This is a genomic window from Pandoraea sp. XJJ-1 (assembly GCF_026802345.1).
Lineage (GTDB): Bacteria > Pseudomonadota > Gammaproteobacteria > Burkholderiales > Burkholderiaceae > Pandoraea > Pandoraea cepalis.
In genome coordinates this window covers 4,628,991-4,859,676 of the sequence record NZ_CP113827.1, presented here as the reverse complement: position 1 = coordinate 4,859,676, position 230,686 = coordinate 4,628,991, and the positions used below count along the sequence as shown (strand labels likewise).

Sequence of the window (230,686 nt, the reverse complement as noted above, 5' to 3'; positions counted from 1 at the left end):
TCCGGAATCGGCCGCTGCCGGGTTCGCGAATGCTCGCGAAGCCATCGCCGCGCTCTAAGCCCCCGGGGCGACGCTGCTGATTGCGTTGCCACGGCTGTTCTCCCGCACGCGCAGGTACCTCCATGACCCATCCGGCGCCTTTGCATCCGCGTCAGACGAAGCGACCGGCGGCTCATGCCGACGCGAGCGCCATCCCGCGCGTGCTTCCCGTCACCCGACCCGCCCGCTGTGCCGCGGCGGCGGGGGCGGGTGTTTTCGATCAGGTCGCCGAGACGGATCCGTTTTTGTCGATCGATCTCTTCACCCGTCATGGCGCGTGCATACCGCCACATCCGCATGCCGGATGCGCGGTGGCGACCTACCTGTTCCCCGAGTCGACGACATCGCTGCGCTGCCGCCACGCCCATCAGGGCGACGACAGGCTGCGTGCCGGCGACCTGCTATGGCTCGAAGCCAACTGCGGCACCGTGCATGAGGACGCTCCCGAGAACGCCCATGGCACGGCGCGCGGCCTGCGGATGATCGTGAGCCGAGCCGGCCGCCATGCGCACGGCGCACCCGTGCAGACCGTAGTCCGCGCCGATGCCATGTCGCATTGGCGTGAAGGCGCCGTCGATCTGAGTTTGATCTGCGGGCAGTGGGGCGAGCGTCATGTCGCCCATGCCGCCGGTATGGAAGGTGAGCGCACGACGCTGCTACAGCTCGACTGGCGCGAAGACGAATTGCGCACCTTGACGATCCCTTGCGACGGCCGTCGGTGGGTCGCCTTGATTGCACAGGGCGAGGTGGCGCTGGCCCATCACACGTTACGGACGGAAGGCGGCGGCGCGCAGGCGGTGTTGCTGCCACCCGGTGCGTGGCAACTGGCCGGGCGCACCGGGGCGCGGCTCATGCTCGCCGGTGGCGACCCGCTCGCTGAACCCGTCGTCTATCGCGGCAACTTCGCAGCGCGCGACGAGAGCGATCTCGTCGCGCTCACGCGCCGCTATCAACAAGGCGCGATGGGCACACTAACGCCCATCACCGAATCATCGCGCGACTGAGTCTCCCCGCATGGCCCTTACGCCGGCAGGCGCCAGTCGATGGGCGTTTTGCCGTGCTGTTCGAGGAAGGTATTGGCGGCGCTGAAGTGGCCGCAGCCCAGGAAGCCGCGATGCGCCGAGAGCGGCGAGGGGTGGGGGGCTTCAAGCAGTAGATGATCTTGGCCGGCAAGCAGCGGCGCCTTGGCCTGTGCATGGCTGCCCCACAGCAGGAACACCAGCGGCCCTTGCCTGGCGGCCAGCCCCTTGAGCAACGTGTCGGTGCAGGCTTGCCATCCCCCCTTCTTGAACGGCTTCGCGTGACTCGCCGCGTTGCCCGCTTCCACGGTCAGCGTCGTGTTGAGCAACAGCACACCCTGCTTCGCCCAGGCATCGAGATTGCCGTGCGGCGGCGCAACGATCCCCAGATCGCGCTCGATTTCCTTGTAGATGTTTCTCAGCGACGGCGGCACGCGCACACCACGCTGCACGGAAAACGCCAGACCGTGCGCCTGCGCGATGCCTTGATCGTCACCGTGATAGGGGTCCTGCCCGAGGATCACGACCTTCACGTCCGAGGGCGAGGTCATGCGCAGCGCGTGAAAGATGTCCGCTGGGTAGACCGTCTTGCCGGCGGCGACTTCGGCGTCGACGTAACGGCACAGTGGCGCGTACGCCTCGCTTTCGACGAACGGCGCGACCAGTGTCTGCCAGTCGTGGGGCAACGCGGCGAACTGATCCTCGATGCGCCCCTTGAGCGGGCCGGCGGCGTCAGCGCTCGCGGCAACCGACTGGGCGATTGCTGTGACCGGCGTCGATGCAGACCTCACCGGCGCGCCCGCTTTCGGCGGACGACCGCGTCGACGCGGTGACGGCGCGGCGGAAACGGTGGGAGCAGCGACACCAGCGACATCGGCGGGTGGCTGCGGCGAAGCCGCCGTGTCGTTCGTTCCTGCCACTGGCGCCGGGTCGTCGAACAGCGAGCGTTGCCGTTCATCGGCAGGCGATGGGGATGCCGCGCGTGAGCGTGAGGTCATGCGATGAGTCGGTTGAGTGGACTTGGGAGAGTGACGCGTGCATCGTGCGCGTGTCCGCGCGCGACGCTCAGCGACTGAGCACCTTTTGCCGCAGACGATACCCGCGCTGCGCCTTGCTCACATTGTCGCTCTGCAATTCGGGCAGTACGTCGCGCAATTCCTGCGCGAGCGCGTGCAGAATGCGTTCGCCTTGACCCTCGCGGTCGTCTTCCGGAGCGTCGAGCAATTCCAGTTCGACTTCCACGAGCGGCTCAGTGTGGCGTTTGCCGCCGGCCTCAACCGCGACTTCGCCCCGGTCAAAGGCGATCTCGACCGCCGTGCCGTCCCCTGCGATATAGCGCCACAGGCGTCGCACGAAATTCGTTTCGAACTGGGCGACGACATTCGCCCCCTCGGCGCGCAGCAAATCCGCCGTGCCGGGCACGTCGCAAGCGGCGATCAGCGGCGCGAGTTCGAGCGCTTCGCCCCGCACCGCCTGCTCCCACTCGTGACGCACATGCAGTCCATCGCGGGCCTCACCCACCGACTTGAGCGTTTGCAGCCATTGTCCGGGGTGGCCGTCGCGCGCTACGAAACGCAACCGCAGCGCGGCCTTCGCTTGCGCGAGCGCCAGCGCGGGCGTATCGAAATAGCGATTGACGAGATGCCGCTCCCCGCGGGCTTCTGCCCCGGGCAAACGGTCGAGATGGGAAATCAGCGCGTCGGCGCGCTCGGCTGACAGGTCGCCCGGGAGGGCCAGTTTGAGTTCGCGTTCGATGGCCATCGGGGCCGCTCCTGTGAGGGGGGGGGGACGCCGCGCCACCGATCGCTCGCGTGGCGCGTGGCAGGGGATCAGCGGGGCATGTCGAACAGCGTGGCGAGGGCTTCACCCGGGTCGGGCGCGCGCATGAAGGCTTCGCCGACGAGGAAGGCATTGACGCCCGCTGCACGCATGCGCGTCACGTCGTCGCGCGAGAGGATACCCGACTCCGTTACGACCACGCGATCGTCCGGAATGTGTTTCAACAGTCCGAGCGTGGTATCGAGCGACACTTCGAAGGTGTGGAGGTTGCGATTGTTGATGCCCAGCAACGGCGTGCTCAGTTCGAGCCCGGCGTCCAGTTCATGGCCGTTGTGCACTTCGACGAGCACCGCCATGCCCAGCGCGTGGGCTTGCGCTTCCAGATCGCGCATATGGGCGAGCTCCAGCGCCGCGGCGATGAGCAGAATGCAGTCGGCGCCCATCTCGCGCGCTTCATACACCTGGTAGGCGTCGATCATGAAGTCCTTGCGCAGCACCGGCAGATCGCACGCGGCGCGCGCGGCCTTCAGATACTCGGCAGAGCCCTGGAAGAACTGCACATCGGTGAGCACCGACAGGCAGGCCGCACCGCCTTTCTGATACGACTCGGCAATCTCCGGCGGGACGAAATGCTCGCGAATCACGCCCTTCGACGGGCTGGCTTTCTTGATCTCGGCGATTACGCCGGGCAGTCCGCCGTCGAGCTTGGTGCGCACCGCCCCCACGAAATCGCGCGTGCGCAGCGCGCTGTCGGCGACGGTGGCTTCGGCGTCGCGGCGCAGGCTCGCGAGGTCACGCACGCGCTTCGCAGCGGCGACTTCTTCAGCCTTGACGGCCAGGATCTTGTCGAGAACGGTAGACATATCGATGGATGACTCGGGGGCTACTGAATGTGACGGGCGTCATCGAAAAAGATGCCCGTCGTAATCGAAATCGGGAGGGGCCGACGCGGTACCGTTGGCGGTACCGGCGTCACGCCTTATCCCTTGAATCGCTGCGTGAAGGCGACGAACTCGTCGAGCTTCGCACGCGCCGCGCCGCTGGCGATGGATTCGCGCGCCAGTTGGATACCTTCGCCAATCGACGCCGCGCGGTTGGCGGCATACAGCGCGGTACCGGCATTGAGCGCGACAATTTCGCGCGCGGTGCCCGGCTTGTTGTCGAGTGCTTCGATCAACATCGTCTTCGATTCGTCGGCGCTGCCGACCTTCAGGCCGCGATTGCTCACCATTTGCAGGCCGAAGTCCTCGGGATGAATCTCGTACTCGGTGACCTTGCCGTCCTTCAACTCGCCCACCAGCGTGGCGGCGCCGAGCGACACTTCGTCCATGCCGTCCTTGCCGTAGACCACGAGCACGTGTTCGGCGCCCAGACGCTGCATCACGCGCACCTGGATACCGACCAGATCGGGGTGGAATACGCCCATCAACTGATTCGGCGCACCGGCCGGATTGGTGAGCGGCCCGAGAATATTGAAGATCGTGCGTACGCCCATTTCCTTGCGCACGGCCGCCACGTTCTTCATCGCCGGATGATGGTTCGGCGCGAACATGAAGCCGATGCCGACTTCGCGCAGACACTCGGCGACCTGCTCGGGCGAGAGCATGATGTTCACGCCCAGGGCCTCGAGCACGTCGGCGCTGCCCGACTTGGAACTCACACCGCGGTTGCCGTGCTTGGCGACCTTGGCGCCCGCGCCTGCTGCCACGAACATCGACGCGGTGGAGATATTGAACGTATGCGACACATCGCCGCCGGTGCCCACGATATCGACGAAATGCTCGCCGGGGGGGGCGTCGACATGGTTGGCGAACTCGCGCATCACTTGCGCGGCTGCGGCGATCTCACCGATGGTTTCCTTCTTCACGCGCAGGCCGGTGATGATGGCCGCGCACATGACCGGGGAAATCTCGCCCTTCATGATGAGACGCATCAGGTGCAGCATCTCGTCGTGGAAAATTTCACGGTGCTCGATGGTGCGCTGCAGGGCTTCTTGCGGGGTAATCATGGCTTGCTCTCTCGTCAGTCGGATCGGCTCGGGTGGCTCGGGTGGCTCGCTCGGGGCGGCGCTCATGCAGCCTGCGCCGCGCGCGGTGCGGCTTGCAGGAAATTGCGCAGCACGTCGTGGCCGTGCTCCGACAGAATCGATTCGGGGTGGAACTGCACGCCTTCGACATCGAGCGTCTTGTGACGCACGCCCATGATCTCGCCGTCGTCCGTCCAGGCGGTGACTTCGAGGCAGTCGGGCAGCGATGCGCGCTCGATGGCCAGCGAGTGATAACGCGTGACGGTAAAGCGCTTGGGCAAATTCGCGAACACGCCTTGTTGCGTGGTCTCGATCTCGCTCACCTTGCCGTGCATGATCTGCTGGGCGCGTACGACCTTGCCGCCGAACGCTTCGCCGATCGCCTGATGACCGAGGCAGACGCCGAGAATCGGAATCTCGCCGGAGAAGCGCTTGAGCACGTCGAGCGTGATGCCCGCGTTGGCCGGGCAGCTCGGACCCGGCGAGAGGCAGATGCGCTCGGGGGCGAGTTCGGCGATGGCGTCGAGCGTGATTTCGTCGTTGCGAAAGACCCGCACGTCTTCGCCCAATTCACCGAAGTATTGGACGATGTTGTAGGTAAACGAGTCGTAGTTGTCGATCATCAGCAGCATGATGGTCCCTGTTCGTCGGGTGACAAAGGATTGTCGAACGCATGAGATTAGCGAATTCCCCCTGAGCGTGCCCCCACATTGAGTTCGCGATCCGCGGGGGAGGGCGCTATGGGGATGAGATAGACGTGGCGGGTTACCGCCACCAGCGCAGGGCGGCGGTCAGAGGCGACCAGAGGAGGGGAGAAGACTGATACGACATCATAGTGACGAGGATTGTAGCAGTATCTGCGGGGTGTCGTGGGCGGGGCGTCACAAAAAGCAGCCGATCGACGGGTTTCTCGCGAGATCGAGCCATTTTTCGCAAGAATGTACGTGCCGCAGTGGCGGTCGTTCGACGATTCTGCGACACCCGGGCCGGGGGTGTTCGCCTAGGAGGGCGGCGACACCGGAGTTCGATGAAGGCGGCGTTGCAGCGTGTCGCGCAGACGCGCCGCCGTCAGTTCGCCCAAATGCGCTTCGACCAGACGGCCCTGCGTATCGTAGAACAGCGTGGTGGGCAGTGCGCGCGCGCTCGCTGCCTGCATGGCTTTCGATGCGGGATCAAGCAGCAGATGGTTGAATTCCAGCCCTTGCGATTGCACGAATGCTTCGACCGTATGCGCGGCTTCGCCCTGATTGATCATCAGGAACGTCACGTCGGGATGGTCCGCTTGGGCCTTTTCCAGTATGGGCATTTCGCGACGGCATGGTGGGCACCAACTTGCCCACAGATTGATCACGACGGGGCGGCCACGATAGGCGTCGAGCGCCACGGGCCGGCCGTCGATTGTCGCGAGCGTCAGCGGCGGCAGCGGCGGTGCGGTGCGCTGCAGGGCGCCCAGCCCAACCTGTGCGGCGCCCCAGAGTGCCACGCCCGCGACGAAGCCGCATAGCATCGGGCGACGCGCTGACGCATCACGGCGCACACGCCACAGCGCCCAGCCCAGTGCGACGGGCAGCCCGACCCAAACCGTGAAGCCGCCGTCGCCAATTGCAACAATGGACAGCGGGGCGGCGGCGTAATCTGGCCACCAGCGCAGCACATAGGTGGCGCGCGCGGCGAGCAGGCCGATGAAGAGCGCGTCGAGCAGCAGGCTCGCCGCCGTGCGGCGTGCCGTGGCATCTGTGCCGCGCAGGAGGTAGCGCGCGACGAGCCAGGCCAGCAACGCCGCTGCGGCCACGGCGACCGTCGGTATGGAGAATGGGCCAAGGCTGCTGGTCATGCGTTCCCCGCTGCGTCGAGATGGCGCAGGAAGCTGCGCGCATCCAGCTCGCCGACCATGCGTTGCGCGCGCACCTCCTGACCGTTCGCATCGATGAGAATGAGCGTGGGCGGACCGAGCACCCCCCACCGCTTCATCAGAGCCTGATCGATCGCGTCGTTCTTCGTCACGTCCGGGCGTAGCACTTGCATCGTCGCCAGGCGAGTCGCGGCCTCCGGATTGCCGAACACATTGCGCTCGATGACATGGCAGCTCACGCACCAGTCGGCGTAGAAGTCGATCAACGTCCATTGCCCCTTCGCGACCGCCTGAGCAATGCGCGCATCGACATCCTCCGCAGACTTGACGCCGATGTAGTTCAATCGCTTGTCACTCTGCCCGGCCGCGCCATGCGTGACTGCCGCGTTCGCCCTTGCGAGAGGACTGAGTACCGCGTCGCTGCCAGACGCGGCGCCCACGAGCATGAGTACGGACCAGATGCCGGCCAACGACGACGCGAACAACAGCGTCCATCCTGAGGACTGGCCGCGCATCGACCATGCCCACGCGCCGAGCCCGACGGCGAGACCGAGGCCGAGCGCGCCCCACAGCATCAGGCTGACGCTGCCGGGCAGGAAGCGGCTCAACATCAGAATGGCCATGCCCGTCATGACATAGGCGAACGCGATTCGCACGCGGACCATCCACGCTCCCGGACGCGGCAGAATCCGCGAGCCGAACAGCGCGATGGCCAGCAACGGCAGTCCCATGCCGACACCCAGTGCAAACAGCGCGAAGCCGCCCATCCACGCGTTGCCCGTCTGACCGATATAGAGCAAGGCGCCGGCCAGCGGGGCCGTCATGCAGGGGCCGACGAGCAGCGCCGAGAGCAGGCCGAGTGCGGCCGCACCGACGAGGCTGCCGCCGGGGCGCGGCTGCCCGGTGGCGTTGAGTCGATTCGTCACGAACGCCGGCAGACGCAGCTCGAACAGACCGAACAACGACGCAGCCAGTACCAGGAAGAGCCCCGCGAAGGCGCCGAGCAGCCAGGGTGATTGCAACGTCGCCTGCAAGTTCGCGCCGGCCAAGCCCGCCGCGACGCCCACCGACGCATACGTCAGCGCCATCGCCAACACGTACGACAGCGAGAGTGCGAGCGCGCGCAGCGGCGCGGGACGATGGCCCACGATCATCGTCGAGACGATGGGGATCATCGGCAGCGTGCACGGCGTGAAGGCCAGCAGCAAGCCGAAGCCGAAGAACAGCAGCGTGCCGGTGATGGGGCCCAGCGAGGCGAGTCGTTGCGCTGCCGCCTGGTCCTGTGCGAGAGGCGCAGCGTTATCGGCGGCGGGCGTCGCTGGAATATCAGGGGGAGTCGGCATCCGGAAGGTGCCGAAGGCAACCGGACTGGTCGAGGTGGGCGGGTTCGCCGGGATGGCTGCGCCTGAGGCCATCCCGGCGGGCAAGGCGATCGTCATCGTTTGCGGGGGATAGCAGATGCCGGCGTCGGCGCAGCCCTGCCAGTGCAGCGTTACCGGACCGGGTGTCGTTGCGGGCAGATGCATGCGCAACGCATCGCCGGTATAGATCTCCGTCTCGCCGAAGAACTCATCGGTGTGTGTCGACCCTGCCGAGAGCGTCAGCGCCACGGGGCTGCCCGACGCATCCTCGGCACGCAGCGAATGACGGTAAACGTAGTAATCCTTGGCAATATGGCCGACGACTTCGAACCGGCCGTCAACGTGGCTGACCGGGGCAAGCGTGAGCACCTGAGACGCCTCCAGGAATTTCGGCGTGATCTGCCAGGGCAAGGCATCGGCGGTGCGCGTCCAGCCGATCGCACCGAGAAAAATCACAAACACGAAAAATGCGCGACGTAGCAAATCTGTTCTCCCGCGGAAATCCTGAAGCAGGCAAGAGTGTGGCCTACGCCGATTAACCGAGAGTTAACGCGCGCTAACGCTTGGGCCGGGTGTGGGGGATAAGCCGACACCCGCGGGATCGCCGTCCAATTCATTACGCAAAGTACGTAACATGGCGCGATATTCACAAGAGGTGCGGAATCGTGCGAGTGCTGTTGGTGGAAGACGACGACTTGATTGCGAGCGGCATTGTCGCGGGGCTGAACGCGCTGGGAATCGCGGTCGAGCATGCGGCGTGTGGTGCGGCGGCGGTGGCGGCACATGCGGAGAACACGTTCGATGCGCTGGTGCTCGATCTGGGATTGCCCGATGGCGATGGCCTCGGCGTTCTGTCGGAGATTCGCGCGATGGAGCGCGACGTGCCCGTCCTGATCCTGACGGCGCGCGACGGCATCGAGCACCGCATTGCCGGCTTGAATGGCGGGGGTGACGACTACATGGTCAAGCCGTTCGACCTGCGTGAGTTGGCGGCGCGACTGCATGCGTTGATTCGCCGGGTGCAGGGGCGTGCGGCCCCGATCATCGAGGCCGGGCCGCTGCGGCTGGAGCCGGCGAGCGGACTGGCGTGGCTTGATGGCGAGCCGGTCGAACTCTCGCGCAAGGAAGTCGACTTGCTGGCGCATCTGGCGAGCTGTCGAGGCCGGTGGCTCACGCCCGACATGTTGAACGAGCGGCTGTATGGGTTGACCGACCGACTGGGCAGCAATGCGTTGAACGTACACATTCACAACGTGCGTCGAAAATTGGGGGGCGGGGTCATTCAGACGGCGCGGGGCCTGGGCTACCGATTGGGATGGGCGTTGTCATGAGTCTTCGTTTGCGTGCGGTGTTGATCGCCGGCGTGGCGCTTGTCGTGCTCTGGGCTGCGGTGGCGGGGTGGATGATGCGAGGGGTGCAAGCCAATCTTGACCGGACACTCGACGAGCGCCTTGCGATGTCGGCCCGGATGGTGTCGGGACTGTTGGCGCGGGCTGCGCTGTCGCCGCTTGCCCCGGGCGTTGGCAACGCCGACTGGGGCGACGTCATTCGTGTGGGCAGCGACGATGGGATTGCATGCGAGATCCGGTCGGTGCATGGTGCGGTGCTGGCGCGCACCGAGGGCGGGCCACAGTCGGCCGAGCGGTCATTGCCGCTGGGTTTGAGCACCATGGTGTTCGAAGGCAAGCGTTGGCGCATCTACGTGTTGCAGGACGAACGCGGGTATCAGGTGATGACGGCCGACGGGCTCGACAAGCGGGCCGCGCTCACGGGTGCGTTGCTGCGAGCCGTGGGAGTGCCGTTCATGATTGCGGTGGTGGGTGGTTTGATGGCGTTGTGGGTCGGCATTGGACGCGGGTTGTTGCCGTTGGATGCGTTGCGATTGGCGTTGCGTCGCAAGCACGTCGACGACACGGCGCCCATCGACCTGGGGCGTGCGCCGACCGAGCTGCGCCCGGTCGTCTCGGCACTTAACGGGTGGCTGGACCGGCTGACCCAGGCGATGGCGTATCAGCGGGCGTTCACCGATGCGGCGGCACACGAATTGCGCACGCCTTTGACGGCGGTGGACACGCACTTGCAGGTGGCGGAGCTCACGCAGGGCGAGCCGGCCAGGCGGGCGTTGCATCAGGCGGGGGTGGGCGTGCGTCGCTTGCGGCATACGCTGGATCAGATGATGACGCTTGCGCGTGCGGAGGCGCCTGAGCATTCGCCGCAGGCGTGCAAGTCGGTGCGCGAGGTTTTGGAGGGCGTTCTTGCCGCGGGGGAGGAGACGGATCGGGGCCCCGTTCCGCTGCGCGTTGGGTCACTGTCTGAGTGGCGGAATGGGGCCCCGGTCCGTCGTGACGTACCTCGGATCGCATTCAGCATGTCGTGCGAAGACGGGGGCACACCGATCCCTCGTTCGATGCTTGGCACGGCGGTGCGCAATCTCGTGGATAACGCGTTGCGGTATTCCCCGGCGGAGTGTCCGATCGAAGTGACGGTAGGGATGGACGACCATCGTCGGCAGTACTGCATCGTGGTAGGAGACCGGGGTCCGGGCCTGGCGCCGGAGCAGGCGATGCGATTGGGCCAGCGTTTCTGGCGCGGCGATCAGGGTCGGCAGCAGGGTGAGGGGTCGGGTTTGGGGATTTCCATCGTGCAGGCCATCGCCTCGCGCTTTGGCGCCACGCTCGAGTTTGCGTCGCGCGATGGCGGGGGGTTGCTGGCGCGGCTGTACGTGCCCGTTGGCTGATGAGCGACCCATCGCACCTATCCCACCCATCGTACGCGTTAAGCCATCGAACTGAGCGTGCGACGAAACCGTCGCAGTGAGACGGCGAAGAGCACGGCGCCGATGAGCGCGAGCGCCATGAACTGCACCCACACCACGCCGATCCCGGCCCCTCGGAACAGGATCGCCTGACTCAGCTCGACGAAATGCGTGGTGGGCGCGGCCAGCATGATGTCCTTCACCAGCGGCGGCATGCTCTCGCGCGGCGTGTTCGCGCCCGAGAGCATTTCCAGTGGCAGCAGCACCAGAATCAGCAGCATGCCGAACTGCGGCATCGACCGCGCGAGCGTCGCAAGAAAAATCCCCATCGACGTGGTGGCGAACAGGTGCAGCGTTGCTCCCAGCAGGAACAGCGCCACCGACCCGCCGATCGGCACATGCAGCGCACCGCTCACGATCAGCCAAAGCGACATCGCGGCGGCGATCAGCACCACCAATCCCATCGACCAGATCTTCGCCGCCATGATTTCGGTCGGTGTCACCGGCATGACGAGCAAATGCTCGATCGTGCCGTGCTCGCGCTCGCGAATGAGGGCGGCGCCCGTGAGGATGATCGAGAGCATCGTGATGTTGTTGACGATCTCCATGAGCGCGCCGAACCACGCGCGCTCCAGCGTCGGGTTGAAGCGCACGCGCAACGCCAGATCGATCGGCAATGCGAGGTTCGATCGGTATCGCTGGAGGAACTCGCGCACCTCTGCCGAAACGATCTGCTGCACATAGCCGCTGCCGGTGAACGCCTGACTCATGCGCGTGGCGTCGACATTGAGCTGGACTTCGGCCGCACGTCCCGCCAGCACGTCGCGCTGAAAATTCGGCGGAATGTTCAACGCGAACGTGAACGCGCCTTCGTCCATGCCGCGATCGACGGCGTCCGCCGTAATCATGCGCGGCGGGGTGAACTGCGGCGGATAGAACGCCGAGACGATGCGCTGCGAGAGCGGTGAAGCGTCTTCGTCCACAATCGCGATCGGCGCAAGATGCAATGTGTCGGGCAGTGCTGTCGCTGCGGAATAGACCGATGCCGTGAACGTATAGACGATGAGCACCAGCATCGTCACATCGCGCGCCAGACTCCATAGCTCCTTGATGCCGAGCCGATAGATGTTCGCCAGATGCCGCGGCCACGGATGCGGGTTCTGCGGCGGTGCCTCGCGACGCGAGGCCGGCGGGAGCGGCGGGCCTGCCATCACCTCTCCTGTTTGTTGAGCAGCAGGATCGTGGAGCCGAGTACCACGGGCACGGCGATCAATAACGGCCAGAACGCGTTGCCGAGGTCGGCAAATCCGAGCGCCTTGTTGAACACGCCGCGGCTGATGATCAGCATGTAGGTCGACGGATAGATCTCGCCGATGATCCGGCCCGAGCCCTCCATCGAGGGCACCGGCGTGAGCATCCCGGAAAACTGGATCGCCGGAATCATGGTGCCGATCATCGTGAAGAACAGCGCCGCGATCTGGCTGCGGGTGAAAGTGGATGTCAGCAGGCCAATGCCCGTGGCGACGACATTGAAAATGAAGACGGCGCTCACGAGCGTCAGAAAGCTTCCCTTGATCGGCACGCCGAACAGCGTCACGGCGATGAGCGCCATGAGCAGGAAGTTCAGCATGGCAAGCGCGACGTACGGAATCTGCTTGCCGATCAGGAATTCCGTGCGGGTGACCGGTGTCACGTACAGGTTCAGGATCGAGCCGAGCTCCTTCTCTCGCACCACGGACAGGGCGGTAAGCATGGCAGGCAGCATCAGCAAGAGCAGCGGAATCACCGCCGGTACCATCGCGGGAAGGCTCTTCACGTCGGGGTTGTAGCGATATCGGATCTCGATGTCGAGCGACGACGTCGGACGCGCGCCGAGGCGGTGCAATGACTGATCCGCCAGCCAGGTCTGGTGCATCCCCTGCACGTAGCCCTGCACCGTCTCGGCGCGCATCGGCATCGCCCCGTCTATCCATGCGCCGATCTCGACCGCCTTGCCGCGTAACACGTCGCGAGCGAAGCCCGGCGGAATCTCGATGGCCAGCGCCAGGTCGCCTTCGCGCAGTCGCCGGTCCATATCGGCGTCGTCCTTGATGGGCGGTTGTTCGATGAAGTAGCGCGACCCCGCGATGTTGAGCGCGTAGTTCTGGCTCAACGTGGTCTGGTCGCGGTCGAGCACGGCGTAGCGCAAATCTTCCACGTCCATGCTGATACCGTAGCCCATCACCAGCATCAACACGAGCGAGCCCACCAGCGCAAGCGTGGCGCGCACCGGGTCGCGCTGCAGCTCCAGCGTCTCGCGCCAGAGATAGCTGAGCAGGCGGCCGAGCGAGAATGCCTTGTGCCGAGGGGGCGCCGTTTCGACGATGACAGATGATTCAGGCGGGGTGGACGTGTCAGGCGACGCTGGCGCCAGCGATGCGCCGCCACCTGCTTCCACGAGATACTCGATGAAGGCCTGCTCGAGCGTGGCCGCGCCCTTGTCGTGCGTGATCTTCGCGGGCGGATCGGACACGAGCACCTTGCCCGCGTGCATCAACGAGATGCGGTCGCAGCGCTCCGCCTCGTTCATGAAGTGCGTGGAGATGAAGATCGTCACGCGATCCCGGCGCGACAGTGCCACCAGCAGACGCCAGAAGTTGTCGCGCGCGATGGGATCGACGCCCGACGTCGGCTCATCGAGAATCAACAGTTCGGGCTTGTGCACCATCGCCACGGCGAGCGACAGGCGCTGACGCATGCCGAGCGCAAGGGTGTCGGGCAGTGCGCCCAGCACGTCTGCCAGACCGAAGCGACGTGCCATCTCGGCCACGCGTGCGCCGACCTCGGCCTCGGGCACATGGAACAGCCTGGCGTGCAGCACGAGGTTCTGATGCACCGTCAGCTCGGTATAGAGCGAGAACGCCTGCGACATGTAGCCCACGCGGCGGCGTGTGCCGATGTCCTTCGGATCGACTTCGTGACCGAAGAGCCAGGCCCGGCCGTCGCTCGCTTGCAGCAGGCCGGTGAGCAACTTCATCGTGGTGGTCTTGCCGCAACCGTTCGAGCCGAGGAAGCCGAAGATCTCGCCGCGACGAATGCGGAAGTCCACGTGATCGACCGCAACGAAATCGCCGAAGCGCATCGTGAGATCCTTGGCTTCGATGGCGATCTCCGTGTGTTCGTCGATCGGCAGCGGCGGAATCGCGACGGGCTCGTAGCCGCGCGTTTTCTCCGCAGGCAGCAGGTCGATGAACGCCGCTTCCAGGGTGTCTCGCCGCGTGTGCGCAAGCAACTCGGCGGGCGTGCCGGTCGCGAGCACCCTGCCCGCGTCCATGGCGACGAGCCAGTCGAAGCGCTGTGCCTCATCCATATACGCGGTGGCGACGATCACGCTCATCGTCGGTCGCGCGCGACGAATGCGCGCGATCAATTCCCAGAACTGAGCGCGCGCGAGCGGATCCACGCCGGTCGTGGGCTCGTCGAGCACCAGCAGATCGGGATCGTGAATCAGCGCGCAACACAGCCCCAGCTTCTGCTTCATGCCCCCCGAGAGCTTGCCCGCCGGCCGGTCGAGAAACGCATGCAGGCCGGTGCTGTGCGTGAGGTCATCGATGCGGCGGCGCCGCTCCGGGGCATCGTGACCGAAGAGCCGCGCGAAGAATTGCAGGTTCTCCTCGACGGAGAGCGTCGGATAAAGATTCTTGCCGAGTCCCTGCGGCATATAGGCGATGCGCGGACACACGCGGTCGCGATGCGCCTTGCTCGCCATGTCGCCGCCGAGCGCTTCGACGGTGCCCGCTTGCACCACCCGCGCGCCCGCGATGAGCGACAGCAGGGTGGACTTGCCGACGCCGTCCGGACCGATCAGACCGACTATGCCATGGGCGGGGAGGTCCAGGCTGACGTTGTCCAACGCGACCGTCTTGCGGCCGTAACGCAGTGTCACGTCGGCGACGCGCACCACCGGCGGCAAGCGGCTGCCGGGCGGGGGCGATATCGAAGGCGAAGGTGGGGGCGGCACCGTCATGATGCGCGGCTCACTGCGGCAGCTTCGTTTGCAATTGGGGCGGCCACGGCACCTGACGGTCGGTCTTCACCCAAGCGACGCCGGGCAGGCCCGTCTTCACGAGCGTCAGATGCTGTTGCAGCAATTCGGGCGCAATCTGCGCGCGCACGCGGAACATCAGCTTCTGGCGCTCGCTCTCGGTCTCGACGGTCTTCGGCGTGAACTGCGCCGTGCTCGAGACGAAGGAGAGGGTCGCGGGAATGACGTACTGGGGCGCTGCGTCGAGCACGATGCGAACGTCGGCGCCCATGGCGAGACGGCCGGCCACCGTTTCCGGCAGGAAGAACGTCATGTATACATCCGACAGGTCGACGAGGTTGAGCACCTTGCCGCCCGCCGCCAGCACTTCGCCGGGTTGCGCTACGCGAAATTGCACGCGGCCGTCGCGCGGCGCCTTGAGTTCGCTGTCGGCAATGTCGGCTTCGATACGGTGGATGGTGGCCTGCGCGGCTTCGACTGTCGATCTCGCGCCAGTCACCTGGGCGTTGGCCGCCTCCACCGCCGATTGCGCGGCGGCGACCTGCGCGCGCGCCGCGGTGACGGCGGCGCGCGTGCTGCGAACGCGCGCACGATCGTCGTCCAACTCCTGCACCGACGACGCCCCTTCTTTCGACAGGGTCTCCGAGCGCGACAGACGCCGCGCGGCGGCGTCGAGTTCGGCCTCGCGTGCCGCCACGTTCGCCTCGGCCGTCGCCTTGTCCGACACGCGCGCGGCGGCCTGTGCCTGAATCGCCGCCACGTTGGTCACAGCCTGTCGATACTGGGCACTGGCCTCGTCGCGCTGCGCGTTGAGCGTGTCGATCTGCATCTTGGCAAGCACCTGACCCGCTTTCACGAAATCGCCTTCCCGAACGTAGATGGCTTCGACGCGCCCGCCGAGTTTGGTGGCGATGTCGACTTCGGTGGCTTCGATACGGCCGTTGCCGCTGGCAAACCCTTCTCCCGGCCCGGCATTTCGGAAGGTCGTCCATCCGTACCAACCCAGACCGATCATGGCGAGCACGATCAGGGCGGGAACCAGTGTCTTGGCGTTGGGGAGCGTCATTGGGGGCTGACCTCGGGCATTGAGTGAGCGGCCGGCGCGGTGTACGCCGGACTCGCTGGGCCGGCTGGGCCGGCAGGCGGCGGCACGGCGAGCCGCGGCGTGCGAGCGAACGGTCCGCCCGGCGCATCCGCAGCGGGCATGCGCCGGCTGCCGCCCCCGAGCGCCGTATAGAGCGACACCCGTGCGGAGAGCAGCGCGCGGCGTGTCTGCACGGTCTGTTGCTCGATGGCGAGGAGGTCGCGTTGGGCGTCGAGCACTTCGAGAAACGCGGCCGCACCGTGGTCGTAGCGCAGCTTGGCGAGCCGTGCGCGCTCGGCCTGGGCGTCCTGCGTGGCTTGCAGGATCGTGACCTGATCGGCCAACCAGCGGCGCGCACTCAGGGCGTCGGCGACATCGCGAAATGCGCCCTGGATCGTCTTCTCGTAATTCGCGACCGACTCCACGCGCCGCGCTTCGGCGAGATCGAGATTGTTGACGAGGCGTCCGCCCTGGAAGATCGGCAGACTGAGGCTGGGCGTGAACGTCCATGCGGCGCTGCCGGCCTTGAACAGGCCATCGAGCGCGCTGCTCGCCGTGCCCACCGAGCCGGTGAGCGTGATCTGCGGGAAGAAGGCCGCGCGCGCCGCGCCGATGTTGGCGTGTGCCGCGCGCAACTGATATTCGGCCGCGATGATGTCGGGCCGGTCCTCCAACAACGATGACGGCAGGCCGGGGTCGAGTTCGCGCATCAGACGGGCATCGTCGAGCGTGGTGTCGATGGCCGGCGCTGACGTGTCGATCGGCACGCCCACGAGCACCTGCAGCGCGTGCGCCTGTGCGGCCCGCTGCAGCTGAAGTTGGGCGACGAGCGCGCGGGCCTGCTGCCAGAGGGTCGTGACTTCGGTGAGATCGAGCTTCGAGGTCGCACCGACCTGTTCGCGGCGCGTGAAGATGCGCAGCGACTCGGCACGGCTGTCGACCGTCTGCTGCGCCAAGGCGATGCGCTCGTCGAATTCGCGCAGGCTCAGCCACGTTTGCGCGACCTGCGAGATCAGGCTGAGCGCCAGCGCGCGTCGAGCCGCGTCGGACGCCAGGTAGTCGTCGAGCGCGGCATCCTTCAGATTGCGGATCCGCCCCCAGAAGTCCAGCTCCCACGTCGACAGGCCGAGGCCGACCTGATATTGGCTGCTGATATAGGGGTTGCCGGTGAGACTGAGATCGCCGGGCAGACGTTGACGTGTCTGGTTGCCGCCCACGCCGAGCGACGGCAGTTGATCGGCGCGTTGAATCCCGTACACCGCTCGCGCTTGTTCGACCCGGGCGAGCGCGACGCGCAGATCGCGATTGTTGGCCAGGGCGGTTTCGATGAGCACGCGCAGCCGGGGATCGGCGAAATACTCGCGCCAGTCGAGCCCGGACGCCGGCCGCGCGGCCGCCGTGGCCGGCGACGTGGTGGCATCTTGGGGCCACACGTCGGCGACCGGCGGTGCCGGGCGTTCGTAGCGGGGCGCTAGCGAAAGACAGCCGCCAAGCAGGGTCGTGACGAGCGCGGCAATCACGGGCGTCGCGGCGGTGTTCGCGACGCCCGGACGCCTGGGTGAATTGCAGGGTTTCGCCATAGAAGTCCCAACCTCCCGACGGACACTCCACTATAGCGCGGCGACGCCGCAGGGCGTATGCGGGAGGGGGTGAAAATGGCGAACGCTTGTGCTAAATCAACAAGGGCTCCGAGTCGAGGTTCGATTCGGAGCCCTGCTTATTCCGCTATTGCACCCGGCCGATATTACCGAGGCCGCTGCGTCTCGAACGGGCACAGGCGTGACATCGGTGCGGCGGCGCGGCGCCTGGAAGGCTGCGCCGCACGGATCAGTATTCGGCGTCGAGGCCGTCCTGCACCTGCTCGGCCGCCCGCAGCACGGCGCGCGCCTTGTTTTCCGTCTCTTGCCATTCGGATTCGGGCACCGAATCGGCCACGATGCCGGCCGCGGCCTGCACATAGACATTGCCGTCCTTGACGACACCGGTGCGGATTGCGATGGCGACATCCATTTCGCCGCCGAACGAGAGGTATCCCACGGCGCCGCCGTAAAGGCCGCGCTTGACGGGCTCGAGTTCGTCGATCAGTTCCATCGCGCGAACCTTCGGCGCGCCGGTGAGCGTGCCGGCCGGGAACGTCGCGCGCAGTACGTCGATATTCGACAGCCCCGGTTGCAGCCGGCCTTCCACCGAACTCACGATGTGCTGCACGTGCGAGTATTTCTCGATCACCATCTTGTCGGTGACTTCGACGGTGCCGGTTTGGGCGATGCGGCCGACATCATTGCGCGCCAGATCGATGAGCATGACGTGCTCGGCGATTTCCTTCGGATCTCCAAGCAATTCGGTGGCCAGTTCGGCGTCGCGCTCGGGCGTGGCGCCGCGCGGACGCGTGCCGGCAAGCGGGCGAATCGTCACGATTTCCTGCTCGCCGTCGGGCGTTTGCCGACGCTCCTGTCGCACGAGGATCTCGGGCGATGCGCCGACCACCTGGAAGTCGCCGAAGTTATAGAAGTACATGTACGGCGACGGATTGAGCGAGCGCAGGGCACGGTAAAGCGAGAGCGGGGCATCGCGATACGGCTTGATGAGACGTTGGCCCACTTGCACCTGCATCAGCTCGCCGGCGGCGATGGCGTCCTTGGCCTTGGCCACGGCTGCGAGGTAGTCCGGCTTGGCGAATTCGCGGAAAGTTTCGGTGCGCACGCTGCCGGACGTGACCGGCGCGTCGACCGGCGCCTTCAAACGAGTGCGCAGCTCGCGCAGACGCAGGCGAGCCTTCGAAAACGCTTCGGGCTGGGTCGGGTCCGCATAGATGATGAGGTAGAGCTTGCCGGTCAGATTGTCGATCACGGCGAGTTCTTCGGTGAGCAACAACTGGATGTCGGGCAGGTTCAGGTCGTCGTGCGGGGTGGTGTGCGCCAGTTTCTTCTCGATGTAGCGCACGGCGTCGTAGCCGAAGTAGCCCGCGAGACCGCCGCAAAAGCGCGGCATGCCCGGGCGCAGGGCCACCTTGAAGCGTGCCTGGAACTCGGTGATGAACGCCAGCGGGTCGCCGTCGTGCGTCTCGACGACGACGCCGTCGCGCACGACTTCGGTCTTCGGGCCGAAGCTGCGCAGCAGCGTGTGGGCCGACAGGCCGATGAACGAGTAGCGGCCGAAGCGCTCGCCGCCGACCACCGATTCGAGCAGGAAGGTGTTCGCGCCGCGCCGGTCGCCCAGCGCGAGCTTCAAATACAGCGAGAGCGGCGTGTCGAGATCGGCCAGCGCCTCGGCGATCAGCGGAATGCGGTTAAAGCCTTGGTTGGCCAGCGATTTGAATTCGAGTTCGGTCATTTTGCACTCTGCCTGCAAGTTTGCCGGCGGGCGTTCCCGCAAATTCGGCGTGGATTGGCGTTGAGAATACCTGAGTCGTGTCGGGGTGGGGGTGCTGACCCACGTCGAGCTTCGTGAACGCGCGCGCACCGGCAATGCGATGGCGCTTGCCGCGGCTCGGCGAACCCGCGCACTGTGCGAGACAGCGCGCCGAGGTATGACGTCTTGGGAACAACAACGATGCAAGAAACGGGTTGCCGAAGACGAACTTCAGCGGTCCCGGCCACCCCTTGGAAGGGTTCAGCAGGACCAGCGTCGCCAGGGCCAGGCCCCCCGGTCGATCACGCTCAGACTCCGTTTCTTGTTCAGGAACATGCGCTTGAATGCAGTGTGGAAGATGGCGAACTCAGCTCGCCAGTGCGGGCGCAGCCTTGGGCAAAATCGCCCGGGCGGCGCCCAGAATGGAGCCGACTATACCATCCGTGTCGATCGTTTGTACAGATTCGCCATGGTTGTAGCCATATGGCACGGTCAACGACCGGCAGCCGGCCGCGCGGGCCGCCTGGGCGTCGTTGCCCGAGTCCCCGACCAGCACGGCTTGCGCCGGCGACACGCCGAAGACTTCGCACGCCTTGACGAGCGGCATCGGGTCCGGCTTGCGCCTGGGCCACGAGTCGCCGCCATACACCAGGTCGAACTGATCGGTCAGGTCGTAATGCGCGAGCAACGCGACCGCGAAGCGATGCTGCTTGTTGGTGATGCAGGCCACGGGCAGACCGGCGGCGCGCAAGGCGGCCAGTCCTTCGCGCACTTCGGGATAAAGCGTCGTGTGCGCGCCGTTGATCGACGTGTAGACGGCTTCGTACTTGTCCTGTGCCCGTTCGAACAGGCCGTCGATCTCCGCGTCGGCGAAACGCTCGGCGAGGGTCTTGCGGATGAGATTGGCGGTGCCCTTGCCGACAAACGTCATCAGGCGCTCGGTCGGCACCGGTGCTACGCCCAGATCGGCCAGCATGGCGTTCAGCGCCATGCCGAAGTCGCCCGCCGTGTCGACGAGCGTGCCGTCGAGGTCGATCAGCACCGCGCGAATGCCGTCCAGCTGGAGGTCTTGGGTATCGGTCATGCCACGCTCGCCAGTTGGGCGCGCATCTGGTCGATGACCGCCTTGTAGTCGGGTTTGCCGAAGATGGCGGAGCCGGCGACGAACGTGTCCGCCCCGGCGGCCGCGATCTCGGCGATGTTCTCGACCTTCACGCCGCCGTCGATTTCCAGACGAATCTCGTGACCGGTCTCGGCCGTGTAGGCGTCGATGCGGGCACGCACGGCGCGCAGTTTGTTGAGCGCTTCGGGAATGAACGATTGGCCGCCGAAGCCGGGGTTCACCGACATGATGAGCACCATATCGAGACGATCCATCACGTGGTCGAGGTAATGCAGCGGCGTACCCGGGTTGAATACGAGACCCGCTTTGCAACCGTGGTCGCGAATCAGGGAAAGCGTGCGGTCGACATGTTCCGACGCTTCCGGGTGGAACGTGATCAGGTTCGCGCCGGCCTTGGCGAAATCGGGCACGATGCGATCGACTGGGCGTACCATCAGATGCACGTCGATCGGCACGTCCACGTGCGGGCGGATCGCCTCGCAAACCATCGGGCCGATGGTCAGGTTGGGAACGTAATGGTTGTCCATCACGTCGAAGTGAATCCAGTCGGCGCCTGCCGCCACGACGTTGCGGACTTCTTCGCCCAGCCGGGCAAAGTCGGCGGACAGGATGCTGGGGGCGATACAGAATTGCGTCATGGCGGGCGGGGGAAGGGCGTCAAAAGCGACATTTTAAAGCTTTCGCATGATGCCTGCCGGCCGTGGGCCGAACCGGCGGGCGCCGATACCCTTCGAATCGGTCGCCGACTGGCGTGTTTGCCGGTTGCGACCCGCGACGACTTGCCGCAGAATGCGTTGCAAAACGCCACCAGAGAGCCCGCATGCGCTACAGGAACACCCGATGAGCCAGTATGAATTTACCGTCACAGTGCGCCCGCAATACCTCCCGGAGCAATCGGAACCGGATCGCCGGCAATTCGCCTTTGCCTACACGATCACGATTCGCAACAGTGGGGAAGTGCCGGCACAACTGATCTCGCGCCATTGGGTGATTACCGACGGCGATAACCATGTGCAGGAAGTCAACGGCCTGGGCGTGATCGGGCATCAACCGTTCCTGCAGCCCGGTGAGCAGTTCGAGTATACGAGCTGGGCGATGGTCGCCACGCCGATCGGCACCATGCGCGGCGAGTACTTTTGCGTGGCCGAGGATGGCACGCGTTTCGACGTTCCCATCGCCGAATTCGCGCTGACCATGCCGCGCACGTTGCACTGAGCCGGGCATGCGCGCATCGTTCGGACGTCAGCGGCGGTCGTCGGACCAGTCTTCGCGTTTGAGCGGATCGTCGGCCGCGCCGGCGGCCGCGTCCCGATCGCGCGAATCCACCGGGTCGACGGTATCGCTCGGCATCGGCCGGATCGCCCGCATCGGGCGAACCCTGCGTTGGGGCGACGGCTTGCGACGCATCACCACAATCGCGGCGACGATCGCGATCGCCAGCAACACCTCCGGCAAGACCAGCAAGGCCGGATATTCATCGAACAGATTACCCATGACGCTCTTCCTGACGAAGTTCGGGCGGTGGCGCGCCGGCCGGGGCCTGGCGTTCGCCGCGTTTGCCGCATTGCTCTACGGTTGTTCGAGTGTGCCTCCGACGAGCACGTCTCGTCCAGGTACGCCACCGTCGACCGTGGCCACGCCGCCCTCGGGCGCGGGCCGCATGCAGCCCGTGTCGTGGTCGCAGGTCGACGGGTGGCAGGACGACTCGCTCATCGGCGCGCGCCTCGCGCTCGCCCAGAGCTGCGTGAAGCTCGGCCGTCAAACCAACTGGCAACCTGCGTGCCGCGCGTCCGAGCGTATCGACGATCTGGATCCGGCTGCGGTTCGGCAGTTCTTCGAACAATACTTTACGCCGTTTCGCATCGCGAACGCCGACGGCACGCAGACGGGCCTGATCACGGGCTACTACGAGCCGTTGCTGCACGGCTCGCGCGTGCGTGGCGGCGTGTATCAGACACCGCTTTACAAATGGCCCACCGGGCGTCGCGCCGGATCGCTGCCCGCGCGCGCCGAACTCATGCGCAGCGGCATTCTGCGCGGCCACGAGCTGGTGTACGTTGACGATCCGGTCGAGGCCTTCTTCCTGCAGGTGCAGGGCTCGGGGCAGGTATTGCTCGACGATGGCACGATCATGCGCGTGGGCTACGCGGGCAACAACGACCAACCATACAAGTCGATCGGACGCTGGCTGATCGATCATGGCGAGATCACGCCCGCGCAGGCGACGATGCAGGGGATTCGCGCGTGGGCGCGTGCCAATCCGTCGCGCGTCGATGCCTTGCTCGATGTGAACCCGCGTTTCGTCTTTTTCCGCGAGATGCCGAATCACGGCGTGGGCGGTATCGAGGGGCCGGTGGGCGCCTTGGGCGTGCCGCTCACGGCGGAGCGATCGATCGCCGTGGATCCGGCCTCGATCCCACTTGGCAGCCCGGTGTTCCTCGCGACCACGCGCCCGCCGTTCGGTGCCCAGGCGAATACCCCGATCAACCGGTTGATGTTCGCGCAGGACACCGGCAGCGCCATCAAGGGCGGCGTGCGCGCCGATTTCTTCTGGGGGCTGGGCGACGACGCCGGCGATCTGGCCGGGCGGATGCGCCAGAGCGGCCGTATGTGGGTGTTCCTGCCCAATCAGTGAGCGTCGAGCGTCAACGAAAAAGCCCGCGAATCGATCACGGGCTTTTTTTCATCGTGACGGACCACGGCCGGCGCTTATCGCACCCGCTTATCCAAAACGCGGCGTGCCTTGCCCACCGAGCGCTCGATGCCGCCGACCGGCTTCACGCGCACCGCGCACGACACGCCGATGAGCGTCTTGATGTCGCGCTTGAGTTCGCCGCCCGCCGATTGCAGCGCCGTGTCGTCGTGGCAGCCGACGGCTGCCTCGACTTCAACGGCCATCGTGTCCATCGGGCCTTCCTTGTCCAGGATGATCTGATAGTGCGGTGAGAGCAACGGCTGGCGCAGCAGCAGTTCCTCGATCTGCGACGGGAAGACGTTCACGCCGCGAATGATCATCATGTCGTCGGAGCGGCCGGTGATCTTCTCCATGCGGCGCATCGTGCGCGCCGTGCCCGGCAGCAGGCGCGTGAGATCGCGCGTGCGGTAGCGGATGATCGGCAGCGCTTCCTTCGTGAGCGAGGTGAACACCAGTTCGCCGAACTCGCCGTCGGGCAGCACTTCTCCGGTCACCGGATCGATGATCTCGGGGTAGAAGTGATCTTCCCAGATCGTCGGGCCGTCCTTGGTCTCGGCACATTCGCTGGCGACTCCGGGGCCCATCACTTCCGACAGACCGTAGATGTCGACCGCGTCGATGCCCATGCGCTTCTCGATGGCCGAGCGCATGTCGTTCGTCCACGGCTCGGCGCCGAAGATGCCGATGCGCAGCGACGATTCCGCCGCCACCAAGCCTTGACGCTCGAGTTCGTCGGCAATCGCGAGCATGTAGCTCGGCGTGACCATGATGATGTCGGGCTTGAAATCCTGAATCAGTTGCACCTGCTTCTCGGTCTGGCCGCCGCCGAACGGGATCACGGTCAACCCGGCACGCTCGGCGCCGTAGTGCGCGCCGAGACCGCCCGTGAACAGGCCGTAGCCGTAGCTGACGTGCACCTTGTCACCGCGACGCGCGCCGGCGGCACGGATCGAGCGCGCCACCAGATCGGCCCACGTGCTGATGTCGTTGGCCGTGTAGCCCACGACCGTCGGCTTGCCGGTGGTGCCCGACGACGCATGCACGCGCGAGACCTGCTCCATCGGTACGGCGAACATGCCGAACGGATAGCTGTCGCGCAGATCCTGCTTCGTCGTGAACGGGAACTTGGCCAGATCGGCCAGCGAGGTCAGATCGTCCGGGTGGACGCCGGCCTCATCGAACTTGCGGCGATACACCGGCGAATTCTCATAGGCATGCCGCAACGTCGTCTTCAGACGGTCGAGCTGAAGGGCGCGCAGTTCGTCGAGGCTCGCTTTCTCGATCGGCTCGAGCGGCAAGGCGGTGGTCATGACTGTCTCCTTGGGACTGGCTACTTACTAATACTCACTGATACGTGTGTGACTCGCGAACCCGTGCCTGGATGCGCGTGCTGCGGGGCCGTGTCAGACGACGCTGCCCTTGATCTGCGCGGACTTGCCGCGGAACATCGCGACGGCTTCGCCGGCCGAGTTCGTCAAGCGAATGTCGTAGATCCCGTGACGCCCCGAGAGCACCTGCTCCTGTGCCTCGGCCGTGAGCGTGTCGCCCCCCGAGACCGGCTTCAGGAACTCGATGCTGCACCCGGCGGCGACCGTGTTGATGTTGTAGCTGTTGCACGCGAAGGCAAAGGTCGAGTCGGCCAGCGTGAACATCAAGCCGCCGTGGCAGATGGCGTGGCCGTTGAGGAATTCGTCGCGAATACGCATCGTCATGCGCGCATAGCCCGGGCGCACTTCCTGCAACTCCATGCCGAGCCACTGGCTCGCGCGGTCGCTGCGGTACATCGATTCGCCCGTGGCGCGGGCGAGTTCTTCCGGTGTCATCTCACTGGTTGCCTTGGGGGCGGGGGAGGTCAGGCTCATCGTGTCTCTCGTGTTGTTATGGTGTCGGTCGATCAGCGGCCTTCGAACTTCGGCGCGCGCTTCTCCAGAAACGCGTTCACGCCTTCGGCATAATCGTACGAGGCGCCGAGTGCGCGCTGTCCGTCGCGTTCGAGATCGAGTTGCTGGTCGAGCGTGTTGGTGGCCGAGGCATACAACGCTTCCTTGATCGTGGCGAGCGCCTTCGTGGGTTGCAACGCCAATTGCGCGGCGAGTTTCTGTGCTTCGGGCAGGAGCGCGTCATCGTCGACGCAGCGCCAGATCAGGCCCCACTGCTCGGCTTGTTCGGCCGAGAGCTTGTCGCCGAGCATCGCCAGTCCCATCGCGCGCGCCATGCCGACACGTTGCGGCAGGAACCACGTGCCGCCGGTGTCGGGCAGCAGACCGATCTTCACGAACGCCTGCAGGAAGTTGACCGACGCCCCCGCAAGCACAATGTCGCAGGCAAGCGCCAGATTCGCGCCCGCGCCCGCCGCGATGCCGTTCACTGCGGCAATCACCGGCAGCGGCATCGCGCGCAGCTTGCGCACGAGCGGGTTGAAGTTTTCGTCGATCAGCGCCCCGAGATCGGTCGAGGCCCCCGGCGTGAAGTCCAGATCCGCCAGATCCTGCCCGGCGCAGAAGCCGCGGCCGGCACCGGTCAGCACAATGGCGCGCGCGCCTTGTGCCTGGGCGGTATCGAGGGCATCGCGCAACGCCGCGTGCATCTCCCGCGTGAAGCTGTTGAGCTTCTCGGGGCGGTTGAGCGTGATCGTCGCGACGTTGGCTTGCAGCGTCAGTTGAACCGTGGCGGTCATCGGTGTCTTCCTCGGGGTGTCGTGATATCGAATGAGCGGAACAGGGCTGGCGATCAGAGGCGCTCGATGGCGATCGCGATGCCCTGGCCCACGCCGATACACATCGTGCACAGCGCGTAGCGTCCGCCGGTTCGGTGCAACTGATACATCGCCGTGGTGACCAAACGCGCACCCGAGGCACCCAGCGGGTGGCCCAGCGCAATCGCCCCGCCGTTCGGGTTCACGCGGGCGTCGTCGTCGGCAACGCCGAGCTGACGCAACACCGCCAGACCCTGGCTCGCGAAGGCTTCGTTCAGTTCGATCACATCGAACTGATCCAGCGTCATGTTCAATTGGCGCAGCAGCTTGAGCGTGGCCGGGGCCGGGCCAATGCCCATGATGCGGGGGGGCACGCCGGCGGTCGCCATGCCGAGCACGCGCGCGCGGGGCGTGAGGCCGTGCAGCTTGGCGGCGCTCTCGCTCGCGAGCAACAGCGCGCATGCGCCGTCGTTCACGCCGGAGGCATTGCCCGCGGTCACGGTGCCGTCCGCACGGACCACGCCCTTGAGCTTGGCCAGCGCTTCGAGGCTCGTGGCGCGCGGATGCTCGTCACGGTCGACGACGATCGGATCGCCCTTCTTTTGCGCGATCGAGACCGGTGTGATTTCCTGCGCGAGCGTGCCGTCGGCCTGCGCGCGCGCCGCCTTCTCCTGGCTGCGCACGGCGAAGCGGTCCTGATCTTCGCGGCCGATCTTGAAGTCGTCGGCGACGTTTTCGGCCGTCTCCGGCATCGAATCCACGCCGTACTGCGCCTTCATCAGCGGGTTGATGAAACGCCAGCCGATGGTCGTGTCGAAGATGGCGGCCTGGCGCGAAAACGCACTGTCGGCCTTGCCCATTACAAATGGCGCGCGGGTCATCGATTCGACGCCGCCGGCGATCATCAGTCCGGCTTCGCCCGCCTTGATGGCGCGTGCGGCCGTGCCGATGGCGTCCATGCCCGAGCCGCACAGGCGGTTGAGCGTGGCGCCCGGCACGTCGATCGGCAACTCAGCGAGCAGCGATGCCATGCGGGCCACGTTACGGTTGTCTTCGCCGGCCTGATTGGCGCAACCGTAGATGACATCGTCGATCAGGGTCCAGTCGACGTTCGGATTGCGCGCCATGAGCGCCTTGAGGGGAACCGCGCCGAGGTTGTCGGCGCGTACGTCCTTCAGGGCACCGCCGTAGCGGCCGATGGGGGTGCGGATCGCGTCGCAGATGAAAGCTTCGGTCATGATCGTTCGTTCCTGTCTTGACTTGGGGGGCGGGGCTTGCAAGGCGTGTCCGGCGGCGCGCGCAGCGCAAGGCTTCCCGTTCCCTTCTCTATAGATAGATGTATCGGAGGCTCAGGCAGCGCCGGCGTCGGACTTGGCCGGCACATGGTGGCGGCTTTGCACGACACGGAAGCGATTCGCGACGAAGGCGGCGTCGGCCAGGCTCGCGTCGGCGGCCGGGTTGCCGCCCGTGCCGTGGTAATCCGAGTAGGCCGCGGATTGGTTCACGAACACGCCGCCCGTCAGGTTGAGCGACAGGGCCACGCGCCCTTCGATGGCGGCGTCGAGCGCCTGGGCCTCGCCCTCGGCGGACGTCGTATACGCCGACAGTGTGAGTGCGCCATGGTCGGCGGCGGTGCGTCCGGCCAGGGCGAACGCCTGGGCGCTGTTGTCCACGGCGATCACAAAGGCGATCGGGCCAAACCATTCGCGCGTGTAGGTGGCGTCGTCGGCCACGTCGAGCGCGACGATCAGCGGCGTGCGCACACGGGCGTCGGCGAAGGCCGGGTGCTGGAGCGTCTGGCTGTCGAGCACGACGCGGCCGACCTTGCGGGCGTCGTCGATGCGAGCCAGCACGCCTTCGTTCTGAATCGCGCCGAGCAGCTCAACGGCCTTGGCCGGGTCGCTGCACGTCTTCTGCACGCTGCCCGCGATGGCGGCGACCACTTCCTCGAACGACACCTTGCCGTCGGGCGTCTGGATGCCGTCGCGCGGAATGTAGATGTTCTGGGGCGCGGTGCACATCTGGCCCGAGTACAAGGCCAGCGAGAAGCCAATGTTGCGGGCCATGCCCTTCAGGTCGTCCGTCGAATCGATCACGATCTGGTTCACGCCGGCCTTCTCGGTGTAGACCTGCGCCTGACGCGCGTGGGTCTCCAGCCAGTCGCCGTTGGCGGTGCTGCCCGTGAAGTCGATCACGCGCACTTCACCGCGCGTGGCCAGTTGCTGGACGATGGCGCCGTCGTTCGGGTTGGTGGCTGCGAGCGTCACGACATCCGGATCGAAACCGGCGTCGCGCAGGACCTCACGCGCGATCTTCACCGTGATGGCGAGCGGCAGGATCGCGCCCGGATGCGGCTTGACGATCACGGCGTTGCCGGTGGCCAGGCTGGCGAACAGGCCCGGATAACCGTTCCACGTCGGGAACGTGCAGCAGCCGAGCACCAGCGCCACGCCGCGCGGCACGACCGTATAGCGCTTTTCCATGGCGAGCGGCGGGTTCTTGCCCTGCGGCTTTTCCCAATAGGCGCCCGCCGGGATGCGGCGCAGTTCGTCCCATGCGTAGGCCACGGCTTCGAGGCCGCGGTCTTGCGCGTGCGGGCCGCCGGCCTGGAAGGCCATCATGAACGCTTGGCCCGTCGTGTGCATCACGGCATTGGCGATTTCAAAGCTGCGCGCGTTCAGGCGGTTGAGAATTTCCAGCGATACGCCGACCCAGGCGTCCGGGGTGGCGGCGCGCCATGCCTTGTGGGCGTCGCTCACGCGGGCGAGCAGGGCGTCGATCTCGAAACCGGGATATGTCGTGCGGAGCGCGAAGCCGAACGGGGAGACCTCCTGGCCGACGCTACCCGTGCTGCCGCGCTGTTCCAACGGGAAGGCGGCATTCAGATACTGTTTGAAAGCGGCTTCGCCGTCGGCGGCGGCCGTCTCGCCATAAGCACGCGGGCTCGGCATTTCCGTAAACGGGCTCCAGTAACCACGCGTGGCGATGGCCTGAAGGGCGCGCTCGAGAGTCTCTTGGTGTTTGGCGAAGAGGGGATGAGTCATGGTTGTGGATCTGTCCGTGTCGGGATGCGGCTGGCGGATTCGCTGTCTGCCGACGGGCGGCAAGACGCAGGTGACGGCACCGGGTCGTCGTCGATCACTTTCATCGACATTAATTAACCGACCGGTTGGTTTGTTAATATAGCACCAAATCTTCCGGGCGTGGCACACGATGATGCCGGGTTTTCCCCAACGGCTTTGGTGGCGTCCCGAGAGTTGAGCTTAGGCGGTGGCGATGACGGTGATGAGGCTGTGCCCCGGCTGTCGTGGCGGTGACTCGGCGCGGAGCGCGGGTCGTCTGCTTGGCGGAACGCCAGGTGCATGGCCAGGGGATCGATGGCATCATGCCTAACCACTGCAGTCGACGCCTGGCGGGTCTTGTTACCCCTGCTCGCCGTGTGCGCCGCAGCGCTGTTGCGAACCAACGGTGTGTCCATCGCCTGATGCCTGTTTCCGGTGACTGCCAGGGTATCGATCTCCTGAGTGCGCCGGCCCCCGAAACAAAAGACGAGACTTTGACTGGAGGAAGAAGAGGATGACGTACGAGAATATTCTGGTGGAAACGCGCGGCCGCGTCGGCCTGATCACGCTGAATCGTCCGAAAGCGCTCAACGCGCTGAACGATGCGCTGATGGACGAACTGGGCACCGCGCTCACAGCGTTCGATGCCGACGAAGCCATCGGCTGCATGGTGATTACCGGTAGCGAGAAGGCGTTCGCTGCGGGCGCCGACATCGGCATGATGTCGAAATACACCTTCGCGGATGTATTCAAAGGAGACTACATCACGCGCAACTGGGAAACGGTGCGCCGCATTCGCAAGCCGGTCATCGCGGCCGTGTCGGGTTTCGCGCTCGGCGGCGGCTGTGAACTGGCGATGATGTGCGATTTCATCATCGCTGCCGAGAATGCCAAGTTCGGCCAGCCGGAAATCAAGCTTGGCGTGATCCCGGGCGCCGGCGGCACGCAGCGTCTGACGCGCGCCGTATCGAAAGCCAAGGCCATGGACATGTGCCTGACCGCGCGTTTCATGGACGCCACCGAGGCCGAGCGCGCTGGGCTGGTATCGCGCGTGGTACCGCTCGAGACGCTGCTCGACGAGGCGATCGGCGCGGCCAATACCATTTGCGAATACTCATTGCCGGTCGTGATGGCGGCGAAGGAAGCCGTCAACCGCGCATTCGAGTCAACGCTCGACGAAGGCGTGCAGTTCGAGCGCCGGATGTTCCATTCGCTGTTCGCGCTTGAGGATCAGAAGGAAGGCATGGCCGCGTTTGTCGAGAAGCGCAAACCGGTTTTCAAACATCGCTGATTCTGGCGTGCTGTACCGTGACGACCTCCTGCGGGGAGGTCGTCCTATGATAGGCTGCCGGTTTTTTCAGCAAGGGACAAAACGATGTCGATCAACCGACGCACATTTGCGCTGGCCTTAGTCGTGGCCTCGGGGCTGCTGTTGGGTGCCTGCGGGAAGAAGGAGGAATCGGCGGCGGGCCGGTCGGCGGGAGCGGACGGCGCGCAGACGGTGTACGTCGTCGGCACGGACGCCGCCTACGCGCCATTCGAATTCGAAACCGATACCCGGCAGATTGCCGGCTTCGACATCGATGTGATGAAGGCGGTCGCGGACAAGGCGGGCATCTCCGTGCGTTTCGTCAATACGCCGTTCGAGGGCATCTTCAATTCGTTGGTTCAGGGCGATAGGGACATTCTGATTTCGGCGATCACGATCACCGACGAGCGTCGTAAGCAGATGGATTTCTCGGCGCCTTACTTCGAGGCGTCGCAGTTGATTGCCGTGCCGCTGAACTCGACCGTGCAGAAATTCGACGATCTGAAGTCGCTCAAGGTGGGCGTGCAGACGGCCACCACGGGCGACGAGGTGGTGCAGAAGCTCATGGGCAAGAACAATCCGTCGGTCAAACGCTTTGAAGGCACGCCGCTCGCCATGAAGGAGCTGGAGGCCGGCGGTGTCGACGCGGTGGTGGCGGACAACGGCGTCGTGGTGAACTTTGTTGCCAACAACCCGGATGCCAAGCTGCGTACGGTCTCCGATAGCAGCTTTCCCAAGGAGTATTACGGGATCGCAGTACGCAAGGGGGATGCCGAGTTGCTGGGCAAGATCAACAAGGGGATCGAGGCGATCAAGGCGGACGGGACATATGACGCCATCTTCGCGCGCTACTTCGGCAAGAAGTCCTGAGGTCTGTCATACCAAGGCATTTGCGGGCGCCGTGATCATTTAAAGAAACCCCGTCACGTATCGTGACGGGGTTTTTTCATGGGTTTTCAAATTATTTTCACAAAGGGCTTGCCAGGGTACGGGGTTTTCACTAATATTCCGTCTCTCGCAACGACGGCGACGCAGCGAAAGCGGCGAAGCGGTGGGGGCGACGGGCTGGAAAGCCCGGTGGTTGGTGGTTTTGGAGCTGGTGAGTCGCTACGGCGGCGAGCGAAGAAGGCGAAAAAAACTGTTGACGACGACGAGAAGCTGCGACATAATCTTGCTTCTCTGCTGCAGATGCAGCGACGCAGAAAACGAAGCGACGGCGCGGTAAGTGTGCGACGAAGCGAAGTTCGATGCGATTGATCTTTAAAAACTAGACAACCGATAAGTGTGGGCACTCGATGAATAGTGCGTCTGCTTCGGCAGATAAGCTTTAAATTTATTGAGGCTCACATAAGTAATAGGTAAGTTAAGTAATTAACTTGTCAGCATACTTTGAGAGCGACCGGTTCGAGTGATTTATCACGAAAAACCGAAAACAGTAACAGGTTTAAACTGAAGAGTTTGATCCTGGCTCAGATTGAACGCTGGCGGCATGCCTTACACATGCAAGTCGAACGGCAGCACGGGTGCTTGCACCTGGTGGCGAGTGGCGAACGGGTGAGTAATACATCGGAATGTACCTTGTAGTGGGGGATAGCTCGGCGAAAGCCGGATTAATACCGCATACGCTCTGAGGAGGAAAGCGGGGGACCTTCGGGCCTCGCGCTACAAGAGCAGCCGATGTCAGATTAGCTAGTTGGTGGGGTAAAAGCTCACCAAGGCGACGATCTGTAGCTGGTCTGAGAGGACGACCAGCCACACTGGGACTGAGACACGGCCCAGACTCCTACGGGAGGCAGCAGTGGGGAATTTTGGACAATGGGCGAAAGCCTGATCCAGCAATGCCGCGTGTGTGAAGAAGGCCTTCGGGTTGTAAAGCACTTTTGTCCGGAAAGAAATCCTCTGGGTTAATACCTCGGGGGGATGACGGTACCGGAAGAATAAGCACCGGCTAACTACGTGCCAGCAGCCGCGGTAATACGTAGGGTGCAAGCGTTAATCGGAATTACTGGGCGTAAAGCGTGCGCAGGCGGTTTTGTAAGACGGATGTGAAATCCCCGGGCTTAACCTGGGAACTGCATTCGTGACTGCAAGGCTAGAGTATGGCAGAGGGGGGTAGAATTCCACGTGTAGCAGTGAAATGCGTAGAGATGTGGAGGAATACCGATGGCGAAGGCAGCCCCCTGGGCCAATACTGACGCTCATGCACGAAAGCGTGGGGAGCAAACAGGATTAGATACCCTGGTAGTCCACGCCCTAAACGATGTCAACTAGTTGTTGGGGATTCATTTCCTTAGTAACGAAGCTAACGCGTGAAGTTGACCGCCTGGGGAGTACGGTCGCAAGATTAAAACTCAAAGGAATTGACGGGGACCCGCACAAGCGGTGGATGATGTGGATTAATTCGATGCAACGCGAAAAACCTTACCTACCCTTGACATGTACGGAATCCTGCTGAGAGGTGGGAGTGCTCGAAAGAGAACCGTAACACAGGTGCTGCATGGCTGTCGTCAGCTCGTGTCGTGAGATGTTGGGTTAAGTCCCGCAACGAGCGCAACCCTTGTCCTTAGTTGCTACGCAAGAGCACTCTAGGGAGACTGCCGGTGACAAACCGGAGGAAGGTGGGGATGACGTCAAGTCCTCATGGCCCTTATGGGTAGGGCTTCACACGTCATACAATGGTCGGTACAGAGGGCTGCCAAACCGCGAGGTGGAGCTAACCCCAGAAAACCGATCGTAGTCCGGATCGCAGTCTGCAACTCGACTGCGTGAAGCTGGAATCGCTAGTAATCGCGGATCAGCATGTCGCGGTGAATACGTTCCCGGGTCTTGTACACACCGCCCGTCACACCATGGGAGTGGGTTTTGCCAGAAGTAGGTAGCCTAACCGTAAGGAGGGCGCTTACCACGGCAGGATTCATGACTGGGGTGAAGTCGTAACAAGGTAGCCGTAGGGGAACCTGCGGCTGGATCACCTCCTTTCTAGAGCATGCACTGGAAGTTGAGTGTTCACGCTTATCGGTTGTTGACTGCGTAGATCTAAGTCGGGTCTGTAGCTCAGGTGGTTAGAGCACCGTCTTGATAAGGCGGGGGTCGAAGGTTCAAGTCCTTCCAGACCCACCAAACTCTTTCCACCGACGCCTGGTAGAAAGAAATCTGGCTGAGGCAAGGCACAAAAGGCCGCCGCATACATCGGTATGCAAGGTTTTTTGTAACGCCGCATCAGACTGATTTGGGGGGCATAGCTCAGCTGGGAGAGCACCTGCTTTGCAAGCAGGGGGTCGTCGGTTCGATCCCGTCTGCCTCCACCAATTCCTTAGATCGCACATCGATGTCAGTCAAAAGCTTTTACGTCTGTGGTAAATCCCCAAGTGTGAATGTTTTTGAATGACAGCAATGTCATGCAGTATTTGTTCTTTAACAATTTGGAAGAAGTAGTAGTACAACGGAAGCGCGTTAGAGATGGCGCGTGGAAATTGTACGGGTTGTGATTGTATCAACTAGTATTTAAGTGATCGAAAGATGACTTGGAATACGGCACAACGCGAAAACTCAACCTATAAAGAGTCGGTGCTCTGCATCGGATCCTCGTAAGCGCCAAAGCGCAAACGATGATCGAGAAGACACACTCGTTATAGGGTCAAGCGAATAAGTGCATGTGGTGGATGCCTTGGCGATTACAGGCGATGAAGGACGCGATAGCCTGCGAAAAGTTGTGGGGAGCTGGCAAATAAGCTTTGATCCACAAATGTCCGAATGGGGAAACCCGGCCCTTTGGGTCATCCTAGACTGAATACATAGGTCTAGTGAAGCGAACGCGGCGAACTGAAACATCTAAGTAGCTGCAGGAAAAGAAATCAACCGAGATTCCCAAAGTAGTGGCGAGCGAAATGGGACCAGCCTTCAAGATTTAGCACCGGTGTTATCAAAACGGAATGGAAAGTCCGGCCATAGTGGGTGATAGCCCCGTATGAGAAAACCCTGGTGTGGAACTAAGCTTGAGAAAAGTAGGGCGGGACACGTGAAATCCTGTCTGAAGATGGGGGGACCATCCTCCAAGGCTAAATACTCGTAATCGACCGATAGTGAACCAGTACCGTGAGGGAAAGGCGAAAAGAACCCCGGGAGGGGAGTGAAATAGATCCTGAAACCGCATGCATACAAACAGTAGGAGCCTCGCAAGGGGTGACTGCGTACCTTTTGTATAATGGGTCAGCGACTTACATTCAGTGGCAAGCTTAACCGAATAGGGAAGGCGTAGCGAAAGCGAGTCCGAATAGGGCGTTCAGTCGCTGGGTGTAGACCCGAAACCAAGTGATCTATCCATGGCCAGGTTGAAGGTGCGGTAACACGTACTGGAGGACCGAACCCACTAATGTTGAAAAATTAGGGGATGAGCTGTGGATAGGGGTGAAAGGCTAAACAAACTTGGAAATAGCTGGTTCTCTCCGAAAACTATTTAGGTAGTGCCTCGTGTATCACCTTCGGGGGTAGAGCACTGTCATGGTTGAAGGGTCCATTGCGGATTACTTCGCCATAGCAAACTCCGAATACCGAAGAGTGCAATCACGGGAGACAGACATCGGGTGCTAACGTCCGGTGTCAAGAGGGAAACAACCCAGACCGCCAGCTAAGGTCCCTAAATATTGCTAAGTGGGAAACGAAGTGGGAAGGCTAAAACAGTCAGGAGGTTGGCTTAGAAGCAGCCACCCTTTAAAGAAAGCGTAATAGCTCACTGATCGAGTCGTCCTGCGCGGAAGATGTAACGGGGCTAAGCAATATACCGAAGCTGCGGATGCGAGCTTGCTCGCATGGTAGGAGAGCGTTCTGTAAGCCTGTGAAGGTGTCTTGTGAAGGATGCTGGAGGTATCAGAAGTGCGAATGCTGACATGAGTAGCGATAAAGGGGGTGAAAGGCCCCCTCGCCGTAAGCCCAAGGTTTCCTACGCAACGTTCATCGGCGTAGGGTGAGTCGGCCCCTAAGGCGAGGCAGAGATGCGTAGCTGATGGGAAGCAGGTTAATATTCCTGCACCGTCGTATGATGCGATGGGGGGACGGATCGCGGAAGGTTGTCCGGGTGTTGGAAGTCCCGGTCCCTGCAGTGGAGAAGGCGCTTAGGCAAATCCGGGCGCGTAATTCAAGGCTGTGGGGCGAGTACCTTCGGGTACGAAGCAATTGGAAGTGGTTCCAAGAAAAGCCTCTAAGCTTCAGTCATACGAGACCGTACCGCAAACCGACACAGGTGGGCGAGATGAGTATTCTAAGGCGCTTGAGAGAACTCGGGAGAAGGAACTCGGCAAATTGGTACCGTAACTTCGGGATAAGGTACGCCCTTGTAGCTTGACTGGCCTGCGCCAGGAGGGTGAAAGGGTTGCAATAAACTGGTGGCTGCGACTGTTTAATAAAAACACAGCACTCTGCAAACACGAAAGTGGACGTATAGGGTGTGACGCCTGCCCGGTGCCGGAAGATTAAATGATGGGGTGCAAGCTCTTGATTGAAGTCCCGGTAAACGGCGGCCGTAACTATAACGGTCCTAAGGTAGCGAAATTCCTTGTCGGGTAAGTTCCGACCTGCACGAATGGCGTAACGATGGCCACACTGTCTCCTCCCGAGACTCAGCGAAGTTGAAGTGTTTGTGATGATGCAATCTACCCGCGGCTAGACGGAAAGACCCCATGAACCTTTACTGTAGCTTTGCATTGGACTTTGAACCGGTCTGTGTAGGATAGGTGGGAGGCTTTGAAGCAGGAACGCTAGTTTCTGTGGAGCCGTCCTTGAAATACCACCCTGGTTTGTTTGAGGTTCTAACCTAGGTCCGTAATCCGGATCGGGGACAGTGCATGGTAGGCAGTTTGACTGGGGCGGTCTCCTCCCAAAGTGTAACGGAGGAGTACGAAGGTACGCTAGGTACGGTCGGAAATCGTGCTGATAGTGCAATGGCAAAAGCGTGCTTAACTGCGAGACTGACAAGTCGAGCAGGTGCGAAAGCAGGTCATAGTGATCCGGTGGTTCTGTATGGAAGGGCCATCGCTCAACGGATAAAAGGTACTCTGGGGATAACAGGCTGATACCGCCCAAGAGTTCATATCGACGGCGGTGTTTGGCACCTCGATGTCGGCTCATCTCATCCTGGGGCTGTAGCCGGTCCCAAGGGTATGGCTGTTCGCCATTTAAAGAGGTACGTGAGCTGGGTTTAAAACGTCGTGAGACAGTTTGGTCCCTATCTGCCGTGGGCGTTGGAAGTTTGAAGGGGGCTGCTCCTAGTACGAGAGGACCGGAGTGGACGAACCTCTGGTGTACCGGTTGTCACGCCAGTGGCATCGCCGGGTAGCTATGTTCGGAAGAGATAACCGCTGAAAGCATCTAAGCGGGAAACTCGCCTTAAGATGAGACTTCCCTGGGAACTCGATTCCCCTTAAGGGTCGTTCAAGACCAGGACGTTGATAGGTCAGGTGTGGAAGCGCAGTAATGCGTTAAGCTAACTGATACTAATTGCCCGTGAGGCTTGATCCTATAACCAGTGTGTTTTTCCTGGTGTGAGTGTCGTGCAGTGTGCCGATACAACTCACAACCCAACCAATGTAGTACTACGCTTCTTCCAAATTGGTTTTGTTGAGCCCCGCTCAGCAGAACATACAAGTTATGCCTGATGACCATAGCGAGTTGGAACCACCCCTTCCCATCCCGAACAGGACCGTGAAACAACTCCACGCCGATGATAGTGCGGATACCCGTGTGAAAGTAGGTAATCGTCAGGCTCCCCCTAAAAACCCCTTGCTAACTCGTGTAGCAAGGGGTTTTTGCTTTTCTGGGAAATTCCGTCTGGATCGATATCCATTTCTCGCTTAGCATTTGGCCACGGGGTTAGTGGAAGTTCGGAGAGCGAAACAGGTGGTCAATCAGGATCGAAGCAAGCGCCATGCAAGATGGCGTGCGGGAGCGGCGTGGGTTGTAACCGCCATGGTTATCTTGGGGATTGGTGGATGTACGTTGCCGGGAACCTCGTCGAAACATGCCTCGGCATTGCCTTCGTCGGTACAAAGCGATGACATTGCTCCCCTTTCCGCTGCCGTGAATCCGGAGGGTTTGCCCCCGCACTGGGAGACGTATCTCGTCACCCGCAACAAACGGCTCACCCATTACGAACAGACGATCGATAGCCAGGGCATCGCGGTGATTCGCGCCTCGGTCGACAAATCTGCGTCCGGCATCGCACAGACGCTCGACATTCCTGTGTACCCAGGCGCCAAGCTGACGTGGCGCTGGCGAGCGGATGCCATCCCCGCGAGTGCCGATATTCGCACGAAGGCATTCGATGACGCACCCGTTCGCATCGCCCTTGCGTTCGATGGCGATCCCGCAAAACTGACCATGCAAGATCAACTGCATCGCGAATTGGCGCGTATGGTCAGCGGTCGTGACTTACCGTTTGCGACCCTGATGTACACCTGGGGTGATGATAAATTCTCGGTGGACGATGTCGTCACCAATCCTTATACCGGTCGTATTCGCTCCCTCGTTGTCGAGCGCGGTGACGAGCACCTTGGAAGATGGCAGACGTATTCTCGCGATATCGCCAGGGATTATGAGAAAGCGTTTGGCGAGCCTCCAGGGCGTCTGATCGGTATTGCAATCATGAGCGACGGCGACAATACTCGATCGAAATTTACCGCATGGTACGGTGACATTCGTCTCGAAACGGAGGGTGTTCCCACGACAACGGCCGCGAAATAACGCGATCTCATTCGCATCAAAAGCGAAAAAGCCGGCAAGTGATACTTGCCGGCTTTTCTTATTCTCGCCCGAACGCAGGGATCAGGCAGCTTACGGATTGCGTCCAAAATAGGTCTCGACCAGCTTGACCCAGTACGTGCCGCCAAGCGGGAGCAGATCGTCGTTGAAATCATAACTGGCATTGTGCAGGTTGCACGGACCCAGGCCATGGCCGGTGTCCCGGTGCGTGCCATCGCCGTTTCCGATGAACACGTACGCGCCCGGCTTCTTCAGGAGCATGAACGAGAAGTCCTCCGCCCCCATCGTCGGTTCCACCGTGTCGTTGACGTTCTCGTTGCCGACCACCTCGCGCATCACGTCGGCACACAGCGCTGCCATGCCCGGATCATTGATCGTCGGCGGGTAATTGCGAAGGAATTCAATGTCCGCCGAGCAGCCGAACCCCTTGGCCACGAATTCGGCAATCTCTCGCAGACGTGTCTCAATGAGATCCAGGACCTCGATCGAAAACGTGCGAACCGTGCCGCCCAACCATGCCACATCGGGAACCACGTTTGTGGTGTCGCCCGCATGGATCTGGGTAATGGAGAGCACTGCGGCGTCGATCGGCCGCTTGTTGCGCGTGATGATGCTCTGCAACGCCTGCGCTACCTGCACAGCCGCAATCACTGGATCGATGCCGGCATTCGGAATGCCCGCATGGGTTCCCTTGCCGCGAAGCGTGATCTTGAATTCATTGCTCGAGGCCATCATGGGACCCGGCGTCACGGCGAACGTACCGGTCGGCGCGCCCGGCCAGTTGTGCATGCCGAACACCGCCTGCATGGGGAAGCGCTCGAACAGTCCGTCCTTGATCATCTCACGCGCGCCGCCGCCGCCTTCCTCGGCTGGCTGGAAAATCAGGTAGACGGTGCCGTCGAAATGGCGATGCGTCTGGAGATATTTCGCGGCGGCAAGCAGCATGGCCGTGTGACCATCGTGACCGCAGGCGTGCATCTTGCCCTCATGCTTCGACGCGTGCTCGAACGTATTCGCCTCACGAATCGGTAGCGCATCCATATCGGCGCGCAGGCCGATCGCACGCTCGCTGCTGCCTTGCTTGATGATGCCGACGACGCCGGTTTTACCGAGTCCGCGATGAATGGGGATACCCCATTGGGTCAACGTATCCGCCACCACGTCCGAAGTACGCTTCTCTTCGAAGCACAGTTCGGGATGCGCGTGAATATCACGTCGGATGGTCTGGAGTTCGCCACGAGCGGCGTCGATTTCTGGAATGAGCTTCATGTTTGGGTTTCCTGCGGGGCGCAATGGTCCATCTTACCCCTAATGACCTGGTCTGGCACCTTGGAGCAGAAACGTCCGATCGCTGCGCCAGACACGTCTGGAAAATGTCGCAAGCGACCGTGGCGCGGGGTGAGGCGGGGGGGAACGTAATACAATGTCGTCAACGTCGCGCCGTTGGCGGTCGCGGCAATTTCGTAAAGAGAGGAGTCGTTTCATGACGACCAACACCCGCGTCGTTCGGGCCGCATGCCCGCATGACTGTCCCGATACGTGCGCCATGCACGTTACAGTGGAAAATGGCGTCGCTATCAAGGTCCAGGGCGATCCGGACCATCCGACGACCAAGGGTGTCTTGTGTACGAAAGTCTCTCGATACACTGAACGAACCTATCATCCGGATCGCTTGTTGCATCCGCTCAAGCGCGTCGGACCGAAGGGGAGCGGGCAATTCGTGCCAGTCAGTTGGGATGAGGCGCTTGACGAGATCGCCTCGCGACTGGGGGCGATTGCGGCACGCGAGCCCGAAGCAATTCTCCCCTACAGCTATGCTGGCACGATGGGATTCGTCCAAGGCGAATCGATGGCGGCAAGGTTCTTCAACAAGCTCGGCGCGTCCGACCTCGATCGCACGATCTGTGCGAGCGCCGGCGCCGCGGGGCTGCGCTACACGTACGGCGCTGGTGTCGGCATGCACGTCGAACACTTTGTCGACAGCAAGCTGATTCTCATCTGGGGCAGCAATCCGATTACGTCGAGCGTGCATTTCTGGGCCATCGCGCAGGAAGCCAAGCGTCGCGGTGCGAAGTTGATCGCCATCGATCCCTATCGTTCGCTCACGGCGGAAAAGTGCCATCAGCACATTGCCTTGCTGCCAGGCACGGACGCGGCGCTGGCATTGGGCATGATGCATGTCCTGATCGATGAAGATCGCGTTGATCACGAATACATTGCGCGACACACGGTGGGCTACGCGCAGCTCAAGGAGCGCGTACGACGCTACACGCCGGCCCGCGTCGCGGAAATTTGCGGTATCTCCGAAGACACAATCACGACGTTGGCGCGCGAGTATGCGAACGCGAAGCCCGCGGCGATTCGTCTGAACTACGGCATGCAGCGAGCCAGAGGCGGCGGGCAGGCGACCCGCGCGGTCGCCTGCCTGCCGGCGCTGATCGGCGCGTGGCGCGATCCGGCGGGCGGGCTGCTGATGTCGGCGTCGGGTTACGCACCCGTTGATTCGGTGGCGCAGGCACGGCCCGATCTGCGGCCACATCAGGAAAAGCCGGCCCGCGTGGTGAACATGAGCGCGATCGGTGATGCCCTTTGCCATCCGGGCGACGATTCGTTCGGGCCGAAGATCGAGGCGCTGGTGGTCTACAACAGCAATCCAGTGGCGGTGGCACCGGAGTCGGGCAAGGTGGCGGCGGGCTTCGCCCGGGAAGATCTCTTCACCGTGGTGTTGGAGCATTTCCAGACCGATACTGCCGATTATGCGGACTTCGTGCTGCCGGCAACGACGCAGCTCGAGCATCTGGATATCCACAAGGCTTACGGCCATACCTATCTGCTGGCGAATAATCCGGCCATTGCGCCGCTCGGCGAAGCCAAGCCCAACTCGGAAATCTTTCGTCTGTTGGCGGGGCGCATGGGATGGCAGGAGGCTTGTTTCTCCGATACCGACGATCAATTGGCCGCGCAATCCATTCGCTGGGACGATGCTCGCATGGCAGGGGGTGACTGGGAGACCCTCAAGCGGAATGGGTGGATCCGATACGATCTGCCGGACGCGCCTTTTGCGAACGGGCAGTTCTACACGCCTTCGGGCAAGTGTGAGTTTTATTCCGAGCGCATGCTGCAGGAAGGTTTCGATCCGCTACCCGACTGGGTGCCGCCGTACGAATCGGTGGCGAGCAATCCGGATCTGGCGGCACGCTATCCCCTGGCAATGATTTCACCGCCCGCCCGTCACTTCCTGAATTCGAGCTTCGTGAACGTCGATAGCCTGCGTGCCTCGGTGGGAGAGCCGACGCTCGATATTCATCCCGCGGATGCCGCGCCTCGAGGCATTGAGAATGGCGGCGATGTGCGAATCTTCAACGATCGAGGCATCTTGAGCGCAAAGGCTCGGGTGACGGAGAAGGCACGTGAAGGCGTCGTGGTGGGTCTGTCTATCTGGTGGAAGAAACTCGCTCCGGACGGCAAGAATGCCAACGAGGTCACCAGCCAGCAGCTGACCGATCTGGGACGAGCGCCAACGTTCTACGATTGCCTGGTCGAAGTCGCGCCGGCATAAGACCGGTCGTCACGCCTGCCGATGCCGAGCTGACGCCGAGGAGCCCGCGATGCGTAACCCTGCTGCGATGCTCACACCGTTCCCGGTGTTCTCCGCATGCCGGCGTTCGATGTTTCGCGCCGCCGTGGGTTTAGCCGCCGGCTGGGCGGTACTGTTCGGTCTTGCCGGATGCGGCCAGGTCGGTTACTACGCGCAGTCGATTAACGGGCACTTCACCGTGTTGCATGAAGCGCAGCCGGTGTCCGATCTGCTTGCCGACCCATCGGTTGCCCCGCATTTGCGCACACGGCTGATAGAAGCCGAGCAAATCCGAAGCTATGCGGTGTCCGCGCTCGGTGAACCGGACAACGGGAGTTATCGTAGCTATGCGGACCTCAAGCGACCGTTCGTCGTCTACAACGTCTTCGCCGCGCCCGCGTTGTCGTTGAAGCTTCGCGAATCCTGCCTGCTGGTCGTCGGATGCGTCGAGTATCGGGGCTATTACTCTCGTGAATCCGCCGAGGCTTATGCGGCCGAGTTGCACCGAGATGGCTGGGAGACGTTCGTCGCGGGGATTCCGGCGTATTCAACGCTGGGCTATTTCGACGATCCACTGCTCAACACTTTCATCTATCTTCCGCGGGCGGAAGTGGCGCGGATGATTTTCCACGAACTCGCGCATCAGATTCTATTTGTTCGAGGCGATACGGCATTCAACGAGTCTTTCGCCGTGACAGTGGAAACCGTGGGCGTACGGCGCTGGCTGACCGCGCATCCCGACGCGGCCATGGAATACGAGCGATACGACGCGCACCGACGCCAGTTCCGTCAATTGGTGGAGGGTTATCGCAAGCGCTTGGAAACCCTGTACGACGGCTCGGAAACGAACGCGCAGAAGATCGCGACCAAGGACGCGCTGTTCGCCAGCATGCGTGCTGACTACGAGCGATTGAAGGCGTCCTGGGGTGGGTACAAGGGGTTTGACCTTTGGTTTGCCTCGCACTTGAATAACGCCAAAATCGGATCGTTCGCGACGTATAACCAGTGGGTGCCGGCGTTCATGGCGATGCTGGCGGAGGTGCATGACGACCTGCCAGCCTTTTATGCCGCCGTTAAAACCTTATCGAAGCGGCCAGAGGCCGAGCGCGTTGCAGCGCTCACCGCGCTAGACAGCACCCCGGCGGCCGCCGCAGCGCGCGACTTGCTCGACAAGCCGTTGCAGGCGCGGCGATAGACTGTCTGAGGAACACCGCAGAATCTGGATCCGAGCGTCCGAGCCCGGCGTTCGACGCGCGAAGGGCGAAGGGCGAAGGGCGAAGGGCGACACCGAGCCTTGAGCGTCAACGCGGCGCAGGTCGAACGTTGGAGATCCCGGATCTAAAGTGAGTGGCGGTGTCGCCGTTTCAGATGGGATACGGCGCCTCGCATCCCTCAGGCAATCACCGACTTCAGGTCGCCCAGCAGGGCATAAAGTTGCTTCTGCCTGTCTTCCGGCAGCCTTCCCAGGCGCTGCTCGATCCACTGTTCATGAGCACGAGCCATATCGGAGAACGCCTTCTTACCGCGTGGCGTGAGCTTGATCAGAAAGGCGCGCCGGTCATTGGCGACCGTCTGGCGCGTGACCCAACCTTCCTTCTCCAACTGATCGGTAATGCCCGTGACGTTTCCGCCGGTGACCATCATCCGCTTGCTAAGCTCCCCCATCTTCAGCCCCTCGGGGTGTCGGTCGAGTTGCGCGAGCAGATCGAAGCGAGGCAGCGTGCAATCGAAATCCTGGCGCAAGCGCGAGCGGATGTCTGTCTCGATCATGTTGGCGCAGGTGAGGAGACGCAGCCATAGCCGCAGGGCATCGTGCTCGCGATCGTGGGCTCGGGTTTCGAGATCGAGAGAGTCGGCGTCGGCGAGGCTCATGGTGGGCAACGTAAAATTTACAGTATGGAAATTTTAGGTTTGAAATAAACCCTCGGTCAAGCTGGGGTCGTTACGAAGTCCTGGTGCACGCGATGCCAGCAACCGGCAAACGGTGGCAGCAGTTGCTGCTTCGCCGACACGATAAAAAAAGGGCACCCGAAGGTGCCCTTTCGTCAAAGCCTAAGTGACAGAAGCTGTCAGCTTAGAACTTGTGACGGATACCAGCCGTAACGGCGAACTGGTTCGTGCTGTTCGCGAAGCCTTGGCCGTTCATCGACGCGCCGCCAGGAGCGTCGTTGTTGGCGTGTTGCCACAGACCAACCAGGTACGTGTCCGTGCGCTTCGACAGGAAGTAGTCGACGCCCAGGTTGACTTGGTGGTACTTCGGCGAAATATCGGTCGTGCCCGATGCCAGCTTCGTCCAGGTGTACGTGTAAGCCAGGCCCAGTTGCAGGGCCGGGGTCAGCATGTACTTGCCGTTCAGTTCGACGTTGTCGAACTTCCAGCTGCCGCCGCCGATGTAGTCATACTTGCTGTGGCTGTAGACCAGGCCAACCGTAGCCGGACCGAAGGCGTACGAACCGCCTGCCGAAGCAATGTATGCCTTGTCGCTGGAGGCCAGGCCGCCGGCGGTCATCGCCGTGTTCTGGTCGCCGCTCAGCAGCACGCCGCTCGAGTTGCTGCCCGGTGCGCCGAGGTACAAGTAGCCAGCGCCCAAGGTCAACGGACCGTTGGCGTAGCCCATACCAACCGACCATGCACGGTTGTTCGCGAAGCCCGTGCCCGTCGAACCGTTGTTAGCCGAGTTCGAGAAGCCGTACAGAGCGCCAGCGCTGAAGCCGTTGTAGTTGGCGGTCGTGTACTTGATCGAGTTGTTGATGCGGAACGAGTTGTTCAGGTTGTCGTTATCGAACGGGTGAGCGCCCGAATACGTTGCCCATTGGCTGCCCGAAGCGAACGGACCAACGAAGTCAACCACGGAGTCGTACTGACGACCGATCGACACCGTGCCAGCCGTTGCGCTGCTCAGGCCAACATAAGCTTGACGACCGAACAGGCGACCGCCTTGAGCCGACACGCCGTTGTTGACGTTGAAGCCGCTTTCCAACACGAAGATCGCCTTCAGGCCGCCGCCCAGATCTTCAGCGCCCTTCAGGCCCCAACGCGAACCTTGCAGGTTGCCGCTGTTCAGCGAAATGTTCTTGGTGGCGTTGCCCGTGCCGGCAACGTTGCCGCCCGTCTTGTTCACGTACGTGAAGCCACCGTCGATGATACCGTACAGGGTCACGCTGCTTTGAGCGTGAGCAGCGCCAGCGAATGCGCCGAGCACACCCAGAGCGAGAAGCGACTTTTTCATTGAGTGATCTCCAAAGGATTGTGAGATTTGTTTAACAAGGTCACTAGTGATAACGTCCTTGCTAATCAACTTCGCGAGAAGTTGGACGTAATGTAACAAATTCACTGTGGGCGGCAAAGGAAAAGGCCCGTTTTGCGCGGGTTTGCGGCGTCCTTTGTTTCGTTTACGCAACAGCCCGCAAACCGGCGTCCAGCGGGGCTTTCATGCCTTTGCGCCCGCGCAAGGCGCGCCGGACAAAGGCGCGTATCATCCGTGACGGACGTGACGCAATCGTCTGACGTCCCACATGGTGAAAAATCGAAGTGAGTTGAAAGTACGATGTTTTCCGACAGCCTGATCTCCGAACTTGACCGCGGCCTGCGAGCGATCGCCGGCGTTACGCAAGCCTCCCGCCCGACACCTGCTGTCGATGCATCCCCCGCTTCTATATTGAGTGACGCACCGATCGGCGACGACGCGTTGACGCCGCAAGAGCGGCGGCATGTTGCGGGTCTCATGCGCGTGAATCACGTGGGGGAGGTGTGCGCGCAGGCGCTTTATCAGGCGCAGAAGCTGGCGACAACGCGTCCGGAGCTGCGCTCCGCCTTCGAGCGCGCCGGCAAGGAGGAAGAAGATCACCTTGCCTGGACGGCGCACCGTCTCTCGGAACTCGGCTCGCGCCCGAGCCTGCTCAACCCGCTCTGGTATGCCGGCGCGTTTGCCATCGGCTTCGTGGCGGGCAAGTGCGGCGACAAAGTCAGCCTGGGCTTCGTGTCGGAGACGGAGCGGCAGGTCGAGCACCATCTTGATAGCCACCTCAACGACTTGCCACCGCACGACGTGCGCTCGCGCGCCATCGTCGACCAGATGCGCCGGGACGAGATCGAGCACGGTCAGGCGGCGCGCGACGCCGGCGGGATTGATCTGCCCGCCCCGATACAGCGCGTAATGCGCGCGGCCGCGAAAGTCATGACGACGACGGCCTACTATATATAGAGCACTTGAAATAGCGCGGCCGAAATAGAGCACTTGAATAAAGCACTTGAATAGAGCCCCTGAAGCGTTTCCTCGATTGACCCCCACCTCCCGTGTCGATCTTCCCCTCGTGTGGCGCGTGCCAACCGGCAGTTGCCGCGCCTTGGCTCGGCGTAAGTGCGCACTACTCGCTAGCGATAGTGCTGGCGGGCCTCCCGCGAGGCAGTATCTAAAGTTTGAGGTTCCACATTCACTATCGCAGTTATGTCTTTAATTTTCCTGACAAAATTCCGTTTTCCGGCTTTAGGAAAGTGAGCTAAGTCATTGTTCTGCCTAACAAATTCCCTCCGAAAATCGGGTGAAACGCTTGACCGCCCAAACACTCTCCTCTAAAGTGGGAAATAGTGTGAGAAAGTGTATTTTTGTGTGGTGTAGAGCACAAAATCTTTCTCGTTCGGCATGACGGGCAGGCGGACGAAACCTCACGGGAGCGCATGTGTTTCAGGGAGCCTCGGCACTTTCACTGGATGCGAAGGGACGGATGTCGATTCCGGCCCGGCATCGTGACGTGCTGCAAGGCGACGCGCAAGGCAAGGTGACAATCACCAAGCACCCCGACGGATGTCTGCTGCTGTTCCCGCGTCCCGAATGGGAAATCTTCCGCGGCAAGATCGCCGCACTGCCGATGGACGCGCACTGGTGGCGACGCATCTTCCTGGGCAACGCTGCCGACGTCGAGATGGATTCGGCGGGACGTGTCCTGGTGGCGCCCGAGTTGCGCGCGGCCGCGGGCATGGACAAGGAAGTCATGCTGCTGGGCATGGGCAGTCACTTTGAACTCTGGGATGCCGCGACGTACGCCGCCAAGGAACAGGCGGCAATGGCGCAAGGCATGCCGGATGCACTGAAAAACTTCACTTTTTGACAGATCAGGTGGTCCGACGAGCATGACGCACGCGGTGGAAACGGTTATGCAGCACCGCACGGTCCTGCTTGAGGAGGCCGTGGATGCCTTGCTGTGGCGCGACGACGGCGTCTACGTCGACGGCACCTTCGGCCGCGGCGGGCACAGTCGCAGGCTTCTCGAGCGGCTGGGCGCCAAGGGGAGGCTGATCGCGTTCGACAAGGATCCCCAAGCGATCGCGGAGGCGGCAAAAATTGCCGATCCGCGATTTTCGATTGAACACGACAGCTTTGCGACGTTGCGCGAGGCGCTAGCCCGCCGCGGTATCGACAAGGTGTCGGGGGTGTTGCTGGATCTGGGCGTGTCGTCACCGCAGGTCGACGACCCCGCGCGCGGATTCAGTTTTCGTTTCGACGGCCCGCTCGACATGCGCATGGATCCCACGCGCGGTGAGTCGGCCGCCGATTGGCTGGCCCGGGCAACGCTGGAAGACATGACGGAGGTCATCAAGGACTATGGGGAAGAACGGTTTGCTTTTCAGATTGCAAAGGCGCTTGTTGCTCGCCGGGCAAACGCCGATCGCCTCGGTCCACTCGTCAGCACACGCGAGCTTGCCGAGATCGTGGCGGGCGCCGTCAAGACCCGTGAGAAGGGCAAGGACCCGGCAACACGCACCTTTCAGGCTCTACGGATTCACGTCAATCAAGAGCTTGCGGACTTGCAGATAGCCCTCGACGTAGCGGCCGATGTCCTCGAAACGGGAGGCAGACTCGTGGCGATCAGCTTTCATTCGCTGGAAGACCGCATCGTGAAGCGCTTCATGCAAGCGCGCTCGAGTGCGCCGGTGGTGGACCGCCGCGTGCCCTTGCGTGCCCACGAAATTCCCGAACCGCCGTTCAAGGCCAGCCGCAAGATCAAGCCGTCCGCCGCCGAGGTGGAGGCGAACCCGCGTTCGCGCTCGGCCATCATGCGGGTCATGGAGCGGGTGTCACCATGAGCCGGCTCAATGCGCTTCTGCTCGTGTTGCTCATCGGCTGCGCGCTGTCGCTGATCAATGCCCAGTATCGGGCACGCGGTACGTTCGTCGAACTCAATCGCGAGCAGGCGCTCGAGCATCAATTGTTGCAGGACTGGGATCGCCTCCAGTACGAGCAGAGCGCGCAAAGCAAGAGTGCCCGCATCGAAAGCGTTGCGCGCAACGACCTGAAAATGCAGGCCGTCTCGCCCGGTCGCACGCAATATCTGTCCGCACCGGCCGGTAGCGCCGGCGCGATGGTTGACGTGCCGGTGCCGAGCGCGAGTGCCGCGTCCGCGCCCGAGAGCGGAGGCAAGCGATGAATCGCCGCAAGGACGCCAAGGCCAAGACCAAGGATGTGCAGTTCTCTGCCAGCCCGGTCCTGTCCGTGCGTCTGCCGATGTGGCGATCGAAGATGCTCGTCTTCGTGATATTCGGTGCGTTCGGATCGCTGGTCGCGCGCGCCTTCTGGATTCAGGGCCCGGGCAATGCCTTCTATCAGCGCCAAGGTGAGAGCCGTTACGAACGCACACTGGAGATGTCCGCCACGCGCGGCAAAGTGTTCGACCGTAACGGACAGGTGCTTGCCACCAGTCTGCCCGTCAAGGCCATCTGGGCCATTCCCGAAGACGTGCCCGACGATATCTCGACGCAACAGGTGCGCCAGCTCGCGCGTCTGCTCGAGATGGGCGAGCCGGATCTGCGCCGGAAGCTGAATCAGGAAAAGAGCTTCGTCTATGTGAAGCGCCAGGTGTTGCCGGACGTGGCCAAGCAGGTCGCCGATCTGGACATCCCGGGCGTGTACCAGCGCAAGGAATACAAGCGTTTCTATCCGGAAGGCGAGATCGCGGCCCACGTGGTCGGCTTCACGAACGTGGAAGACATCGGGCAGGAAGGCGTCGAGTTGTCGATGCAGAAGGATCTGGCGGCCACGCCGGGAAGCCGTCGCGTCATCAAGGATCGTCTCGGCCGGGTGGTCGAAGGTGTCGACATCCTGGCGCAGCCGCGCGACGGTCATGACATCACGCTCTCGATCGACAGCAAGATCCAGTTCCTCGCCTATAGCGAACTGAAAGACGCCATCGAGCGCACGGGTGCGAAGGCCGGCAGCGCCGTGGTGCTCGATGTACGCACGGGTGAAGTGCTGGCGCTCGCGAACCTGCCGACGTACAACCCCAACAACCGTGCCAACCTGACCGGCGCGCAGTTGCGCAACCGCGTGATGACCGACACGTTCGAGCCGGGCTCGATCATGAAGCCGATCACCATTGCCGCTGCCCTCGAAAATGGGCACGTGACGCCGACGTCGACGGTGATGACGACAGGCCGGGCCAACTTCTTCGGCGCGAACATCACGGACACGCACGACTACGGTCTGCTTACCGTGGCGGGCGTCATCCAGAAGTCCAGCAATATCGGCACCGCCAAGATCGCGCTGCAGATGAAGCCGCAGGAAATGTGGGACATGTTCACGAGCGTCGGCCTCGGCCAAGCGCCGAAGATCGGTTTCCCGGGCGCGGTGGCGGGGCGTTTGCGTCCGGCCAAGAGCTGGCGTCCGATCGAGCAGGCGACGATGGGCTACGGCTATGGCCTGTCGGCGTCGCTGATTCAACTGGCGCGTGCCTATACCGTGTTCGCGCATGACGGCGAGCTGCTGCCGATCTCCATTTACAAGACAGATGGCAGCGTCGTGAAGGGCACGCCGGTGATTTCTCCCGCGACGGCCCGCGAAGTGCGCAAGATGCTGGAAATGGTGACGTCGCCCGGCGGTACTGCCACGCGGGCGCAAGTGATCGGCTATCGCGTCGGCGGCAAGACCGGCACGGCGTACAAACAGTCGGGCAAGGGATACGACAAGAGCAAATATCGCGCGTCGTTCGTTGGCATGGCACCGATGTCCGAGCCGCGCATCATCGTGGCCGTCACGCTCGACGAGCCGGGGCGCGGGTCGCACTACGGTGGCGTGGCCGCCGGTCCGGCGTTCGCGGCGATCGTGGGCGGCACGTTGCGCGCGTTGAATGTGGTGCCGGATTCGCCGGTAACGAAGCTCGTCGTGAGCGACAAGGTGGAGGAGAGCGAGCCATGGGCACCGTGACCCCGACGCCGCACAACCCCGCCACGCTCGCGCTCATCGCCGACGCCGCCGAGCGCGCCACGCTGACGCAGGCGTGGGACTGGCTGCGCCGTACGGTGCCGGCCGGTGCAGCGCTGCAGGCTGACAGCCGTCGCGTGACGTCGGGCGATGTCTTCGTCGCGTACGCCGTCAAAGGCGCCGACAGCCGCGGTTTCATCGCCGACGCCGTGGAGCGCGGCGCTGCCGCAGTGCTTTGGCAGAGCGACGACTTCACTTGGCCAGCGTCGCTGGCCAGCCTCGCGAACGTGCCGGCGTTCGGCGTGCCGCGACTTGACTGGCTGGCAGGCCCGCTGGCGGCGCTCTGGTGCGGTGAGCCGAGCGTTGGCATGACGACGTTGGGCGTAACCGGCACAAACGGCAAGACATCGTGCAGTCAGTGGCTCGCGCAACTGTTGTCGAAAGCGGGCAAGCGCAGCGCGGTGATCGGCACGCTGGGTAGCGGCTTTCCCGGGCATCTGACGGTGACCGGGTTCACCACGCCCGATGCGGTCCAGTTGCAGCGCAGCCTGAGCGACCTGCGGGCGCAGGGCGCGGCGGCGGTCGCGATGGAGGTGTCGTCGCACGGTCTCTATCAGGGACGCGTGAACGGCGTGGCCTTCGACATCGCTGTCTTTACCAATCTGACGCAAGACCATCTCGATTACCACGGCACGATGGCCGAGTACGAGGCGGCGAAGACGCGTCTGTTCGACTGGCCGGGCCTCAAGGCGGCCGTCATCAATCGCGACGACGCGATGGGGCAACGCCTGCTCGCGCGTCTGGCCGGGAAGACGCCGGTCTATGAATACGGCCTGCATGGCGACGCGAAGTCGGCGCATGGCAACGTTGTGCTGCGCGCCGAGGATATCCGCGCGACCACTGCAGGTACGCGCTTCACGCTGTATCTCGGTGATCACAGTCAGCAGATCACTGTGCCGCTCATCGGCGAATTCAATGTGAGCAACGCGCTCGCCGTGCTGGGTGCGGCGCTCGCCGCCGGGGCGCCGCAAGACGCCGCCATTGCCGGGCTTGCCGCGCTCACCCCCGTGTCCGGGCGTATGGAGCAAATCGGACAGCCGGGGCAGCCGCTGGTCGTCATCGACTACGCGCACACCCCCGACGCACTCGATAAGACGCTCGACGCGTTGCGGCCGGTAGCCTCGGCGCGTGGCGGCAAGCTCGTCTGTGTCTTCGGCTGCGGGGGTGACCGCGATACGGGCAAGCGTCCGCAAATGGGCGCGGTGGCGGAGCGCCTGGCCGACGCCGTCGTGCTCACGAGCGACAACCCGCGCACGGAAGTGCCGGCCGACATCATGGCGCAAATCGCCGCGGGCCTTGCGCACCCGGGCGCGGCACGTTGCATCGAAGACCGGGCGAGCGCGATTCTGCAGGCCGTGCGCGGTGCGCAAGCCGCCGATGTCGTGCTCATCGCCGGCAAGGGACACGAAAGTACGCAGGAAATTATGGGTAAGAAAAGGCCGTTCTCCGATCAGGAGCATGCGCGTCTGGCACTCGCCGCGCGTGCGACCACCGTGCGCGGAGGTGGCGAATGACGATGATGTGGCAATTGAGCGATGCCCAGACCGCCGTTCGCGATTCGCACGTGACGGGCGCCCCAGCGACCGCCTTTGCGCGCATCGTGACCGACAGCCGCGCGGTGCAGCCGGGCGATCTCTTCGTGGCGATCCGGGGCGAGCGCTTCGACGCGCACGACTTCCTGGCCGACGTGGCGCGTGCCGGGGCGGCTGCGGTGGTCGCGTCGCGCGTGCCGGAAGGGTTCGCGACGCCGGCGCTCATCGTGCCCGACACGCGCATCGCGCTGGGCGAGCTGGCCGCTGCGTGGCGCCGCCGCTTCGCGATTCCCGTGGTCGCCGTCACCGGCAGTAACGGCAAGACGACCGTCAAGGAAATGATCTCGGCGATCTTCGCCGAGGCGGTGGGGGCCGAGGCGCGTCTGGCGACCGCCGGCAACCTGAACAACGACATTGGCCTGCCGCTCACGCTGTTCCGTCTGAACGGCAGCGACAAGCTGGCGGTGCTGGAGCTGGGCATGAATCACCCCGGCGAAACGGCGTACCTCGCGGCGATTGCACAACCGACGGTGGCCGTCATCAACAACGCGCAGCGAGAACATCAAGAGTTCATGGTGAGCGTGGCCGCTGTCGCCGAAGAGCATTCAGCCGTGCTGGCAGCGCTGTCCCACGACGGGGTTGCCGTATTCCCTGCGGAGAGCGAATTTGCGCCGATGTGGCGCGAGATCGCAGGCAAGCGCCGTGTGCTCGACTTCGCGCTCGATGGCCGCGCCGCTGTCTCCGGACGCTACGACGTCGCAACGCGCGTACTGCGTGTAACGTCGCCGGCCGGTGAGTTTTCGCTTGCATTGCCGCTGCTCGGTGAGCACAACGCGCGCAATGCGTTGGCTGCGATTGCCTGTGCGTTGGGTGCGCATGTCGACATTGGCTCGATCGTGCGGGCACTCGAAGGGTTTTCCGCCGTCAAAGGCCGTCTCCAGGTGTCAACGCTCTCCAGGGGGCCGCTCGCGGGTGTCACATTGATCGATGACACCTATAATGCGAACCCCGATTCGGTCCGCGCCGCGATCGACGTGTTGGCGCAGACGCCGGCCCCACGGGTGCTGGTGCTCGGCGACATGGGCGAAGTCGGCGACAACGGACCGGCGTTTCACCGCGAGGTGGGCGAGTACGCCGCCCAGCGCGGTATCGATCGTTTGCTCGCGATGGGCGACCAGACGACAGCCAGTGTCGCGGCCTTCGGTGACGGCGGCGAGCATTTTTCCGACGTGACGGATGTGGCGCCGCTCGTGGCCGAGCTGAATGCCACGTTGAGCGCGCCGGCCACGATATTGGTCAAGGGAAGCCGCTTCATGCGGATGGAGCGCGTGCTTGAGCAGTTGCGCGCGACGAGTGAAAGCGGGGGCGGCAACGCCCCTGCCAAGTGAAAAAGGATTGATGGAATGTTGCTGACGTTGGCGCAATGGCTGCAAGCGGATGCGAGCTATTTGCGCGTGTTCAACTACCTGACGTTTCGGGCCGTGATGGCAAGCCTCACGGCGCTGGTGATCGGGCTCTCGTTCGGGCCGATGGTCATCCGCAAGCTCGCCGAAATGAAGGTGGGCCAGGCGGTGCGTACCGATGGCCCGCAGACTCACCTTGTGAAGTCGGGCACGCCCACGATGGGCGGTGTGCTGATTCTCATCGGTATCACGGTCGCCACGCTGCTGTGGGCGGACCTGAGCAACCGCTTCATCTGGATCGTACTGACCGTTACGCTGGGCTTCGGCATCATCGGCTGGATCGACGATTACCGGAAGGTCGTCTACAAGGACCCCCGCGGCATGTCGTCGCGCGAGAAGTACTTCTGGCAGTCGATCATTGGCCTGTTCGCCGCGATCTATCTGGCGTTCTCTGTGTCGGAGACGAGCAATCTGAAGGTCTTCGAGCTGTTCATCAGTTGGGTGCGTAACGGCTTCCCGCTCGATCTGCCCCCGAAGGCCGACTTCATCGTGCCGTTCTTCAAGACGATGAGCTACCCGCTGGGCGTGTTCGGTTTCATTGCGCTCACGTACTTCGTCATCGTCGGTTCGTCCAACGCGGTGAACCTGACCGACGGTCTCGACGGTCTCGTCATCATGCCGGTCGTGCTGGTCGGCGCGGCCCTCGGCGTGTTCGCGTATGTGATGGGTAACGTCGTGTACTCGAAATACCTGCTGTTCCCGCATATTCCGGGCGCGGGCGAATTGCTCGTGTTCTGTTCGGCGATGTCGGGCGCGGGGCTTGCGTTCCTCTGGTTCAACACACACCCGGCCCAGGTGTTCATGGGCGACGTGGGGGCGCTGGCGCTCGGCGGCGCGCTCGGCACGGTGGCCGTGATCGTGCGTCAGGAAGTCGTGCTCTTCGTGATGGGGGGCGTGTTCGTGGTGGAAACGTTGTCGGTGATGCTGCAGGTGACGTGGTTCAAGTACACGAAGCGGCGCTTCGGAGAAGGGCGACGCATCTTCAAGATGGCGCCGCTGCACCACCACTTCGAATTGTCCGGATGGAAGGAAACGCAGGTGGTGGTTCGCTTCTGGATCATCACGCTGATGCTGGTGCTGATCGGTCTGTCGACGCTGAAGTTGCGCTGACGAGGCCCGGGGCCCGCGAAAAGGTGACCTTGTGAAATGACAATGTCGCCTTTTCGCAAAGCAGGACTCAAGGTAAGGCCGCTCGCGCCGATAGCGGAATATCGGTGACGTTGAGGTGATGCATTCGTCGGTGGTGTGAATCGATAAAAGGGAAAGAGCGACGTGTTCGGCGAGAAGTTTGGTGAATCCTGGCAACCGCGTGTCCTGATCCTGGGTCTGGGAGAGTCCGGCCTGGCGATGGCACGTTGGTGCGCGCGTTACGGCTGCCATGTGCGGGCGGCCGACACGCGCTTTGCGTCGTCGGAGACACCGCCGAATGTTCTCGCCTTGCGTGCCGACGCCGCGCAGGCCGAATTCGTCGGCGGTGCATTCGGGGCGCAGGTCGATACGCTGCTCGCCGACATTGAACTGATCGGTATCAGCCCAGGCCTCTCGCCGCTCGCCGCCGATGTGGCGGCGCTGCTGACGGTGGCGGCCGAGCGGGGCATTCCCGTGTGGGGCGAGATCGAATTCTTCGCGCAGGCGCTGCGCCACATGCACGCGACGAGCGGCTACGCACCCAAGGTGTTGGCCATTACCGGCACGAACGGCAAGACGACGACCACGAGTCTGACGGGGTTGCTATGCCGTCGCGCCGGCAAGCGCACGGCGGTCGCGGGCAATATCAGCCCGACGGCGCTCGACCGTCTGAGCGAATGCATCGCCGACGCCACGTTGCCCGATGTCTGGGTGCTCGAACTTTCCAGCTTTCAGCTCGAGGCCACGCATTCTCTCGCGCCCGATGCGGCCGCGATTCTCAATATCACGCAGGACCATCTGGACTGGCATGGCGATATGGAGGCCTATGCCAAGGCCAAGGCGCGCATTTTCGGCCCGCAGACCGTTCGCGTGCTCAATCGCGACGATGCTCGCGTGATGGGTTTCGCCACGCCCGAGGCCAATGTCGTGACCTTCGGCACCGGCAAGCCCGAGGCCGTGGGCGACTTCGGCCTGGAGATGGAGGGCGGGATGTCGTGGCTGGTCGAGGGCTTCTCGCGCGACGACGCCCCGCCGGCGCCGAAGCGCCGCAAGGCCGGTGCCGTGGAGGCGACGCTCGAGGTGATCGGCAAACGCCTCATGCCCGCCGACGCGCTGCGCATCCGCGGTCAGCACAATGCCGCCAACGCGCTGGCGGCGCTCGCGCTCACGCGCGCCATCGACCTGCCGATGGCCAAGCTCTTGCACGGCTTGCGCGAATACCCGGGCGAGCCGCATCGCGTGCAGCTCGTCGGCGCGATCAACGAAGTCGAGTATTACGACGACAGCAAGGGCACCAACGTGGGCGCGACGGTTGCGGCCATCAACGGCCTGCAGAAGACGTTGCTCCTGATCGTCGGCGGCGACGGCAAGGGGCAGGACTTCTCGCCGCTGGCCAACCCCGTGGCGCATCACGCGCGCGCCGTGTTGTTGATCGGCCGCGACGCGCCGCAGCTGCGCGAAGCGCTGGCCGACACGGGCGTCGATCTGATCGATGCCCCGACGCTCGAAGCCGCCACGCGAGACGCTGCGAAGCTGGCCCAGCCGGGCGACGCGGTGCTGCTCTCGCCGGCCTGCGCGAGCTTCGACATGTTCCGCAACTACGAGCATCGCGCGCAAGTGTTTCGCGACACCGTGGTTGATCTGGCCGCCGACGCGGGGGTGATGCTATGAACCGTATCAAGTCGTTCTTCAGCAAGAAGCGTCAGGCCGGCTTTGCCGGGGCAGGTACGGCGGCCGCTCCGGGCGCCGCGACCCATGCCGCGAGCCGTACGCTCGGCAGCATCAAGCCGACCCGCTCACGCATGCTCGAATACGATCACGCGCTCGTCTGGGTGGTGATTTCGCTGCTGTCGCTGGGGCTGGTGATGGTGTATTCGGCATCGGTCGCGCTGCCGGACTCGCCGAAGTACAGCGGATACACGACGTACCACTTTCTCGTGCGTCACATCGTCTCGCTGACGATCGGACTGGTCGCGGCCCTCATTACGCTGCGTATTCCGGTCAAGACACTCGACAAGCTCGCGCCCAAGGTCTTTCTGCTGGCGCTGATGTTGCTCGTGATCGTGCTGATCCCGCACCTGGGCAAGGGCGTGAACGGCTCGAAGCGCTGGATTCCATTCGGAGTGCTCAATCTGCAGCCGTCGGAAATCATGAAGCTCGCGGTCACGCTGTACGCCGCGAACTACACCGTTCGCAAGCAGGAATTCATGCAGAGCTTCCGCAAGGGCTTCTTGCCGATGGGCGTCGCCGTTGTGTTCGTCGGTATGTTGCTGCTGCTCGAGCCGGACATGGGCGCCTTCATGGTGGTCGCGGCCATCGCGATGGGGGTGCTGTTCCTCGGCGGCGTGAACGGTCGCCTGTTCGGCGGACTGGCGCTCACGGCCGTGGGCACGTTCGCCATGCTGATCTGGTTGTCGCCGTGGCGTCGCGAGCGGATTTTCGCGTATCTCGATCCGTGGCGCGAGGACTACGCGCTCGGCAAGGCTTACCAGCTCACGCATTCGCTCATCGCGTTTGGACGCGGTGAATGGACTGGCGTGGGGCTGGGCGGGAGCATCGAGAAACTGCACTACCTGCCCGAAGCGCACACCGACTTCATCCTCGCGGTGATCGGCGAAGAGTTCGGCTTCGTGGGCGTGCTGGTCGTCATTCTGCTCTTTTACTGGATGGTGCGCCGAGCATTCGAGATCGGCCGTCAGGCACTGGCGCTCGAACGCACGTTCGCCGGCCTGCTCGCGAAGGGCGTGGGCGTGTGGCTCGCTTCGCAGACCTTCATCAACATGGGCGTGAATCTGGGCTTGCTGCCGACCAAGGGCCTCACGCTGCCGCTGGTCAGCTACGGCGGCTCGGGCATCTTGCTCAACTGTGTGGCCGTGGCGATTCTGCTGCGGGTCGATTACGAGAACCGCGTGTTGATGCGGGGAGGAAAAGTATGACCGAGCGCGCCACCGCGATGTCGGCCCCGGAAACGAAGACGCGCACGCTGCTGGTGATGGCCGGCGGCACGGGCGGTCACGTCTTCCCGGGGCTCGCGGTCGCCAACTTCCTGCGTGTGCAGGGGTGGCGCGTGGTGTGGCTTGGGAATGCGGCAGGCATGGAAGCGACGCTCGTGCCGAAGTACGACATTCCGATGGCGTTCGTGAAGTTCGGCGGCTTGCGCGGCAAGGGCCCGATGACCAAGCTGCTGCTGCCGCTCAATCTGCTGCGCGCGTTCTGGCAGAGCTTCCGCGCGATCCGCCGCGTCAAGCCGAACGTGGTGCTCGGGATGGGCGGCTACATCACCTTCCCGGCGGGCATGATGGCGTCGCTACTGGGGCGTCCGCTCGCGCTGCACGAGCAGAATTCGGTGGCCGGCATGGCGAACAAGGTCCTTGCGCGCGTGGCCGACAAGGTGCTGCTCGCGTTCCCCGACACCATCGCCGGCGGCGAATGGGTCGGCAATCCGATCCGTGCCGACTTCGACGAGATGGTGCCGCCGGCCGAGCGCTACCGCGCGCGCACCGGGCCGCTGCGTATTCTGGTGGTGGGCGGCAGCCTCGGCGCGACGGTGCTCAACGAGATCGTGCCCAAGGCGCTGGCGAAGCTGGCGCGCGACGCGCGTCCACAAGTCACGCACCAGGCGGGCGTTAAACATATTCAGACGCTGCAGGCGAACTACGCGGCAGCGGGGGTGACGGTCGATGCCGTGCCGTTCATCGACGACATGGTCGCGGCTTACGCGGCGGCGGATCTGGTGATCTGTCGGGCGGGCGCGATGACGGTGGCCGAAGTTGCGGCGGCGGGCGTGGCGGCGTTGTTCGTGCCGTTCCCGCATGCCGTCGACGACCATCAGACAACCAATGCGCGTTTCCTCGCCGACAAGGGCGCGGCAACGCTGATCGACCAGCGCGAGCTGTCGGTCGAGACCCTGGCCGAGTGGTTGCGCCGTCAGACGCGCGAATCGCTGCTCGCGATGGGAGAGAAAGCCAGGGCGCTCGCCAAGCCGGACGCCACCGAACAAGTGGCGCGCGTGTGCGCGGCTCTGGCCAAGGATTGAAATGAAACACATCGTCAAACACATTCACTTCGTCGGCATTGGCGGCTCGGGCATGAGCGGCATTGCCGAGGTGTTGCTCAACCTGGGGTATCAGGTGAGCGGCTCCGATCTCGGCGACAACGCGGTGACGCAGCGCCTCGTCAGTCTTGGCGCGCGCGTGGCCCGCGGCCACGCGGCCGAGCATATCGAAGGGGCGGACGCCATCGTCGTGTCCACCGCCATCACGGCGGACAATCCGGAAGTGCTCGCGGGGCGTGCCCGCCAGATCCCCATCGTGCCGCGCGCGCTGATGCTCGCCGAACTCATGCGCCTGAAGCAGGGCATCGCCATTGCCGGCACGCACGGCAAGACAACCACGACGAGTCTCGTGGCGAGCGTGCTTGCGCAGGGTGGGCTCGATCCGACGTTCGTGATTGGCGGCCGACTGAACAGCGCCGGCGCGAACGCCAAGCTCGGCACGGGCGACTTCATCGTGGTAGAGGCCGACGAATCGGACGCCTCGTTCCTGAACCTGAATCCGGTCATTGAGGTCATCACGAACATCGATGCCGATCACATGGACACCTATGGACACGACTTCGCGCGTCTGAAGCAGTCGTTCGTGGCGTTCACGCAGCGCCTGCCGTTCTATGGCATCGCCGTGCTGTGCGTGGACGATTCGAACGTGCGCGAGATCCTGCCGTTCGTCTCCAAGCCGATCGTGCGTTACGGCCTGTCGGAAGACGCACAGGTGCGCGCCATCGATGTGCGTGCGGACGCCGGCCAGATGCGCTTCACCGTGCTGCGCCGGTTCGGCGCCGGTGCCGCGCCCCTCGACATCACACTGAACCTGCCGGGTGAGCACAACGTGCGCAACGCGCTGGCGGCGATTGCGATCGCGACCGAACTTGAGGTGCCGGACGCTGCTATCCAGCAAGCGCTAGCCGAATTCAACGGCGTGGGCCGGCGCTTCCAGCGCTACGGCGACATCGCGCTGCCGAAGTCGAGCGGCGGCGGCACGTTCACGTTGATCGACGACTACGGACATCACCCGGTCGAGATGGCGGCAACGCTCGCGGCGGCCCGCGGCGCGTTCCCGGGACGTCGCATCGTGCTGGCCTTCCAGCCCCATCGATACACGCGTACGCGCGATTGCTTCGAAGACTTCGTGAAGGTGTTGTCCGACGCTGACGCCGTGGTGCTCGGCGAAGTCTATTCGGCCGGGGAGGCGCCCATCGTGGCGGCCGACGGTCGGGCCCTGTCGCGCGCCCTGCGCGTGGCGGGCAAGGTAGAACCGGTTTTCGTGGAAGACGTTGCGCAACTGCCCGACGCCATTCTGCAAGTCGCCCGTGCGGGCGACGTCGTGATCACCATGGGTGCCGGCTCCATCGGCGCGGTGCCCGGCAAGTTGCAAGTTCAGCAAGGAGTTTGAAGTGAGTGCTTTCGATCCGAAACGTTTCGGCAAGGTGGGCGTCCTGATGGGCGGGCGCTCGGCCGAGCGTCAGATCTCGCTGATCTCGGGCAATGGCGTGCTCGAAGCCCTGCGCGCGCGCGGGGTGAATGCGCATGCGTTCGATACCGGCATGCACGACCTCGCGGCGCTCGCCGCGCAGAAGTTCGACCGGGTGTTCATCGCGCTGCATGGCCGCTATGGCGAAGACGGCACGCTGCAAGGCGTGCTCGAGCATCTGGGGGTTCCGTACACCGGCAGCGGCGTGTTGGCCTCCGCGCTGGCGATGGACAAGGAGATGACCAAGCGCGTATGGATCAACGAAGGGCTGCCGACGCCGCGCTTCGCGATGCTGAGCGCCGACAGCGACTTCGATGCCGTGGCCCGCGATCTCGGCCTGCCGCTCATCGTCAAGCCGTCGCGCGAAGGCTCGACGATTGGCCTGACAAAGGTCACCGAGGCGTCGCAACTGAAGGCGGCCTTCGAGAAGGCAGTCGCCCTGGATCCGGACGTCCTCGCCGAAGAATTCATCGATGGCGACGAACTGACCGTGCCGGTGCTTGGCGTGGGCACGAAGGGCGCGGCGGCCGCGCGTGCGCTGCCGGTGATCCGCATCGTGGCGCCAGACGCGAACTACGACTACCAGAACAAGTATTTCAAGGACGATACGCGCTACGAATGCCCGCCGCCGCTATCGGTGTCGTTGCAGGAGGAGGTGCAGCGCCTGGTGCTGCGCGCCTATCTCGCGCTGGGCTGTCGTGGTTGGGCGCGCGCCGACGTGATGCTGCGCAAGCGTGACAACAAGCCGTTCCTGCTGGAGATCAATACCTCGCCGGGCATGACGGGCCATTCGCTGGTGCCGATGTCGGCGCGCGCGGCGGGACTGTCGTACGAAGACTTGGTTGTCGAAATCCTGGCCACCGCGACGCTCGATCTGCATCCGAACGCGCAGTGGAAACCCGAGTAAAACCTTGAACGCGTTGAAGAACGCCCCGATACGGAAAGCAAATCGCCATGTGGCAAAACGTACGCCTGCTCAACGCCATCGCGAGTGCGCTCGTCGCACTCGTCGTGCTGGCGGCGCTCGCTGCGGGCGGCCATTGGCTGATTCAGCGGCCGATCTTCACGCTGACGGCGGTGCAGATCGATGGGGACGTGTCTCACATCAACGGTCCGACCTTGCGCGCGAATGCCGTCTCGCGCCTGAAGGGCAATTTTTTCACGATCGATCTGGACGCCACGCGAGCGGCGTTCGAGGCCGTGCCGTGGGTGCGCCATGCAAGCGTGCGACGTGTGTGGCCGAACCGGCTCTCGGTGACGATCGAGGAATACAAGCCGCTGGCCACGTGGAACGATGGCCGTCTGGTGAGTGTGGACGGCGAGCTGTTCGCGGCGAATCTGGCCGAAGCCGAGGACGACGGCAAGCTGCCCGAGTTCGCCGGCCCGCCGGGCAGCGAAAAGGATGTGACGGCGCGGTACTACGACTTCGTGAGGTGGTTCGCGCCGCTGAAAATGAAACCCGAAGCGGTCACGCTGTCGAATCGTTACGCATGGAGCGTACGGCTCTCCGGGGGAGTGCAACTGGCGCTGGGACGGGAGCGAACCGCCGAATCCCTCGCCACACGCAGCAGGCGTTTCGTACAAGCGTATCCGCAGGTAGCGGCGCGCTGGGGAAATCAGATCGAGTATGCCGATCTGCGTTACCCGAACGGTTTTGCCGTGCGTGCCGCGGGCATGCGTTTCTTGAGCGAAGACCAGGCCAAGAAGCTTGCCGCGGCACCGGTGCAAAAGCGGGATTCGCAAAAGCCGGCCGTTGCACAACCTGCCGCGCGGCAGAAGCGAAGCCAGTGAGACTTCAGGACTTACACACGCTATGAGCAAAGATTACAAGGATCTGTTGGTCGCCCTCGATATCGGCACGTCGAAAGTCGTGGCGGTGGTGGCCGAACTGCGCCCTGAAGGCCGCTATGAAGTGATTGGCCTCGGCCAGAGCGAATCGCGCGGGCTGAAAAAAGGTGTCGTGGTGAACATTGAGGCCACGGTGCAGTCCATTCAGCGTGCACTCGAAGAAGCCGAGTTGATGGCCGACTGCAAGATCACCAACGTGTTCACAGGCATTGCCGGCAGCCACATTCGCAGCTTCAATTCGAGCGGCATGGTGGCGATCAAGGACAAGGAGGTGACGCAGGCCGACGTGGCGCGCGTCATCGAGACGGCCAAGGCGATCAACATCCCGACTGACCAGCAGGTGCTGCATATCCTCACGCAGGAATTCATCATCGATGGTCAGGAAGACGTGCGCGAGCCGATCGGCATGAGCGGCATCCGCCTTGAAGTGAAGGTGCATATCGTGACCGGCGCCGTCTCGGCGGCGCAGAACATCGTGAAGTGCGTGCGCCGGTGCGGCCTCGAAGTGAACGACCTGATTCTGCAACCGCTCGCGTCGAGCATTTCGGTGCTCACCGAAGACGAGAAGGAACTGGGCGTGGTGCTGATCGACATCGGCGGTGGCACGACCGATATCGCGATCTTCAGCGAAGGCGCGATTCGTCACACGGCCGTGATTCCGATTGCGGGCGATCAGATCACGAGCGACATCGCGATGGCGGTGCGCACGCCGACGCCGGATGCGGAAGACATCAAGATTGCGCACGGCATCGCCAAGCAGTCGCTGGCCGATCCGGACGAAATGATCGAAGTGCCGGGGCTGGGCGAGCGCGGTCCGCGCACCCTCTCGCGTCAGGCGCTGGCGGCGGTGATCGAGCCGCGCGTCGAAGAGCTGTTCTCGCTGGTGCAGCAGGTGGTGCGCGAGTCGGGGTACGAAGAACTGCTGTCCTCGGGCATCGTGCTCACCGGCGGCGCGGCGATGATGCCGGGCATGGTCGAGTTGGGCGAGGACATCTTCCTCAAGCCGGTGCGCATTGGCGTGCCGGAGTATGCGGGCGGCCTGGCCGACGTGGTGCGCAGCCCGCGCTACGCGACCGCGATGGGGCTGCTGCTCGAAGGACGTTCCCAACGCATGCGCGGGCGCAAGGTCGCGGTGCAGTCGGGGCAGGCGAATCAGGTCTGGTCGCGCATGCGCGACTGGTTCTTCAGCAATTTTTAATGGTGTTTTTTGAGGGGTGTGGATTCGGTGTTGAAAACACGCGTGGCTTACCCGAGCTGCCCGTGACCCGCAATACCGGATCTGCTTTTATATCACTGGAGGCGCTATGAACTTTGAAATGTTGGAAACGGAAACCAACGGCACCATCATCAAGGTGGTGGGTGTTGGTGGCGCTGGCGGCAATGCCGTCCAGCACATGATCAACCGGGGTGTGCAGGGCGTGGACTTCATCGCCATGAACACCGACGCTCAGGCACTCGGCCGCTCGCAGGCCAGCGTGAGCATCCAGCTCGGCAAGACCGGTCTGGGCGCAGGCGCCAAGCCGGAGATGGGACGTGCGGCGGCTGAAGAAGCCCGTGAGCGCGTGGCCGACGCCCTGCGTGGGGCGCACATGGTGTTCATCACCGCCGGTATGGGCGGCGGCACGGGCACGGGCGCGGCACCGGTGGTGGCGCAGATTGCCAAGGAAATGGGCATTCTGACCGTCGGCGTGGTGTCGAAGCCGTTCGAGTTCGAAGGCGGCAAGCGCATGCGCGTGGCCGAGACGGGCGCGCAGGAGCTGGAAGACAACGTCGATTCGCTGATCGTCGTGCTCAACGACAAGCTGTTCGAAGTCATGGGCGACGACGCCGAGATGGACAAGTGCTTCCAGTGCGCCGACGACGTGCTGCATAACGCCGTGGCCGGCATCGCCGAAATCATCAACGTCGACGGTCTGGTGAACGTCGACTTTGAAGACGTGAAGACGGTGATGGGCGAACAAGGCAAGGCCATGATGGGGACGGCGACGGTGGCAGGTGTCGATCGTGCGCGTCTGGCGGCCGAGCAAGCCGTGGCGAGTCCGCTGCTCGAGGGTGTGGACTTGTCGGGTGCGCGTGGCGTGCTGGTCAATATCACGGCATCGCGTTCGCTGCGTCTGTCGGAAACGCGTGAAGTGATGAACACCATCAAGAGCTACGCTGCCGAAGACGCGACCGTGATTTTCGGTACCGTCTACGACGACAAGATGGGCGATGCGCTGCGCGTGACTGTTGTGGCAACCGGCCTGGGCCGCGCTGTCGCGAAGAAGGCTGCCGCACCGATGACGTTGCTCAAGACCGGTACCGACAATATGCCGATCGCCACCGGCCACGTGCCGAATGTCGGTCAGGCGGGCGGTACGGACTACGGCGCGCTCGATACGCCGGCCGTGTGGCGCAGCACGCGCGAGACCGCGGCGTCGCACGTTGCCGCATTGCAGGAAAAGGGTGTCGACACGTACGACATTCCGGCCTTCCTGCGCAAGCAAGCCGACTGACAGGGTCGCGCGCGGACCAGGTGCCAGTGCCTGGTGCCGCCGCACCTTGGGAATCGCGAGGCCTATGCAGGTCGTCGTGAGGATTCGTCGTCGCTCCAACGACCATGCCATGTGGCGTGGGGATGGCGCGCCGCAGTACGAGTCCGCATGACGATACGGCGAGGTTGTGAAGACGCGAGATGCCGTATCGCTGCGACAACCAGCATCGCAAGCGGTGTCTACCCTTCACAGGTCACGAACGTTACGGGTAAGCGTTCGGATCCCTGACCCGGTCTCGCGGATCTGTCCCCCGACCGCTGCGGCATGCCTCCGTCGCGGCGGCCGGGGTGCCCCGACGATGGGCGACGCCCGGGCTTTGGCCTGATGTCGATTTTTGAAACGGCCTATTTCGTGTCGCGATAGGGATGTGGACGAATCGATGCGGCAGAATTCGGAATGTTTAGTAACGAAGCGTTGCGTTTGTGGCACAGCGATGAAGGCTTCCATCTGGTATAATTGCATCTATGGTCACTAGCGTCTGATAGTTTAAATAAATAGCATGCTCAAGCAGCGCACTCTCAAATCCATCGCCAAGACAGTCGGCATCGGCTTGCACTCCGGTCGCAAGGTCGAGTTGTCGCTGCGTCCGGCGCCGCCCAACACGGGCATCGTCTTCTGCCGTACCGATCTGAATCCTCCTGTGGAGATTCCGGCGTCGGCGATGGCGATTGGCGACACGCGTCTTGCGTCGGTGCTGCAGAAAGAGGGCGCGCGGGTCTCCACTGTGGAGCACCTGATGTCGGCATGCGCGGGGCTGGGCATCGACAATCTGTATGTCGATGTGACGGCCGAAGAAATTCCGATCATGGACGGCAGCGCAGCAACGTTCGTCTTCCTGATTCAGTCGGCGGGCATCGAAGAGCAGGCGGCCGCCAAGAAATTCATTCGTGTGACGAAGCCGATCGAGATTCGCGAAGGCGACAAGTTCGCCCGTCTCGAGCCGTACGAAGGCTTCAAGCTCAAGTTCACCATCGATTTTCGTCACCCGGCGGTCGATCGTACCGGTCAGGCGCTGGAGATCGACTTTGCCGATACGTCCTACGCGAAGGAGATTGCGCGCGCCCGTACGTTCGGCTTTGCGCATGAGGTCGAGATGCTGCGCGAACTGGGCCTGGCGCGCGGCGGCAGCATGGACAACGCCATCGTGCTCGACGAGTACCGCATCCTGAACAACGACGGTCTGCGTTACGACGACGAGTTCGTGAAGCACAAGATGCTCGACGCCATCGGCGACCTGTACGTGATTGGCCATCCGCTGCTGGCGTCCTACACGGCGTACAAGTCGGGGCACGGTCTGAACAACCAGCTCTTGCGCGAGCTACTCGCACAAGAGGCCTATGAGATTGTCACGTTCGAGCACGCCGAAGACGCACCGCGCGGCTTCCAGTTCGAGCCGCAGACCCAGTTCGCGTAAATCGCGCAGGCCATAGGAAGCGCCGGCGGGTGGGGCGCGGATGTAACAAAACGAAAGCGCCGACTCTGCGGCGCTTTTTTATTTGACGCGCGTGCCAAATCGGCGTTGCGCTTGAATGCGTCGCGCCATGGCGACCGACGGATTCAAGGCTTGCGCGGACCGCCGTAGGAATGGCGGGCCACCAGGCGAGCCAGGGCATCGCGAAGCGGGGATGGCTCCAGCGCGTCGCGCAGATCGCGCAGGCTGACAAGGCCCTGCCGGGACAGGCGCGCCTCCTTGGGCGGCTTCTGGGGTTCGGGCGCCGTGATGCTCACACGGATCCGGATCGTGCGAATCAGCCAACCGCGTGTCGCCAGCCCCTCGATCAGTGACGGCGTTTGCTGGCGCAGCCGAGCCGCCAGTGCATTATTGGCGACGAGGAAGACCAGGGCGCCCTCGCGCGGCGGTGCTAGCCGGACGCTGCCGCTGAGCGCGGCGGGTAACAACGCGTGTACGTCTCGCTCGAGTCGACCCAGTTGTTCGGCGGCGGCCAGCAAAGAGCCGGCGCCGTCGGAGGCGCACAGCAGATCGGTGAGCGGGCGGGCAACGCGGGGAGCTTTGGGTCGTTTCATATGATGAGACAGAGGTTGCCGCGTATTTTACCCCGCCATCGGGCGTCACCTCGGTCCGAACGCCGAAAACGCCGGACGGCCCGCGTCCGAGGCCAGCGGGACGCGCCATGACAGCATGCTAGAATCCTTTTTTTAGTATAGGTATCGAACCGGCGAGAGGCCTGAGTGCCAAACACCGGTGACCCGCAGCGCGCAGGCGCGTTGGGCGATTCGGCACGCGTGGGGCAAAACCCCTGAAGCGTTGCGAAGTTTGCCGACCGACTGCACGATTGCGAACGACATTTGCCGCCCTAACCAGTGATCCGATGATTCCCGGTCTTCTTAAAAAAGTATTTGGCAGCCGTAACCAGCGGCTTATCAAGCAGTACCAGAAAACCGTCTCGGCGATCAACGCCCTCGAGCCGCAGATCGCCCAGCTGAGCGATGAGCAACTGCGCGGCAAGACCGAGGAATTCAAGCAACGTATCGCCCAGGGGGCGAGCGTGGATTCGTTGCTGGTCGAAGCCTTTGCGGTGTGCCGCGAAGCCGGCAAGCGCGTCCTCAAGATGCGCCACTTCGACGTTCAGCTGATTGGCGGCATGGTGCTGCACTTCGGCAAGATCGCCGAAATGCGCACGGGCGAAGGCAAGACGCTCGTTGCGACATTGCCCGCCTATCTGAACGCGCTCTCGGGCAAGGGCGTGCACGTTGTGACCGTCAACGATTACCTGGCCCAGCGCGACGCCGAGTGGATGGCACGTCTGTACAACTTCCTCGGCCTGTCGGTGGGTATCAACCTGTCGCAGATGCCGCATGACGAGAAGCAGACAGCGTACGCGGCCGACATCACGTACGGCACGAACAATGAGTTCGGCTTCGACTACCTGCGCGACAACATGGTCTACGAGACCGAGCAGCGGGTGCAGCGCACGCTGAACTACGCCATCGTCGACGAAGTGGACTCGATCCTGATCGACGAGGCACGTACGCCGCTCATCATCTCCGGCCAGGCCGAAGATCACACCGAGCTGTATGTGAAGATGGATCGCTTGCCGGCGATGCTCGAGCGTCAGATCGGTGAAGAGAAGTCGGACGGCACGGGCGTCGAGGTGCCGGGCGATTACACGCTCGACGAGAAGGCGCGTCAGGTGTTCCTGACCGAGCGCGGTCACGAGAAGGCTGAGCAACTGCTCGCCGAGTGGGGCATGATCGCCGAGGGCGACAGTCTCTATGCGCCGCAGAACATTACCCTCATGCACCATGTGTACGCCGCCCTGCGCGCGCACACGCTGTTCCACAAGGACCAGCATTACGTGGTGCAGAACGACGAGATCGTCATCGTCGACGAGTTCACCGGCCGTCTGATGGCCGGTCGCCGCTGGTCCGAAGGTCTGCACCAGGCGGTGGAAGCGAAGGAGCGCGTCTCGATCCAGCATGAGAACCAGACGCTGGCCTCGATCACGTTCCAGAACTACTTCCGCATGTACGCCAAGCTCTCGGGCATGACCGGGACGGCGGATACCGAAGCGTTCGAATTCAACGAGATCTATCGCCTCGAGACGGTGGTGATCCCGACCAACCGCCCGCCCAAGCGGATCGACCGTCAGGATCAGATCTACAAGACGGCCAAGGAAAAGTACGACGCGGTCATCAAGGACATCCGCGATTGCGTGGAGCGTGGTCAGCCGGTGCTGGTGGGCACGACGTCGATCGAGACGTCGGAGTACCTCTCGCAACTGCTCACGAGCGCGAAGCTGCCGCACCAGGTGCTCAACGCCAAGCAACACGCGCGCGAAGCCGAGATCGTCGCGCAGGCGGGGCGTCCGGGCGTCATCACCATCGCCACCAACATGGCCGGTCGTGGTACCGACATCGTGCTGGGCGGCAACGTCGAGAAGCAATCGGGTTTCATCGAAATGGATGCGAGCCTGTCCGACGCGGACAAGCAAGCCCGCATCCAGCAATTGCAGGACGAATGGCAGGGTCTGCATGAGCAGGTGAAGACGGCAGGCGGTTTGCACATCATTGGTACCGAACGCCACGAATCTCGCCGTATCGACAACCAGTTGCGCGGCCGTTCAGGCCGTCAGGGCGATCCGGGCTCGTCGCGTTTTTACCTGTCGCTGGAAGATCCGCTGCTGCGCATCTTCGCCGGCGACCGCGTTCGTTCGATCATGGATCGGCTGAAGATGCCGGAAGGCGAAGCCATCGAGGCGGGCATTGTCACGCGTTCGATCGAGTCGGCACAGCGCAAGGTCGAAGCGCGAAACTTCGACGTGCGCAAGCAACTGCTCGAATACGACGACGTGTCCAACGATCAGCGCAAGGTGATCTACCAGCAGCGCAATGAACTGCTCGAAGCGCAAGACGTCTCGGACACCATCGCCGGCATGCGTCAGAGCGTGTTCCAGGATCTGGTGCGCACCTGCGTGCCGGCCGGTACGGTCGAAGAACAGTGGGACCTCAAGGGGCTGGAGACGGTGCTGCGCGAAGAGTGGCAGCTCGATTTGCCGCTGCAGTCGCGTATCGAAGGCTCGGAAGAAATCGACGACGAGGACATCCTCAAGGAAGTGATGGACGCCGCCGAAGCGTCGTATCAGGCCAAGGTTGAACTGGTGGGACGCGAGTCGTTCTCGGGGTTCGAGCGCTCGGTCATGCTTCAGAGCGTGGATTCCAACTGGCGCGAGCATCTGGCCGCGTTGGATCACCTGCGTCAAGGCATCCATCTGCGCGGTTACGCGCAGAAGAATCCGAAGCAGGAATACAAGCGCGAAGCGTTCGAATTGTTCGCCCAGTTGCTTGAGACCATCAAGCTCGAAGTCACGCGCGTCATCATGAACGTGCGTATCCAGTCGCAGGAGGAGCTCGAGCAGGCGACGGAAGCGCTCGACGACAGCGCGGGCGGTCTGATCAACGTCGAGTTCAAGCACGACGAACTCGAGACGGTGGGCGGCGACGGCGAGATCGACGAAGACGCGGGGCGTCCGGTGGTTTCGGCGCTGGCCCAGGCGGCAAGCGCGGCGATGGCCGGCGGCGACTTGTTGCCGAAGGTTGGTCGCAACGATGCCTGCCCGTGCGGCAGTGGCAAGAAATTCAAGCACTGCCACGGCAAACTGTCTTAAGATGTGAACCGATCGACGCGGCGCCGACTCAGGATCGGCGCCGCGTCGTTTGTAGCGCCGGTTTTTCGACCGGCCGCACCGATCAACCGCCGCCCCGGCGGAGTGTCGTGCCGACATCGCCAGGGCGGGAGCTGTAACGCTCATCTCTCGCGGGCGAACCCACATGGCCGTCAATTTCCCCTCGATCGAAGCCTCCCAACTGCGCGCCGTGCCCGGCGTCGAACTGGGCTGGGCCGAAGCCAATATCCGCAAGCCGAACCGTAAGGACGTGCTGGTCATGCGACTGGCCTCCGGTAGCACGGTGTCAGGCGTTTTCACGACGAACCGCTTCTGCGCGGCGCCGGTGACGGTCTGTAAGGCCCATCTGGCCGCGCAGGCGGGCATTCGTGCGCTTGTCGTCAACACGGGCAACGCCAACGCGGGCACCGGCGAACCAGGCATGGTCGCCACGCGGGCAACGTGCGACGCGCTCGCCAAGCTGCTGTCGGTCAATCCGAACCAGATTTTGCCGTTCTCGACCGGCGTGATCCTCGAACCGCTCCCGGTTGACCGTTTGGTCGCCGGTCTGCCTCAAGCCATTGCCAATCTGGCGTCTGCGCACTGGTACGAGGCAGCGCAATCGATCATGACAACCGATACGCTGCCGAAAGCCGCCTCGCGTGAGATCGTGATCGAAGGCAAGACCCTCGTCCTCACCGGCATCAGCAAGGGGGCGGGCATGATCAAGCCGAACATGGCAACCATGCTCGGCTTTGTGGGCACCAACGCGCGCGTGGCGCAGCCGGTGCTCGACGCGCTCGTCAAGTACGTGGCGGATCGTTCGTTCAACGCCATCACCATCGACGGCGATACGTCGACCAACGATTCGTTTATCGTCGCGGCCACGGGTCAGACCGATCTGCCGGAAATCGCCAGCACGGACACGCCTGCCTTTGCCGCGTTCCGCGACGCCTTGCTGTCGATCTCGCAGGAATTGGCGCAATTGATCGTGCGCGACGGCGAAGGCGCGACCAAATTCATCACCGTGACGGTCGAGGGCGGCCGCGATGTGGCGGAGTGCCGTCAGATCGCCTATGCCATCGGGCATTCGCCGCTGGTGAAGACGGCGTTTTACGCGTCCGATCCGAATCTGGGCCGCATTCTGGCCGCCATCGGCTATGCGGGGGTGAACGACCTCGACGTCAGCAAGGTCGACCTCTATCTCGACGACGTGCTGGTCGCCCGCGCGGGCGGCCGCAATGCCGACTATCGCGAGGAAGAGGGACAGCGCGTGATGAAGCAAAGCGAAATCACGGTCCGCGTGGTGCTCGGGCGCGGCGACGCCGCCGCCACGTTGTGGACGTGCGACCTCTCGCACGACTACGTGAGCATCAACGCGGATTACCGTTCCTAAGCCCTGACGCGAGCGCCGCGCGCCTCCCACCGGGGGCGCCGCGTGTCGATGCCCGATCGGCGTCGGCCCTGCGTCAGCGGCACTGGCCGGCAGTATCGGCCCATCGCCGGCAGGTGACAAAAGCACCGCGGCGGGCAGCGAAAGGAAACGACAACACGACGAAGCATCGACACAAGCGCCCGTGAGCGGCGCGGGGATTTCGAAGCATGGACAAGTTGGAGCAGTTCCTCACGCGCGCGGAAGGCGTGCTGGCCCGGCTGGAGGTGATGTTGCCGCCGGCCACTCCCGAGATCGACTGGAGCGCCGCGGTGGCCTTTCGCTGGCGCAAGAAACAGGGGCGCGGATTTCTGCAGCCCGTGGCGCATGTGTCGACGATCACGCTGGGCGATCTGCAGAATATCGAGCGCCAGAAAGGGCTGATCGAACAGAATACGCGTCAGTTTGTGCATGGCGAGCCGGCCAACAACGTGTTGCTCACCGGTGCGCGCGGCACGGGCAAGTCGTCACTGATCAAGGCTTGCCTGAATCAGTACGCCTCGGAAGGCCTGCGTCTGATCGAAGTCGACAAGGATGACCTGGTCGATCTGGGGGATATCGTCGATCTGATTTCGCAGCGTCCCGAGCGCTTCGTCGTGTTCTGCGACGACCTGTCGTTTGAAGATGGTGAGTCGGGCTACAAGGCGCTGAAGGTTGCGCTCGACGGCTCGGTGGCCGCGCAGTCGGACAATGTGCTGATCTACGCGACGTCGAATCGCCGTCATCTGTTGCCCGAGTACATGAAGGACAACGAAAGCTATCGCCACACCGATGACGGTGAGATTCATCCGGGTGAAGTGATCGAAGAGAAGATCTCGTTGTCCGAGCGATTCGGGCTGTGGGTGAGCTTTTACCCGTTCAAGCAGGACGACTACCTGACGATCGTCGGCCACTGGTTGCAGCATTTTGGCGTGCCGGCGGATCAAACGGAATCGGCGCGTCATGAAGCCCTGATCTGGGCGCTCGAGCGCGGTTCGCGTTCGGGGCGCGTGGCTTTCCAGTTCGCTCGCGACTGGGCGGGCAAGCTTCGGAGTGCGTCACACGCCTCGTAACGTGCGGTCGAGCGGGGCGCCGTGGGCCATCGGCCATGACATGCACCGTTCGACCGGGAAATCCGCAGGCAGCGCAGAGTGCGCAGATGGCGCAAGGATGGCGAAGGACTATGACAGTGTCGAAACGATATGCGCCCGATGGGCGTCCCATCACGGAAGTGGCCGTCGGCGTGATGGTGCGCGCGGATGGCTCGGTGCTCCTCGGTCAGCGTCCGGCGGGCAAGCCGTACGCGGGTTATTGGGAGTTTCCGGGGGGCAAGCTGGAGGCGGGCGAGTCGGTCGCCGCGGCGCTCGCGCGTGAACTGCACGAGGAACTGGGGGTGACGGTGGAGCGTTGCGCGCCGTGGCGCGTCCTCGAACACGATTACCCCCATGCCTATGTGCGTCTGCATTTCTGCAAAGTCACCGCATGGCAGGGCGAGCCGCACGGCAAGGAAGGGCAGGCACTGGCATGGCAGCGCCCGCCGGTGAGCGTGGAGCCGTTGCTGCCGGCGGCGCTGCCGCCGCTGAGCTGGCTCTCGGAGGAGCTCGCCGCAAAGTCGTCGGGGGCGGCCGTAGCGGCCAGTCGCGACGCTGCCGAGTGATCGATTGACCGGTTGACCGGTGACGCCGCGGTTCCGAGCGCGCTCCCAGACGCACAAAAGGCACCCGCGAGGGTGCCTTTTGCGTTGGGTGGGATGAGGGTCGTCCGTGCGCGCTGTGCGGCATCAGCGCATCAGCGCTGCGTCGGATCGAGCGGGGCGTCTTGCGAGGGATCGTCGGGCGAGTCGGCGGGGATCGTGTACTTCTCTGCCGCCCAAGCGCCGATGTCGATCTGCTTGCAACGCTCCGAGCAGAACGGGCGGAATTTCGCCTCGGGTCCCCAAACCACTTTCTTGCCGCAGGTCGGGCAGTTGACGACGGTCGTCATGGATTTAGAGATTGCAGAGCGTGAGCAGGAACGGCACGTCGCTGTCGACCGGACGCGGTTTGAGATCGCCGTCCTGTGTGGTGAAGCGCACCCACAGCATGTACTTGTTGGCGCTGGCTTCGGGAATGACCCGCAACTCGGGCGCCACTCTCACCTGCATCAGTTGATAGACACGGCCGGTCAGCATCTGCTGGTAGCTGCCTTGCTGCGCCATCGCCTTGCTGGCGTGACCGGACTCCCGGGCGAGCCCCAGCACGATGCCAAGGGCGTCGCGTATCGGAAACAGCGGGCCGATCCATTTATCGATGTCCTGACGGCGCTGCTCGGCATCGTTGTGACGCCAGGCGTAATACGACGGAAGGTCGAAGCGGCACGTGCCGCCGGGGATCACCGAGCGGCTGCGAATGCTGGCTAGCCATTCGTTGTCGTTCAGATGCTGGCCGGGCTTGCCGGGAATCTGGTTGAGGTTCGCGATCGCCAACTCGACTTCGCCGATGAACTGTTCGAGTGCGTCGGAGGCGATATCGGGATTGCCGCGATAGGTGGTCAGCGTCTGACGTTGCCGGTCGAGTTCCTTGACCAGTTCGTTCTTCAGGTCGGTGCGTCCGGCGATGTCGGCAATCTCGAACATCGTGATCAGCGCCGCGTGATGATCGAGCGGCTGATCCTGCCCGACGAAAAAGGCAAAGCGCCCGAACAGCTCTTCCAGCCGAAGCAGCGTGCGAATGCGTTCGTTGAGCGGATATTCGTACAGGATCAAGCGCGTTGGCCCAGAAGTTGGCGCTTTTCAGCGTAATGGCGACATTCTAATGCCGGAATCTGTCGAGGCGCAACGCGCGTGGGCGCTCAATCGAAGGCAGGGCGTGCGAGCGGCGCTGTTCAAGTGAGCGCCGCCGTTGATCAACGGCCTTCGGCCTGCGCCGCAAACTTCAGATATGCCGCATGCAAACGGTCGACCTGTGGGGCGAGTGGGGCATGCTGGGCATCGTTGTCGATGACGTCGTCGGCGGCGGCGAGCCGCTGCGCCCGACTTGCCTGACGCGCCATGATCGCCTGCACCTGGTCGCGCGTGAAGCCATTACGGGACATGACGCGCGCGATCTGCGTCTGCTCGGTGCAATCGACGACGAGCACGCGCTGCACGCGCTCTCGCCACTTCCCGGATTCCACCAGCAGGGGCACGACGAAAATCAGATAGGGCCCTTGGGCGTCGCTGGCGGCACGCTCGCACTCCGTGCGAATCAACGGGTGGGTAATGGCCTCCAAACGCGCTCTGGCCGCATCGTCCGTGAAGACGGCGTCGCGCATGCGTGCGCGGTCGAGCGAGCCGTCCGGGGCGACAAAGGCGTCGCCGAACTCGCGCCGGATCGCGGGCATGGCCGCGCCGTTCGGAGCGGTGATGCTGTGCGCGATGGCGTCGGTGTCGATGATGGCGATGCCGTGCGTGGCGAACAGGTTGGCGACCGTCGTCTTGCCGCTGCCGATGCCGCCGGTCAGGCCGATGGCGTAAGTCATGGCGTTCCTCCAATCCAGATCAACAGGCCATTACCGCCAAACAGCGTGGCGATGCCTGCGGCGGCGAGAAAGGCGCCGAAAGGAAACATTTGATCGCTGCGCAGCCGTCCGGTGAGCCAGGCGGTGCCGGCGATCACGATGGCGAGCGCACAGGCGAGCAGCAGAATCTGTAGCAGGGCGGTCCAGCCGAACCACGCACCCAGCGCCGCGTAGAGCTTGAAGTCGCCGAAGCCCATGCCCTCACGCCGACGCAGCCACCAGTACACCCAATACAACGCCCACAGGCTCAGGTAGCCGGTCGCGGCCCCGACGACCGCCGCCGGGAGCGCGGCGAACCAGTGCCCGAGGTTGCACAGCAGGCCTGCCCACAACAGCGGCAGCGTGAGGATGTCGGGCAGGAGTTGCGTATCGTGGTCGATGTACGCGAGCGCAATGAGTGTCCAGACGAGTCCGAGTGCGCCGAGGCTCTGCCAGGTCGGGCCGAAGCGCCACGCCACGGCGACGCTCAACGCGCCGCTGAGGAGTGAGAGTTGCCAGCGGCGAGGCGCGGCGGCGTCTGCCAACGGGGCGGGAGGTGCTGCGAGTGGGGCGGTGAGCGCTATCGAGGCGGACGGCGGGGCAGCTTGATGAAAGGGAGCGCGCAGGGCCGATGCGTTCGTGGCATCGACTGCCTGCATCTCTTCCAGCCACGCCCGTTCGATCGCCGCGGGCACGCGCCGCACGACGGCATCGAGACCGAGCCCGGCGACGACGCCCAAGGCGGCGAACAGCGCAAGGCGCCAGTGAGGTGCCAGTTCCGCCAGCCAATCGACCCGTAGCAGCTCTGCGTAACCGTTCATGCGACACCGTATCCGAGTTGGAACATCGGCAGGTACATGGCGAGGACCATGCCGCCGATCAGCAGGCCAAGAAGCGTAATCATTATCGGTTCGAGCGCCGCACAGGCACTGACCAGCGCGTGCGAAGCGTCTTCGTCGAGCAGGCCGGCGGCCTGGTTGAGCATGCGCCCGAGTGTACCCGATTCCTCCCCGATCACGGTCAGTTGCGCGATGATCAGGGGCCAGTGTGCATTGGCCTCGAGCGAGGTCGCCAGACGGGCACCTCGGGCGACTTCCCGGTGCACGTCGTGCGCCGCGCGCTGCATGACGAGGTTGCCGCATGCGCTCGCAGCGGCGTCCATCGCGTCGGGAAGCGCGACGCCCGCGTCGAGCAACGTGCCAAGGGTTCTGGCCCACCGGGCAGCGCTCAGCATGCACAGGATGCGTCCTGCACCCGGCAGTTGCAAGAGCAGGCGATCCCGGAGACGCCGCGTTCGGGGGCTGCGGCGCAATGCCGCCGCGACGACCAGCCCGGCGGTGCCCAGGCCGACCAGCAGCCACGGCCCGTTTGTCAGCGACGCTCGCGAGAGGTCGATGAGCCATCGAGTGAGCGGCGGCAGGGGCATTCCGCCACCGGCGGCGCTGGCGAACAGGCGCTCGAACTCCGGGATCACCCACTGCAGCAGCGCCATCACGACGGCCAATGCGACGACCAGCACCGTCAGCGGATAGGCAAGCGCGCGCTGGAGCTTCTCTCGCACCGTTCGTGTGTGATCGTAGTGCGCACTCAGACGCGCCAGCGTTGGGCCGAGCTGACCGCTCAGTTCGGCGGCGGCAATCAACTGACAGTCGACGCCGCTGAATCGGTGGCTGGCCTGCGCCATCGCGTGTGCCAACGGATGCCCGCGCCCGACGTCCAGTCCGATATCGGACGCGAGCCGCTTGAGCCCTCGCGTATGGGCGCCACGCGCGAGTACGTCGAGGGCTGACGTGAGCGGCACCCCTGCACCGAGCAACGTGGCGAGGCGTCGAACCAGATCGGTGGCATCTGCCGTTCCGACGCGTCCGGAGGGCGTATGCCGGCGACCCGGCCGCAAATGCGTGATCGTCATGGGCTGGACGCGCAGCAGCAAACGCGCGGCGGCTTCACCGTGGGCGAGCACCTCGCCGCGCCGGCGTTGCCCCTGGGCATCGCGACCTTGCCAGTGCCAGCGGCGGGGCTGCGTTATACGCGACATGGTTCACCCCTGCGCGTTGTGACGCGCGGCGATAGGCGGCTCGACCCTACTGCGGCCTCGCACGCGGCATGTGCCGATGGCATCGACGTGTTAGTCCGCGCGCGCGGTAGATGAGCATCAGGCGGGCGTCGTCGCATCGACATCCTCCTCGCTTACGGTGCCTGTCGCGCAATGCCAGAGACCGGCTTCGCGCAGGGTCATGACACCTTCGCGCTGCGCTTGCGCCGCGAGTGCGTGCGGGCTTCGGGCCTGTGCAATGTTGGTCGCCTGCGTCGCGCTGATCGGCATGACCTGGAACGCACCGATGCGCCCGGCGAATCCGGTGCCGTGACAGCGCATGCAGGGCGGGCCGGCCCGGGCGATGTCCTCTGGCGCACGACCGGGTTCGCAACCCGCCGGGCACCGACGCCTGAGCAAGCGCTGTGCGCTGATGAGCAGCAGCGTCGATGACAGATTGAACGGTGCGACCCCGAGATCGAACAGTCGGGCGAGTGTGCTCGTCGCGTCGTTCGCGTGGACGGTTGCGAATACGAGGTGTCCGGTCTGTGCCGCCTGCACGGCGATCTCGGCGGTTTGGGTATCGCGAATCTCGCCGACGACGAGCACGTCCGGATCCTGTCGAAGAAACGCGCGCAAGGCGGTCGCGAAGTCGAGCCCGGCGCGCTCGTTGAGATTGACCTGCGTGACCCCTGGCAAGCGGATTTCGACCGGGTCTTCGATGGTGACGATATTGCGCGAGGTGTCGTTGAGCCGCTTGAGGCAACTGTAAAGTGAGACGGTTTTGCCGCTGCCGGTTGGGCCGGTCAGCAGAATCATGCCGTGTGGTCGGGCAATGGCGCGCGTGAGCGCGAGGTACTGCTTTGGCGTGTAGCCGAGTCCTTCCAGCGAGAGCGGAACCTTCGCGCCATCGAGCAGGCGCACGACAAGCTTCTCGCCGTGCAGCGTGGGCAATGCGCTGACGCGGCACTCCACGGGTTCGCCCGCTTCGCGCCACACCATGCGCCCGTCCTGCGGCAGACGCTTCTGGGCGATATCCAGATTGGCGAGCACCTTCAGGCGTGAGACGAGCATGTCGCGCCACGGCAGCGGCACATCGCAGTGCTCGTAAAGATGGCCGTCGATCCGCAGTCGAATGCGAAAGCGTTGTGCCATCGGCTCGAAGTGCACATCGGACGCGCCAGCCCGAACCGCCTCGCCCAGCATCTGTTCGAGAAACTGCAAGGGGGTGGTGGCGTCGAGCGGTGCGCGCGACGTGGCCGCGAGCGGCTCGGTGGCTGTCGCCGTGGCGGAGAATTCAGAAGAATGAAATGACATGACAGGGTCTGACGAGTGCTGCGTGAAACGTCAGTCTCGTCAAAACCTTGGAGCGGCTCAATCGGAATTGCCCGAAAAATGGGCGGGTGTCACGTGCAGTGAACGACGGCGACTCAATCCTGCGACGGCGTTCGTGTGCCCGGCTTGAACAGGCGCACCATTTTGATCGCCTGATTGTCGATTTGCACGATTTCCATGCGAACGCCGCTGATCTCGAGGCTGACGGTGGCCTCGGGAATCTCGCGCAGCACTTCGAGGATCAGACCATTGAGCGTCTTCGGACCGTCGGTCGGCAAATGCAGGTTCAGTCGGCGATTCAGGTCGCGCAGCCCTACGCCGCCGCTGACCAGGCAATCGTCATCCGAGGTCCAGCCTGACCGGCTTCCCCCCGTACCCGGCATGCTCGTCGTGAATTCGCCGATGAGTTCCTCGATGATGTCCTCGGTGGTGAGCAGTCCCTCGACTTCGCCGTATTCGTTGACGACCAGCCCGATGCGCCGATGGTTCTCCTGGAAATACTGCAGTTGCCGCAACGCGGGCGTGTCGCTCGGGATGAAATACGGCTCGACGAGCAACGCGCGCAACGTGTCGGCCGAGAGATCGTCCGGGTGTTGCAGGGCGGCCAGCGTGCGGCGCACCGGCAGAATGCCGATGACGCGATCGATGTCGCCGTCGTAGACCGGCAGCTTGTTGTGATAGCAGGTCGCTAGCTGCGAGAGCAGCGTGTCGAGCGGTGCCGAGATGTCGAGTGCCTCGATGCGCGCGCGCGGCACCATCACGTCGTCGACCGCGATGTTTTCAAGATCGAGCAGATTGAGCAGCACACTGCGCGGCTTGGTCGGCATGTAGTTGCTGGCCTCGAGCACGATGGTGCGCAGTTCTTCCGTCGTGAGACGAACTTCGCCGGCTGCGCGACGTGTGTCGATGCGCAGCACGCGCAGCATGCCGCGCACGAAGCCGTTGAGCACCCACACGAGCGGCGCGGCCAGCGTCACGATCGGCTTGAGCAATCGGCTCGTCGGCAGTGCAATGCGTTCGGGATACGTCGCACCGACGATCTTCGGTCCGATCTCGGCAAAGATGATGATGAGCAGCGCAATGAGTGCCGTTGCGACCGAGAGCGTGATTGCGTCGTTGCCAAAGTAGCGCACCGCGATCGACGTGGTGAGCACGGGGACGACGGTATTGATGACGTTATTGCCGACGAGAATCGTCGAGAGCAGGTCTTCGGTGCGAGCGAGCAGGCCTTGCGTTGTCCTGGCACCGTGCGCGTTCATCCGGACGAGGTGTTTCAGGCGATGGCGGTTGAGCGCCATCATGCTCGTTTCGGAAATGGAAAAGAATCCCGAGCAGATGATCAGGAGGGCGACGGCGCAAATCTGCGCCCACAAGGGCAGGGCTTCCAAGCGTTTGGGTGCGTAAATGGCACGGGCGGGTGGCAATGAGTTGCCACTATAGCAGAGGGGGATGCGGCGGTCGGCCGCGTCGGGCACCGGGTGCGCTGTACAAGCCTGATGCGTTGGACGCCAAGCGATTCGAGGCCTGGACGCATCGCGATGATGCGCCGATGATGCGTGCAACAGGCATAAAAAAACCGCCGGACACGTCCGGCGGTTTTTTTGCTTTGCTCGCAAGCAAAGGTAATTCTGGTCGGGGTGAGAGGATTCGAACCTCCGGCCTCTACGTCCCGAACGTAGCGCTCTACCAGGCTAAGCTACACCCCGCTTTCGATACTGCTACTTCGCCGTTAAGTGCGTCGCGCTATCGAGTAAGAACACAATTCTAGCAGGCTATTTTTGTATTGGGAAGAGGGTAGCGCTGAAATTGTTTGTGCCGCAGCGTCGGCTTCTTCTTTGGCACGTGCCAGCGTGTAATCGAGCGCGCCCGTGCGCGTGATCGCGGCGAGGATCGGTTCGAACTTGTCGGTGCCGCCATTCTCGATGGCTTCACGCACGAGTGCGCGCTCGTCGTCGGTGCCATGTTGCAGCACGTGAATGAGCGGCAGCGTCGGCTTACCCTCGCGCAGATCGTCGCCGGCGTTCTTGCCCATCGCGTCGGTGTCGCCTGCGTAGTCGAGCCAATCGTCCATCAGCTGGAATGCGGTGCCGAGACGTCCGCCGTATTCGCGCACGGCTGCTTCGGTTTGCGCGTCGGCGTTGGCGAGCACGGCAGCGAGTTGCGTTGCCGCTTCGAATAGCGTGGCCGTCTTGTACTGGATGACCTGCAGATAGCGCGCTTCGTCGACGTCCGGGTCGTGCATGTTCAGCAACTGCAACACTTCGCCTTCGGCAATCACGTTGGTGGCGCGCGCGAGAATTTGCATCACGCGCATGTTGTCCACGCTCACCATCATTTCGAAGGAGCGTGAATACAGGAAGTCGCCCACCAATACCGAAGCCGCGTTGCCGAACAGCGCATTCGCCGTTTGCTTGCCGCGACGCAGGTCGGATTCGTCGACGACGTCGTCGTGAAGCAGTGTCGAGGTATGAATGAACTCGATGACCGCCGCCAACTCGAATCGATGCGGTGAGCTCACGCCAAGCGCACCGGACACGAGCAGCAGCAACGCCGGGCGCAGCCGTTTGCCGCCCGAATTGATGATGTATTCCGAGATCTGATTGATCAGGACCACCTCGGAGGCCAGCCGGTGGCGGATAAGCTGGTCGACGGCACGCATGTCGTCGGCGATGGCGGCCAGTACGTTCTGGGAAGAAGTCGAAGCAGTCAAGACAAGGCTCGGGTGAGGAAAATTTCGCCCCAAATTATATAGTGGGCGCGGCGACTTTCGGGGACCAGCCCCGCGGTTTGACAGGTTTCACGGAAGTCTTTGACGCAAAAGGAGAAAGTCTGTATAATTCCCGCTTTTCGTGCGCGCATTCGTTGCGACAAGTCCGAGAATACCTAGGTATGACGGTCTGCGGCGGTGCGATGGGCTGGTAAGTCGAGTCCTTTCGGGACCCTCGGCCTGCGCGGAAAATTCTCTTGTTTATGAGTGAGGTTCAACAATGTACGCGGTCATAAAAACCGGCGGCAAGCAATATAAGGTTGCTGCTGGCGAAAAACTTAAAGTAGAACAGATACCGGCTGACATTGGCGCTGAAATCACCATCGACCAGGTTCTCGCCGTAGGCGAGGGCGAATCGATTAAGTTCGGTGCGCCGTTGGTCAGTGGGGCTTCCGTCAAGGCTACCGTTATCGCCCAGGGTCGTCACCCCAAGGTGAAGATTTTCAAGATGCGCCGTCGCAAGCACTACCAAAAGCGTCAAGGCCATCGCCAAAACTACACCGAGCTGCGTATCGACAGCATCAACGGCTAATCGATCGAGCTAGGTAAGGAGTTAAGTCATGGCACACAAAAAAGCAGGCGGATCGTCCCGTAACGGCCGCGATTCAGAGTCGAAGCGCCTCGGCGTGAAGGTGTACGGCGGTCAGGCGATCCTGGCTGGCGGCATCATCGTTCGCCAACGTGGTACTCGTATGCATGCCGGCGAAAATGTCGGTATTGGTAAGGACCACACGCTGTTTGCACTGGCCGACGGCCATGTGCAATTCGCCATCAAGGGCGCAGCGAAGAAGCAAGTGGTTAGCGTGGTGCCGGCAGCGTAAGCTAAGCCTTTTGCCACCAAAAGGCTCCGCTCCCATGCGGAGCCTTTTTTGTTTTTCCCGCCGGAGCGCGGCGAGCATTTTGCGCGTCGGTCGGGCCATTACACAGCGTTAGGATCGTCTGCGGACGGTCGATTGAGCGGAACGGACCCCCATGAAATTCATTGACGCAGCGCGTATCGAGGTGATCGCCGGGAACGGCGGCAACGGCTCGGCATCGATGCGCCGCGAGAAATTCGTGCCGTTCGGCGGACCCGACGGCGGCGACGGCGGTCGCGGCGGCAGCGTGTTTGCCGTGGCGGATCGCAATATCAACACCCTGATCGATTACCGCTACGCGCGGAAACACCTCGCAAAGCACGGGGAATCCGGTCGAGGCGCAGATTGCTATGGCAAGGGGGGCGAGGATGTCTACCTGCGCATGCCGGTCGGCACCATCATCAGCGACATGGACACCGGCGAGACCATTGCCGACCTGACCGAACACGGTCAGGAAGTCGTGCTCGCCCAAGGGGGCGCGGGCGGTCTGGGCAACCTCCATTTCAAGTCGAGCACGAACCGCGCGCCCCGTCAGAAGACGGACGGCAAGCCGGGCGAGCGTCGCATGCTCCAGCTCGAGCTGAAGGTGCTCGCAGACGTCGGTCTGCTCGGCATGCCCAACGCGGGCAAGTCGACGTTCATCGCTTCGGTGTCGAACGCGCGCCCGAAGATCGCCGATTATCCGTTCACGACGCTGCACCCCAATCTGGGGGTCGTGCGCACCGCGCCGGGCAAGAGCTTCGTGATTGCGGATATTCCCGGCCTGATCGAAGGCGCGGCCGATGGGGCCGGCCTCGGTCACCAGTTCCTGCGTCACTTGCAACGCACGGGCCTGTTGCTACACATCGTGGATATTGCGCCGTTCGACGAGGGTGTCGATCCGGTGGCGGATGCCAAGGCCATCATCCTTGAGCTCCAGAAGTACGACGAGGAACTGTTCCAGAAGCCGCGTTGGCTGGTGCTCAACAAGGTCGACATGGTGCCGGAAGCGGAACGCGCCGAGCGCGTTGCCGACTTCCAGAAGCGCTTCGCCTGGGACGGTCCGACGTTCGAGATTTCCGCCTTGACCGGCGAAGGTTGCGAGAAGCTGTGTCTGGCCGTGCAAGAGTATTTGTATCAACAACGCGGTGCCGTGGAAGAAGCGATGGAAGATGCTGCACAGGATCCGCGTTTTCGCGCGGGCAGTGCCGCCCCGGCGGCCGACGTCGCCCCGCAGACGCTCCCGGACGACGCGCCAAAGGCGTAAACTCCGTCTCACTCAAACGCTGGCGATGGCGCTGCCTGTCATCGCGCCAATGCCAGCGATCCGGCTGCGATAGCGCCGACTTCCCAATACATTCGCAGGAGAATCCAGTTCCATGCGTTCGGTCATCGCCGATGCCAAGCGGCTCGTGGTGAAAGTGGGATCCAGTCTCGTGACCAACGACGGTCGCGGGCTGGACGATGTCGCGATTGCGCGATGGGCACAACAGATCGCCGCGCTGCGGCATGGTGGCGATGGTCGTCCGCCAAAGCAGGTGGTGCTCGTCAGCTCGGGTGCCATTGCCGAGGGCATGCAGCGCCTCGGCTGGGCGCGCCGTCCGACCGCCATCGACGAATTACAGGCGGCGGCGGCCGTGGGACAAATGGGCCTCGCGCAGGTCTATGAGACGCGCTTCGCCGAGCACGGCGTGCGCACCGCGCAGATTCTGCTCACGCACGCCGATCTGGCCGACCGCGAACGCTATCTGAACGCGCGAACGACCTTGCTCACATTGCTTCGTCTGGGTGTGGTGCCGATCATCAACGAGAACGACACGGTCGTGACCGACGAAATCAAGTTCGGCGATAACGACACGTTGGGCGCACTCGTGACGAATCTGATCGACGGCGACGCACTGGTCATCCTGACCGATCAGTCGGGCCTGTACACGGCCGATCCGCGCAAGGACCCCAAGGCCGAGTTCGTCCACGAGGCCGATGCGGGTGACGAGCGTCTCGAAGCGATGGCCGGTGGCGCGGGCACCAATATCGGACGCGGCGGCATGCTGACGAAAATCCTGGCGGCCAAACGCGCAGCGACCAGCGGCGCGCATACCGTGATCGCGTCGGGGCGCGAGGACGACGTGCTTGTGCGTCTGGCGAGCGGCGAGGCCATCGGCACGCAGTTGGTCGCGCGCACGGCCGTGCTCACCGCCCGCAAGCAATGGATGGCCGATCATTTGCAGGTGCGCGGTCGCGTGGTGATCGATGCGGGCGCGTGCAAGAAGCTGACGCAAGAGGGCAAGAGCCTGCTGCCGATCGGTGTGATCGATGTCGAAGGCACGTTTGCTCGCGGCGAAGTGATTGCCTGCGTGGACGAGGGCGGCCTTGAAGTCGCGCGCGGGCTGTCGAATTACAGCGCCTCGGAGGCGCGTCTGATTCGGCGTCACCCGAGCAGCGACATCGAGCAGGTGCTGGGCTTTGCGAACGAGCCCGAGCTGATCCATCGCGACAATCTGATCTTGCGCTGAGCCGCACGGCGGGGCGATGGCCTCGCGCCTGACAGACAAAACGCCGGCACGCATTTGAACTGCGTGACCGGCGTTTTTCATTTCGACGGTCAATCGTTATCGACCGTGCGTCGGCGGCTTAACGATAGTTCTGGTTTTGATCGAACTTCGGGTAGCGCAGGTTCTGCACGATTTCCTTGGCGTCACCCAATGGGGCCTTGTCCCGACAGAGATAGTCGCGGAACAGGATGCCCTGATAGGCGGTTGCACCATACGGACGAATCGGACGCCATTCGCTGTTGCGCGCTGCAACCCATGTGCCATCCGGTCGGCCCGTTGCGTACAGACGCGACTCGAACGACGAGCAATGAATGCCTTCGAACGAGACGTTGCGCGCCCCTTGCTTGCTGCGGATCACGGCAACGTAGCGGACTACACCGTCGTCCGTCACCTGCACCGACTTCGTGTCGATGGCGTAGTCGAGGGTGGCGCTCGGCAGGGTGGGGAAGCTCACGAGATCGGCGTCTTGCGGGGCTTTCGCCGGCAGGGTGAATTCAGCTTCCTTCCACTTGCCCTTGGAGGCTTCCTGCTGGGCGATGTATTCGTCGTAGTCCTGGACGGGCTGCATCATGCCGCTACAGGCGGTCATCAGCGCCAGTGCGGCCAAAGGGGCCAGGGCGGTCAGGCGCGGGGCGCGGCGAGCGAGGGAAAGACGCATGGAATGGGATCGAGAAGTCGGTTGGGCGGCGGATCAACGATAGCGGACGATCCGCGCGGCATCCCGGAGGATGCCAGGTCAAAAGGAAGGCGCGGGCATGGTGCCCGCGACCGATGATGGGACACGCCGGCGGCGGCCCGGTTCAGTGCTCCCGAGGCGGTGTGCCGACACTGGCGGCACCTGCCATTTCGCTGGCCTCGTCGACACAACTGCCGCCGTCGCAGGTGTCGTCATCCGCAATGCTCGCGCCCGGCGGCAATTCGCCGACCCGGGCCCCGGCGCGCGGAAAGCGTCGCCGATCCTGTTGCGCGCGCGCCGCCGAGCGTCGCAGATAGCGCGAGAGCTCGTTCAGCGCGAGTTGGTAGACCTCGCGCTTGAACTCGATCACGGCGTCGAGCGGCACCCAATATTCGTTCCAGCGCCAGGCATCGAACTCCGGATGCTCGGTCGCGCGCAGGCAGATATCGCAGTCGCGACCGACCATGCGCAGCAGGAACCAGATTTGCTTCTGGCCCCGGTAATGTCCGCGCACTTCGCGCTTGATGAATTTGTCCGGCACCTCATAACGCAGCCAGTCGCGCGTGCGACCGATGATTTTGACGTGTTCTGGCTTTAGCCCGGTTTCTTCGTGCAATTCTCGGAACATGGCTTGTTCGGGCGTTTCGCCGTACTTGATGCCGCCTTGCGGGAACTGCCAGGAGTGCTCGCCCAGCCGCTTGCCCCAGAACACTTCATTGCGTGCGTTTAAGAGGATGATGCCGACGTTCGGGCGAAAGCCTTCACGGTCAAGCATACAACCACCCTTGAATCCTTTAAAATTGCTTCGATTATAAACAGATAATCACCGGCGCGGCGGCCGGCGGCGGCTCGGGTGACCGGGGCGGCGCGTACGGCCGGCGGGTGTCTTGGGCGCCGTCGCGACGTCGGGGCGTGCCCCGGCCCCGTTCCCGGCAACACCCCGAACCGCTGTGCGCGCCGTTGACCCTCATTTTTCCCGGAAATCTGCATGAAAGCCTCTCGTTTCTTCATCGGCACCCTCAAGGAAGCGCCCGCCGACGCCGAGATCGTCAGCCACAAGCTGATGATGCGCGCCGGCATGATTCGCCGCGTGGCCGGCGGTATCTATGATTACCTGCCGATCGGCCTGCGTTCGATCCGCAAGGTTGAAGCCATCGTCCGCGAAGAAATGAACCGTGCCGGCGCGCTCGAACTGCTTATGCCCGCCGTCCAGCCCGCCGAACTGTGGCAGGAGTCGGGGCGCTGGAAGCAGTACGGTCCGGAATTGCTGCGACTGAAGGATCGCCACGACCGCGATTTCGTCGTCGGCCCGACCCACGAGGAAGTGGTGACGGACATCGCGCGCCGCGAGATCAAGAGCTATCGCCAACTGCCGGTGAACTTCTATCAGGTACAGGCGAAGTTCCGCGACGAGATTCGTCCGCGTTTCGGCGTGATGCGCGGGCGCGAGTTCATCATGAAGGACGCCTACTCCTTCGATAAGGACCGTGCCGGCCTGCAGGTTTCCTATCAGAAGATGTTCGACGCCTACGTGCGCATCTTCACGCGCCTAGGGCTGGCGTTTCGCGCCGTGGTGGCCGACAACGGCTCGATTGGCGGGTCCGGCTCGCACGAATTCCACGTGATCGCCGATACCGGTGAAGACGCCATTGCCTACTGCCCTGCGTCCGACTATGCGGCCAACGTCGAAATGGCCGAGGCGCTTGCCCCGCAGGGCGAGCGCGCCGCGCCCGCCGAGGCGCTGACCAAGACGGCCACACCGGGCAAGGCCAAGTGCGAAGCCGTCGCGGAACTGCTCTCGATCCCGCTGGCGCGCACGGTCAAGTCGATTGTGCTTGCCACCGACAGCGAAGAGGCCGGCACGACCGTCTGGCTGCTGTTGCTGCGCGGCGATCACGAACTGAACGAGATCAAGGCGAGCAAGGTGCCGGGACTGGCGGACTTCCGCTTCGCGAGCGAGGCCGAGATCGTCGATCGGTTCGGCACACCGCCGGGCTACCTGGGCCCCATCGGTACGAAGCAGCCGGTCAAGCTCGTGGTCGATCGCACGGTCGCTAAGATGAGCGATTTCGTGGTTGGCGCGAACGAGGTCGACTTCCATATCACCGGTGTGAACTGGGGGCGCGATCTGCCCGAGCCGGAAGTCGTGGCCGATCTGCGCAACGTCGTGCCTGGCGACATGTCGCCGGATGGCAAGGGCGAGATTGCCCTGTGCCGTGGCATCGAAGTGGGGCACGTGTTCCAGTTGGGGACCAAGTATTCGGATGCCATGAATGCCACCTTCCTCGACGAGACCGGCAAGCCTGCGCCGATGGAAATGGGCTGCTATGGCATTGGCATCACGCGAATTCTTGGCGCGGCCATCGAACAGAACTTCGACGATCGCGGCATCATCTGGCCGGAATCGATTGCGCCGTTCGAAGTCGTGCTTTGCCCGATGGGCTATGACCGCAGCGACGCCGTGCGTGCGACGGCCGATAAGCTCTATGACGACCTGGTGGCTGCGGGCGTCGACGTGATTCTCGACGACCGTGGCGAGCGTCCCGGCGTGATGTTCGCGGATTGGGAGCTGATCGGCGTGCCGCATCGCGTGGTGATCGGTGACCGGGGGCTGAAGGAAGGCAAGCTCGAGTATCAGGGCCGCCGCGACGCACAAGCGCAGTTGCTCGACGTCGCCGCCGTGGCGGATGTCGTCGTCGATAAGGTGCGCGCCGCCAAGGCGATCTGATCGGGTGTCATGCCGGTGGGCGAGGGCTCGCCGGCGCACCCAAACGACAAAGGGGCCTCGCAGGCCCCTTTGTCGCTTTGTCGCATGGTGGATACGGAACGTTGTCCCGCTGGCGGCGCTCAGCGCGGCGTGGTCAAGGCGCGGATCGCCGGCAGGTTGCGCCAGTAGCCCTTGGCATCCATGCCGCAGCCAAAGACGTAGCGGTCTGGCACCGTAAAGCCACAGAAATCCGGATGCGAGGGCTTGTCCTTCGTCAGGATCTTCTCGCACAGCACGGCGCTGTAGAACTTCGAGGCGCCCATCTCCAGGATTCGATCGCGAATCGCTGCCATGGTGGCGCCTTCGTCGAGAATGTCGTCGAGCACGAGCACCACGCGATCGCGCACCGAGTCGCGCGGCGCCACGCGCCATTGCATCGCGCCGCCTGTCGTGGTGTTGTTGTAGCGCGAGAGGTGGATGTAGTCGAACTCCAGCGGGAAGTCCAGGCGCGGCAGCAGCATGCCGGTGAAGACGGCCGCACCGCCCATGACCGAGAGCACCATCGGGAATTCGTCGCCAACGGCCGCCTTGATGGCCTTGGCCATTGTGTCGACGGATTGGCTCACCTCGTCGGCCGAGACGATCTCTTCGGAATTACGGAAAACTTCGAGGGCTTCTTCGCGGTTCATATGGGGCGACCCTGGGGAACGTGTTGCGGGGAGATGTCGCTATGTGCGGCCCGGAGTATATACGGAATGCCCGCCCGCGTGACGGGGGGGCAACCGGGCATCGGATCCGTTCAGCGCATACCGGGCATCATGCCTTTCATGCTGCGCATCATCTTCATCATGCCGCCGCCCTTGAGCTTCTTCATCATGGTGCGCATCTGGTCGTACTGATTGAGCATGCGATTGACCTCCTGCACCTGAACGCCCGCACCGGCGGCGATGCGGCGCTTGCGGCTCGCCTTGATCAATTCCGGCTTGGCGCGCTCGGACGGCGTCATCGCGTTGATAATGCCCTCCATGCGGCGCACCTGCTTCTCGGCCTGATCCATATTGGTCTGGCTGGCGGCGGCCTGGAATTGCGCGGGGAGCTTGTCCATGAGCGACGACAGGCCGCCCATGTTCTTCATCTGGCCGATTTGCGCCTTGAAGTCGTTCAGGTCGAAGTCACCGCCCTTCTTGACCTTCTCGGCGAGCTTTTGCGCGGCCTGAACGTCGACGCCCCGTTGCGCTTCCTCGACGAGCGCGAGAATGTCGCCCATGCCGAGAATCCGGTTCGCCATACGATCCGGGTAGAAGACCTCAAGGCCGTCGAGTTTTTCGCCCACACCGACGAATTTGATCGGCTTGCCGGTGATGTGACGCACCGACAGCGCCGCACCGCCGCGCGAGTCGCCGTCGAGCTTGGTGAGCACCACGCCGGTGAGCGGCAGCGCGTCGTTGAAGGCGCGGGCCGTGTTGACGGCATCCTGGCCGAGCATGGCGTCGACGACGAACAGCGTTTCGATCGGTTTGAGCTCGGCATGCAGGGCGCTGATTTCCTGCATCATCGCTTCGTCGATGCCCAGACGGCCGGCCGTGTCGACGAGCAGCACGTCATGGTGATGGCGTCGCGCCCAGTCGACGGCCGCACGGGCAATGTCCACCGGCTTCTGATCGGGTTGCGACGGGAAGAAGTCGGCGTCGACCTGCTTCGTCACCGTCTCCAACTGGGCAATCGCGGCGGGACGATAGACGTCGGTGGAAACCGTGAGGACCTTCTTTTTCTGCGCGCGCAGCAGCTTGGCGAGCTTGCCGACGGTGGTGGTCTTGCCGGCGCCCTGCAGACCGGCCATCAGGATGATGGCGGGCGGCGTGGTCGCGAGATTGAGTTCGGCGGCGCGGCCTTCATAATCGCCGCCCATGAGCGCGGTCAGTTCGCGTTGCACCACGCCGACAAGCGCCTGGCCCGGCGAGAGGCTGGAAATGACTTCCTCGCCGAGCGCCTTTTCCTTGACCTTGGCGACGAAATCGCGCACCACGGGCAGGGCGACGTCGGCCTCGAGCAGCGCGAGACGCACTTCACGCAGCATTTCCTGCGTGTTGGCCTCGGTCAGGCGGGCTTCGCCGCGCAGCGTCTTGACGACCTTGGCGAGGCGCGTAGTGAGATTGTCGAGCATGAAACGTATCCTGTAAGACCTGCAGCGGCCCCGTTCGCCCTACCGTTCGGCCCCGGAGGGGGCGGTGGCGGGGACGGCAGCGCGCCCGTCATGGGCTGGTGTAAACTTCAAACATGACTATTTTACTGTATGCGCTGACCGCCATCCTCTATGCCGGATTGGCGGTTTGTTCGTGGCAAGGATACCGACGCAACGCTGCGCTCGCACTGGCGGGCGGGCAGGTCGCGCCTGCGCCGGTCGCGGGCACGCCGTCGCGCTGGCCGATGCAGCTTTCGCTGTTCGTCACGCTCGTGCTGCACGGGGTGTTGCTGCATCAAACGATCTTCCGCTCGGACAGTATGCACTTCGGTTTCGCGTACATGCTCTCGGCCATGCTGTGGCTCTCGGTCGGCATCTACTGGATCGAGAGTTTCTTCTTTCCGCTGGACAGCCTGCGGCTGATGGTCACCCCCGTGGCCGCGGTGACCTGTGTGCTGCCGATGATTTTTCCGGATGTACGCATTCTCGGCTTCGCGGCGGAACCGATTTTCAAGGCGCACTTCATCATCGCCAACATGGCCTACGGGCTGTTCGCGCTGGCGGCGCTGCACGCGCTGCTGATGCTCTACGCCGAGCGGCAGCTGCATCCGTCGCGACGCGGCGAGACGACCGGCTGGCTGGCGCACTGGCTTGAGACGCTGCCGCCGCTGCTCACGATGGAAAAGTTGTTGTTCCGGCTGATCGGCGCCGGGTTCGTGCTGCTGACCCTGACGTTGATCTCCGGCGTGATGTTCTCCGAGGCGCTGTTCGGGCGCGCGGTGCGCATCGATCACAAAACCGTGTTCGCGGGGGTGTCGTGGCTGATGTTCGGCGCGGTGCTGCTGGGACGGCATTTTTATGGGTGGCGCGGCAAGGTCGCGCTGCGTTGGGTTCTGGCGTCGTTCGTGGCGCTGTTGTTGGCGTATGTCGGTTCTCGCTTCGTGCTTGAGGTGGTGCTGCATCGCATGACGGAGACTTGAAGCGCGATGCGCAATATCCTGTTGTTACTGGTGCTCCTGATCGTTGGCACGTGGTGGATGCGAAGCAACGAGCGCAAGCGCAATACCGAGCGCACGCGCCCGCCAAGCGCAAACGATGCGCGCACGTCGGCGCGTCAGGCGCTGCCGCCCGCCGAGCGCATGGTGCGATGCAGCGAGTGCGATACCTACCTTCCCGAGAGTGAATCCGTCGCTGGCGCGGGCGGCCAGCATTTTTGCAGCGGTGAACACCGCGACGCCTATCGGATGCGCGAACACCGCATCTGAGTCGCGCTGCGCGGCCACGCTGCGCAGCGATGATCTCGTTCTCCCGTCCTTCGCGCCGTGGCACTTGTACGTGCCGGCTTGCGCATGCCTGCTGCATGCACTAAAACACAGTAACCGGCCCCGCTCACAAATAGAATAATCATCGAGGGGCGCGACGACAGGAGGGCGCAATATGCTAATGCGCAGACGGATGTATTTTCTGCTTCCCGATCTGGCGAGTGCCCAGCGCACGATGAGCGATTTACTGCTCGCCCGGGTGGAGGAGCGTCACATCCACTTTATGGCACGTGACGAAATGGACCTGGAGGGACTGCACGAGGCTAACCTGCTACAGACTTCCGATATCGTGCACGGCGCCGAAGCCGGGCTCGTCATCGGCGGGTTCTGTGGTCTGGCAGTCGGTGCAGTCGCCGCGTTTTTCCCCATCGTGGGCACACGTCCCCAGTGGGAGTTGATGATTGTGACGGCACCGCTCGGTGCGCTCTTTGGCGCCTGGGTGTCGAGCATGATCGGCGTTTCGGTGCCGAACTCGCGACTCAAGACGTTTCGTGAGCCGCTCGAGCGCGGCATGATTCTGCTGATGGTGGATGTGCGCGACGGTCGCGTCGATGAGATTCGCGAGATGCTCAAGGCCCATCACCCCGAAGCGCACATGGAAGGGGTGGAATCCGCCATTCCTGCCTTTCCTTGATCGATGGCGATCATGGCAATAAGCGAGGGCACCGTATCGAAAGCGATGACAGCGTTGGCGAAGACGATCAGTGTCACCGGCCGGAAACGGTCCAAAGCGTCGCACCTGTGAGCGGCGCGGGATGGTGAGCGTGTCGATCGACACGCGAGCGACATCATCCCTGGGCGTGGTCACGCCTACAGAAGCCTCTCGGCCAGGCAAGGCGGGAGGCTTCTTCATTGGGCATCCCCTTTCACCGCATGACGACGGTTGACGAAGCGCCGCCCACCCGTGAACGGGCTGAGCGTTGCCCGCGCCGGGCATGCCGCCGACGGCGTCACGCCAAGTGGGCTACAATGGCGCCCCTCGCTCTACGGGAGCCCGCTGTGCCCGACATGTCCCAGTCATTCGCGTGCGCCAACACTGCGCTCCGGTCGTGTCATCGCGTCACGATGCGTGCCTTGCTGCGGCGAGGTGGCGCATGAGCGCGCCGACCCATGTCCCGATGCTCACGCTCGATACCGACGGCTGGATACGCGAAGCCGAGCGACTGCCGTCACCCAACTTCGATGGGCGTCCGGCGGGCACGCCGACCGACCTGCTCGTGGTGCACAACATTTCGTTGCCGCCAGGACAATTCGGGGGTGGCGAGATCGCCGCGTTCTTCCAGAACCGGCTCGATCACGATGCGCATCCCTTCTTCGATGAGATCCGCGGTGTGCGGGTCTCGTCGCACTTCCTGGTACGACGTGATGGTGCGTTGCAGCAGTTCGTGTCGTGCAACGCGCGGGCCTGGCACGCGGGGGCGTCGTCGTTCGAAGGGCGAACGCGGTGCAACGATTTTTCGATCGGCGTGGAGCTCGAAGGCACCGACGACGTGCCCTATGCGGCAGCGCAGTACGTCACGCTGGCGGCGCTCACGCGAACGTTGCGTGAGCATTATCCGATTCAAGCGGTGGTCGGACATGCCGATATCGCACCGGGACGCAAGACGGATCCGGGACCGTACTTCGAGTGGCCGCGATTGCGTCGGATGGCGGCGCTGAGCCCCCAGACATTGCCGTTTCAGCCGGCCGACTAATCCCCATCCGGGGACAGGTTTTGCTTGACACGGCGATGCCACGGGCCTTCCCGGCGAGAGAAATTTTTGGGTTTGCGGAGTGCGTCATCTCCACTATACTTAGTGAAAATTCCGGTGCCGACCACTACATCTAGTGGTTGATGTCAGGTTCGGCACAGGATGCAATCGCCATCAATACCGTGCTTTTCCTGCGGCGTTTTTGCGGGGCGGCACAGCAGCAAAGCCGTGCAGCGGACACCTGAACCCTTGGCCGTCCGTCGGTCGTGCGGTATCCAGCACTTCGCTCCATCGGCGTCCCTAGGGCGCATTTTTGCCGGCCGTAACCTGGTAAGAACGCGCTAACAGCACCATCTCATTGGAACGGGAGTTTTTACATGCAGACTAACGAAAACCTCACCCGCCCGACCCCGACGCCTGCCGCGACTTCCGGCAATGGTGCGGGTGCGTCGGCGCCCCAGACGACGGGCGCCTTCGAGCCGGCGACCAACGCCGACTTCAAAGTGATTCGACGCAACGGCGCGGTGGTGGGTTTCGAGCCGTCGAAGATCGCCATCGCCGTGACCAAGGCGTTCCTCGCCGTGAACGGCGGCCAGGGCGCGGCGTCGGCCCGCGTACGCGAACTCGTGGAGCAGTTGACGGGGCACGTCGTGCGCGCCCTGATGCGCAGCCGCCCGAATGGCGGCACGTTCCACATCGAAGACATCCAGGATCAGGTCGAACTCGCGCTGATGCGTGAAGGCGAGCACAACGTGGCGCGCGCCTATGTGCTGTACCGCGAGAAGCGTTCGCAAGAGCGCGCGCACGCGGTCGAGACCACGCAAGAAGCGGCTACGCCCGATGGCCCGGTGCTCAATGTCACCGACAACGGCGTGGTGCGTACGCTCGATATGTCGGTGTTGCGCGGCGTGGTGCAGGCTGCCTGCGAAAATCTCGGCGACGAAGTCGTGGCCGAGCCGATCGTGACCGAGACCCTCAAGAACCTGTACGACGGCGTGCCGCTGTCGCAGGTCTACGACTCGGCGATCCTCGCCTCGCGCACCCTCATCGAGAAGGAACCGGCGTACAGCCAGGTCACGGCGCGAATTCTGATGCACACGATCCGCCGCGAGATCCTCGGCGAAGAAGTGCCGCAGGGCGAAATGGCCGCGCGCTACATCGAGTACTTCCCGCGCTTCATCAAGCAGGGTGTCGACGCCGAACTGCTCGACGAGCAACTGCTCTCGTTCGACCTGGCCAAGCTGAGCGCCGCGCTCGACGCATCGCGCGATCTGCAGTTCAACTATCTGGGCCTGCAGACGCTCTACGATCGCTACTTCCTGCATATCGACGGTCACCGCATCGAAATGCCGCAGGCGTTCTATATGCGCGTGGCGATGGGGCTGGCGCTCAATGAAGTCGAGCGCGAAGCGCGTGCGATCGAGTTCTACCAGATTCTGTCGAGCTTCGACTTCATGAGTTCGACGCCGACGCTGTTCAACTCGGGCACGCGTCGCTCGCAACTCTCGTCGTGCTACCTGACGACGGTCTCGGACGATCTGGAAGGCATCTACGAAGCCCTCAAGGAAAATGCACTGCTCTCGAAGTTTGCCGGTGGCCTGGGCAACGACTGGACGCAGGTGCGCGCGCTCGGCTCGCACATCAAGGGCACGAACGGCAAGAGCCAGGGGGTGGTGCCGTTCCTGAAGGTGGTCAACGACACGGCCGTGGCCGTGAACCAGGGCGGCAAGCGCAAGGGCGCAGTGTGCGCCTACCTGGAAACGTGGCACCTGGACATCGAGGAATTCCTCGAGCTGCGCAAGAACACGGGCGACGACCGCCGCCGCACGCACGACATGAACACGGCGAACTGGATTCCCGATCTGTTCATGAAGCGCGTGATGGAAGGCGCCGAGTGGACGCTGTTCTCGCCGGCCACCTGCCCGGACCTGCACGACAAGTACGGCAAGGCATTCGAGCAGGCTTACACCGCCTACGAAGACAAGGCCGCGCGAGGCGAAATCAAGCTGTTCAAGAAGGTGCCGGCGCAAGCGCTCTGGCGCAAGATGCTGGGCATGTTGTTCGAAACCGGCCATCCGTGGATCACGTTCAAGGATCCGTGCAACATCCGCTCGCCGCAGCAACATGTGGGCGTGGTGCACTCGTCGAACCTGTGCACGGAAATCACGCTCAACACGAGCGAGACCGAAATCGCGGTGTGCAACCTCGGCTCGGTCAACCTCGTGGCTCACATGAAGCAGACCGCGAACGGTTACGAACTCGATCACGACAAGCTGCAACGTACCGTACGCGTGGCGATGCGCATGCTCGACAACGTCATCGACATCAACTACTACGCGGTGGCGAAGGCGCGTAATTCGAACCTGCATCACCGTCCGGTGGGCATGGGCATCATGGGCTTCCAGGACTGCCTGCACCTGCTGCGCACGCCGTATGCCTCGAATGCCGCCGTCGAATTTGCCGACCGTTCGATGGAAGCCGTGTGCTACTACGCCTACTGGGCGTCGTCGGAGCTGGCCAAGGAACGCGGTCAGTACTCGTCGTACAAGGGCTCGCTGTGGGATCGCGGCATCCTGCCGCAGGATTCGCTGGCGTTGCTGGCCGAAGCGCGTGGTGGTTATATCGAGGTCGATATGTCGGCCACGCTCGACTGGGACAGCCTGCGCAAGCACATCGCTGCGCACGGCATGCGCAATTCGAACTGCGTGGCGATCGCCCCGACCGCCACGATCTCGAACATCATCGGCGTCTCGGCCTGTATCGAGCCGACGTTCCAGAACCTGTACGTGAAGTCGAACCTCTCGGGCGAATTCACGGTGGCCAACGAGTATCTGGTGCGTGACCTGAAGGCGCGTGGCCTGTGGGACGAAGTGATGGTCGCCGACCTGAAGTACTTCGACGGCTCGCTCGCCCGTATCGACCGCGTGCCGGCCGACCTGCGCGAGATCTATGCCACGGCGTTCGAAGTCGAGCCGAAGTGGCTGGTCGAAGCGGCGTCGCGTCGTCAGAAGTGGATCGATCAGGCGCAGTCGCTCAACATCTACATGGCGGGCGCTTCGGGCAAGAAGCTCGACGAGACGTACAAGCTGGCCTGGACGCGTGGCTTGAAGACCACGTACTACCTGCGTACGATGGCCGCGACGCACGTCGAGAAGTCGACGGTGAGCCACGGCGCGCTGAATGCGGTGAGCTCGGGGGGCGTGACGCCGGGCGGAAGCTTCTCGGCCGAGCCGTCCTCGCCGCTGGCGCAGCCGATGCCGGACGCTGAAGGCGCGGTGTGCACGATGCGTCCGGGCGATCCGGGCTTCGACGAGTGCGAGGCTTGCCAATAAGCTTGCGCTTGCGGTGAGATTGGGGGCCAGTCCCGAGGTTTGCGCCTCGGCACTGGCCCCCAATTTATTTCGGCGCCGAGATGTTGAGGCGACACGCCTGTCGCCTAGTCCTCAGGCCAGATCGATACGCATCGACAGATCGAGCGTTTGCCCGTGCGCCACGACTACGTGATCGTCGTCGAACGCGCCGACCCGATGCGTCGACGGTTCCAGACAGAGGTAGGGACGTCCGGCGGGAGAGTGCACCACGAGCCAGCTGGCGTCGCTGCTGCGCACCGTGGCCGAGCGCAGGCCGCCGGCGTAGTCGAGGCGCGCGTCGAATCGCCCCGACTCGACCGGCGCTTCGGCGAACCAGGTGGACCGCCCCTCGGTATCGAGTCCGCCGCCGACAGACACGACCTCGATCTCGCCGACGTGCACGCGTTGCTCGCTCGGCCATCGGATGTCCTCCGACGGCGAACGCCAGATCGCCTCCGCTTCGAACGTCAGGCGCGAGCCGGCAGGCCACTGAAAGTAGGGATGTAGCCCGAGCCCGGCGGGCATATCCTGCGTCGAGAGATTGGTGATCGACAGTTGCATGTCGACGCCGAGTGCGTCGAGCGTCACCGAGAGATACGCCTGATAGTGCCACGGCCATTCGGGTTGCGCGGGACTGTCGAGTTGGAGCACGCAACAGTTCGGGCTCTCGTCGACGACATCCCACACGCGACGCAGCCCCCAGCCGTGCAGCGAACTCGATGCGGCCGGCGTCTCGCGAGCGACGATCGCGCGCTCGCGCCAGTGCAGCGTGTCGTCGCGCAGCATGTTGGTATATGGCAGCATCGGAAAGGCGCCGGCCTTCGGCCATTCGTCCGACGAGAACGGGTCGTTGCCGAGCGGCACAAGGTAGTCGAAAACGTCACCGTGCGTGTCGCGCCGAGCCAGTCGTGCGAGCCGCGCCCCGCAGCCCGGTTGAACCTCGGCCACGAGCGCGCCCGCCGCGAGGCGGATCGGTTTGCCGGGGGTGAGCGTGAGCGGTGTCGGGCCTGACGAACCGGCCGACGCCGGTGCGCCGTCGGCGCCTGGGAATGTCATCGTCGGTATCTCCTTCATCGACGTTCAGAAGTGGCGTGCGCCGGAATCTGTCGTTCCGGTTCGCCGTCGCGACAGGATACGCCAATGCGACGCAGCGCCCCCCCTCGACGCACCATCAGCGCTGTCGTGCGGCGCCGTTTCATGGCAAGATGCCGGTCCCGCAAGCCCGGCCGCCCGGCACTCGGGAGATGTTGCCAAACACTAGGTATAGTGGTCATCGTGCAGTGCGGCACTAGATATAGTGTTGCATGCTGGAACGAGTGACGTAATTGTGCTAAATTGGAGGCATTCCATTCGACGTCGGGAGGTCAGGATGTTGTTGCAGCTCTCGCGTCGGCGTTGTTGTTCAAAACTGCGCAATTGCGCATCTGCATCACCCCCGAAATATGGCAATGCTCCCGGTGGACTTCGTGCTCCCGGTGATCGCTTGCCGGCCGCCGGATCGCAAATTTTTTGTCAGCCTTCGCACGCGAACGGCTGATCTGTCACTTCGGCGATGTGCGCGCGTGTGTGCATCGCATCAACCTGAACGGACTGAGACCCTATGCTGAACTGGGAAGAAGACACCACCACGGCCAACTCGGCTGCCCCCACCGCAGCTCCGGTTGCCGCGTCGAACGTGCTGGGCACGCAAGGGGAAACCCCGACTGTGATCGCCTCGCAGTCGACGCGTCGCGTGAGCGCCTCCGACAAGCGCGTGATCAACGGCACCACGGATGTGAATCAACTGGTGCCCTTCAAGTACAAGTGGGCCTGGGAGAAGTATCTGGCCGGTTGCGCGAACCACTGGATGCCGCAGGAAATCAACATGTCGCGCGACATCGCCCTGTGGAAAGATCCGAACGGTCTGACCGAGGACGAGCGCCGCATCATCAAGCGCAATCTCGGCTTCTTCGTGACGGCCGACTCGCTCGCGGCGAACAACATCGTGCTCGGCACGTATCGCCACATCACCGCACCGGAGTGCCGCCAGTTCCTGCTGCGTCAGGCCTTCGAAGAGGCGATCCACACGCACGCCTATCAGTACATCGTCGAGAGCCTGGGGTTGGACGAAGGCGAGATCTTCAACGCGTATCACGAAGTGCCGTCGATTCGCGACAAGGACGAATTCCTGCTCCCGTTCATCGAAGTGGTGGCGGATCCGTCGTTCCAGACCGGCACGCAGGAAGCCGACCAGAAGCTGCTGCGCTCGCTCATCGTGTTTGCGTGCATCATGGAAGGGCTGTTCTTCTACGTCGGCTTCACGCAGATTCTCGCGCTGGGTCGGCAGAACAAGATGACCGGTGCTGCAGAGCAATATCAATACATCCTGCGCGACGAGTCGATGCACTGCAACTTCGGCATCGATCTGATCAACCAGGTGAAGCTGGAAAACCCGAACCTCTGGACGCCGGCGTTCCGCGAAGAGATTCGCGAGCTGTTCAAGAAGGCGGTCGAGCTGGAGTATCGCTACGCTGAAGATACGATGCCGCGCGGCGTGCTCGGTCTGAACGCGGGCATGTTCAAGAGCTATCTGCGCTTCATCGCGAACCGTCGCTGTTCCCAAATTGGTCTCGAGGCGCTCTATCCGAACGAAGAAAATCCGTTCCCGTGGATGAGCGAGATGATCGATCTGAAGAAGGAGCGCAACTTCTTCGAAACGCGAGTGATCGAATACCAGACTGGTGGCGCGCTGAGCTGGGACTAAGCAGTAAGTGAAATTTGGATGCTGGCTGCAAAGCCAGTATCCATGCGGGTTTCGAGAGGATGGTGTGAGCGCGCGTGGCGCGCGTGAGCGCCAGCAAAACAAGTCGAAGAGACTGTGCGCGTCATGCACATCATCCTCACTCGCACGTCGTTACGCTCGCTTCGCACGCGTCGACATGCGAACACCATGTGCATCAAATACAACAGATTGACTTCTTCGTTGCGAACGTTGTGCGATTTTTTACGCGCAAAGTATTAACATCGCATCACAAAAGAATTATGATTCGCTCAAATAAATTGCAGTCTCGATGAACACACGAAAGCACATTGCTTTCCTCCCGCGACAGAGAGCTGGTAGTTACGGAGCGTAAAAACCTTGGTGCATAGCAAGCAGTATCGCTTATCCGCTATCGCAATCTCCTCCCTCCCGATGACGGGACAGGCAAGCTACCCCCCGAAGAATCTGGCGAATCCCCTTTCTCAAGACAATCGAATTGCTGGCGGCAATGTCGCCGGCAATTTTTTTGCGCGCGTGACCACTCACGGTCAGCGTCATGCGCGCAGCGCCGAATTCATTAGCGTAAGCCGTCGAAGTCCGATGCGTACGCCGATGAATAGCCCGCTCGCCGGCGGTTCGCCGCATGGTGGTCGGGTTTCCTTCTCAGGTGGTTTTGTTTGAGTGATCTCTCACGTTAAGGAGCAAAGTGATGGCTACTACTGCTAAGAAAAAACCCGCAGCCAAGAAGGCTGTTGCCAAGAAGCCGGTAGCGAAGAAGGCTGCCGCCGCCAAGAAGCCTGTCGCGAAGAAGGCTGTTGCCGCCAAGAAGCCGGTAGCGAAGAAGGCTGTCGCCGCCAAGAAGCCGGCAGCGAAGAAGGTCGCCGCCAAGAAGCCGGCAGCCAAGAAGGTTGCGGTGAAGAAGGTTGCCGCCAAGAAGCCGGTCGCCAAGAAGGCAGCGGTGAAGAAGGTTGCCGCCAAGAAGCCGGTTGCCAAGAAGGCAGCGGTGAAGAAGGTTGCCGCCAAGAAGCCGGTCGCCAAGAAGGCAGCAGTGAAGAAGGTTGCCGCCAAGAAGCCGGTTGCGAAGAAGGCAGCGGTGAAGAAGGTTGCCGCCAAGAAGCCGGCCGCGAAGAAGGCTGCCGTGAAGAAGGTTGCGGCGAAGAAGCCGGCGGCGAAGAAGCCTGCTGCGGCGGCGAAGAAGCCGGCCGTCAAGAAGGTCGCCGCCAAGCCTGCTGCGGCCCCGGCTGCAGCACCGGCAGCAGCACCGAAGACGGCGCTGAATCCGGCAGCGGCATGGCCGTTCCCGACCGGCAGCCGTCCGTAATTCGAGTGCCGAAGCAGGAACCAAGGCACTTAGGTGTCTTTTGATCGAGTAGGCCTACTCGATCCGAAACCCGCTGTGATGAGTGATCGTCGCAGCGGGTTTTTTCATGCGGCCTTAGTGCGTCACGCGCGTGACGCCGCCGCTTGAGAGCAGACGCACGCGCTGACCCGGCTGGAATGCTTCGTCCGCATCCTGTGTGATGGCGCGCAGCTCGCCGTTGTCGAGTCGCACGGTAATCTCCAGGCCCGCCTTCTTGCTCATTCGGTTTTCGACGGCTTGCCCCGCAACCGCACCCAACAGGCCGCCGATGATGCCCGTCGCGATCGAGCCGCGACCGCCACCAATGGCGCTGCCGCCGACGGCGCCCAGCGCACCGCCGCCCACCACGCCGAGAATCCCCGGATCGCCGTTGCTGCTATCGATCGTGACCGGGCGCACCGATTCGACGGTGCCCATGCGCACCACCTGCTCGCGTTGTGCTTGGCGGCTGTTGTAGACACTCGCGGAATTGCTCGGACCGAACGCCGTGCAGGCGGACAGGGAGAGCGACGCTGCGGCGGTGAGAATAAGGAAGGGTGTGGTCAGTCGTGCCATCGTTGTGTTTATCCTGAAATCAAACGAAGCGGTAGCCGAACGCGGCTTCATATTGCGCCTCGATCTCGGCGCGCGTCGGCGCGTAAGTCTGCGGACCTTGCTCGGCAATCTTGAGCGAACCCATCAGGCTCGCCAGACGGCCGGCGGTGGGCCAGTCGAGGCCCTTTTCGATACCGTACAGCAACCCGCCCCGGAAGGCGTCGCCGCATCCGGTGGGGTCGACGACTCGCTTGGCTTTGACGGCGGGAATGTCGTGTTGCTTGCCGCCGGCGAAGATCAGCGCGCCGTGTTCTCCGCGCGTCACGACCAGCGCCTCGACACGCGACTGGAGGTCGTCCATCGACCAGCCGGTCTTCGTGCAGAGGAGCTTGGCTTCGTAGTCGTTGACCGCGAGGTATGTGGCGAGTTCCACCATGCGACGCAGGGCCTCAGGCGAGAGCAACGGCAGGCCCTGACCCGGATCGAACAGGAACGGCACCCCGGCGGCGGCGAAGCCTTCGGCGTGAGTGAGCATGGCGTCGGGGGCGTCGGGGGCAACGATGCCGAGCGTCGCGCCGCTGACATCGGCCACGCGGTTGCGCGACGAGAACATCATCGCCCCCGGGTGGAAGGCGGTGATCTGGTTGTTGTCCAGATCGGTCGTGATCATCGCATTGGCGGTCATGCTGTCCGCGACCACGCGAACGAATTCCGTCGTCATGCCGAGCGACTGGAAGCGCTCGACGTAGGGCGCGCCATCTTCGCCGACGGTGGCCATGACGACCGGCGAGCCGCCCAGCAGATGCAGGCTGTAGCCAATGTTGCCGGCGCAGCCGCCGAAGTTGCGGCGCATCGTCGGCACGAGGAAGCTGACGTTCAGGATGTGTACCTGATCGGGCAGGATGTGCTCGCCGAAGCGGCCTTCGAACGTCATGATGTTGTCGTAGGCGAGCGAGCCGCAGATCACGGTAGTCACGGGGGAGATCCTTGCGAAAGGTAAGCGGGGCCAATCTGGGAGGGCAGACGGTTGGCCAGTCGCGCTGCCAGGTCATGCTAAAAACGGGCCGGTGCATTTGCCGCACCGGCACGGGAACTGCCATCTGGCGCGCACCGGTTTTACCGGGCGGGCCAGCGATACGCCGAGAGGCGATGGCTTACGACAACGCGGCCAGCGCGGCGTCGTAGTTCGGCTCGTTCTTGATCTCGGGCACGAGTTCGGCGTGGACGACGCGGTTATCGGCGTCGAGCACGACAACGGCACGGGCCGACACGCCGGCGAGCGGGCCGGTGGTGATTGCCACGCCGTAATGCTTGAGGAACTCGCGGCCACGCATGGTCGAGAGCGTGACCACGTTGTTCAGGCCTTCGGTCGCGCAGAAACGGCTCATGGCGAACGGCAGGTCAGCCGAGATCACGAGCACGACCGTGTTCTCGAGCTTGCCCGCCGCTTCGTTGAACTTGCGGGTCGAGGTGGCGCAGGTCGGCGTGTCGAGGCTCGGCACGATGTTGAGCACCTTGCGCTTGCCCGCGAAATCGTCGAGCGAGACGTCCTGCAACTTGGCATTGACCAGCGAAAAAGCCGGAGCGGTCTGCCCCTTTTGCGGGAACTGGCCGTCGACTTCTATGGGGTTGCCCCCGAGTGTGACTTGGGACATCAATATCTCCTAGGTTGAGTGCAACAGCGCTATCACGGATAGAACGCGAGCACCCGATAGTTACTGGCTAGCGCTGCCTGCGCCGTCAATCGTAACCGAATCGTGCGTTCGTTGTGTGGCGCCAGACCGGCGTCATGCTGCGCTGTATCGGTGACGTAGTCGCTCGCCGAAAACACGCGTCGCACGACCGGCTTGCCGTCGATGTCCGACAGCGTGAGTTCGAGCGACGGCCAGGCCACGGCATAGTCCGCTTGATTGCGCATGAACACGGTGAGCGTCATTGGCACGGCGTCGTCTGAGGCCGGGGCGCTCGCTGGCGTACCGGTTGTCGCGTCGCTCGCGTCGGTCGTGCCGGGCGCGTCGGTGACCAGCGTCACGCTCGAGATCTGAACCTTGTCCGGCTGACGCGGCGGCGCGATCGGCACATGCATCGGGCGTCCGAGCGTCGCGAACACGCCGCGCAACGCCGGCACGCGATCGACGAGTGCGGCGCGCTCGACCCACGCCCACTGGGCGATCAGACCGACGACGGCCAGCGCGATCAGCGCACGCCAGATCACGCGACCGACGCGGGGGCGACGTGCCTGTCCGGCAAGAGCAACGGACGTCGGCGAGTCGGCAGACGCGACGGAAGCTGACGACGTCATGGACGCAGTGGGCGCCACAAGAACTGTGGCATCGTCGTCATCGATGTAGCGACCCGGGCCATGTCGCATCTGCGCCAGGCTCTCGTCCGGCGTGCCCAGCAGTGCAGCGATCGCCGTGGGCGTGAGCATCTCGGGCACCGGGGGGCGTTCGGCGGGCGCGGCCTCCGCCTCGTTCTCCTCGCCGGGCGGCTCGCACAGGTAGGCATGTCCGTCGAATACTTCACGACAGTTGCCGCAGCGCACGAGACCGTCGCGCAGCTTGAGCTGATCCGCCACGACGCGAAAGACGGTATGGCAGTGAGGGCAGCGAGTAGCGAGAACGCGCGAGGACTGGGCCATGGGAGTCGAGGGCATCGGGGGATTCGAGGGCGAGGACCCGAAGACTCGGCGCGTCGTGGGCGACTAGCCGGCGGCCTGCCCGTGCAGGCAGACCCAGCCATCGTGAGCACGCCAGACCGACATCTTCATATAGGGGGCGTAGGCGGCGATCACCTCGTCCGCTTGCCGCTCCAACACGCCAGACAGCGCGAGCCGTCCGCCCGGTGCCACGCGCGATGTCAGCATCGACGCGAGCAGTTTGAGCGGATTCGACAGGATGTTGGCGACCACGATATTGAATTGACCGTCGCGCAGGTCGGCGGGCAGTCCGTATTCGACGCTCGCGTGATTGCGCTCACTGTTATAGCGGGCAGACTCGACGGCCTGCGGATCGATGTCGATACCGACGACCGGATCGGCGCCGCACTTGCGCGCCAGAATGGCCAGAATGCCCGAGCCGCAGCCGTAGTCGAGCAACGACTGACCCGCCTCAACGTGCTGTTCGAGCCACTCCATGCACAGCCGCGTGGTCGGGTGGCTGCCGGTCCCGAACGCGAGGCCCGGATCGAGTTCGAGGATAAGCGCATCGGCGTCCGGGGCGTCGTGCCACGACGGCACGACCCAGATACGCTGGCCGATCTGTATGGGCTCAAACTGCGATTGCGTCAGGCGCACCCAGTCCTGTTCTTCTACGTCGCGCAACGTGAACGCGGGCGACTCGGTGAGCCCCAATTCGTTGACGGCCGCCGCGAGCAGCACGGCGGCGTCCTGGTCTTCCCCCACCAGCGCGACCACGCGCGAGTGTTGCCACGCGGTGTCGGGCGGGGTCAGGCCCGGCTCGCCGAACATCGGTTGCTCGTCGGGCGTGTCGGCGTCCGCGTCTTCCACGGAGACCGACAGCACGCCCAGATCGAGCAGGGCGTCCGACAGGGCCTCGGCTTGGGCGCGGGCAACTTCTACGACGAGTTCGCGATACATGGCGAGTGATTTCCTGCTGATAAACGGCTGATGAACAGCTCAGTTGCCGCCGACGGCAGATTTCTGCGCCAGCTTGTGTTCCAGATAATGGATGCTCGTGCCGCCTTCGACAAACTTGGCGTCGAGCATCAGTTCCCGGTGCAGCGGAATGTTCGTCTGGATACCTTCGATCACGATTTCCGACAGCGCGACACGCATGCGACGGATGGCCTGATCGCGCGTTGCTCCGTAGGCGATCAGCTTGCCGATCATCGAATCGTAGTTCGGCGGCACGAAGTAGCCGTTATAGGCGTGCGAGTCGACGCGGATACCGGGGCCCCCCGGCATGTGCCAGGCGGTAATGCGACCGGGCGACGGCGTGAACTTGAACGGATCTTCGGCGTTGATACGGCACTCGATCGCGTGACCCTGGAACTGGATGTCGCGCTGACGGAAGGCGAGCTTCTCGCCGGCCGCAATGCGGATCTGTTCCTGCACGATATCGACACCGGTGATCATTTCCGTGACCGGGTGTTCGACCTGCACACGCGTGTTCATTTCGATGAAGTAGAACTCACCGTTCTCGAACAGGAATTCGAACGTGCCGGCGCCGACGTAGCCCATCTTCTTGCAGGCGTCGGCGCAGCGATCGCCGATGCGCTCGATCAGGCGACGCGGAATCAGCGGGGCGGTCGCCTCTTCGATCACCTTCTGGTGACGGCGCTGCATCGAGCAGTCGCGCTCGCCCAGCCAGACGGCGTTCTTGTGCTTGTCGGCGAGGATCTGGATTTCGATATGGCGCGGGTTCTCGAGGAACTTCTCCATATAGACTTCCGGATTGCCGAAGGCGCGGCCGGCTTCTTCACGGGTCATGTTGACCGCGTTCACCAGCGCCGCTTCGGTGTGCACCACGCGCATGCCGCGTCCGCCGCCGCCGCCGGCGGCCTTGATGATCACCGGATAGCCGACCTGGCGTGCAACACGCACGATTTCCTTCGGATCGTCGGGCAACGCGCCTTCCGAACCCGGCACGCACGGCACGCCGGTCTTGATCATCGTCTGCTTGGCCGAGACCTTGTCGCCCATCAGACGAATGGTGTCGGGGCGTGGGCCGATAAACGTGAAGCCCGATTGCTCGACGCGTTCGGCGAAGTCGGCGTTCTCGGAGAGGAAGCCGTAACCCGGGTGGATGGCCTGGGCGTCGGTGACTTCCGCCGCGCTGATGAGCGCCGGCATGTTCAGATAGCTCAGCGGCGAGGGCGCCGGTCCGATACAGACGGCTTCGTCCGCGAGCTTGACGTACTTCGCTTCCTTGTCGGCTTCGGAGTAGACGACCACGGTCTTGATGCCCATCTCGCGGCACGCGCGCTGAACGCGCAGAGCGATTTCGCCGCGGTTGGCGATGAGGATTTTTTCAAACATTATGTGCAGTCCTGCCCGTAGGGGGAGAGGAGCGGGGCCGGACGCCTCGTGTCGCCGGGCGGCATTTGGCCGCGCGGGCGGGGCGTCCGACAACCGGCATTAGCCGATCACGAACAGCGGTTGACCGTATTCCACGGCCTGACCGTTCTCGACGAGGATTTCCTTGATCACGCCGGTCTTGTCCGACTCGATCTCGTTGAGCAGCTTCATCGCTTCGATGATGCACAGCGTCTGGCCTTCCTTGACCGAGTCGCCGACCTGCGCAAACGGATCGGCGCCCGGCGACGGGGCGCGGTAGAAGGTACCGACCATCGGCGACGTGACGATGTGACCTTGCGGCAGGACCGGGGCAACCGGTGCCGGTGCGGCGGGCGCTGCCGCCGGCGCTTGCGCGGCAACCTGCGGGTAGGCTGCCGGCATGGCCATCTGCATCGGGGCGGCGATCAGTTGGGGCGGCGCCTTGACGATGCGGACCTTGCCTTCGCCTTCGGTGACTTCGAGTTCGGAAATACCCGATTCGGCCACGAGGTCGATCAACGTCTTGAGTTTGCGCAAATCCATGAAGGAAGCTCCTTAATTCGGTATCGACGCGGGGGCACCCCCCGCGAGGGGAAATAGGGGATGAGACGGCTACCCGCCGGCGAGTCGCCGCAGGGCAAATTCGAGTGCGAAGGTGTAGCCGCGCCAGCCCAGGCCGCAGATCACGCCTTGCGCAATATCGGAAAAGTACGAGTGATGCCGAAAGGCCTCACGGGCATGGACGTTCGAGAGATGCACCTCGACGAACGGAATGCCCACGCCGGCCAGCGCGTCGCGCATCGCCACGCTGGTATGCGTGTAGGCGGCAGGGTTGATGACGATGAAGTCGATCGACGCGTCGCGTGCCGCCTGAATCCGGTCAACCAGTGCGCCTTCGTGATTGCTCTGGAATGTCGTCACCTCAGCACCTGCCGCCTTGGCTTGCGCCTCGAGCGCCGCGTCGATGTCGGCCAGCGTCGTACGACCGTACACCGCCGGCTCGCGAGTACCGAGCAGGTTGAGATTGGGACCGTGGAGCACAAGAATGCGGTGAGGCATCGGCGAATCAAATTTCACGAAATTGGGCGCAATTAAACGCCAGTTGGTGGATTTTGTCCAGTGGGGTGAAAATGAAGCCCCGTCGGTCACGTCTGGCGGGACTTCCCGCGCGCCCGGCTGGACGGCGGGATGTCAGCGCGTCGGCCTGAGGGCCGAGCGCACTTCATCCGACGTAATACGGCCGAGCTTCTGGTAGTGCAAGCGGCCTTGAGGATCAACCACGACGGTATACGGTAGCGCGCCCGCCTTGTTGCCCAGTGCGCGGGCGAGGTCGGTGCCTGCGTAGCCCGCCACGAGGAGCGGGTAATCAACCTTCACCTTTTGCTCGAACGCGATCATGTTCGGGGCAGTATCAATGCCGATTCCTACGAATTGGACGTTTTTTCCCTTGAATTCACTCGAAAGTGCTTGGAGATCGGGCATTTCCTCCACGCAGGGCCCGCACCATGGAGCCCAGAAGTTGATGACCAGCGTTTTGCCACGCCATTGCGAGATGGCCTGCTCGTTGCCCGCCAAGTCAGGAAGCCGCGTGGCGAGCAGTTGGGCGACAGCGGCATCGGGCGCGTTTGCAGGCGCCTGGTTTCGATGGCCGAACCAAAAGCCGGCCGCCAGCCCCACGAGCGCCAGAATCAGCAGAGGAACGATGCGTTTTACCATGATGGATGGGGCGGAAGTGGCGGGAAATAGACGTTAGACGGATGGCAATTACGGAGAATGGCGACAGGTTGATGGGCATGTTGCCGACATTCGGGCGAAGGTCAGTGGTTGGATGCCTGCTCCATGGCCTCGGCGCCGTCGATCAGTGTGCTCAGGCCGTGCGCATCGACGCGCACGGGGCGGCCATTCCCGTCGGTGGCCTTGAGTGCGCCGCGCATGTCGTCGAGGGAATACAAGGACAGGTGCACGCCGGCGGGTTCGCCGCGCTGCCCCCGCTCGCGCCACAGGAAACTCAGCGTCTCGACCATGCCGCGACCATTGAAGTGGCGACTTTCCGAGACCTCGTAATCGATACCCCGGTTCAACAGATCGATGGCGACTTCCTTTGGATTGTCGCAAAATGCCTGCAAATAGATATCAGATAGTGACGTTGCCGTGCCGTTGTACACGGCACCAGTAATATAAGGCCGGTAGCGCGCCAGTGCCGTCATGACCGTCAGCGCGACCTGACGCAAATGCGCCAGCTCAGCCGGCTGCGTGTCCGAGAGGAACGTCTGCACGTACTCGCGGACTTCCGTTTCGATTTGGTCGTTATCCGGCAGCAATTCACCCGCAATCCGCGCCTCGCCGGTCACTTGCTTCGCCGCCTTGCGTTTCGCGGTGGCATAGTCAGCGCCCTCCTCGGCGATGAGGCGGGCGGCCACCAGAGCGATTTCTTCGCGCAGGCGTTGGGCGTCGGACCAGGATTTGCGTGTCATGCGCACGATGATACCCGAAAGGCATTGCGCTTCCCGCCGCAGGTACAATGGTGATTCTGGCTGTTCGGCCTCCCCCATTTCCCGCACGGGTTCGGCCCGTCCTCACCTCGCTCCCCATCCATGCATATTCATATTCTTGGCATCTGCGGCACGTTCATGGGCGGTCTCGCGGTGCTCGCCCGGCAGGCCGGTCACACCGTCACCGGTTGCGATGCGAACGTCTATCCGCCGATGAGCACCCAGCTCGAAGCGCAGGGCATTCGGCTGATCGAAGGGTTTGACGCCGATCAGGTCTCGCTCAAACCCGACCTGTTCGTCATCGGTAACGTGGTGTCGCGCGGCAACCCGCTGATGGAAGAGATCCTCAATCGGAATCTGCCGTACACGTCGGGCCCACAATGGCTCGGCGAGCATGTGCTGTCGAAGAAGTGGGTGCTGGCCGTGGCGGGAACGCACGGGAAGACGACGACGACATCGATGCTCGCCTGGATTCTCGAAGATGCGGGCTACCAACCGGGCTTCCTCGTCGGCGGTGTGCCGATGAACTTCGGCATTTCGGCGCGACTGACCGACAGCGACTTCTTCGTGATCGAGGCCGACGAATACGATACGGCGTTCTTCGACAAGCGCTCCAAGTTCGTTCATTACCATCCGCGCACCGCGATCCTGAATAACCTTGAGTTCGATCACGCCGACATCTTCCCCGATCTGACGGCGATCGAGACGCAATTCCATCATCTGGTGCGCACCGTGCCGGGCCAGGGCCGCCTTATCGTCAACGGTCGCGAGGCTGCGCTCGAGCGCGTGCTGGCGCGCGGCTGCTGGAGCGAGGTGGAGCGCTTCGGTGTGGCCGACGGCTGGCATGTCGCCCAGGCCAACGACACACTCGCGGCGGGACAAGAGGCGTTCTGGGCCCACCATGGGGCGATGGCCGCCGGGGAAGTGAAGTGGTTGCTCCAGGGCGAGCACAACCGGATGAACGCGCTGGCGGCGTTGGCTGCCGCACGGCACGTGGGTGTGCCGCCGGAGCAGGGGGCGGCATCGCTGGGCAAGTTCCAGAATGTGAAGCGTCGTATGGAGGTGCGCGGCGAAGCGGCCGGCGTCACTGTTTACGACGATTTTGCGCATCATCCGACCGCCATTCAGACGACGCTGGCCGGACTGCGACGCCGCGCCGGCACCGCCCGTATTCTGGCGGTACTCGAGCCGCGCTCGAATACGATGAAGCTGGGCGTGATGAAGGCGCAACTGCCGGCCAGCCTTGCCGATGCCGACCTGGTGTTCGGCTACGGCGCGCCGTCCGGGAAGGACGCCCTCGGCTGGAATCTGACCGAGGCGCTTGCTCCGCTCGGCGCGCGTGCGCAGGCGTTCAGCGACATCGACGGACTGGTGCGCGCGGTGAGCGCGGCAGCGCGTCCGGGGGACCAGATCGTGGTGATGAGCAACGGCGGCTTCGGCGGCATTCACCAGAAATTGCTCGATGCACTGGCGGCGCGCGCCTGATTTGCGTGCCTTGGCGTCCGGGTACTGACCAGCTTTTATCGGGGCTCACATGATTCTCTATTTGCACGGCTTCCGTTCGTCGCCGCGCTCCTTCAAGGCGCAATTGATGGCCGCGCGCATGCACCGCCTCGGCCTGGGGCGCGAGTGGGCTTGCCCGCAATTGCCGCCGTCGCCGCTGGCCGCGGTCGTCGACGCGCAGCGTCTGCTCACCGGCGTGAAGGCCGACGAGTTGACCATCGTGGGCAGCTCGCTCGGCGGCTACTACGCCACGTATCTGGCCGAGAAGCTCGGTTGCCGCGCGGTGCTGCTCAATCCGGCCACGCGCCCGTACGACGATCTGGGCAAGTGGCTGGGCGAGCAGCCGATGTGGCATGGCGGCGGCACTATCGTCGTTGAGCCGCGTCACCTGGACGAGCTGCGCATGATCGACGTGGCCCAGATCACGCGTCCCGAGCGCTACTACCTTGTGGCCGCGACCGGCGACCAGACCCTCGACTACCGAGACATGGTGGCGAAGTTTCCGGGCGCGAAGCTCACGGTGATCGACGGCAGCGACCACGGTATTTCCGATTTCGCCAACTATATGGACGACGTGCTGCGCTTCGCCGGCATCGACGTTCCCCCCTCGCCCGGTGCCGCCGGTCCGTTCGCGGGCGAATAACGCGTTTGCCCCTTCCGCCCTAAACCGCCGCAGGTTGGCGGGCTACAATGTCGCCTATTGCGATCGATGGCTGTTTCATGAATATTTTTTTTGAGGAATCCGGCGGCTTCAAGGCTGGCACGGTGTTGTCGCAGCAAGGTGAGTCGTACCAGGTGGAGCTGCCCGGTGGACGCCGCAGCAAGATCAAGGGGCGCGACGTGCTGCTGCGTTTCGAGTCGCCGTCGCCCGCGGAGCTGATGACGCAGGCGCACGCCGCCGCACAGGACATCGATATGAGTTTCCTGTGGGAATGCGCGCCTGCCGAGGAGTTCGCGTTCCCGGTGCTCGCTGCCGAGTATTTCGGCGAAGGCGCCGGCGTTGCGCAACAGGCCGGGCTCGCGCTGGCGCTGCAGGCTTCGCCGGTGTACTTCCGCCGAAAAGGCCGCGGTCAGTACCAACGCGCGCCGGAGGAACAACTGCAGGCCGCGCTCGCGGGACTCGCCCGCAAGCAACAGCAGGCGGAATTGCAGGCCGTGTATGCCGATCAACTGATCGCCGGCACGCTGCCCGACGCGCTCAAGGGCAAGGAACTGCTGCTGCTGTTCCGTCCCGACAAGAACACCATCGAGTGGAAGGCGCTCGACGCCGCCGCCATGGCGCTGGGCAAGACGCACGCCGAGGTGATGCTCGCCTGCGGCGGCATTTCGTCGCCGCGCGCGTATCACGAGGCGGCGTTCCTCTACGAACACTTCCCGCGCGGCACCGGCTTCCCGGAACTCGGGCCGATCCCGGTACCCGGCGACGACTTGCCGCTGGCCGACGTGCAGGCGTTCTCCATCGACGATTCGACGACGACCGAGATCGACGACGCCCTCTCGGTGCAGGTACTGCCCGATGGGCTGTTGCGTGTGGGCATCCACATTGCGGCGCCGGCACTCGGCATTACGCGGGGTGACGCCATTGATGAGATCGCGCGCGCGCGTCTGTCGACGGTCTATGCGCCGGGCGAAAAGATCACGATGCTCCCCGATGCGATAGTCGAGGCGTACACGCTTGCCGAGGGCGGCGCGCGTCCGGCACTGTCGCTGTATGTCGTGGTCAAGGCTGACACGTACGAGATCGTGGCGACGGAAACGCATGCCGAGCGGGTGCCGATCTCGGCAAACCTGCGTCACAACGAACTCGACGCGATCATCACGGCCGAGACGCTGGCCGATGGCAGCGGCGAGTATCCGCACAAGGAAGCGCTGCGGCTGTTGTGGCCGTTCGCGCAGTCGCTCTACGAGAAACGTCAGGCCGCGCGCGTGGGTTATGGCCTGCGTCCGGAAGTGCAGAACAAGACCGACTTCAATTTCTACGTCGAAGGCGAGCAGGTCACGATCAAGCAGCGTATGCGCGGTGCGCCGCTGGACCTGATCGTCGCCGAGATGGCGATTCTCGCGAACAGCCGGTGGGGACGCCTGCTGGCCGAGTGCGGCGTGCCCGGCATCTATCGCGCGCAGCGTGCTTACGGCGTGAATCGCACGCGCATGCAGACATCGCCGGCGCCGCACGAAGGTCTGGGTGTCGAGCAGTACGCATGGAGCACCTCGCCGCTGCGTCGCTATGTGGATCTGGTCAACCAGTGGCAGTTGCTTGCGTGCGTGCGTCACGGCGTGACGGCCAAGCTGGCGGCACCCTTCAAGCCCAAGGATGCCGACCTGTACGTGACCGTGTCGAGCTTCGAAGCCGCCTATGCGGCTTATGCCGAGCACCAGAGCCGGATGGAGCGCTACTGGTGCCTGCGCTGGTTGATTCAGGAGAACAAGTCGCAGGTCCAGGCGAGCGTGCTCAAGGGCGACACCGTGCGCCTGAACGATATTCCGCTGACGCTGATCGTTCTGGGGCTTGGCCCGCACGCGCGCGGTACGCAGATCATGCTCGACGTGCTGTCGCTCGACGTCGTCACGCTCAGCATCTCGGTACGTGTCGCGCAGGTGCTGGGCGCCAGCCAGAACGGACTGGGCGAAGACGATGACGAAGGCGCCGGCGGTGCAGGAGACGGCGGTGGGGGTCACGATGGAGGCGATGGGGCCGAAGGTGGCGACGACGCGGGAGGGGCCGACGATGCCGACGATGCCGATGGCGCCAACGATGCGGAGGGGGCGAACGATACCGAAAGCGACGGCCGCGACGAAAGCCAGGGTGACGACGACGTCGCCTCGGCCTCGGCCGACGTCACCGCCGCGGCGTCGCAAACCGTTGATGTTGCGTCCGGCACTTCTTCGCTTGCTGCCGCGCTGATGGTGGCGGGGGGGCGCGACGCGTCTCCCGGTTCGGCGTGCTGAAACCCGCTCTCGCGGCAGGCAACCTGCGCGCGGCGCGCCGCCGCGGCGGGTCGCTGATGCGCGAGCATCCGCTTGCCACGGGCCTGGCATTTTCCGCGCTGGTCCACCTGCTCGCGCTGGCGGTGCATTTCGTCGCGCCCGACAGTTTCCGACTGCATAGTGCGGACACGCCGCTCGATGTCGTCCTCGTCAACGCGAAGTCGGCCAACGCCCCCGACAAGGCCACGGCGCTCGCGCAGGCCAACCTCGTGGGCGGCGGCGAGCACGACGGCGAGCGTGCGACATCACCGCTGCCGTCACGCGCGCTCGATCGCGACGGCGCGCCCATCGCGCAAATCCAGCGCAACGTGAGCGAACTGGAAGCGACGCAGGAAAAGCTGCTGACGCAACTGCGCAATCAATACGCCGCCACGCCGGCGTCGCAGCGGCATCGCGCCGACGCGCCGCAGCGCGGGCAAGGACTCGACGATCAGAACGTCGACCAGAAGATCGCCCGTCTGCAGGCGGAAATCGACAAGCAGTTGCGCGCCTATCAGACCCGCCCGAAACGCGGCCAGGTCACAGCCAATACCCGTGAAGTGGCGTATGCGCGCTATTTCGACACGCTGCGTCATCGCGTAGAGCGCTACGGCACGGAGCATTTTCCTCAGATCGGCAACGAGCGTCTCTATGGCGAGCTGATCGTCACGCTTAACGTCAATCAGCGGGGCGGGCTCGGCTATCACAAGGACGGTTGGAATGTCGCGGGCGTGGAAGTCACGCGAAGCTCCGGCAATCGCGATCTCGACCGCCGCGCGGTGGCGATCGTACAGGCCAGTGCGCCGTTTGGCGACTTCTCGCCCGAGATGCGGCAGCGCTATGACATTCTCGAGATCGTGACGCGGATGACCTTCTCGCGCCAGGGGGTGCAGGCCGAGACGCTTGCGTCGCCGTCGGTCGCTGCGGCGCGGTAGGGCGCCACGGGCGAATCGTCGGCAAACGCCCGAAGCCACAGCGACGCTGCGTGTACTATTCGATGACATTCGCGCGGTTTGTCGGCAACGTGATGTGAAGGTTTCCGGCGACCGATGCCTGCCGAGTCACGGCCAAACACCGTATCTGATGCACGTGGACGCAAGTAATTGCGGCGCCTGGGCGAAAGCCAGGCGCCGCGTCTTTGACAACGATGACAAACCAAACGCCCTCCGGGGAACTGCAGGCCGATCGCTACGCCGTGATCGGTCATCCCGTCGAACACAGCCAGTCGCCGTTCATTCACGCCGAGTTCGCGCGCGAAACCGGCCAGCATCTCACCTATGAGCGCCTGCTCGCGCCGCTCGATGCGTTTGCCGCCACCGTGCGCACCTTTATCGACAACGGTGCTCGCGGGGCCAACGTCACCGTCCCGTTCAAGCTCGAGGCCCACGCGTTGGCGGATCGTCTGACCGAACGCGCGCAGGCGGCGGGCGCCGTCAACACGCTGGTGTTCGACGCGCAGGGCATCACGGGCGACAACACTGACGGCGTGGGGCTCGTGCGCGATATTGAGGGACCGCTGGGCGTATCGCTCAAGGGCCGGCGCGTGTTGCTGCTGGGCGCCGGCGGTGCGTCGCGCGGGGCAATGTTGCCGCTGATCGAGGCGGGGCCGGCGGCGCTGTTTGTCGCCAATCGCACGGCCGCGCGCGCCGACGAACTCGTCGCACGGTTCGCCAATGCCGCTGAGCGCCATGGCGTGGCGCTCGCCGGTGGCGGATGGGACGCGGTCCCCGCGGCGTTCGATGTCGTCATTAACGCCACGGCCGGTAGCCTTCAAGGCGACGTACCGCCGCTGCCTGCGGGCGTCTATGCGGAAGGGGCGCTTGCCTATGACATGATGTACGGCGCGCAGCCAACGGTGTTCATGACGCACGCATTGGCGGCCGGGGCGACGCGCGCGGCCGACGGTCTCGGCATGCTCGTCGAGCAGGCGGCCGAAGCGTTCGCGGTGTGGCGCGGCGTGCGGCCGTCGACCGATGCCGTGCGCACCGCCTTGCGCGCCCGGCTCGCAGCGAAAGGTTGACGTTGTCGATGGCTGCGCCGCGACGCGCTTCGCGCAAAACTCGCCATCGCCGCTGGGGGCCGTGGCAGTGGACAGCCTACGTTGTCACGTTGGTCTTCGTGGGCGTGCTTGCCACGCAGCTCTATTACTTCGTGCAGATTGGCTGGTGGGTGCGTTTCGATCCGTCGTCGACGGCGTTTATGCGCGCGGCCGCCGCGCGATTGCATGAAACGGATCCGACGGCGACGCTCAAGCACCAATGGGTGCCGTACGACCAGATTTCGCGACATCTGAAGCGCGCCATCATCGCGAGCGAGGACGCGAACTTCGTCAATCACGATGGCTTCGAGATCGACGCGATGCTCGGCGCATGGGAGAAGAATCAGAAGAAGGGGCGCATCGTCGCGGGCGGCTCGACCCTCTCCCAGCAACTGGCGAAGAATCTGTTCCTGTCGAGCGAGCGAAGTTACCTGCGCAAGGCGGAAGAATTGAGCATCACGTGGATGCTCGAGTTCTGGATGACGAAGCAGCGGATCTTCGAGATCTATCTCAATTCGGTGGAGTGGGGCGAGGGCGTATTCGGCGCCGAAGCTGCGGCACGGCACTACTACGGCATTCCGGCCTCGAAGCTCTCCGCTTGGCAGGCGGCGCGGCTGGCGGTGATGTTGCCGCGTCCGCGCTACTTCGATACCCATCGCAATTCGCCGTACCTTGCGCAACGCGCCGGCGTGATCGCGCGTCGCATGGGGGCGGCGGAGTTGCCACAATAGGCGAATAGCCCCCCGCACGCAGACTTTCGCACGACGAGCACGCGCGGGCGTGTGTGGGGCTAGTGTCGCGAGGGGGCCGCGTCCGGTATCGGCTGTGCTGGCACGTGCATGACAGTGCGCGTCGGATACGGGAGTGAGCAACCCACGGCCTCGACCGTCTCCTTGACGCCGCGCTGAAGGTCCCAATAGAGGCCCCAGTAGTTACCCAGCAATGACCATACCCGCACGTTCACAATCACGGCGTTGTCGCTGACCTGCTTGACCATGATTTCCGGTGCCGGCTTGTCGAGCACTCGCGCGTCTTCTGCCACGTGGGCGCGGAGTGCCGTCATGGCGGCATCGAGATCGTCGTCGAGCGCGATGCCCACGGTGACCTCCATGCGACGCGTGGCGTTGCGGCTGAAGTTCGTGATCGGCTGGCCCCAGATCTGGTTGTTCGGCACGCAGACGTAGATGCCGTCGGCATTCGTGAGCGTGGTGGTGAACAGGCCGATTTCGTCGACGGTGCCGGCCACCGACGCGCCGGCCGTAATGTAGTCGCCGTTGCGGAACGGGCGCAGCACCAGCAGCATCGTACCCGCCGCAATATTCTGCAACGTGCCTTGTAGGGCCAGCCCGATGGCCAGGCCTGCCGCGCCGAGCACCGCGATGATGCTGGCGGTCTGCACGCCGAATTGAGCGAGCACGGCAACGAGCGTGATGATGCGCACCGACCACAGCGCGATCGACTCGATGAGCGGTTTGAGCGTTGCGTCGAAGTGGGGCGAACGGCTCAACGTTCGGTGTACGAAGCGCGCCAGTCGCTTCGCGATCCAGAAGCCGATCAACAGAATCAACACGGCCTGTACGAGCGACAGACCGTAGCGGACGGCGTTGGCCGCGAGAAAGCCCATCACGGCGTCGAAGGACGCGAGCGGGGGGGTAACCTCAGTCATATGGGGGTTCTCCGTGTTGATGGGGGCCCGAGAGCACCGATATCAAGATTGACGCGAAGCGCGCGGATTGGTTCGACCGGCGCGCGGAGCAGGTAAAATGTCGGCCTTGCTGGAAGGAATCAGTCTCGAATCACCCGCCGTCGGAATACCGCCGCCGGAACCCCGCCGGAACCCCGTCATGACATTCACCGAAGTACTTAACGCGGCCTGGACGCGCAACAATTCTCTGCTTTGCGTGGGCCTGGATCCCGAGCCGTCGCGCATTCCCGCGCATCTGCAAGCGCAGCCGGACGCGATTTTCGAGTTCTGCCGCCAGATTGTGGATGCTACCGCCCCCTACGCGTGTGCATTCAAGCCGCAGATCGCCTATTTCGCTGCGCATCGCGCCGAGGAGCAGCTCGAACGGCTGATCGCCCATATCCACGCCGATCATCCGGGCCTGCCAGTGATTCTGGACGCCAAGCGTGGCGACATCGGCAGCACCGCCGAGCAGTATGCGCGCGAAGCGTTCGAGCGCTATCGTGCCGACGCCGTGACGGTGAATCCCTACATGGGCTTCGATTCGCTGGAGCCGTATCTGGCGCATGCCGAGAAGGGTGTCGTCGTGCTGTGCCGTACGTCGAACCCGGGCGGCAGCGATCTGCAATTCCTCGATGTCGATGGCAAGCCGCTGTATCAGACGGTGGCGCGCCTGGCCGCGGGGCCGTGGAATACGAGCGGGCAGATCAGCCTGGTGGTGGGTGCGACGTTCCCGGCAGAAATCGCTGCCGTGCGCAGCATCGTCGGCGACATGCCGCTGCTGATTCCCGGCGTGGGCGCTCAGGGCGGGGACGTCGAAGCGACGGTCAAAGCCGGTCGCACCGCGAACGGGACGGGCATGATGATCAACTCGTCGCGTGCCATCATCTACGCCGGTCGCGACGAGCACTTCGCCGCGGCGGCTGCCGCCGCTGCGCAAAACACGCGCGACAGCATCAACGCCTATCGCTGATCGGTCCGCGTGCCGATGCGCGGATCGTCGTCAAACGTCTCAGGGCGGCGCGACGATTACGTCTCGGCCTGGTCGAGGAATTCGATGACGCCGCGCAGCGCGTGCTGTGCGGCCTGACTGCGCACCTGTGTGCGATCGCCCTTGAAGCGCTTCGTCTCGACGAGGGTCGTGACGCGGTTGCTCCACGCGAAGCACACCATACCCACCGGTTTTTCGGGCGACCCGCCGCCCGGGCCGGCCACGCCGGTGATCGACAGCGAGATCTGTGCACGACTGTTCAGCAGTGCGCCTTCGGCCATCGCACGTGCCACCGGTTCGCTCACGGCACCGTGTTTGTCGATCAATTCAGGCGGAACGCCGATCATTTCGGACTTGGCTTGGTTCGAATACGTCACGAAGCCACGCTCGAACCATTGGCTGCTACCGGAAACGTCGGTGATTGCTGCCGCAACGAGGCCGCCGGTGCATGACTCGGCCGTGGTCAGCATCAGGCGTTCGTCACGCAGACGATTGCCGACTTTGACCGACAGTTGGGCCAGAAGATTTTGTTCGGAGACCACGGGACGACGCCTTCAATAAGTCAATGCAACGAATAGGTCACGGGTATCGGTGCGCGTACCCGCGGGAACGGCGCCAGCGAGGCACCCGTCATGATGCGGCTTGCGCCATCGCGCGGCGGCAAGCCCGGTCGATCAGATCGAGCGCCACAGCGCAATGACGAGCAGCGTGCAAAAGGCGGCGACGAGATCGTCCAGCATGATGCCGAGGCCACCCTTGACCGTGCGGTCGAAATATCGGATCGGCGGCGGCTTGACGGCGTCGAAGAATCGGAACAGCACGAAGGCCACCAATTGGCCGACAAAGCTCGCCGGCGTAATGAGCAGCAGCACGATCCAGAACGCGACAATCTCGTCCCAGACGACGGGGCTCGGATCCGATGTGCCAAGCTTGCGCGCTGTGTAGGCGCAGATCCAGATGCCGCCAACGATGGACGCGACGATCAGCACGCCCCATCCCGTGACCGTCAGGTACAGATTGAGCACCAGATACGATGCCCATCCGAAAAGCGTGCCCACGGTGCCCGGCGCGAACGCCGACAGGCCCGTGCCAAAGCCGAGCGAAAAGAGGTGGGCAGGGTGCGACAGCAGGAACCGCGAGTTCGGCCGGCGCGGGCCGCTGCCCGAGTTGACGGCGGCCGGTTGATCAGTGCTCATTGGAAATGGTCGAAACTTTTGAAATCGGCAGCGACGGACGCGCCAGTCTTGTCCTGGAGGTGCAGCCGGGCGAGGCGCGCGTCGGGAAGCGCTATTGTACCGATACGCGTGAGGCGTATGCCGAGTTCGTTGCCGATCGCCTCGATATGCGGCCGTTGCGCACGGTCGGCGCAGAAGCCCAGTTGATAGTCGTCGCCGCCCGCCAGCGCACACATTCTCTGAATCACCGGCGTTTGCGCGGCCAGCAGGTCGGAGCACGGTACATCGTCGACGTTCACCGTTGCGCTCACACCGGAGCGCTCCAGGATATGGCCGAGGTCGCCCAGCAGCCCATCGGAGATGTCGAGGGCGGCGCGCGCCACGCCGCGCAGCGCCAGTCCGAGCGTCACCTGCGGCTCGGGCCAGTCCAGCGCGCGGCGCGCGAGGGCGAGATCGACGTCCGACAAGGTCCATTCCCCACGTATCGCACCGAGCGCCAGCCGGGCATCGCCGAGGGTGCCGGAGACCCAGATGTCGTCGCCGGGCTGCGCGGCATCGCGGCGCAACGCCTGGGCGCCGGGCACACTGCCGAAGACGGTCACACAAAGATTGCGTGGGCCGCGCGTGGTGTCGCCGCCGACAAGCGGGCAGGCGTAACGGTCGGCCAACGCCGACAGGCCCTCGGCAAAGGGCGCGAGCCAGGCCGGGTCGCTGTCGGGCAGGGCAATCGCCAATGTGAAGCCCATGGGCCGCGCGCCCATGGCCGCGAGATCCGACAGATTGACGGCAAGGGTCTTGTGACCGAGCGCGCGCGGGTCGACGTCGGCAAAAAAGTGGCGGCCCTCCACGAGCATGTCGGTCGAAATCGCGAGCTGCTCGCCGGTGGGGGGACGCAGCAACGCGCAGTCGTCTCCGATGCCGAGCGTCACATGCTCGCCCGGCCGGGTAGCGTGGGCGAAGAAGCGGTCGATCAGCGAGAACTCGGACAGCGGTGGAGTTGAGGCAGACGTCAGGGTCATGAGCAACGGCGCGGTTGCCCGCCTTGACCGGGCGCATCGCGTTGCGGGACCACTCCGGTGCAACGCGTGACGCCAGGGAGCATTAGGCGGTGGGCAATAAGTAAAGGGCTGCGGTGATGCACAGGCAAGCCCCTATTCTAAGAGGCGACCCGGGCTTTCCCAAGCGAACAAAGCACGGACGCCCGGAATTCAGACGGATTCCCATGCCCGTCTCGGATCCCCCCCACGGGGCTAGACGTCCGTGGTCCGAAAAGGCGGGCGATGGTGCAGCGCAGCGTTGAAATCGCCAGGAATTTTGGCCACTATCGGCGGGGAAGCCGTACCGCGCAGGTGCAGCCCCTATTCGCTTTTTGCATAAGTGGCGTGAATAAATGGGGCTACAATTTGCACTGAAAATCCGACCCCATTTTGTTCGTCAAGAGCCTCCCCTCATGCCCACGCCGATCGATCCGAAACTGCGCGAAGCTGCGCTCGAGTATCACGAATTCCCCACGCCCGGCAAAATCGCCATCGCGCCGACCAAGCAGTTGCTCAACCAGCGCGATCTGGCGCTGGCGTATTCGCCGGGCGTTGCCGCCGCGTGTGAGGAGATCGTCGTCGACCCGCTCAATGCATCGCGCTACACGGCGCGCGGCAATCTGGTCGGCGTGATCACGAACGGCACGGCCGTGCTGGGTCTGGGTGATATCGGCCCGCTGGCATCCAAGCCGGTGATGGAAGGCAAGGGCGTGTTGTTCAAGAAATTCGCCAATATCGACGTGTTCGATATCGAAATCGACGAGAAAGACCCCGAAAAGCTCGTCGACATCATTGCGGCGCTGGAGCCGACCTTCGGCGCCATCAACCTCGAAGATATCAAGGCGCCCGAGTGCTTCATCGTGGAGCGCAAGTTGCGCGAGCGCATGAAGATTCCGGTCTTCCACGACGATCAGCACGGCACGGCCATTGTGGTGGCCGCGGCGCTGATCAACGGCCTGAAGGTCGTCGGCAAGGATCTGAAGTCCGTGAAGGTGGTGACGTCCGGCGCGGGCGCTGCCGCGCTTGCGTGCCTGGACCTGCTCGTCGACATGGGGCTGTCCATCGAGAACATCTGGGTGACGGACCTGGCGGGGGTGGTGTACGAGGGCCGCACCGAATTGATGGATCCGGAGAAAATCCGGTTCTCGCAAAAGACCGATGCGCGCGGGCTGGCCGACGTGATTGGCGGCGCCGACGTGTTCCTCGGGCTGTCGGCTGCCGGCGTGCTGAAGCCGGAAATGGTCAAGACGATGGCCGACAAACCGCTGATCTTCGCGCTGGCCAACCCGAATCCAGAGATCACACCGGAACTTGCGAAGGAAGTGCGTCCGGATTGCGTGATGGCGACGGGCCGCACCGATTACCCGAATCAGGTCAACAACGTCCTTTGCTTTCCGTTCATCTTCCGCGGTGCGATCGATGTTGGCGCCACGACGATCACGCGCTCGATGGAAATCGCGGCGGTGAATGCGCTGGCGGAATTGGCGCGTCAGGAGCAGAGCGATATCGTGGCGTCGGCCTACGGGATCAAAAACCTGTCGTTCGGCCCCGACTATCTGATTCCGAAACCGTTCGACCCGCGTCTGCTGGTCAAGGTCGCGACCGCGGTGGCCGAAGCGGCGATGGCCGCCGGTGTCGCCACGCGTCCCCTCGCGGATGTGGATGCCTATGCGCAATCGCTCCAGCAGTTCGTGTACCACAGCGGCGGTCTGATGAAGCCGCTGTTCTCTGTTGCGCGCAGCGTGCCTGCGAACATGAAACGCATTGCGTTTGCCGAGGGCGAAGAGGAGCGCGTGCTGCGTGCCGTACAGGTGCTTGTGGATGAACGTGTCGCCACGCCGATCCTGGTGGGGCGCCCGGCCGTGATCGAGCACCGCGTGCAGCAATATGGCCTGCGCCTGACGCCGGGTGTCGACTTCACCGTCGTGAACCCGGAGCACGACGAGCGCTATCGCGATTACTGGGAAACGTATCACCAGCTGACCAACCGCAAGGGCGTGACGGCGTCTTATGCGCGCGTCGAGATGCGTCGCCGCACGACCCTGATTGCCGCCATGTTGGTGCGCAAGGGCGAAGCGGACGGTATGATTTGCGGCACGGTGTCGACGCCGGGCCGTCATCTGCACTTCATCGATCGCGTGATCGGCAAGCGGGCCGGGGGCCATGTCTATGCGGCGATGAACGCCCTGATTTTGCCGAACCGGCAGATTTTCCTGGTCGATACGCACATCAATCAGGATCCGAGCGCAGAGGAACTGGCCGAAATCACGCTGATGGCCGCCGAGGAGATTCGCCGCTTCGGTATCCAGCCGAAGGTGGCCTTGTTGTCGCATTCGAACTTCGGTACCAGCGACGCCGCGTGCGCCCGCAAGATGCGCGAAACGCTGGCAATCCTGCAGGAACGTGCGCCCGATCTGGAAGTTGACGGCGAAATGCACGGCGACTGCGCACTAGACCCGGAACTGCGCGCACGCATCATGCCGGAATCGACGCTGACCGGTGCTGCGAACCTGCTCATCATGCCGAATATCGACGCCGCGAACATTGCGTACAATCTGCTCAAGACGGCGGCGGGCAATAACGTGGCGATCGGGCCAATCCTGCTGGGCGCTGCCAAGCCGGTGCATATCCTGACCGAGTCGGCCACGGTGCGACGCATCATCAACATGGTGGCGCTGGTGGTGGCCGATGCGGCGGCGCAACAACAGGCGCGTTGACGTCTGGCGAGCGCGCGGCGGTTCGCCACCGTTCGACACATGTTAACGACAAATCGCCGCCCCCTTTTGGGGGCGGCGATTTGCATTCCGGCGAGACATTTTGCACGCTCACACCGTCATGTGTGCGCTCACTCTCTTTAAAATCCTTTATTTTCAATAATTTGTCGCGTTGTTTCGTTGCAAAATGTAAGCCGACATTGATTCTCTGGACCAATAGCGATAACCTTACGGCTTCAATCACCAGAACAAGCCCGCGGCGCAATACGACGTCGGGCGACAGGCTAGCTATGACCATGGCACGTTGGCTTCACCGGAGCATCGTGGCGCTGACGGCGGCTGGTAGTGTGTTTCTGTGGTCCAATGCTGTGGCGCGCGAAACCGCGCCATACGTCACGGGTTCAACGGTCACAGTGTCCGTTGCCGAGTTGCCTCGCGAAGCGCAGCGCACGCTGACGCTGATTGCCCAGGGCGGGCCGTTCCCCTACGCCAAAGACGGCGTTGTGTTCGGGAACTACGAAAAGCAGCTGCCCAAAATGCGGCGTGGCTATTACCATGAATACACGGTGCCGACCCCCGGTGCCCGCAATCGGGGCGCCAGGCGCATCATCTGTGGCGGGGACCAGCGGGCGGTCGATCCTTGTTACTACACACAAGATCACTACAACAGCTTTAGACGCATAAGGGAATGACAGCAGTATGAGTGAGCCGGTTTTCGCACAGGAACGCGGGAAAGATCGTATGGCAGATCCATTCGGTGCGGGCGAGGGCAACTTGTTCAAGCAGGTGCTGGGCCTGCATGCTGTCGCGCGGGCCGGCCGCCGCCATACCTTATCGGAAGAGGGAGATATGAGTCTTTTCAAGACCGTCAGGCCGAATATCGTGCAGTCGATCCGCGCATTCCGCGTGCCGGAATTGGCCGCAGAGGCCGAGCGACTCGGGCAGCACTTCCTCTACGCCAATTGTTCGCAGGCGCAGAGCAAGGCCGAGGTGCTGGAGACGATCGCCACGTCGTTCCTGTTTCCAAAGCATTTCGGAAAGAATTACGACGCCTTGCACGATTGTCTGACCGATCTGGTGCATCACGCAGGCCAGCAGCCTGGTTTTGTCGTCGTGCTCGAGGGATTGCCGGTGGCGACGAAGTTCGATAAGGACGGTCGCGAAACCCTGCTGGACGTGTTCCGCGATGCCGCCGAGTTCTGGGCTGAGCGTCGTATCACGTTCCGCGTCTTTTACTCGTTTGCCTGACGGACCACCAAGCGAATCGTCGGTGAGTGACCTCGGAAACATCGTCTGACGTCACCGGTCTCGCCCCGACGCGAACATGCGTCACGTCAACCTCACGAAAAAGGTCCGCATTGCGGACCTTTTTACGTTTTCAGCCGGCGATTATCGGATTCCTGGATGGCCTTGCCTCAGCCGGTCCGTCCACCGAGGAATTGCTGGGCGAGGCTTGCCAGGTCGAGATGGCCTTGCGGTAGATCACCGTTCGGTGTGAGGTGATTGACCACCTCGGGCAGCAGCGACGACAGTTGCTGTGCGGCCTCATCCGGGCTGACGCCCGCCGAATCGGCCAGTTGCTGCAGATGTCCTCCCGGGCCAAGCGCCTGGGCCACCTGATCGGCCGACACTGGCTGATTGCTGCCGGTGCCGACCCACGAGCGCATCGCATCGCCCAGGCCGCCATTTTCCAGCACCTGCGTCAGTCCGCCCAGTCCGCCGAGCGCGCCCACCAGGTCGCCAGGGGACGTCGCGGGGTTGCCGGCGGCATCCTGCTGCGGTGCTTGTCCTCCGCCCAGCAGCCCGCCCAGCAAACCGCCAAGACCGCCGGCACCACCGCCGCCCGCCGCCGCACCGCCCAGCATCCCGCTGAGTGCGCCCCCCAACGAGCCAATCAGGTCGCCGCCCTGACCGCCCTGTGCCTGCGCGTTGCCGGAACGGTTGGCGATCATCGCCAGCAAACCCATCAGCAGCAACATCTTGGTATTGCCGCCGCTACCGCTACCGCCATCGGCCGAATTGCCAGAAATGCCGCCGAGAATGGAATCCAGGATACCCATGGGATGACTCCTTTAGGCTTGTGAAGCCAATGTGCAAATCGTCGAGGCTTACCAACCGCCCCAGCGCGCGGCCAATGCCGCGAGGACCGCGATGCCCGCCGTTTCCGTTCGCAAGATGCGTTCGCCCAGGCGAATCGCCATAAAACCGGCCTCCCGCGCGAGGGATTCTTCGTGCGGTGCCAGTCCGCCTTCCGGGCCGAACAGCAAAACGCCTGGCTGAGACGGTGCGTGCAGCGGCAGCGAGTCGAAACCGCTGTCCGCTCTGGGTGACAATAGCACACGCCATCCGTCGTCTGTCACCGCGCCTTGCTCGCGCAGCCAAGCGCCGATCGGGCGAATCGGCAGGACGCGTGGCACGCGATTTCGGCCGCATTGCTCGCAAGCGGCCTGTGCCAGCGCCTGCCAATGCGCAACGCGCTTCGCCGCACGTTCCCCGTCGAGCCGGATCACCGAGCGTTCGGTGATCAGCGGCTGAATGTCCGCCACGCCTAGCTCGATGGCCTTTTCTATCAGCCAGTCCATCTTGTCGCCGCCGGCGATGCCCTGTGCCAGGGTGACGCGGTACGGCGTCTCCACCTCGCGCGCCTCCCGTTCGCCGAGTTGCGCCGTGGCGTGGCGCTTTTCCAGCGTCGTGAGCACGGCCGGATATTGGCCGCCCGTGCCGTCGAAAAGCGTGAGCGCATCGCCGATCTTCAGGCGCAATACCTGAGCGTGACGCACCACCGCCTCGGGAAGATCAAGCAGTGCGCCGGCGTGCAGCGGCACATCGATAAAGAAGCGAGGCATACGGACGGGGGTCGAAAGGGCGCGGTCGGGCGTGGCGCCGGGGACAGAAGCATACCCCAACGTCAGAGGGAGAAGCGGCTCAGCTTCGCGGAGCGACGGGGCGGGCGAAGCCCCAGCGATAGCCGTCCGGGTCTTCCAGTTGGCAAAAGCGGTCGCCCCAGAATTGGTCGCTGGGAGGCGTTAGCCCCTTCGCGCCGGCGGCGGTCGCCTGCGCGTATAGTGCATCGACGTCTTCCGTATAGACATAGAAGCTCTGCGACGCCTCCACACCGGAGGTGCGCGGCGTGCGCGCGGTGCTCGCGAACGCGCCCTCGGGGGCGAACATCACGATCAATTGCCCTTGATAAAACATTTCGACGTGCATGACGATGCCGTCGTCGTTCACCATGTCATGCACCGAGAAGCCGAACGCCTGCGCATAGAACGTCGCCGCCGCCTTGGCGTCGCGCACGGTCAGGTAGGGCGTCAACCACGGCACATGGGCGGGGCGGGGATCGGGCATGACGGTGCTCCGGTATGAGCGTCGGCTGTGGGTAAAGCAGTCTCGTCCTGACGCACGAATACGCGAACGGTCCGCCGCCAACGGTTGTGATGAGTTTTCAATATACAAGGAATGCGGGCTTGATTCACTTGCGTCGCGTCATCTCGTCGTCGCGCGGTTGGTTATCGATCGCCGAGCACGGCCATCAGTTCCGGCGGGATGTCGAAAAGCGCGGCACGCCGGGCCGGCGCATAGTGGCGCAGGGATTCTCGCGATAGCAGAGCCTGCGTGGCCGCGGTTGCATCGCTGCCACGCACGTCGAGCGAATCGCTGGCGAACGCGAGCGCCCACAACGTGCCGTACAGCGGCACATACGTGGTTATCGGTTGGACAAATTTGAACACCGAGCGCAGGGCATCGAGCATGCGCGCGACTTGATCGGCTTCGAACCATGGCGCCCCCAGTTGCAGGGCGATAGCGCCGCGTGGGCCGAGTAGTGCGCGGAGTTTGGCGAAGAACGGTGCGCCATGCAGCGTGGCCGCCTCGCCGTCAGCGTCGGTCAGGTCGAAAATCACGGCGTCGAACGCTTCTCCGCGAGCCAGCGCGGCGTCGACGAGATCCCGGGCGTCGCCGATGACAAGCGTGGTGCGCGGATCGTCGAATGCGCCGTCCGCCAACGTCGGCATGTACTTCAGGATCGTCGCAGGCACCTGGGCATCGAGTTCGGCGACGACAACCTCGCGCACGCTCGCGTGACGCAAGGCTTCGCGCGCCGAGCCGCCATCCCCCCCGCCAAGCACCAACACACGCTGGGCGTTCTCGTGTGCAAGCAAGAGCGGATGCACCATGCATTCGTGGCAGATATGCGCATCGGCGAGCGAAGCCATGAACCGGCCGTCGAGTCGATACGCTCGCCCAAGTGCCCCGAACGCAGGCAAATCCATGACCTCGATGCGCTGATAGGCCGATATGGCGGCGAATACCGGGCGCGCGGCGAACGTATAACCGGCCCAAGGCCCGAGCGGCGCCGTGCACGGGCGCAATGCGGCGGTCGATGGGTCGTCGCTGAGGTCACGTTTGGCGTGCATTGGCGAGGCAACTTCCTCTAATGGGTGGCGATCATGCCTGTTCTTTGCATGATTCCACGTTCTCGTCATTTGGGGAAGTTCGCCGCGAGCGACCCGGGCAACGGCCGTATCTGGTAAAATCTTGGACTTTATTCCGCATTCGAATTTCGCGCGGCAGCTCGCGGCAACGGGGGCACGCCCGCTATTCCGGCTGTTCACCATGACGAACTCCTCTTCTGCTACGCCTGCGCTGATGGCCTCTGCCATTCGCGTCCTCTCCATGGACGCGGTCCAACAGGCCAACTCCGGTCACCCTGGCGCGCCGATGGGCATGGCCGATATCGCGGTCGCTCTCTGGGGCCGTCACCTCAAGCACAACCCCGTCAACCCGCATTGGTTCGATCGCGACCGCTTCGTGCTGTCGAATGGCCACGGCTCGATGCTCATCTATTCGTTGCTGCATCTGACGGGCTATGACTTGCCGATCGAAGAGCTCAAGCACTTCCGCCAACTGCACAGCAAGACGCCGGGGCACCCGGAAGTGGGCGTCACGCCGGGCATCGAGACGACCACGGGCCCGCTGGGTCAGGGCATCACCAACGCGGTGGGTTTCGCGCTGGCCGAGGCCCTGCTCGCCAAGGAATTCAACCGCCCGGGCAACGATATCGTCGACCACTACACGTACGCGTTCCTCGGCGACGGCTGTCTGATGGAAGGCATCTCGCATGAAGCGTGTTCGCTCGCGGGAACGCTGCGTCTGAACAAGCTCATTGCGCTGTACGACGATAACGGTATCTCGATCGATGGCGACGTCGAATACTGGTTTGCCGACGACACACCGAAGCGCTTCGAAGCCTACGGCTGGAACGTGATTCGCGACATCGACGGCCACGATGTCGACGCGGTCGACGCCGCCATCGCCCAGGCCAAGACCTCGGATCGTCCGACGCTGATCTGCTGCAAGACGCTGATCGGCAAGGGCGCGCCGAACAAGCAGGGCGGTCACGATGTGCATGGTGCGCCGTTGGGCGCCGACGAAATCGCCGCCACGCGCGCGTCGCTCGGTTGGCACCTGCCGCCGTTCGAGCTGCCGGCCGATGTCTACACCGCATGGGATGCCAAGGTCGCCGGTCAGCGTGCCGAAGGCGAATGGAACGAGCGCTTTGCCGCCTACCGCAGCCAGTTCCCGGCAGAGGCTGCCGAATTTGAGCGTCGCATGAAGGGTGAGCTGCCCGGCGACTTCAAGTCGGCCGCCGCCGCGTTCATCGCCAAGACCAACGAGAAGGGCGAGACGGTCGCCACGCGCAAGGCCTCGCAGCTTGCGATCGAAGGTCTGGCCGCCGTACTGCCGGAGTTCCTGGGTGGCTCGGCCGACCTGACCGGCTCGAACCTCACGAATTGGAAGGCCAGCAAGGCGGTGCGCGCCAATGCGGAAGGCGTGCAGTTTGGCAATCACATCAACTACGGCGTGCGCGAGTTCGGCATGAGCGCCATCATGAACGGCATGGCGCTGCATGGCGGCTACATCCCGTTCGGTGGAACGTTTCTGACGTTCTCGGACTACAGCCGCAATGCGCTGCGTATGGCGGCGCTGATGAAGCTGCGCTCGATCTTCGTGTTCACGCACGACTCGATCGGCCTGGGTGAAGACGGTCCGACGCACCAGTCCGTCGAGCACGTATCGAGCCTGCGCCTGATCCCGCAGATGGACGTGTGGCGTCCCTGCGATACGACGGAGACGGCAGTCGCCTGGGTGGCGGCCGTCGAACGTCACGATGGTCCGTCGAGCCTGGTGCTCAGCCGTCAGAACCTGCCGTTCGTCTCGCGCGACGATGCGCAGATTGCCGATATCCGTCGTGGCGGCTATGTGCTGCGCGACGTGGCGAATCCGCAGATCGTGCTGATCGCGACCGGCTCGGAAATCGAGCTGGCGCTCAAGGGCGCCGAGGCGTTGGCTGCCGAGGGCATCGCGGCGCGTGTCGTGTCGATGCCGTCGGCCAATGTGTTCGACCGTCAGGACAAGGCGTATCGCGAGCGTGTGCTGCCGCGCGGTGTGTCGCGCGTGGCGATCGAAGCCGGCGTGACGGCGTATTGGCATAAGTACGTCGGCCTGGAAGGCGGCGTGGTCGGCATCGACACCTTCGGCGAGTCGGCCCCGGCCGGCGTGCTGTTCAAACACTTCGGCTTCACCGTCGACCACGTGGTCGCGACGGTCAAGTCCGTGCTTGGCTGATTTCGTTAGACCTTACGGAGAAACCCCCATGACCATTCGCGTCGCTATCAACGGCTACGGCCGTATCGGCCGCAACGTGCTGCGTGCCCATTATGAAGGTGGTAAGAAGCACGACATCGAAATCGTCGCCATCAACGATCTCGGCAATGCGCAGACGAACGCTCACCTGACGCAATACGATACGGCGCACGGCAAGTTCCCGGGCACGGTGTCGGTCGACGGCGATTTCATGATCGTCAACGGCGACAAGATTCGCGTGCTGGCCAACCGCAACCCGGCCGAACTGCCGTGGGGCGAGCTGGGCGTGGATGTCGTGCTTGAGTGCACGGGCTTCTTCACGACGAAGGAAAAGGCCGGCGCTCACCTGAAGGGCGGCGCGAAGAAGGTCATTATCTCGGCGCCGGGCGGCAAGGATGTCGACGCCACGATCGTGTTCGGCGTGAACGAAGGCGTGCTCAAGTCGACCGACACGGTCATCTCGAACGCATCGTGCACCACGAACTGCCTGGCGCCGCTGGTCAAGCCGCTGCACGAGAAAATCGGTCTGGAAACGGGTCTGATGACGACGGTGCACGCCTACACCAACGACCAGGTGCTGACGGACGTCTATCACGAAGACCTGCGTCGCGCGCGCTCGGCCACGATGAGCATGATCCCGACCAAGACGGGCGCCGCGTCGGCCGTCGGTCTGGTGTTGCCGGAACTCAATGGCAAGCTCGACGGTTACGCCATTCGCGTTCCGACGATCAACGTGTCGATCGTCGACCTGTCGTTCGTTGCCAAGCGCGACACGACGGTTGACGAAGTCAACGCGATTCTGAAGGAAGCAGCCGAGGGGTCGCTCAAGGCCATCGCAACGTACAACACGGCACCGCTGGTGTCGGTCGACTTCAACCACAACCCGGCCTCGTCGAACTTCGACGGTACACTGACCAAGGTGTCGGGCCGCCTCGTGAAGGTCGGCTCGTGGTACGACAACGAGTGGGGCTTCTCGAACCGCATGCTCGACACGACCGTTGCACTCATGTCGGCGAAGTAATCGCGTTTGACGTCCAGTCGTAAAAAAGCCGCTGTCGTGAGACGGCGGCTTTTTCGTTGGTGCGCTACGTCGTGAGGGATGCCGGTGTTTAGGCGATAACCGCAGCTATTTCGGGCTGCGCGTACCCATCCGCAACGCTTAATGCGCTGGCACCATGGTGGTGGCATCGATTGCAGTCTCTCATCGCTGCTTACGGGGTGTTTGCCGACGATGCGTAGCCGTGCTCAGCGCTTCAAGACCCGAAGCTAGGGGGAATCCCATAATGTCTTCATCAGAAGACATTATGCCAAAACAACGCTTAATTCTTTTGGCGATGCGGGCAGGGGTTTTTCGTGCAGCTCCCGTACATCGCGAGCGAGTGGTCCTGGAGCGCGAAGCCACGTTCCTTGGCGATCATTTTCTGGCGGCGTTCGATCTCGGCGTCGAAGAACTCTTCGACTCGCCCGCAGTCGAGGCACACGAGGTGATCGTGGTGGTGGCCTTCGTTGAGCTCGAAAACGGCCTTGCCGGACTCAAAGTTGCTGCGCGACAATAGGCCCGCTTGCTCGAACTGCGTCAGGACACGGTACACCGTGGCCAGACCGATATCGAGGTTTTCGTTGAGCAGATGACGATAGACGTCTTCGGCGGTTAAATGGTGCACCTCGCTCTCGCTGTTCTGGAAAATCTCCAGAATTTTGAGGCGCGGAAGCGTGGCTTTCAGTCCGATATTTTTCAGATCGGCGGGATTCGGCATCGCTCTACGTCCCTAGAGTACAATACAGCCGCAATAATAATGCCTTTTTGCCTTGCCCGGGCGCAAACCAGGGCAATCGGGACGGTTTGTGCCGTCAACGGGGGCGATGTGGCGGCGCGCCCGGCGTGCCGGATTCAAGGTCGATTTTTTTGAAAGCGAGTCAGATTTGCGTCGTTATCTCTCCCTTCCGCTCTCCGTCTGCGCTGCAGCGGCATTCCTGGCCCTGGCCGGTTGCTCGACGTATGACAGCGTGACCGACAAAGTGATCGGCGTGGTCACGCCGTATCGAATCAACATCGTTCAAGGCAACTTCGTCTCGAAAGAGGCCTATGAGCAGCTCAAAGCCGGCATGACGCGCGATCAGGTCCGTCAACTGCTCGGCACGCCGCTGCTCACGGACATCTTCCACGCGAATCGCTGGGACTATGTCTTCTATTTCAAGCGCGGCAATGCGTCGGTGGTTCAGGAGCGTCACCTGAAGGTGTACTTCGACGGCGACACGCTGGCGCGCTGGGAAGGCGGAGAAAATCTGCCGACCGAATATCAGTTGGTGCGGGAAATCGATGGTCAGAAGGGCAAGACCGTAAAGACCGACGCCTCGGCCCCGTCGACGGCGAGTGCCGCGACCGCGGAGACTGCCGCGCCCGCCGCGTCCGACGTCGCGACCGTGTCGACCGCTGCGGCGGCTACCGCTTCCGAACCGGCCCCTGCGTCCAACGCACAGTCCACCGCTGGCGACAGCGCTTCGGGCAGTGCGACGACGGCCACGGGCACGGGGCTTGTCCCGTCGCCGCGGGTGACTTCCGGCGGTGGCCTGTTCTCGATGCCCAAGTAAGCTGTCTGAAGAGTCAAGAATTCCATGATGAAGATTGCGATTGCTGGCGCCTCCGGCCGTATGGGCCGGATGCTGATTGAAACCGTACTGGCCACCGACGACGCCGAATTGGTCGGTGCGCTCGACCGCGAGGACAGCCCGGCGCTGGGACACGACGCCGGCGCCTTTCTGGGGCGCGAGACGGGTGTCAACATCACCGCCGATCTCGATGTCGCGCTCGCCAACGCACAATATCTGATCGACTTCACGCGTCCCGAAGGCACGCTGGCGCATCTGGCTGCCGCCGAAAAGCACGGTGTCAAGATGATCATCGGCACGACCGGATTCTCGGAAGCCGACAAGGCGCGTCTGGCGGCGGGTGCCGAGCGCGTGGCCGTGGTGTTTGCGCCGAACATGAGCGTGGGTGTGAATGCCACGTTCAAGCTGCTCGAAGTCGCGGCGAAGATTTTGAGCACGGGCTACGACATCGAGATTATCGAAGCGCATCACCGCCATAAGGTCGATGCCCCGTCGGGCACGGCGCTGCGCATGGGTGAAGTCGTGGCCGACGCATTGGGCCGCGATCTGAAGGAATGCGCCATCTACGGCCGCGAAGGCGTGACCGGCGAGCGCGATCCGTCGACCATCGGTTTCGCGACCGTGCGCGGCGGCGATATCGTGGGCGATCACACGGTGCTGTTTGCCGGCATCGGTGAGCGCATCGAGATCACGCACAAGTCGTCGAGCCGTCTGTCGTATGCGCAAGGCTCGCTGCGTGCTGCCCGTTTCCTCGCGCAACACAACACGGGCCTGTTCGATATGCAGGACGTTTTGGGCCTGCGCTGATTCAGCCCTTGCCGGCGTGCGGCGCGCGGATGGCCCGCCGAGGTGGCGCATGAGAGGGCAGACGGTGCGCCAGCCGGCACCGGACGCCGACATCAAAGACGCACGCCGCCACGGATCGCATGACGCATCGGGCGGCAGCCACGCCAAGGCGGCCTCCAGGCCGCATCTGCTCTCCACCGTCGCGCCGAATCCGTTGCCGTCGGCGTTATAATCATCGTTTTCCCCGGATTTGCCCCCAAACGCTTGCGTGCTGCGCGCCCTTTGCCGCGCACCGGCGGGGCCGAAGCCGAGCCGAATCCTACCCGCCGACCCATCATGCAAGAAAAATACGTTCCCGCCGACGTCGAAGCCTCCGCCCAGTCTCATTGGCAGGCCATCGATGCCTACAAGACCACCGAGCGCGCGGACAAACAGAAATTCTATTGCGTCTCGATGCTGCCGTATCCGTCGGGCAAGCTGCATATGGGCCACGTGCGCAACTACACCATCAACGACGTGATGTATCGTCAGATGCGCATGCGTGGGTACAACGTGCTGATGCCGATGGGGTGGGACGCCTTCGGCATGCCGGCTGAAAATGCGGCAATGGCCAACGGCGTGCCGCCGGCCAAGTGGACGTACGACAACATTGCGTACATGAAGAAGCAGATGCAGGCGATGGGTCTGGCGATCGATTGGTCGCGCGAAGTCGCCACCTGCAAGCCGGACTATTACCGCTGGAACCAGTGGCTGTTCCTGAAGATGCTCGAGAAGGGCGTTGTCTACCTGAAGACCGGCACGGTGAACTGGGACCCGATCGATCAGACCGTGCTCGCCAACGAGCAGGTGATCGACGGTCGAGGCTGGCGCTCGGGTGCGCTCATCGAGAAGCGCGAAATCCCGATGTATTACATGCGCATCACCGAATACGCCGACGAACTGCTCGGCGACCTGGACGACCTCGGCTGGCCCGAGCGCGTGAAGGTGATGCAGCAGAACTGGATCGGCAAGAGCTTTGGCGTGAACTTCGGCTTCCCGTACGAGCTGGACGGCGAGCACAAACTGCTGCGCGTGTTCACTACGCGTGCCGACACGATCATGGGCGTGACTTTCTGCGCAATCGCCGCCGAGCATCCGCTGGCAACGCGTCTGGCCGCCGATCGTCCCGACCTGCAGGCGTTCATCGCCGAATGCAAGCAGGGTGGCGTGGCCGAAGCCGACATCGCCACGATGGAAAAGAAAGGCATGCCGACGGGCTTTTTCGTCACGCATCCGCTGACCGGCGAGAAGGTCGAGGTGTGGATCGGCAACTACGTGCTGATGGGGTACGGCGAGGGCGCGGTGATGGGCGTTCCGGCCCACGACGAGCGTGACTTCGCGTTTGCGCGCAAGTATGACCTGCCGATCAAGCAGGTTGTCGCGGTGGCCGGCGAGACCTATTCGACGCAAGCCTGGCAGGCCTGGTACGGCGACAAGGAAAATGGCACGCTGGTCAACAGCGGCAAATATGACGGCCTGGCCTTTGCGGCCGCCGTCGACGCCATCGCCGCGGATCTCAAGGCGCAGGGTGCAGGCGACAAGCAGGTCACGTTCCGTCTGCGCGACTGGGGGATTTCGCGCCAGCGTTACTGGGGCACGCCGATTCCGATCATTCACTGCGCGTCGTGCGGCGCGGTGCCGGTTCCCGAAAAGGACCTGCCGGTCGTGTTGCCCGAAGACCTCGTGCCGGACGGCACCGGCAACCCGCTGGCCAAGTCGGAGGCGTTCCTCAAGTGCGATTGCCCGAAGTGCGGCAAGCCGGCGCGCCGCGAGACCGACACGATGGACACGTTCGTGGACTCGTCGTGGTATTTCTCGCGCTATGCCTGCCCGGACGCCGACACCATGGTCGACGCGCGCACCGATTACTGGATGCCGATGGATCAGTACATCGGCGGCATCGAGCACGCGATTCTCCACTTGCTGTATTCGCGCTTCTGGACCAAGGTGATGCGCGATCTGGGCCTGGTGAGTTTCAAGGAGCCGGCGCAGAACCTGCTCACGCAGGGTATGGTGCTCAACGAGACGTACTATCGTGAGGATGCCGCGGGCAAGAAGACGTGGTTCAACCCGCTCGACGTGCAAGTGCAGTTCGACGACAAGGGCCGTCCGGTCAGTGCAACGTCGAAGGCTGACGGTGCGGACGTGACGCTCGGCGGCATCGAGAAGATGTCGAAGTCCAAGAACAACGGCGTGGATCCGCAGTCGCTGATCGATCAGCATGGCGCCGATACGGCGCGTCTGTTCGTGATGTTCGCGGCACCGCCCGAACAGCAACTCGAATGGTCGGGGGCGGGTGTGGAAGGCGCGAGCCGCTTCCTGCGCCGCCTGTGGGGCTTCGGCCAGTCGCAGGCCGCGCTGCTGCGTCAGGCGGACGCCGCCATCGATACGGCGAACCCGGCGGCCAAGGCGCTGCGTCTCGAGATTCATGGCGTGCTCAAGCAGGCCAACTACGACTATCAGCGTGTGCAGTACAACACGGTCGTGTCCGCGGCGATGAAGATGCTCAACGCCATCGAGAGCGACAAGGGGGCGGCGGGCGCCGGAGCGGTGCGCGAGTGCTACGGCATTCTGCTGCGCGTGCTGTACCCGGTGGTGCCGCACGTCACCCACGGCTTGTGGGTCGAGTTGGGCTACGCGGCGCAACAGGGCGACCTGCTCGATGCGCCGTGGCCGGAAGTCGACGACGCCGCGCTGGTGCAGGACGAGATCGAACTCGTGCTGCAGGTGGCGGGTAAGGTGCGTGGCGCCGTGCGCGTGGCGAAGGACGCTTCGCGCGAGGCCATCGAACAAGCCGCGCTGGCGCACGAAATGACCGCCAAGTTCGGCGAAGGCAAGCCGGTGAAGAAGGTCATCGTTGTACCGGGCCGACTTGTGAACGTAGTGCTCTGAGGTGGCCGTTGCGGCCGCCGATCGATGAATTGATGACGTTTGGTGACAAGAGGGCACATCACGTGCAAATGACATCCGGGCAACGAGGCGTCGGTATGACGCGCAGGATTTTCGGCGGGATTGCCCTGCTGGGTTGCGCGCTCGTACTGTCGGCGTGCGGCTTCCAGCTGCGCGGTGCGAGCGAGTATGCATTCCACCGTTTGTACATCTCCGGCGGCGGCCAGATGGCGACCGACATCTCGCGCTACATCCGTTACGGCAGCAAGGGCACGGTCGTGGTGACCGAGCCCAAGGATGCTGACGCGCGGTTGGAAATCGTGAGCACCACGTCATCTCGCACTGCTGTCAGTCTCGACGCCAACGGCCAGGCGCGCGAATATGAGATGCGCAGCGCTTTTACTTTTCAGCTCGTGACACCGGATGGCCGGCCGATCATCCCGTTGAGCACGATTCGTCTGACGCGCAATCTGCCGTACAGCGACAGCGAAACGACGGCGCGCGATGCGGAAGGTGCACTGCTCAACCGCGACATGCAGAAAGATGCCGTCGACCAGATCATTCGTCGCATGGAAGCGGTGAAATCCCTGCCGGCGACGAAGCCGGAAGAGTAACGTCTGCCATCATGCAACTGCGTCCCGACGCGCTCGACGCGCATCTCGCCAAGACCCTCTCGCCGATCTATACGATTTACGGCGACGAGAGCCTGCTCGTCCAGGAGGCGGTGGATCGTGTACGCGCGGCGGCACGTGCGGGCGGTTTCACCGAGCGCGATGTGCTCAGCGTCGAGCGCAGCTTCGACTGGGGCGCGCTCGCGAACGCCGGCCAGTCCATGTCGCTGTTCGGCGACCGCAAACTCATCGAGTTACGCATTCCCGGCGGAAAGCCGGGCAAGGACGGCGGCGCAGCGCTCAAGGCGCACGCCAGTGCCGCGAACAGCGACGTCCTGACCATTGTCACGCTGCCCCGCCTGGATGCGGCAGCGACCAAATCCGATTGGTTCACGGCGCTCGACCGCGAGGGCGTGACGATCAAGATCGATCCGGTCGACCGGAGCCGTCTGCCGGACTGGATTGCGCAGCGTCTCGCCTCACAAGGGCAGCGCGTCGAAGCCGGTGAGCCGGGACGCCGTGTGCTGCAGTTCATCGCGGATCGCGTCGAGGGCAACCTGCTGGCGGCCCATCAGGAGATTCAGAAGCTCGGTCTGCTGTATCCGGCGGGTGCGCTCGCGTTCGAGCAAGTGCAGGATGCCGTGATGAACGTGGCGCGTTACGACGTCTTCAAACTCAGTGAAGCGGTCCTGGCAGGCGATACCGCCCGGCTGGTGCGCATGCTCGACGGCCTTCGTGGCGAGGGCGAAGCAGCACCGCTGGTCCTGTGGGCGTTGACCGAAGAAGTACGCACGCTCACCAAGATCACGCGCGGGATGGCGGCGGGCAAGCCGCTTGCGATGTTGCTGCGCGAGTATCGGGTCTGGGGGCCACGAGAGCGCCTGATGGAGCAGGCGGCCAACCGAGTCACACCCGCCAAGCTGGGGCAGGCACTGCAGTTGGCCGCGCGTCTTGACCGGCAGGTCAAGGGGCTGCGGGCCGACGGTCTGTCCGGCGACCCGTGGGACGGCATGCTGCAACTCGGGCTGCTGCTCGCCGGCGAGCGACCGCCGATGGCGCGCTCCGCTCGCGCACCCCGTCCGGTGCACGCGTAGACCGCGCCCAAGCGCTGCCAAGTGCTGCCAAACGCCGGAATCCACCTCCCGGGGCACGGGAGCCGCGCCAGCAAGATCCCCACAATTGACGGACAATCTGGCGCATGACTGGCGACGTGCCGTGTGCTGCCGTCCGAATACCGTGATGACGGCCGGCACCGAAAACCCACCGAATGGACTGGCGATTGCGTCGCCAAGAGAACTGCGAAACAGACGATATGGATATCAAAGCCTACATGCAATCGTTGGGCCAGCGCGCCCGTGAGGCGTCGCGCGCCATGGCGCGTGCCGACACCGCTGCCAAGAATCGCGCGCTGCTCGCGATTGCCGATGCCATCGAGCGCGATGGCGCGGCGTTGCAGGACGTGAATCGCCGCGATCTCGAGCGCGCCCGCGCCAATGGTCAGGACGGCGCGTTCATCGACCGTCTCACGCTGTCGGACAAGGCGCTGCGCACGATGATCGAAGGACTGCGTCAGATCGCGGGCCTGTCGGACCCCATCGGCGAGATCAGCAACGTGCGCGTGCAGCCGAGCGGTATTCAGGTCGGTCAGATGCGCGTGCCGCTGGGCGTCATCGGCATCATTTACGAATCGCGTCCCAACGTGACAATCGACGCGGCTGCGCTTTGCCTGAAGTCGGGCAACGCGACCATTCTGCGCGGCGGGTCCGAAGCCATCGAGAGCAACACGGCGCTGGCCGCCCTCATCGCGCAGGCGCTCGCGGCGAGCGGGTTGCCCGGTGACGCCGTGCAGGTCGTGACCACGCCCGACCGTGCAGCGGTCGGCGAACTCATCACGATGACCGACTATGTGGACGTGATCGTGCCGCGCGGCGGCAAGAGCCTGATCGCGAGGTTGATGCAGGACGCGCGCGTGCCGATGATCAAGCACCTCGACGGCATCTGCCATGTCTACGTCGACGGTCGCGCCGATCCGGCGAAGGCGCTGGCGATTTGCGAGAACGCCAAGACGCATCGCTATGGCACCTGCAACACGATGGAAACATTGCTCGTCGACCAACAGGCCATCGACCAGTTGCCCGCCATCGCGCGCATGTTCCAGGATAAGCAGGTCGAGCTGCGCGGTTGCGAACGAACCCTGGCGGCGCTCAGCGACGCCGGCGTGACGGGCGTGGTGGCGGCGACCGAAGCGGATTGGTCGACGGAATATCTGGCACCGGTGCTGGCGCTGAAGATCGTCGATGGCATGGCGCCGGCCATCGCGCACATCAATCGCTACGGCTCGCATCACACCGATGCTATCGTGACCGAGGATTACTCCGCCGCCATGCAATTCCTGCGAGAAGTCGATTCCGCGAGCGTGATGATCAACGCGAGCACGCGTTTCGCCGATGGCTTCGAATTCGGTCTGGGTGCCGAGATCGGTATCTCGAACGACAAGCTGCACGCCCGCGGTCCGGTGGGTCTCGAGGGCCTGACGAGTCTGAAGTACGTCGTGTTCGGACACGGCGAAGTCCGCCAGTAAGCCATTTCGTCAGAGACGTCGCATGAAACTGCAAACGCTCGGCCCGGCCGATTTTCAGACGATGCCGTGGAAGAACGGCCTGGGGGTCACGACCGAGCTGGCGGTGGCGCGACGTCCCGGTGAAGACGGCTTCGATTGGCGCATCAGCACGGCCACGGTCGCGAGCCCGGGGCCGTTCTCCGTGTTCCCGGGCATCGATCGCTCGCTGGCCATCGTGCGGGGCGGCACCCTCACGCTCAATGTCGAAGGCCGCCCGGACGTGACGCTCTCGACGCGCACGCCTCCATACGCCTTCGGCGGCGAGTTGACGGTGAGCAGCACACCGATGCTGGAGACGTCCGGCGTGCCCATCGACGACTTCAATGTCATGACACGTCGCGCCGCATGGCAGCACACGCTGGCTCAGCATCGGCTCGACGGGGAGCCCCTGCCGTGGACACTGCCTGGCGAGGCCGATGGCGTCGCCTTCCTTTACTGTGCGCAAGGGCATGTGCGGGCGATTTTCGGGGACGGCCAAGCCGTGAGCGTTCCCGAGGGACATGCGCTTCGCGTCGACGGTGGTGATGTCTGTGAACTGCGGGCCGAGGCAAGCCCTGCCCACCTCTTCCTGACGACGCTCTCGCGACGTTGACCCCCCTGGCCTATGCCGCGCAGACGCTTACAGGCCGGTCTCACCCCATCCCATCCCATCCCGTCCGCGCGCGTGACGCCACGCCGCAACGCGCGCCCTCCGTCGTCTTCGTATTTTCCCTAGGCCGATCCCGATACTTTTCCAGCGAGCAAAACGGCATACTTCCGTTTATCCATATATAAATCAAAGTTCCACCCATGAGACGAATTGATCTTCACGTCGTGCAAGGCGGGGTGGCATGGATCCCCTGAGCGACGTTCTCAACGATCTGCGGGCGGATGCGGTCGTGACAGGTCGCTTCACGTTCGGGGCCCCCTGGTCGCTGCGCAAGCCGGCGATGGACGGTGCGCCGTTTCGCACGGCGACGGGAGAGCCGTTTTATCTCGTTGTGGCTGGCATGGCGCCGGTGCGCGTGGAGCCGGGCGACTGCGTGCTATTGCCGCATGGACACGAGCACGTGATGTGCTCGTCGCTGGACGAGCCGCCGGTGGTCTTCGAGCAATTGATGACGGCGCAGGGTATCGCGCCCCGGCTCGACACACCTCTCGCGTTCCGCGCGGGCGGCGCGGGGCCGGTAAGCGACCTCTACACGGGCGTAGTGATGTTCCGGGAGCGCGTGCGCAATCCCTTGCTCGCGTCGCTGCCGCCGCTCATCCATATCCGCGCCGGCGATCCGGCCGTTCCCGCGCGGCTGACCACGACCCTGGCGGGCTTCATCGAAGAGTCGATGCAGTGCGGTGCGGGATGGCGCGTGGCCGTCGCGCGTCTGGCTGACGTGCTGTTCATCCAGATCCTGCGTGCCTATCTCGGTGCCAGCGGCGGCGCGACGACGCATTGGCTGCGCGGCATGACCGATCCGCAGTTGGGACGCGCCATCGCCTCGATGCACGATGCGCCGCAAAGGCCTTGGACGGTCGAGCAACTGGCCGACATCGCGGGCATGTCGCGCTCGAAGTTCTGCCTGCGCTTTCGCGAACTCGTGGGTGAATCGCCGATGTCGTATCTCACGACGCATCGCATGTACCTGGCTGCTGAGCGTCTGGCGGGCGCGGGCGTGCGCATCGCCGATGTGGCCGATGCCGTCGGCTACGCGTCGGAGAAGGCGTTCACCCGCGCCTTTCGTCGCCGCTACGGCTTGCCGCCGCGCGAATATCTCAGACACTGCGGCCCGGCCAACTGACGCGACTGTCGAGCCTCGCGCGTGAGGGTTTTCCCGTCTCTGGACGAACGGCATCCTTTTCGGGCCGAGCGGTCGTTGTTCGCCAATTTTCTCGTTGTGAGAATTCACTCACCTTCTGCCGGCGCGTCGTAAGACACGCCGGGGCAGACGGCAGTCACAACGGGAGAGTCAATGGAATTCCAACTCAACGGGCGGCCCTTCGTCTTCGACGGCGATGACGGCACGCCTTTGCTGTGGGTCATCCGCGATGCCGCGGGGCTGACCGGCACCAAATACGGCTGCGGTATCGGCGCATGCGGTGCCTGCACGGTACACCTCGATGGTGTAGCCACGCGCACCTGTGTGCTGCCGGTCTCGGCGGCGGCGGGCAGGCGCATCACGACCATCGAGGCCCTGTCGCCGACACGCGCGCATCCGATTCAGCAGGCGTGGATCGCCACGGATGTGCCGCAGTGCGGCTACTGCCAGTCCGGCATGGTGATGGCCGCGGCGGCGCTGCTCGACAAGCATCCGCATCCGACCGACGCCCAGATCGACGAGGCGATGACCAATCTCTGCCGTTGCGCGACCTATCACCGTATCCGGGAGGCGATCCATGCCGCTGCCAAACGCTGAGCGCACCACGGCTGACGTGAACGAGGCTGCGTCCCATGCTCCCGCGTCGCCGTCCCGCCGTCACTGGCTCAAAGGGATGTCGCTGGCAGCGGGCAGTCTGCTGGTTCCGATTTCGGCGTCGTGGGTGGTCAGTCCCGAAGCGCGCGCGGCGGGCGAGACCCTTGTCGAAATCAACGACTGGATCCGCATCGATGCCGACGGCACGACCGTGCTCGGTCTCTCGCAATGCGAAGTCGGACAGGGCGTCTACACCGGTTTGCCCCAGGTGCTGGCCGATGAACTCGACGCCGATTGGCGTCGGGTGCGCGTCGAATTCGTGACTGCGCGCGACGCCTACCGAACGGCTGCGGCCAACGAGGCGTTGCAGCAGTTCGTGGGGGCATCGATGTCGGCCACGTTGTTCTATGAGCGTCTGCGAATCGCCGGGGCGCAAGCACGTGAAGCCTTGGTCGCCGTGGCTGCACGCCGGTTCGGCGTTCGCACGACCAACTGTGTGACGCATGAAGGCCGCGTCGTCCATCCGCAATCGGGCCGCTCGCTCGGCTACGGTGAGCTGGCCGCCGAGGCCGCGACGCTGCCGCTCAATTCGCATCCGCGATTGAAGAACGAAGCCGCCCATGCCTTGATCGGGAAGTCGGTGTCGCGTCTTGATACACCGTCGAAGGTCGATGGCTCGGCCGTCTTCGGTATCGATGTGACGGTGCCGGGCATGCTCGTCGGCGCCGTGCGCATGGCCCCGACCACAGGAGGCGTTCCGCTGTCGGTGCGCAATCGCGACGCGATCAAGGCGCGCAAGGGGGTGCAAGACGTCGTGCAGGCGAAGGACGCCATCATCGTCGTCGCTAACGATTACTGGTGTGCAAAGCAAGCGTGCGATGCCCTCGATATCGAATGGAAAGCGGGCGCCGCGGCCGACAGCGCGACGATACTCGCGCAGCGCCGTGCCGCGCTTGTCGATGGGAAGGCAGGCGTTGCGACCGACGTCGGCGATGCCCCGGGCCTTATCGCTGCAGGTCTCTCAGGTGCTGCCGGCGGCAAGCGTGTGATGGCCGAATACCACACCCCGTACATCGTCCACGCGACGATGGAGCCGGTGAACGCCACCGTGCACGTGCGCAAGGCGCAGGGTGAGATCGAGGTCTGGGGGCCGATCCAGGGGCAGGACAAAGTTCGCTGGGCGCTAGGTGGCATCTTCAAGCTGCCACCGGAGAAGGTCATCGTGCACACGACCTTCCTCGGCGGCAGTTTCGGACGCAAATACGTGCCCGATTTCGTGATCCATGCGGCGGTGGCATCGGTGGCGGTCGGGCGTCCCGTCAAGGTGATCCGCTCTCGCGAAGACGACATACGACACGGCTTCTATCGTCCCTGCGCCTCCGGTCGTTTCGAGGCGGTGCTCGGTCACGACGGGCTGCCCACGGCCCTGCATGCGCGCGTGGCCGGGCAGTCGCTCTACAACGTCATCAAGAAGGACCATTACGAGAAGGCCGGCTATGACGAGACCATGCTCGACGGGCTCTACGACCTCGCGTACGCGGTCCCGAACCTGCGCGTCGAAGGCATCGACGTGCCGCAGCCCAACATTCCCGTGAGCTTCATGCGCTCGGTCGGTTCGACGTCGAGCGTGTTCTTTCTCGAGAGCTTTATCGACGAGATGGCCGACGCCGCCGGCGTCGATCCCGTCGAGTATCGCAAACGCCTGCTCAAACACGATGCGCTCGCAACGCGGGTGATCGAGACGACGGCGGCGTCTGCCGGTTGGCACACGTTGGCGAAGCCCGGCGTGCATCGCGGGTTCGGCTACTGCGCCTATACCGGACGCGGTGCGGCCTTCTCGACCTATGTCGCGCTCGCCCTGGAGCTGCGCGTCGTGAACGAGCGCTTCAAGATCGAACGCGTTGTGTGCAGCGTCGATTGCGGCCGTGCAATCAACCCGAACCTGATCCGCGCGAACATCGAAGGCGGCATCGGATTTGCGCTCACCAATACGTTCAAGAGCCAGATTACCTTCGCCAACGGCGGCGTGGAGCAAAGCAACTTCGGCGACTATCCGCTGCTGTATCTCGTCGAGATGCCGACGATCGAGACTGTGATCGTGCCGAGCGACCGCCCGCCTCAGGGGTGTGGCGAAGTGTCATTACCGCCGGTGGCGCCGGCGGTGGCGCAGGCGATCCGTCGCGCCACCGGTGTGCGGGCGCGTTCGATGCCGCTGCCGCAGACCGTCGCGCAGGCGCGTGCGCTCGCCCGTGAAGCGCATGACGAGGGGCACGCCTGATGGACGCGCTCGACGCTGAAGTGCTCGATGCCGTCGCTCGCTGGCAGGCGCAAGGCGACGACGTGCTGCTCGCGAGTGTCGCGCGGACATGGGGCTCGGCGCCGCGTCCCGTCGGCGCGATGATGGCGCTCGCCACGCGCGGGCGCGTCGCCGGGTCGGTCTCCGGCGGTTGCATCGAGGACGACCTGCTCGCGAAGGTCGCCGGTGGTTTCCGGCCGGGCTTGCGACCTCACGTGCAGACGTACGGCCTTAACGCCGATGAGGCGCACCGCTTCGGCTTGCCGTGCGGCGGCACGCTCGAACTGGTCGTCGAGCGCGTGACCCCGCGCAGCGGGCTCGACGCCATGCGCGAGGCCATCGGCCACGGTCGACTCGGGGTGCGTGAGCTGGATCTGTGCACGGGGGTGGCGCGTGTGCGCAACGTTACGCAGCCGGCAGCGTTCGACTATTCGACGACGCGCCTGACGGTGCCGTTCGGCCCGCGCTGGCGAATCATCGTGATCGGCGACGGGCAACTGACGCAGCATCTGGTGACGATGGCGGTGCCGCTGGGTTATCGGGTCGTCGTCTGCGATCCCCGCGATATCCACGAGGTGACGCGAGACGCGATGGGCGGCGCCCATGTCTCGCATTCGCGGGAGATGCCGGACGACCTGATCGCGCGTTTGCATCCCGACGGCCATACGGCGATTGTCGCGCTCACGCACGATCCGAAGCTCGACGATATGGCGCTGCTCGAAGCGCTCAAGTCCGACGCGTTCTACGTCGGTGCGATCGGCTCGCGCCGCAATCAGGCGTCGCGTCGCGAGCGTCTGGCGATGTTCGATCTGAACGCCGCGCAGATCGACCGCCTGCACGGGCCGGTCGGCCTGCCGCTCGGGGCGCGCACGCCGCCGGAAATCGCGCTGGCGATTCTGGCGGAGATCACCGGGCTGCGCAACGGCGTCTCAAATGCCGTCTCGGTCGGTCACTTGCAGGGAAGTCGGGAATGTCGAACGCGTATTGCATGAGGCGCTTGTAATTCGTAGTCCAATATAAAAAATGGGGAATGTCATGAAACACAAGGTTTGGTTGGCAATGGTGTTGACGCTTGCGGCGGGCTGTGCCAAAGCGGATGGGCTGCAGATCTACGGCATTCTGGACAACAGTCTGGAATACCTCAGTAACGCAGCCGCTGGCGCGAACGGCAGCAAGGCGTCACTCTTTCGCGTGAGCAACGGATCTCAGGCAGCGAATCGCTTCGGCTTCAAGGGGGCGGAAGAGCTGGGCGGCGGGCTCAAGGCGATCATGCAGCTCGAAGCAGGGTTCAATCTCGACTCTGGACAGCTCCAGCAGGGCGGACGCATGTTTGGCCGCCAGGCGTATGTGGGTTTGCAGAATCAATGGGGGGCACTGACTTTCGGCCGACAGAAGAACCTGATTTACGATGCGTTCCTCGAACTCGATCCGCTTTCGTACTACAGCTATTCGCTGCCCGCACTCGATGCTCAGTTCGTTGGCAAGGCCGACAACTCGATCAAGTACGCCGGCAACTTCAATGGCATCAAGGTCGCGGGCCTGTTCTCGACGGGTTACGACGCCAGCATTGCCAATGGTGCGCAGGTGCCGGGGCAGTGGCGCGTGGGCAAGGAGTACAGCGTGTCGGTCGGGTACGGAAACGGTCCGCTCAATGTCTCGCTGGTGTACGACCAGCAACGTGGCACGTCGGTCATGACGCAGGGCAATACCACGCAGCGGGTGGCGGCGGGGGCGAGCTATGCCGTCGGTAACTTCAAGCCGTTCGTGGGATATCAGTGGTATCTGAGCGACGTGCCCGGCGTCGCGGGCCGCAATGAACTGATCTTCGCCGGGTTGCAGTACCGGCCCGTGACCGAAGTGATTCTCTCGGGGGCGATCTACTACAACAACATCACGTCGGCCAATCAACATCCGTTTTTGCTGGCGGCCAATGCGGCGTATCTGCTTTCCAAGCGCACACAACTGTTCGCGGAAGTCGGTTTCTCGCGCAATCAGAACGGCTCCAATCTGGGGTGACCGGCTACGGCGCAAGCATCCTGCCGGGTAGCAATCAAGTCGGCGTGGCCGTGGGTCTCGCGCACTACTTCTGAGGCAGAGAAAAAAAGGACACCCGGGGGATCCTGGGTGTCCTCTCATATCGCCTGTCGATGACCCGGCGAGGGCCATCGCGGCGAGGGCTTAGTGACGGAAGTGACGCGTGCCCGTCATCAGCATGGCGACGTTGCGCTCGTCGGCCGCGGCGATGACTTCGTCGTCGCGCATCGAGCCGCCCGGGTGAATCACGCAGGTCGCGCCTGCGTCGACCACCACGTCGAGGCCGTCACGGAACGGGAAGAAGGCGTCCGAGGCCACGGCGGAACCGCTCAGCGACAGGCCGGCGTTCTGGGCCTTGATGCTGGCGATGCGCGCCGAGTCGACACGGCTCATCTGACCGGCGCCCACGCCCAGCGTCATACCGCCGGCGCAGAACACGATGGCGTTCGACTTGACGTACTTGGCCACGCGCCAGGCGAAGAGCAGGTCTTCCATTTCCTTCGGCGTCGGATGACGCTTCGTTACCACGCGCAGTTCATGCGGGGCCACGTTCTTCGCATCCGGCGACTGCACCAGCAGGCCACCGCCCACGCGCTTGAAATCGTACTGATTCACGCCGTTGCCGAGCGGCACTTCGAGAAGACGCACATTCTGCTTGGCCGCAAAGACTTGCTTGGCGGCGTCGGTGAACGACGGCGCGAGCAGCACTTCCACGAACTGCTTGGCGACGGCTTGCGCGGCGGCTTCGTCGACTTCACGGTTGAACGCGATGATGCCGCCGAAGGCCGACGTCGGATCGGTCTGGAACGCCTTGGCATAGGCGTCGACCGGCGATGCGGCCACGGCCACGCCGCAAGGATTGGCGTGCTTGATGATGACGCAGGCAGGCGCGTCGAACGTCTTCACGCATTCCCACGCGGCATCGGCGTCGGCGATGTTGTTGTACGACAGTTCCTTGCCCTGGAGCTGGCGATAGTTCGCCAGCGAGCCTTCCGGCGTGACGATGTCGCGATAGAACGCGGCGCTCTGATGCGGGTTCTCGCCGTAGCGCATGTCCTGCACCTTCGTGTACGCGAGATTCAGCGTGGCCGGGTAGGCGGAGCGTTCGGTGTGACGCAGCGACTCGCCCAGGCTCGTGAGGTAGTTCGTGATCGCGCCGTCGTACTGGGCCGTGTGAGCGAACACCTTCGTGGCCAGACGGAAGTTCGTGGCGTAGCCGACCGTGTTGCCGTTCGCCTTCATTTCGTCGAGCACCACGGCGTAGTCGGTGGGATCGACGATCACGGTGACGTCGCGATGGTTCTTCGCAGCCGAGCGCAGCATCGTCGGGCCGCCGATGTCGATGTTCTCGATGGCGTCTTCGAGCGAGCAGTCATCGCGCGCGATGGTCTGCACGAACGGGTACAGGTTCACCACGAGCAGGTCGATCGTCGGAATGTCGTGCTTCGCGAGCGCGGCCATGTGCTCGGGCAGGTCGCGGCGGGCCAGAATGCCGCCGTGAACCTTCGGATGCAGTGTCTTCACGCGCCCGTCGAGCATTTCCGGGAAGCCGGTGTAGTCGGCCACTTCGGTCACCTTGAGGCCGGCGTCAGCCAGCAACTTGGCGGTGCCGCCAGTGGAGAGGAGCGACACGCCCTGCGCAGCGAGCGACTTGGCGAAGTCGACGATGCCGGTCTTGTCGGAGACGGAAATGAGAGCTTGCTTGATCATGACGGACAGTAGTGAAGCGGCAAAAACGGGCGATGTGGGCAAATGGGGCGGGCACCATGCGGCGTCGTCGACGCAGGCGCGCCCCGCGATGGGGCTGACGGGCGGCGCGTGGGTCTAGACGGCCTCCCGTTCGCGCGCAACGGCTAGAGCAGGCCGTGCTGCTGCAACTTCTTGCGCAGCGTGTTGCGGTTGATCCCCAGGTATTCTGCAGCGAGCGACTGGTTGCCGTCGGCCTTGCCGAGCACGAACTCGAGCAGCGGCCTCTCGACGACCGAGACGACCATATCGTAGACATCGTGTGGTCGTGCGCCATCCAGATCGCGGAAATACGAATCCAGACTGTCGCGCACGCATTGTTCTATGTTTGTTTTGCTCATGCGGCTAATAGCTCCCTCGGCGATTCTTGTTCATAGCAGAGACGGTCCGAGTGCGCCTTCTGCTGTTCGAAAAACTCGTTGACCGCAGCCAACTGGTCCTGCGTGGTGTCGAGCGTATTCATACGCTGGCGGAACGTGGCTGCCCCCGGCAGGCCACGCGAATACCACGCGATATGCTTGCGCGCGGTCCGCACACCGGTGTATTCCCCGTAAAACTCGTAATGATCCTCGAGGTGTTCGTTCATGATTTGCTGGATCTCGTCGACGCGCGGCGGCAAGGCGATCTCGCCCGTCGTGAGAAACAGCTCGATGTCGCGGAACAACCACGGACGCCCTTGGGCGGCGCGGCCGATCATGATGGCGTCCGCGCCCGTGACGTCCAGCACATGTCTGGCCTTTTGCGCCGAGTCGATATCGCCGTTGGCGACGACCGGAATGCGGGCCGCGGCCTTGACGGCGGCGATGGTTTCGTACTCCGCGTCGCCGTGATACAGGTCGGCGCGCGTGCGCCCGTGCACCGTGAGCATGCTGATGCCGCAGTCTTCGGCAATACGGGCGACCGTGAGGGCGTTCTTGTGTTCACGATCCCAGCCGGTGCGAATCTTCAGCGTGACCGGCACCACATCGCCCACGGCGCCGACGACGGCGGACACGATGCGGGCAACGAGCGGTTCGTTTTGGAGCAGGGCCGAACCGGCGGCGACGTTGCACACCTTCTTGGCCGGACAGCCCATGTTGATGTCGATGATTTGGGCGCCGCGCTCCACGTTGTAGCGGGCGGCCTCGGCCATCATGGCCGGGTCGGCGCCTGCGATCTGCACCGAGATCGGCGCGACTTCGCCCGCGTGATTGGCGCGGCGCATCGTCTTCTCGCTCTTCCAGAGCTGGGCGTTCGAAGCCACCATCTCCGAGACGGCATAGCCCGCACCGAGTCGCTTGCACAACTGGCGGAACGGCCGATCCGTCACACCCGCCATGGGGGCGACGAACAGGTTATTGCGGAGTTCGTGGGGGCCGATATGCACGATGTAGGGAAAAGGCGGGAAAAAGTTGGCATTTTACTGCGAAAACCCATTCTCGTCGCCTAAAAAATGAGCAGGCAGTCCGATCGTCGCGCCGGGCAAGCCAGACACTCAGCCGCGCTGGCCGAACATCATCTGGCGGGCGAAGGCCGTTTTGAGCGGCGGGACAAGGTCGAGGCTGGCGAGGGCCACACTGCGCAGCAGGGCGACCGGGGCCGCGTCGATGCCGAAGACGCGAGGCAACAGGTCGGTGATGCGGATCGTGAGACCCCGGTCGGCGCGGCGCCGGCGGGCGAAGGCGGTCAGCGCCGCGGGGCTCGGCACGCCGGGGTGCGGCGTGCCGCCGCGAATATCGCGAACGAGGGCGTCGGCCAGGTCGAAGGCGTCGCGCAGGCCGAGGTTCAGCCCTTGTCCCGCCACCGGGTGGAGCGTTTGCGCGGCGTTGCCGATGGCGGCGATCCGGCCGTCGACGACATGGCCGAGCGCGTTGAGGCCCAGCGGGAAACCTGCACGGCCGACAATCGAGGTGAAGCGGCCCATGCGGTCGCCGAAGGCGGTGTGCAGCTCGCTCAGGAACTGGGCATCGCCCAGTTCGCGCCGACGCTTCGCCTCGGCGTGCGGGCAGCACCACACCAACGCGTAGCCGTTTTCCTGCGGCAGCAGGGCCAGCGGGCCGTCCGTCGTGAAGCGCTCCCATGCCCAGCCGATGCGTGGACGCTCGCAGGTGACGAACCCGACGAGGGCCGTCTGACCGTAGTCGCGCGCATGAGGGCGCGCCATCTGACGCTCGAACAGCCCACCTTCCGCATTGACGGCGAGCGCGGCGTGCAGCGTTTGCGCGCCATCGTCGACGGACGTGCCGAGGGTCATGGTGACCTGCTGTGCGTCCTGGCTCAGGGCGATGGCCCGGTACGGGCGGAAGTGATGCAGACCCGGTCGATCCGGTGCGGGCAACGCGTCGGCCCCCTCCGGCGAGGCGTACGCTGGCGGCGGCGCGTGTTCGACGCGCCCGGGAACGCGCGACATGGCGGAGTCCAGTGCGCGCATCAGGGCGCCGTATCGCACCACGTAACCGAGTGCGGGGACGCCGTGATCGAGATAATCAATTTCCGTGCTGCCGAAGCGGCGCGCTTGCGAGACGTGAATATGTTGAATCGGTGTGCTGTCGAGCCCGGCCGCGTTGTGCGGCCAGGCGCCGGCGCGCGCGAGAATTTCGCGGCTGCCATGCGAGAGCGCGAGCGTGCGCGGGTCGTCGTACCCGGCCTGCGCGCCGCGCGCGTCGACCAGCGCGATCCGTAGCTGCGGCGCGCGCTGCGCGAGCAGAAGCGCGAGTGCCGTGCCGACCGGGCCGGCGCCGACGATCGCCAGATCGAACCGTCGCGCGCGCGCGTCCTCCGCCGCGTGGGCGGCGTGTGTGGAAGCAGCGGGAGCCCGAGCGTCAGTCATCAGCCACGCATCAGCGCTTCGATCTCGTCGGCATCGACCGGCACGTCGCGCGTGAGCAGTGTGCAGCCGTCGGCGGTCACGACCGCATCGTCCTCGATGCGAATGCCGATGTTCCAGTAGCGCTCGTCGATGTCCGGCGCGGGACGCACGTAGATGCCCGGCTCGATGGTCGTCACCATGTTCGGGACCAGCGTGCGCCACGGACGTTCGCCGTTCGGACCCTCCTCGCGGTACTCGCCGCAATCATGGACGTCCATGCCGATCCAGTGCCCCGTGCGGTGCATGTAGAAGCGGCTGAACGACTTGTTGGCGATTACGTCGTCGAGGCCGCCCACCGCATCGTGTTTGAGCAGACCCGTGTCGAGCATGCCTTGGGCGAGCACGCGCACGGCGGCATCGTGGGGCGCGTCGAAGCGCACGCCCGCGCGCGTTGCGTCGATAGCCGCCTGTTGCGAGGCGAGCACGATGTCATACAGCTCGCGCTGTGCCGCGGTGAACTTGCCGTTGACCGGGAACGTGCGCGTGATGTCCGACGCGTAGCCATCGAGTTCGCAAGCGGCGTCGATCAGGCACAGATCGCCGTCGCGCAGCTTGGCGTCGCCGGCGCGATAGTGCAGCACCGTCGCATTGGCGCCGGTGGCGACGATCGAACCGTAAGCGGGGAATTGCGAGCCGTTGCGGCGGAATTCGTATAGCAGCTCGGCTTCGAGATGATATTCACGCAGCCCCGGGCGCGATGCCTTCATCGCACGCACATGGGCTTCTGCCGAAATCTTGCCCGCACGCGCCATGATGTCGATTTCAACCGGGTCCTTGACCAGACGCATCTCGTCGAGGATCGCGCGGATATCGCGCGCGGCAGACGGTGCCGACACCCCCGTTCGGCCCTGCGCACGCACCGCGCTCAGCCAGTGACGGACCTGACGATCCTGCTGCGCCGAAGCGCCGAGCGCATAGAACAGCGCCGGCGCGTCGGCCAGCAGTTGCGGCACGCGCGTATCGATCTCGTCGATGGGGTAGGCGGCGTCGAAGCCGAAGGTCTCGCGCGCGGCTTCCGGGCCGTAGCGATAGCCGTCCCAGATCTCGCGTTCTTCGTTCTTCGCGCGGCAGAACAGGATGGAATGACCCGTGCGGCTGTCGAGCAGCACAACCGCATCGGGCTCCGTGAAGCCGGACAGGTAATAGAAATAGCTGTCGTGACGATAGGGATAGTCGCTGTCGCGGTTGCGCGGCACTTCGGGCGCGGTCGGCAGAACGGCGACACCGCCACCGGCCTTGCGCATCTGTTCGATGACGCGCTCGCGGCGGGCGCGGTACGGGGAATCAGTCATCGCGGGCTCCATTTCGGTCGGTTCGGTCGATTGAAAACTTCGTCAGGCGATTCTACTGCCGGGGGCGCCGTCGTGCCGGGCCTGCACGTCGGCGTTCAGGGCAGCGAGTTGTGCCGGGGTGCCAACGTTTTCCCACAGGCCATCGAAGCGCTCGCCACTAACACGCCCGGCGGCGATCGAGCGCTGGTACAGCGGGGTGAGCGCCATGCGCGTGCCCGAGGCGATGTCGGCAAAGAGCCGGAGGTCGTACAGCGCGATGCTGCCGAACGTCAGCGCCTGCGCCGTGGGCGGGGCGGCCTCGGGGAGATGCAGTTGGCCAGCCGGGTCGAGGGCGAAGTCGCCTTTCGGATGAAACGGTGGGTTCGGCACCATCACCAGGTGCATGCCGGGCGCAGGCTGCGCGGCCATGCGTGCCGCATGAGGTCGCAACGCCGCGTAGTCGAACGAGGTGAAAATATCGCCCGCGATCGCCAGGAACACGTCGCCGGCGCCTTTGAGCAAGGGACGTGCGCAGGCGATTCCGCCGGCGGTTTCCAGGGCTTCGCCCTCGGCCGAGTAGGCAAGCCGAACGCCAAATGCGCGGCCGTCGCCTAGCGCGGCCTCGATCTGCGCGCCCAGCCAGGCGTGATTGATCACGATATCCGTGAACCCCGCGCGCGCCAGCGCTTCAATCTGCCAGACGATGATCGGCTTGCCGCCGACACCGAGCAGTGGCTTGGGCGTGGCGTCGGTGAGCGGGCGCATGCGCTCGCCGCGCCCGGCCGCGAAGATCATCGCCTTCATTGCGGTCATGCGGTGCGCCTCAGAACGTGTAGCCGACATCCGTGCGCTGGCCGGTCAGTGCGTCGAGCAACTGGGCGAGCGGGCGGAGCGGCGCGTAGCGGTCGGCGACCTTGCGCGCGTAGCCGAGGAAGCGCGGCGTGTCGGCCAGATAGCGCGGCTTGCCGTCACGATAGTTGATGCGCGCGAAAATACCGAGCACCTTCAGATGACGCTGCAGCCCCATCCATTCCGCCTGACGGTAAAACTCGCCGAAGTCGGCGTCGACCGGCAGGCCGGCCTTGCGGGCGCGTTCCCAGTAATACGCCAGCCAGTCGAGCTGACGTTCCTCGTCCCAGCTGAGGAAGGCGTCGCGCATCAGCGAGATCACGTCGTACGTGAGCGGTCCGTAGACGGCGTCCTGGAAGTCGAGAATGCCGGGGCCCGTGGTGCCCGGCAGGCCCGGCATCAGATTGCGCGGCATGTAATCGCGGTGCACGAACACCTTGGGTTGCGCGAGCGCACTGTCGATGAGCAACTGATTGATGCGGTCGAGCGTCGCCCGTTGGTCCGCGCTCAGCGTCACCTTCAGGTGCTTGCCAACGTACCAGTCCGGGAACAGATCGAGTTCGCGCTGGAGCAGCGCCGTGTCGTACGCGGGCAGCACGTCCGGGCGGGACTGCATCTGCCAGACGATCAGCGCATCGAGCGCGGCGCGCATGAGGGGGCGGGCATTGTCCTCGGTGATGACGTCAAGATACGTCTCGCGCCCGAGGTCCGAGAGCAGCAGGAAACCCTGCGCGAGATCTTCGGCGAGCACCTTCGGAGCCTGCAGGCCCGCGTCGGCGAGTAATTGGGCGACGTGCACGAACGGACGGCAATCCTCCTGCGGCGGCGGTGCGTCCATCACGATCAGGCTCGGATGCGCAGGATCGTGACTGCCGATACGGAAGTAGCGCCGGAAACTGGCGTCCGCGGAGGCCGGCGCCCACTGCGCCATGTCCAGCGCGAACGGTTCGGCGATGCTGGCGAGCCAGTGGCCGAGGGCTTGCAGGCGAGCATCGGTGGTGTTGGAGAGCGCGTGGGAAGCGTCGGAAACACTCGCGGAGGCAGCGGGATGTGCGGTCATGATGGGGGTCGTAAACGTCTTGCCATATAATACCCGATCATGTTTTCCAGACGCCCTGTTTCTCGACCTCGATCGACCGTCCCGAATGTCCCGGCAACGCCGTGCAGACATGCGGGATTGGCTGCCTGCAAGCGGCGCCTCGATTGTCACGCTGTTTGCGTACATGCCGGATAAACAAGTCCATACGAATGATGTTTCTTCGCTGCGGCGCCTGATGCGCGCGCGCCGAAAGCCACTGGCACTCCTGCTCTCCCTGCCGGGCGTGTGGTGTTCGCTCGCCGGTGCGCAGGAAGCCCCCCCTCCCGATATTGCCAAGAGCGACGGATTGGTGTTGCGCACGGTGCCGGCGCTCGTCGACAACCCGTTGGGCGCCGGAGACGACGTGCCGATGTATGTGCGCGGCATGCACCTCACCGGCCGGACCAACGTGGATGCGACCGTCGATGGCGACGCTGAGGCGCGCAAGTACCGTTCGTTCGTGAAGGGTGATCGCCTCACGTACGATCAGGACTCTGACGAGGTCGTGACGCGTGGCAATGCGCGCCTGTCGCAAGGGGGCAATCTGTTCCTCGGCCCCGAGGCGCATATGTACACCGGTGCGGGCGACGGCTATATGCTGACGCCGACCTACAAACTCGTGACGGGCGGGGGCGGAAAGTCGGAGCGCGCGGACGTCGAGGCGAGCAACGTGGTGACCTTGCAGCACGGCACGTATTCCGCCTGCGCGTGCACGGACGACGGCAAGACGCCAGCCTGGTACATCAAGGCGTCCGAGTTCGAGTTCGATCAGGAGCAGCAGGAAGGCACGGCGTACAACGGCATCCTGTTTTTCCAAGGCGTGCCGATTCTCGCCAGCCCGTATCTGTCGTTCCCGACGTCGAACGAACGTCGCTCGGGCTTCCTGGCGCCGACCTTCACTCAGTCGAGCCGCACCGGCTTCGAGCTGGCGACGCCGTATTACTTCAATATCGCGCCGAACCGTGACCTGACGCTCACACCCCGCTTCATGACCAAGCGCGGCACGATGCTCATTGGCGACTTCCGCTACCTTGAGCCGACGTACGCAGGGTTGTTCCATTTCGAATACCTGCCGAAGGACCGAATTACGGGGGACGCCCGCTACACGTTCACATGGCAGCATAGCCAGTCGCTCGGCTACGGCGTGAATGGCTACGTCAACTTCACGAAGGTCTCGGACGACACCTATCCGGACGATTTCGGTGCGGGCACCAACTTCCAGACCGGTGTGCAGCGTGTCTACAATCGCGAAGCCGGGTTGACGTGGGGGTACGGCAATTGGTCGTTCCTTGCCCGAGTGCTGAAGTATCAGACGCTCGCGCCGACCGCGCCGCAGTACGAGTCGGTGCCGGAACTGTCGGCGACCTACAACAAGCTGGACTTCCACGGCTTCGATTTCACGATGCCGATCAAGTACAACCGGTTCCAGATTGCGTCGTCGACGGGGCAGCCAAATGGCGAGCGCCTTTATGCGCAGCCGACGTTGAGCTACCCGATCCTGACCCCTGGCTACTTTATCGTGCCGAAGGTCATCTTCAACGCGGCCGCGTACAACATCGATTATGCGAACGGCTCGACGATGCAGTCGTCGATCACGCGCACGGTGCCGACGCTCAGTCTCGATACCGGACTGACGTTCGAGCGCCCGCTGAACCTGTTCGGCTCGGCGATGCGGCAGACGCTGGAACCGCGCTTGTTCTATGTCTACACGCCGTATCGAAATCAAAGTTCCATTCCGATTTTCGACAGCGCGGTTTCCGACTTCAACCTGGCGGAAATCTTCAGCGAGAACTCGTTCATCGGCGTCGACCGGATTCAGGATGCCAATCGCGTGACGGCGGCACTGACCTCGCGCCTGATCGATGCGGAGTCGGGGGTGGAACGAGGCCGTGTCTGGTACGCGCAGCGCTACAACTTCACACGCTCGCTCGTGACGATGCCGGGCGGCACGCCGGAAGACGCTGGCATTTCCGACTTCCTGGTCGGAGGTTCGGCATTGCTTTACCGAAACATCACGTTCAGCACCGCCGTGCAATACAGCCCGAGCACGTCGCAGTTCAACCGCTCGGATGTCGGCGTGACATGGCGCCCGGGGGAGCGACGGGTGTTCAACGTGTATTACCGCTACCTGCGAAACCCTGTGCCGGTCGTGGGACAGACCGCATTGACCGTCACACCGATCAATCAGGTCGAACTTTCCGGTCAGTGGCCGATCACACCGCGGTTGGGCGTTGTGGGGCGCCTGAACTACAGCATTACTGATAAGACCTTCATCGATGCCCTGGCGGGTTTCGAGTATGATGCCGACTGCTGGGCCTTCCGGGTGGGGCTCCAGCGCTATGCGACCAATGCCACCACGACAACTTCGCGTATCTTCGCGCAGTTGGAGCTAAAAGGCTTGACGAAGTCCGGCAACAGCGCCACAGAAGCCTTCAAGGTCGGGGTGCCGGGTTATCAGGCGCCGCCGACGAACCAGATTCCTTCTCGATTCAGCAACTATGAATGACATGTTTGTGAAGCGTGCCTCGCTGCTGGCGAGCCTGTGTCTCGCCGCCGGGGTGGCGGTGGCCCAGCCGGCGCCGGTCGGTAGCCGTGTCGCGGGGACGCCTGCATCGTCCGTGCGCGCGGTCGATTCCATCGTGGCCGTGGTCAACGACAGCGTGATCACCCGGAAGGAACTCGACGCGCGTATCGAGGAGGCCAAGCATCAGCTCGTGCTCGCCAAGCGGCCGATTCCGGACGCCGATCTGCTGCAGCGCCAGGTGCTCGAGCAATTGATCGTCACGCAAGTGCAGCTTCAGCGCGCGAAGGAAGACGGCATCGTCGTGAAGGACGCCGACGTCGAGCAGGCCCTGCAACGCATCGCCGCCGACAACCATCTGAGCATCGATCAGTACAAGGCGAGACTGTCGCAGGCCGGTGTGCCATGGGACGCCTTCCGCAAGGAAGTGCGCGAACAGATCGTGATGGCACGCCTGCGCGATCGCGAAGTCGACAGCCAGGTGCAAGTCAGCGATTCGGAAGTCAACACCTTCCTCGCCGCACAGCGCGGTGCCACGGCGACGCCGTCCGAAACCGAGTACCGCCTGAGCGAAATCCTCGTGAAGGTGCCCGAGGGCGCTTCGCCCGACCAGGTCAGTGCGGCGCAGAAGAAGGCGGACGAAGCACTGGACAAGGCGAAAGCCGGCGGAGATTTCGCAGCGCTTGCCAAGCAGTATTCGGACGCCTCCGATGCCGCGAGCGGCGGCGACATGGGCTTTCGCATTCCCGAACGCATTCCCGATCTGTACCTGAGCCAGATTCAGAAGCTGCAGCCAGGGACGGTGGTTCCGCAGGTGCTTCGCAGCAACAACGGCTTCCACGTCATCAAGCTGGTCGAGACCCGCAAGCAGGGCGGTGAGCAAGGCATGACCGTGCCGCAGATCCACGCGCGTCACATCCTGATCCGGGTGGGCGATGGTGTGTCGGAAGCGCAGGCGCGTCAAAAGCTGCTCGACATCAAGGCCAAGATCGAAGCGGGCCAGGGCGATTTCGCCGACTTCGCGCGACAGTTCTCGGCGGACGGTTCGGCATCGCAGGGCGGTGATCTCGGCTGGATCTCGCCGGGCGAGACCGTACCGGCATTCGAGCGCGCCATGTCCGAACTCAAGGACGGTCAGATCAGCGACCCGGTGCGCTCGGAGTATGGCTATCACCTGATTCAAGTGCTGGGTCATCGCGAGACGCAGGTCTCGGGCGATCAGGAGCGCAATGTCGCGATGCAGGAACTGCGTGGCCGCAAGGCCGAGCAGCAGTACCGCGACTGGTTGCAGCAACTGCGTGACAGTGCTTATGTCGACTATCGTCTCAATAGCGCGCAACAGTAAGCGGCGTGTGAGACATTTCAGTCCCCCTCTCTTCTCTCTCTCGTCCCAGGCATGACTTCCGACCGGTCCTTCGTCCTCGCCATCACCACGGGTGAACCGGCGGGCGTCGGGCCGGAGCTGACGGTACAGGCACTGGTGAAGTGCCTGTCGCCCACGGACGGTGCCACCGACGTCAGCGTCGACGCCCCCCTTCTCCGTTGCCAGTTCGCCGTGCTCGGCGATGCGTCGCTGCTCGCGGCACGTGCGCAGGCCGTGGGGCTCGGCGACGCCTGGCAGGCATTGCTGTCCGCTGCCCGCGTGCGTGTCGTGCACCATCCGCTCGCCGTCACGGCACAGGCAGGGAAGCTCGACGCCGCCAACGGTCGTTACGTGCTGGCCCTGCTCGACGATGCCATCGATGGAGCGCTGGCCGGCACCTATCACGCCATTGTCACGGCACCGCTACAGAAGAGCACGATCAACGACTGTGGCGTGGCCTTCACCGGCCACACCGAGTACCTGGCCGAGCGCACCGGCACGCCACGTGTCGTGATGATGCTGGCCGGCGGTGGACTGCGCGTGGCGCTGGCAACGACGCATCTGCCGCTCGCGCAAGTGCCGGGTGCGATTCGTCACGACGATCTGCTGCAAACGCTCATCATCCTCAATCAGGATCTGATGCGTCATTTCGGCGTGACGCGTCCGCGCATTCTCGTCACCGGTCTCAACCCGCACGCGGGGGAATCGGGTTACCTCGGCCGCGAGGAAATCGACGTCATTACACCGGCCCTCGACGACGCGCGCGCCGCCGGCATCGACGCCCGCGGCCCGTATCCCGCCGATACACTCTTCCAGCCACGCCACCTCGAAGGGGCCGATGCGGTTCTCGCGATGTACCACGACCAGGGACTGCCGGTGCTCAAGTACGCGAGCTTCGGCGCAGGCGTGAACATCACGCTAGGCCTGCCGATCATCCGCACGTCGGTCGATCACGGCACGGCCCTCGATCTCGCAGGCACCGGGCAAGCCGAGAGCGGCAGCCTGCTTGAAGCCTTGCGTACGGCCGCCACCATGGCAGCCAATGCCGCGACACACGCATCATTGACCGCAGGCGCGAGCGGCGATCCGCACGCCGCAAAACCGCGTTCATAAGGAATTTCACATGAGTAGCGCATCGAAGCGCACGGGCGTCCAACAGGGCCACGTGGCGCGCAAACGTTTTGGTCAGAATTTTCTCGTCGACATGGGCGTGATCGACGCGATCATAGGCGCGATCTCGCCGCGCACCGACGACCTGATGGTCGAGATCGGGCCGGGGCTGGGTGCGCTGACGACGCCGCTCACAGAGTGGCTCGCGCATTTGCATGTGGTCGAACTCGACCGCGACCTGGTTGCACGCCTTACGCGCAAGTTCGGTGAGCGCGTGAGCGTGCATGCGGGCGACGCGCTCGACTTCGACTTTGGATCGCTTGTTCCGGCAGATCGACGCGACGAAGCCCCGCTGCGCATCGTCGGCAACTTGCCGTACAACATCTCCAGTCCGCTGCTTTTCCATCTGATGCGCTATGCGGCGCTCGTGCGCGATCAGCACTTCATGCTGCAGGACGAAGTGGTCGAGCGCATGGTCGCGCCCGCGGGGTCGAGCAACTACAGCCGGCTCTCGGTCATGCTTCAGTATCGCTACTGGATGGACAAGGTGCTCGACGTACCACCGCAGGCGTTCAATCCGCCGCCGAAGGTCGACTCGGCCGTGGTGCGGATGATTCCGCGTGCCGTGGCCGATCTGCCGCAGGTCGATCTGGACGTGTTCGGTGCGGTGGTGGCGCAGGCGTTCTCGCAGCGCCGCAAGATGCTGCGCAACACGCTGCACAGTTACCGCGATCGTGTCGATTTCGATGCGCTGGGATTCGATCTCACCCGTCGCGCCGAGGACGTTCCGGTCGACGAATACGTGAACCTCTCGCGTGCCATCAGTGGCGCCGGTTCACCAGGCTGATCCCGGCGAACACGAGCGCGACGGCGCCCGCAAAGCGCCAGCCGACCGATTCACCCAGCACCAGCACGCCGAACGTCACGCCGAAGAGCGGGCTTAGGAACGAGAACGACGCGAGGCGGGCGGCGCTGTAGCGCGTCAGCATCCCGAACCAGATCAGGTAGCTGGCAAACGCCACGCCAATGGACTGGTAGGCGAGGCTGACCCATGTCGTGGCCGTCATCGGGCCGACGTGCACGCTGCCTGTCCCCAGTGCCAGTGCGCACAGCAACACGGCCGAGACGGCGAGTTGGTAAAGCAGCGTCTTCGACGGTGCGGCGCTCGCCAGGCGTGATGCCCGGACGATCACCGTCGTCATTCCCCAGAACACGCCAGCGAGGAGGCCGAGCAGGTCGCCGGGCCACGTTTTCGCGAGGTCCGAACCGCTGCCGTCCGAGAACGCGATCACGATGCCGCAGAAGGCGACGGCCATGCCGAGCCATTGCATCGGCCGCAGCCGTTCGCTCGGCACCGTCCAGTGAAGGCCCATGGCGGTAAAGCAGGGGGCCGAGTACAGGAAGACGGCCATGCGCGAGGCCGTCGTGTGCGTCAGGCCGACGAAGATGCAGAGGAATTCCAGCGAGAAGAGCAAGCCCGCGAGGAGGCCCGCCGGCAAGGTGCCGTCGCCGGTGAAGAGCTTCTGACGGCGCCACAGCATCCAGCCGCCGACCAGCACGGTCGCGATCAGCGAGCGCAGGCCGGCTTGCAGCACGGGAGGCACGACCGGCACGGCCAGTTTGACGGCGACCTGCTGGCCGCCCCAAACCGCACATAGGCCAAACATGATGGCGAGCGCGGCGGCATCGATCGGACGCGGAGTGGTTTTCATGGAGTTGGTTCGGATGGCGACGTATCGTGAGCCCGATACGCTGTGTGGCTCATTGTCTCCGATCCCGGTCGCTCGGGCAGCATTCTGGTGCAGGTAACAGGGGTAATCCGGGAGGCATTGTTTCGTCTCGCGACATTATGTTTCCCTGTTCCACGGGTTTATTGCACATGGCCGTGGCGATACAATGCTCCGCGCGGGCCATGGTGCCTGCCTCCGCCGTCATTTTCCGCACTATTGCGCATGTACAAGAAAGGCTCCGCCGTCGAACTTCAGTTCTCCCCGTCACGACTCAACGACGGGGCTGGCGATCCGTACTGGATCGATCTCACTCGCGACGAGGCGCAAGCATTGCTCGCCGCACTGCAATCGCATCTGGGCCGGCCAGAACCCGTTGCCTCGGGGACCGAATCGCCGCTCGTGTTCCCCCTGTTGGATCCGGCGGCACCGCAGAAGACTGAAACGACGCAGGACGACGGTGCTGTGCGCGTCGTGTCCGGCGACACGGCGCCGGCCTACCGCCAATGGGTCTGTGTGATCTGTGGCTGGATTTACGACGAAGCGCTCGGCTGTCCGGACGACGGCATTGCCCTCGGAACCCGCTGGGAAGATGTGCCGGAAGACTGGCGTTGCCCGTTGTGCGACGTGGGCAAGGAGGACTTTGCGATGGTGGAGTTCTGACGCGTCGGGCCGGTCTGCACGAAGGTAGCCGGCACGCTGTTGTGTCATCCGGGTAACGGCCGCCGCAAATGGGCGGCCGTTACCGCATGGCGCGCGGACTGGCGGGCTTTACAAGCCGCCCTTGGCCGAATGCTTCTGGATCAATTCGATCTTGTAGCCGTCCGGATCTTCGACGAAGGCGATGACCGTGGTGCCGCCCTTGACGGGCCCGGCTTCGCGGCTGACCTTGCCACCGGCCGCACGGATCGTGTCGCAGGCGACGTAGGCGTCGTCGACTTCGATCGCCAGATGGCCGAACGCGGTGCCGATTTCGTACTTCTCCACGCCCCAGTTGTAGGTCAGTTCAAGCACCGTGTGTTCCGACTCGGCGCCATAGCCGACAAAAGCCAACGTGTACTTGTACTCGGGGTTCTCGCTCTGACGCAGCAGTTGCATGCCAAGCACACGCGTGTAGAAATCGATCGAGCGCTGCAGGTCGCCGACGCGCAGCATGGTATGGAGCATTCGCATGATGTTTTTAACCGATGGGGACAACGAGAACTCGATTGTACCCGTGCGCATGAAAATGAGCTGCATTCACGCAGCGTTGAGCCACGCTAACGATCAGACGTGACCGTGCGGTCAGAATTCTGGTAGCCACTCGGGCGCATGCGACTTGAGCGTGTCGCGCGCCGACTCGAATTCCGGGAAGATCGATGCCACGGCCTGCCAGAAACGAGGCCCGTGGTTCATCTCCTTCAGATGTGCCAGTTCGTGCGCGACCACGTAATCGATCACACCCAATGGGAAGTGGATCAGCCGCCAGTTCAAGCGGATACGCCCGTCAGCGCTGCAACTGCCCCATCGCGTCGTGGCCGATGACAGCCCCAGCGCCGAATGACGCACGCCGAGCCGCTCGCCATAGACTTCCAGCCGCGTCGTAAAGAGTTTGCGGGCCTCCTGCTGCAGCCAGCCCTGCACGCGGTCGCGCATCTGCTCCGGCGCGGCTTGCGGCGGCAAATCGAGCCACAACGTATGCGTATGGATGTCGTACTGTGCAGCGCGAGCGCTCGCGCCGAGCCGAATCGTCAGCGTGTGGCCGAGGAACGGCAGCGTGGTGGCGTCGGCCCAGATCACACGCGGAATCACACGACGCGCGGCGCGGTCGCGAAATTCGGCGATCTTGTTGAAGATCCAGCGCTTTTTCTCGACCACGGCGGCTTCGACGTCCGCGAGCGTGACCCAGCGCGGGGCCGTGACGGCCAGTCCCGATTCGTCGATCATGAACCCGATGGTGCGTCGTGACGAGCGCTTGAACCGGTAGTAGATGGCATGGCCGTCGAGCACGATCACCCGCTCGCCGGCGGCGGGCAGGCGACGCGGCCCCGGGGCCGCCGACGTGGGTTCATGGCGCGTGCTCGTGTCGCTGGCCGAGGGGCTCTGTGTGACGGAAGGGGCTGGCACGTCCGTGGCCACCCCATTCGCTTCGGCCGCCGGGTTGCCGAACAGATCGAGTTCCATCTGGGGAACAGGTGTCTCATGCCGGGAGCGAGTGTCGCGCATAGCGGATTGGACTTTCGACATGAGACGGTTCCGGGAGATGGCGTCAGGTCCGTGGCGTGGTGTCGGGCTTGTCCGACGAAGCGGGGGAATCCGTCGATTGGGATGCGGTCTTCGCTGGCTTTGCCGTATAGGCACTCGGGTCGATACGCACCATCTCGCGCTCGATCCATTCGGTCACGTCGGCGTTGACGGCCTCGGCCGTGCGGCCCGCCGTCTCGATGACCGGCCCGATCGATACGATCACTTCCCCGGGTTTTTTCATGAACGTGTTGCGCGGCCAGACGCGTCCGGCATTGTGCGCGATGGGCACCACAGGCGCGCCGGTCGCCGTTGCGAGACGCGCGCCGCCCGACTTGTACTTGTTGCGCGAGCCAGTCTTCGTGCGGGTGCCTTCCGGGAACATGATGATCCACGATCCTTGGGCCAGGCGCTCGCGACCCTGCGCAACGACCGACTGAAACGCATCGGTGCCTTTGCTGCGATTGATGTGAATCATGCTGAGCAGGCCCAGCGTCCAGCCGAAGAATGGCACGTAAAGCAGCTCGCGCTTGAACACGAAACACAGCGGGCGCGGCATGAGCGCCGGCAGCGCAATCGTCTCCCAGGCCGACTGATGCTTCGACAGCAGGACCGCGGGTGTATCCGGCAGATTCTCCCATCCGATGACCCGGTAGCGCATGCCACACAGCTTGTCGCCCACCCAGATGACCACCTTGCACCAGCCTGCCGCGACCCAGTAGCGTTGCACGCGCGAGAGGAATGGGAAGGAGACGATGCACGCGATGGCGTACGGAATCGTCCAGACGATCTGGAAGATGAAGAAGAGAATCGAACGAAGTTGCAACATCGGATCTTGGCCTGAAATAGGGTGCCGGAGCGATTGTCCTACGCGCGCCGACGCGCGTCCTGGGTAATGTGGCGGGCAAGCGCCGCGCCGCTCACGCGCTCTTGGCGTCCTCTTCGGCGAGCAGGTCGTTCACAAACGCCTGCAGGCTGTCATGCACACGCGTGCCTTCGGGCAGATTACCTGCGGCGAGCGTCTTTTTGCCCTTGCCGGTCAGCACCAGATGCGGGCGTGCGCCGACCGCCGCCGCCGCCTGCAAATCGCGCAGCGAATCGCCCACGGCCGGCACGCCGGTCAGGTCGACCTCGTAGCGGCGCGCGATTTCCTGAAACAGGCCGGGCCTCGGCTTGCGGCAGTCGCAGGCGTCGGCGGCGGTGTGCGGGCAGAAGAACACGGCGTCGATGCGGCCGCCGGCGGCGACGGCCAGCTTCGACATCTTCGTGTGCATGGCGCCGAGCGTCGCCATGTCGAACAGCCCGCGCCCCACGCCCGACTGGTTCGTCGCCACGACGACCCGGTAGCTGGCCTGATTCAGGCGGCCGATGGCTTCCAGACTGCCGGGCAACGGTACCCACTCATCCGTCGACTTGATGAACTGATCCGAGTCGGCGTTGATGACGCCGTCGCGGTCGAGAATCACGAGCTTGCGGGCGGCGGGGCCGGGGGTGCGGTCTTTACGCGAATCCATGACGAACAGGCTTCCGGGACATTAAGCCGCAATCAAGCGGCGAGCTTCGAGAGATCGGCCACGAGGTTCATCTTCAGATGCAGATGGCTGAGCAGGGCGAGGCGATTGTTGCGCAGTGTCTCGTCGTCGGCCATCACCATCACGTCGTTGAAGAACGCGTCGACCGCATCGCGCAGGTCGGCCAACGCCGACAGCGCTTGTGCATACTCGTGCGCCCTGAACTTTTCATCCACCACGGGGGTGACCTTGTCCAGTGCGGCGGCAAGTGCTTTCTCGGCCGGCTCGATCAGCAGCGACGCCTCGATGACGCCCTCGGGCGGCGGCGCCGTCTTCTTGAGGATGTTGCCGATACGCTTGTTCGCGGCGGCAAGCGCGTCGGCTTGCGGCAGCGCCGAGAACGTACGCACGGCCTCCAGGCGCTCGATCACATCGCTCAGGTCCAGATAGATCGACGGGGAAACCAGCACCGCCTCGATCTCGTTGGCGGCGTAGCCACGCTCGCGCAAATAGCCACGCAGGCGATCGAGCACGAACTGGTAGACATCGCTCAGGTAGGCGTCACTGGCGACACCTGACGTAAATTGCTGGTAGGTCACGTTCAGCAGATCCGACAGCATGACCGGCAGGCGCCGCTCGACGAGCATACGCGCGATCCCGAGCGCATGGCGGCGCAGCGCGAACGGGTCTTTCTCCCCGGTCGGTTGCAGGCCGATGCCCCAGATGCCGACGAGCGTCTCGAGCTTGTCGGCCAGCGCCACGAAGAGACCCGTGTCGCTCGCGGGCAGGGCATCGCCCGCGAAGCGCGGCTGATAATGCTCCGAGCAGGCGCGCGCGACGTCTTCGGCTTCGCCGTCGTGCCGCGCGTAATACGTGCCCATCGTGCCTTGCAGTTCCGGAAACTCACCGACCATATCGGTCAGCAGGTCGGCCTTGGCCAGCAGGGCGCCGCGCTCGGCCAGCGCCACGGCGTTCTGGTCCGCGCCACGGATCATCTGCGCAATGGCACCGGCCAGTCGCACCAGACGTTGCGTACGCTCGAACTGCGAGCCCAGCTTGTTGTGATAAACGACGTTCGCGAGCTGCGGCACACGGTCCGCGAGCGGCTTCTTCTTGTCCTGCTCGAAGAAGAACTTCGCATCCGCGAGACGCGGGCGCACCACACGCTCGTTACCCGTGACGATCTGCTCGGGCGTGTCGGTGGCGATGTTGGAGACGATCAGGAAGCGGTTCGTGAGACGGCCGCCCTCGGCGAGCGGCTTGTCGGTGAGCGCGAAGTACTTCTGGTTCGTCTGCATCGTGAGAATCAGACATTCCTGCGGCACCGCGAGAAATTCTTCTTCGAAGTGGCAGGCGTAGACCGCCGGCCATTCGACCAGAGCGGTCACTTCGTCGAGCAGTGCGTCGGGCATGATCACATGATCGTTGCCCGCCGCGTCAAGCAACTGCGTGCGAATCGCATCGCGGCGATCCGCGAAACCGGCAAGCACCTTGCCTTCGGAGGCGAGGGTCGAGGCGTAAGCGTCGGCGTGCGCGACGACGACGTCGCCGTTCGACAGGAAGCGATGTCCCAGCGTCTGGTTGCCCGAGGCGAGCCCAATCGCCGTGGCGGGCACGACGGTGTCGCCATGCAGCGCGATCAGGCCGTGCACCGGGCGCACGAATTGCACCGTCTCGCCGTCCGGACGCTGGTAGCTCATGACCTTCGGGATCGGCAGTTTGCCGAGCGTCTCGTCGAGCGCCCCTTGCAGCGCGTCGCCCAGTTGGGCGCCCGCCGCCGTGTAGGTGTGGAAGAACGCCTCGGCCTTGCCATCCATCGCGCGCTCCAGGCGGGCGACCGGCAGGTCGGCAAAGCCCATGGCGGCGAGCTTCTTCGCCAGCGGTGGCGTCGGATTGCCGTCGGCGTCGAGGGCGACGGAGACCGGCAGTACCTTGGCGCGGATGGTCGCGTCCGGGGCGCGTTCGAGCACGTTCGAGATCGAGACGGCCAGGCGTCGCGGCGTGGCGTACGGCGTGACGACGCTCGCGTCCGTGGTGAGGCCGCGCGAGCGCAGGCCGTTGGCAATGCCGTCGGCGAACGCGTCGCCCAGACGCGCCAGCGCCTTCGGCGGCAATTCTTCGGTCAGCAGTTCGACCAGCAGGGTGCGTTGTGCGGTGCTCATCATGCGGCTTGCGTTTGGGTTGGGGCGGCGGGGGCGTTCAGCATCGGGAAGCCGAGCTTCTCGCGCGAAGCGTAGTAGGCCTGTGCGATCAGGCGCGACAACGCCCGGATACGGCCGATATACGCGGCACGCTCCGTCACCGAGATGGCGCCGCGCGCGTCGAGCAGGTTGAACGTGTGGGCGGCCTTCAAAATCATTTCGTAGGCGGGCAACGCGAGCTCGGCTTCGATGAGGCGCTTGGCTTCGCTCTCATAGTTATCGAAGAAACCGAACAGCATCGGTTGATTCGAATGCTCGAAGTTGTACGTCGACTGTTCGACTTCGTTCTGATGGAACACGTCGCCATAGGTCAGGCGACGCGTGACGGGGCCCTCGGCCGTCTGTTCTTCCCATTCGGTCCACACGAGGTCGTAGACGTTCTCGACCTGTTGCAAATACATGGCCAGACGCTCGATCCCGTACGTGATTTCGCCGAGCACCGGCTTGCAGTCCAGCCCGCCGACTTGCTGGAAATACGTGAACTGGGTCACTTCCATGCCGTTGAGCCACACCTCCCAGCCCAGGCCCCAGGCGCCGAGCGTGGGGTTTTCCCAGTCGTCTTCCACGAAGCGCACGTCGTTTTCGGTCAGATCGAGGCCGAGCGCGCGCAGCGAACCCAGGTACAGGTCGAGAATGTTCTCCGGTGCCGGCTTGAGCACCACCTGGTACTGGTAGTAGTGCTGCATGCGATTCGGATTCTCACCGTAACGGCCATCCTTCGGACGGCGCGACGGCTGCACATAGGCGGCGCGCCACGGCTCCGGGCCGATCGCGCGCAGGAACGTGGCAGTGTGCGAGGTACCGGCGCCGACCTCCATGTCGTAAGGCTGGAGCAACGCACAGCCTTGCTTGTCCCAGTAATCCTGCAAAGTCAGGATGACTTGTTGAAAGGTAAGCATGATGAATTCGCGCGGACGAACAGAAAAAATGCGGATTTTGCGCAGTCTTTTGGCCCGGCCGCGAGCGCGGCCAAAAGACTAAAACATTGAATTTTAGCGGGAATTCGACCCGAACGGGGCGTCGATGCCCTTCGGGTAGCCCGACAGGGGGATTTTCACGGTCCCCCGCGTCATTTCGATGTCGCCGGTGCGACGTCGGCTCGACTCAGCGCGCCCGGCGCGACATGGCCAGTCCGAGGCCCAGCGCGATCAGGGCGAGCCCCAGCGCGGGCAGGTTGCCGAAGCGGACGTATGGCGTGAGGCCGCTGTAGGGCTGTACGCTGCCCGTGAGAGCGCCCGTGGTCATCGTTGGCAGACGGCCCTGTACGCGGCCGTGGGCATCGATGATCGCCGTCGTGCCGGTGTTCGTCGCCCGCAGCATCGGACGTCCCGTTTCGAGCGTGCGCATGCGCGCAATTTGCAGATGCTGGTCGAGCGCGATGGTGTCGCCGAACCACGCGAGGTTGGTCGAGTTGGCGAGCACCGTCGCGGGCTCGGGCATGCTGCGCAGCGTCTGGGCGATTTCCTCGCCAAACAAGTCTTCGTAGCAGATGTCGAGCGCCACGCGCTGGTCGGCGACCGCGAAGCCGCTCGGTGTGGCCGTGCCGCGCAGAAAGTCGCCCAGCGGGATGTGCATCATGTCGACGAACCAGCGAAAACCCCACGGAACGAATTCGCCGAATGGCACGAGATGATGCTTGTCGTAGCGGTGCAGCGTCGCGTCGCGCGGCGTGACGCCGAACAGGCTGTTGGTCAAGTCCGTCGGGCCGCGATCGGTGAGCGTGGCGCCGACGGCCCCGAGCACCACGTGCGAGCCGGTGCGATCGGCGAATTCGCGGATCGGGCCGGCCACATCGGGCGGTATGCCTTGCAGCAACACGGGGAAGGCCGTCTCCGGCGTGATGATGAGGTCCGCCGGTGCGGCCACGATCATGTCGCGATACAAGGCCATCGCGTGATCGATCCCCGCGCGCTCGAATTTCATGTCCTGCGCGATATTGCCTTGCAGCAGCCGAACGGTGAGCGGCTTGCCCGACGGGGTGGTCCAGGCGTGGCGCGCGAGCCCGGCGCCCGCGCCGAGCAGCGCCAGCACACCGACGACCGCCGCCAGCCGCCGGGCGGGCCCAGGCTGTGGTGTCGTGCCGGCGACGGGAAGCACTGCGCGGGCGAGCCAAGCCGCCGCGAGTGCGGCGAGTCCGCCAATGCCGTAGACCCCGATGAGCGGCGCAAAGCCTGCCAGTGGGCCATCGACATGGGCGTAGCCGGGCGACAGCCACGGGAAGCCCGTGAAGACGGTGCCGCGCAGCCATTCCGCGAGCGTCCATGCCCCTGCGAACGCGAGGGTACGCCACAGGCCGCTGGGGGACACCCCACGCGTGATGAACGTCGCCAGCGCCGGATAGATTGCGAGATAGATCGAGAACAGCAGCACGGCTGCACCGGCCATGATGCCGGGCATGCCGCCGTACGTATGCATGCTGATATAGAGCCACCAGATGCCGGACGCGAACGACGCGACGCCGAAACTGCCGCCCAGCCAGAGGGCGTCGCGGCGCGACGCGCTGCGCTCGACGAGCGCGAACAGCCCGGCCATGGCAAGCAGTTGCAGCCACCAGACGTCGCGCGGCGCGAAGGCGAGGGTCTGGGCGATACCGGCCAGGCCGGCGAGCGCGCGGGCACGCCAAGCGGGCCACGAGCGCCGCTCGGGCGCGTGGAGGGTCATTTCCTGCATGGGTCGATGTAGACGTTGATCGGAGCGTGAGTCAAGACGTCAGGCAGTCGGATCGGCGCCAGCCGTTTCCATGCGCCGCAACAGCAGCACGTGAATCTGACGGCCGTCGGCACGCAGCACTTCGAACACGAGATTGCCCAAACGCATGCGCTCGCCACGACGCGGTACTCGGCCGAACTGGTGCGTGATCATACCGCCGATCGTGTCGTTCTCGGCGTCAGTGAACTGCGTGCCGAACGCCTCGTTGAACTGCTCGATCTCGGTGAGGGCACGAATGCGATACGTGCCGTCGGGCGCGGCAATGATGTTGTCTTCTTCCTCGTCGAAGTCGTACTCGTCCTCGATATCGCCGACGATCTGTTCGAGCACGTCTTCAATGGTGATGAGGCCGGCCACGCCGCCATATTCGTCGACGACGATGGCGATGTGATTGCGATTGACGCGGAAATCGTGCAGCAGCACGTTAAGACGCTTCGACTCGGGAATGAACACCGCCGGGCGCAGCATGTCGCGCACGTCGAAGTCGTGATTGGCGTAGTAACGCACCAGATCCTTCGCGAGCAGAATGCCGATGATGTTGTCGCGATTGCCTTCGTACACCGGATAGCGCGAGTGCGCCTGTTCCAGCACGAAGGGGACGAACTCGTCGGGTGTCTGTTCGATGTTGATGGCGTCCATTTGCGCGCGCGGCACCATGATGTCGCGGGCACACAGGTCGGCCACCTGGAATACGCCCTCGATCATCGCCAGCGAATCGGCGTCCATCAGGTTGCGGGCGTGGGCGTCTTGCAGAATTTCAAGCAGCTCCGCACGCGACTCCGGTTCCGGGGAAATCAGATCGGTGAGGCGTTCGAGCAGCGAGCGGGGTTTATCGGTGTTTTTTCGACCGGGTCGACTGGGATATGGGTCGTTCATGACGGCGCGTCCAAGGTGGGCGGACGCCGAGCTGTTACAGGAAGCTCAAGGATACACCAGATGTACGGCAACTCTGCGTCAGTACCGCCGCGTCGCGTGGCGCCGACGTCGTGTCCACGCGATGCGGCGGATTTCAGGACGCACAGACGATCTCAGCGCGCACCGCAGCGGTGCAGCACGGCTTCCAGCGCCGGATCGGGCATGCCGGCGTCGCGCAGCGCCTTGACCGTGCGGGCAACGTAATCGTGCGTTGTGCCGTAGCGACCCTGCGCCTGATCGAAGACCTTGCGGATGATGTCGTCGGGCAGGCGGCCGGCGTAGCTCTTTACATCGCGTCGCATGACAAATGCGAGCGCGGGCGCGCTGCGGCCGTCGGCGAGGGCGCAATTGAGCCATGCCGGACGATACGAGCCCATCGCCATCTCGCGATACCAGAGCGTTTCGAGTTCGGCGCGCGCCTTGGCTGCCGAGAGCCGCAGCGCCACCCCTGCACACGAGCCGCCACGGTCGAGGGCCAGCACGAGTCCCGGTTGCTCGGGGGTGCCTCGATTGACGCGCGACCACAGATACAGACCTCGGTGATAACCGAAGACGCGAGCGTGCAGGCTCTCCTCGACGGGCAGGCCCGGATTCCAGATGAGCGAGCCGTACGCGAAGATCCACAGATCCTCGCGGCCATCCCAGTGGGCGAGCGCGGTATCCAGCGAGCCCGCGAGTTCTTGCTGGCTCAGATGACGGGCGTCGCCGAGATCCGGCGGGTACTGGTTGCACCCGGGACCGCTCGACACACTGGCCGGTGGCGTCTCGGGGGCCGACGGGCGATTGGGGAAGCGGTCCATGCGATATCGGTTCAGGCGCGGCGCGCGTTGGCCGGTGTGCGGGACTTCGGGAGCTTTTCGACCAAGTAAGGGTCGGCGTAGCCGAGACCGGTGAGAATCTCCGTTTCGAGGCCTTCCATCTCCTGTGCCTCATCGTCCGCTTCGTGGTCGTAACCTTGCGCGTGAAGCACGCCGTGCACGATCAGATGGGCGTAGTGCGCTTCGAGCGTAATACCCTGTTCGTTCGCTTCGCGCTCGACCACCGGGCAGCACAACACGATGTCGCCTGTTACCGGGTCGCTGTCGTGCTGCGCATAGGCAAACGTGAGCACGTTGGTCGCGTAGTCTTTGCCGCGATAGCCGCGGTTCAGCGTCTGTCCTTCTTCCGCGCCGACGAAGCGCAGGGTCAGTTCGGCGTCGGCGAGCAGCGCGGCCTGCACCCAGCGGCGCAGCGTGGTGCGCGTGAGCAATGCCTTGTGCGTGGCGAACGCCGGACCGGCCACGAACTGGTGCGTCAGCGTGAGTGCATGACGCGGCGAACGCGAGGCTCGCTCGCTCATGCCTTGCCTCGCGATGCGCGGGCGGCGCGCGGGGCGCGTTCGGCCGACACGCGCGCCTCGAGGCTGGCTTCGTCAAGCTGCGCGTGGGCGTCGTATGCATCGACGATGCGGGCGACCAACGGGTGACGCACCACGTCCACGCTGGTAAAGCGGGTCACGGCGATGCCGCGAACGTTCTTCAGGATCACCTGCGCTTCCATCAGGCCGCTCTTCTGGCCGCGTGGCAGGTCGACCTGCGTGGTGTCGCCGGTCACGACCGCCTTGCTGCCGAAGCCAATGCGCGTCAGGAACATCTTCATCTGCTCGGGCGTAGTGTTCTGCGCCTCGTCAAGAATGATGAACGCGTGGTTGAGCGTGCGCCCGCGCATGTACGCGAGCGGCGCGATCTCGATCATCTGCTTCTCGAAATACTTTTGTGTCTTGTCGAAGCCGAGCAGATCGTAGAGTGCGTCGTAGAGCGGGCGCAGGTACGGGTCGACCTTCTGGGCCAGATCGCCGGGGAGAAAGCCCAGGCGCTCGCCCGCTTCCACGGCGGGGCGCGTCAGGACGATGCGCTTGACGGCGTCGCGCTCCAGGGCGTCGACGGCGCAGGCCACGGCCAGATAGGTCTTTCCGGTGCCCGCCGGGCCGATGCCGAATGTCACGTCGTGCGACAGGATCTGCTTGAGATAGTCGCGCTGCGCCGGCGTACGACCGTGCAGATCGCTGCGGCGCGTGTGCAGTACGGGCGATCCGTCTTCCGTCTCGCCGGCGGCAAACGGGTTGTCGTCGCCGTGACGCACGCTCGGAACGAGCCCCTGACGCGACTCCACGAGGCCCAACTGGATATCGTCGACCGACAGCGGCTCGGTCGCGCGGTTGTAAAAGCTCTCGATGGCCTGGGTGGCGATCGCGGCGCTCTTGCCGCGAACGGCGAAGCGATGGCCGCGGCGGGAAATGGAAACGTCGAGCGCCTGTTCAATCTGACGCAGGTTCTCGTCGAGCGGGCCGCAGAGGTTGGCCAGACGGCGGTTGTCGTCGCGCGGTGCGGTGAATTCTTGGACGGGTGCTTTCAAGATGATCCGGTCGGGTGCCTGTTCAGATCGTTCGATGGAGTCGCCGGGGGCAGGCTCGGGCACGCGATGCATGAGGTGGGTGCGCCCGAATCTGCCGGATCCGATCATAGTCGCAAATTTCGGTCAGTGCGTGGTGAGCAATTCACCACGCAGCGAGTGCGGGTAGGCGAGCGTGATCACGACGTCGGTCATCTGGCCGATCAGGTGGGCGCGCTGGGCTTCGGTTGCCGGGAAGTTCACCACGCGGTTGTTCTCCGTGCGGCCTTGCAGCTCGTTGGGGTCCTTGCGCGACACGCCTTCGACGAGAATACGCTGACGCGAGCCGACCATGCGCTGGCTGATGCGCGCGGCGTTCTCCTCGATCACCGCCTGCAAATGTTGCAGACGGCGCAGCTTGACCTCGCGCGGCGTGTCGTCCGGCAGGTTGGCGGCCGGCGTGCCCGGGCGCGGGCTGTAGATGAACGAGAAGCTCGTGTCGTAGCCGATCTCGTGAATCATCGCCATGAGCTTGTCGAAATCCTCTTCCGTCTCGCCGGGGAAGCCGACGATGAAGTCCGACGACATCGACATGTCCGGGCGCACCTGACGCAGGCGGCGGATGATCGACTTGTATTCCAGCGCGGTATAGCCGCGCTTCATCGCCGAGAGTACGCGGTCGGCGCCGTGCTGCACGGGCAGGTGCAGATGGCTCACGAGCTTGGGCACCTTGGCGTAGGTGTCGATCAGGCGTTGCGTGAATTCCTTCGGATGGCTGGTCGTGTAGCGAATGCGCTCGACGCCAGGCACCTCGGCCACGTATTCGATGAGCAGCGCGAAGTCGGCGATCTCGCCGTCGGCCATCGACCCGCGATAGGCGTTCACGTTCTGACCCAGCAGCGTGATTTCGCGCACGCCTTGCTCGGCCAGGCCGGCAATCTCGGTGAGCACGTCTTCGAATGGGCGCGAGACTTCGTCCCCTCGCGTGTAGGGCACCACGCAATAGCTGCAGTACTTCGAGCAGCCTTCCATGATCGAGACGAAGGCGGTCGCTCCCTCGACCTTGGCGGGCGGGAGGTGATCGAACTTCTCGATTTCCGGGAACGAGATGTCGACCTGCGAGCGCCCGGTGGCGCGACGCGCTTCGAGCATCTGCGGCAGACGGTGCAGGGTCTGCGGGCCGAACACCACGTCCACATAGGGGGCGCGCTGCACGATGGCGGCGCCTTCCTGGCTGGCGACGCAGCCGCCGACACCGATGACCAGGTCCGGCTTGATTTCCTTGAGCGCGCGCATGCGGCCCAGATCCGAGAACACCTTTTCCTGCGCCTTTTCGCGTACGGAGCAAGTGTTGAACAGGATGACGTCGGCGTCTTCGGGCGTGTCCGTCTTTTCCAGCCCTTCGGCGGCGCCCAGTACGTCCGCCATCTTGTCGGAGTCATACTCGTTCATCTGACAGCCGAACGTCTTGATATAAATCTTCTTTGCCATTGAGTGTGCGCCGTTCGCAGTGGTTGACCTGGGGGCGTCCGTAATGAATGTTTCAGGGGTTCAGTCTTGCCCGGCCGCGAGAGAGAAGCGGCGGCCCAAACGCAAAAGCCGGCGTGGCCGGCCTGTCCGGACCTCCCTAGCGGGGCCGGTGTGTGGTGCACGCATTATAGCGCGTATAGCGCGTGCACCGCGGAGGGCGGGGCGGTGACCGACTAGCGGTTGTCCTTCATCGCGGCGGCGATGGCGCGCACGTTGTGCTGGAACAACTGAAGGTAGGTCGTGGCTTCCGGATTCTGCGACAGGGCGTCGGAATACAGTTTGCCGTCGACCGTCACCTTGGCGTCGCGGGCGATGCGCTGGATCAGGCGCGGATTGGAGATGTTTTCCATGAAAACGGCCTTGATACCCGTGCGGCGAATCACGCGGATCAGGTTCGCCACGTCCCGGGCGCTGGCTTCGCTTTCGGTCGACACGCCTTCCGGGGCAAGGAACCTGACGCCGAAGCGCTGACCGAGGTAGCCGAAGGCGTCGTGCGACGTGAGGACAACGCGGCGGGCCGGCGGAATCGGCGCGAACTGCTTGTTGGCCCAGGTGATCAGATCATCGAGTGCGCCGCGGTAGTTCCTGGCGCGTTCCGCGTAATAGGCGCTGCCGGACGGGTCCGCTTGCGACAGGGCGGCGGCGATGTTATCGACCATCGTTTTGACACGTTCGGGATCCTGGAACATGTGCGGGTCGGGCACGGTCCTTCCCTCGTCGACCATCGTGCGCGCTTTGAGGCCTTGGGTGACGGTGACGAGCTTGCCGGGATAGTGGCTCGCCTTCATCAAGCGAGGCATCCAGCCTTCGAAGCCCAGGCCATTGACGAAGAAGAGCTTGGTCCCCGAAATCTTGGCGACATCCGCCGGCGTGGGCTCGTAGACATGCGTGTCCTGATCGGGACCGACGAGCGTCGTCACGTCGACCCGGTCGCCACCGACGGACTTGACGATGTCGGACAGGATGCTGAAGCTTGCGGCAACGGGCAGGTGCGTGTCCTGCGCGCGTGCCGGGCTGGCGAGCGCCAGCGCCATGGCGAGCAGTGCGGCGAGGCGCGCCGCGCCAAACCACGATTTGCCAGCCGATTGACCCAATCCGAACATGTTTTCCTCTCTCAAAGCGCCGGGGCCTTGGCCGCATTGGCGTGGCCCGGCGTGGCAAGCAGCGCGCCCAGGTAGGCGATGCCCGCTGTCAGAATGATGGCCGGTCCCGAAGGGCAGGCCAGGTAATACGAAAGCAGCAATCCGATGGCGCTTGACGCGCTCGCGACCAGCCAGGCCACGAGCAGCATGCCCGGCAGCGTGCGGGCGACGAGCCGGGCGGTGGCCGCCGGCAGCATCATCAGTCCCACGGCCATGAGCGTGCCCATCGCCTGAAACCCCGCGACGAGGTTCATCACCGTGAGCACCGTAAAGCCCAGGTGATAGCGCATGACGCCCCTGCCGTGGTCGTGACCGAGAAACGCCGGATCGGCGCTGTCGAGCACGAGACCGCGATAATGCCATCCGAACCATAGGAGCGTCACGGATGCTATCGCGGCCACGAGAATCAGCGACGGATCGTCCACCGCGAGCACCGAGCCGAAGAGCAGGTGCATCAGGTCGACGCTGTTGCCCCATTTCGAGACAATCACCACGCCACCGGCCAGCGCCAATAAATAGAAGCCCGCGAACGAGGCCCCCTCGTCCAGCCGCGTGCGGCGGCTCGACAGTCCGGCGAGCAGGGCCACCAGCAAGCCCGCCACCATCCCGCCGCCCGCCATCCAGGGCAGCGACAGGCCGCCAATCAGGTAGCCGATGGCGGCGCCCGGCAACACCGCATGCGAGAGCGAATCGCCCATCAGGCTCATGCGCCGCAGCAGCAGGAAAACCCCTACCGGCGCGCAGCCGACCGACAGCGCGAGACTGCCGACCAACGCGTGGCGCATGAAGTCGAACTCCGAGAACGGGCCGACGATCAGATCGAGAACCCCGCTCATCGGCGGCCTCCCCCCGAGGTCGTGATCGCGCCCGGCGCGCGCGAACCCCCGTGGGGCGGCAAGCCATAGGCTGCCGACGCGGGGCCGGCAACGCGGGCGGTGTAGCCGCCCGCGCCGGACAAGCCCGCATGCGCGCCGCCAGCCGCACTGTCGGCAGACGGCAGCCCGCCGTGCAGACACTCGGCCGGCGTGCCCGTCGACACCAGCCGACCGGCCATCACGGCGACGTGCGCGAAGCGCTCGCGCACGAGCGGCAGATCATGGAGCACCGCCACCACCGTGCGTCCCTCGCTGCGCCATTGATCCAGCAAGGTGAGCAACAGTTCCGCCGAAGGCAAGTCGATGCCGGTGAGGGGTTCATCCAATAAAACGATCGGGGCGTCTTCCACAATCAGCCGCGCGAAGCGGGCGCGCTGCCATTGCCCGCCGGACAAGGCCTCCAGCGCTTGCGTCCGTTTGTCGGCAAGACCGACGCGTGCAAGGGCCTCGTGAGCGCGCTCGACTTCGTCGCGCCCGAGACGTCGTGCGTCGCCCGTGCGCCGCCATGTGCCGGTCAGCACGTACTCTTCGACGCACATGGGGAATCGGTGGTCAGTCTCGGGCCGTTGCGACAGGTAGGCGACCGGCCCGTCGCAGACGATCTTGCCCGTCGATGGCTTTTGAAGGCCCGCGAGTGCGCGCAGCAGTGTGGTCTTGCCGCCGCCATTGGGGCCGACGACCGCGCAGAGCACGCCGGGCGCAAAGGTTGCGCTGACGCGATCGAGCGCCACGTTCGGCCCGAAGTGAACCGAGAGATCCTGGCAGCCGATCACGGGGCGACCCCCTGCAGAGCCCAGTACACGAGTGCCCAAAGCGGCAGGAGCACCAGCAACGACAGGACGGTGCGTTCCCAGCCAGCCAGGCGGTAGAGCCAAACGGAAAAACGAATCATGGACGACGCGTGGATGGATTAGGCGTCGGCGCGGCGACGCTCAGACACAGTTTGCAACTGTGTAATAAATGCAACAATGTTGCATTATGGCACGAATCGATGCGTGTCGCTGTGCTCATGGATCGTCGGGGCCCTTGGGCTCGAGCGGTCTGCGAGGCGTGCCGGGACACAGCACGTTACATATCGGCGCAGCAGAGTCGGGCGAACCGGCGTAACATGGGTTCAAGCTCGGGTCACTGGCACGCTGTTCGCTTCATTCCAGGGATCGGCAATTTGCAAGGCATTGATGAGACGGTGGCATGGTGGGGTGCAACGGCCCGGGTCGGAACCTTCCGACCGACGGTAGGGCAAGCGCCGCAGGCATGCCGAAATCGCCCAGGAGGTTCGCTCGTTCAGACATCCGGCCGTCGTCGACTTTCCGCTCGCGACACCATGCTTCGCAGCATGACGATCGCACGACCTTCGCGACTTCGCGCAGTCGCGTCGCCTCGACAGGAAAGCACTCCATCACGCGCCCACGTCTTCGCGTTCGTCGACGTCGTCGGGCCGCCCACTTTTTTCTGCAAACGCGTGCGCACGGCGCGCTGAATGTGCGTGGAAAAATCTATCGGATAGATAGCATTCCTTAGTAAGCGTCGACGAATTCAAACACGGTCGAATGCAGGCAAACCCGAGTGCGCATTGCGTGGGAAAGTTGCCGAAAAATCGCGCGGTTTGTGAGGCGGTTCCGCTGACGTGCGCAATGCGTAGATGAGGCGCAAACCCGCGTGGAATATGGCGGATAGACGATGCTTAGCGCTGCGGAAAATATCTAGCGACAGTTTTTTTGTTTTGTGCATATGATGAGGTAACGGTTGCAATTTTCAGCGACAAGTTTAAAGTCAACCTAAACCTATTTTGAGTCGTTCATGTGAGGGAGGGGACCGTGCGAAAGGTTTCGCGACAGTCGCTCCGGCATGCAGTGAGCCAGGTCGAAACCTTTGCGCAGTCATCCAGGTCTTAGGCAACAGAGCGGACATCGCGTCGCGATGTTTTCCGATGAGGCGGGGGTGAGGCATATGGATATTTTCAGCCACTACACGACACGTTTCGAAGCACGCAAGGAAGAGGAATACAGCATCCAGGAGTATCTGGAAATCTGTAAGAAGGACGCGACGGCTTACGCATCGGCTTCCGAGCGGATGCTGCGCGCCATCGGTGAGCCTGAGCTCATCGACACGCACCACGACCCGCGCCTTTCGCGGTTGTTCTCGAACAAGATCATCAAGATCTATCCCGCCTTCCGTGACTTCTACGGCATGGAAGACACGATCGAGCAGATCGTGTCGTTCTTCAAACACGCCGCGCAAGGGCTCGAAGAGCGCAAACAGATCCTGTACCTGCTGGGCCCCCCGGGCGGCGGCAAGTCGTCGCTGGCAGAGAAGCTCAAGGCGTTGATGGAAGACGTGCCCATCTATTGCCTGAAGGGATCGCCGGTGCACGAATCACCCCTGGGCCTGTTCTCGCCCGACGAAGACGGCAAGATTCTGGAGGAGGACTTCGGCATACCGCTGCGGTATCTCAATACGATCCCGTCGCCGTGGGCCACCAAGCGCATGAACGAATTCAACGGCGACATCACCAAGTTCCGTGTGGTCAAGGTGCGCCCGTCGGTGCTGCAACAGATCGCCATTGCCAAGACCGAACCGGGCGATGAAAACAACCAGGACATTTCGTCGCTGGTCGGCAAGGTCGACATCCGCAAGCTCGAGGAATTTCCGCAGGACGACCCGGATGCCTACTCGTATTCGGGGGGCTTGTGCCTGGCCAACCGCGGCCTGCTCGAGTTCGTGGAAATGTTCAAGGCGCCGATCAAGGTGCTCCACCCGCTGCTGACCGCCACGCAGGAGGGCAACTACAAGGGCACGGAAGGTTTCGGTGCGATTCCGTTCGACGGTATCGTGCTGGCGCACTCGAACGAGGCCGAGTGGCAAAGCTTCAAGGGCAACCGCAACAATGAGGCTTTCCTCGACCGGATCTACATCGTGAAGGTGCCTTACTGCCTGCGGGTGACCGACGAGGTGAAGATCTACGAGAAGCTCGTCAAGAACAGCTCGCTCTCCAACGCACCACGCGCGCCGAATGTGCTCAAGATGCTCGCCCAGTTCGCGGTGCTCACGCGTCTGAAAGAGCCCGAAAACTCCAACATCTTCTCCAAGGTCCGAGTCTACGACGGTGAGAACCTCAAGGACATCGACCCGAAGGCCAAGTCGTACCAGGAGTATCGCGACTACGCCGGGGTGGACGAGGGGATGACGGGGATGTCCACGCGCTTCGCCTTCAAGGTGCTCTCCAAGGTCTTCAACTTCGACAACACGGAAGTGGCCGCCAACCCGGTGCACATGCTGTATGTGCTTGAGCAGCAAATCGAGCGCGAACAGTACCCGGGAGAAGTCGAGAAGCGGTATCTCGCCTACATCAAGGAGTATCTGACGGCACCGTTCGTGGAGTTCATCGGCAAGGAGATTCAGACGGCGTACCTGGAGTCGTATTCGGAGTACGGTCAGAACATTTTCGATCGCTATGTGAACTTTGCGGATCTCTGGATTCAGGATCAGGAATATCGCGATCCGAACACCGGCGAGATCCTCGATCGCACCGCGCTCAACGACGAACTGGAGAAGGTCGAGAAGCCGGCTGGGATCACGAATCCGAAAGACTTCCGCAACGAGATCGTCAACTTCGTCCTGCGCGCGCGTGCCAACAACGCGGGCAAGAATCCGCTCTGGACGAGTTACGAGAAGCTGCGCGCGGTCATCGAAAAGCGCATGTTCTCGACCACCGAGGACTTGCTGCCGGTGATCTCGTTCAACGCGAAGTCGTCCAAGGAGGATCAGGAAAAACACGCCAACTTCGTCAACCGTATGGTGGAAAAAGGCTATACCCCGAAGCAGGTCCGCCTGCTCGTGGAATGGTATCTGCGCGTGCGCAAATCCTCGTAAGCAATCGGGGCCACTATGTCAGCAATCATCGACAGACGGCAAAACGGCAAGAACAAAAGCGCCATCAACCAACAGCGCTTCATCAAGCGCTATCGCGATCAGATTCGACGCGCGGTAGCGAAGGCGGTGGCTGGGCGCAAGATTACCGATATCGATGGCAGCGGACAGGTCTCGATCCCGGTCAAGGACATTTCGGAGCCGTTGTTCCACCATGGACCCGGCGGGCGGCGGGAGATGATTCATCCCGGCAATCGCGAGTTCGTGGTGGGCGACAATTTCGAGCGTCCGCCGTCGGGCGCGGGGGGCGGCGGCAGCCGCGCCAGCGACTCGGGAGAGGGCGAGGACGATTTCGTCTTCAACCTCTCGCGCGAGGAGTTCCTGAAATTCTTCTTCGAGGACATGGCCCTGCCGGACCTCGCGAAACGCCGGCTCGCGCAGATTCCGGAATTCCGCAAGGTTCGCGCGGGCTATTCCGTCGACGGCACGCCGTCGAACCTCAACGTCATTCGTACGATGCGCAGCTCGCTGGGTCGCCGCATCGCGCTCACGGCGCCGTACCGCAAGCAGTTGCGTGAGCTGGAGGCCGCGTACGCGGACATTGTCTCGCGTGAGGGCGACACGTCGCCGCGCGCGCTGGCGATGTTGCCGGAGATGTCGCGACTTCGCACGCGCATCGAAGCCATTCCGTACATCGAGAAGCTCGACCTGCGTTATTCGAATCGGATCATGCAGCCTCGGCCGCAGGCGCAGGCTGTCATGTTCTGCCTGATGGATGTCTCCGGGTCGATGGACCAGAGCCGCAAGGAGTTGGCCAAGCGCTTCTTCATGCTGCTCTATCTGTTCCTGCGGCATAACTACGAGCGCATCGATCTGGTGCTCATCCGGCACCACACGACGGCGAAGGAAGTCAACGAAGACGACTTCTTCTATGCCCGCGAGTCCGGAGGGACCGTCGTCTCCAGCGCACTCAAGCTGATGACGGAAATCATCGCGGATCGTTATTCGCCGAGCGATTGGAATATCTACGGGGCGCAGGTGTCCGACGGCGATAACTGGGACGGCGATTCGCCCATCTGCCGCGATATTCTGATGCAGTCGATCATGCCTGCCGTGCAGTACTTCGCGTACGTGGAGGTGGCCAGCGCCGAGCCGCAGAACCTGTGGAACGAATACTTGTCGGTCAAGCAGCGGCATCCGAATTTCGCGATGCAGCGCATCATGGAGGCGGCCGAGATCTATCCGGTGCTGCACGACCTGTTCAAGAAGAAGGCGGCCTGAAAACCGCCCGGCGTCGGCCCCGCAACGAGGACGCATCATGGCGTATATATCCACCGGATCGGAATGGACGTTCGAGCTGATTCAGCGCTACGAGCATGAGATCGCGCGCATCGCGGCGAACTTCAGACTCGACACGTATCCCAACCAGATCGAGATCATCACCGCCGAGCAAATGCTCGACGCCTATGCGACCGTGGGGCTGCCCATCGGCTATCACCACTGGTCGTACGGCAAGCACTTCCTGTCGTCCGAGCGCGGCTACAAGCGCGGACAGATGGGGTTGGCGTATGAGATCGTCATCAATTCGAACCCCTGCATCGCGTATCTGATGGAGGAGAACAGCATGACCATGCAGGCGCTAACCATCGCGCACGCCAGCTACGGTCATAACTCGTTCTTCAAGGGCAATTATCTGTTCCGCACCTGGACGAGCGCCGACGCCATCGTCGACTACCTGCTGTTTGCGCGCAACTACATCACCGAGTGCGAGCAGCGCTACGGCGAACAATCGGTCGAACTGCTGCTCGACTCCTGCCATGCGCTCATGAACTATGGCGTCGACCGCTACAAGCGACCAAAACGCCTGTCGCTGGCGCAGGAACAGGCGCGCCAGAAAGAGCGCGAGAACTATCTGCAAATGCAGATCAACGATCTGTGGCGCACGTTGCCTCATCACCCCCTGCACGATGACGACGAGGACGACGGGCTCGATCCCACCGAGTCCGAAGAGGCACCGTTCCCGGGGGAGCCGCAGGAAAACCTGCTGTATTTCTTCGAGAAGAACGCCCCCAAGCTGGCCCCCTGGCAGCGCGAGATCGTGCGCATCGTGCGCAAGCTCGCGCAGTACTTCTATCCGCAGCGTCAGACCAAGGTGATGAACGAGGGCTGGGCAACGTTCTGGCACTACACGATTCTGCAGCAGCTCTACCAGGAGAAGCTCGTCAACGACGCGTTCATGATGGAGTTCCTGCATGCGCACACGAACGTGGTGTACCAGCCGTCCTTCGATAGCCCGTACTACAGCGGTCTGAATCCGTATGCGCTGGGCTTTGCGATGTTTCAGGACATTCGCCGCATGTGCGAAGCGCCGACCGAGGAAGATCGCCAATGGGCGCCGGACATCGCCGGCACCGACTGGTTGACGACGCTGGACTTCGCCATGCGCAACTTCAAGGACGAGAGCTTCATCCAGCAGTTCCTGTCGCCCAAGGTCATTCGCGATCTCAAGCTGTTCTCCGTGCTCGACGACGACCGCGACAGCCGCCTGCGCGTGACGGCCATTCATAACGACGCCGGCTATCGTGAAATTCGCGAGATGCTCGCGCAGCAATACAACCTCAGCCAGTTGGAGCCGAACATCCAGGTCTCGCACGTCGATCTGCATGGCGATCGATCGCTCACGCTGCGCCATGTGCAGAGCGAACGCAAGCCGCTCGACGATAGCTTCGAAGAGGTGCTCAAGCACGTGGCGCGCCTCTGGGGCTTCACGGTGCGGTTGGAGACGGTGTTCGAGGATGGCCGCAACGAGATGACGCATGAGACCAAGGTCGAGAAGCGGCGGCGCTATGCGCTGAGTGCCTGATGAGGATTCCGTTCGTTGCGCTCGATCACGTGGTGCTGCGCACCAACGACGTCGAGCGGCTCCAGCACTTCTATATCGACGTCCTGGGCTGCACGCTGGAGAAGGTGCAGGCCGACATTGGGCTGGTGCAACTTCGTGCGGGCGACGCGTTGATCGATCTGGTCGACGTCGCCGGCGAAATCGGCCGCCGGGGCGGGGCGGCACCCGGCCCCGAGGGGCGCAATCTCGATCACTTCTGTCTGCGGGTCGAACCGTTCGACGCGGTGGCCATCCGTCAGGAACTGGCCTCGCATGGGGTGACGCTCGGTGAGGTCGTGCCGCGCTATGGGGCGCACGGCGAAGGGCCGTCGTGCTACGTCGACGATCCAGACGGCAATACCGTCGAACTCAAGGGGCCGCCGTTCCGTCCGCTTCGTTGAGTCGGGCGTGGCATCAGGCCGCCAACTGCCCCAGCACGCTTTGATCGCGTCCCTTGTGCTTGGCTTGATAGAGCGCCCTGTCGGCACGCTCGAGCATCGCGCTGATGACGAGCGTCTCGCCGGGTTGCCACGTTGCAATGCCCACGCTGATCGTGATGGCCTCGCCTCTGTCGCGCGCCTTCTCGGGAAGTAGCTCGGTGCTCGCGCGCTTGACCGATTCGCGAATACGGTCGGCCACGCGCAGGGCGGCCTGTTGATCTATTTCCGGCAACACCACCGCAAACTCCTCGCCGCCCAGGCGCACCGCGAAATCGCTCGGCAGCCGAATGCAGTGCTGGATCGTGCTGGCGATACGTTGCAGCACGGTGTCGCCGAACGGATGCCCGTAGCGGTCGTTGACCTGTTTGAAGAAGTCGATGTCGATCAGCAGCAACGACAGGGGTATCGCACGTTGCTGAACCCGGTCGGCAACGAGGCGGATGCGATTGTCGAAATAGCGGCGATTGTAGATGTGCGTGAGCGGATCGACGAAGACCTTCTCGACCAGGTCCGTGTTCGTGAGCGCGAGCGACTGATACTGGCGCGTGATTTCCCAGACCAGGGCAAGCGTTGCCACACCGGGCGATGCCAACGCCAGCAGGCGTGCGGCATACCATTGATACGACGCGTCGTTGGGCGCTGTGAGCGAAAGCAGCAACTGGCACAGCGAGATGGTGACGACCACCCACACGAGCAGAAACAGCTTGTGAGACAGGCGCGTGACGGCCGCGACACGCCACCATAGCGCGACATAAGCGACGAAAAGCCCGTATAGGGCGAGCGTCTCGACGCCGATGCCACCGACCGGAGGCGCCACGATGAGCGGGCGGCCGGTGCCGATCAGCGCCAGTGACACCGTCGCCCAGATGACGAGCACGGTGGCGCCATACCACGCGGCTTCCTTATAGCCGGGACGGATGTGCGGATCGCTGCGCGTGCGTGTATAACTGTGCACGCTCAGCATCACGTACGCTGCGAAGCTCGCTTCGGCCATGAACCAAAGCCAGAAGGGCGCGTGCGTGACATGCGTTGCAATGCCGGCGAGCTGGTTCGCGAGCAACACCCCCTCGGTAAACATGAAGAGTCCGCGCAGCAGGAAGGCGCATCCGAATTGCGCGAAATATCGCTTGCCGTTGTAGAGGTACTGCACGCCGAGCAGACACGCGGTCGACAGGTTAAGAATGCCGCCGGCCGAGACGAGGAAGAACGTCAGTAAGGGGTTGACCTCGCCCTGGATGGCGCGCGCGAAAAATCCGGCGAGCGTGAGTGCGGCGCACGCGACCAGGATAGTGGTTGCGGCGACACGATTGCCGGGTTCGGTACGGCTGATGGTAGTTTTCATAGTTCTTATTCGCCAATCAACGACCTCGTGCTTCGCGCACGATCGCCCTTTTGCCGTTCAACCATCGCGCCCGAGACTGGCCGCAAGATCGTTGCCTCACGTGACAGTCCCGTTTCCCCGATTCTTCGCTAAATAGTTGAAAACTAAGATAAACGTCGGAGAATACACGAGTTTCTTCGGGTTGGCATCCGTTTCGAATGGCGCGCGTTGCATTCCCGTTCGACCCTCGCCGAGGCGCGGATTTCGGACCGCCTGCGCAACGTTTTCGGGCGCGCGAAAGCGCGATGCCGTCGTCGCGGAAAATAAATCGGCGCGGCACGCTGATCCGCTGTGCGGAACTTGGCGTCGACGAAATTCGGAGCGCGCGCGGGGGAATTCCCGCAACGCCAGTGATGACGGTGAATTGAAGCGCGTGCAATTGATTTGTAATCCGACGCATTGTGCGCGATAAGAGCGGATGTTGCACAGAAATGCATGGGATTTCACTCGTAAGGTGGGCGGCGGCTTGGCAGCGACGCACTATCTGTACTAGAATAAAAAAAGCCAATCGCCGCGATTGGCCCATAGAAGCAGAAGTCAGAGGGTTGTCGGTGTTCCTCGTTGCGCCGACATTCCGTTCCATCACGCAATGAGTTTGTGCCGTAGAACATTCGCGCGTTTTCAATAAGCGTGCACCGAGAGGCCCAGGCGCTCATGGCGTCGAAAGCTTGTCTCTCATGTCGCATTTCGCGACGCCTGGTTCGTCACCGTCGTCTTCCACAGACCCTCGGAGCGAACACTTCACAATTCGCAAGGCAGCTAACAGTTGTCATGCTTGTTTGACCGCGTTGTCACGCGGGGCGATTGCTATTGCCCTGCGCCAGCGCTGCCAACCCATTCAAAGGGAGCATGAACGTGGCGAAGCAGTACCGCATTTTCTATTTGGCAGGCTTCGGACTGCTCGGCGTTGCCGTCGCAGTCACCGGTCTGCTGTATTGGCTGGGCGTCGATGCGCTCGTCAAATACCGGGGCGACCTGGTCTATTACACCCAGCAGCACCTCAAACTCGTAGCGATCTCGATGACGATGGCAATCGTGGTCGGCGTGCCCGCGGGCATGCTGATCTCGCGCCCGACGTTCGAGAAGCACGCCGAGCGCGCGGTGCAGATCTTCAATATCGGCAACACGCTGCCGTCGCTCGCCGTGCTGGCGTTGTCGATGGCCGTGCTGGGTATCGGCGATCGGCCCGCCATTCTCGCGCTTTGGCTCGCATCGCTGCTTCCCATCGTGAGAAATGCGTACGAGGGCCTGCGGCAGGTGCCGCCCGCATTGCGGGAATCGGCGCGCGGTATGGGCATGACGCCCGCGCAAGTGCTGTTCCGCGTCGATCTGCCCAACGCTATGCCGGTCATTGTCGGCGGCATTCGCACCGCGCTTGCGATCAACGTCGGCACCGCGCCGCTCGCGTTCCTGATCGGCGCGGACAGTCTGGGACAGCTGATCTTCCCCGGCATCTATCTGAACGACCCGACGAAGCTGCTGCTCGGCGCCGGCGGGACCGCAGTGCTTGCGCTCGTGCTCGACGGCATCGTCGCCTTCGCCAGCGGCCTCTGGTTCGCGCGCCACGGCGCCCCTGCCCGCTAAGGCAAAGGAGACCCCTACTTATGCAAGTTTCATTTTCTCGTCCGCGCAAGGGCATGGCGCCGCGCTGGTTAAAACGCCTCGGTGCGGCCTGTCTGGCGCTTGGCGTGATCGTCGCGGGCGCCGCGAGCGGCACCGCGCATGCCGAGACCCTCACGGTCGGCGGCAAGAACTTCACCGAGCAGTTGATCCTCTCGGAAATGACGACCCAGTATCTGCGCAGCCTGGGGTACGACGTCGAACTCAAGAATGGTCTGGGCAGTGTCGTCATGCGTCAGGGCATGGAGAGCGATCAGCTCGACATCGTCTGGGAGTACACCGGTACCTCACTGATCGTCTACAACAAGGTCACCGAGAAGCTCGATCCGCAGCAGACCTATGCGCGCGTGAAGGAACTCGACGACAAGATCGGCCTCGTCTGGCTCAACCCGTCGGCGCTCAACAATACGTATGCGTTTGCCATGCCCGGCAATATCGCGCGCGAAGCGGGCATCGAGACGGTGTCGCAACTCGTGGACCGATTCCGAGCCAATCCGAAGATGCAGTTCGCCTTCGATTTTGAGTTTGTCGGCCGCTCGGACGGGCTTGTACCGATGGAGAAGCTCTACGACTTTCATCTCGCGCGACGCAACATCAAGCAGATGGATCCGGGCCTCGTTTATACGGCGCTCAAGAACGCGCAGATCGACGCCGGCCTCGTCTACACGAGCGACGGACGCAACAAGGGGTTCGATCTGAAGGTGCTGGCCGACGACAAGGGCTTCTTCCCGGCGTATGCGGCCACGCCCGTGGTGCGTCAGGCGGTGCTCGACGCCCATCCCGACCTCGCCGACGAACTCAACGCGCTGTCCGCGAAGATCAACAACGAGAACATGCGCGACATGAATGCGATGGTCGACATCGATCATCGTGCCGTTTCGCGTGTGGCGAGTGACTTCCTCAAGCAGGAAGGACTGGTGCAGTGACGGCGATCGCCCGTTGCTTGCCCTGAAAGTGACTGACCGAGGAGTCCCATGATTGAATTTCTCACCTATAACTGGCACCGTATTCTGATTCTCACCGGTCAGCATGCGTGGCTGGTGGCCGCGTCGGTAGGGGCGGCCATTGTGGTTGGCGTACCTCTGGGTGTGCTGGTCACGCGTTTTCGCTGGCTGTCGGGCGCCGTGCTTGGCCTGGCTACCGTCGTGCTCACCATTCCGTCGATCGCGCTGTTCGGCCTGATGATTCCGGTGCTGTCGGTCTATGGCATGGGGATCGGGCCAGCGCCGGCCGTTGCCGCCGTGTTCCTGTATTCGCTGCTGCCGATCATGCGCAACACGAGCCTCGCGTTGCAGCAGATCGACCCGAGCATTCGCGAAGCGGGCATCGGCATCGGCATGACCTTCTGGCAGCGCCTGCGTCTGGTTGAATTGCCGCTCGCCGTGCCGGTCGTGCTGGGCGGCGTGCGCACGGCCGTCGTCATGAATATCGGCGTGATGGCCATTGGCGCCATCGTCGGGGCCGGCGGTCTCGGGGTGTTGATCACCCAGGGAATCAGTCAGAGCGATACCCGGCAGCTTGTCGCGGGTGCGGTCATGGTGAGCCTGCTCGCCATCGTCGCCGACACCCTGTTGCACCGCCTGCAGCGCGTGCTGACCCCCAAAGGAATCCGAACCGTATGATTACACTCGACAATCTCACCAAGCACTTCGTCCAGAAGGACGGCACGCCCATGACCGCCGTGAATTCGGTCAGCCTTGACGTGCCGCCGGGCGAGATCTGCGTCTTCCTCGGCCCGTCGGGCTGCGGCAAGACGACCACGCTCAAGATGATCAACCGGCTCATCAAGCCGACGTCCGGGCGCGTTCTGCTCAACGGCGAAGACACCGGCAACATCAACGAAATCGAACTGCGTCGCCACATCGGCTATGTGATCCAGCAGATCGGCCTGTTCCCCAATATGACCATCGAGGAGAACATCACCGTCGTGCCGCGTTTGCTCGGCTGGGACAAGACACGTTGCCGTGCCCGCGCAACCGAGCTGATGGCGATGGTGGCGCTCGATCCGAAGCGCTATTTGTCGCGTTACCCGCGCGAGCTGTCGGGCGGTCAGCAGCAGCGTATCGGCGTGATTCGCGCGCTGGCCGCCGATCCGCCCGTGTTGCTGATGGACGAACCGTTCGGTGCGGTCGATCCGATCAACCGCGAATCGATTCAGAACGAGTTCCTGCAGATGCAGCGTCAACTGGGCAAGACCGTCATCATGGTCAGCCACGATATCGACGAAGCGATCAAGCTGGCGGACCGCATCGCGATCTTCCGTCAGGGGCGTCTGGTGCAGTGCGCGCAACCCGATGCGTTGCTGGCGCGTCCGGTCGACGAGTTCGTGGCGAGCTTCGTGGGACATGACCGAATTCTCAAGCGCCTGTTGCTGGTGCGCGCAGAAGACGCGGCCACGCCGCAGCCGACCGTCAAGCCGCAGACAACGCTGGCCGAGGCCTACGGCATGATGGACGAACTCGACACGCGCTCGTTGGTTGTCGTTGACGAGAATGCGCGCGCGTTGGGTTACGTTGCGCGTCGCGACACGCGTCATGCGCTCGGGGCGTGCGGTGAGCGGGTGCGCGAATTCAAGGCGTCGGCGGTGGCGGGCGACAACCTCCGGGTGCTGCTCTCGCGCATGTATGAGCACAACCTGGCGTCGTTGCCGGTGCTGGGCGACGACAACCAGTACCTCGGCGAGGTCACGCAGGATTCCATCGCGGACTATCTGAGTTCAGGCAGGTCGCGTGGCAACGGGGGCGGAACGATCACGGTGCCGCCGCCGTCAGGTGCGCCGCATGTGATCGCGAGTGTTCCGTTCGGTGCGACGGTGTAACCTGGCGCCTGATTCGAGACGATGGCTTGCGCGGTCGTCGACGGGTGAGCGTCACTGACATTCGCCCGGCAAGTCAACGAATGACGGCCCGATGTCTGGCCGTCTTTTTTTGTATTCACCTGCGCGGCGCAACGCTCGGGACAATCAGCAGGCAAGGAGTTGCAGGATGACGTGGGAAGCAATGATGGCATGGTTCGACAACGCGCCATGGGCACGGTTGGCCGGGGCGTTGGCGATACTGCTCATGGTGGCGCTGTTGGTGCAAGCGGTGGCGCGGTGCCTGATCGTTCGCGTGGTGCGCATCGTCGTACAGCGTACGGCGAATCGTTGGGACGACGCCTTGCTCGCGCATCGCGTTTTTCACCGCGCGGCGCGGATCTTGCCGTACCTCGTGATTCAGTTCGGCATCGCGTGGGTGCCGGATCTGCCAGCGAAGGCGCTCATGATCATCGGCAACGTCGCGCTTGCGATGACGCTGCTCTACGCCACGCTGGCCATCGCAGGCATTCTCGACGCCGCACAAACCGTCTACGCGCTCTCGGAGCACGCGCGCACGCGCTCGATCAAGGGATATGTGCAGTTAGGCAAGATCGCGCTGTATGTGGTCGCGGCGATCGCGATCGTGGCGACGATCATCGACCGTTCGCCATGGCTGCTGCTCTCCGGTCTGGGGGCGATGTCGGCGGTGCTGCTGCTGGTGTTCAAGGACACGATCATGTCGTTCGTCGCCAGCGTGCAACTTACGTCGAACGACATGCTGCGCGTGGGCGACTGGATCGAAATGCCGCAAGTGGGTGCCGACGGCGATGTGGTCGACATCGCCCTGCATACCGTGAAGGTGCAGAACTGGGACAAGACGATCACCACGATCCCGACCTGGCGGTTGATTGCCGAGAGCTTTCGCAATTGGCGCGGCATGCAGCAGTCGGGCGGCCGCCGCATCAAGCGCACGCTGTGTGTCGATGCGGGTAGCGTCGGGTTTCTCGACGAAGCGGAGATTGCGCGCCTGTCGCGGCTGCATCTGCTTGGGTCGTATCTGACGGATAAGCAGCGTTCGTTGGCCGATGCGAATGCGGCGCTGGGCGCGCTGGGCATTGCCGCGGCGGTGCCGGCCAACACCCGGCGGCTGACGAACATCGGCACCTTCCGCGCGTATGCGTTGGCGTATCTGAAGGCGCATCCGAACATTCACGAGGGCATGACGTGCATGGTGCGCTCGCTCGAGCCGTCCGCCACGGGCATCCCGGTCGAACTGTATTGCTTCACCAACACCACGGTGTGGGCCGAGTACGAACGCGTGCAGGGCGATGTCTTCGATCATCTGCTCGCGATCCTGCCCGAGTTCGGCTTGCGCATGTACCAGAATCCGGCGGGTGCGGATCTGGTGCGTTGGCAAGGGCAGCGGGCGGCGTAACCGCGCGGTGACGGGGGAATGACATCGGAGTGGGATATGGATGAACGAGACGAACTGGGTTGTGTGGGGAGTGAACAGAGCGAAATGCCGCCGATTGAACTGGGCGACATGGTCAACGACGAGGAGCGGCAGTTGTGGAGTTTCGGCAACGACTTCGATGAGGAGGAGTGGACGCGGTGAAACGAGGCGAAGTGTGGGCCGTTTCACTGGACCCCGCCATTGGGTGTGAGATCAGGAAGACGCGGCCATGTGTCGTGATTCTTCTCGTACGACTCGCACGACGCACGACGCATGACGCACGACGCACGACGCACGACGCACGACGCACGACGCACGACGCGATTGATATTGCACTCGCCAGACAGAAAGGGCTCCCGCAGGAGCCCTTTCTGACGCAGCGCAACGATCCGACGCGAGGCGCTACGGCGCGTTATGCCGCCGATTCGTCAAGCGTCGGATAGTCGAGATAGCCGTGCGCGTCGCCGCCGTAAAGCGTGGCGCGATCCAGGTCGTTGAACGGGCCGCCGCGCTGGAGGCGCTCCACCAGATCCGGATTGGCGATGAACGGTTTGCCGAACGCGATGAGATCAGCGCGGTTCTCCTTGCGCGCCTCGATCGCCAGCGCGAGGTCGTAACCGTTGTTGGCCATGAAGGTGCCAGTGAAGCGTTGACGAAGCTTCTGCAGATCGAAACCGTTCTCGACCTCACGGGGACCGCCCGTCGCGCCTTCGACGATGTGCAGATATACGAGGCCGAAACGGTTGAGCTGTTCAACCGCGTACGTGAATACCGGTTCCGGATGGCTGTCGCCGCAATCGTTCGCCGGGCTGACCGGCGAGAGGCGAATGCCGACGCGATCGGCGCCCCACACATCGACGACGGCCTGCGTGACTTCCAGGGTCAGACGCACGCGATTCTCGATGCTGCCGCCGTATTGATCGGTGCGGTGGTTCGTCTTGTCGCGCATGAACTGATCGAGCAGATAGCCGTTCGCCGCGTGGATTTCCACACCATCGAAACCGGCGCGCTTCGCGCACTCGGCAGCATGACGATACTGCTCGACGATGCCCGGGATCTCGGCGGTCTCCAGCGCGCGCGGCGTCGGGTGCGGCTCGAAACCGTGTTCCGTGAAGGCCTTGCCCGCCGGTTGAATCGCCGAAGGCGCGACCGGCAGCGCACCGTCAGGCTGCAGCGACGTGTGCGAGATACGGCCGACGTGCCAGAGCTGGCAGAAGATCTTTCCGCCCTTGGCGTGGAGCGCGTCCGTCACCCCTTTCCAGCCGGCGATCTGCGCTTCGGTGTAGATGCCCGGCGTGAAGGCATAGCCCTTGCCTTGCTGCGAGATGTTGGTGGCTTCGCTGATGATGAGTCCGGCCGACGCGCGTTGCACATAGTACTCGGCGTTCATCGAGCCCGGCACGTCGCCGGCACCGGCGCGGCTGCGCGTAAGCGGTGCCATCACGATACGGTTGCGCAGTTCGAGCGGACCCAGCCGGTACGGCGAGAAGAGGTCGGTGTCGAGCGCGGTGAGTTGAGGGTGTTGCGAGTCCGTCATTGTTCAGGGTCCTGTGAAAATGGGGGATGCTGTCCTGCACAAAACTTGAATAGGTTACGGCAATTGCTGAAATCTCGCCGACGTCACCAAAGGCGACGCCTGTCGATGCAAAAACGCGTCTCGATGCTCGGCAATACGTGTACCGGTGCGAGGCATCACGGCGGCCCGATGGCAGGATTACGCGCCGGCCGGGACGGGCTGACTCGGTGCGCGCCGGTTAATGCGCAGCACCATGAGCGCGCCGATAATGCACACGCCGCCCGAGAGCATCGATGCCATTGTGTAGTTGCCGAGCGTGGCGCGCAGCGAGCCGGCGACCAGGGCGGCCGTTGCTGCACCGAGCTGGTGCCCCGCGACGATCCAGCCGAACACGATGGGGGCCGCCGTTTTGCCGAACACATCGGTCGTCAGGCGCACGGTCGGCGGCACGGTCGCGATCCAGTCCAGGCCGTAGAACAGCGCAAAGAGCGGCAGGCCGAAGAAATCGAAGCCGAACGCATACGGCAGGTAAATCAGCGACAGCCCGCGCAACCCGTAATACCAGAACAGCAACACGCGACTGTTGTATCGATCGGAGAGCCAGCCCGAAAGCGTGGTGCCCACGAGATCGAGCATGCCCATCGCCGCGAGAATGCCGGCTCCCTTGACTTCGGAGAGCCCGTAATCGCTGCACATCGCGATGAAGTGCGTGCCGATGTAGCCGTTGGTGCTCGCGCCGCAGATGAAGAAGCTGAAGAACAAGAGCCAGAAGTCACGCTTGCCGGCCGCCACGCGCAGTACCGACAACGCGTGGGTCAGCGGATTGCCTTGCGCGAGCGGGATATCCGGCGCGTCTTCAGGGGCGCCGACCGGGCGCAGGCCAACCGACCCCGGACGCTCCGGCAGGAGGAACGCGACGAGCGGCAGCACCAGCGCCGCGACGATCGCCACGATCAGCACCACCGGTCGCCAGCCGTGACGCTCGATGATCGCGGCCATCATCGGCAGAAAGACCATCTGACCGGTGGCCGAACTCGCCGTCAGGATGCCCATCGCCAGACCGCGATGCGTGTGGAACCAGCGGTTCGCCACGGTGGCGGCCAACGTGATGGCCGCCACACCCGTGCCGCCGCCGACCATCACGCCCCAGATCAACACCATCTGCCAGGGGGCGGTCATCAGCGACGAAAGGGCCGTGCCAGAGGCGAGCAGCAGCAACGCCACCATGACGGTCGGGCGAATGCCAAAACGCTGCATTGCAGCGGCGGCGAACGGGCCGGTCAACCCGTATAGCGCCAGATTCACCGAAATGGCCAGCGAGATGGTCGCGCGGCTCCAGCCGAAGTCGTGCTCGAGCGGCACCATCATCACGCTGGGCGTCGCGCGAATGCCCGCCGATGCGAGCAGAACCAGGAATATCACCCCGACCACGATCCAGCCGTAGTGGAAGTGACCGTTGATGCGCCTTGCGATGGCTGCCTTCATGGCGGAAATCCTTGCGGGGGATCGGTCTCGTCAGCCGTCCCGGGAACGTTTGCGGGAACCGCGCTGTCTATGGTCAATCGTTAGCATGTGACAGATCGGTAACATTAGGTTGCCATGGTATGAACCGATCGGTAACATGTCAAGTATTCGTTTGCGACGTCCGGGTGCTGCTCGACATCGCGAATCACCGCTTTAGGGGAGTGCCGGATCATGGCCAAATCGACAACGCCTGTCATGCCCGATGTGCCTGGGACGCCGGATCCGGCGACATCAGGGGGAGAAACGACCGCGGTCGCGAAGGCCACGAAGGACGCCAAGCGCAAAGGCACGGTTGTCCCTGCGCGCCGAGGCCGAACGGCGCCGCGCTCGGGCAAGACCGAGCGGCATGTGACGCCAGCGTCCGTCGCGCATCAGTATCTGCTCAATGCGGCCGTGGAACTGTTCCACACTGAAGGGGTGCGCGCCGTGGGCGTGGACGCCGTCGTCAAACGCGCCGGCGTCAACAAGATGTGCCTCTATCGCCAGTTCGCGTCGAAGGACGAGCTGATTCTGGCGTATCTCGATCACATGCAGACGGCGAGTCTGGCGCGTATCGACGAAAGTATCGCAAAACGGCGCGGCGAGCCGCGCGCACAATTGCTGCAAATCTTCGTGGATCTCTCCGAGCGGGCGAGTCGGCCCGGCTATCGCGGGTGCCCGTTCGTGAACGTGGCCGCTGAATTCCCCGACCCGGCGCATCCCGCGCGCCAGTCGGTGGTGAATTACAAGGCGGAAATGGTGCGGCGTTTCACCGAACTCGTCACGGCCGCGGGTTTGCGGGAGCCGGCGCCGTTGGTCGATGCGCTCTCGCTGATTCTCGAAGGCGCTTATGCAGCGAGTCAAACCTTCGGACCCGGTTCGCCGCCGCTCCGCATTTTGCCGACGGTGGCGCGTCAGATCATCGACGCCGGCATGTCGGGTGCGCTGGCCGCCGACTGAGTGCCTTCAGGCCGCTGCTGCCGTAGCGGCCTGCGCCACGCGCGGGTGTTCCGCCCGCGCTTATCCGTGGATCACCACGAGCAGACCACGTGCGACGGATTTGCCGACATTGCGGATCGCGTGGGCGCGGTCGGCGGGATAGCGGGCGGTCTCGCCCGGCTTGGCGCGTCGCGCGAAGTGTTCGACCTCGATGTCGACCTGGCCGTCGAACACCGTGAAGTGTTCGCGCGTGCCCGGATCGTGCGGCTCGGAGACGAGTGCGGCGCCGGGTTGCAGCGTCAGTTCATACCACTCGTATTTGCCCGCCAGCTCCATCGGTCCAAGGATCTTGAGCTGATACGCGTGCTCCGCGCCCGCCAGTGTCGGAATTTCATGCTTGCCGATCACGCGTACCGGCTCGGGGTCGCCCGCCGGGGCGCCCAGCAGTTGGTCGAGGCGCACACCCAACGCATTGGCCAGCCGCCATGCCACGGCGATGGTCGGATTGGCCTTGTCGCGCTCGATCTGCGACAGCATCGATTTGGAGACGCCGGACGCGCGTGAGAGCGTCTCCAGCGTCATGCCGCGCTCTTTGCGCAGTTGCTGAATCATGTCGCCGACCGGCGGCGGGGCGACCGGTGACATCGCCGATGCTGCGGGAGTACTTGCCATATGCATTCCGGGATATTAGAATTTTTCAATATATTGAAATTAGTTCAATATAAAGTATAGTTTCCGATAAGGTGAATGGCTGCATGGTAGCAGAGCAAGCGCTCGATGCCGGCTGCCCTTCGCGACCGGCCGGTACCCACCGATGCCGCTGGATTCCCGCGACGGCGCTGCGCAATGGCGCCGTCGCCCGCACCAAGGAGAGGCGCACGATGACCGCACATACCCCGGAAGCCCGCGAGGGCTTCTACCGTCAACTGACCGAACGACTCGAAGACACGCGCCGGCAGGGCCTTTTCAAACAGGAACGCGTGCTGATGTCGCGGCAGGGGCCGGAGGTCATGTGCGACGACGGGCAGGCGCGTATCAACCTGTGCGCCAACAACTACCTCGGGCTTTCGGGCAGTGAAACGCTCGTCAAGGCCGCGCAGCAAGCGCTGGAAGACTTTGGTTTCGGTTTGTCGTCGGTGCGCTTCATCTGCGGCACGCAAGGTCCGCACAAGGCGCTTGAGGCTCGCATCGCCGCGTACCTCGGCACGGAAGACGCCATCCTGTACGCCGCAGCGTTCGACGCCAATGGCGGCGTCTTCGAACCGCTGTTCGACGAGCAGGACGCGATCATCTCCGACGCCCTCAATCACGCCTCGATCATCGACGGTGTGCGTCTTTGCAAGGCGCAGCGTCTACGCTATGCCCACAACGACATGGACGACCTGGAGCGCCAGTTGCAGTCGGCGATGGGGGCGCGTCATCGCATCATCGTGACCGACGGTGTGTTCTCGATGGACGGCACGATTGCTCAGCTCGATCGCATCGTGGCGCTGGCCGAGCAATACGGTGCGCTCATCATGATCGACGAGTGTCACGCGACCGGCTTCATGGGGCCGACGGGGCGCGGCACGCACGAGCATCACGGTGTGCTCGGCAAGATCGACATCATCACCGGCACGCTGGGCAAGGCGCTCGGCGGTGCGATGGGGGGCTTCACGGCCGGGCGACGCGAGGTCATCGAAACGCTGCGTCAGCGCTCGCGCCCGTACCTGTTTTCGAACAGCCTGGCGCCCGCCATTGTCGGCACGTCGCTCGCTGTGTTCGACGAACTCGAACACTCATCGGCGCGACGTGAGCAATTGCACGAGAACACCGCGTTCTTCCGCCGCGAAGTGGCGGCGCTGGGCTTCACCATCAAGCCCGGCACGCACCCGATCGTGCCGGTCATGCTCTTCGACGCGACGCTCGCGCAGCGTTTCGCGCAGCGGCTTTATGAGCTGGGCGTGATCGCCACCGGCTTCTTCTATCCGGTGGTGCCGCACGGACAGGCGCGCGTGCGCGTGCAACTCTCGGCGGCCCACACGCGCGATCAACTGAACCGGGCGCTGACGGCGTTCGCCCAGGCCGGCAACGAACTCGGCATTCTCAAGCAAGGTTGAACATGGAACGCATCCTCATCATCGGCGCCAACGGTCAAATCGGCAGCGAACTCGTCGACGCGCTGGCCGCGCAGTATGGCAACGAGAACGTCATCGCCACGGACATCGCACCCGGACCGTCACGTCACGCGGTGCATTACGAGACGCTCGACGTGCTCGACGGCGCACGACTGGCCGCGCTGGTCGAGCGCTTCGGCATTACCCAGATCTTCCATTTGGCGGCGCTGCTCTCCGCAACGGGCGAGACCCGGCCGCTCCAGGCCTGGACGCTCAACATGAACGGCTTGCTCAATGTGCTCGAACTGGCGCGCGAACGCCAGGGACTGCGCGTGTTCTGGCCGTCGTCGATTGCCGCATTCGGTCCGCATACGCCGGCCGTCGAAACACCCCAGCTCGCCATCATGGATCCGACCACGATGTACGGCATCAGCAAGCAGGCGGGCGAGCGGCTGTGCGAGTACTACTTCACGAAGTTCGGCGTAGACGTGCGCAGCCTGCGCTATCCCGGCGTAATCAGCTACAAGACGCCCCCGGGCGGCGGCACGACCGATTACGCCATTGAGATCTTCCAGGCGGCGCGTCGCGGCGAGACGTACACGTGTTTCCTGAAGGAAGACGCGACGCTGCCGATGATCCACATGCCCGATGCGGTGCGTGCCACGCTGGCGTTGATGAATGCCGACGCCTCGCGCCTGCGCGTGCGTTCCTCGTACAACGTGGCGGGGGTGAGCTTCGACCCGGCCACGCTGGCGGCGGCAATTGCACGTCGTGTGCCGGGCTTCACGGTGAAATACGCCCCGGACTTCCGCCAGGCGATTGCCGAGACCTGGCCGCATACGCTTGACGATACCCATGCCCGCTACGATTGGGACTGGCAGCCGGCCTTCGGACTGGACGCGATGGTCGACGACATGCTCGCCAACGTGCCACTCGACTGGCATGCGCCGGTCCTGGGCAACGCGGCTTGATCGGGAGCGGGGAGGTGACGGCGGCGCTGAGGAGGAGGTGATGGCGCCGAAAGGCGAGCCGGTGACTGCGAGGGAGATCAGGACAAGCCGAGCAAGGCGCGTGCGATATCGAGTCGTACGCGCCTTGTTGCGTTGCGCGCGGGGATTGCCGTGAACCTTACTTCGGGTGGTGCACGGCGTAGTATGCCAGTGCGGCGATGACCGCACAGGTCACAGCAAAGGCGCGTCGGCGCCAGCGGTACGCGGGGGTCAAGCTGATGGCCCGCCCGCGGACGGCTTCTTTCGAATGGTAATAGCTCATATTGCGTCTTCTCGGGTCTGATGCACGGTCTTCGCCGCGGAAAGAACCTGCATGACTGCGCGTCGCTGCGCCCCCCGGTGCATGACCAGCAGGTTCCGCATTCATTATGCGACCGCATAAAAACGACCGCGAATCAGTATCTATACCGATACGTGTGGCCTTTTTGACACGGTCGGATCGCTCGATTCTCCTCAGCGACGACCGCTTGGGCCGGGGAAAATTTCCCGCCGTTTGCCCATCTGCCAATCGTCACGGCCATGCAGCCGATTTTCCCGTCTCGATCGCTCGAGCCGCGTGAATCTCAATCTGCTAAGGATCCGAAGAATCCACATTTCTCCGCTTGCATGCCACCTCACGCGCTGAAACAATGCCGAAAAACGGTGGCCACGCCGATGGCCATCTTCGAGTCGTCTTAGAGAACACGCCTGGGAGGGACGTGCAATGACGCCTAGCACCCGCCGCACCATCGCTTGCGGCCATCGCGGAAGCGCCATCAAGCGCGCCGCGTTCGTCTTCGTTGCCGCCAGCGTGTGTGCGGCCAACGTCTCCGCGCAGGAAGCCATGCTGCGCGCCAACAATCAGGTCTGGGTCGACGCGGGTGCCCAGCAATTGCATTACTGGGAAAATATCGCGCCCGGCAAGAGCGACTCCGAACGGGGAACGATCGCCGCGTTCGCGCTGGGGGCATCGACCCAGCGAGAGCTGTTCAGCGTGTCCAACCTCTATTTCGCTGGCTCGGTGCGTGTCTCGCACGGCAACGTCGATTACGGCGGTTATCTGCAAGATCTGGCGGGCCGCGTTGTCCAGCCGAACTATCAGATGAGCACGCGCTCGACCGCGACGGACGTCACGCTCAAGGCCGGCAAGGCGATTCCATTCCAACTCGGCACCTGGCATGCGCAGGTGATTCCTTACCTGAGCTATAGCTACCGGGACTGGATTCGTGACAGCAGTCGCGACCCGAACGGCTTTTACGAGCGCTATCGCCATCATGTGGTCGGCGGCGGCCTGATGGGGCAGCTCGAAGTCACACCGAAGCTTGTGGCGACCGCAGACGTTCGCGCGGGCGCGATGGTGGGCGCCTCGATGACGCTGGCGGGCTCGCAGAACACGTTCAGCCTCGGCAACAAGCCGGTCGTCGTGGCTGGCTTCGGGCTCGACTATGCGATCGCGCGCAACTTCCACGTGAACGCGAGCTACGAGTGGTCTCGCTTCCAATATGGGCGCTCCAGCGTCACGCAGGTCGCGCCGGGCACGAACGCCTACGAACCCGATTCGAAGACGATCAACCAGACCTGGATGGTCGGCGCGGGCTACGCCTTCTAAAAATGACAACGCCGCGCGCTCAGTCGAGTCGCGCGGCGTTGGATTTCCGGCCGGACGCCGGCGGACGATGATCAGGTCGCGCCTTCCACGTCTTCCAGACTGAACGTCTCCGTGTGGTCGTTGTACGAGAAGATCTCGGCGTAACGTCCCCAGTTGATGGCGGTATCGAGCGTTTCCTGCGCGAGATCGTCCGACATCGAATCTTCCAGCTCCTGCTCGAACCGTACGCGCGGGGCGCGTTGCCCGCGGCGTTCCTGCAGCACGGCGCGAATCTTCGCGGCGAGCGGCACGTGACGCAGCAGATGCTCGGCGAACAGCACCTTGCGTTCCTGCGTGCTCACGTCCACGAAACGTTTGCCGGCGACGGTCAGCAGGATGTCGCCCTCCTTGAGTTCCGCGAAGCCCAAATGGTCGAGGATTTCGGCCACGGGGAAGAGGTCGTCGACCTCGAGCAGCAGCGTCTGTGCGATTTCCGGCAAGTCGGCGCGGCCGTTGTAGGGCGGGCCGGCCAGCGCTTCGAGCAGACCGGCCATCAGGTTGGTCGACACTTCGTGCAGCGGGCTCGACAACTCCAGCGTCATCTTCTGCGTGGTGTGCGCGCTGCGACGCGACGTCATCAGCGCATAGATGTCGTCGACCATCTTGCGGAAGGCCGGGTCGAGACGGTTGCGTCGATGTGGGAACGGTACCTTGATCTCGGCGACCACGCGGCCGGGATTCGACGACAGCACCAGAATCCGGTCGCACATGAACACGGCTTCTTCAATATTGTGTGTGACGATCAGGATCGACTTGATCGGCAACTGCCGCTGGCTCCACAGGTCGAGCAAGTCAGTACGCAGCGTCTCGGCGGTGAGCACGTCGAGCGCGGAAAACGGCTCGTCCATGAGCAGCAGCGTGGGATTGACCACGAGCGCCCGCGCAAAGCCCACCCGCTGGCGCATGCCGCCCGAGAGTTCGCGCGGATAGGCGTTCTCGAAGCCGTCCAAACCGATCAGGTCGATGGCGGCGAGGGCACGGCGGCGACGCTCCTTCGGCTCGACGCCAAGCGCTTCCAGTCCGGCTTCCACGTTTTGCAGCACGGTCAGCCACGGAAACAGCGCGAAGGTCTGGAACACCATCGCCACCCCCTCGGGCGGCCCTTCGAGCGGTTCGCCGAGATAGCGGATGTCGCCCGCGCTCGGCTGAATCAGGCCGGCGATGATACGCAGCAGCGTCGACTTGCCCGAGCCCGAGCGGCCGAGCAGGCCGACGATTTCGCCTTCGTGCAGTTGCAGATTCACACCGTCGAGCACTTGCCGCTCGTCGCTGCCCTTGCGGAAGCCGCGGCCGACGTTGGCGAGCGAGAAGATCTCTTTTCCGGCAATCGGTTGGGTATCGTTCGGCATCACGGTCCCTTTAATTCAGGCGAAGCTTGTTTTCAGCAATGGCGTACATCGGACGCCACAGCAAGCGGTTGAACAGTACAACGAACAGTGCCATCACGGCGATGCCCAGCAAAATGCGCGGATAGTCGCCCGCTTCCGTCATTTGCGCGATGTACGCGCCCAGGCCGTGCGCGGCAACCTTGTCGTTGCCCCACTGCACATATTCCGAGACGATCGACGCGTTCCACGCGCCGCCCGACGCCGTGATCGCGCCCGTCACGTAGTAGGGGAAGATGCCCGGCAGCATGATCTGACGCCACCACTGCCAGCCGCGAATGCGGAAGTTGGTGGCGGCTTCCTTGAAGTCGTTGGGAAACGTCGTCGCACCGGCGATGACGTTGAACAGGATGTACCACTGCGTGCCCAGCACGATGAGCGGCGAGAGCCAGATGTCCGGATTGGCGTGGAAATGGACGATCGCCACCACGAAGACCGGGAACAACAGGTTGGCCGGGAAGGCCGCGAGGAACTGGGCAACCGGCTGGATGCGTTCGGCAAGCTTCGGGCGTAGCCCGATCAGCACGCCCAGCGGCACCCACACCACCGAGGCGATGCCAATGAGCACTACCACGCGAACCAACGTGACCAGACCCAGGCCGAACACGCGAAGCACTTCGGCGACGCCGACTTCGGCCGTCACGAAGGCGCAGATCTTCCAGGCGGCGACCCCGCCCAGCACTACCAGCAGCGCGGCCCACACCCAATCGATCACGCGCGAGAGCGGGGTCTTCGATTCGGAATGGATCGCGGCGGGCAGCGAGAGCGGCATGCGTGCACGCGCGAGCGTACGCAGCAGCTTGCCGAACGGGCGGAGCAGAAACTGAATCGCTCGGGTGCGTTGAATCAGGTTGAGCACCCACGACTCGGGCGCGGCCTGCGAGACGGTGTCTTCCAGACGGAATTTGTCGGACCAGGCGACCATTGGCCGGAACAGGAACTGGTCGTAGATCACAATGACGACGACCATCGCCAGAATCACCCAGCCCACGGCATGCAGATCGCGCTGCACGATCGCCGTGGCGAGATACGCGCCGATGCCCGGCAGCGTCACCGTCTTGTCGCCCACGGTGATCGCCTCGGACGCCACCACGAAGAACCAGCCGCCCGACATGCTCATCATCATGTTCCAGATGAGGCCCGGCATCGAGTACGGTACGTCGAGTTTCCAGAAGCGCTGCCACGGCGAGAGCCGCAGATTCACCGCTACTTCCGAGAGATCGCGCGGCTGGGTGCGCATCGACTGGTAGAACGAAAACGTCATGTTCCACGCCTGGCTCGTGAAGATCGCGAAGATCGCGGCGCATTCGGCGCCGAGCACGCGTCCCGGGAACAGGGCGAGGAAGAAGGTGACCGTGAACGAGATGTAACCCAGCACCGGCACCGACTGGAGGATGTCGAGCATCGGCACGAGCAGCTTCTCGGCCCGGCGGCTCTTGGCCGCAAGCGTCCCATAGACGAGCGTGAAGACGAGCGAGGCGACCATCGCTGCGAGCATGCGCAGCGTGGTGCGCAACGCGTACTCGGGCAGGTTGGCCGGATCGAGCGAGATGACCTCGGTCTGCAGGTTGGCCAGCGGGGCCAACGTCTGACGAATGCCCGACGAGCTGACCATCAGGAAACCGATGATGATCGGGAACGCAATGAAATCCCAGCGGTTGGGAAGCAGGCGTCGCGCAGTGGCGGGGATGAACGGACGGGCTACGCGCGTCATCAAGACCTCTTGAGGATGAGGGGTCGGACGGATAACAGGATTTGGCGTCGGCATGCAGCGCGGCAGCGACGTTGCGCGCGCGCAGGGACGGCAGCGGATGCTACCAGATTGCCCCGTAAAAATATGTTAAAGCGCGTGTCATACGCTGGCAAACCGGATCTTCCAAGAGGAATTGTGGTTTTTATGTTGCACTGCGGGAAAACAAGATTTCGACAGATGATACCCGAGGTGTGTGCGGAGACCGTTTGCGCCGACGCCGGGCCGCAAAATGAGGCTGGGATGATGTGAACTTTATGGGCGTTGCGCGGACCAATTCCCGCGGCTTGCTTCGCGCCGTGCGGTCGTGTAGTGTGCACCGCTCGATCGGGCCACGGCGCCAGTGGCCGGTGGCGCAAGGCGCCCCCGGTGGTCGTGTTGCTTGCCGGCCCGACTCCCTCTCATTCCAAGACAAGCAAGGATGCGCCGCATGACGACGCCATTAGACGCGCGTTGCGAGCGTGCACGACAACTGAGTGCCGCCGGCCGGCTCGACGAGGCGATCGCCGAGTTGCGCCAAGTACTGAAACAATCCCCCGAATTCCTGCCGGCCCTCGAGGGCCTCGCCTACGTCTCGTTGCGCACCAACGCCTTCGAGTCGGCCGCCGACGCCTTCGACCGCCTGATCGCGCTCGTGCCGCAGCCGGGCGCGCAGGCGAGTTTCGACGCCGCGATGGCCAGCCTCCAGGCCGGGCGTCAGATGCGTGCCGAGGCGCTGTTCGACGCCACCGTGCAGCAGTCGCCGGACGTCATCGGCACGATGCACACCATTGGCCTGACCTGGGCGCAGGCGGGCGACAACGCGCGTGCGCTCGGCTGGTTCGAGCGCACGTCGGCCAAGGCGCCGGCGTTGTGGCAGGCGCACTTCAACCGTGGCCGCGCGCTCGGTGCCTTGGGCCGCTACGACGAAGAGATCGACGCATACCGGCTGGCCAACGCCATCGCCCCGCAGCAACCCGATCCGCTGGTGAACCTGGGGGTGGCGCTGCGTGAGCAACACGCGTTCGGCGAAGCGCTGCAATGCTTGCGCGAGGCGGTAAAGCTCGCGCCGGACCATGCGGGCGCGCGCACTAACCGGGCGCAGACAAATCTGCTGCTGGGCGACTTCGAGCATGGCTGGCATGACTACGAGTGGCGCTGGCAGGAAGGCGGTCAGCGGCGGCGCTTCAGCGACCGGCTCTGGGACGGCCGCGCGCCGCTCGCGGGCAAGACGGTGTTCGTCCATAGCGAACCGGGCCTGGGCAATACGTTGCAGTTCGTGCGGTTTGTGCCGCGTCTGGTCGAGAGGGGGGCGAACGTCGTGCTGTCGGTGCAAGCGCCGCTTGTCACGTTGCTGGGCGGCTTCGCGCGCGGGGTGACGGTGCTTGCCGAGCACATACCGGTGCCGTCGTTCGACTGGCAGCTGCCGCTGCTCAGCCTGCCGCATCTGTTGAAAGCGGGGGGCGATGTGGCAACCGTTTTGCCCTACGTGCGCTCGAGCGCAGGGCGGGAGATGATCTGGCGGTCGATGCTGGGCAAGCCGCCGGAAGGCGCGTTGCGGGTGGGCTTCGTGTGGCGCACCGGGCCGTTTCCGCCGCATCGCGACGTGGCGCTTGCGCATTGGGCGCCGGTCTTCGGTGCCGACGCGCATTTCTACGCGTTGCAGGTCGATGTGACCGACGACGAGCGCGCCGAACTGGCCCGGTATGCCAATGTGCATGACATCGGCGCGAAGCTCAGCGATTTTGCCGAGACGGCGGCCGTCATGGCGCAGATGGATCTCGTGATCTCAGTGGACACGGCGGCGCTGCACTTGGCCGGAGCGCTGGGAAAACCGGTCTGGGGACTCGTCGGCTTTACGCCGGACTGGCGCTGGCAGTTATCGCGTCGGGACAGCGACTGGTATCGGTCGCTCACGCTTTATCGCCAGTCGCCGCGCGGCGACTGGGATGGCCTGATGGCGCAGGTCGGGGCCGATCTCGCTACCCTCGTGCATGAAGCGCGGGCGGCTGTGCCGATGGAGGCCCACGGATATCACCCGGCGTCGGCCTGATCGCTGTCGTCGTCGCGCAGGCGCGTATAGATATTCCAGCTGGAGATGAACAGGGCGGCGATGAGCGGTCCGATCACGAAGCCCGTCAGGCCGAAGAGCGACATCCCGCCGAGGGTGGCGATCAGCACGACCCAGTCGGGCAGCTTCGTGTCCTTGCCCACGAGAATCGGACGCAGCACGTTGTCGACCAGGCTCACAATGGTGCCGCAGAACGCAAACAGCACCACGCCCTTCCAGACTTCCCCGGAGAGCAACAGCCAGGTCCCCACGGGCACCCACACGACGGCTGCGCCCACGGCGGGTAATAGCGACAGGAAGGCCATCACCACGGCGGCGAGCACGTAGCCCTGGATGCCGAGGACGGCGAAGATGAAGCCGCCGAGTACGCCTTGCACCACGGCGACGGCGATGTTGCCCTTGACGGTGGCGCGCACGACCGTGGTGAACTGCCGGATCAGTTGGGTTTTGTGACGTTCTTCGAGCGGCAGGGCGCGTCGGACCATCACGCCGAGCACGGTACCGTCGCGCAGCAGAAAGAACAGCAGGTAGAGCATTACGCCGAAGCTCACGAGCAGTTGCGCCGTGTTCTGACCGATGCTCACCAGATAGACCGCGACCAGGCGGCCGATTTGCGCGGCGCCGTCGCCCAGCTTTTGCTGGATCGCGGCGACGTCCTGCACACCGGCCAGATCCATCACTCTATGCACACTCGCGGGCATCCGGTCGAGCAATTGCTGGAAGGCTACCGTGAGTTGGGGAAGATCGGCGCGAAAACGCACGAGTGCCGTGCTGATTTCCTGCGTCAGCATGCCGATCACGAGCGTGAGCGGCAGGATCACGATGAGCAGGATCAGCGCCAGCGTGGCGAGGGCGGCCAGATTCGGCCGGCCGCGCAGACGAGTGAGGATGCGGCGCTGCACTGGCTGGAACAGCACGGCGAGAATCGTGCCCCAGAAGACGGCGCCGAATAGCGGAAACAGAATCCACCCGAACACGATCGTCACGACGAACAGCATGAGGTGGAAGAACTTGCGCTGATCGCTACGACTCGACATGAGGTTTCCTCGCAGATGACGGCGGCGCAGACGGAGACGGCGTGCCAGTCGTTCTTATAGCAGAACCGGCCGTCGGGCCGATTTCACGGATGATTTGTGTCACGAGCGGATGGCCTTCGCCACGTCGCGAGCGAATGGCGTGGATGTCCTCGAAAACCTCGCTAGGGCGGCCCAGCCAGCGCAGGCCGCGCAGCAGCGAGACGTCGCCCGCGCCCGCCTCGCTCAGCGGAAAGACGCCCATGCCGCGTGTGGCAAAGACGGCCATGAGCGCGCTGTCTTCGAATTCGCCGACGATATTCGGGCGAATGCTCTGTGCCTCAAACCATTGATCGAGCCGGGCGCGCAGGGCCGAGTGACCGGTTGGCAGCACGACGGGGAGGTCTGCCAGGCATTGAGGAAACGCGGCTCGCGCGGATTGGCGTACCAGCGATGCCGGCCCATACCAGTCGACCGGCGACGCGACCAGACGTTCGCTTGAGAGTCGCAGCGTAGGGTTATACGGGGCGGGCTGGCTCGCGAGCACGAGGTCGAGCTTGTGTAGCGCAAGTTCGGCGAGCAACTGCTCGTGTTCGCCTTCATGGCAGACGAGCCGCAGCGAGGGCGTGTCGAGCACCGGCGCGAGAATCGCGTGCGCGGCCAGTTTGGAGATACCGTCGGCCAGCCCGATGGCAAGCCTTGCCACACGACCGCTGGCGGCCTCGCGAACGTCGTCGGGGATCGACTGGCCGAGGCGAAAAATCTCTTCTGCACGCCGAAACGCCGCCTGCCCCGGGTCGGTCATTGCGACGCCGCGTCCGGCGGGCTTGAGCAACTGGTGGCCGAGTGATTTCTCGAGCTCGCGCACCTGGGCGCTGATCGTCTGCACGGCCATGTCGAGACGCTCCGCCGCGCGAGCAAAGCCCCCTTCCTTGACGACGACCCAAAAATAGTAAAGATGACGGTAATTCAACATATCGAATGGACTTCGGAAAAACCGAACTATTTTGAAGTATATAACTGGTTTTTGCGAAACATGAGTTCGGGGATCATGCTGTCCTGGACCCGCACCTCGCGTTAGGTGCGGGATAACGAAGGGGCATGGCCGCTGTCGACTGGCGGTGAATGTTCCGATAACCCTAGGGAATCTCTGGCGCACATATGGACTATCTGCTTGCTTTGGCGGTTGACCCGGCGGTATGGGCGGCGCTTGTCACGTTGGTGGTCATGGAAGTCGTGCTTGGCATCGACAACCTGATCTTCATCTCTATCCTGACCAACAAGTTGCCGTTGTCGATGCGGGCGCGCGCGCAGCGTATGGGCATTGGTCTGGCGCTGGTCATGCGTCTGGCGCTGCTGGGTACGGTGGCATGGATCGCCAAGCTGACGACACCGCTCTTCGAGTTGTTCGGTCACGGCTTTTCGTGGCGCGACCTGATTCTGATCTCCGGTGGTCTGTTCCTCGTGTGGAAGGCGACGAAGGAGATGCATCAGCATGTGGCGTCGGACACGGACGATGCCGAACACGGCGAGGGCGCATCGACGGCGGGAACGATGGCGACGATCACTGCGCGTGCCGCCGTGGTTCAGATCCTGATGCTGGACCTCGTGTTCTCGATCGACAGCATCGTGACGGCCGTGGGCATGACCGAGCACATCCCGATCATGTTCGTTGCGGTGATTGCCGCCGTGACGGCAATGTTGTTCATGGCGGGGCCGCTCTCGCGATTCATCGAGGCGAATCCGACGGTCGTGATGCTGGCGCTGGGCTTTCTGCTTGTGATTGGCATGACGCTGATCGCGGAAGGCTTTGGGTCACATATCCCGAAGGGTTACATCTACGCGGCGATGGCATTCTCGGCCTTCGTGGAGGGGCTGAACATGTTGACGCGTCGTGCGAAGGCGCGCCGTAAGGCAGAGCAGGGGCGCGTGCTTCACTAGGGGGTGCGGTAACGAAAGCGTAAGTGAGGCGGCGGCGGTCACCACCGCCGTCACTTTTTTTGTCTGACCGCTTCGGTTTTTACGAACATGGATGAACGGAAAAGCAGGTTTTTCCGTGGTGCGACAGCCGATACATTAAGGGCGTTGTCTCATTTACGTGATGGAGCGAAACGATGAAATGTCCTGTATGCGGTACCCCGGATTTGCTGATGGCGGAGCGTCAGGGGGTGGAGATCGACTATTGCCCGAGCTGTCGTGGTGTGTGGCTCGATCGTGGGGAGCTGGACAAGCTGATCGAGCGAACGGAGGGAGGTGGGGCGAGGCCGGCACCTGCGGCGCTCGGCGGCGATGATCAAGGGAATCGTCGCGACTCCCAAGCGTCTTGGCGCGATCATGCTCATCGCGATAGATCTCGTGGGGACGATGACCGAAGTCGCCAGTACGACCAGCCACGCAAGAAGAAGTCGCTGTTCGAGATGTTCGACTTTGACTGACGCCGGCGGGTAACTGACGTTTGCGCCCTTTGGCGTGGGATGCAAAACGTCAGCAGCGCTTTTGTGCGAACCCAAAAAAAACGGCTCCCATCGCTGGGAGCCGTTTTAAATTTGGTGGCGAATCAGGGACTCGAACCCCGGACCTGCGGATTATGATTCCGTCGCTCTAACCAACTGAGCTAATTCGCCGTAGAAGAAAGAGTATAGGTAAGCCCCCATGGGCTGTCAACATATTTTTGCGGAACAACGCAAATAGTCGCCACGACCGCTCGTCCCGCGTCGCCGCCCCGGGTTCCGGAAACGACAACGCCGAGACCCGAAGGCCCCGGCGTTGTTGATCCGTTTCAACCTGTCGGGCAGGTCACCCCATCAATCGTTGGCGTAGATGTCGACGTCCTTGGTTTCCTTGATGAAGAGCATGCCGATCACAAAGGTCGCCAGGGCGATGATGATCGGGTACCACAGGCCGGAGTAAATGTCGCCCTTGGCGGCCACGATCGCGAACGCCGTGGCCGGCAGGAAGCCGCCGAACCAGCCGTTACCGATGTGATACGGCAGCGACATCGACGTGTAGCGAATGCGCGTCGGGAACATTTCCACCAGCATCGCGGCAATCGGCCCGTACACCATCGTCACGAAGATCACCAGAATCGTGAGCAGTACCACGACCATCGGCTTGTTCATCTGCGCCGGGTCAGCCTTCGGCGGATATCCGTCGGCCTTGAGCGTACCGGACATGTCGGCCTCGAACGCCGCAGTCTTTTCCTTCGCATCCGCCGCTTTGCCGTCGACCGACGAAATCACCTTGTCGCCGATCTTCACCGTGGTCATCGTGCCCGCCGGCGCTGCCTGGTTCTCATAGTTCAGGCCGGAGCGCGACAGGTAGCTCTTCGCGATGTCGCACGAACTCGTGAACTTCGACGTGCCCACCGGGTTGAACTGGAACGAGCACTCGTTCGGATCGGCGATCACCGTGATCGGCGAGCGAGCGGTTGCCGCCTCCAGGGCCGGGTTGGCGTAGTGCGTGAGTGCCTTGAAGATCGGGAAGTACAGCAGCGCGGCGATCAGACAGCCCCCCATGATGATCGGCTTGCGCCCGATCTTGTCCGAGAGTGCGCCGAAGAACACAAAGAACGGACTGCCGATAAGCAAGGCCAACGCGATCATGATGTTCGCGGTATTGCCATCGACCTTCAGCACCTGCGTCATGAAGAACAGCGCATAGAACTGGCCGGTGTACCACACGACCGCCTGACCGGCCGTCAGGCCGACGAGCGCCAGGATCACGATCTTCAGGTTCTTCCACTCACCGAACGACTCCCTGAGCGGCGCCTTGGAGGCCTTGCCCTCGGCCTTCATGCGCTGGAACGCCGGCGATTCGCTCAATTGCATGCGGATCCACAGCGACACCAGCAACAGCAGGAGCGACAGAACGAACGGCACGCGCCAGCCCCAGTTGGCAAACGCTTCTTCGCCAATCACCGTGCGGGTGCCAAGAATCACCAGCAGCGAGAGGAAGAGACCCAGCGTGGCGGTCGTCTGAATCCACGACGTGTAGAACCCGCGGCGGCCATGCGGCGCGTGTTCGGCAACGTACGTGGCGGCACCACCGTATTCGCCACCGAGCGCCAGACCTTGCAACAAACGCATGGCGATGAAGATCACCGGGGCGGCGATCCCCCACGACGCGTAGCCCGGCAGCAAACCGACAACCAGCGTCGACAGCCCCATCAGCGTGATGGTTACCAGGAACGTGTATTTGCGACCGACCAGGTCACCGATGCGGCCGAACACGATGGCGCCGAACGGACGCACCGCGAAGCCTGCAGCGAATGACAACAATGTGAAGATGAAAGCGGCCGTCGGGTTGATCCCCGAGAAGAACTGCCGGCTGATGAAAACGGCCAACGACCCGGCCAGGTAGAAGTCGTACCATTCGAACACCGTGCCCAGCGACGACGCGAAGATGACCTTTCTTTCTTCGGCGGTCATCGGCGCATGGGAGGTGGCTGTCGTTGTAGTAGCCATGCGGTTGTCTCCTGTAATGTAAGCACGCCCCTGGGTCGTGCCCGGGCCGCTGCCACTGATTATTGGAGGACAACCTTACCGACGTCTGACGCCAAACTGACTCGAAGCTTACGTTGCTAGGGACTTACCCTCGACTTTGGCTCGATATTGAACGTATTTCGCGTGAATTCGTCACGCATGCGGGTTTTCGATAGGCGCATCGGCGAGGGGGAACGTGACACGAATGAGCGTGCCGGTTGCTTCGGGGTGCTGCGCGTCAACATGGTCGAGCACGCTCACGTCGCCGCGATGGATCTGCACGATCTCGCGCACGATGGCCAAACCCAGGCCGCTGCCGTCGCTGTCACTGCCGAGAATGCGATAAAAGCGCTCGAACACCCGTGGACGCTCAGACGCCGGAATGCCCGGCCCGGTGTCTTCGACTTCGAGATGAACGAAGCCGTCGGACGCCTCATGCCGCAGACGTACCGTCACCTTCCCACCCGTCGGCGTATAACGGATTGCGTTATCGATCAGGTTGTTGAGCAATTCGCGAAGCATCACCGGTTGACCCGACAGATGCACCGAAAACGGTGGCTCCTCGAAGCCCAGATCGATCCGCTTGGCGAAGGCGGCCTGAAACCAGTCCTGCATGGCGCTTCGGGCAAGCACGCTGAGATTGACCGGCGTGAAGGCGGCGGCGTCGTTCGCGCTGTTTTCCGCGCGGGCCAGCGCCAGCAACTGGTTGACGAGGCGCGCCGCCTGCTCGGAACTTACGGCGATCAGCGACAGCGAACGGCGTAATTCGTCGGGAGACGTCTGGCGCAAGGCAAGTTCGGCCTGCATGCGCAGCCCCGCGAGCGGTGTTTTTAGCTGGTGCGCGGCATCGGCGATGAAACGCTGTTGGAGTTTCATATTCTGCTCCAGCCGACTGAGCAGATCGTTCAGCGAACCCACGAGCGGTGCAATCTCTGGCGGGGCCTGGCGCGCTTCGAGCGGCGATAGATCGTCGGGACGCCGCGCGCGGATGTGTTCCTGCAACGCATGCAGCGGCGCGAGGCCGCGCGACAGGCCGAACCACACGAGCACGATAGCCAGCGGCAGGATCACGAACTGCGGCAGGATTACGCCCTTGATGATTTCGTTCGCCAGTTGGCTGCGCTTGTCGAGCGTCTCCGCGACCTGCACGAGCGCCATGCTGCCGGCGGGCGTCACCCGCGGCAAGTCGACGTAGGTGAACGCCACGCGGATGTCGTTGCCGCCCACGGTTTCGTCGCGAAACTGTACGACGCCGGGTTGCGGACGGTCGTCTTCGTGCGGTAGCGGCAGGTCGGGCGTGCCGCCGACGAGTTCGCCCTTCGCCCCCAGCACCTGGAAATAGACGTTGTCGGTGGCGTCGGCGCGCAGCAGATCGCGTGCGGGCATGGGCAGCGTCAGGGTGACTTGGCCGCGGTCCGAATGGACTTGCTGGGCGAGAACATAAGCGTTGGTCTCGAGCGCCCGGTCGAAGGGGCCGTTGGCAATGGATTTCGCGACGAGGTACGTCACGGCAATGCTCATCGGCCAAAGCAGCAGCAGTGGCGCGAGCATCCAGTCGAGGATTTCGCCGAAGAGCGAGCGCGGGGGCGGCTCCGCCTCGTGCTCGAGCGGCGCGCCAAAGCCGGGCCGTACGAACGGATCGGTGTAAGGGTCGAGCCGGTCGAACGGTTCGTCGGCACCGGGCGGCGAGGGAGTGTGCCGTCGTGAGGGGGCGCCCTCAGGTGATGAGGGCGAGTGCGACGACGCGTCCGGGTCCGCAGGCGCGGCGCGATGATGGTGGCGAAAGCTCAGACGCATCGGACGGAGAGGCTAAAGAGGCAGGGGCGGCCGCGGCCGCATTCGGCGGACTATGCCGCATTGGCAGGCGCGGCGGCCGGCTTCTCCAGACAATACCCCAACCCGCGGATCGTGGCGATGCGCACCCCGCTCGGCTCGATCTTCTTGCGCAGCCGGTGCATGTACACCTCGATGGCGTTGTTGCTCACCTCTTCGCCCCAGCCGCACAAGTGGTCTACGAGCTGCTCCTTGGAAACGAGCCGCCCGGTACGCAGCAGCAGGACTTCGAGCAATTCCAGTTCGCGGGCGGACAGGTCGAGCATCTGCTCATTGATATAGGCGGTTCGTCCGACCTGGTCGAAGCTGAGCGGGCCGTGACGGATGACCGTCGAGCCGCCGCCCGCGCCGCGCCGCGTCAGCGCCCGCACGCGCGCTTCGAGCTCGGCCAGCGCGAACGGCTTGGCCATATAGTCGTCGGCACCGAGATCGAGCCCCTTGACGCGGGCGTCGACGCTGTCCGATGCGGTCAGGATCAGTACGGGCAGATGGGAATTGCGCGCGCGCAAGCGGCGCAGGACCTCGTGACCGGGCAGGCGCGGCAGGCCGAGGTCGAGAATCAGCAGGTCGAACGTCTGGGCGCAGAGCGCGGAATCGGCTTCGAGCCCCGTCTTGACGTGATCGACGGCATAGCCCCCCTGGCGCAGCGAGCGGGTCAGGGCGTCGGCCAGAATGCTGTCATCCTCTGCGATGAGAATTCGCATGGGCGTGATAGGCTCGTATTGGCACCGTCGCCTGACGGCTGCGGTGTGTCTCCTGTGATGTTGCGGCGCGTGGTTCGCGGCTTTTTTTGTCGTTTCGGCGCTTTCGGACAACAGGCACTTGCAAACAGCACTGGTTTTTTATACAGTACTGGCATTCACGCCTCACCCGAGCCGTCTCGCTCATCATATCAAAGGACGATTCATGGAAGAAAGCAAGAAAGGGTCTGCCAATCTGTCGGCCGAGAAAGGCAAGGCGCTGGCCGCCGCCCTCGCGCAGATCGAAAAGCAATTCGGCAAGGGCTCGATCATGCGTCTGGGCGACAGCGAGGTCGAAGCGGACATCCAGGTCGTCTCGACCGGCTCGCTGGGCCTGGACATCGCGCTGGGCGTGGGTGGCTTGCCGCGTGGGCGCGTGATCGAAATCTACGGTCCGGAATCGTCGGGTAAGACCACGCTCACGCTGCAAGTCGTGGCGGAAATGCAGAAGGTCGGTGGCACTTGCGCGTTTATCGACGCCGAGCACGCCCTCGATGTCGGCTACGCCAACAAACTGGGCGTGTCGGTGCCGGAACTGCTGATCTCGCAGCCGGACACGGGCGAACAAGCCCTCGAAATCGCCGACGCGCTGGTGCGCTCGGGCTCGATCGACCTCATCGTCATCGACTCGGTGGCGGCGCTGGTGCCGAAGGCCGAAATCGAAGGGGAAATGGGCGATTCGCTGCCGGGTCTGCAGGCGCGTCTGATGTCCCAGGCCCTGCGCAAGCTGACCGGTACCATCAAGCGCACGAACTGCACGGTGATCTTCATCAACCAGATTCGGATGAAGATCGGTGTGATGTTCGGTAACCCGGAAACTACTACGGGCGGAAACGCACTGAAGTTCTACTCATCGGTGCGTCTCGACATTCGCCGGATCGGCTCGATCAAGAAGGGTGACGAGGTCGTCGGCAACGAAACCCGCGTCAAGGTCGTCAAGAACAAGGTGTCGCCGCCGTTCCGCGAAGCGATTTTCGATATCCTTTATGGCCAGGGGATTTCGCGCGAAGGCGAAATCATCGATCTGGGCGTGAACGCGAAGATCGTCGAGAAGGCTGGCGCCTGGTACAGCTACAACGGCGAGAAGATTGGTCAGGGTAAGGACAACGCGCGTGAATTCCTGCGCGAAAATCCGGATATCGCCCACGAGATCGAAAATAAGGTACGCGCATCGCTCGGCGTCACGGCAATCAACGAGACCGGCGAGATCGAAACAGACGACGAGGTCTGAGGACCTCTCGCCTGTTCCGGAGCGGCAACGCGAGGCCAGTCGGCGCCGCGTTGCCGTTTTGCTTTTCCGGCCCCCGCTTTGATGGCATCACGATGACGTCATGATCACTCGCCGTCCTCCCCGAGATCCGAACGCGCCGCCACCTCCGCCGGGCGACGCCGCCGTTGCGGCCAAGCCGTCGCGCAAACCCGTGCTGAGCCTCAAGGCGCGCGCGCTGTCCTATCTCGCGCGTCGCGAACACAGCCGAGCTGAGCTGCGTCGCAAGCTTGCGCCGTTCGCCGACGCCGACGATCCCGAGGCGCTCGATCGCGTGCTGGACGGTCTTGAGCAGGAGCGCTGGCTGTCCAATGAGCGATTTGCGCAAAGCGTCGTGCATCGGCGTGCGTCGCGCATGGGGACGACGCGTATCGTCAACGAACTCAAGCAGCATCAGGTCGACGCCGATACCGTGACGGCCCTCGCGACACAACTGCGCGAAACGGAACTCGCCCGGGCCCGCGCCGTATGGCAGAAGAAGTTCGGCGAGATTGCCACGACGCCCGAGGCGCGCGCCAAACAGATGCGTTTTCTCGCCTCGCGCGGTTTCTCGCGTACCGTTATCAGCAAAATCGTGTGGGGTGCCGACGAATACTCGGACGACTTTTGACGCGACATCCATCATTTTCCTGATGGATGTCGCACCATTCATCGGGGAAGGGCGGGTGACGCGCGTAGGCTCGCAAGCCGCATGAATACTGGCGTGACATGGCGCGGTATCTCGCGTGTCGCGTCATGCCACAGTTATCGCGATATGGCGTTGCACCATACGCCCAGCACCTGCAGAATTTTGATTACCCGACCCATTGGTCGGGTAATTCGACCTTATGCGGCGGGCTTCTGTTGCGCTGCGGCAATCGCCGTCGCTGCCTATGCTAGAATTCAGATCTTTCCGCGTTCATGCATTGCACACTCTCGCATGCCGCTCTCTGAGCCCGCCTCTCGTACCCTGCGTCACCGCCGCGCGATCGCTGTCGAAGCGTTTTCGCGCGACGATGGCCTATGGGACATCGAAGCCTGTCTAACCGATCACAAGGATCGCGATTTTGCATTGGCAACGGGCCTTCGAAAGGAGGGCACGCCGATTCACTCGCTGTGGCTGCGTCTGACGATCGACGAGAGTTTCGAGGTGCGTGACGCCGAGGCCGTCTCCGACTGGGTGCCTTATCCCGGCATTTGCGACCAGATTGGCCCAGACTACCGTCAATTGATCGGACTTAACCTGCGGCGCGGGTTCCGCCATGCGGTGCGCGAGCGCCTCGGCGGCGCGGCGGGCTGTACCCATCTGACCGAACTTTGCAGTGTCCTGCCCACGGCAGCGATTCAGGCCTTCGCCGGCGAGGTGATCCACACCCCCGACACGGCGCTCAAGGCCGCCCACGAGGCCGATGTTTCGGCGCCTCCTTTCCAACTCGGACATTGTCACGCCCTGCGGTTTGATGGCGAGGCGGTGCGCCGGTTTTACCCGCGCTGGTTCAACGGCCGCGCAAACGATCGAGCGAACGAGCCCACGACGCCCGCCACAACCGAAGCGGTGCGCGATGGTGCCTCGACTCGCCAGCTCGAACCCAAACTTCCAACTCAGCAAGAAGGGAATCACGCATGAAGATTCATGAGTATCAAGGCAAGGAAATCCTCCGAAAATTCGGAGTCGCGGTGCCCCGCGGCATTCCGGCGTTTTCCGTGGACGAGGCCGTGAAGGCAGCCGAAGAACTCGGCGGTCCGGTTTGGGTGGTCAAGGCCCAGATTCACGCAGGCGGTCGCGGTAAGGGCGGCGGCGTGAAGGTTGCCAAGTCGATCGAGCAAGTGCGCGAATACGCCGGCCAGATCCTCGGCATGCAACTGATCACGCACCAGACCGGTCCGGAAGGTCAAAAGGTCAACCGCCTGCTGATCGAAGACGGCGCCGACATCAAGAACGAACTCTATGTCAGCCTCGTGGTCGACCGCATCACGCAGAAGATTGTGCTGATGGGTTCGAGCGAAGGCGGCATGGACATCGAAGAAGTCGCCGAAACGCATCCGGAACTGATCCACAAGGTCATCGTTGAGCCGTCCGTCGGTCTGACCGACGCGCAAGCCGACGATCTGGCCAAGAAGATCGGCGTTCCCGACGCTTCGATCGCTCAAGCCCGCGCGATTCTGCAAGGTCTGTACAAGGCGTTCTGGGAAACCGATGCGTCGCTGGCCGAAATCAACCCGCTGAACGTGAGCAGCAACGGCACGGTCACCGCGCTGGACGCCAAGTTCAACTTCGACTCGAACGCCCTGTTCCGTCACCCGGAAATCGTCGCTTACCGCGACCTGGACGAAGAAGATCCGGCAGAAGTCGAAGCCTCGAAGTTCGATCTGGCCTACATCTCGCTCGACGGTAACATCGGCTGCCTGGTGAACGGTGCCGGTCTGGCCATGGCCACGATGGACACCATCAAGCTCTTCGGCGGCGAGCCGGCGAACTTCCTGGACGTGGGCGGTGGCGCCACGACCGAGAAGGTCACCGAAGCGTTCAAGATCATGCTGAAGAACCCGAACCTGACCGCCATTCTGGTCAACATCTTCGGTGGCATCATGCGTTGCGACGTGATCGCCGAAGGCGTGATCGCAGCCTCGAAGGCCGTCTCGCTGAAGGTGCCGCTGGTCGTGCGCATGAAGGGCACGAACGAAGACCTGGGCAAGAAGATGCTCGCCGAATCGGGTCTGCCGATCATCTCGGCGGACAGCATGGAAGAAGCTGCCCAGAAGGTTGTCGCGGCTGCCGCAGGCAAGTAACCAGAACAGTCGAAGCCGCAGCGGCGCGACCCCAAAGGGGTGTGCGAACGCTGCCCGGCAACCGGATGAAGGAAATCAAGCAATGTCGATTCTGATCAACAAAGATACAAAGGTCATCACCCAAGGTATCACTGGCAAGACCGGCCAGTTCCATACCCGCATGTGCCGCGAATACGCGAATGGCAAGAACGCGTTCGTCGCCGGCGTGAACCCGAAGAAGGCTGGCGAAGACTTCGAGGGCATTCCCATTTTCGGTTCGGTCAAGGACGCGAAGGCACAGACCGGCGCGACCGTGTCGGTGATCTACGTGCCGCCCGCAGGCGCGGCCGCCGCGATCTGGGAAGCCGTCGAAGCCGATCTGGACCTGGCGATCTGTATCACGGAAGGGATCCCGGTTCGTGACATGATCGAAGTGAAGGACCGTATGCGTCGCGAAGGTCGCAAGACCCTGCTGCTCGGCCCGAACTGCCCGGGCGTGATCACGCCGGACGAACTGAAGATCGGCATCATGCCGGGTCACATCCACAAGAAGGGTCGCATTGGCGTGGTGTCGCGCTCGGGCACCCTGACGTATGAAGCCGTGGGTCAACTGACCGCCCTGGGCCTGGGCCAATCGACCGCCGTCGGTATCGGTGGCGATCCGATCAATGGTCTGAAGCACATCGACGTCATGCAAATGTTCAACGACGATCCGGATACGGACGCCGTGATCATGATCGGTGAAATCGGTGGCCCGGACGAAGCCATGGCGGCCGAGTGGATCAAGGGCAACATGAAGAAGCCGGTCGTCGGCTTCATCGCGGGCGTGACGGCGCCCCCGGGCAAGCGCATGGGCCACGCCGGCGCGCTGATCTCGGGCGGTGCCGATACGGCTGAAGCCAAGCTGGAAATCATGGACGCCTGCGGTATCAAGGTGACCAAGAACCCGTCGGAAATGGGCCGTCTGCTCAAGTCGGTGCTGTAATTCCCGTCGGACGACCGGGTCGTGCGCGCCGGAACTGGCGCGCACGAGCGAGGTCATGAAAAGGGAGCCCGGGACATCGGGCTCCCTTTTTTGCTATGGCGTATCACAAGCCATTCGTTTCCATCGTTGCATGCGTTCCTGAGGATATTCCCGCCATGCTTGCGTTTTTTGCCGAGCTGAACTGGGCTGCGGTCCTGCAGATCATCATGATCGACATCCTGCTGGGTGGCGACAATGCCGTGGTGATCGCACTCGCCTGCCGCAACTTGCCGGCCAAACAACGTTTGCAGGGCGTCGTATGGGGCACGATCGGCGCCATCGTACTGCGCGTGATCCTGATCGCGTTCGCCGTGACGCTGCTCGCAGTGCCGTATCTCAAGGCGGTGGGCGGCGCGTTGTTGCTCTGGATTGGGATCAAGCTGCTGGTGCCCGACCATGAGGCTCACGATAGCGTACAGCCGGCCGACAAGCTCTGGACGGCGGTCAAGACCATCATCATTGCCGACCTGGTGATGAGTATCGACAATGTCATCGCCATTGCCGGCGCCGCGGAAGGGGCCGCCAAAGACCATCAGTTGCCGCTCGTCATCTTCGGTCTGCTCGTGAGCATTCCGCTGATCGTCTGGGGCTCGCAACTGGTGCTCAAGGCCCTGGACCGGTTCCCATTCATCGTGATGGCCGGGGCGGCGTTGCTCGGCTGGATTGCGGGCGGGCTGATCGCGTCGGATCCGGGCATCGGCGACTGGTTGCATCTGCCGGGCGCCGCGGCCGAATATACGCATTACGTAGCGGCTGTGATCGGTGCACTGCTCGTGGTGGTGGTGGGGCGCGTGCTCAAGCGTCGGGCCGATGCACGTCAAATGCGTGCAACCTCTTCGGAATGATCGGGTCCATTCCCGGGGCCGATGTCGTCGGTCCGCGGTGGTTTTTCCATGAGCCACCGTGCTGTTCGGCCGAATCGTCCCGCCTCTGACTAGGACGATTCTCCTCACCCATACGGCCCCGCCCGATTTTGATCTACGGCAGGGCGCTGGCCGAGGGGGGTATGGCATACTCCGCCCACTTCCCCCCGATGTCCCTTTTGTTTTCATTGCTTTCGCAGGGAGTTACACAATGCGTCGTTTCGGCCACCGGACCTCCGGTATTGCCAAGTCTCGGGGTTTCACCCTGATCGAGTTGATGATCGTGTTGGCGATCATCGGTGTGCTGGTCATGGCAGGGGTTCCGTATCTGCAGAGTTATCTGGTACGTGCACGTGTTGTCGAAGGGCTGGGGGCTGCGGCGTCCGCCAAGGCACTCGTGAGCGAGAACGCCATGCACGGCGCGCCGTTCAACAGCGGCTGGCAAGCGCCGAGCGCGACGGACAACGTGAATGCGGTGAGTATCGATGCCGTGAGCGGCAACGTGACGGTCGCCTATACGCAACGTGCAGGCGACGGTGCCCTTGTGCTGGTGCCGACGAGCGCCGCTGCCGATGGCTCGCCCAAGGCGCTGACGGTCGGCAAGGCCCCCGAAGGCCAGATCGTCTGGACGTGTTACGCCCAAGGCCGCGAAGGGGCTCCGAATGGTGCGACGTTGCCGGGTAAGCTGGCGCCGCCGGAGTGCCGTGCGGCGGCGGCCACCGGCAAGTCGGGCTGAGGCCGGCGCTCGGCCGGACGGACTGCGTCGAGCTGTATCGGCGCGACATCCACGCAACGTCTGCCGACGCGGGCCCGGCGCGTGCGTAACGTCGAGCTTGCGTTGATTTGGGGGCGACCTGGCGTTGACGCACCGGCGGCGCAACCTTGACGTGCCCCTCCGCGTGGCGTGCCGAGATGGCGGATTTGTCGACGGCGCAGTCATACGCGTCCGCCGTGAAATGGCTGCCCCTGGGGCAGCCATTTTTCGTTATGCTTGCGCATCTTCCAACGGGTGCATTGCACGGCGGCAATCTTGTTTCCTCCTCTGCTTCTCTCAATGATCGGGCTCACGCTGGCCCTGATCTGGGCCTTGCCCTATAACCTCGTCAGGCACACGTATCCGATTTCCACCTTCTATGCGGAAGCGCTGACATTCTCGCTGTTCGCGTTGCTCGGTGCGCTCTCGATGATCGCCGTGTGGCAACGCGACGCACGCGCGCTACGGATGCCTCGCGTCACCTGGATGCCGCTCGCTTTTGTGGCGGTCATCCTTGTGCAGCGTGCCACGATGCCGACCGAGCTGCCGCAACTGATGATGACTGCGCTGCTCTACGGCGTGGCGATGATCGTGGCCGTGAATGCCGGGTTCTGGCTGGCACAACTCGGGTGGCGCGACGTGCTCATGCGATGGAGTGCGATGGCGCTCACGTTGGGGGGGCTGTACGCCGTGGGCGCGCAGGTCTTGCAAGCGTTTCATCTGGAAGCCGACGTACCCTGGCTGGTGGCCAAGTACTCCGTGACGGTCGCGCGCCGACTGTTCGGCAATATGTATCAGCCGAATCACTTGGCAACATATTTGTCGCTTGCCAGCGCGGGGGCGTTCTATCTCTGGTATCAGCGCAAGCTGCCCGCCTGGCTGTGGCTTGTGGTGTGTGCGGCTTTCGATATCGGTATCTGCCTGACCGGCTCGCGTACACCGTGGCTGCAACTGGCGCTATTGTCGGCATTCGGGGCGTGGCTCGTGTGGGTGGCGCGTGCCGAGACGGCGCGCAACATGCGCCGGTCGACGCGCTGGTTCGTGCCCGTTGCCATCCTTCCGTTGCTCGCCCTGATGACGATGTTCGTCGGTTGGGCGAACGTTGCCTGGGGGTTGCAGCTCGACGGCAGTGCCGTGGCCCGCATGCAGCAGGCCGGCCAAGTGGCGGGGCGCTTGAACCTGTGGGAGTACGGTCTGGCGATCTTCCGTGAGCATTGGTGGTTCGGCGCGGGCTGGTCGAACTACATCGACGCACAGTTTGCCTTGGTCGACAAGCTCGGTCCCGTTGAGATGGCCGACAACGCCCATAACGTGCTGCTCGATCTGCTCGCGAAGACCGGCATCATCGGTGCGTTGGCGGTACTGGCGCCGCTGGCGTTCTGGTTCGCGCGCGCGGTGCGCGGCATCAAGGTGGCGTCTGTCGCGCTCGCCTTCGTTCTGCTGGGTATGCTCGCGGTCCACGCCATGCTGGAGTATCCGCAGCACTACGCATTCTTCCTCTTGCCCGCGCTGTTCCTGCTCGGTTTGTGCGAGACAAAAGCGATCGATAGCGTGTCACCCACCGCCGCCGGTGCCATCAATGGCGTGATCGTGCTGTTTGCATGCGTGGCGATTCCTTGGCTCTACCACGACTACCAACGCGTCGAAGTGGCTTATCGCGCCGGCAAAATCGAAGCCTATCGCACGGATCCGGCGCTCTTCTTCACCCCGTATGGCGACTACGCGGTCACGGGGGCGTTGTTCCTGAATCGCGATCAGCTCGACGAAAAGCTGGCGGCGCATCGTGAAGCGCTGGCGCTGGGTGCCGGGCCGACCATGATCAAGCGTTATATCGTGCTGCTCGCCCTCGCAGGGCGCGACGACGAAGCGCTCGAAGACATTCAGCGCCTGAAGAATTACAACTCGGCGATTTTCGATGGGCAGTACGCTGCGCTCGTCCGGATGTTGCGTGAGCAGGGCGATACGCTGAAGCCGTTCGTCAAACGGGTCATCGAGGCGTGGGGGCGTCCGAAGGGCGAGGCCGACGAGGACGCGAGCGCTGCACCGCAAGAGAAAATGTCATCGATGTCATAAGGTCAGTGGCGACCCTGCCCATGAAACACAACGCCCGTGAATTTCACGGGCGTTGTGTTTTGCGGCGCTGTCGCACAACGGCTCAGGCCTTGGGGGTATCGCCTTCGTCGTCTTGATCGGTCTCTTCGCTACGCGCCCAGAAGAAACGGTCGGGGAAATGGCGTCCCATGCCCGGGCGGAATGCGTTCTCCAGGACCTGCTGCAGATACTCTTGCGCTTCACTGACGGCTTCTGGCACGGCGAGGCCGTTGGCGAGCATCGCGGTGACGGCGGCCGCCAACGTGTCGATGGCGCCGGCGACGTTGTGCGGCGGCCGGTCCCACGCGTCCTCGCGCACGACGCCACCCTCGGTGTAGAGCGTGTGCGTGAATTGCGGTGCGTTATTGTCGCTCACCAGAATGAACTCGCAGCCGTTTTCCAACAGGATGGCAACCGCGTCGTCGAGCGAAAGGTTTTCGTTCTCCGTGACGGTCTGTGCCAGCGCGATGGCATTGGCTGGGCTCACCACGAGCACGCTGGCCTGCGGCACGAGCAGACTGGCCGTGGCCTCGCGCAACTCGTCGGCCGAGAGCAGGTGCTCGCCGGCCAGGCCGAAGTCGGGCGCGACCACCAGGGGCGTCTCGTCGTAATCGGCCACGATCTCGGCAATGGCCGCGACGTTCTCCGCATTGACAGCGCTTCCGACCTTGAACGCGGCGACCGGCATGTCTTCGAGCAGCATGCGGGCCTGATCGACGACCCAGTCCGGGTCGACCGGCTGTACGTCGTTGCACGTGCGCGAGTCCTGGGCGGAATAGCCGGTGAGCACCGACACGCCGTAGCCGCCCATGCTCGCGAACGTGAGCAGGTCAGCCTGGACGCCGGTTGCCGAAGTCGGGTCGGAGAGTCCGAAGGTCAGGAGAATGGGAGGGGATTCAGTTTGCATGGAGGCAGGATAGACGGCGATCTGGTCACGCCTTGGGTTCGTTGGTACCATCACGCCTTAAATGCCCGTTTCGGAGCGCTGGAAAGCGTCGTGGGCATCGCCCGCCGGAGAACGAATGCACCGGCAGGTTTCCACGCCACCGTACGACAATTTTGTCCGCGGGGCCCGAAGCGGTTGACAAAGCCATTGTAACGGAACGCTCGTCGCTGAAGAAAGCATGGAATACAAGAGCTGGATGTGCCTCATTTGCGGTTGGATTTACGACGAAGAGGCAGGTTTGCCCGATGAGGGCATCGCGCCCGGCACGCGCTGGGAAGACGTGCCCATCAATTGGACCTGCCCCGAGTGCGGCGCGCGCAAGGAAGATTTCGAGATGGTGCAGATCTGAGGACGGGCGGCCCAGCCGCCGCCTGCTCCTCAAGGTCCTTGCGCGTCCGCCGCATCCACTGCGGTTGTCGCGCGCTCCGAAGTATCGGATGCCCTCGATGCCTCTGATGTACCCGATCGCCGTTTCGCCGTCGTTACGGCATGGCGCTCGACGATCTGCCCGGCCTTTGGCCGGGACGGTCACGCAGCGGACTTCCCGCCCAAATTCACGAAGACCGGCCGTATGGCCAGGAGATGGCCTATGGTGACGCCGCAAACGCCTTCCGACACCACCATCAACACGCCCCAAACGTCCGCGCGCGAGACTCGCGACACGCCCTTGTGGCGTTTGCCCGAAGTGGCAGACGCGCTGACCGAGGCATCCGACGCCTGGTCGAACGGTCCGGCGGCCTCGCTCGGCCCGCTGCGACGGGCCAACCGTTTGCTCCAGTCGAGCGGCCACGCCGATTGGGCGCTGCACGGCGAGCGCCTTGTGCAGGCGATCGCCGAAGCGGCCTATGGGCAGCCGGCCAGCCAGGACACCCAGCGCAATGCCCTGCGTCAGTTCGAACGCGACATCTGGCAGGCGGGGACGGCATCGGGTTCATCCCCTGTGGCGGCCGATGATGCCCCTCGCGCTTCCGAGCATTGGCCAGGCGCGCCGTCGCTGGGTGAGCTTCGTATGGCAGGCTGGCCGGCCGCGCACCCACGCCTGGACGGTCTGCCGGCGGGCACGGCACCGTTGCGAGCGGACGTCGAGCGCGTGCTGTTGCGACTGCTGCGTCCCGACGCGCAGGCCACCGACACCACGGCGGCCCTCGGTGAACTGGCTGATCTGGCGGCCGATCTCCACCGTGCGGGGGGGACGGCGCCGCTCGACTACTGGCGTCTGGCGGCTGCATGGCTGCGATTTGCCCGTGCGCCGTTGAGTCTGGCCGACAAGCGCCAGATTGGCCGGATGAATATGGCGTTACGCAAGCAATTGACACGTGCTGTTGTGCCGGAGGGCGGGGCCCCTGCCGCAACGCCTTCGTCTGCCACGGCGGGCGTCGGCGCAAAGGGCGTGAACGAGGCCATTCCCGGCCACGATCTGCTCGAGGCGCTCGCCACGTGGCATGCACAAGCCCCGGATCGCTGGCTGGGCGCGCTGCTGACCGATTTCGGCGTACTGCGACATCCTGGCCATCTGCCCGAACCGCTGGTCGATGCCGCACAGGTCGGGCAGAAGCAGGGCACGGGAAGCAGTTCGCGCGATTGGCTGCGCATTGGGCCGCTGGCGGTACGGCAGGACGTCTGCCAGACGTTCCTGAGCCTGGCGGACGAGGCGCTGCCCAATCTGAACGATCCGGCGGTGGCGGCGAAGGTGGCGCAATACTCGGCGGGCATCGGGCTGGCACCGGTCGCGCGGCTCGCGGCGGCGGTGGCGGCCACCGGCGAGCGGCTTGCCGCCTCGCCGCCGGCGGAGCCAGGGGGGCCGGCGGCGCTGGCGATGACGGTCAAGGCGTTGCGCGGCATGCTGCATCAGTTTGCCGCCGATACTTATCCGGAGTCGCGGCCCGACCTGATCGCGGAAATGGCGATGTGGCGCGAGCGTGCGCTGGACGCCAGCGTATTCGGACAGCGGCTCGTCACCGGGCGCGACGTTCCGTGATAAAGTCGGCGCAAAGGCTGCCATTGGCAGCTGATGGCCGTATCACGATGCGGAAAAAGTTCGTCTGCTGACCCGCAGCACCCGCTGCGCAAGGCAACACCCGGGCAGCAGACCGTCAAACAGCTTCCGATAAACTTTGGCCCTATGCCGAACGACCGTATCAACCTCACGAATCAATTCCTCATCGCCATGCCGGGCATGGCCGATCCGACGTTTTCCGGTACCGTCGTGTACCTGTGTGAACACAGCGAAAAAGGGGCGATCGGGCTGGTCATCAATCGTCCCACCGACATCGATCTGCAGTCGCTCTTCGAGCGGCTCGATCTCAAGCTGGAAATCGATTCCCTCGCGCATCAGCCAGTGTTTTTCGGCGGGCCGGTGCAGACCGAGCGCGGCTTCGTGCTGCATGAGTCGACCGGCGCGCCCTATAGCTCCTCGCTGTCGGTGCCGGGCGGTCTCGAAATGACAACCTCGAAAGACGTGCTCGAAGCCGTCGCGAATGGTCAGGGACCGCATCGTTTCCTGCTGACGCTGGGACATTCGGGTTGGGGCGCCGGGCAGCTGGAAGACGAGATCGGCCGCAACGGCTGGCTGACGGTCGCAGCGGATCCGGGCATCGTGTTCGACGTGCCGCCGGCCGAGCGCTTCGATGCTGCGTTGGCGTTGCTGGGCGTTACCTCGTCGATGCTGTCCGCCGACGCGGGTCACGCATGACGGCTGGCAGTGCCACGGTCCTCGCCTTCGATTACGGCGAGCGCCGAATCGGGGTCGCCATCGGCAATCTGATGTTGCGCGAGGCCAGCGCATTGACCGTCGTGGCCAATCTCAATCGTGAAGTCCGGTTCGCCGAGACCGGTAGGCTCATCGCCGAATGGGAACCCGAACTCATCGTCGTCGGGCTGCCGTGCCATCCGGACGGCACGCCGCACGAGATGACCCAGCAAGCCAAGCGCTTCGGCAACCAACTCAACGGACGATTCAACGTGCCGGTCGTGTGGGTCGACGAGCGTTACTCATCGGTCGCTGCCGCCGCGGCGCTGGCCGAGGCGGGCGTCAAGGTTTCGCAAAAGACATCGCTCGACGCCGAGGCCGCTCGCATCATCCTTCAGCAATATTTCGACGAGCATGTTCCTGTCTGATATCCCGAGCGGCATTCCGCCCGCGCGCCGCCAATGCGACGCCACGCAACGCCGACTCGCCCCGGAGCCCCTGCATGGCTAACGGAATCCTGGGCCGGCGCGGCCACCCGCAGCTAAACCGCAACGGTGAGCTGAAGCATTTGCTGACGGTGGAAGGGCTGCCGCGCGCCGTATTGATGCACATTCTCGACACCGCCACGCAGTTCGTCGGCGTGAACGATGCCGATGTGAAGAAGGTGCCGCTGCTACGCGGCAAGTCGGTCTTCAATCTCTTCTTCGAGAATTCGACACGTACGCGCACGACGTTCGAGATTGCCGCTGCGCGTCTGTCGGCCGATGTGCTGAATCTGAATATCAACGCGTCCTCGACGAGCAAGGGCGAAACGCTGCTCGACACCATCGGCAACCTGTCGGCCATGCACGCGGATCTGTTCGTCGTGCGTCACGCCCAATCGGGCGCACCTTACCTGATCGCGGAGCATTGTGCGCCGCACGTGCATGTCATCAACGCCGGCGACGGGCGTCACGCGCACCCGACGCAAGGCTTGCTCGACATGTACACGATTCGTCATCACAAGGGCGAATTTCAGAATCTGACGGTAGCGATCGTCGGTGACATTCTGCATTCGCGCGTGGCGCGCTCCGACATTCACGCGCTCACCACGCTGGGCGTGCCGGAAGTGCGCGCCATCGGGCCGCGCACGCTGTTGCCCGAGGGCCTAGAGCAACTCGGCGTGCGCGTATTCCACGACATGGATGAAGGGCTGCGCGACGTCGACGTCATCATCATGCTGCGGCTACAAAACGAGCGAATGAGCGGCGCGTTGCTGCCGTCGGCGGCCGAGTATTTCAAATATTACGGCTTGACGCCAGCGCGTCTCGCTTTGGCCAAACCCGACGCCATCGTCATGCATCCCGGACCGATGAACCGCGGTGTGGAAATCGATTCGGCGGTTGCGGACGGTCCGCAGTCGGTCATTCTCGAACAAGTATCGTTCGGCATTGCCGTGCGCATGGCGGCGATGAGTATCGTTGCCGCAACGCACGGGTGAGGGCGCCATGAAACTGCATCTGAAGGGCGGCCGCGTCATCGATCCCTCGACCCGAACCGATCGTGTCCAGGACGTCTTCATCGCGGCGGGCAGCATTGCTGCGCTGGGCATGCCGCCGGCCGACTTCGTCGCTGACCGAACCTTCGACGTGACGGGGCTGGCGGTCATGCCCGGGCTGGTCGATTTGGCGGCACGTCGCATGACGGCGGCCAGCGAAGCCGCGGCGGCGCTGGCTGGCGGGGTCACGCGCGTCGTTTGCCCACCCGATACCAACCCTGTGCTCGACGCGCCGGATCTCGTCGAAATGCTGCAGTTGCGCGCCCGTGCCGTGCACCATGCGCAGGTGCATCCGCTGGGCGCCTTGACGGTGGGACTTGCCGGCCGAGAACTCACGGAAATGGCGCAGTTGGCGCGAGCGGGCTGCATCGGACTGTCGCAGGCCAACGCGTCGATCACGGACAACCGCACCTTGTTGCGCGCGATGCAGTACGCGGGCACGTTTGGGCTGACTGTCTGGTTGCGCCCGCAGGACGCCGCGCTGGCGGCCGGCGGCGTGGCGGCCAGCGGTGCCGTTGCCTCTCGTCTCGGACTGGCGGGCATTCCGGTGGCGGCCGAGACCATCGCGTTGCACACGATTCTGGAACTCGTACGTGTGACGGGCACGCGCGTGCATCTGTGCCGTCTGTCGTCCGCGGCGGGGCTGGCGCTCGTGCGCTCGGCCAAGGCCGAAGGGTTGCCGGTGACGTGCGACGTCGCCGCGCATCATCTCCATCTGAGCGATATGGACATCGGCTATTTTGATGCTCAGTATCGACTCGATCCGCCACTGCGAGGGCAACGTGACCGAGAGGCCATCCGCGACGCCGCGCGCGACGGCACGGTCGATGCCATTTGCTCGGACCATACGCCGCTGGCGGTCGACGCACGTCTCGTCCCGTTTGCCGAAGCCGAGCCGGGCGCGAGCGGCGTGGAGTTGCTCCTGTCGCTGGTGTTGAAGTGGGCCGACGAGTCGCGCGTGCCGTTGGTCGATGCGCTGGCGCGGGTGACGTACGGGCCGGGACAGCGGGTCGCGACGGTGGCCCCGGGGGCGGGCCGGCTTGCGCCGGGACAACCGGCAGACCTATGTGTGTTTGCACCGTCGGCACACTGGACGGTGTCCGCGCAGCAGATGCGCAGTGCCGGCCACAACACGCCGTTTCTGGGTTACGAAGTGCCGGGTCGTGTAGGTCTCACGCTGGTGGGTGGCCACGTGGCGCACGAAACCCTCGCCGTCTAGGATGCGATTGTCGTGCTGCTAATCAAAAAAATTCGTCTTGGCTTGCACCTCACACGCGGTCTGCTGACCGCGCTGCTGTTTTTCCCGTTCCTGTCGGAAGCGGCGAAGCATCGTCGCATACGCGCATGGTCGCAAAAGCTGTTGAAGCTGTGCGGCATGCGTCTCGAAGTCGAGCAGCGGGCACCGTTGCCGGACAGCGGCGTGATGCTGCTGTGCAACCACGTGTCGTGGATCGACATCTTCGCGATCAATGCGTGGCAGCCGGTGCGGTTTGTCGCCAAGGCCGAGATTCGCCACTGGCCGTTGGTCGGCTGGCTGTGCGTGCAGACGCGCACCATCTTCCTGCAACGTGAGCGCCGTGCCGACGCCCGCCGCATCATGCATTACCTGTCCGATTGCCTGCGCGATGGGGACATCATCACCGTCTTCCCCGAAGGCACGACCACGGACGGTCGAAGCTTGTTGCCGTTCCACGCCAATCTGCTGCAAGCGCCGGTGGCTACTTCCAGGCCGGTGCAGCCGCTGTGTCTGTTCTATACCGATGCCGAGAGCGGGCGCCATACGATGGCGCCGGCGTATATCGGCGAAACGAGTCTGATCGAGTCCATCGACATGATTCTGCGCGCGCCGCCCATGACGGTGCGCTTGTCGGTGGGCGAACCGCAGCATCCGCAAGACGGTCAGCACCGTCGCGAGTTTGCGCTCGGCGCGCAGCGGGCGGTTGGCGATGCCTTGCAAGGGTTTCTGCCCGAGGCAGTGTTGCCGCAGAGCGGCTCGGTCGGCTCGCGTGACTCGGCATTGGGTGACGAAGACGACGATACGGTGCGGGCCGTTCAGGTCTGACGCGTGTCGCGCGACACAAAAAACGGCGCCCGTGGGCGCCGTTATCGTTCGTCAGGGCGATGACCGTAGCGACGCAGACGTCACTCACGAGACGGGCCGCAAGACGTCGCCCACGCGCGATCAATCAATGGCCTTTGCGCTTCTCAGCTTTGTCCGCTTTCGCCGATTTCCCAGCCCTCTCCACCTTTCCAACCTTTCCGATTTTGCCTACGGCGCCTCTATCGGACTTCTCGGCTTTCGCGGCCTTGGGCGCGTCTTGGGTCCTGTCCACCTTTTTGACCTTGTCGCGCGTCTTGTCGTCAGCCAGTGCAAGCGGATCGCGAATCTGCGGGCAGTCGACCTGAACCAGCTCGCGCGCGGCGGGCGCGCTGGCGAGCTTCACCGCGGATAACTGCCCGCCCCAGACGCAGCCTGTATCGAGCGCGAGCAGATTGTCGCGCATGACCAGGCCGAGCGCGGACCAGTGACCGAACGCCACCGTGACATTGGCTGTGCGACGGTTCGGCGTGTCGAACCAGGGCTTCAACTCGTCCGTGGCCGCGTCGGCCCCTTCCTTGATCTTGAAGTCGATGCGCCCGTCCGCTGTGCAAAAGCGCATGCGCGTGAGGGCGTTGATCGTGAGACGTTGACGGTCTTCGTCGCTCAGATCGTCTTGCCATCGATCGGGCTGATTGCCGAACATGCGCGACAGGAACGTTCTCCAGTCCGGGCCACGCAACTGCCGCTCCACGTCGCGAGCGAGCGTGATGACCTGCGCGGCGTCCCATTGTGGGAGCACGCCGGCATGCACCATCAGATGACCCTGTGCGAAATGCGCGAGCGGTCGATGGCGTACCCAGTCGATGAGGGCGTCGCGGTCGGGGGCCTTGAGAATGTCGTCGAGGGTGTCGCTGCCGTGGGTCTGGCGCACACCGGCCGCCACGGCCAGCAGATGAAGATCGTGATTGCCGAGCACGGCCGTGACGCGATCGCCCAGCGCGATGACCTGGCGCAACGTATCGAGCGAGCGCGGCCCGCGATTGACGAGGTCGCCTGCCAGCCAGAGATCCGCGTCCTGAGGCAGGTGCGCGAGCAGTTGTTCAAACGACGTCTGGCAACCCTGCAGGTCGCCGATAGCATAGATGTCACGCATGGCGGAGGTGGCGCTGTCTCGTCTGTCTAGTTGTCCCGATCATGGGGATGGCGGGTGCCGCGGCTTCGCGTCTGCGATGCGTTGCCCTTGGGGCGTTCACTTTTTGAAAATCAGCCAGCGGGGTGCTTTGAAGCGAACGATGCGCAGATACAGCCAGACATACGTCACCATGAAGGCGACGCAGCACAGTGCGAGCACCAGACTGTGTCGCCAGAACACCGTCGCCGGGATCACTGCCAGCAAGCATAGCAGCCAGAGGTACGGAGACGTCAAGGAGTTGCGTTGCGTCAGCGCGCTTGCCGTGCGGGCGCCGACGGCCCAACGCATCAGCCGCTTGTAGACGAGCATGTGCAGGTGCACGCCATCGGGAATGCCGGGCGACATGCCGCGCACGAAGCGCTTGCGATAGATTGAGAAACAGACCTCGAAGGCGGGGTAAATCACCATCAGTGCCGGGTACCACGGCGACACCTGCGGGTTGCGCATGACCAGCAACACGGCAATTTCGGCCAGCATGAAGCCGATGAAATACGCGCCGCCATCGCCGAGAAAGATCAGTCCACCGGGAAAATTGAAGATGAAGAACCCGAGGATCGCGCCCACCATGATCATTGAGGTAGTGAGCACAACGGGGTCTTGTACCTGAAACCCGACATAGCCGAGCGAGGCGAACATGATCATCGCGACCATCGCGGCGAGCCCGTTGAACCCGTCGATGATGTTGACGGCATTGGCCATGCCGGCCACGCAGAGCACGGTGAGTGGCACCGACACGGCGGCGAGCATCAACGCGCGGTCGGCCAAGCCGATGTCGATGCGCGTGACGTGGATGTCGAGCAGAAGCCACGCCAGCAGCGCGGCGAACATCGTGCAGATGAGGCGCACCGTCGGCGACACTTTCTTGGTCAGGTCTTCGACGAAGCCGGAGAAGAATGCGGGCAGGCCACAGGCGACGAGCAGGAGGATATTGCGCGAGACAACGGGATACGAGAAACCGAGCGCCGTGGCGGCCACGATCAGGCCCGCCAGAATACCGACGCCGCCGATGCGCGGCACCGGACGCACGTGAAACTTCTGCACGCCGGCAACATCGCTATCGCCGGAGAAGCGGGCGTGAACGTGCGCATAGCGGACGATCAAGAGCGTCGCGATGAACGACACGAGCAGGGCGATGGCGAGACTCAGCATGATGCGATGTAACGGCCGATGATTCGGCCGTCGAAGAGAGAATTCGGAAAGACGTCTTACTTCTTCTTGACCACCATCCAGCGCGGCGAGCGGAACCTTACGATTCGCTGATACAACCAGACGTACGCCACGATGAATATCAGACAGCAGGCCGCCAAAAGACCACTATGCCGCCAGAAAATCGTTGCCGGAACGACGGCCGAAAGACACAGCACCCAAAGGTAAGGGGAGGTCATCGAATTACGTCGTGCGAGTTGTGATGCGATTTTCGAACCGACGGCCCACCGCAGTACTCGCTTGTAGATGAGCATGTGCAGGTGCACGCCGTCAGGCATGCTGGGAGAGACCCCGCGGACGAAACGCCGCCGGTAAATCGAGAAGCAGACTTCGAAAATCGGGTAAATCAGCATGAGTGCCGGATACCACGGGGAGACCAGCGGGTTGCGCATCACGAGCAGAATGGCGAGCTCTGCGAGCATGAACCCAAGGAAATAGGCGCCGCCGTCCCCGAGGAAAATCAACCCATTTGGGTAATTCAAAATGAAAAAGCCGAGCACGGCGCCGACCATGATCATCGCGGCGGAAAGCACGATGTTATCGCCCACCTGAAACGCGACGTAGCCCAGCGACATGAACATGAAAATGCTGACCATCGCGGCAAGGCCATTGAAGCCGTCGATGATATTGATCGCATTGGTCATCGCCGCAGTGCAGATGACGGTCAAAACGACTGAAATCACCGGAATGGCGAGCAACGCGTCAACCGGGGCAATGCCGATGCGATTGATATGGATGCCCAACACCCAATAGGCGACGAGCGCCGACACCATGGCGCATAGCAAGCGCATTCTCGGGGAGACACGTTTGGTGATGTCTTCGATAAATCCGCCGAGAAACACCGGTGCGGCGCTGGCGGCTAGCAGCAAAATTTCTGCGAGGCGTCCTTGGTATCGGAAAGTTGCGAAGGTGCCGGCGACAAGCAGACCGAACATAATGCCCAAACCGCCAATGCGTGGCACAGGATGGGCATGAACCTTCTGAACCCCTTTTGTGTCGCTATCGCTGGAAAAATGCGCATGCACATGGGCATACCGCACAATAAGCAGCGTAGTGACAAATGAAACCACCAATGCCAATGTCAGGTTCAGCATGTTACGGACAAGTTAATCGCGTTGATTAGTATTTATGTGCGATTGGCGTTCCCTCGCTAAGCCCGCTTTAATCGTGAGTCGAGCCAAACGGAGTCCCCCGATTGACTTCGCCGAGTATTCTCAAGTACTCGGCGATCACCAATCGCTCGTCGAAATTTTGCGCTACTTTAGCACGCCCGGCCTCCCCGACCGCCGCGAGATCACCCGCTGACATGCCTGCCACCTGTTTCATCTTCGCGGCCAGTGCCGCCGCGTTCTGTACGGGGATGACCCATCCTGTCACGCCTTCGCTCACCACCTCACGGCAGCCCTGAACGTCGGTCGTGATCACCGGGCGGCCCATGGCACTCGCTTCGAGAAGGGTTCGCGATAAACCCTCCCGATAAGATGGCAGCACGATGCAG

Annotated in this window: 203 protein-coding genes, 4 tRNA genes, 3 rRNA genes and 1 pseudogene (2 of these 211 only partly in view); 113 read left to right on the top strand and 98 right to left on the bottom strand. The window is 63.7% G+C overall.

The window, feature by feature from the left end; translation table 11 throughout:
• Positions 1-58 carry the end of an FMN-dependent NADH-azoreductase gene (locus tag OYT13_RS22410; protein ID WP_017234667.1) on the top strand. 542 nt of this gene lie to the left of the window's left edge, so 58 of the gene's 600 nt are visible here — the last part of the coding sequence; the start codon falls outside the window, past its left edge; the stop codon is at positions 56-58.
• A gap of 64 nt (positions 59-122) precedes the next feature.
• Positions 123-1,043 (top strand): pirin-like C-terminal cupin domain-containing protein, encoded by a 921-nt coding sequence (locus OYT13_RS22405; protein ID WP_268566964.1) that lies wholly within the window; start codon positions 123-125, stop codon positions 1,041-1,043.
• Positions 1,044-1,060: 17 nt separating this feature from the next.
• Here the strand turns inward: OYT13_RS22405 and OYT13_RS22400 are convergent, their stop codons facing one another.
• The 7 genes from OYT13_RS22400 to dsbD form a co-directional block, all read right to left on the bottom strand.
• Entirely contained in the window at positions 1,061-2,056 is a 996-nt protein-coding gene (locus OYT13_RS22400; RefSeq protein WP_268566963.1) for a uracil-DNA glycosylase, read from the bottom strand.
• Between the two features lie 67 nt (positions 2,057-2,123).
• Entirely contained in the window at positions 2,124-2,819 is a 696-nt protein-coding gene (locus OYT13_RS22395; protein ID WP_017234670.1) for a CYTH domain-containing protein, read from the bottom strand.
• Positions 2,820-2,887: 68 nt separating this feature from the next.
• The gene (gene trpC, locus OYT13_RS22390) at positions 2,888-3,700 is read right to left on the bottom strand and encodes an indole-3-glycerol phosphate synthase TrpC (protein ID WP_268566962.1); all 813 of its coding nucleotides are present in this window, start codon (positions 3,698-3,700) and stop codon (positions 2,888-2,890) included.
• A 116-nt stretch (positions 3,701-3,816) separates the two neighbouring features.
• Complete coding sequence (gene trpD / locus OYT13_RS22385) at positions 3,817-4,845, bottom strand: anthranilate phosphoribosyltransferase (RefSeq protein WP_017234672.1); 1,029 nt, start codon at positions 4,843-4,845, stop codon at positions 3,817-3,819.
• Between the two features lie 62 nt (positions 4,846-4,907).
• Positions 4,908-5,495 (bottom strand): anthranilate synthase component II, encoded by a 588-nt coding sequence (locus OYT13_RS22380; RefSeq protein ID WP_268566961.1) that lies wholly within the window; start codon positions 5,493-5,495, stop codon positions 4,908-4,910.
• A 368-nt stretch (positions 5,496-5,863) separates the two neighbouring features.
• Entirely contained in the window at positions 5,864-6,697 is an 834-nt protein-coding gene (locus OYT13_RS22375; RefSeq protein WP_268566960.1) for a TlpA disulfide reductase family protein, read from the bottom strand.
• On the bottom strand, positions 6,694-8,538 hold the full coding sequence (gene dsbD, locus OYT13_RS22370; RefSeq protein ID WP_268566959.1) for a protein-disulfide reductase DsbD: 1,845 nt from the start codon (positions 8,536-8,538) through the stop codon (positions 6,694-6,696). Before dsbD ends, OYT13_RS22375 begins: the two co-directional genes overlap by 4 nt.
• A 203-nt stretch (positions 8,539-8,741) precedes the next feature.
• Between dsbD and OYT13_RS22365 the strand changes: the two genes are divergently transcribed.
• Together OYT13_RS22365 and OYT13_RS22360 are read left to right on the top strand one after the other, a co-directional pair.
• Positions 8,742-9,407: a response regulator gene (locus OYT13_RS22365; RefSeq protein WP_261939686.1), complete on the top strand. Its 666-nt coding sequence runs from the start codon at positions 8,742-8,744 to the stop codon at positions 9,405-9,407.
• On the top strand, positions 9,404-10,813 hold the full coding sequence (locus tag OYT13_RS22360; protein WP_268566958.1) for an ATP-binding protein: 1,410 nt from the start codon (positions 9,404-9,406) through the stop codon (positions 10,811-10,813). Before OYT13_RS22365 ends, OYT13_RS22360 begins: the two co-directional genes overlap by 4 nt.
• Before the next feature lie 38 nt (positions 10,814-10,851).
• Here OYT13_RS22360 and OYT13_RS22355 read toward each other — a convergent pair whose 3' ends face one another.
• The 7 genes from OYT13_RS22355 to rpe all read right to left on the bottom strand — a co-directional run bounded on the left by OYT13_RS22355 (position 10,852) and on the right by rpe (position 21,051).
• Positions 10,852-12,042 (bottom strand): ABC transporter permease, encoded by a 1,191-nt coding sequence (locus tag OYT13_RS22355; RefSeq protein WP_261939688.1) that lies wholly within the window; start codon positions 12,040-12,042, stop codon positions 10,852-10,854.
• Entirely contained in the window at positions 12,042-14,837 is a 2,796-nt protein-coding gene (gene rbbA / locus OYT13_RS22350) for a ribosome-associated ATPase/putative transporter RbbA (RefSeq protein WP_268566957.1), read from the bottom strand. Before rbbA ends, OYT13_RS22355 begins: the two co-directional genes overlap by 1 nt.
• Before the next feature lie 10 nt (positions 14,838-14,847).
• Positions 14,848-15,870, bottom strand: coding sequence for an HlyD family secretion protein (locus tag OYT13_RS22345; protein WP_261939830.1), 1,023 nt, complete (start codon positions 15,868-15,870; stop codon positions 14,848-14,850).
• A gap of 47 nt (positions 15,871-15,917) precedes the next feature.
• Positions 15,918-17,519, bottom strand: a complete 1,602-nt coding sequence (locus tag OYT13_RS22340; protein ID WP_268566956.1) for an efflux transporter outer membrane subunit — start codon at positions 17,517-17,519, stop codon at positions 15,918-15,920.
• A 247-nt stretch (positions 17,520-17,766) separates the two neighbouring features.
• Entirely contained in the window at positions 17,767-19,272 is a 1,506-nt protein-coding gene (gene trpE, locus OYT13_RS22335; protein WP_268566955.1) for an anthranilate synthase component I, read from the bottom strand.
• Positions 19,273-19,657: 385 nt separating this feature from the next.
• The gene (locus tag OYT13_RS22330; RefSeq protein ID WP_150563384.1) at positions 19,658-20,374 is read right to left on the bottom strand and encodes a phosphoglycolate phosphatase; all 717 of its coding nucleotides are present in this window, start codon (positions 20,372-20,374) and stop codon (positions 19,658-19,660) included.
• Positions 20,371-21,051: a ribulose-phosphate 3-epimerase gene (rpe, locus tag OYT13_RS22325; RefSeq protein ID WP_017233185.1), complete on the bottom strand. Its 681-nt coding sequence runs from the start codon at positions 21,049-21,051 to the stop codon at positions 20,371-20,373. The genes OYT13_RS22330 and rpe overlap by 4 nt, the downstream gene beginning before the upstream one ends.
• 202 nt (positions 21,052-21,253) lie before the next feature.
• On the opposite strand from rpe, the gene apaG reads away from it, so the two are divergent.
• Positions 21,254-21,628 carry a Co2+/Mg2+ efflux protein ApaG gene (gene apaG / locus OYT13_RS22320; protein WP_017233186.1) on the top strand — a complete coding sequence of 125 codons (375 nt, stop codon included), beginning with the start codon at positions 21,254-21,256 and terminating at the stop codon, positions 21,626-21,628.
• A gap of 27 nt (positions 21,629-21,655) precedes the next feature.
• Here the strand turns inward: apaG and OYT13_RS22315 are convergent, their stop codons facing one another.
• Positions 21,656-21,907 (bottom strand): hypothetical protein, encoded by a 252-nt coding sequence (locus tag OYT13_RS22315; RefSeq protein ID WP_017233187.1) that lies wholly within the window; start codon positions 21,905-21,907, stop codon positions 21,656-21,658.
• Between OYT13_RS22315 and mltA the strand changes: the two genes are divergently transcribed.
• The gene (gene mltA / locus OYT13_RS22310) at positions 21,906-23,048 is read left to right on the top strand and encodes a murein transglycosylase A (RefSeq protein ID WP_017233188.1); all 1,143 of its coding nucleotides are present in this window, start codon (positions 21,906-21,908) and stop codon (positions 23,046-23,048) included. The two genes, OYT13_RS22315 and mltA, sit on opposite strands and share 2 nt — an antisense overlap.
• A 74-nt stretch (positions 23,049-23,122) precedes the next feature.
• Here mltA and paaK read toward each other — a convergent pair whose 3' ends face one another.
• From paaK to paaN, 5 genes are all read right to left on the bottom strand, one after another.
• Positions 23,123-24,418: a phenylacetate--CoA ligase PaaK gene (gene paaK, locus OYT13_RS22305; RefSeq protein WP_017233189.1), complete on the bottom strand. Its 1,296-nt coding sequence runs from the start codon at positions 24,416-24,418 to the stop codon at positions 23,123-23,125.
• Positions 24,419-24,511: 93 nt separating this feature from the next.
• Positions 24,512-24,970, bottom strand: a complete 459-nt coding sequence (gene paaI, locus OYT13_RS22300) for a hydroxyphenylacetyl-CoA thioesterase PaaI (RefSeq protein WP_174975133.1) — start codon at positions 24,968-24,970, stop codon at positions 24,512-24,514.
• 32 nt (positions 24,971-25,002) lie between these two features.
• Positions 25,003-25,785: a 2-(1,2-epoxy-1,2-dihydrophenyl)acetyl-CoA isomerase PaaG gene (gene paaG, locus OYT13_RS22295; protein ID WP_017233191.1), complete on the bottom strand. Its 783-nt coding sequence runs from the start codon at positions 25,783-25,785 to the stop codon at positions 25,003-25,005.
• 53 nt (positions 25,786-25,838) lie between these two features.
• Entirely contained in the window at positions 25,839-27,041 is a 1,203-nt protein-coding gene (pcaF, locus tag OYT13_RS22290) for a 3-oxoadipyl-CoA thiolase (protein ID WP_017233192.1), read from the bottom strand.
• A 111-nt stretch (positions 27,042-27,152) separates the two neighbouring features.
• Positions 27,153-28,847, bottom strand: a complete 1,695-nt coding sequence (gene paaN / locus OYT13_RS22285) for a phenylacetic acid degradation protein PaaN (RefSeq protein WP_268566954.1) — start codon at positions 28,845-28,847, stop codon at positions 27,153-27,155.
• 532 nt (positions 28,848-29,379) lie between these two features.
• Here paaN and OYT13_RS22280 point away from each other — a divergent pair.
• From OYT13_RS22280 to OYT13_RS22245, 8 genes are all read left to right on the top strand, one after another.
• Positions 29,380-30,156: an enoyl-CoA hydratase gene (locus tag OYT13_RS22280; protein ID WP_017233195.1), complete on the top strand. Its 777-nt coding sequence runs from the start codon at positions 29,380-29,382 to the stop codon at positions 30,154-30,156.
• Between the two features lie 84 nt (positions 30,157-30,240).
• Positions 30,241-31,044: a basic amino acid ABC transporter substrate-binding protein gene (locus OYT13_RS22275; protein ID WP_017233196.1), complete on the top strand. Its 804-nt coding sequence runs from the start codon at positions 30,241-30,243 to the stop codon at positions 31,042-31,044.
• 576 nt (positions 31,045-31,620) lie between these two features.
• Positions 31,621-33,153, top strand: a 16S ribosomal RNA gene (locus OYT13_RS22270).
• A 64-nt stretch (positions 33,154-33,217) separates the two neighbouring features.
• A tRNA-Ile gene (locus OYT13_RS22265) sits at positions 33,218-33,294 on the top strand.
• A 112-nt stretch (positions 33,295-33,406) separates the two neighbouring features.
• A tRNA-Ala gene (locus OYT13_RS22260) sits at positions 33,407-33,482 on the top strand.
• Positions 33,483-33,809: 327 nt separating this feature from the next.
• Positions 33,810-36,687, top strand: a 23S ribosomal RNA gene (locus OYT13_RS22255).
• Between the two features lie 132 nt (positions 36,688-36,819).
• Positions 36,820-36,932, top strand: a 5S ribosomal RNA gene (gene rrf, locus OYT13_RS22250).
• The 16S, 23S and 5S rRNA genes sit together here with 2 tRNA genes alongside, the layout of an rRNA operon.
• A 133-nt stretch (positions 36,933-37,065) precedes the next feature.
• Complete coding sequence (locus OYT13_RS22245) at positions 37,066-37,908, top strand: DUF3047 domain-containing protein (protein WP_157211505.1); 843 nt, start codon at positions 37,066-37,068, stop codon at positions 37,906-37,908.
• Positions 37,909-37,998: 90 nt separating this feature from the next.
• Here OYT13_RS22245 and OYT13_RS22240 read toward each other — a convergent pair whose 3' ends face one another.
• The gene (locus tag OYT13_RS22240) at positions 37,999-39,195 is read right to left on the bottom strand and encodes a M20 aminoacylase family protein (RefSeq protein WP_017234770.1); all 1,197 of its coding nucleotides are present in this window, start codon (positions 39,193-39,195) and stop codon (positions 37,999-38,001) included.
• A 214-nt stretch (positions 39,196-39,409) separates the two neighbouring features.
• Here OYT13_RS22240 and OYT13_RS22235 point away from each other — a divergent pair, with 214 nt between their 5' ends.
• Together OYT13_RS22235 and OYT13_RS22230 are read left to right on the top strand one after the other, a co-directional pair.
• The gene (locus tag OYT13_RS22235; RefSeq protein WP_268566953.1) at positions 39,410-41,485 is read left to right on the top strand and encodes a molybdopterin-containing oxidoreductase family protein; all 2,076 of its coding nucleotides are present in this window, start codon (positions 39,410-39,412) and stop codon (positions 41,483-41,485) included.
• A 109-nt stretch (positions 41,486-41,594) separates the two neighbouring features.
• Positions 41,595-42,698, top strand: a complete 1,104-nt coding sequence (locus tag OYT13_RS22230) for an aminopeptidase (protein WP_039830502.1) — start codon at positions 41,595-41,597, stop codon at positions 42,696-42,698.
• A 197-nt stretch (positions 42,699-42,895) separates the two neighbouring features.
• Here the strand turns inward: OYT13_RS22230 and OYT13_RS22225 are convergent, their stop codons facing one another.
• Both OYT13_RS22225 and OYT13_RS22220 read right to left on the bottom strand, forming a co-directional pair.
• Positions 42,896-43,375, bottom strand: coding sequence for a MarR family winged helix-turn-helix transcriptional regulator (locus tag OYT13_RS22225; RefSeq protein WP_017234766.1), 480 nt, complete (start codon positions 43,373-43,375; stop codon positions 42,896-42,898).
• Between the two features lie 202 nt (positions 43,376-43,577).
• Positions 43,578-44,732, bottom strand: coding sequence for a porin (locus OYT13_RS22220; RefSeq protein WP_268566952.1), 1,155 nt, complete (start codon positions 44,730-44,732; stop codon positions 43,578-43,580).
• A gap of 318 nt (positions 44,733-45,050) precedes the next feature.
• Here OYT13_RS22220 and coq7 point away from each other — a divergent pair, with 318 nt between their 5' ends.
• From coq7 to lpxC, 17 genes are all read left to right on the top strand, one after another.
• Entirely contained in the window at positions 45,051-45,707 is a 657-nt protein-coding gene (coq7, locus tag OYT13_RS22215; RefSeq protein WP_150564281.1) for a 2-polyprenyl-3-methyl-6-methoxy-1,4-benzoquinone monooxygenase, read from the top strand.
• A gap of 475 nt (positions 45,708-46,182) precedes the next feature.
• Positions 46,183-46,611 (top strand): division/cell wall cluster transcriptional repressor MraZ, encoded by a 429-nt coding sequence (gene mraZ / locus OYT13_RS22210; RefSeq protein ID WP_026132111.1) that lies wholly within the window; start codon positions 46,183-46,185, stop codon positions 46,609-46,611.
• Between the two features lie 46 nt (positions 46,612-46,657).
• Entirely contained in the window at positions 46,658-47,587 is a 930-nt protein-coding gene (gene rsmH, locus OYT13_RS22205; RefSeq protein WP_017234762.1) for a 16S rRNA (cytosine(1402)-N(4))-methyltransferase RsmH, read from the top strand.
• Positions 47,584-47,928, top strand: a complete 345-nt coding sequence (ftsL, locus tag OYT13_RS22200; protein ID WP_017234761.1) for a cell division protein FtsL — start codon at positions 47,584-47,586, stop codon at positions 47,926-47,928. The genes rsmH and ftsL overlap by 4 nt, the downstream gene beginning before the upstream one ends.
• Positions 47,925-49,700, top strand: coding sequence for a peptidoglycan D,D-transpeptidase FtsI family protein (locus OYT13_RS22195; protein WP_268566951.1), 1,776 nt, complete (start codon positions 47,925-47,927; stop codon positions 49,698-49,700). The genes ftsL and OYT13_RS22195 overlap by 4 nt, the downstream gene beginning before the upstream one ends.
• On the top strand, positions 49,688-51,271 hold the full coding sequence (locus tag OYT13_RS22190) for a UDP-N-acetylmuramoyl-L-alanyl-D-glutamate--2,6-diaminopimelate ligase (protein WP_261939695.1): 1,584 nt from the start codon (positions 49,688-49,690) through the stop codon (positions 51,269-51,271). The genes OYT13_RS22195 and OYT13_RS22190 overlap by 13 nt, the downstream gene beginning before the upstream one ends.
• Positions 51,268-52,677, top strand: a complete 1,410-nt coding sequence (locus OYT13_RS22185) for a UDP-N-acetylmuramoyl-tripeptide--D-alanyl-D-alanine ligase (protein WP_268566950.1) — start codon at positions 51,268-51,270, stop codon at positions 52,675-52,677. Before OYT13_RS22190 ends, OYT13_RS22185 begins: the two co-directional genes overlap by 4 nt.
• Positions 52,678-52,692: 15 nt before the next feature.
• Positions 52,693-53,862: a phospho-N-acetylmuramoyl-pentapeptide-transferase gene (mraY, locus tag OYT13_RS22180; RefSeq protein ID WP_268566949.1), complete on the top strand. Its 1,170-nt coding sequence runs from the start codon at positions 52,693-52,695 to the stop codon at positions 53,860-53,862.
• Positions 53,863-54,024: 162 nt separating this feature from the next.
• Positions 54,025-55,551, top strand: a complete 1,527-nt coding sequence (murD, locus tag OYT13_RS22175; protein ID WP_268566948.1) for a UDP-N-acetylmuramoyl-L-alanine--D-glutamate ligase — start codon at positions 54,025-54,027, stop codon at positions 55,549-55,551.
• A complete protein-coding gene (gene ftsW, locus OYT13_RS22170; protein WP_261939698.1) occupies positions 55,548-56,816 on the top strand; it encodes a putative lipid II flippase FtsW in 1,269 nt (422 codons plus the stop codon). Before murD ends, ftsW begins: the two co-directional genes overlap by 4 nt.
• The gene (gene murG / locus OYT13_RS22165; RefSeq protein WP_442796433.1) at positions 56,813-57,916 is read left to right on the top strand and encodes an undecaprenyldiphospho-muramoylpentapeptide beta-N-acetylglucosaminyltransferase; all 1,104 of its coding nucleotides are present in this window, start codon (positions 56,813-56,815) and stop codon (positions 57,914-57,916) included. The genes ftsW and murG overlap by 4 nt, the downstream gene beginning before the upstream one ends.
• Position 57,917: 1 nt before the next feature.
• Positions 57,918-59,327 (top strand): UDP-N-acetylmuramate--L-alanine ligase, encoded by a 1,410-nt coding sequence (murC, locus tag OYT13_RS22160; protein ID WP_017234754.1) that lies wholly within the window; start codon positions 57,918-57,920, stop codon positions 59,325-59,327.
• Positions 59,328-59,373: 46 nt separating this feature from the next.
• Positions 59,374-60,312, top strand: a complete 939-nt coding sequence (locus tag OYT13_RS22155; protein ID WP_051060240.1) for a D-alanine--D-alanine ligase — start codon at positions 59,374-59,376, stop codon at positions 60,310-60,312.
• 47 nt (positions 60,313-60,359) lie between these two features.
• On the top strand, positions 60,360-61,196 hold the full coding sequence (locus OYT13_RS22150; RefSeq protein WP_017234752.1) for a cell division protein FtsQ/DivIB: 837 nt from the start codon (positions 60,360-60,362) through the stop codon (positions 61,194-61,196).
• Between the two features lie 22 nt (positions 61,197-61,218).
• A complete protein-coding gene (gene ftsA / locus OYT13_RS22145) occupies positions 61,219-62,451 on the top strand; it encodes a cell division protein FtsA (RefSeq protein WP_261939700.1) in 1,233 nt (410 codons plus the stop codon).
• A 106-nt stretch (positions 62,452-62,557) separates the two neighbouring features.
• Positions 62,558-63,748 carry a cell division protein FtsZ gene (gene ftsZ / locus OYT13_RS22140; RefSeq protein WP_017234750.1) on the top strand — a complete coding sequence of 397 codons (1,191 nt, stop codon included), beginning with the start codon at positions 62,558-62,560 and terminating at the stop codon, positions 63,746-63,748.
• 538 nt (positions 63,749-64,286) lie between these two features.
• Positions 64,287-65,201 (top strand): UDP-3-O-acyl-N-acetylglucosamine deacetylase, encoded by a 915-nt coding sequence (lpxC, locus tag OYT13_RS22135; RefSeq protein ID WP_017234749.1) that lies wholly within the window; start codon positions 64,287-64,289, stop codon positions 65,199-65,201.
• Between the two features lie 143 nt (positions 65,202-65,344).
• On the opposite strand, the gene OYT13_RS22130 is transcribed toward lpxC, so the two are convergent.
• The gene (locus OYT13_RS22130) at positions 65,345-65,812 is read right to left on the bottom strand and encodes a DciA family protein (RefSeq protein ID WP_017234748.1); all 468 of its coding nucleotides are present in this window, start codon (positions 65,810-65,812) and stop codon (positions 65,345-65,347) included.
• A gap of 305 nt (positions 65,813-66,117) precedes the next feature.
• Between OYT13_RS22130 and secA the strand changes: the two genes are divergently transcribed.
• The 4 genes from secA (at position 66,118) to OYT13_RS22110 (ending at position 71,978) form a co-directional block, all read left to right on the top strand.
• Entirely contained in the window at positions 66,118-68,913 is a 2,796-nt protein-coding gene (gene secA, locus OYT13_RS22125) for a preprotein translocase subunit SecA (RefSeq protein WP_017234747.1), read from the top strand.
• Between the two features lie 163 nt (positions 68,914-69,076).
• On the top strand, positions 69,077-70,306 hold the full coding sequence (gene argJ / locus OYT13_RS22120; RefSeq protein WP_017234746.1) for a bifunctional glutamate N-acetyltransferase/amino-acid acetyltransferase ArgJ: 1,230 nt from the start codon (positions 69,077-69,079) through the stop codon (positions 70,304-70,306).
• A 206-nt stretch (positions 70,307-70,512) separates the two neighbouring features.
• The gene (locus tag OYT13_RS22115; protein WP_017234745.1) at positions 70,513-71,394 is read left to right on the top strand and encodes an ATP-binding protein; all 882 of its coding nucleotides are present in this window, start codon (positions 70,513-70,515) and stop codon (positions 71,392-71,394) included.
• 110 nt (positions 71,395-71,504) lie between these two features.
• On the top strand, positions 71,505-71,978 hold the full coding sequence (locus OYT13_RS22110; protein WP_017234744.1) for an NUDIX domain-containing protein: 474 nt from the start codon (positions 71,505-71,507) through the stop codon (positions 71,976-71,978).
• Between the two features lie 131 nt (positions 71,979-72,109).
• On the opposite strand, the gene yacG is transcribed toward OYT13_RS22110, so the two are convergent.
• The 9 genes from yacG to OYT13_RS22065 form a co-directional block, all read right to left on the bottom strand.
• A complete protein-coding gene (yacG, locus tag OYT13_RS22105; RefSeq protein WP_017234743.1) occupies positions 72,110-72,304 on the bottom strand; it encodes a DNA gyrase inhibitor YacG in 195 nt (64 codons plus the stop codon).
• A 4-nt stretch (positions 72,305-72,308) separates the two neighbouring features.
• A complete protein-coding gene (gene zapD, locus OYT13_RS22100; RefSeq protein WP_017234742.1) occupies positions 72,309-73,064 on the bottom strand; it encodes a cell division protein ZapD in 756 nt (251 codons plus the stop codon).
• Positions 73,065-73,204: 140 nt separating this feature from the next.
• Positions 73,205-73,819 carry a dephospho-CoA kinase gene (gene coaE, locus OYT13_RS22095; protein WP_017234741.1) on the bottom strand — a complete coding sequence of 205 codons (615 nt, stop codon included), beginning with the start codon at positions 73,817-73,819 and terminating at the stop codon, positions 73,205-73,207.
• A complete protein-coding gene (locus OYT13_RS22090) occupies positions 73,816-74,658 on the bottom strand; it encodes a prepilin peptidase (protein WP_017234740.1) in 843 nt (280 codons plus the stop codon). Before OYT13_RS22090 ends, coaE begins: the two co-directional genes overlap by 4 nt.
• Positions 74,655-75,875 (bottom strand): type II secretion system F family protein, encoded by a 1,221-nt coding sequence (locus OYT13_RS22085; RefSeq protein WP_268566947.1) that lies wholly within the window; start codon positions 75,873-75,875, stop codon positions 74,655-74,657. Before OYT13_RS22085 ends, OYT13_RS22090 begins: the two co-directional genes overlap by 4 nt.
• A gap of 117 nt (positions 75,876-75,992) precedes the next feature.
• Positions 75,993-77,189 carry a GspE/PulE family protein gene (locus OYT13_RS22080; protein ID WP_017234738.1) on the bottom strand — a complete coding sequence of 399 codons (1,197 nt, stop codon included), beginning with the start codon at positions 77,187-77,189 and terminating at the stop codon, positions 75,993-75,995.
• A gap of 113 nt (positions 77,190-77,302) precedes the next feature.
• Positions 77,303-78,595, bottom strand: a complete 1,293-nt coding sequence (locus OYT13_RS22075; RefSeq protein ID WP_026132106.1) for an HlyC/CorC family transporter — start codon at positions 78,593-78,595, stop codon at positions 77,303-77,305.
• A gap of 241 nt (positions 78,596-78,836) precedes the next feature.
• Positions 78,837-78,913, bottom strand: a tRNA-Pro gene (locus tag OYT13_RS22070).
• A 23-nt stretch (positions 78,914-78,936) separates the two neighbouring features.
• A complete protein-coding gene (locus tag OYT13_RS22065; protein ID WP_083902357.1) occupies positions 78,937-79,866 on the bottom strand; it encodes a polyprenyl synthetase family protein in 930 nt (309 codons plus the stop codon).
• 328 nt (positions 79,867-80,194) lie between these two features.
• Between OYT13_RS22065 and rplU the strand changes: the two genes are divergently transcribed.
• The 4 genes from rplU (at position 80,195) to proB (ending at position 83,323) form a co-directional block, all read left to right on the top strand.
• The gene (gene rplU, locus OYT13_RS22060; RefSeq protein WP_010803930.1) at positions 80,195-80,506 is read left to right on the top strand and encodes a 50S ribosomal protein L21; all 312 of its coding nucleotides are present in this window, start codon (positions 80,195-80,197) and stop codon (positions 80,504-80,506) included.
• A 28-nt stretch (positions 80,507-80,534) separates the two neighbouring features.
• The gene (rpmA, locus tag OYT13_RS22055; protein ID WP_017234735.1) at positions 80,535-80,795 is read left to right on the top strand and encodes a 50S ribosomal protein L27; all 261 of its coding nucleotides are present in this window, start codon (positions 80,535-80,537) and stop codon (positions 80,793-80,795) included.
• A 151-nt stretch (positions 80,796-80,946) separates the two neighbouring features.
• Positions 80,947-82,077 (top strand): Obg family GTPase CgtA, encoded by a 1,131-nt coding sequence (cgtA, locus tag OYT13_RS22050; protein WP_268566946.1) that lies wholly within the window; start codon positions 80,947-80,949, stop codon positions 82,075-82,077.
• Between the two features lie 112 nt (positions 82,078-82,189).
• Complete coding sequence (proB, locus tag OYT13_RS22045) at positions 82,190-83,323, top strand: glutamate 5-kinase (RefSeq protein ID WP_150564265.1); 1,134 nt, start codon at positions 82,190-82,192, stop codon at positions 83,321-83,323.
• A gap of 118 nt (positions 83,324-83,441) precedes the next feature.
• On the opposite strand, the gene OYT13_RS22040 is transcribed toward proB, so the two are convergent.
• Positions 83,442-84,020, bottom strand: coding sequence for a CNP1-like family protein (locus tag OYT13_RS22040; protein ID WP_150564264.1), 579 nt, complete (start codon positions 84,018-84,020; stop codon positions 83,442-83,444).
• A gap of 142 nt (positions 84,021-84,162) precedes the next feature.
• Entirely contained in the window at positions 84,163-84,813 is a 651-nt protein-coding gene (locus tag OYT13_RS22035; RefSeq protein WP_017234731.1) for an RNA pyrophosphohydrolase, read from the bottom strand.
• Positions 84,814-85,026: 213 nt separating this feature from the next.
• On the opposite strand from OYT13_RS22035, the gene OYT13_RS22030 reads away from it, so the two are divergent.
• Complete coding sequence (locus OYT13_RS22030; RefSeq protein WP_017234730.1) at positions 85,027-86,766, top strand: proline--tRNA ligase; 1,740 nt, start codon at positions 85,027-85,029, stop codon at positions 86,764-86,766.
• A 119-nt stretch (positions 86,767-86,885) separates the two neighbouring features.
• Here the strand turns inward: OYT13_RS22030 and OYT13_RS22025 are convergent, their stop codons facing one another.
• Together OYT13_RS22025 and ffh are read right to left on the bottom strand one after the other, a co-directional pair.
• Positions 86,886-87,434: a hypoxanthine-guanine phosphoribosyltransferase gene (locus tag OYT13_RS22025; protein WP_017234729.1), complete on the bottom strand. Its 549-nt coding sequence runs from the start codon at positions 87,432-87,434 to the stop codon at positions 86,886-86,888.
• A 110-nt stretch (positions 87,435-87,544) separates the two neighbouring features.
• On the bottom strand, positions 87,545-88,909 hold the full coding sequence (gene ffh, locus OYT13_RS22020) for a signal recognition particle protein (RefSeq protein ID WP_017234728.1): 1,365 nt from the start codon (positions 88,907-88,909) through the stop codon (positions 87,545-87,547).
• A 113-nt stretch (positions 88,910-89,022) separates the two neighbouring features.
• On the opposite strand from ffh, the gene OYT13_RS22015 reads away from it, so the two are divergent.
• From OYT13_RS22015 to OYT13_RS21995, 5 genes are all read left to right on the top strand, one after another.
• Complete coding sequence (locus OYT13_RS22015) at positions 89,023-89,907, top strand: cytochrome C assembly family protein (RefSeq protein ID WP_017234727.1); 885 nt, start codon at positions 89,023-89,025, stop codon at positions 89,905-89,907.
• A gap of 6 nt (positions 89,908-89,913) precedes the next feature.
• On the top strand, positions 89,914-90,192 hold the full coding sequence (locus OYT13_RS22010; RefSeq protein WP_268566945.1) for a PP0621 family protein: 279 nt from the start codon (positions 89,914-89,916) through the stop codon (positions 90,190-90,192).
• A gap of 178 nt (positions 90,193-90,370) precedes the next feature.
• The gene (locus tag OYT13_RS22005) at positions 90,371-90,883 is read left to right on the top strand and encodes a DUF1269 domain-containing protein (protein WP_026132105.1); all 513 of its coding nucleotides are present in this window, start codon (positions 90,371-90,373) and stop codon (positions 90,881-90,883) included.
• Positions 90,884-91,343: 460 nt separating this feature from the next.
• Positions 91,344-91,943: a 1,6-anhydro-N-acetylmuramyl-L-alanine amidase AmpD gene (gene ampD / locus OYT13_RS22000; RefSeq protein ID WP_017234723.1), complete on the top strand. Its 600-nt coding sequence runs from the start codon at positions 91,344-91,346 to the stop codon at positions 91,941-91,943.
• Positions 91,944-92,317: 374 nt separating this feature from the next.
• Positions 92,318-95,272 carry a ribonucleoside-diphosphate reductase subunit alpha gene (locus OYT13_RS21995; protein ID WP_017234722.1) on the top strand — a complete coding sequence of 985 codons (2,955 nt, stop codon included), beginning with the start codon at positions 92,318-92,320 and terminating at the stop codon, positions 95,270-95,272.
• A 111-nt stretch (positions 95,273-95,383) separates the two neighbouring features.
• On the opposite strand, the gene OYT13_RS21990 is transcribed toward OYT13_RS21995, so the two are convergent.
• On the bottom strand, positions 95,384-96,346 hold the full coding sequence (locus OYT13_RS21990) for an aldose epimerase family protein (RefSeq protein ID WP_268566944.1): 963 nt from the start codon (positions 96,344-96,346) through the stop codon (positions 95,384-95,386).
• A 544-nt stretch (positions 96,347-96,890) separates the two neighbouring features.
• Here OYT13_RS21990 and OYT13_RS21985 point away from each other — a divergent pair.
• From OYT13_RS21985 to OYT13_RS21975, 3 genes are all read left to right on the top strand, one after another.
• Positions 96,891-98,033: a ribonucleotide-diphosphate reductase subunit beta gene (locus tag OYT13_RS21985; protein ID WP_268566943.1), complete on the top strand. Its 1,143-nt coding sequence runs from the start codon at positions 96,891-96,893 to the stop codon at positions 98,031-98,033.
• 375 nt (positions 98,034-98,408) lie between these two features.
• Positions 98,409-98,711 carry a hypothetical protein gene (locus OYT13_RS21980; RefSeq protein WP_150550492.1) on the top strand — a complete coding sequence of 101 codons (303 nt, stop codon included), beginning with the start codon at positions 98,409-98,411 and terminating at the stop codon, positions 98,709-98,711.
• A 28-nt stretch (positions 98,712-98,739) separates the two neighbouring features.
• Complete coding sequence (locus tag OYT13_RS21975; RefSeq protein WP_261939703.1) at positions 98,740-99,351, top strand: histone H1-like DNA-binding protein; 612 nt, start codon at positions 98,740-98,742, stop codon at positions 99,349-99,351.
• Between the two features lie 114 nt (positions 99,352-99,465).
• Here the strand turns inward: OYT13_RS21975 and OYT13_RS21970 are convergent, their stop codons facing one another.
• The 10 genes from OYT13_RS21970 to OYT13_RS21925 form a co-directional block, all read right to left on the bottom strand.
• Positions 99,466-99,945 carry a hypothetical protein gene (locus tag OYT13_RS21970; protein WP_017231513.1) on the bottom strand — a complete coding sequence of 160 codons (480 nt, stop codon included), beginning with the start codon at positions 99,943-99,945 and terminating at the stop codon, positions 99,466-99,468.
• A gap of 19 nt (positions 99,946-99,964) precedes the next feature.
• Entirely contained in the window at positions 99,965-100,900 is a 936-nt protein-coding gene (locus tag OYT13_RS21965) for a carbohydrate kinase family protein (protein ID WP_017231512.1), read from the bottom strand.
• Between the two features lie 178 nt (positions 100,901-101,078).
• Complete coding sequence (gene tpx, locus OYT13_RS21960) at positions 101,079-101,579, bottom strand: thiol peroxidase (RefSeq protein WP_017231511.1); 501 nt, start codon at positions 101,577-101,579, stop codon at positions 101,079-101,081.
• A 32-nt stretch (positions 101,580-101,611) separates the two neighbouring features.
• Positions 101,612-102,580, bottom strand: coding sequence for a DUF3426 domain-containing protein (locus OYT13_RS21955; protein WP_261939704.1), 969 nt, complete (start codon positions 102,578-102,580; stop codon positions 101,612-101,614).
• A gap of 48 nt (positions 102,581-102,628) precedes the next feature.
• A complete protein-coding gene (gene prmA, locus OYT13_RS21950; RefSeq protein ID WP_017231510.1) occupies positions 102,629-103,522 on the bottom strand; it encodes a 50S ribosomal protein L11 methyltransferase in 894 nt (297 codons plus the stop codon).
• A gap of 39 nt (positions 103,523-103,561) precedes the next feature.
• Complete coding sequence (gene accC, locus OYT13_RS21945) at positions 103,562-104,923, bottom strand: acetyl-CoA carboxylase biotin carboxylase subunit (RefSeq protein ID WP_017231509.1); 1,362 nt, start codon at positions 104,921-104,923, stop codon at positions 103,562-103,564.
• A gap of 99 nt (positions 104,924-105,022) precedes the next feature.
• Entirely contained in the window at positions 105,023-105,484 is a 462-nt protein-coding gene (gene accB, locus OYT13_RS21940) for an acetyl-CoA carboxylase biotin carboxyl carrier protein (protein ID WP_017231508.1), read from the bottom strand.
• A gap of 69 nt (positions 105,485-105,553) precedes the next feature.
• Positions 105,554-106,000: a type II 3-dehydroquinate dehydratase gene (aroQ, locus tag OYT13_RS21935; RefSeq protein WP_017231507.1), complete on the bottom strand. Its 447-nt coding sequence runs from the start codon at positions 105,998-106,000 to the stop codon at positions 105,554-105,556.
• Between the two features lie 132 nt (positions 106,001-106,132).
• Positions 106,133-106,657: a TlpA family protein disulfide reductase gene (locus OYT13_RS21930; protein WP_017231506.1), complete on the bottom strand. Its 525-nt coding sequence runs from the start codon at positions 106,655-106,657 to the stop codon at positions 106,133-106,135.
• A 101-nt stretch (positions 106,658-106,758) separates the two neighbouring features.
• Complete coding sequence (locus OYT13_RS21925) at positions 106,759-107,415, bottom strand: hypothetical protein (RefSeq protein WP_026131506.1); 657 nt, start codon at positions 107,413-107,415, stop codon at positions 106,759-106,761.
• A gap of 120 nt (positions 107,416-107,535) precedes the next feature.
• Here OYT13_RS21925 and mpl point away from each other — a divergent pair, with 120 nt between their 5' ends.
• From mpl to mtgA, 6 genes are all read left to right on the top strand, one after another.
• Positions 107,536-108,918 carry a UDP-N-acetylmuramate:L-alanyl-gamma-D-glutamyl-meso-diaminopimelate ligase gene (mpl, locus tag OYT13_RS21920; RefSeq protein ID WP_150564253.1) on the top strand — a complete coding sequence of 461 codons (1,383 nt, stop codon included), beginning with the start codon at positions 107,536-107,538 and terminating at the stop codon, positions 108,916-108,918.
• Positions 108,919-108,967: 49 nt separating this feature from the next.
• A complete protein-coding gene (locus OYT13_RS21915) occupies positions 108,968-109,579 on the top strand; it encodes a YqiA/YcfP family alpha/beta fold hydrolase (protein ID WP_017231503.1) in 612 nt (203 codons plus the stop codon).
• Positions 109,580-109,656: 77 nt separating this feature from the next.
• On the top strand, positions 109,657-111,885 hold the full coding sequence (locus OYT13_RS21910; RefSeq protein ID WP_150564252.1) for a ribonuclease catalytic domain-containing protein: 2,229 nt from the start codon (positions 109,657-109,659) through the stop codon (positions 111,883-111,885).
• On the top strand, positions 111,879-112,838 hold the full coding sequence (locus OYT13_RS21905) for an energy transducer TonB (protein ID WP_017231501.1): 960 nt from the start codon (positions 111,879-111,881) through the stop codon (positions 112,836-112,838). Before OYT13_RS21910 ends, OYT13_RS21905 begins: the two co-directional genes overlap by 7 nt.
• Positions 112,839-113,050: 212 nt before the next feature.
• On the top strand, positions 113,051-113,923 hold the full coding sequence (gene aroE / locus OYT13_RS21900) for a shikimate dehydrogenase (protein ID WP_150564251.1): 873 nt from the start codon (positions 113,051-113,053) through the stop codon (positions 113,921-113,923).
• An 8-nt stretch (positions 113,924-113,931) separates the two neighbouring features.
• A complete protein-coding gene (gene mtgA / locus OYT13_RS21895) occupies positions 113,932-114,672 on the top strand; it encodes a monofunctional biosynthetic peptidoglycan transglycosylase (RefSeq protein WP_150564250.1) in 741 nt (246 codons plus the stop codon).
• A 59-nt stretch (positions 114,673-114,731) separates the two neighbouring features.
• On the opposite strand, the gene OYT13_RS21890 is transcribed toward mtgA, so the two are convergent.
• Positions 114,732-115,607, bottom strand: coding sequence for a mechanosensitive ion channel family protein (locus OYT13_RS21890; RefSeq protein WP_017231746.1), 876 nt, complete (start codon positions 115,605-115,607; stop codon positions 114,732-114,734).
• Between the two features lie 178 nt (positions 115,608-115,785).
• On the opposite strand from OYT13_RS21890, the gene pyrF reads away from it, so the two are divergent.
• Positions 115,786-116,598 carry an orotidine-5'-phosphate decarboxylase gene (gene pyrF / locus OYT13_RS21885; protein ID WP_261939707.1) on the top strand — a complete coding sequence of 271 codons (813 nt, stop codon included), beginning with the start codon at positions 115,786-115,788 and terminating at the stop codon, positions 116,596-116,598.
• Between the two features lie 56 nt (positions 116,599-116,654).
• On the opposite strand, the gene OYT13_RS21880 is transcribed toward pyrF, so the two are convergent.
• The 3 genes from OYT13_RS21880 to thiL form a co-directional block, all read right to left on the bottom strand.
• Positions 116,655-117,158, bottom strand: a complete 504-nt coding sequence (locus OYT13_RS21880; protein ID WP_017231748.1) for a CinA family protein — start codon at positions 117,156-117,158, stop codon at positions 116,655-116,657.
• Between the two features lie 132 nt (positions 117,159-117,290).
• Entirely contained in the window at positions 117,291-117,812 is a 522-nt protein-coding gene (locus OYT13_RS21875) for a phosphatidylglycerophosphatase A family protein (protein WP_017231749.1), read from the bottom strand.
• Positions 117,809-118,810, bottom strand: coding sequence for a thiamine-phosphate kinase (gene thiL, locus OYT13_RS21870; protein ID WP_150564246.1), 1,002 nt, complete (start codon positions 118,808-118,810; stop codon positions 117,809-117,811). The genes OYT13_RS21875 and thiL overlap by 4 nt, the downstream gene beginning before the upstream one ends.
• A 431-nt stretch (positions 118,811-119,241) precedes the next feature.
• Here thiL and OYT13_RS21865 point away from each other — a divergent pair, with 431 nt between their 5' ends.
• From OYT13_RS21865 to OYT13_RS21855, 3 genes are all read left to right on the top strand, one after another.
• Positions 119,242-121,545 carry an NADP-dependent malic enzyme gene (locus OYT13_RS21865; protein WP_017231751.1) on the top strand — a complete coding sequence of 768 codons (2,304 nt, stop codon included), beginning with the start codon at positions 119,242-119,244 and terminating at the stop codon, positions 121,543-121,545.
• 293 nt (positions 121,546-121,838) lie between these two features.
• Complete coding sequence (locus OYT13_RS21860) at positions 121,839-122,234, top strand: ribonuclease domain-containing protein (protein ID WP_026131556.1); 396 nt, start codon at positions 121,839-121,841, stop codon at positions 122,232-122,234.
• A gap of 49 nt (positions 122,235-122,283) precedes the next feature.
• Positions 122,284-122,790: a barstar family protein gene (locus OYT13_RS21855; RefSeq protein WP_410007573.1), complete on the top strand. Its 507-nt coding sequence runs from the start codon at positions 122,284-122,286 to the stop codon at positions 122,788-122,790.
• Positions 122,791-122,957: 167 nt separating this feature from the next.
• Here the strand turns inward: OYT13_RS21855 and OYT13_RS21850 are convergent, their stop codons facing one another.
• The 4 genes from OYT13_RS21850 to OYT13_RS21835 form a co-directional block, all read right to left on the bottom strand.
• Positions 122,958-123,602: a YidB family protein gene (locus tag OYT13_RS21850; RefSeq protein ID WP_017231754.1), complete on the bottom strand. Its 645-nt coding sequence runs from the start codon at positions 123,600-123,602 to the stop codon at positions 122,958-122,960.
• Between the two features lie 48 nt (positions 123,603-123,650).
• Positions 123,651-124,388 (bottom strand): 16S rRNA (uracil(1498)-N(3))-methyltransferase, encoded by a 738-nt coding sequence (locus OYT13_RS21845; RefSeq protein WP_268566942.1) that lies wholly within the window; start codon positions 124,386-124,388, stop codon positions 123,651-123,653.
• Between the two features lie 79 nt (positions 124,389-124,467).
• Positions 124,468-124,890 (bottom strand): VOC family protein, encoded by a 423-nt coding sequence (locus OYT13_RS21840; protein WP_017231756.1) that lies wholly within the window; start codon positions 124,888-124,890, stop codon positions 124,468-124,470.
• A gap of 161 nt (positions 124,891-125,051) precedes the next feature.
• On the bottom strand, positions 125,052-125,957 hold the full coding sequence (locus tag OYT13_RS21835; protein ID WP_268566941.1) for a polyamine aminopropyltransferase: 906 nt from the start codon (positions 125,955-125,957) through the stop codon (positions 125,052-125,054).
• Between the two features lie 199 nt (positions 125,958-126,156).
• Here OYT13_RS21835 and tkt point away from each other — a divergent pair, with 199 nt between their 5' ends.
• Positions 126,157-128,169: a transketolase gene (gene tkt, locus OYT13_RS21830; protein ID WP_051060048.1), complete on the top strand. Its 2,013-nt coding sequence runs from the start codon at positions 126,157-126,159 to the stop codon at positions 128,167-128,169.
• 28 nt (positions 128,170-128,197) lie between these two features.
• Complete coding sequence (gene gap / locus OYT13_RS21825) at positions 128,198-129,208, top strand: type I glyceraldehyde-3-phosphate dehydrogenase (protein ID WP_017231759.1); 1,011 nt, start codon at positions 128,198-128,200, stop codon at positions 129,206-129,208.
• Between the two features lie 298 nt (positions 129,209-129,506).
• On the opposite strand, the gene fur is transcribed toward gap, so the two are convergent.
• Complete coding sequence (gene fur / locus OYT13_RS21820) at positions 129,507-129,944, bottom strand: ferric iron uptake transcriptional regulator (RefSeq protein WP_017231760.1); 438 nt, start codon at positions 129,942-129,944, stop codon at positions 129,507-129,509.
• A gap of 166 nt (positions 129,945-130,110) precedes the next feature.
• On the opposite strand from fur, the gene OYT13_RS21815 reads away from it, so the two are divergent.
• From OYT13_RS21815 to OYT13_RS21750, 13 genes are all read left to right on the top strand, one after another.
• Positions 130,111-130,779, top strand: a complete 669-nt coding sequence (locus OYT13_RS21815; RefSeq protein ID WP_261939712.1) for an outer membrane protein assembly factor BamE — start codon at positions 130,111-130,113, stop codon at positions 130,777-130,779.
• Between the two features lie 27 nt (positions 130,780-130,806).
• Positions 130,807-131,604: a 4-hydroxy-tetrahydrodipicolinate reductase gene (dapB, locus tag OYT13_RS21810; RefSeq protein WP_026131560.1), complete on the top strand. Its 798-nt coding sequence runs from the start codon at positions 130,807-130,809 to the stop codon at positions 131,602-131,604.
• A gap of 49 nt (positions 131,605-131,653) precedes the next feature.
• Positions 131,654-131,815, top strand: a complete 162-nt coding sequence (locus tag OYT13_RS21805; protein ID WP_268566940.1) for a hypothetical protein — start codon at positions 131,654-131,656, stop codon at positions 131,813-131,815.
• 104 nt (positions 131,816-131,919) lie between these two features.
• Positions 131,920-134,514 (top strand): leucine--tRNA ligase, encoded by a 2,595-nt coding sequence (gene leuS, locus OYT13_RS21800; RefSeq protein WP_268566939.1) that lies wholly within the window; start codon positions 131,920-131,922, stop codon positions 134,512-134,514.
• Between the two features lie 95 nt (positions 134,515-134,609).
• The gene (locus tag OYT13_RS21795) at positions 134,610-135,125 is read left to right on the top strand and encodes an LPS-assembly lipoprotein LptE (RefSeq protein ID WP_268566938.1); all 516 of its coding nucleotides are present in this window, start codon (positions 134,610-134,612) and stop codon (positions 135,123-135,125) included.
• 11 nt (positions 135,126-135,136) lie between these two features.
• Positions 135,137-136,216 carry a DNA polymerase III subunit delta gene (gene holA / locus OYT13_RS21790; protein ID WP_268566937.1) on the top strand — a complete coding sequence of 360 codons (1,080 nt, stop codon included), beginning with the start codon at positions 135,137-135,139 and terminating at the stop codon, positions 136,214-136,216.
• 218 nt (positions 136,217-136,434) lie between these two features.
• A complete protein-coding gene (locus tag OYT13_RS21785) occupies positions 136,435-137,703 on the top strand; it encodes a glutamate-5-semialdehyde dehydrogenase (RefSeq protein ID WP_268566936.1) in 1,269 nt (422 codons plus the stop codon).
• Positions 137,704-137,725: 22 nt separating this feature from the next.
• Entirely contained in the window at positions 137,726-138,334 is a 609-nt protein-coding gene (locus tag OYT13_RS21780; RefSeq protein WP_268566935.1) for a HutD/Ves family protein, read from the top strand.
• A gap of 238 nt (positions 138,335-138,572) precedes the next feature.
• Entirely contained in the window at positions 138,573-139,514 is a 942-nt protein-coding gene (locus OYT13_RS21775) for an AraC family transcriptional regulator (protein WP_327198103.1), read from the top strand.
• Between the two features lie 171 nt (positions 139,515-139,685).
• The gene (locus OYT13_RS21765) at positions 139,686-140,129 is read left to right on the top strand and encodes a (2Fe-2S)-binding protein (RefSeq protein ID WP_268566934.1); all 444 of its coding nucleotides are present in this window, start codon (positions 139,686-139,688) and stop codon (positions 140,127-140,129) included.
• A 16-nt stretch (positions 140,130-140,145) separates the two neighbouring features.
• On the top strand, positions 140,146-142,404 hold the full coding sequence (locus tag OYT13_RS21760; protein WP_442796500.1) for a molybdopterin cofactor-binding domain-containing protein: 2,259 nt from the start codon (positions 140,146-140,148) through the stop codon (positions 142,402-142,404).
• Complete coding sequence (locus OYT13_RS21755; RefSeq protein ID WP_268566933.1) at positions 142,404-143,414, top strand: XdhC family protein; 1,011 nt, start codon at positions 142,404-142,406, stop codon at positions 143,412-143,414. The genes OYT13_RS21760 and OYT13_RS21755 overlap by 1 nt, the downstream gene beginning before the upstream one ends.
• Positions 143,415-143,457: 43 nt before the next feature.
• Positions 143,458-144,438, top strand: coding sequence for a porin (locus OYT13_RS21750; protein ID WP_268566932.1), 981 nt, complete (start codon positions 143,458-143,460; stop codon positions 144,436-144,438).
• A gap of 162 nt (positions 144,439-144,600) precedes the next feature.
• Here OYT13_RS21750 and purH read toward each other — a convergent pair whose 3' ends face one another.
• From purH to OYT13_RS21715, 7 genes are all read right to left on the bottom strand, one after another.
• On the bottom strand, positions 144,601-146,166 hold the full coding sequence (gene purH / locus OYT13_RS21745) for a bifunctional phosphoribosylaminoimidazolecarboxamide formyltransferase/IMP cyclohydrolase (RefSeq protein WP_017235194.1): 1,566 nt from the start codon (positions 146,164-146,166) through the stop codon (positions 144,601-144,603).
• Positions 146,167-146,309: 143 nt separating this feature from the next.
• Positions 146,310-146,543, bottom strand: coding sequence for a Fis family transcriptional regulator (locus OYT13_RS21740; RefSeq protein ID WP_268566931.1), 234 nt, complete (start codon positions 146,541-146,543; stop codon positions 146,310-146,312).
• Positions 146,540-147,568: a tRNA dihydrouridine synthase DusB gene (gene dusB / locus OYT13_RS21735; protein ID WP_026132199.1), complete on the bottom strand. Its 1,029-nt coding sequence runs from the start codon at positions 147,566-147,568 to the stop codon at positions 146,540-146,542. The genes OYT13_RS21740 and dusB overlap by 4 nt, the downstream gene beginning before the upstream one ends.
• A 108-nt stretch (positions 147,569-147,676) precedes the next feature.
• On the bottom strand, positions 147,677-149,011 hold the full coding sequence (locus OYT13_RS21730) for a UbiH/UbiF/VisC/COQ6 family ubiquinone biosynthesis hydroxylase (protein ID WP_268566930.1): 1,335 nt from the start codon (positions 149,009-149,011) through the stop codon (positions 147,677-147,679).
• Entirely contained in the window at positions 149,011-150,354 is a 1,344-nt protein-coding gene (locus tag OYT13_RS21725) for an aminopeptidase P N-terminal domain-containing protein (protein ID WP_442796432.1), read from the bottom strand. Before OYT13_RS21725 ends, OYT13_RS21730 begins: the two co-directional genes overlap by 1 nt.
• A 30-nt stretch (positions 150,355-150,384) precedes the next feature.
• Complete coding sequence (gene murU / locus OYT13_RS21720; RefSeq protein WP_268567918.1) at positions 150,385-151,125, bottom strand: N-acetylmuramate alpha-1-phosphate uridylyltransferase MurU; 741 nt, start codon at positions 151,123-151,125, stop codon at positions 150,385-150,387.
• Positions 151,126-151,144: 19 nt separating this feature from the next.
• On the bottom strand, positions 151,145-152,230 hold the full coding sequence (locus OYT13_RS21715) for an aminoglycoside phosphotransferase family protein (protein WP_268566928.1): 1,086 nt from the start codon (positions 152,228-152,230) through the stop codon (positions 151,145-151,147).
• A gap of 214 nt (positions 152,231-152,444) precedes the next feature.
• Between OYT13_RS21715 and OYT13_RS21710 the strand changes: the two genes are divergently transcribed.
• From OYT13_RS21710 to rsmA, 4 genes are read left to right on the top strand one after another with little or no spacing between them, the layout of a single operon-like run.
• Complete coding sequence (locus tag OYT13_RS21710; RefSeq protein ID WP_268566927.1) at positions 152,445-154,754, top strand: LPS-assembly protein LptD; 2,310 nt, start codon at positions 152,445-152,447, stop codon at positions 154,752-154,754.
• Positions 154,747-156,114, top strand: coding sequence for a peptidylprolyl isomerase (locus OYT13_RS21705; RefSeq protein WP_268566926.1), 1,368 nt, complete (start codon positions 154,747-154,749; stop codon positions 156,112-156,114). The genes OYT13_RS21710 and OYT13_RS21705 overlap by 8 nt, the downstream gene beginning before the upstream one ends.
• A gap of 51 nt (positions 156,115-156,165) precedes the next feature.
• Positions 156,166-157,245 carry a 4-hydroxythreonine-4-phosphate dehydrogenase PdxA gene (pdxA, locus tag OYT13_RS21700; RefSeq protein WP_268566925.1) on the top strand — a complete coding sequence of 360 codons (1,080 nt, stop codon included), beginning with the start codon at positions 156,166-156,168 and terminating at the stop codon, positions 157,243-157,245.
• 10 nt (positions 157,246-157,255) lie between these two features.
• The gene (gene rsmA, locus OYT13_RS21695) at positions 157,256-158,089 is read left to right on the top strand and encodes a 16S rRNA (adenine(1518)-N(6)/adenine(1519)-N(6))-dimethyltransferase RsmA (RefSeq protein ID WP_268566924.1); all 834 of its coding nucleotides are present in this window, start codon (positions 157,256-157,258) and stop codon (positions 158,087-158,089) included.
• Here rsmA and OYT13_RS21690 read toward each other — a convergent pair.
• Entirely contained in the window at positions 158,064-158,954 is an 891-nt protein-coding gene (locus OYT13_RS21690) for a DMT family transporter (RefSeq protein WP_268566923.1), read from the bottom strand. The two genes, rsmA and OYT13_RS21690, sit on opposite strands and share 26 nt — an antisense overlap.
• A gap of 240 nt (positions 158,955-159,194) precedes the next feature.
• Here OYT13_RS21690 and OYT13_RS25190 point away from each other — a divergent pair, with 240 nt between their 5' ends.
• The gene (locus OYT13_RS25190) at positions 159,195-159,632 is read left to right on the top strand and encodes a rubredoxin (RefSeq protein ID WP_327198102.1); all 438 of its coding nucleotides are present in this window, start codon (positions 159,195-159,197) and stop codon (positions 159,630-159,632) included.
• A gap of 108 nt (positions 159,633-159,740) precedes the next feature.
• On the opposite strand, the gene gloA is transcribed toward OYT13_RS25190, so the two are convergent.
• From gloA to OYT13_RS21605, 16 genes are all read right to left on the bottom strand, one after another.
• On the bottom strand, positions 159,741-160,142 hold the full coding sequence (gene gloA / locus OYT13_RS21680) for a lactoylglutathione lyase (protein WP_026132205.1): 402 nt from the start codon (positions 160,140-160,142) through the stop codon (positions 159,741-159,743).
• A gap of 111 nt (positions 160,143-160,253) precedes the next feature.
• Positions 160,254-161,132 (bottom strand): M48 family metallopeptidase, encoded by an 879-nt coding sequence (locus OYT13_RS21675; protein WP_017235207.1) that lies wholly within the window; start codon positions 161,130-161,132, stop codon positions 160,254-160,256.
• 85 nt (positions 161,133-161,217) lie between these two features.
• Complete coding sequence (locus OYT13_RS21670; protein WP_268566922.1) at positions 161,218-162,021, bottom strand: lysophospholipid acyltransferase family protein; 804 nt, start codon at positions 162,019-162,021, stop codon at positions 161,218-161,220.
• 91 nt (positions 162,022-162,112) lie between these two features.
• On the bottom strand, positions 162,113-162,706 hold the full coding sequence (gene gmhB / locus OYT13_RS21665; protein WP_017235209.1) for a D-glycero-beta-D-manno-heptose 1,7-bisphosphate 7-phosphatase: 594 nt from the start codon (positions 162,704-162,706) through the stop codon (positions 162,113-162,115).
• 32 nt (positions 162,707-162,738) lie between these two features.
• Positions 162,739-164,868 (bottom strand): glycine--tRNA ligase subunit beta, encoded by a 2,130-nt coding sequence (gene glyS / locus OYT13_RS21660; protein WP_268566921.1) that lies wholly within the window; start codon positions 164,866-164,868, stop codon positions 162,739-162,741.
• Positions 164,865-165,803, bottom strand: coding sequence for a glycine--tRNA ligase subunit alpha (glyQ, locus tag OYT13_RS21655; RefSeq protein WP_017235211.1), 939 nt, complete (start codon positions 165,801-165,803; stop codon positions 164,865-164,867). The genes glyS and glyQ overlap by 4 nt, the downstream gene beginning before the upstream one ends.
• A gap of 205 nt (positions 165,804-166,008) precedes the next feature.
• Positions 166,009-167,565 carry an apolipoprotein N-acyltransferase gene (gene lnt, locus OYT13_RS21650; protein WP_268566920.1) on the bottom strand — a complete coding sequence of 519 codons (1,557 nt, stop codon included), beginning with the start codon at positions 167,563-167,565 and terminating at the stop codon, positions 166,009-166,011.
• 48 nt (positions 167,566-167,613) lie between these two features.
• Complete coding sequence (locus tag OYT13_RS21645; protein ID WP_017235213.1) at positions 167,614-168,489, bottom strand: HlyC/CorC family transporter; 876 nt, start codon at positions 168,487-168,489, stop codon at positions 167,614-167,616.
• A 152-nt stretch (positions 168,490-168,641) separates the two neighbouring features.
• Positions 168,642-169,328: a gamma-glutamylcyclotransferase gene (locus OYT13_RS21640; protein ID WP_268566919.1), complete on the bottom strand. Its 687-nt coding sequence runs from the start codon at positions 169,326-169,328 to the stop codon at positions 168,642-168,644.
• A gap of 11 nt (positions 169,329-169,339) precedes the next feature.
• On the bottom strand, positions 169,340-169,867 hold the full coding sequence (ybeY, locus tag OYT13_RS21635) for an rRNA maturation RNase YbeY (protein WP_017235215.1): 528 nt from the start codon (positions 169,865-169,867) through the stop codon (positions 169,340-169,342).
• Complete coding sequence (locus tag OYT13_RS21630; protein WP_130027980.1) at positions 169,864-170,925, bottom strand: PhoH family protein; 1,062 nt, start codon at positions 170,923-170,925, stop codon at positions 169,864-169,866. The genes ybeY and OYT13_RS21630 overlap by 4 nt, the downstream gene beginning before the upstream one ends.
• 120 nt (positions 170,926-171,045) lie before the next feature.
• Complete coding sequence (gene miaB, locus OYT13_RS21625; RefSeq protein ID WP_017235217.1) at positions 171,046-172,389, bottom strand: tRNA (N6-isopentenyl adenosine(37)-C2)-methylthiotransferase MiaB; 1,344 nt, start codon at positions 172,387-172,389, stop codon at positions 171,046-171,048.
• Positions 172,390-172,601: 212 nt separating this feature from the next.
• Positions 172,602-173,531 (bottom strand): metal ABC transporter substrate-binding protein, encoded by a 930-nt coding sequence (locus OYT13_RS21620; RefSeq protein ID WP_017235218.1) that lies wholly within the window; start codon positions 173,529-173,531, stop codon positions 172,602-172,604.
• Positions 173,532-173,542: 11 nt separating this feature from the next.
• On the bottom strand, positions 173,543-174,406 hold the full coding sequence (locus tag OYT13_RS21615; protein ID WP_268566918.1) for a metal ABC transporter permease: 864 nt from the start codon (positions 174,404-174,406) through the stop codon (positions 173,543-173,545).
• On the bottom strand, positions 174,403-175,218 hold the full coding sequence (locus tag OYT13_RS21610; protein ID WP_268566917.1) for a metal ABC transporter ATP-binding protein: 816 nt from the start codon (positions 175,216-175,218) through the stop codon (positions 174,403-174,405). The genes OYT13_RS21615 and OYT13_RS21610 overlap by 4 nt, the downstream gene beginning before the upstream one ends.
• The gene (locus OYT13_RS21605) at positions 175,215-175,337 is read right to left on the bottom strand and encodes a hypothetical protein (protein WP_017232876.1); all 123 of its coding nucleotides are present in this window, start codon (positions 175,335-175,337) and stop codon (positions 175,215-175,217) included. Before OYT13_RS21605 ends, OYT13_RS21610 begins: the two co-directional genes overlap by 4 nt.
• Positions 175,338-176,395: 1,058 nt before the next feature.
• Between OYT13_RS21605 and OYT13_RS21600 the strand changes: the two genes are divergently transcribed.
• From OYT13_RS21600 to OYT13_RS21585, 4 genes are read left to right on the top strand one after another with little or no spacing between them, the layout of a single operon-like run.
• Positions 176,396-178,318 carry a PrkA family serine protein kinase gene (locus OYT13_RS21600; protein ID WP_017232877.1) on the top strand — a complete coding sequence of 641 codons (1,923 nt, stop codon included), beginning with the start codon at positions 176,396-176,398 and terminating at the stop codon, positions 178,316-178,318.
• 15 nt (positions 178,319-178,333) lie between these two features.
• Positions 178,334-179,596 (top strand): YeaH/YhbH family protein, encoded by a 1,263-nt coding sequence (locus OYT13_RS21595; protein ID WP_017232878.1) that lies wholly within the window; start codon positions 178,334-178,336, stop codon positions 179,594-179,596.
• Between the two features lie 37 nt (positions 179,597-179,633).
• A complete protein-coding gene (locus OYT13_RS21590) occupies positions 179,634-181,178 on the top strand; it encodes a SpoVR family protein (protein ID WP_017232879.1) in 1,545 nt (514 codons plus the stop codon).
• Positions 181,178-181,597, top strand: coding sequence for a VOC family protein (locus OYT13_RS21585; protein ID WP_017232880.1), 420 nt, complete (start codon positions 181,178-181,180; stop codon positions 181,595-181,597). Before OYT13_RS21590 ends, OYT13_RS21585 begins: the two co-directional genes overlap by 1 nt.
• Positions 181,598-181,610: 13 nt before the next feature.
• Here the strand turns inward: OYT13_RS21585 and OYT13_RS21580 are convergent, their stop codons facing one another.
• Positions 181,611-182,978, bottom strand: coding sequence for a GGDEF domain-containing protein (locus OYT13_RS21580; RefSeq protein WP_268566916.1), 1,368 nt, complete (start codon positions 182,976-182,978; stop codon positions 181,611-181,613).
• 888 nt (positions 182,979-183,866) lie between these two features.
• On the opposite strand from OYT13_RS21580, the gene OYT13_RS21575 reads away from it, so the two are divergent.
• The 7 genes from OYT13_RS21575 to OYT13_RS25315 all read left to right on the top strand — a co-directional run bounded on the left by OYT13_RS21575 (position 183,867) and on the right by OYT13_RS25315 (position 189,330).
• Positions 183,867-184,601 (top strand): ABC transporter permease, encoded by a 735-nt coding sequence (locus tag OYT13_RS21575; RefSeq protein ID WP_017232882.1) that lies wholly within the window; start codon positions 183,867-183,869, stop codon positions 184,599-184,601.
• 20 nt (positions 184,602-184,621) lie between these two features.
• Positions 184,622-185,563, top strand: coding sequence for a glycine betaine ABC transporter substrate-binding protein (locus OYT13_RS21570; RefSeq protein ID WP_017232883.1), 942 nt, complete (start codon positions 184,622-184,624; stop codon positions 185,561-185,563).
• A 48-nt stretch (positions 185,564-185,611) separates the two neighbouring features.
• Positions 185,612-186,259, top strand: coding sequence for an ABC transporter permease (locus tag OYT13_RS21565; protein WP_017232884.1), 648 nt, complete (start codon positions 185,612-185,614; stop codon positions 186,257-186,259).
• Complete coding sequence (locus tag OYT13_RS21560) at positions 186,256-187,455, top strand: osmoprotectant ABC transporter ATP-binding protein OsmV (RefSeq protein WP_017232885.1); 1,200 nt, start codon at positions 186,256-186,258, stop codon at positions 187,453-187,455. The genes OYT13_RS21565 and OYT13_RS21560 overlap by 4 nt, the downstream gene beginning before the upstream one ends.
• Before the next feature lie 166 nt (positions 187,456-187,621).
• A complete protein-coding gene (locus tag OYT13_RS21555; RefSeq protein WP_017232886.1) occupies positions 187,622-188,869 on the top strand; it encodes a mechanosensitive ion channel family protein in 1,248 nt (415 codons plus the stop codon).
• Positions 188,870-188,905: 36 nt separating this feature from the next.
• The gene (locus OYT13_RS21550; protein ID WP_268566915.1) at positions 188,906-189,049 is read left to right on the top strand and encodes a hypothetical protein; all 144 of its coding nucleotides are present in this window, start codon (positions 188,906-188,908) and stop codon (positions 189,047-189,049) included.
• Positions 189,037-189,330, top strand: coding sequence for a type II toxin-antitoxin system PemK/MazF family toxin (locus OYT13_RS25315; RefSeq protein ID WP_442796431.1), 294 nt, complete (start codon positions 189,037-189,039; stop codon positions 189,328-189,330). Before OYT13_RS21550 ends, OYT13_RS25315 begins: the two co-directional genes overlap by 13 nt.
• On the opposite strand, the gene OYT13_RS21545 is transcribed toward OYT13_RS25315, so the two are convergent.
• On the bottom strand, positions 189,300-190,424 hold the full coding sequence (locus OYT13_RS21545) for an alkene reductase (protein ID WP_017232888.1): 1,125 nt from the start codon (positions 190,422-190,424) through the stop codon (positions 189,300-189,302). The two genes, OYT13_RS25315 and OYT13_RS21545, sit on opposite strands and share 31 nt — an antisense overlap.
• Positions 190,425-190,601: 177 nt before the next feature.
• Positions 190,602-191,888, bottom strand: a complete 1,287-nt coding sequence (locus OYT13_RS21540; protein ID WP_017232889.1) for an MFS transporter — start codon at positions 191,886-191,888, stop codon at positions 190,602-190,604.
• Between the two features lie 210 nt (positions 191,889-192,098).
• Between OYT13_RS21540 and OYT13_RS21535 the strand changes: the two genes are divergently transcribed.
• On the top strand, positions 192,099-192,866 hold the full coding sequence (locus OYT13_RS21535) for a TetR/AcrR family transcriptional regulator (RefSeq protein WP_261939726.1): 768 nt from the start codon (positions 192,099-192,101) through the stop codon (positions 192,864-192,866).
• 60 nt (positions 192,867-192,926) lie between these two features.
• Here OYT13_RS21535 and OYT13_RS21530 read toward each other — a convergent pair whose 3' ends face one another.
• Positions 192,927-193,523, bottom strand: coding sequence for a helix-turn-helix domain-containing protein (locus tag OYT13_RS21530; RefSeq protein WP_369751557.1), 597 nt, complete (start codon positions 193,521-193,523; stop codon positions 192,927-192,929).
• 203 nt (positions 193,524-193,726) lie between these two features.
• Between OYT13_RS21530 and kbl the strand changes: the two genes are divergently transcribed.
• The 3 genes from kbl to OYT13_RS21515 all read left to right on the top strand — a co-directional run bounded on the left by kbl (position 193,727) and on the right by OYT13_RS21515 (position 197,539).
• A complete protein-coding gene (gene kbl / locus OYT13_RS21525; RefSeq protein WP_017232892.1) occupies positions 193,727-194,944 on the top strand; it encodes a glycine C-acetyltransferase in 1,218 nt (405 codons plus the stop codon).
• A gap of 2 nt (positions 194,945-194,946) precedes the next feature.
• A complete protein-coding gene (locus OYT13_RS21520; protein WP_174975414.1) occupies positions 194,947-195,912 on the top strand; it encodes an NAD-dependent epimerase/dehydratase family protein in 966 nt (321 codons plus the stop codon).
• A gap of 742 nt (positions 195,913-196,654) precedes the next feature.
• Positions 196,655-197,539 (top strand): outer membrane protein, encoded by an 885-nt coding sequence (locus OYT13_RS21515; protein ID WP_268566914.1) that lies wholly within the window; start codon positions 196,655-196,657, stop codon positions 197,537-197,539.
• A 71-nt stretch (positions 197,540-197,610) separates the two neighbouring features.
• Here the strand turns inward: OYT13_RS21515 and OYT13_RS21510 are convergent, their stop codons facing one another.
• Positions 197,611-198,927, bottom strand: coding sequence for an ABC transporter ATP-binding protein (locus tag OYT13_RS21510; protein ID WP_017232896.1), 1,317 nt, complete (start codon positions 198,925-198,927; stop codon positions 197,611-197,613).
• A gap of 10 nt (positions 198,928-198,937) precedes the next feature.
• Positions 198,938-200,677 carry an ABC transporter permease gene (locus OYT13_RS21505; protein WP_017232897.1) on the bottom strand — a complete coding sequence of 580 codons (1,740 nt, stop codon included), beginning with the start codon at positions 200,675-200,677 and terminating at the stop codon, positions 198,938-198,940.
• 466 nt (positions 200,678-201,143) lie between these two features.
• Here OYT13_RS21505 and OYT13_RS21500 point away from each other — a divergent pair, with 466 nt between their 5' ends.
• Positions 201,144-202,745 (top strand): tetratricopeptide repeat protein, encoded by a 1,602-nt coding sequence (locus OYT13_RS21500; protein WP_261939729.1) that lies wholly within the window; start codon positions 201,144-201,146, stop codon positions 202,743-202,745.
• Here the strand turns inward: OYT13_RS21500 and OYT13_RS21495 are convergent.
• Positions 202,727-203,800: an AI-2E family transporter gene (locus OYT13_RS21495; protein WP_017232900.1), complete on the bottom strand. Its 1,074-nt coding sequence runs from the start codon at positions 203,798-203,800 to the stop codon at positions 202,727-202,729. The genes OYT13_RS21500 and OYT13_RS21495 overlap by 19 nt on opposite strands.
• Positions 203,787-204,752, bottom strand: a complete 966-nt coding sequence (locus OYT13_RS21490) for a LysR family transcriptional regulator (protein ID WP_017232901.1) — start codon at positions 204,750-204,752, stop codon at positions 203,787-203,789. Before OYT13_RS21490 ends, OYT13_RS21495 begins: the two co-directional genes overlap by 14 nt.
• A gap of 185 nt (positions 204,753-204,937) precedes the next feature.
• Here OYT13_RS21490 and OYT13_RS21485 point away from each other — a divergent pair, with 185 nt between their 5' ends.
• Positions 204,938-205,717, top strand: a complete 780-nt coding sequence (locus tag OYT13_RS21485; RefSeq protein ID WP_150564835.1) for a TerC family protein — start codon at positions 204,938-204,940, stop codon at positions 205,715-205,717.
• Positions 205,718-205,890: 173 nt separating this feature from the next.
• Complete coding sequence (locus OYT13_RS21480; RefSeq protein ID WP_026131758.1) at positions 205,891-206,211, top strand: TFIIB-type zinc ribbon-containing protein; 321 nt, start codon at positions 205,891-205,893, stop codon at positions 206,209-206,211.
• 112 nt (positions 206,212-206,323) lie between these two features.
• Here the strand turns inward: OYT13_RS21480 and OYT13_RS21475 are convergent.
• The 4 genes from OYT13_RS21475 to OYT13_RS21460 all read right to left on the bottom strand — a co-directional run bounded on the left by OYT13_RS21475 (position 206,324) and on the right by OYT13_RS21460 (position 210,794).
• Positions 206,324-206,400 (bottom strand) — tRNA-Met (locus tag OYT13_RS21475).
• Between the two features lie 180 nt (positions 206,401-206,580).
• Positions 206,581-208,239: an MFS transporter gene (locus OYT13_RS21470; protein WP_268566913.1), complete on the bottom strand. Its 1,659-nt coding sequence runs from the start codon at positions 208,237-208,239 to the stop codon at positions 206,581-206,583.
• Positions 208,240-208,410: 171 nt separating this feature from the next.
• Complete coding sequence (locus OYT13_RS21465) at positions 208,411-210,054, bottom strand: sensor histidine kinase (RefSeq protein WP_268566912.1); 1,644 nt, start codon at positions 210,052-210,054, stop codon at positions 208,411-208,413.
• 50 nt (positions 210,055-210,104) lie between these two features.
• Complete coding sequence (locus tag OYT13_RS21460) at positions 210,105-210,794, bottom strand: response regulator transcription factor (RefSeq protein ID WP_017232933.1); 690 nt, start codon at positions 210,792-210,794, stop codon at positions 210,105-210,107.
• A gap of 202 nt (positions 210,795-210,996) precedes the next feature.
• Here OYT13_RS21460 and recA point away from each other — a divergent pair, with 202 nt between their 5' ends.
• The 8 genes from recA (at position 210,997) to OYT13_RS21420 (ending at position 219,559) form a co-directional block, all read left to right on the top strand.
• Positions 210,997-212,061 (top strand): recombinase RecA, encoded by a 1,065-nt coding sequence (gene recA / locus OYT13_RS21455; protein ID WP_268566911.1) that lies wholly within the window; start codon positions 210,997-210,999, stop codon positions 212,059-212,061.
• A 100-nt stretch (positions 212,062-212,161) separates the two neighbouring features.
• Complete coding sequence (recX, locus tag OYT13_RS21450; protein WP_315973480.1) at positions 212,162-212,707, top strand: recombination regulator RecX; 546 nt, start codon at positions 212,162-212,164, stop codon at positions 212,705-212,707.
• A gap of 309 nt (positions 212,708-213,016) precedes the next feature.
• Positions 213,017-213,703, top strand: a complete 687-nt coding sequence (locus tag OYT13_RS21445) for a DUF2889 domain-containing protein (RefSeq protein WP_017232936.1) — start codon at positions 213,017-213,019, stop codon at positions 213,701-213,703.
• The gene (sucC, locus tag OYT13_RS21440) at positions 213,700-214,866 is read left to right on the top strand and encodes an ADP-forming succinate--CoA ligase subunit beta (RefSeq protein ID WP_017232937.1); all 1,167 of its coding nucleotides are present in this window, start codon (positions 213,700-213,702) and stop codon (positions 214,864-214,866) included. The genes OYT13_RS21445 and sucC overlap by 4 nt, the downstream gene beginning before the upstream one ends.
• A gap of 82 nt (positions 214,867-214,948) precedes the next feature.
• Positions 214,949-215,830, top strand: a complete 882-nt coding sequence (gene sucD, locus OYT13_RS21435) for a succinate--CoA ligase subunit alpha (protein WP_017232938.1) — start codon at positions 214,949-214,951, stop codon at positions 215,828-215,830.
• Positions 215,831-215,985: 155 nt separating this feature from the next.
• Positions 215,986-216,714, top strand: a complete 729-nt coding sequence (locus tag OYT13_RS21430; protein ID WP_150563621.1) for a TerC family protein — start codon at positions 215,986-215,988, stop codon at positions 216,712-216,714.
• Positions 216,715-216,943: 229 nt separating this feature from the next.
• Complete coding sequence (locus OYT13_RS21425) at positions 216,944-217,468, top strand: pilin (RefSeq protein WP_017232940.1); 525 nt, start codon at positions 216,944-216,946, stop codon at positions 217,466-217,468.
• A 294-nt stretch (positions 217,469-217,762) separates the two neighbouring features.
• Positions 217,763-219,559, top strand: a complete 1,797-nt coding sequence (locus OYT13_RS21420) for a PglL family O-oligosaccharyltransferase (protein WP_268566910.1) — start codon at positions 217,763-217,765, stop codon at positions 219,557-219,559.
• Between the two features lie 82 nt (positions 219,560-219,641).
• On the opposite strand, the gene thiD is transcribed toward OYT13_RS21420, so the two are convergent.
• Entirely contained in the window at positions 219,642-220,484 is an 843-nt protein-coding gene (gene thiD, locus OYT13_RS21415; protein ID WP_017232942.1) for a bifunctional hydroxymethylpyrimidine kinase/phosphomethylpyrimidine kinase, read from the bottom strand.
• Between the two features lie 217 nt (positions 220,485-220,701).
• On the opposite strand from thiD, the gene OYT13_RS21410 reads away from it, so the two are divergent.
• The 7 genes and pseudogenes from OYT13_RS21410 (at position 220,702) to OYT13_RS21380 (ending at position 226,811) form a co-directional block, all read left to right on the top strand.
• The gene (locus OYT13_RS21410) at positions 220,702-220,872 is read left to right on the top strand and encodes a rubredoxin (RefSeq protein WP_006400971.1); all 171 of its coding nucleotides are present in this window, start codon (positions 220,702-220,704) and stop codon (positions 220,870-220,872) included.
• A gap of 240 nt (positions 220,873-221,112) precedes the next feature.
• Positions 221,113-222,501, top strand: coding sequence for a hypothetical protein (locus tag OYT13_RS21405; RefSeq protein WP_261939732.1), 1,389 nt, complete (start codon positions 221,113-221,115; stop codon positions 222,499-222,501).
• 144 nt (positions 222,502-222,645) lie between these two features.
• Positions 222,646-223,215, top strand: coding sequence for a YqgE/AlgH family protein (locus OYT13_RS21400; RefSeq protein ID WP_268566909.1), 570 nt, complete (start codon positions 222,646-222,648; stop codon positions 223,213-223,215).
• A complete protein-coding gene (gene ruvX, locus OYT13_RS21395) occupies positions 223,212-223,640 on the top strand; it encodes a Holliday junction resolvase RuvX (protein ID WP_017232133.1) in 429 nt (142 codons plus the stop codon). Before OYT13_RS21400 ends, ruvX begins: the two co-directional genes overlap by 4 nt.
• A 98-nt stretch (positions 223,641-223,738) precedes the next feature.
• A pseudogene (locus OYT13_RS21390) lies at positions 223,739-224,692 on the top strand (aspartate carbamoyltransferase catalytic subunit); the annotation flags it as partial.
• A 7-nt stretch (positions 224,693-224,699) separates the two neighbouring features.
• Positions 224,700-225,968, top strand: a complete 1,269-nt coding sequence (locus OYT13_RS21385) for a dihydroorotase (RefSeq protein WP_026131631.1) — start codon at positions 224,700-224,702, stop codon at positions 225,966-225,968.
• A 12-nt stretch (positions 225,969-225,980) separates the two neighbouring features.
• Positions 225,981-226,811 (top strand): lysophospholipid acyltransferase family protein, encoded by an 831-nt coding sequence (locus OYT13_RS21380; protein WP_017232130.1) that lies wholly within the window; start codon positions 225,981-225,983, stop codon positions 226,809-226,811.
• A gap of 124 nt (positions 226,812-226,935) precedes the next feature.
• On the opposite strand, the gene OYT13_RS21375 is transcribed toward OYT13_RS21380, so the two are convergent.
• The 4 genes from OYT13_RS21375 to OYT13_RS21360 all read right to left on the bottom strand — a co-directional run.
• A complete protein-coding gene (locus OYT13_RS21375) occupies positions 226,936-227,943 on the bottom strand; it encodes a symmetrical bis(5'-nucleosyl)-tetraphosphatase (RefSeq protein ID WP_315973481.1) in 1,008 nt (335 codons plus the stop codon).
• Between the two features lie 96 nt (positions 227,944-228,039).
• Positions 228,040-229,131 carry an MraY family glycosyltransferase gene (locus OYT13_RS21370; RefSeq protein ID WP_268566908.1) on the bottom strand — a complete coding sequence of 364 codons (1,092 nt, stop codon included), beginning with the start codon at positions 229,129-229,131 and terminating at the stop codon, positions 228,040-228,042.
• A 56-nt stretch (positions 229,132-229,187) separates the two neighbouring features.
• Positions 229,188-230,282, bottom strand: coding sequence for an MraY family glycosyltransferase (locus OYT13_RS21365; RefSeq protein WP_268566907.1), 1,095 nt, complete (start codon positions 230,280-230,282; stop codon positions 229,188-229,190).
• A gap of 67 nt (positions 230,283-230,349) precedes the next feature.
• Positions 230,350-230,686, bottom strand: partial view of a glycosyltransferase family 4 protein gene (locus OYT13_RS21360; RefSeq protein ID WP_268566906.1) — the 3' portion only. The gene runs 806 nt beyond the window's last position; 337 of the gene's 1,143 nt are visible here — the last part of the coding sequence; its start codon lies beyond the right edge, outside the window; it ends in the stop codon at positions 230,350-230,352.

Bases quoted from the DNA above. Each gene is read 5' to 3' on its own strand.
- OYT13_RS21535 (WP_261939726.1), top strand. From the start codon at position 192,099: ATGGCCAAATCGACAACGCCTGTCATGCCCGATGTGCCTGGGACGCCG.
- OYT13_RS22155 (WP_051060240.1), top strand. From the start codon at position 59,374: ATGGGCGGGCGCTCGGCCGAGCGTCAGATCTCGCTGATCTCGGGCAAT.
- accC (WP_017231509.1), bottom strand. From the start codon at position 104,923: ATGTTTGAAAAAATCCTCATCGCCAACCGCGGCGAAATCGCTCTGCGC.
- OYT13_RS22220 (WP_268566952.1), bottom strand. From the start codon at position 44,732: ATGAAAAAGTCGCTTCTCGCTCTGGGTGTGCTCGGCGCATTCGCTGGC.
- glyQ (WP_017235211.1), bottom strand. From the start codon at position 165,803: ATGCTTACCTTTCAACAAGTCATCCTGACTTTGCAGGATTACTGGGAC.
- mpl (WP_150564253.1), top strand. From the start codon at position 107,536: ATGCATATTCATATTCTTGGCATCTGCGGCACGTTCATGGGCGGTCTC.
- OYT13_RS22090 (WP_017234740.1), bottom strand. From the start codon at position 74,658: ATGAACGGTTACGCAGAGCTGCTACGGGTCGATTGGCTGGCGGAACTG.
- mltA (WP_017233188.1), top strand. From the start codon at position 21,906: ATGACGCTCTTCCTGACGAAGTTCGGGCGGTGGCGCGCCGGCCGGGGC.
- rsmA (WP_268566924.1), top strand. From the start codon at position 157,256: ATGAGTAGCGCATCGAAGCGCACGGGCGTCCAACAGGGCCACGTGGCG.
- lnt (WP_268566920.1), bottom strand. From the start codon at position 167,565: ATGACCCTCCACGCGCCCGAGCGGCGCTCGTGGCCCGCTTGGCGTGCC.
- pdxA (WP_268566925.1), top strand. From the start codon at position 156,166: ATGACTTCCGACCGGTCCTTCGTCCTCGCCATCACCACGGGTGAACCG.
- OYT13_RS21545 (WP_017232888.1), bottom strand. From the start codon at position 190,424: ATGACGGACTCGCAACACCCTCAACTCACCGCGCTCGACACCGACCTC.
- OYT13_RS22380 (WP_268566961.1), bottom strand. From the start codon at position 5,495: ATGCTGCTGATGATCGACAACTACGACTCGTTTACCTACAACATCGTC.
- OYT13_RS21385 (WP_026131631.1), top strand. From the start codon at position 224,700: ATGAAACTGCATCTGAAGGGCGGCCGCGTCATCGATCCCTCGACCCGA.
- paaI (WP_174975133.1), bottom strand. From the start codon at position 24,970: ATGAGCCTGACCTCCCCCGCCCCCAAGGCAACCAGTGAGATGACACCG.
- OYT13_RS22360 (WP_268566958.1), top strand. From the start codon at position 9,404: ATGAGTCTTCGTTTGCGTGCGGTGTTGATCGCCGGCGTGGCGCTTGTC.
- OYT13_RS22375 (WP_268566960.1), bottom strand. From the start codon at position 6,697: ATGACCAGCAGCCTTGGCCCATTCTCCATACCGACGGTCGCCGTGGCC.
- OYT13_RS21620 (WP_017235218.1), bottom strand. From the start codon at position 173,531: ATGTTCGGATTGGGTCAATCGGCTGGCAAATCGTGGTTTGGCGCGGCG.
- OYT13_RS21590 (WP_017232879.1), top strand. From the start codon at position 179,634: ATGGCGTATATATCCACCGGATCGGAATGGACGTTCGAGCTGATTCAG.
- gloA (WP_026132205.1), bottom strand. From the start codon at position 160,142: ATGCGAATGCTCCATACCATGCTGCGCGTCGGCGACCTGCAGCGCTCG.
- rpe (WP_017233185.1), bottom strand. From the start codon at position 21,051: ATGACGCAATTCTGTATCGCCCCCAGCATCCTGTCCGCCGACTTTGCC.
- OYT13_RS21845 (WP_268566942.1), bottom strand. From the start codon at position 124,388: ATGCCTCGCTTCTTTATCGATGTGCCGCTGCACGCCGGCGCACTGCTT.
- OYT13_RS21915 (WP_017231503.1), top strand. From the start codon at position 108,968: ATGATTCTCTATTTGCACGGCTTCCGTTCGTCGCCGCGCTCCTTCAAG.
- OYT13_RS21540 (WP_017232889.1), bottom strand. From the start codon at position 191,888: ATGAAGGCAGCCATCGCAAGGCGCATCAACGGTCACTTCCACTACGGC.
- OYT13_RS21840 (WP_017231756.1), bottom strand. From the start codon at position 124,890: ATGCCCGATCCCCGCCCCGCCCATGTGCCGTGGTTGACGCCCTACCTG.
- OYT13_RS21555 (WP_017232886.1), top strand. From the start codon at position 187,622: ATGACGTGGGAAGCAATGATGGCATGGTTCGACAACGCGCCATGGGCA.
- sucD (WP_017232938.1), top strand. From the start codon at position 214,949: ATGTCGATTCTGATCAACAAAGATACAAAGGTCATCACCCAAGGTATC.
- OYT13_RS22085 (WP_268566947.1), bottom strand. From the start codon at position 75,875: ATGTCGCGTATAACGCAGCCCCGCCGCTGGCACTGGCAAGGTCGCGAT.
- apaG (WP_017233186.1), top strand. From the start codon at position 21,254: ATGAGCCAGTATGAATTTACCGTCACAGTGCGCCCGCAATACCTCCCG.
- OYT13_RS22015 (WP_017234727.1), top strand. From the start codon at position 89,023: ATGACTATTTTACTGTATGCGCTGACCGCCATCCTCTATGCCGGATTG.
- OYT13_RS22330 (WP_150563384.1), bottom strand. From the start codon at position 20,374: ATGACCGATACCCAAGACCTCCAGCTGGACGGCATTCGCGCGGTGCTG.
- mraY (WP_268566949.1), top strand. From the start codon at position 52,693: ATGTTGCTGACGTTGGCGCAATGGCTGCAAGCGGATGCGAGCTATTTG.
- OYT13_RS21970 (WP_017231513.1), bottom strand. From the start codon at position 99,945: ATGGCACGACTGACCACACCCTTCCTTATTCTCACCGCCGCAGCGTCG.
- OYT13_RS22195 (WP_268566951.1), top strand. From the start codon at position 47,925: ATGAATCGCCGCAAGGACGCCAAGGCCAAGACCAAGGATGTGCAGTTC.
- OYT13_RS21785 (WP_268566936.1), top strand. From the start codon at position 136,435: ATGGATATCAAAGCCTACATGCAATCGTTGGGCCAGCGCGCCCGTGAG.
- OYT13_RS21560 (WP_017232885.1), top strand. From the start codon at position 186,256: ATGATTACACTCGACAATCTCACCAAGCACTTCGTCCAGAAGGACGGC.
- tkt (WP_051060048.1), top strand. From the start codon at position 126,157: ATGACGAACTCCTCTTCTGCTACGCCTGCGCTGATGGCCTCTGCCATT.
- OYT13_RS21465 (WP_268566912.1), bottom strand. From the start codon at position 210,054: ATGCGTCTGAGCTTTCGCCACCATCATCGCGCCGCGCCTGCGGACCCG.
- OYT13_RS22010 (WP_268566945.1), top strand. From the start codon at position 89,914: ATGCGCAATATCCTGTTGTTACTGGTGCTCCTGATCGTTGGCACGTGG.
- OYT13_RS21575 (WP_017232882.1), top strand. From the start codon at position 183,867: ATGAACGTGGCGAAGCAGTACCGCATTTTCTATTTGGCAGGCTTCGGA.
- aroE (WP_150564251.1), top strand. From the start codon at position 113,051: ATGACAAACCAAACGCCCTCCGGGGAACTGCAGGCCGATCGCTACGCC.
- OYT13_RS21780 (WP_268566935.1), top strand. From the start codon at position 137,726: ATGAAACTGCAAACGCTCGGCCCGGCCGATTTTCAGACGATGCCGTGG.
- rsmH (WP_017234762.1), top strand. From the start codon at position 46,658: ATGCAGCACCGCACGGTCCTGCTTGAGGAGGCCGTGGATGCCTTGCTG.
- ruvX (WP_017232133.1), top strand. From the start codon at position 223,212: ATGACGGCTGGCAGTGCCACGGTCCTCGCCTTCGATTACGGCGAGCGC.
- rbbA (WP_268566957.1), bottom strand. From the start codon at position 14,837: ATGACGGTGCCGCCCCCACCTTCGCCTTCGATATCGCCCCCGCCCGGC.
- OYT13_RS21425 (WP_017232940.1), top strand. From the start codon at position 216,944: ATGCGTCGTTTCGGCCACCGGACCTCCGGTATTGCCAAGTCTCGGGGT.
- OYT13_RS21495 (WP_017232900.1), bottom strand. From the start codon at position 203,800: ATGTCGAGTCGTAGCGATCAGCGCAAGTTCTTCCACCTCATGCTGTTC.
- OYT13_RS22235 (WP_268566953.1), top strand. From the start codon at position 39,410: ATGACGACCAACACCCGCGTCGTTCGGGCCGCATGCCCGCATGACTGT.
- tpx (WP_017231511.1), bottom strand. From the start codon at position 101,579: ATGTCCCAAGTCACACTCGGGGGCAACCCCATAGAAGTCGACGGCCAG.
- OYT13_RS21860 (WP_026131556.1), top strand. From the start codon at position 121,839: ATGGCACGTTGGCTTCACCGGAGCATCGTGGCGCTGACGGCGGCTGGT.
- thiD (WP_017232942.1), bottom strand. From the start codon at position 220,484: ATGCAAACTGAATCCCCTCCCATTCTCCTGACCTTCGGACTCTCCGAC.
- OYT13_RS22355 (WP_261939688.1), bottom strand. From the start codon at position 12,042: ATGGCAGGCCCGCCGCTCCCGCCGGCCTCGCGTCGCGAGGCACCGCCG.
- OYT13_RS21490 (WP_017232901.1), bottom strand. From the start codon at position 204,752: ATGTTGAATTACCGTCATCTTTACTATTTTTGGGTCGTCGTCAAGGAA.
- OYT13_RS21990 (WP_268566944.1), bottom strand. From the start codon at position 96,346: ATGACATTCCCAGGCGCCGACGGCGCACCGGCGTCGGCCGGTTCGTCA.
- OYT13_RS21675 (WP_017235207.1), bottom strand. From the start codon at position 161,132: ATGGAACTCGATCTGTTCGGCAACCCGGCGGCCGAAGCGAATGGGGTG.
- rpmA (WP_017234735.1), top strand. From the start codon at position 80,535: ATGGCACACAAAAAAGCAGGCGGATCGTCCCGTAACGGCCGCGATTCA.
- OYT13_RS21480 (WP_026131758.1), top strand. From the start codon at position 205,891: ATGAAATGTCCTGTATGCGGTACCCCGGATTTGCTGATGGCGGAGCGT.
- OYT13_RS21605 (WP_017232876.1), bottom strand. From the start codon at position 175,337: ATGATTCGTTTTTCCGTTTGGCTCTACCGCCTGGCTGGCTGGGAACGC.
- OYT13_RS21585 (WP_017232880.1), top strand. From the start codon at position 181,178: ATGAGGATTCCGTTCGTTGCGCTCGATCACGTGGTGCTGCGCACCAAC.
- OYT13_RS21910 (WP_150564252.1), top strand. From the start codon at position 109,657: ATGAATATTTTTTTTGAGGAATCCGGCGGCTTCAAGGCTGGCACGGTG.
- OYT13_RS21925 (WP_026131506.1), bottom strand. From the start codon at position 107,415: ATGACACGCAAATCCTGGTCCGACGCCCAACGCCTGCGCGAAGAAATC.
- OYT13_RS21365 (WP_268566907.1), bottom strand. From the start codon at position 230,282: ATGCTGAACCTGACATTGGCATTGGTGGTTTCATTTGTCACTACGCTG.
- OYT13_RS21705 (WP_268566926.1), top strand. From the start codon at position 154,747: ATGAATGACATGTTTGTGAAGCGTGCCTCGCTGCTGGCGAGCCTGTGT.
- OYT13_RS22315 (WP_017233187.1), bottom strand. From the start codon at position 21,907: ATGGGTAATCTGTTCGATGAATATCCGGCCTTGCTGGTCTTGCCGGAG.
- coq7 (WP_150564281.1), top strand. From the start codon at position 45,051: ATGTTTTCCGACAGCCTGATCTCCGAACTTGACCGCGGCCTGCGAGCG.
- OYT13_RS22275 (WP_017233196.1), top strand. From the start codon at position 30,241: ATGTCGATCAACCGACGCACATTTGCGCTGGCCTTAGTCGTGGCCTCG.
- accB (WP_017231508.1), bottom strand. From the start codon at position 105,484: ATGGATTTGCGCAAACTCAAGACGTTGATCGACCTCGTGGCCGAATCG.
- argJ (WP_017234746.1), top strand. From the start codon at position 69,077: ATGGCCGTCAATTTCCCCTCGATCGAAGCCTCCCAACTGCGCGCCGTG.
- leuS (WP_268566939.1), top strand. From the start codon at position 131,920: ATGCAAGAAAAATACGTTCCCGCCGACGTCGAAGCCTCCGCCCAGTCT.
- proB (WP_150564265.1), top strand. From the start codon at position 82,190: ATGCGTTCGGTCATCGCCGATGCCAAGCGGCTCGTGGTGAAAGTGGGA.
- OYT13_RS21485 (WP_150564835.1), top strand. From the start codon at position 204,938: ATGGACTATCTGCTTGCTTTGGCGGTTGACCCGGCGGTATGGGCGGCG.
- OYT13_RS22005 (WP_026132105.1), top strand. From the start codon at position 90,371: ATGCGCAGACGGATGTATTTTCTGCTTCCCGATCTGGCGAGTGCCCAG.
- OYT13_RS22240 (WP_017234770.1), bottom strand. From the start codon at position 39,195: ATGAAGCTCATTCCAGAAATCGACGCCGCTCGTGGCGAACTCCAGACC.
- OYT13_RS21615 (WP_268566918.1), bottom strand. From the start codon at position 174,406: ATGAGCGGGGTTCTCGATCTGATCGTCGGCCCGTTCTCGGAGTTCGAC.
- OYT13_RS22190 (WP_261939695.1), top strand. From the start codon at position 49,688: ATGGGCACCGTGACCCCGACGCCGCACAACCCCGCCACGCTCGCGCTC.
- OYT13_RS21400 (WP_268566909.1), top strand. From the start codon at position 222,646: ATGCCGAACGACCGTATCAACCTCACGAATCAATTCCTCATCGCCATG.
- pyrF (WP_261939707.1), top strand. From the start codon at position 115,786: ATGACATTCACCGAAGTACTTAACGCGGCCTGGACGCGCAACAATTCT.
- OYT13_RS22400 (WP_268566963.1), bottom strand. From the start codon at position 2,056: ATGACCTCACGCTCACGCGCGGCATCCCCATCGCCTGCCGATGAACGG.
- OYT13_RS21875 (WP_017231749.1), bottom strand. From the start codon at position 117,812: ATGAGCACTGATCAACCGGCCGCCGTCAACTCGGGCAGCGGCCCGCGC.
- OYT13_RS21855 (WP_410007573.1), top strand. From the start codon at position 122,284: ATGGCAGATCCATTCGGTGCGGGCGAGGGCAACTTGTTCAAGCAGGTG.
- murG (WP_442796433.1), top strand. From the start codon at position 56,813: ATGACCGAGCGCGCCACCGCGATGTCGGCCCCGGAAACGAAGACGCGC.
- OYT13_RS22115 (WP_017234745.1), top strand. From the start codon at position 70,513: ATGGACAAGTTGGAGCAGTTCCTCACGCGCGCGGAAGGCGTGCTGGCC.
- lpxC (WP_017234749.1), top strand. From the start codon at position 64,287: ATGCTCAAGCAGCGCACTCTCAAATCCATCGCCAAGACAGTCGGCATC.
- trpC (WP_268566962.1), bottom strand. From the start codon at position 3,700: ATGTCTACCGTTCTCGACAAGATCCTGGCCGTCAAGGCTGAAGAAGTC.
- OYT13_RS21985 (WP_268566943.1), top strand. From the start codon at position 96,891: ATGCTGAACTGGGAAGAAGACACCACCACGGCCAACTCGGCTGCCCCC.
- paaG (WP_017233191.1), bottom strand. From the start codon at position 25,785: ATGACCGCCACGGTTCAACTGACGCTGCAAGCCAACGTCGCGACGATC.
- ftsW (WP_261939698.1), top strand. From the start codon at position 55,548: ATGAACCGTATCAAGTCGTTCTTCAGCAAGAAGCGTCAGGCCGGCTTT.
- OYT13_RS21510 (WP_017232896.1), bottom strand. From the start codon at position 198,927: ATGCCGAACGATACCCAACCGATTGCCGGAAAAGAGATCTTCTCGCTC.
- ftsZ (WP_017234750.1), top strand. From the start codon at position 62,558: ATGAACTTTGAAATGTTGGAAACGGAAACCAACGGCACCATCATCAAG.
- OYT13_RS21410 (WP_006400971.1), top strand. From the start codon at position 220,702: ATGGAATACAAGAGCTGGATGTGCCTCATTTGCGGTTGGATTTACGAC.
- recX (WP_315973480.1), top strand. From the start codon at position 212,162: ATGATCACTCGCCGTCCTCCCCGAGATCCGAACGCGCCGCCACCTCCG.
- purH (WP_017235194.1), bottom strand. From the start codon at position 146,166: ATGATCAAGCAAGCTCTCATTTCCGTCTCCGACAAGACCGGCATCGTC.
- OYT13_RS22395 (WP_017234670.1), bottom strand. From the start codon at position 2,819: ATGGCCATCGAACGCGAACTCAAACTGGCCCTCCCGGGCGACCTGTCA.
- OYT13_RS21445 (WP_017232936.1), top strand. From the start codon at position 213,017: ATGCCGCTCTCTGAGCCCGCCTCTCGTACCCTGCGTCACCGCCGCGCG.
- OYT13_RS21600 (WP_017232877.1), top strand. From the start codon at position 176,396: ATGGATATTTTCAGCCACTACACGACACGTTTCGAAGCACGCAAGGAA.
- holA (WP_268566937.1), top strand. From the start codon at position 135,137: ATGCAACTGCGTCCCGACGCGCTCGACGCGCATCTCGCCAAGACCCTC.
- OYT13_RS21580 (WP_268566916.1), bottom strand. From the start codon at position 182,978: ATGAAAACTACCATCAGCCGTACCGAACCCGGCAATCGTGTCGCCGCA.
- cgtA (WP_268566946.1), top strand. From the start codon at position 80,947: ATGAAATTCATTGACGCAGCGCGTATCGAGGTGATCGCCGGGAACGGC.
- OYT13_RS21955 (WP_261939704.1), bottom strand. From the start codon at position 102,580: ATGCCCTCGACTCCCATGGCCCAGTCCTCGCGCGTTCTCGCTACTCGC.
- OYT13_RS21930 (WP_017231506.1), bottom strand. From the start codon at position 106,657: ATGGTAAAACGCATCGTTCCTCTGCTGATTCTGGCGCTCGTGGGGCTG.
- OYT13_RS22130 (WP_017234748.1), bottom strand. From the start codon at position 65,812: ATGAAACGACCCAAAGCTCCCCGCGTTGCCCGCCCGCTCACCGATCTG.
- OYT13_RS21645 (WP_017235213.1), bottom strand. From the start codon at position 168,489: ATGAACGACCCATATCCCAGTCGACCCGGTCGAAAAAACACCGATAAA.
- OYT13_RS21640 (WP_268566919.1), bottom strand. From the start codon at position 169,328: ATGGACCGCTTCCCCAATCGCCCGTCGGCCCCCGAGACGCCACCGGCC.
- OYT13_RS21795 (WP_268566938.1), top strand. From the start codon at position 134,610: ATGACGCGCAGGATTTTCGGCGGGATTGCCCTGCTGGGTTGCGCGCTC.
- pcaF (WP_017233192.1), bottom strand. From the start codon at position 27,041: ATGACCGAAGCTTTCATCTGCGACGCGATCCGCACCCCCATCGGCCGC.
- OYT13_RS22340 (WP_268566956.1), bottom strand. From the start codon at position 17,519: ATGGCGAAACCCTGCAATTCACCCAGGCGTCCGGGCGTCGCGAACACC.
- trpD (WP_017234672.1), bottom strand. From the start codon at position 4,845: ATGATTACCCCGCAAGAAGCCCTGCAGCGCACCATCGAGCACCGTGAA.
- fur (WP_017231760.1), bottom strand. From the start codon at position 129,944: ATGCCGAATCCCGCCGATCTGAAAAATATCGGACTGAAAGCCACGCTT.
- OYT13_RS21370 (WP_268566908.1), bottom strand. From the start codon at position 229,131: ATGCTGAGTCTCGCCATCGCCCTGCTCGTGTCGTTCATCGCGACGCTC.
- OYT13_RS22030 (WP_017234730.1), top strand. From the start codon at position 85,027: ATGAAAGCCTCTCGTTTCTTCATCGGCACCCTCAAGGAAGCGCCCGCC.
- ffh (WP_017234728.1), bottom strand. From the start codon at position 88,909: ATGCTCGACAATCTCACTACGCGCCTCGCCAAGGTCGTCAAGACGCTG.
- OYT13_RS21670 (WP_268566922.1), bottom strand. From the start codon at position 162,021: ATGTTGCAACTTCGTTCGATTCTCTTCTTCATCTTCCAGATCGTCTGG.
- OYT13_RS21460 (WP_017232933.1), bottom strand. From the start codon at position 210,794: ATGCGAATTCTCATCGCAGAGGATGACAGCATTCTGGCCGACGCCCTG.
- OYT13_RS21430 (WP_150563621.1), top strand. From the start codon at position 215,986: ATGCTTGCGTTTTTTGCCGAGCTGAACTGGGCTGCGGTCCTGCAGATC.
- OYT13_RS22345 (WP_261939830.1), bottom strand. From the start codon at position 15,870: ATGATCGGTCTGGGTTGGTACGGATGGACGACCTTCCGAAATGCCGGG.
- ybeY (WP_017235215.1), bottom strand. From the start codon at position 169,867: ATGAGCGAGCGAGCCTCGCGTTCGCCGCGTCATGCACTCACGCTGACG.
- OYT13_RS21730 (WP_268566930.1), bottom strand. From the start codon at position 149,011: ATGACTGACGCTCGGGCTCCCGCTGCTTCCACACACGCCGCCCACGCG.
- OYT13_RS21890 (WP_017231746.1), bottom strand. From the start codon at position 115,607: ATGACTGAGGTTACCCCCCCGCTCGCGTCCTTCGACGCCGTGATGGGC.
- paaN (WP_268566954.1), bottom strand. From the start codon at position 28,847: ATGACTCATCCCCTCTTCGCCAAACACCAAGAGACTCTCGAGCGCGCC.
- OYT13_RS21595 (WP_017232878.1), top strand. From the start codon at position 178,334: ATGTCAGCAATCATCGACAGACGGCAAAACGGCAAGAACAAAAGCGCC.
- OYT13_RS21740 (WP_268566931.1), bottom strand. From the start codon at position 146,543: ATGAGCAAAACAAACATAGAACAATGCGTGCGCGACAGTCTGGATTCG.
- OYT13_RS21520 (WP_174975414.1), top strand. From the start codon at position 194,947: ATGGAACGCATCCTCATCATCGGCGCCAACGGTCAAATCGGCAGCGAA.
- OYT13_RS22150 (WP_017234752.1), top strand. From the start codon at position 60,360: ATGTGGCAAAACGTACGCCTGCTCAACGCCATCGCGAGTGCGCTCGTC.
- OYT13_RS22040 (WP_150564264.1), bottom strand. From the start codon at position 84,020: ATGCGTCTTTCCCTCGCTCGCCGCGCCCCGCGCCTGACCGCCCTGGCC.
- OYT13_RS22065 (WP_083902357.1), bottom strand. From the start codon at position 79,866: ATGCGTGCCGTCGACCAGCTTATCCGCCACCGGCTGGCCTCCGAGGTG.
- murU (WP_268567918.1), bottom strand. From the start codon at position 151,125: ATGAAGGCGATGATCTTCGCGGCCGGGCGCGGCGAGCGCATGCGCCCG.
- OYT13_RS21850 (WP_017231754.1), bottom strand. From the start codon at position 123,602: ATGGGTATCCTGGATTCCATTCTCGGCGGCATTTCTGGCAATTCGGCC.
- OYT13_RS22225 (WP_017234766.1), bottom strand. From the start codon at position 43,375: ATGAGCCTCGCCGACGCCGACTCTCTCGATCTCGAAACCCGAGCCCAC.
- kbl (WP_017232892.1), top strand. From the start codon at position 193,727: ATGACCGCACATACCCCGGAAGCCCGCGAGGGCTTCTACCGTCAACTG.
- OYT13_RS21515 (WP_268566914.1), top strand. From the start codon at position 196,655: ATGACGCCTAGCACCCGCCGCACCATCGCTTGCGGCCATCGCGGAAGC.
- OYT13_RS21500 (WP_261939729.1), top strand. From the start codon at position 201,144: ATGACGACGCCATTAGACGCGCGTTGCGAGCGTGCACGACAACTGAGT.
- OYT13_RS21470 (WP_268566913.1), bottom strand. From the start codon at position 208,239: ATGGCTACTACAACGACAGCCACCTCCCATGCGCCGATGACCGCCGAA.
- OYT13_RS21715 (WP_268566928.1), bottom strand. From the start codon at position 152,230: ATGACCGCACATCCCGCTGCCTCCGCGAGTGTTTCCGACGCTTCCCAC.
- OYT13_RS21805 (WP_268566940.1), top strand. From the start codon at position 131,654: ATGAGAGGGCAGACGGTGCGCCAGCCGGCACCGGACGCCGACATCAAA.
- OYT13_RS21975 (WP_261939703.1), top strand. From the start codon at position 98,740: ATGGCTACTACTGCTAAGAAAAAACCCGCAGCCAAGAAGGCTGTTGCC.
- secA (WP_017234747.1), top strand. From the start codon at position 66,118: ATGATTCCCGGTCTTCTTAAAAAAGTATTTGGCAGCCGTAACCAGCGG.
- ftsA (WP_261939700.1), top strand. From the start codon at position 61,219: ATGAGCAAAGATTACAAGGATCTGTTGGTCGCCCTCGATATCGGCACG.
- ampD (WP_017234723.1), top strand. From the start codon at position 91,344: ATGAGCGCGCCGACCCATGTCCCGATGCTCACGCTCGATACCGACGGC.
- prmA (WP_017231510.1), bottom strand. From the start codon at position 103,522: ATGTATCGCGAACTCGTCGTAGAAGTTGCCCGCGCCCAAGCCGAGGCC.
- OYT13_RS22110 (WP_017234744.1), top strand. From the start codon at position 71,505: ATGACAGTGTCGAAACGATATGCGCCCGATGGGCGTCCCATCACGGAA.
- OYT13_RS21750 (WP_268566932.1), top strand. From the start codon at position 143,458: ATGAAACACAAGGTTTGGTTGGCAATGGTGTTGACGCTTGCGGCGGGC.
- OYT13_RS22185 (WP_268566950.1), top strand. From the start codon at position 51,268: ATGACGATGATGTGGCAATTGAGCGATGCCCAGACCGCCGTTCGCGAT.
- OYT13_RS22230 (WP_039830502.1), top strand. From the start codon at position 41,595: ATGTTTCGCGCCGCCGTGGGTTTAGCCGCCGGCTGGGCGGTACTGTTC.
- sucC (WP_017232937.1), top strand. From the start codon at position 213,700: ATGAAGATTCATGAGTATCAAGGCAAGGAAATCCTCCGAAAATTCGGA.
- paaK (WP_017233189.1), bottom strand. From the start codon at position 24,418: ATGACCACCGCCTTGCCGCTCGAGCCGATCGAGAAAGCGAGCCTCGAC.
- rplU (WP_010803930.1), top strand. From the start codon at position 80,195: ATGTACGCGGTCATAAAAACCGGCGGCAAGCAATATAAGGTTGCTGCT.
- OYT13_RS21755 (WP_268566933.1), top strand. From the start codon at position 142,404: ATGGACGCGCTCGACGCTGAAGTGCTCGATGCCGTCGCTCGCTGGCAG.
- OYT13_RS22280 (WP_017233195.1), top strand. From the start codon at position 29,380: ATGACGTACGAGAATATTCTGGTGGAAACGCGCGGCCGCGTCGGCCTG.
- aroQ (WP_017231507.1), bottom strand. From the start codon at position 106,000: ATGCCTCACCGCATTCTTGTGCTCCACGGTCCCAATCTCAACCTGCTC.
- gap (WP_017231759.1), top strand. From the start codon at position 128,198: ATGACCATTCGCGTCGCTATCAACGGCTACGGCCGTATCGGCCGCAAC.
- OYT13_RS21505 (WP_017232897.1), bottom strand. From the start codon at position 200,677: ATGACGCGCGTAGCCCGTCCGTTCATCCCCGCCACTGCGCGACGCCTG.
- OYT13_RS21530 (WP_369751557.1), bottom strand. From the start codon at position 193,523: ATGCATATGGCAAGTACTCCCGCAGCATCGGCGATGTCACCGGTCGCC.
- OYT13_RS22035 (WP_017234731.1), bottom strand. From the start codon at position 84,813: ATGCTTGACCGTGAAGGCTTTCGCCCGAACGTCGGCATCATCCTCTTA.
- thiL (WP_150564246.1), bottom strand. From the start codon at position 118,810: ATGACCCTGACGTCTGCCTCAACTCCACCGCTGTCCGAGTTCTCGCTG.
- recA (WP_268566911.1), top strand. From the start codon at position 210,997: ATGGAAGAAAGCAAGAAAGGGTCTGCCAATCTGTCGGCCGAGAAAGGC.
- OYT13_RS21865 (WP_017231751.1), top strand. From the start codon at position 119,242: ATGCCCACGCCGATCGATCCGAAACTGCGCGAAGCTGCGCTCGAGTAT.
- gmhB (WP_017235209.1), bottom strand. From the start codon at position 162,706: ATGGATTCGCGTAAAGACCGCACCCCCGGCCCCGCCGCCCGCAAGCTC.
- coaE (WP_017234741.1), bottom strand. From the start codon at position 73,819: ATGACTTACGCCATCGGCCTGACCGGCGGCATCGGCAGCGGCAAGACG.
- yacG (WP_017234743.1), bottom strand. From the start codon at position 72,304: ATGACGACCGTCGTCAACTGCCCGACCTGCGGCAAGAAAGTGGTTTGG.
- OYT13_RS21565 (WP_017232884.1), top strand. From the start codon at position 185,612: ATGATTGAATTTCTCACCTATAACTGGCACCGTATTCTGATTCTCACC.
- dapB (WP_026131560.1), top strand. From the start codon at position 130,807: ATGAAGATTGCGATTGCTGGCGCCTCCGGCCGTATGGGCCGGATGCTG.
- OYT13_RS21725 (WP_442796432.1), bottom strand. From the start codon at position 150,354: ATGGAGCCCGCGATGACTGATTCCCCGTACCGCGCCCGCCGCGAGCGC.
- glyS (WP_268566921.1), bottom strand. From the start codon at position 164,868: ATGATGAGCACCGCACAACGCACCCTGCTGGTCGAACTGCTGACCGAA.
- OYT13_RS21835 (WP_268566941.1), bottom strand. From the start codon at position 125,957: ATGCACGCCAAACGTGACCTCAGCGACGACCCATCGACCGCCGCATTG.
- OYT13_RS22080 (WP_017234738.1), bottom strand. From the start codon at position 77,189: ATGTCATTTCATTCTTCTGAATTCTCCGCCACGGCGACAGCCACCGAG.
- OYT13_RS25190 (WP_327198102.1), top strand. From the start codon at position 159,195: ATGTACAAGAAAGGCTCCGCCGTCGAACTTCAGTTCTCCCCGTCACGA.
- mtgA (WP_150564250.1), top strand. From the start codon at position 113,932: ATGGCTGCGCCGCGACGCGCTTCGCGCAAAACTCGCCATCGCCGCTGG.
- OYT13_RS21570 (WP_017232883.1), top strand. From the start codon at position 184,622: ATGCAAGTTTCATTTTCTCGTCCGCGCAAGGGCATGGCGCCGCGCTGG.
- trpE (WP_268566955.1), bottom strand. From the start codon at position 19,272: ATGACCGAACTCGAATTCAAATCGCTGGCCAACCAAGGCTTTAACCGC.
- OYT13_RS21765 (WP_268566934.1), top strand. From the start codon at position 139,686: ATGGAATTCCAACTCAACGGGCGGCCCTTCGTCTTCGACGGCGATGAC.
- OYT13_RS21550 (WP_268566915.1), top strand. From the start codon at position 188,906: ATGGATGAACGAGACGAACTGGGTTGTGTGGGGAGTGAACAGAGCGAA.
- OYT13_RS21375 (WP_315973481.1), bottom strand. From the start codon at position 227,943: ATGCGTGACATCTATGCTATCGGCGACCTGCAGGGTTGCCAGACGTCG.
- murC (WP_017234754.1), top strand. From the start codon at position 57,918: ATGAAACACATCGTCAAACACATTCACTTCGTCGGCATTGGCGGCTCG.
- miaB (WP_017235217.1), bottom strand. From the start codon at position 172,389: ATGGCAAAGAAGATTTATATCAAGACGTTCGGCTGTCAGATGAACGAG.
- OYT13_RS21775 (WP_327198103.1), top strand. From the start codon at position 138,573: ATGGATCCCCTGAGCGACGTTCTCAACGATCTGCGGGCGGATGCGGTC.
- OYT13_RS22025 (WP_017234729.1), bottom strand. From the start codon at position 87,434: ATGAACCGCGAAGAAGCCCTCGAAGTTTTCCGTAATTCCGAAGAGATC.
- OYT13_RS21405 (WP_261939732.1), top strand. From the start codon at position 221,113: ATGGTGACGCCGCAAACGCCTTCCGACACCACCATCAACACGCCCCAA.
- OYT13_RS21710 (WP_268566927.1), top strand. From the start codon at position 152,445: ATGCGCGCGCGCCGAAAGCCACTGGCACTCCTGCTCTCCCTGCCGGGC.
- OYT13_RS22405 (WP_268566964.1), top strand. From the start codon at position 123: ATGACCCATCCGGCGCCTTTGCATCCGCGTCAGACGAAGCGACCGGCG.
- ftsL (WP_017234761.1), top strand. From the start codon at position 47,584: ATGAGCCGGCTCAATGCGCTTCTGCTCGTGTTGCTCATCGGCTGCGCG.
- OYT13_RS21690 (WP_268566923.1), bottom strand. From the start codon at position 158,954: ATGAAAACCACTCCGCGTCCGATCGATGCCGCCGCGCTCGCCATCATG.
- OYT13_RS21995 (WP_017234722.1), top strand. From the start codon at position 92,318: ATGCAGACTAACGAAAACCTCACCCGCCCGACCCCGACGCCTGCCGCG.